Annotated in this window: 161 protein-coding genes, 4 tRNA genes and 2 pseudogenes (1 of these 167 only partly in view); 63 read left to right on the forward strand and 104 right to left on the reverse strand. The window is 64.4% G+C overall.

Features of this window, described 5'->3' with window-relative positions:
* From dnaE to I6F24_RS22850, 4 genes are all read right to left on the reverse strand, one after another.
* A protein-coding gene (dnaE, locus tag I6F24_RS22835) for a DNA polymerase III subunit alpha (RefSeq protein ID WP_225151766.1) crosses the window boundary here: on the reverse strand, positions 1 to 1,341 show its start. It extends 2,163 nt beyond the left edge of the window; only the first 1,341 of its 3,504 coding nucleotides appear in the window; the start codon lies at positions 1,339 to 1,341; its stop codon lies off the left edge, out of view.
* Between the two features lie 446 nt (positions 1,342 to 1,787).
* Positions 1,788 to 2,510 (reverse strand): outer membrane beta-barrel protein, encoded by a 723-nt coding sequence (locus I6F24_RS22840; RefSeq protein WP_225151768.1) that lies wholly within the window; start codon positions 2,508 to 2,510, stop codon positions 1,788 to 1,790.
* A 557-nt stretch (positions 2,511 to 3,067) separates the two neighbouring features.
* The gene (locus tag I6F24_RS22845; protein WP_036025269.1) at positions 3,068 to 3,706 is read right to left on the reverse strand and encodes an HD domain-containing protein; all 639 of its coding nucleotides are present in this window, start codon (positions 3,704 to 3,706) and stop codon (positions 3,068 to 3,070) included.
* A gap of 41 nt (positions 3,707 to 3,747) precedes the next feature.
* Positions 3,748 to 4,209: a carboxymuconolactone decarboxylase family protein gene (locus I6F24_RS22850; RefSeq protein ID WP_036025271.1), complete on the reverse strand. Its 462-nt coding sequence runs from the start codon at positions 4,207 to 4,209 to the stop codon at positions 3,748 to 3,750.
* Between the two features lie 114 nt (positions 4,210 to 4,323).
* Here I6F24_RS22850 and I6F24_RS22855 point away from each other — a divergent pair.
* A pseudogene (locus tag I6F24_RS22855) lies at positions 4,324 to 5,729 on the forward strand (PLP-dependent aminotransferase family protein).
* Between the two features lie 159 nt (positions 5,730 to 5,888).
* Positions 5,889 to 7,208, forward strand: a complete 1,320-nt coding sequence (locus tag I6F24_RS22860; protein WP_225151771.1) for a hypothetical protein — start codon at positions 5,889 to 5,891, stop codon at positions 7,206 to 7,208.
* A 50-nt stretch (positions 7,209 to 7,258) separates the two neighbouring features.
* Here the strand turns inward: I6F24_RS22860 and I6F24_RS22865 are convergent, their stop codons facing one another.
* Both I6F24_RS22865 and I6F24_RS22870 read right to left on the reverse strand, forming a co-directional pair.
* A complete protein-coding gene (locus I6F24_RS22865) occupies positions 7,259 to 10,408 on the reverse strand; it encodes a GAF domain-containing protein (protein WP_225151773.1) in 3,150 nt (1,049 codons plus the stop codon).
* A 171-nt stretch (positions 10,409 to 10,579) separates the two neighbouring features.
* Positions 10,580 to 11,353, reverse strand: a complete 774-nt coding sequence (locus I6F24_RS22870; RefSeq protein ID WP_109143604.1) for a helix-turn-helix transcriptional regulator — start codon at positions 11,351 to 11,353, stop codon at positions 10,580 to 10,582.
* A gap of 111 nt (positions 11,354 to 11,464) precedes the next feature.
* Between I6F24_RS22870 and I6F24_RS22875 the strand changes: the two genes are divergently transcribed.
* Positions 11,465 to 12,544, forward strand: coding sequence for a zinc-binding alcohol dehydrogenase family protein (locus I6F24_RS22875; protein ID WP_192893193.1), 1,080 nt, complete (start codon positions 11,465 to 11,467; stop codon positions 12,542 to 12,544).
* Positions 12,545 to 12,636: 92 nt separating this feature from the next.
* Here the strand turns inward: I6F24_RS22875 and I6F24_RS22880 are convergent, their stop codons facing one another.
* The 8 genes from I6F24_RS22880 to I6F24_RS22915 all read right to left on the reverse strand — a co-directional run bounded on the left by I6F24_RS22880 (position 12,637) and on the right by I6F24_RS22915 (position 21,580).
* Positions 12,637 to 13,341: an ABC transporter ATP-binding protein gene (locus I6F24_RS22880; protein WP_036010093.1), complete on the reverse strand. Its 705-nt coding sequence runs from the start codon at positions 13,339 to 13,341 to the stop codon at positions 12,637 to 12,639.
* Positions 13,342 to 13,348: 7 nt separating this feature from the next.
* Complete coding sequence (locus I6F24_RS22885) at positions 13,349 to 14,629, reverse strand: lipoprotein-releasing ABC transporter permease subunit (protein ID WP_036010095.1); 1,281 nt, start codon at positions 14,627 to 14,629, stop codon at positions 13,349 to 13,351.
* Between the two features lie 90 nt (positions 14,630 to 14,719).
* Complete coding sequence (proS, locus tag I6F24_RS22890) at positions 14,720 to 16,039, reverse strand: proline--tRNA ligase (RefSeq protein ID WP_225151775.1); 1,320 nt, start codon at positions 16,037 to 16,039, stop codon at positions 14,720 to 14,722.
* 164 nt (positions 16,040 to 16,203) lie between these two features.
* Positions 16,204 to 17,766, reverse strand: a complete 1,563-nt coding sequence (locus I6F24_RS22895; protein ID WP_225151777.1) for a CopD family protein — start codon at positions 17,764 to 17,766, stop codon at positions 16,204 to 16,206.
* Positions 17,766 to 18,284 (reverse strand): YcnI family protein, encoded by a 519-nt coding sequence (locus tag I6F24_RS22900; protein WP_225140039.1) that lies wholly within the window; start codon positions 18,282 to 18,284, stop codon positions 17,766 to 17,768. Before I6F24_RS22900 ends, I6F24_RS22895 begins: the two co-directional genes overlap by 1 nt.
* A gap of 29 nt (positions 18,285 to 18,313) precedes the next feature.
* Positions 18,314 to 18,847: a copper chaperone PCu(A)C gene (locus I6F24_RS22905; RefSeq protein ID WP_225151779.1), complete on the reverse strand. Its 534-nt coding sequence runs from the start codon at positions 18,845 to 18,847 to the stop codon at positions 18,314 to 18,316.
* A 62-nt stretch (positions 18,848 to 18,909) separates the two neighbouring features.
* The gene (locus I6F24_RS22910) at positions 18,910 to 21,120 is read right to left on the reverse strand and encodes a TonB-dependent receptor (protein ID WP_225151781.1); all 2,211 of its coding nucleotides are present in this window, start codon (positions 21,118 to 21,120) and stop codon (positions 18,910 to 18,912) included.
* A gap of 85 nt (positions 21,121 to 21,205) precedes the next feature.
* On the reverse strand, positions 21,206 to 21,580 hold the full coding sequence (locus tag I6F24_RS22915) for a DUF2946 family protein (RefSeq protein WP_225151783.1): 375 nt from the start codon (positions 21,578 to 21,580) through the stop codon (positions 21,206 to 21,208).
* Positions 21,581 to 22,061: 481 nt separating this feature from the next.
* Here I6F24_RS22915 and I6F24_RS22920 point away from each other — a divergent pair, with 481 nt between their 5' ends.
* The 9 genes from I6F24_RS22920 (at position 22,062) to I6F24_RS22960 (ending at position 30,313) form a co-directional block, all read left to right on the forward strand.
* Positions 22,062 to 22,466, forward strand: coding sequence for a globin (locus I6F24_RS22920; RefSeq protein WP_036038949.1), 405 nt, complete (start codon positions 22,062 to 22,064; stop codon positions 22,464 to 22,466).
* Positions 22,467 to 22,608: 142 nt separating this feature from the next.
* Positions 22,609 to 23,628 carry a sugar ABC transporter substrate-binding protein gene (locus I6F24_RS22925; protein WP_036010114.1) on the forward strand — a complete coding sequence of 340 codons (1,020 nt, stop codon included), beginning with the start codon at positions 22,609 to 22,611 and terminating at the stop codon, positions 23,626 to 23,628.
* 15 nt (positions 23,629 to 23,643) lie between these two features.
* Positions 23,644 to 25,146 (forward strand): sugar ABC transporter ATP-binding protein, encoded by a 1,503-nt coding sequence (locus I6F24_RS22930; protein ID WP_225151785.1) that lies wholly within the window; start codon positions 23,644 to 23,646, stop codon positions 25,144 to 25,146.
* Positions 25,147 to 25,157: 11 nt separating this feature from the next.
* Positions 25,158 to 26,183 carry an ABC transporter permease gene (locus I6F24_RS22935; RefSeq protein ID WP_225151787.1) on the forward strand — a complete coding sequence of 342 codons (1,026 nt, stop codon included), beginning with the start codon at positions 25,158 to 25,160 and terminating at the stop codon, positions 26,181 to 26,183.
* Positions 26,184 to 26,482: 299 nt separating this feature from the next.
* The gene (locus tag I6F24_RS22940; RefSeq protein WP_081492944.1) at positions 26,483 to 27,091 is read left to right on the forward strand and encodes a TetR/AcrR family transcriptional regulator; all 609 of its coding nucleotides are present in this window, start codon (positions 26,483 to 26,485) and stop codon (positions 27,089 to 27,091) included.
* Between the two features lie 130 nt (positions 27,092 to 27,221).
* The gene (locus I6F24_RS22945; RefSeq protein WP_225151790.1) at positions 27,222 to 27,896 is read left to right on the forward strand and encodes a L,D-transpeptidase; all 675 of its coding nucleotides are present in this window, start codon (positions 27,222 to 27,224) and stop codon (positions 27,894 to 27,896) included.
* 58 nt (positions 27,897 to 27,954) lie between these two features.
* Positions 27,955 to 28,779 (forward strand): oxidoreductase, encoded by an 825-nt coding sequence (locus I6F24_RS22950; RefSeq protein ID WP_036025307.1) that lies wholly within the window; start codon positions 27,955 to 27,957, stop codon positions 28,777 to 28,779.
* Between the two features lie 51 nt (positions 28,780 to 28,830).
* On the forward strand, positions 28,831 to 29,679 hold the full coding sequence (locus I6F24_RS22955; RefSeq protein ID WP_036025309.1) for an alpha/beta hydrolase: 849 nt from the start codon (positions 28,831 to 28,833) through the stop codon (positions 29,677 to 29,679).
* Positions 29,680 to 29,782: 103 nt separating this feature from the next.
* Positions 29,783 to 30,313: a VOC family protein gene (locus I6F24_RS22960; protein ID WP_036025310.1), complete on the forward strand. Its 531-nt coding sequence runs from the start codon at positions 29,783 to 29,785 to the stop codon at positions 30,311 to 30,313.
* A gap of 357 nt (positions 30,314 to 30,670) precedes the next feature.
* Here I6F24_RS22960 and I6F24_RS22965 read toward each other — a convergent pair whose 3' ends face one another.
* Positions 30,671 to 31,375 carry an L-2-amino-thiazoline-4-carboxylic acid hydrolase gene (locus tag I6F24_RS22965; RefSeq protein ID WP_036025311.1) on the reverse strand — a complete coding sequence of 235 codons (705 nt, stop codon included), beginning with the start codon at positions 31,373 to 31,375 and terminating at the stop codon, positions 30,671 to 30,673.
* A gap of 46 nt (positions 31,376 to 31,421) precedes the next feature.
* On the reverse strand, positions 31,422 to 31,814 hold the full coding sequence (locus I6F24_RS22970; protein WP_036025366.1) for a RidA family protein: 393 nt from the start codon (positions 31,812 to 31,814) through the stop codon (positions 31,422 to 31,424).
* A gap of 129 nt (positions 31,815 to 31,943) precedes the next feature.
* Between I6F24_RS22970 and I6F24_RS22975 the strand changes: the two genes are divergently transcribed.
* Positions 31,944 to 32,570 carry a LysR family transcriptional regulator gene (locus I6F24_RS22975; RefSeq protein ID WP_036010249.1) on the forward strand — a complete coding sequence of 209 codons (627 nt, stop codon included), beginning with the start codon at positions 31,944 to 31,946 and terminating at the stop codon, positions 32,568 to 32,570.
* A 12-nt stretch (positions 32,571 to 32,582) separates the two neighbouring features.
* Here the strand turns inward: I6F24_RS22975 and I6F24_RS22980 are convergent, their stop codons facing one another.
* From I6F24_RS22980 to I6F24_RS23005, 6 genes are all read right to left on the reverse strand, one after another.
* Positions 32,583 to 32,807 carry a hypothetical protein gene (locus I6F24_RS22980; RefSeq protein WP_036025312.1) on the reverse strand — a complete coding sequence of 75 codons (225 nt, stop codon included), beginning with the start codon at positions 32,805 to 32,807 and terminating at the stop codon, positions 32,583 to 32,585.
* A gap of 346 nt (positions 32,808 to 33,153) precedes the next feature.
* On the reverse strand, positions 33,154 to 34,176 hold the full coding sequence (locus I6F24_RS22985) for an oligopeptide/dipeptide ABC transporter ATP-binding protein (protein WP_225151791.1): 1,023 nt from the start codon (positions 34,174 to 34,176) through the stop codon (positions 33,154 to 33,156).
* On the reverse strand, positions 34,169 to 35,149 hold the full coding sequence (locus I6F24_RS22990; protein ID WP_225151794.1) for an ABC transporter ATP-binding protein: 981 nt from the start codon (positions 35,147 to 35,149) through the stop codon (positions 34,169 to 34,171). The genes I6F24_RS22985 and I6F24_RS22990 overlap by 8 nt, the downstream gene beginning before the upstream one ends.
* Positions 35,146 to 35,967, reverse strand: a complete 822-nt coding sequence (locus I6F24_RS22995; protein WP_036025317.1) for an ABC transporter permease — start codon at positions 35,965 to 35,967, stop codon at positions 35,146 to 35,148. The genes I6F24_RS22990 and I6F24_RS22995 overlap by 4 nt, the downstream gene beginning before the upstream one ends.
* A complete protein-coding gene (locus I6F24_RS23000; RefSeq protein ID WP_036038986.1) occupies positions 35,964 to 36,887 on the reverse strand; it encodes an ABC transporter permease in 924 nt (307 codons plus the stop codon). Before I6F24_RS23000 ends, I6F24_RS22995 begins: the two co-directional genes overlap by 4 nt.
* Before the next feature lie 55 nt (positions 36,888 to 36,942).
* Positions 36,943 to 38,529: an ABC transporter substrate-binding protein gene (locus I6F24_RS23005; RefSeq protein ID WP_057029468.1), complete on the reverse strand. Its 1,587-nt coding sequence runs from the start codon at positions 38,527 to 38,529 to the stop codon at positions 36,943 to 36,945.
* 222 nt (positions 38,530 to 38,751) lie between these two features.
* On the opposite strand from I6F24_RS23005, the gene I6F24_RS23010 reads away from it, so the two are divergent.
* Positions 38,752 to 39,636 (forward strand): hypothetical protein, encoded by an 885-nt coding sequence (locus I6F24_RS23010; RefSeq protein ID WP_225151796.1) that lies wholly within the window; start codon positions 38,752 to 38,754, stop codon positions 39,634 to 39,636.
* A 64-nt stretch (positions 39,637 to 39,700) separates the two neighbouring features.
* Here the strand turns inward: I6F24_RS23010 and mtnK are convergent, their stop codons facing one another.
* The gene (gene mtnK, locus I6F24_RS23015) at positions 39,701 to 40,990 is read right to left on the reverse strand and encodes an S-methyl-5-thioribose kinase (protein WP_225151798.1); all 1,290 of its coding nucleotides are present in this window, start codon (positions 40,988 to 40,990) and stop codon (positions 39,701 to 39,703) included.
* A 230-nt stretch (positions 40,991 to 41,220) separates the two neighbouring features.
* Here mtnK and I6F24_RS23020 point away from each other — a divergent pair, with 230 nt between their 5' ends.
* Together I6F24_RS23020 and I6F24_RS23025 are read left to right on the forward strand one after the other, a co-directional pair.
* A complete protein-coding gene (locus tag I6F24_RS23020) occupies positions 41,221 to 41,670 on the forward strand; it encodes a YidB family protein (protein WP_036025325.1) in 450 nt (149 codons plus the stop codon).
* A 31-nt stretch (positions 41,671 to 41,701) separates the two neighbouring features.
* Entirely contained in the window at positions 41,702 to 41,965 is a 264-nt protein-coding gene (locus tag I6F24_RS23025) for a GlsB/YeaQ/YmgE family stress response membrane protein (RefSeq protein WP_024341246.1), read from the forward strand.
* Here the strand turns inward: I6F24_RS23025 and I6F24_RS23030 are convergent, their stop codons facing one another.
* From I6F24_RS23030 to I6F24_RS23135, 22 genes are all read right to left on the reverse strand, one after another.
* Positions 41,966 to 42,319, reverse strand: a complete 354-nt coding sequence (locus I6F24_RS23030; protein WP_036025327.1) for a hypothetical protein — start codon at positions 42,317 to 42,319, stop codon at positions 41,966 to 41,968.
* Positions 42,320 to 42,349: 30 nt separating this feature from the next.
* Positions 42,350 to 42,625, reverse strand: coding sequence for a DUF1467 family protein (locus I6F24_RS23035; RefSeq protein WP_025036606.1), 276 nt, complete (start codon positions 42,623 to 42,625; stop codon positions 42,350 to 42,352).
* Positions 42,626 to 42,634: 9 nt separating this feature from the next.
* Positions 42,635 to 43,039, reverse strand: coding sequence for a methylmalonyl-CoA epimerase (gene mce / locus I6F24_RS23040; protein WP_036010154.1), 405 nt, complete (start codon positions 43,037 to 43,039; stop codon positions 42,635 to 42,637).
* 10 nt (positions 43,040 to 43,049) lie between these two features.
* Complete coding sequence (locus tag I6F24_RS23045; RefSeq protein ID WP_036025330.1) at positions 43,050 to 44,720, reverse strand: ribonuclease J; 1,671 nt, start codon at positions 44,718 to 44,720, stop codon at positions 43,050 to 43,052.
* Positions 44,720 to 45,526, reverse strand: a complete 807-nt coding sequence (locus I6F24_RS23050; RefSeq protein WP_036025332.1) for a biotin--[acetyl-CoA-carboxylase] ligase — start codon at positions 45,524 to 45,526, stop codon at positions 44,720 to 44,722. Before I6F24_RS23050 ends, I6F24_RS23045 begins: the two co-directional genes overlap by 1 nt.
* A 1-nt stretch (position 45,527) precedes the next feature.
* Positions 45,528 to 46,964: an NADH-quinone oxidoreductase subunit NuoN gene (gene nuoN, locus I6F24_RS23055; protein ID WP_225151800.1), complete on the reverse strand. Its 1,437-nt coding sequence runs from the start codon at positions 46,962 to 46,964 to the stop codon at positions 45,528 to 45,530.
* 22 nt (positions 46,965 to 46,986) lie between these two features.
* The gene (locus I6F24_RS23060; RefSeq protein WP_036025336.1) at positions 46,987 to 48,495 is read right to left on the reverse strand and encodes an NADH-quinone oxidoreductase subunit M; all 1,509 of its coding nucleotides are present in this window, start codon (positions 48,493 to 48,495) and stop codon (positions 46,987 to 46,989) included.
* Complete coding sequence (nuoL, locus tag I6F24_RS23065) at positions 48,496 to 50,595, reverse strand: NADH-quinone oxidoreductase subunit L (RefSeq protein ID WP_036025339.1); 2,100 nt, start codon at positions 50,593 to 50,595, stop codon at positions 48,496 to 48,498. It abuts the gene before it with no gap.
* Between the two features lie 61 nt (positions 50,596 to 50,656).
* A complete protein-coding gene (gene nuoK / locus I6F24_RS23070; RefSeq protein ID WP_036010170.1) occupies positions 50,657 to 50,965 on the reverse strand; it encodes an NADH-quinone oxidoreductase subunit NuoK in 309 nt (102 codons plus the stop codon).
* Complete coding sequence (locus tag I6F24_RS23075; protein ID WP_036010173.1) at positions 50,962 to 51,600, reverse strand: NADH-quinone oxidoreductase subunit J; 639 nt, start codon at positions 51,598 to 51,600, stop codon at positions 50,962 to 50,964. Before I6F24_RS23075 ends, nuoK begins: the two co-directional genes overlap by 4 nt.
* Positions 51,601 to 51,609: 9 nt before the next feature.
* A complete protein-coding gene (nuoI, locus tag I6F24_RS23080; protein WP_027550624.1) occupies positions 51,610 to 52,098 on the reverse strand; it encodes an NADH-quinone oxidoreductase subunit NuoI in 489 nt (162 codons plus the stop codon).
* A gap of 14 nt (positions 52,099 to 52,112) precedes the next feature.
* Entirely contained in the window at positions 52,113 to 53,180 is a 1,068-nt protein-coding gene (gene nuoH, locus I6F24_RS23085) for an NADH-quinone oxidoreductase subunit NuoH (protein WP_085969087.1), read from the reverse strand.
* A gap of 10 nt (positions 53,181 to 53,190) precedes the next feature.
* Positions 53,191 to 55,266, reverse strand: a complete 2,076-nt coding sequence (gene nuoG / locus I6F24_RS23090; RefSeq protein WP_036025342.1) for an NADH-quinone oxidoreductase subunit NuoG — start codon at positions 55,264 to 55,266, stop codon at positions 53,191 to 53,193.
* Positions 55,267 to 55,271: 5 nt separating this feature from the next.
* Positions 55,272 to 56,597: an NADH-quinone oxidoreductase subunit NuoF gene (nuoF, locus tag I6F24_RS23095; protein ID WP_036025343.1), complete on the reverse strand. Its 1,326-nt coding sequence runs from the start codon at positions 56,595 to 56,597 to the stop codon at positions 55,272 to 55,274.
* Between the two features lie 15 nt (positions 56,598 to 56,612).
* Positions 56,613 to 56,813 (reverse strand): hypothetical protein, encoded by a 201-nt coding sequence (locus I6F24_RS23100; RefSeq protein ID WP_050991808.1) that lies wholly within the window; start codon positions 56,811 to 56,813, stop codon positions 56,613 to 56,615.
* Positions 56,813 to 57,424, reverse strand: coding sequence for an NADH-quinone oxidoreductase subunit NuoE (gene nuoE / locus I6F24_RS23105; RefSeq protein ID WP_036025344.1), 612 nt, complete (start codon positions 57,422 to 57,424; stop codon positions 56,813 to 56,815). Before nuoE ends, I6F24_RS23100 begins: the two co-directional genes overlap by 1 nt.
* Positions 57,425 to 57,436: 12 nt before the next feature.
* A complete protein-coding gene (locus I6F24_RS23110) occupies positions 57,437 to 58,414 on the reverse strand; it encodes an FkbM family methyltransferase (RefSeq protein WP_036025345.1) in 978 nt (325 codons plus the stop codon).
* Positions 58,414 to 59,610 carry an NADH-quinone oxidoreductase subunit D gene (locus I6F24_RS23115; protein WP_036025346.1) on the reverse strand — a complete coding sequence of 399 codons (1,197 nt, stop codon included), beginning with the start codon at positions 59,608 to 59,610 and terminating at the stop codon, positions 58,414 to 58,416. The genes I6F24_RS23110 and I6F24_RS23115 overlap by 1 nt, the downstream gene beginning before the upstream one ends.
* 2 nt (positions 59,611 to 59,612) lie before the next feature.
* Complete coding sequence (locus I6F24_RS23120) at positions 59,613 to 60,227, reverse strand: NADH-quinone oxidoreductase subunit C (protein ID WP_036010195.1); 615 nt, start codon at positions 60,225 to 60,227, stop codon at positions 59,613 to 59,615.
* An 11-nt stretch (positions 60,228 to 60,238) separates the two neighbouring features.
* The gene (locus I6F24_RS23125) at positions 60,239 to 60,823 is read right to left on the reverse strand and encodes an NADH-quinone oxidoreductase subunit B (RefSeq protein WP_172783815.1); all 585 of its coding nucleotides are present in this window, start codon (positions 60,821 to 60,823) and stop codon (positions 60,239 to 60,241) included.
* The gene (locus I6F24_RS23130) at positions 60,820 to 61,185 is read right to left on the reverse strand and encodes an NADH-quinone oxidoreductase subunit A (protein WP_008136158.1); all 366 of its coding nucleotides are present in this window, start codon (positions 61,183 to 61,185) and stop codon (positions 60,820 to 60,822) included. Before I6F24_RS23130 ends, I6F24_RS23125 begins: the two co-directional genes overlap by 4 nt.
* Positions 61,186 to 61,850: 665 nt before the next feature.
* On the reverse strand, positions 61,851 to 64,106 hold the full coding sequence (locus tag I6F24_RS23135) for a TonB-dependent siderophore receptor (protein WP_225143280.1): 2,256 nt from the start codon (positions 64,104 to 64,106) through the stop codon (positions 61,851 to 61,853).
* 378 nt (positions 64,107 to 64,484) lie between these two features.
* Between I6F24_RS23135 and I6F24_RS23140 the strand changes: the two genes are divergently transcribed.
* Positions 64,485 to 64,688, forward strand: a complete 204-nt coding sequence (locus tag I6F24_RS23140; protein WP_036010204.1) for a hypothetical protein — start codon at positions 64,485 to 64,487, stop codon at positions 64,686 to 64,688.
* Positions 64,689 to 64,854: 166 nt separating this feature from the next.
* Here I6F24_RS23140 and I6F24_RS23145 read toward each other — a convergent pair whose 3' ends face one another.
* Positions 64,855 to 65,961: an autotransporter domain-containing protein gene (locus tag I6F24_RS23145; RefSeq protein ID WP_141697649.1), complete on the reverse strand. Its 1,107-nt coding sequence runs from the start codon at positions 65,959 to 65,961 to the stop codon at positions 64,855 to 64,857.
* Between the two features lie 252 nt (positions 65,962 to 66,213).
* Positions 66,214 to 66,465: a hypothetical protein gene (locus I6F24_RS23150; protein ID WP_036025350.1), complete on the reverse strand. Its 252-nt coding sequence runs from the start codon at positions 66,463 to 66,465 to the stop codon at positions 66,214 to 66,216.
* A 343-nt stretch (positions 66,466 to 66,808) separates the two neighbouring features.
* On the opposite strand from I6F24_RS23150, the gene I6F24_RS23155 reads away from it, so the two are divergent.
* Positions 66,809 to 68,899, forward strand: a complete 2,091-nt coding sequence (locus I6F24_RS23155; protein ID WP_158644881.1) for a caspase family protein — start codon at positions 66,809 to 66,811, stop codon at positions 68,897 to 68,899.
* Positions 68,900 to 68,915: 16 nt separating this feature from the next.
* On the forward strand, positions 68,916 to 70,412 hold the full coding sequence (locus I6F24_RS23160) for a caspase family protein (RefSeq protein ID WP_225151802.1): 1,497 nt from the start codon (positions 68,916 to 68,918) through the stop codon (positions 70,410 to 70,412).
* A 95-nt stretch (positions 70,413 to 70,507) separates the two neighbouring features.
* On the opposite strand, the gene I6F24_RS23165 is transcribed toward I6F24_RS23160, so the two are convergent.
* Positions 70,508 to 70,584, reverse strand: a tRNA-Asp gene (locus I6F24_RS23165).
* A gap of 233 nt (positions 70,585 to 70,817) precedes the next feature.
* On the opposite strand from I6F24_RS23165, the gene I6F24_RS23170 reads away from it, so the two are divergent.
* Both I6F24_RS23170 and pepT read left to right on the forward strand, forming a co-directional pair.
* Complete coding sequence (locus tag I6F24_RS23170; protein WP_036010212.1) at positions 70,818 to 71,147, forward strand: HU family DNA-binding protein; 330 nt, start codon at positions 70,818 to 70,820, stop codon at positions 71,145 to 71,147.
* A gap of 96 nt (positions 71,148 to 71,243) precedes the next feature.
* The gene (gene pepT, locus I6F24_RS23175) at positions 71,244 to 72,494 is read left to right on the forward strand and encodes a peptidase T (protein ID WP_036025351.1); all 1,251 of its coding nucleotides are present in this window, start codon (positions 71,244 to 71,246) and stop codon (positions 72,492 to 72,494) included.
* A 64-nt stretch (positions 72,495 to 72,558) separates the two neighbouring features.
* Here pepT and I6F24_RS23180 read toward each other — a convergent pair whose 3' ends face one another.
* Positions 72,559 to 73,449 carry a hypothetical protein gene (locus I6F24_RS23180; RefSeq protein WP_036025352.1) on the reverse strand — a complete coding sequence of 297 codons (891 nt, stop codon included), beginning with the start codon at positions 73,447 to 73,449 and terminating at the stop codon, positions 72,559 to 72,561.
* A gap of 357 nt (positions 73,450 to 73,806) precedes the next feature.
* Between I6F24_RS23180 and I6F24_RS23185 the strand changes: the two genes are divergently transcribed.
* The 6 genes from I6F24_RS23185 to I6F24_RS23210 all read left to right on the forward strand — a co-directional run bounded on the left by I6F24_RS23185 (position 73,807) and on the right by I6F24_RS23210 (position 81,027).
* Positions 73,807 to 74,037, forward strand: coding sequence for a hypothetical protein (locus I6F24_RS23185; RefSeq protein WP_036025354.1), 231 nt, complete (start codon positions 73,807 to 73,809; stop codon positions 74,035 to 74,037).
* Between the two features lie 120 nt (positions 74,038 to 74,157).
* On the forward strand, positions 74,158 to 74,520 hold the full coding sequence (locus I6F24_RS23190) for a hypothetical protein (RefSeq protein WP_036025355.1): 363 nt from the start codon (positions 74,158 to 74,160) through the stop codon (positions 74,518 to 74,520).
* A 55-nt stretch (positions 74,521 to 74,575) separates the two neighbouring features.
* A complete protein-coding gene (ihpA, locus tag I6F24_RS23195; RefSeq protein WP_036025357.1) occupies positions 74,576 to 75,850 on the forward strand; it encodes a divalent metal ion exporter subunit IhpA in 1,275 nt (424 codons plus the stop codon).
* Positions 75,847 to 76,833 (forward strand): divalent metal ion exporter adaptor subunit IhpB, encoded by a 987-nt coding sequence (ihpB, locus tag I6F24_RS23200; protein ID WP_225151804.1) that lies wholly within the window; start codon positions 75,847 to 75,849, stop codon positions 76,831 to 76,833. Before ihpA ends, ihpB begins: the two co-directional genes overlap by 4 nt.
* Positions 76,826 to 80,044 (forward strand): CusA/CzcA family heavy metal efflux RND transporter, encoded by a 3,219-nt coding sequence (locus I6F24_RS23205; protein ID WP_225151806.1) that lies wholly within the window; start codon positions 76,826 to 76,828, stop codon positions 80,042 to 80,044. The genes ihpB and I6F24_RS23205 overlap by 8 nt, the downstream gene beginning before the upstream one ends.
* Positions 80,045 to 80,046: 2 nt before the next feature.
* Positions 80,047 to 81,027 (forward strand): cation diffusion facilitator family transporter, encoded by a 981-nt coding sequence (locus I6F24_RS23210; RefSeq protein ID WP_225151808.1) that lies wholly within the window; start codon positions 80,047 to 80,049, stop codon positions 81,025 to 81,027.
* Between the two features lie 121 nt (positions 81,028 to 81,148).
* Here I6F24_RS23210 and I6F24_RS23215 read toward each other — a convergent pair whose 3' ends face one another.
* A complete protein-coding gene (locus I6F24_RS23215; protein WP_225151810.1) occupies positions 81,149 to 82,009 on the reverse strand; it encodes a methyltransferase domain-containing protein in 861 nt (286 codons plus the stop codon).
* Between the two features lie 496 nt (positions 82,010 to 82,505).
* On the opposite strand from I6F24_RS23215, the gene I6F24_RS23220 reads away from it, so the two are divergent.
* The 3 genes from I6F24_RS23220 (at position 82,506) to I6F24_RS23230 (ending at position 84,886) form a co-directional block, all read left to right on the forward strand.
* On the forward strand, positions 82,506 to 84,020 hold the full coding sequence (locus I6F24_RS23220) for an autotransporter domain-containing protein (protein WP_225151812.1): 1,515 nt from the start codon (positions 82,506 to 82,508) through the stop codon (positions 84,018 to 84,020).
* A 234-nt stretch (positions 84,021 to 84,254) separates the two neighbouring features.
* Positions 84,255 to 84,617 carry a hypothetical protein gene (locus tag I6F24_RS23225; RefSeq protein WP_225151814.1) on the forward strand — a complete coding sequence of 121 codons (363 nt, stop codon included), beginning with the start codon at positions 84,255 to 84,257 and terminating at the stop codon, positions 84,615 to 84,617.
* A gap of 192 nt (positions 84,618 to 84,809) precedes the next feature.
* Positions 84,810 to 84,886, forward strand: a tRNA-Val gene (locus tag I6F24_RS23230).
* A 120-nt stretch (positions 84,887 to 85,006) separates the two neighbouring features.
* Here I6F24_RS23230 and I6F24_RS23235 read toward each other — a convergent pair.
* From I6F24_RS23235 to clpX, 3 genes are all read right to left on the reverse strand, one after another.
* Positions 85,007 to 85,411, reverse strand: coding sequence for a GFA family protein (locus I6F24_RS23235; protein WP_036010277.1), 405 nt, complete (start codon positions 85,409 to 85,411; stop codon positions 85,007 to 85,009).
* Between the two features lie 72 nt (positions 85,412 to 85,483).
* Positions 85,484 to 87,907, reverse strand: a complete 2,424-nt coding sequence (gene lon / locus I6F24_RS23240; RefSeq protein ID WP_036010279.1) for an endopeptidase La — start codon at positions 87,905 to 87,907, stop codon at positions 85,484 to 85,486.
* A gap of 320 nt (positions 87,908 to 88,227) precedes the next feature.
* Complete coding sequence (clpX, locus tag I6F24_RS23245; RefSeq protein WP_008547851.1) at positions 88,228 to 89,499, reverse strand: ATP-dependent Clp protease ATP-binding subunit ClpX; 1,272 nt, start codon at positions 89,497 to 89,499, stop codon at positions 88,228 to 88,230.
* Positions 89,500 to 89,681: 182 nt separating this feature from the next.
* Between clpX and I6F24_RS23250 the strand changes: the two genes are divergently transcribed.
* On the forward strand, positions 89,682 to 89,888 hold the full coding sequence (locus I6F24_RS23250) for a hypothetical protein (RefSeq protein ID WP_128265601.1): 207 nt from the start codon (positions 89,682 to 89,684) through the stop codon (positions 89,886 to 89,888).
* Positions 89,889 to 89,950: 62 nt separating this feature from the next.
* Here I6F24_RS23250 and I6F24_RS23255 read toward each other — a convergent pair whose 3' ends face one another.
* From I6F24_RS23255 to I6F24_RS23265, 3 genes are all read right to left on the reverse strand, one after another.
* On the reverse strand, positions 89,951 to 90,586 hold the full coding sequence (locus tag I6F24_RS23255; protein ID WP_025036638.1) for an ATP-dependent Clp protease proteolytic subunit: 636 nt from the start codon (positions 90,584 to 90,586) through the stop codon (positions 89,951 to 89,953).
* A gap of 281 nt (positions 90,587 to 90,867) precedes the next feature.
* Complete coding sequence (gene tig, locus I6F24_RS23260; protein ID WP_225151816.1) at positions 90,868 to 92,229, reverse strand: trigger factor; 1,362 nt, start codon at positions 92,227 to 92,229, stop codon at positions 90,868 to 90,870.
* Positions 92,230 to 92,405: 176 nt separating this feature from the next.
* Positions 92,406 to 92,490: transfer RNA gene (locus I6F24_RS23265), tRNA-Leu, on the reverse strand.
* A 154-nt stretch (positions 92,491 to 92,644) separates the two neighbouring features.
* On the opposite strand from I6F24_RS23265, the gene I6F24_RS23270 reads away from it, so the two are divergent.
* On the forward strand, positions 92,645 to 93,946 hold the full coding sequence (locus tag I6F24_RS23270; RefSeq protein ID WP_225151819.1) for a multicopper oxidase domain-containing protein: 1,302 nt from the start codon (positions 92,645 to 92,647) through the stop codon (positions 93,944 to 93,946).
* Positions 93,947 to 93,951: 5 nt separating this feature from the next.
* Here I6F24_RS23270 and I6F24_RS23275 read toward each other — a convergent pair whose 3' ends face one another.
* Positions 93,952 to 95,451, reverse strand: coding sequence for an NAD(P)H-hydrate dehydratase (locus I6F24_RS23275; protein WP_225151820.1), 1,500 nt, complete (start codon positions 95,449 to 95,451; stop codon positions 93,952 to 93,954).
* 381 nt (positions 95,452 to 95,832) lie between these two features.
* Between I6F24_RS23275 and I6F24_RS23280 the strand changes: the two genes are divergently transcribed.
* Both I6F24_RS23280 and glnA read left to right on the forward strand, forming a co-directional pair.
* The gene (locus I6F24_RS23280) at positions 95,833 to 96,171 is read left to right on the forward strand and encodes a P-II family nitrogen regulator (RefSeq protein WP_007603495.1); all 339 of its coding nucleotides are present in this window, start codon (positions 95,833 to 95,835) and stop codon (positions 96,169 to 96,171) included.
* A 153-nt stretch (positions 96,172 to 96,324) separates the two neighbouring features.
* Positions 96,325 to 97,734, forward strand: a complete 1,410-nt coding sequence (gene glnA / locus I6F24_RS23285; RefSeq protein ID WP_036010292.1) for a type I glutamate--ammonia ligase — start codon at positions 96,325 to 96,327, stop codon at positions 97,732 to 97,734.
* A gap of 156 nt (positions 97,735 to 97,890) precedes the next feature.
* Here glnA and I6F24_RS23290 read toward each other — a convergent pair whose 3' ends face one another.
* Both I6F24_RS23290 and I6F24_RS23295 read right to left on the reverse strand, forming a co-directional pair.
* The gene (locus I6F24_RS23290; protein WP_036025384.1) at positions 97,891 to 98,652 is read right to left on the reverse strand and encodes a slipin family protein; all 762 of its coding nucleotides are present in this window, start codon (positions 98,650 to 98,652) and stop codon (positions 97,891 to 97,893) included.
* Complete coding sequence (locus I6F24_RS23295) at positions 98,649 to 100,031, reverse strand: nodulation protein NfeD (RefSeq protein ID WP_036025441.1); 1,383 nt, start codon at positions 100,029 to 100,031, stop codon at positions 98,649 to 98,651. Before I6F24_RS23295 ends, I6F24_RS23290 begins: the two co-directional genes overlap by 4 nt.
* Before the next feature lie 190 nt (positions 100,032 to 100,221).
* Between I6F24_RS23295 and I6F24_RS23300 the strand changes: the two genes are divergently transcribed.
* The gene (locus I6F24_RS23300) at positions 100,222 to 100,452 is read left to right on the forward strand and encodes a hypothetical protein (protein ID WP_036025386.1); all 231 of its coding nucleotides are present in this window, start codon (positions 100,222 to 100,224) and stop codon (positions 100,450 to 100,452) included.
* Positions 100,453 to 100,686: 234 nt separating this feature from the next.
* Here I6F24_RS23300 and I6F24_RS23305 read toward each other — a convergent pair.
* From I6F24_RS23305 to I6F24_RS23315, 3 genes and pseudogenes are all read right to left on the reverse strand, one after another.
* Positions 100,687 to 101,221: pseudogene (locus I6F24_RS23305) on the reverse strand (transposase).
* Positions 101,222 to 101,373: 152 nt separating this feature from the next.
* On the reverse strand, positions 101,374 to 102,147 hold the full coding sequence (locus I6F24_RS23310) for a gamma-glutamyl-gamma-aminobutyrate hydrolase family protein (RefSeq protein WP_036025392.1): 774 nt from the start codon (positions 102,145 to 102,147) through the stop codon (positions 101,374 to 101,376).
* Between the two features lie 90 nt (positions 102,148 to 102,237).
* Positions 102,238 to 102,942, reverse strand: coding sequence for a hypothetical protein (locus I6F24_RS23315; RefSeq protein ID WP_036025397.1), 705 nt, complete (start codon positions 102,940 to 102,942; stop codon positions 102,238 to 102,240).
* A gap of 135 nt (positions 102,943 to 103,077) precedes the next feature.
* Here I6F24_RS23315 and I6F24_RS23320 point away from each other — a divergent pair, with 135 nt between their 5' ends.
* Entirely contained in the window at positions 103,078 to 104,229 is a 1,152-nt protein-coding gene (locus tag I6F24_RS23320) for an AI-2E family transporter (protein ID WP_036010309.1), read from the forward strand.
* A gap of 82 nt (positions 104,230 to 104,311) precedes the next feature.
* Here I6F24_RS23320 and I6F24_RS23325 read toward each other — a convergent pair whose 3' ends face one another.
* The 6 genes from I6F24_RS23325 to I6F24_RS23350 form a co-directional block, all read right to left on the reverse strand.
* Entirely contained in the window at positions 104,312 to 104,608 is a 297-nt protein-coding gene (locus tag I6F24_RS23325) for an antibiotic biosynthesis monooxygenase family protein (RefSeq protein ID WP_025036647.1), read from the reverse strand.
* 100 nt (positions 104,609 to 104,708) lie between these two features.
* Entirely contained in the window at positions 104,709 to 104,945 is a 237-nt protein-coding gene (locus I6F24_RS23330) for a hypothetical protein (RefSeq protein WP_036010312.1), read from the reverse strand.
* 60 nt (positions 104,946 to 105,005) lie between these two features.
* Positions 105,006 to 106,226, reverse strand: coding sequence for a GGDEF domain-containing protein (locus I6F24_RS23335; protein WP_036025401.1), 1,221 nt, complete (start codon positions 106,224 to 106,226; stop codon positions 105,006 to 105,008).
* A gap of 229 nt (positions 106,227 to 106,455) precedes the next feature.
* Positions 106,456 to 106,935, reverse strand: coding sequence for a 30S ribosomal protein S9 (rpsI, locus tag I6F24_RS23340; RefSeq protein WP_018642439.1), 480 nt, complete (start codon positions 106,933 to 106,935; stop codon positions 106,456 to 106,458).
* 1 nt (position 106,936) lies between these two features.
* Complete coding sequence (rplM, locus tag I6F24_RS23345; RefSeq protein WP_018642440.1) at positions 106,937 to 107,401, reverse strand: 50S ribosomal protein L13; 465 nt, start codon at positions 107,399 to 107,401, stop codon at positions 106,937 to 106,939.
* A gap of 158 nt (positions 107,402 to 107,559) precedes the next feature.
* On the reverse strand, positions 107,560 to 107,988 hold the full coding sequence (locus I6F24_RS23350; RefSeq protein WP_024341189.1) for a PaaI family thioesterase: 429 nt from the start codon (positions 107,986 to 107,988) through the stop codon (positions 107,560 to 107,562).
* Between the two features lie 85 nt (positions 107,989 to 108,073).
* Here I6F24_RS23350 and I6F24_RS23355 point away from each other — a divergent pair, with 85 nt between their 5' ends.
* The 4 genes from I6F24_RS23355 to I6F24_RS23370 all read left to right on the forward strand — a co-directional run bounded on the left by I6F24_RS23355 (position 108,074) and on the right by I6F24_RS23370 (position 111,391).
* On the forward strand, positions 108,074 to 108,898 hold the full coding sequence (locus I6F24_RS23355) for an enoyl-CoA hydratase (RefSeq protein ID WP_225130780.1): 825 nt from the start codon (positions 108,074 to 108,076) through the stop codon (positions 108,896 to 108,898).
* Between the two features lie 26 nt (positions 108,899 to 108,924).
* Positions 108,925 to 109,509: a CoA-binding protein gene (locus I6F24_RS23360; RefSeq protein WP_036010322.1), complete on the forward strand. Its 585-nt coding sequence runs from the start codon at positions 108,925 to 108,927 to the stop codon at positions 109,507 to 109,509.
* Positions 109,510 to 109,659: 150 nt separating this feature from the next.
* On the forward strand, positions 109,660 to 110,940 hold the full coding sequence (locus I6F24_RS23365) for an O-acetylhomoserine aminocarboxypropyltransferase (protein ID WP_036025404.1): 1,281 nt from the start codon (positions 109,660 to 109,662) through the stop codon (positions 110,938 to 110,940).
* Positions 110,941 to 111,046: 106 nt separating this feature from the next.
* Complete coding sequence (locus tag I6F24_RS23370) at positions 111,047 to 111,391, forward strand: hypothetical protein (protein ID WP_036025406.1); 345 nt, start codon at positions 111,047 to 111,049, stop codon at positions 111,389 to 111,391.
* A gap of 19 nt (positions 111,392 to 111,410) precedes the next feature.
* On the opposite strand, the gene I6F24_RS23375 is transcribed toward I6F24_RS23370, so the two are convergent.
* A complete protein-coding gene (locus I6F24_RS23375; RefSeq protein ID WP_036025409.1) occupies positions 111,411 to 112,493 on the reverse strand; it encodes a COX15/CtaA family protein in 1,083 nt (360 codons plus the stop codon).
* Between the two features lie 110 nt (positions 112,494 to 112,603).
* Between I6F24_RS23375 and I6F24_RS23380 the strand changes: the two genes are divergently transcribed.
* Positions 112,604 to 112,825 (forward strand): DUF2842 domain-containing protein, encoded by a 222-nt coding sequence (locus I6F24_RS23380; protein ID WP_036010340.1) that lies wholly within the window; start codon positions 112,604 to 112,606, stop codon positions 112,823 to 112,825.
* Here I6F24_RS23380 and I6F24_RS23385 read toward each other — a convergent pair.
* Positions 112,809 to 113,855 (reverse strand): polysaccharide deacetylase family protein, encoded by a 1,047-nt coding sequence (locus I6F24_RS23385; RefSeq protein ID WP_036025412.1) that lies wholly within the window; start codon positions 113,853 to 113,855, stop codon positions 112,809 to 112,811. The genes I6F24_RS23380 and I6F24_RS23385 overlap by 17 nt on opposite strands.
* A gap of 128 nt (positions 113,856 to 113,983) precedes the next feature.
* Here I6F24_RS23385 and I6F24_RS23390 point away from each other — a divergent pair, with 128 nt between their 5' ends.
* Positions 113,984 to 115,165, forward strand: a complete 1,182-nt coding sequence (locus I6F24_RS23390) for a GNAT family N-acetyltransferase (protein WP_036025414.1) — start codon at positions 113,984 to 113,986, stop codon at positions 115,163 to 115,165.
* A gap of 186 nt (positions 115,166 to 115,351) precedes the next feature.
* Here the strand turns inward: I6F24_RS23390 and I6F24_RS23395 are convergent, their stop codons facing one another.
* On the reverse strand, positions 115,352 to 117,685 hold the full coding sequence (locus tag I6F24_RS23395) for an exopolysaccharide transport family protein (protein WP_225151823.1): 2,334 nt from the start codon (positions 117,683 to 117,685) through the stop codon (positions 115,352 to 115,354).
* Between the two features lie 201 nt (positions 117,686 to 117,886).
* Here I6F24_RS23395 and I6F24_RS23400 point away from each other — a divergent pair, with 201 nt between their 5' ends.
* The 3 genes from I6F24_RS23400 to I6F24_RS23410 all read left to right on the forward strand — a co-directional run bounded on the left by I6F24_RS23400 (position 117,887) and on the right by I6F24_RS23410 (position 122,101).
* Positions 117,887 to 119,020 (forward strand): glycosyltransferase family 4 protein, encoded by a 1,134-nt coding sequence (locus I6F24_RS23400; protein WP_225151825.1) that lies wholly within the window; start codon positions 117,887 to 117,889, stop codon positions 119,018 to 119,020.
* Positions 119,021 to 119,138: 118 nt separating this feature from the next.
* Positions 119,139 to 120,689, forward strand: coding sequence for an undecaprenyl-phosphate glucose phosphotransferase (locus I6F24_RS23405; RefSeq protein WP_225151828.1), 1,551 nt, complete (start codon positions 119,139 to 119,141; stop codon positions 120,687 to 120,689).
* A gap of 155 nt (positions 120,690 to 120,844) precedes the next feature.
* Positions 120,845 to 122,101 (forward strand): O-antigen ligase family protein, encoded by a 1,257-nt coding sequence (locus I6F24_RS23410; protein WP_225151830.1) that lies wholly within the window; start codon positions 120,845 to 120,847, stop codon positions 122,099 to 122,101.
* Here the strand turns inward: I6F24_RS23410 and I6F24_RS23415 are convergent.
* Complete coding sequence (locus tag I6F24_RS23415; RefSeq protein ID WP_050995948.1) at positions 122,070 to 122,546, reverse strand: MarR family transcriptional regulator; 477 nt, start codon at positions 122,544 to 122,546, stop codon at positions 122,070 to 122,072. The two genes, I6F24_RS23410 and I6F24_RS23415, sit on opposite strands and share 32 nt — an antisense overlap.
* Before the next feature lie 147 nt (positions 122,547 to 122,693).
* Between I6F24_RS23415 and I6F24_RS23420 the strand changes: the two genes are divergently transcribed.
* The gene (locus I6F24_RS23420) at positions 122,694 to 123,890 is read left to right on the forward strand and encodes an FAD-dependent monooxygenase (RefSeq protein ID WP_225151832.1); all 1,197 of its coding nucleotides are present in this window, start codon (positions 122,694 to 122,696) and stop codon (positions 123,888 to 123,890) included.
* 99 nt (positions 123,891 to 123,989) lie between these two features.
* Here I6F24_RS23420 and I6F24_RS23425 read toward each other — a convergent pair whose 3' ends face one another.
* From I6F24_RS23425 to I6F24_RS23435, 3 genes are read right to left on the reverse strand one after another with little or no spacing between them, the layout of a single operon-like run.
* Complete coding sequence (locus I6F24_RS23425; RefSeq protein WP_225113076.1) at positions 123,990 to 125,168, reverse strand: saccharopine dehydrogenase NADP-binding domain-containing protein; 1,179 nt, start codon at positions 125,166 to 125,168, stop codon at positions 123,990 to 123,992.
* A 9-nt stretch (positions 125,169 to 125,177) separates the two neighbouring features.
* Entirely contained in the window at positions 125,178 to 125,960 is a 783-nt protein-coding gene (locus I6F24_RS23430; protein ID WP_225147195.1) for a DUF169 domain-containing protein, read from the reverse strand.
* Between the two features lie 55 nt (positions 125,961 to 126,015).
* The gene (locus I6F24_RS23435) at positions 126,016 to 126,783 is read right to left on the reverse strand and encodes a YdcF family protein (RefSeq protein ID WP_225151858.1); all 768 of its coding nucleotides are present in this window, start codon (positions 126,781 to 126,783) and stop codon (positions 126,016 to 126,018) included.
* A 168-nt stretch (positions 126,784 to 126,951) separates the two neighbouring features.
* On the opposite strand from I6F24_RS23435, the gene I6F24_RS23440 reads away from it, so the two are divergent.
* The 3 genes from I6F24_RS23440 to I6F24_RS23450 all read left to right on the forward strand — a co-directional run bounded on the left by I6F24_RS23440 (position 126,952) and on the right by I6F24_RS23450 (position 128,848).
* A complete protein-coding gene (locus I6F24_RS23440) occupies positions 126,952 to 127,893 on the forward strand; it encodes an acetamidase/formamidase family protein (protein WP_036010386.1) in 942 nt (313 codons plus the stop codon).
* Positions 127,894 to 128,095: 202 nt separating this feature from the next.
* The gene (locus I6F24_RS23445; RefSeq protein ID WP_024341172.1) at positions 128,096 to 128,293 is read left to right on the forward strand and encodes a hypothetical protein; all 198 of its coding nucleotides are present in this window, start codon (positions 128,096 to 128,098) and stop codon (positions 128,291 to 128,293) included.
* Positions 128,294 to 128,368: 75 nt separating this feature from the next.
* Positions 128,369 to 128,848, forward strand: coding sequence for a GcrA family cell cycle regulator (locus I6F24_RS23450; protein WP_225147196.1), 480 nt, complete (start codon positions 128,369 to 128,371; stop codon positions 128,846 to 128,848).
* Positions 128,849 to 129,117: 269 nt separating this feature from the next.
* Here I6F24_RS23450 and I6F24_RS23455 read toward each other — a convergent pair whose 3' ends face one another.
* On the reverse strand, positions 129,118 to 130,605 hold the full coding sequence (locus tag I6F24_RS23455; RefSeq protein WP_036025433.1) for a porin: 1,488 nt from the start codon (positions 130,603 to 130,605) through the stop codon (positions 129,118 to 129,120).
* 407 nt (positions 130,606 to 131,012) lie between these two features.
* Here I6F24_RS23455 and I6F24_RS23460 point away from each other — a divergent pair, with 407 nt between their 5' ends.
* On the forward strand, positions 131,013 to 131,519 hold the full coding sequence (locus I6F24_RS23460) for a MarR family transcriptional regulator (RefSeq protein ID WP_036010395.1): 507 nt from the start codon (positions 131,013 to 131,015) through the stop codon (positions 131,517 to 131,519).
* 10 nt (positions 131,520 to 131,529) lie between these two features.
* Here I6F24_RS23460 and I6F24_RS23465 read toward each other — a convergent pair whose 3' ends face one another.
* Both I6F24_RS23465 and I6F24_RS23470 read right to left on the reverse strand, forming a co-directional pair.
* Positions 131,530 to 132,642 (reverse strand): alpha/beta hydrolase, encoded by a 1,113-nt coding sequence (locus I6F24_RS23465; protein WP_036010398.1) that lies wholly within the window; start codon positions 132,640 to 132,642, stop codon positions 131,530 to 131,532.
* Between the two features lie 354 nt (positions 132,643 to 132,996).
* Positions 132,997 to 133,968, reverse strand: coding sequence for an SDR family NAD(P)-dependent oxidoreductase (locus I6F24_RS23470; protein ID WP_225151834.1), 972 nt, complete (start codon positions 133,966 to 133,968; stop codon positions 132,997 to 132,999).
* Positions 133,969 to 134,376: 408 nt separating this feature from the next.
* Between I6F24_RS23470 and I6F24_RS23475 the strand changes: the two genes are divergently transcribed.
* Positions 134,377 to 134,616, forward strand: coding sequence for a hypothetical protein (locus I6F24_RS23475; RefSeq protein ID WP_025036674.1), 240 nt, complete (start codon positions 134,377 to 134,379; stop codon positions 134,614 to 134,616).
* A 151-nt stretch (positions 134,617 to 134,767) separates the two neighbouring features.
* Here the strand turns inward: I6F24_RS23475 and I6F24_RS23480 are convergent, their stop codons facing one another.
* Positions 134,768 to 135,739, reverse strand: a complete 972-nt coding sequence (locus I6F24_RS23480) for an alpha/beta hydrolase fold domain-containing protein (RefSeq protein ID WP_225151836.1) — start codon at positions 135,737 to 135,739, stop codon at positions 134,768 to 134,770.
* Between the two features lie 121 nt (positions 135,740 to 135,860).
* Between I6F24_RS23480 and I6F24_RS23485 the strand changes: the two genes are divergently transcribed.
* The 4 genes from I6F24_RS23485 to I6F24_RS23500 all read left to right on the forward strand — a co-directional run bounded on the left by I6F24_RS23485 (position 135,861) and on the right by I6F24_RS23500 (position 139,317).
* Entirely contained in the window at positions 135,861 to 136,481 is a 621-nt protein-coding gene (locus I6F24_RS23485) for a TetR/AcrR family transcriptional regulator (RefSeq protein WP_036010401.1), read from the forward strand.
* A gap of 368 nt (positions 136,482 to 136,849) precedes the next feature.
* Positions 136,850 to 138,103, forward strand: coding sequence for an OpgC domain-containing protein (locus I6F24_RS23490; RefSeq protein ID WP_063822468.1), 1,254 nt, complete (start codon positions 136,850 to 136,852; stop codon positions 138,101 to 138,103).
* Positions 138,100 to 138,645: a hypothetical protein gene (locus tag I6F24_RS23495; protein WP_225125132.1), complete on the forward strand. Its 546-nt coding sequence runs from the start codon at positions 138,100 to 138,102 to the stop codon at positions 138,643 to 138,645. The genes I6F24_RS23490 and I6F24_RS23495 overlap by 4 nt, the downstream gene beginning before the upstream one ends.
* 165 nt (positions 138,646 to 138,810) lie before the next feature.
* Positions 138,811 to 139,317: a septal ring lytic transglycosylase RlpA family protein gene (locus tag I6F24_RS23500; RefSeq protein ID WP_036010404.1), complete on the forward strand. Its 507-nt coding sequence runs from the start codon at positions 138,811 to 138,813 to the stop codon at positions 139,315 to 139,317.
* 200 nt (positions 139,318 to 139,517) lie between these two features.
* Here I6F24_RS23500 and I6F24_RS23505 read toward each other — a convergent pair whose 3' ends face one another.
* The 8 genes from I6F24_RS23505 to I6F24_RS23540 form a co-directional block, all read right to left on the reverse strand.
* Entirely contained in the window at positions 139,518 to 140,009 is a 492-nt protein-coding gene (locus I6F24_RS23505) for a YetF domain-containing protein (protein ID WP_036010407.1), read from the reverse strand.
* A gap of 328 nt (positions 140,010 to 140,337) precedes the next feature.
* Positions 140,338 to 140,415, reverse strand: a tRNA-Pro gene (locus I6F24_RS23510).
* 109 nt (positions 140,416 to 140,524) lie between these two features.
* Positions 140,525 to 141,100: a MerR family transcriptional regulator gene (locus I6F24_RS23515; protein WP_057029740.1), complete on the reverse strand. Its 576-nt coding sequence runs from the start codon at positions 141,098 to 141,100 to the stop codon at positions 140,525 to 140,527.
* Between the two features lie 24 nt (positions 141,101 to 141,124).
* A complete protein-coding gene (locus tag I6F24_RS23520) occupies positions 141,125 to 141,466 on the reverse strand; it encodes an integration host factor subunit alpha (RefSeq protein ID WP_036010431.1) in 342 nt (113 codons plus the stop codon).
* Between the two features lie 132 nt (positions 141,467 to 141,598).
* A complete protein-coding gene (locus I6F24_RS23525; RefSeq protein WP_036010434.1) occupies positions 141,599 to 142,579 on the reverse strand; it encodes a beta-ketoacyl-ACP synthase III in 981 nt (326 codons plus the stop codon).
* Positions 142,576 to 143,637: a phosphate acyltransferase PlsX gene (gene plsX / locus I6F24_RS23530; protein ID WP_036010436.1), complete on the reverse strand. Its 1,062-nt coding sequence runs from the start codon at positions 143,635 to 143,637 to the stop codon at positions 142,576 to 142,578. Before plsX ends, I6F24_RS23525 begins: the two co-directional genes overlap by 4 nt.
* A gap of 300 nt (positions 143,638 to 143,937) precedes the next feature.
* A complete protein-coding gene (locus tag I6F24_RS23535; protein ID WP_036025465.1) occupies positions 143,938 to 144,501 on the reverse strand; it encodes a DUF177 domain-containing protein in 564 nt (187 codons plus the stop codon).
* A complete protein-coding gene (locus tag I6F24_RS23540) occupies positions 144,498 to 145,049 on the reverse strand; it encodes a ubiquinol-cytochrome C chaperone family protein (protein ID WP_109143544.1) in 552 nt (183 codons plus the stop codon). The genes I6F24_RS23535 and I6F24_RS23540 overlap by 4 nt, the downstream gene beginning before the upstream one ends.
* Before the next feature lie 98 nt (positions 145,050 to 145,147).
* On the opposite strand from I6F24_RS23540, the gene I6F24_RS23545 reads away from it, so the two are divergent.
* Both I6F24_RS23545 and I6F24_RS23550 read left to right on the forward strand, forming a co-directional pair.
* A complete protein-coding gene (locus tag I6F24_RS23545; protein WP_036010444.1) occupies positions 145,148 to 145,633 on the forward strand; it encodes an outer membrane protein assembly factor BamE in 486 nt (161 codons plus the stop codon).
* Positions 145,634 to 145,849: 216 nt separating this feature from the next.
* Positions 145,850 to 146,851 (forward strand): tripartite tricarboxylate transporter substrate binding protein, encoded by a 1,002-nt coding sequence (locus I6F24_RS23550; RefSeq protein WP_225151838.1) that lies wholly within the window; start codon positions 145,850 to 145,852, stop codon positions 146,849 to 146,851.
* Positions 146,852 to 147,026: 175 nt separating this feature from the next.
* Here the strand turns inward: I6F24_RS23550 and I6F24_RS23555 are convergent, their stop codons facing one another.
* The 12 genes from I6F24_RS23555 to I6F24_RS23610 form a co-directional block, all read right to left on the reverse strand.
* Complete coding sequence (locus I6F24_RS23555; protein ID WP_036010450.1) at positions 147,027 to 149,147, reverse strand: sodium-translocating pyrophosphatase; 2,121 nt, start codon at positions 149,145 to 149,147, stop codon at positions 147,027 to 147,029.
* 235 nt (positions 149,148 to 149,382) lie between these two features.
* Entirely contained in the window at positions 149,383 to 150,381 is a 999-nt protein-coding gene (gene thiL / locus I6F24_RS23560; protein WP_225151839.1) for a thiamine-phosphate kinase, read from the reverse strand.
* A gap of 175 nt (positions 150,382 to 150,556) precedes the next feature.
* The gene (gene nusB / locus I6F24_RS23565) at positions 150,557 to 151,054 is read right to left on the reverse strand and encodes a transcription antitermination factor NusB (protein WP_036010453.1); all 498 of its coding nucleotides are present in this window, start codon (positions 151,052 to 151,054) and stop codon (positions 150,557 to 150,559) included.
* Positions 151,055 to 151,058: 4 nt separating this feature from the next.
* The gene (ribH, locus tag I6F24_RS23570; RefSeq protein WP_036010456.1) at positions 151,059 to 151,550 is read right to left on the reverse strand and encodes a 6,7-dimethyl-8-ribityllumazine synthase; all 492 of its coding nucleotides are present in this window, start codon (positions 151,548 to 151,550) and stop codon (positions 151,059 to 151,061) included.
* A 62-nt stretch (positions 151,551 to 151,612) separates the two neighbouring features.
* A complete protein-coding gene (locus tag I6F24_RS23575; protein ID WP_225147201.1) occupies positions 151,613 to 152,227 on the reverse strand; it encodes a riboflavin synthase in 615 nt (204 codons plus the stop codon).
* Positions 152,227 to 153,375: a bifunctional diaminohydroxyphosphoribosylaminopyrimidine deaminase/5-amino-6-(5-phosphoribosylamino)uracil reductase RibD gene (gene ribD, locus I6F24_RS23580; RefSeq protein ID WP_225133826.1), complete on the reverse strand. Its 1,149-nt coding sequence runs from the start codon at positions 153,373 to 153,375 to the stop codon at positions 152,227 to 152,229. The genes I6F24_RS23575 and ribD overlap by 1 nt, the downstream gene beginning before the upstream one ends.
* Complete coding sequence (gene nrdR / locus I6F24_RS23585; protein ID WP_011087793.1) at positions 153,372 to 153,854, reverse strand: transcriptional regulator NrdR; 483 nt, start codon at positions 153,852 to 153,854, stop codon at positions 153,372 to 153,374. Before nrdR ends, ribD begins: the two co-directional genes overlap by 4 nt.
* Positions 153,855 to 153,924: 70 nt before the next feature.
* A complete protein-coding gene (glyA, locus tag I6F24_RS23590) occupies positions 153,925 to 155,223 on the reverse strand; it encodes a serine hydroxymethyltransferase (RefSeq protein ID WP_225151842.1) in 1,299 nt (432 codons plus the stop codon).
* 263 nt (positions 155,224 to 155,486) lie between these two features.
* Complete coding sequence (locus tag I6F24_RS23595; RefSeq protein WP_025036694.1) at positions 155,487 to 155,708, reverse strand: hypothetical protein; 222 nt, start codon at positions 155,706 to 155,708, stop codon at positions 155,487 to 155,489.
* Positions 155,709 to 155,745: 37 nt separating this feature from the next.
* Positions 155,746 to 155,976 carry a hypothetical protein gene (locus I6F24_RS23600; RefSeq protein ID WP_225151844.1) on the reverse strand — a complete coding sequence of 77 codons (231 nt, stop codon included), beginning with the start codon at positions 155,974 to 155,976 and terminating at the stop codon, positions 155,746 to 155,748.
* A gap of 202 nt (positions 155,977 to 156,178) precedes the next feature.
* A complete protein-coding gene (locus tag I6F24_RS23605; RefSeq protein WP_025036696.1) occupies positions 156,179 to 156,697 on the reverse strand; it encodes a MarR family winged helix-turn-helix transcriptional regulator in 519 nt (172 codons plus the stop codon).
* A 513-nt stretch (positions 156,698 to 157,210) separates the two neighbouring features.
* On the reverse strand, positions 157,211 to 157,714 hold the full coding sequence (locus I6F24_RS23610; protein ID WP_025036697.1) for a DUF6163 family protein: 504 nt from the start codon (positions 157,712 to 157,714) through the stop codon (positions 157,211 to 157,213).
* 138 nt (positions 157,715 to 157,852) lie between these two features.
* Here I6F24_RS23610 and hemB point away from each other — a divergent pair, with 138 nt between their 5' ends.
* The 3 genes from hemB (at position 157,853) to I6F24_RS23625 (ending at position 160,531) form a co-directional block, all read left to right on the forward strand.
* Positions 157,853 to 158,914 (forward strand): porphobilinogen synthase, encoded by a 1,062-nt coding sequence (hemB, locus tag I6F24_RS23615; protein WP_036025484.1) that lies wholly within the window; start codon positions 157,853 to 157,855, stop codon positions 158,912 to 158,914.
* 229 nt (positions 158,915 to 159,143) lie between these two features.
* Complete coding sequence (locus I6F24_RS23620) at positions 159,144 to 159,686, forward strand: RDD family protein (RefSeq protein ID WP_057029747.1); 543 nt, start codon at positions 159,144 to 159,146, stop codon at positions 159,684 to 159,686.
* Between the two features lie 68 nt (positions 159,687 to 159,754).
* The gene (locus tag I6F24_RS23625; RefSeq protein WP_225151846.1) at positions 159,755 to 160,531 is read left to right on the forward strand and encodes an arginyltransferase; all 777 of its coding nucleotides are present in this window, start codon (positions 159,755 to 159,757) and stop codon (positions 160,529 to 160,531) included.
* 56 nt (positions 160,532 to 160,587) lie between these two features.
* Here I6F24_RS23625 and I6F24_RS23630 read toward each other — a convergent pair whose 3' ends face one another.
* Complete coding sequence (locus tag I6F24_RS23630; protein ID WP_225151847.1) at positions 160,588 to 161,940, reverse strand: Nramp family divalent metal transporter; 1,353 nt, start codon at positions 161,938 to 161,940, stop codon at positions 160,588 to 160,590.
* A gap of 169 nt (positions 161,941 to 162,109) precedes the next feature.
* Between I6F24_RS23630 and I6F24_RS23635 the strand changes: the two genes are divergently transcribed.
* The gene (locus I6F24_RS23635; protein ID WP_036014982.1) at positions 162,110 to 163,354 is read left to right on the forward strand and encodes an MFS transporter; all 1,245 of its coding nucleotides are present in this window, start codon (positions 162,110 to 162,112) and stop codon (positions 163,352 to 163,354) included.
* Positions 163,355 to 163,468: 114 nt separating this feature from the next.
* Here I6F24_RS23635 and I6F24_RS23640 read toward each other — a convergent pair whose 3' ends face one another.
* Entirely contained in the window at positions 163,469 to 164,728 is a 1,260-nt protein-coding gene (locus I6F24_RS23640; RefSeq protein ID WP_036014983.1) for an adenylate/guanylate cyclase domain-containing protein, read from the reverse strand.
* Between the two features lie 164 nt (positions 164,729 to 164,892).
* Here I6F24_RS23640 and I6F24_RS23645 point away from each other — a divergent pair, with 164 nt between their 5' ends.
* Positions 164,893 to 166,050 (forward strand): MFS transporter, encoded by a 1,158-nt coding sequence (locus I6F24_RS23645; RefSeq protein WP_225151849.1) that lies wholly within the window; start codon positions 164,893 to 164,895, stop codon positions 166,048 to 166,050.
* Between the two features lie 31 nt (positions 166,051 to 166,081).
* Entirely contained in the window at positions 166,082 to 166,273 is a 192-nt protein-coding gene (locus tag I6F24_RS23650; RefSeq protein ID WP_036025490.1) for a hypothetical protein, read from the forward strand.
* Between the two features lie 88 nt (positions 166,274 to 166,361).
* On the opposite strand, the gene I6F24_RS23655 is transcribed toward I6F24_RS23650, so the two are convergent.
* The 3 genes from I6F24_RS23655 to I6F24_RS23665 all read right to left on the reverse strand — a co-directional run.
* Positions 166,362 to 166,697, reverse strand: coding sequence for a hypothetical protein (locus tag I6F24_RS23655; RefSeq protein WP_225151851.1), 336 nt, complete (start codon positions 166,695 to 166,697; stop codon positions 166,362 to 166,364).
* Positions 166,675 to 168,675 (reverse strand): hypothetical protein, encoded by a 2,001-nt coding sequence (locus tag I6F24_RS23660; protein ID WP_036014987.1) that lies wholly within the window; start codon positions 168,673 to 168,675, stop codon positions 166,675 to 166,677. Before I6F24_RS23660 ends, I6F24_RS23655 begins: the two co-directional genes overlap by 23 nt.
* Positions 168,676 to 168,711: 36 nt before the next feature.
* Positions 168,712 to 169,781: phosphatase PAP2 family protein (locus tag I6F24_RS23665; protein WP_225156492.1), on the reverse strand; the 1,070-nt coding region annotated here is incomplete at its 5' end.

The raw sequence follows: 169,781 nt of genomic DNA on the forward strand, positions 1-169,781 counted from the left end.
CGCCTGCAGCGTACCGAAGGTGATGATCTGCGCGACCTGGTCGCGGCCGTAGCGCTGCTGCACGTAACTGATCACCTCGCCGCGGCGGTCCTGGCAGAAGTCGATGTCGAAGTCCGGCATCGAGACGCGTTCCGGATTGAGGAAGCGCTCGAACAGCAGGCCGAACCTGATCGGGTCGAGGTCGGTGATCGTGAGCGCCCACGCCACCAGCGAGCCTGCGCCGGAGCCGCGGCCCGGCCCGACCGGAATGCCGTGAGCCTTGGCCCATTTGATGAAGTCGGACACGATCAGGAAGTAGCCCGCGTACTTCATGCGCATGATGACGTCGAGCTCGAACGCCAGGCGCTTGTTATAGTCTTCTTCCGCCGTGCCCTGAGAGAGGCCGTGCACGCGCAGACGGTTGGCGAGCCCCTCCTCCGCTTGGCGCTTCAGCTCGGCCGCCTCGACGGCGGCGGCATCCGAGCTCGCTGCGGCGCCGACGGTGAAGAACGGCAGGATCGGCTTGCGCGTCATCGGCCGGAACGAGCAGCGCTCGGCGATCTCCACCGTCGAGGCCAGCGCCTCCGGAATGTCGGCGAACAGCACCGCCATCTCGGCGCGCGTCTTGAAGCGATGATCCGGCGTCAGCTGCACACGGTCGGTCTCGGCGATCAGCCGGCCGCCGGCGATGCAAAGCAGCGCATCATGTGCTTCGTAATCGTCGGTGGTCGCGAAATACGGCTCGTTGGTCGCAACCAGCGGCAGTCCCTTGGCGTAGGCGATGTCGATCAGGCCGCCTTCGACGCGCCGCTCCTTCTCGGCGTTGTGGCGCTGCAATTCGATGTAGAGACGGTCGCCGAAAAGAGCGGCCAGACGCTCGCACCGCGCCCCGGCGAGCTCGGCCATGCCGCCGGCGAGCGCCAGCGAGATCGGCCCGTCCGGCCCGCCCGTCAGCGCAATCAGGCCCTCGGTCTCGCCCTCGAGCCAGTCGAGCTTGATGAACGGAGCATGGCTGTCCGGCGATTCCAGGAACGCGCGCGAGTTCAGCCGCATCAGGCTGCGATAACCGCGCTCCTGCGCGGCGAGCAACACCACGCGCGAGGGTCCCATCGCGCTGCGCGCGTTGGGATCCTGATCGCCGAAATCGATGGCGAGCTCGCAGCCGACGATCGGCTGGATGCCGGAGCTCGCCATCTTGTCGGAGAACTCCAGCGCGCCGAACAGATTGTCGGTGTCGGTCAGCGCCAGCGCCGGCTGGTGGTCCTTCTTGGCAAGCTCGGCGAGCTTGGCGATCTTGATCGAGCCCTTGAGCAGCGAATAGGCCGAGTGAACGTGAAGGTGAACAAATCCGGCGCTCGGCATGGTCGCGTGACGGCCTCTTGCAGATGAGATGGAGCGGTCTCCGGCGCCTCAAGGCATCATGCACTCGCGGCCGACTCGCCTCTCAATGGTGGGGTCTCACAGCTTGAGAGTCCACGCCGGAGCGGCCGCTTGGGCGCGTCGTCCCGCTTTTCCCCAAGAGGTCGGAGAAAGCCGGCCTACAGCTGCGGAATGACCTGGGCCCAGATCGCGATCATCCCGACGAACAGCGTGATGGACGCCAGTGCGGCGGCTTCTTCCACGAAAACCCTGAACATGGCCGGCTCCCTTGTTGGAACGTATGAAGAACATTGTTCTCATTTCGTTCTATGGAGTCAAGCGATCCGGAAGCCGCCGAAAGGAGATGGTTAACTCGCTGAAGACAAACAGCAAAAAAGCCCCGGCCGAGGCCGGGGCTTTCGTCAGCCGCTCACGTGGAGCGGTCAGTCTCAGTAACGGCCGATCATCGGGCCGCCGAACTTGTAGTTCAGGCGGACGAGACCCATGTCGATGTCCTGCCCGATGCGTTCGACAGCGCCACTGGCGAAGGTGACGTTGTGGTCGCCGAGGAAGATGTGGTTGTACTCGACGCCGACCGTCCAGTTCGGAGCAAAACCAAACTCCAGGCCCGCGCCAACCGTGGCACCCCAGCGGGTCTCGTCGGCCCGGTCGAGATTCGCACCCGTCACGGCGCTGTAGACGTCGTACTTGTTGCTGACGACCGCCGCACCGCCCTTCGCGTAGAGCAGGACGTTGTTCCAGGCATAGCCAACCTGGCCTGTGATCAGACCGAACGCATCGACGCGCGTCCGGTTCCGCAAACCGGTGATTGCGCTGATGTTGTCACCCGAGAAGTCGGCCCAGTTGCCCTGGCCCTCGAGACCGAACACGAACTGGCCGGACTGAAAGCGGTAACCGATCTGGCCACCGACGGTGCCGCCGGTCGAGTTGTGGGAGCCTTCCGGACCGAAGCCGACCAGATCCCACGACGTGTCAGCCGAACCGCCGCCGCCGTTGATACCGATGTAGAAGCCGCTCCAGTCATACACCGCAGCGATCGCCGCGGGCGGTGCTTTGGTGTAGGGCCGTGCCGCGAGATCAGCCGCAAGAGCCGGCGCAGCCGCGCTGAGCGCGACGAGGCTGACAGCTGCAAGCAACAAATTCTTCTTCATTTGATTCCCGTTCCAGTTTCTACAGTAGTGGGCCCCCCGGCCGTGGGTCGTCATAACAGCGATCGACGGAATTGCTGTAGCCGCGGCGCCACAGTGTGATCGAAAGGACTTTGCTCATTAACGAATGTTAATCGAGCATCGCGGACACCCTATCAAACAAGGGGTTTTGCAGCAGTTTCAATGTTGACGAGGCGAGACAAGCTGCATGCGCGCGCAACATCGTCGCGCGCACATTCGCGTGATGGGAGAGGCGAATGCGAACAAGTTCCTCATCCAAATTGTCGCCATCTTTTCGCTCGCTTTCATCACATTCGTGGGCGCGTCAATCGCTAGCTCGCCTCCGCGCGTACTTCGCCGGACAAAGCGACACCCCATACGCGATCAGAGTCGTCTGCATGATGAGGCCAATCAGCGACAGTGCCTTTTGGAAGCTGCAGCCTCACACACCGTCTTTCACCTGAAAAGCCCGCCTGAAGCGGGCATCTCGAAGGATGGTCGCAGGAACGGCTGAACAGCTCTCGAATGCCATAGCCCTGCGATGAGCGCGCTGCGTCTGCTCAGCTTTGCCAGGGCGCATTGCGGATCCGCGTGCACGCGTTCGGCCTTTGGAAGCTCGGATCGTGATCTGCGATGTAGTCGAAGTTGACCGTCCCGAACGTCGTCTGCGGTTTCTTCAGCGCCGAGCAGGTCTGTACCTTCACGAACTCGTTCTTGAAGTCACCGCGCGGGAACGCCGAGATCACCTGCTCGCGCTGCTCCGGTGTGTAATGATCATACCCGATGCCCACCACATCCACCAGAACGCCTGCGTTGGTGAGCGCGATTTCCGGTCTCATATATTGCGGAATGCCGGGCGTGGTGTGCAGGGCGATGGCCTCCCACACCAGATCGGCCTGGGAATCAGCGATGCCGCGTGCCCGCAGAAACTCGCGCGCTGCATCGGCACCGTCGACTTCAAACCGCTTGGTCGCGGTATGGTAGTGATCGACGAGGCCGAGGTCGTGAAACAGGGCCGCGACATAGAGAAGCTCGGAATCAAACTTCAGCTTCTGGCGCAATCCCGTCATCGCGCCGAACACGTAGACGCGAACGGAATGGTTGAACAACATCTCGTCTTCGTAACTGCGCACCAGCTCGGCGGCCTCGCGAGCCAGTTGGCTGTCGGGAATTTTGACGCCGGAGATCACTCTCGTCATTTTCAGGTTCCTGCTTTCTGTTTCGGCTGATTCCCTTCGGGTCAGGCGGCCTCCTCGAGCGCGGCCTGCGGCGTATTTCGAAAGCTGATCGACATGCGATTGTACGCATTCATCAGGCTGATCGCGATCGTGAGATCGACCAGCTCGCGCTCGCTGAAGACTTTGCGAACGGCTTGATAGGCCTCATCCGGGACGTTGGTCTCGGCGACGCGGGTGATCGTCTCGGCCCATGCGAGAGCCGCACGCTCGCGCTCGTCGAAAAGATGGCCCGCCTCGGCCCAGGCCTGGACCAGCGCGATCTTTTCGATTTTCACGCCGCTCTTCAGCAGGTCGCGTGTATGCATGTCGAGGCAGTAGGCGCAATTGTTGATCTGCGACACGCGAAGATAGACCAGGGTGACAAGCGTCGCGGGAAGTCCGCTCTGCATGACGTAGCCGTAGACACCGCCCAGCGCCTTCATACCTGCCGGTGCGACGTGATTGTAGTTGAGCCGTTCGCTCATCTGCCTGCTCCTTGATGATCGGGGGATGAACCCTCCCTCTTGCCCCCTTAGGTGCCCCTGCACTGGTCCACAAAAAAGCACCAAGAACGTACAAAACTCGTGTACCACGCAGGCATGACGAGGCCGCTGCATCTGGAGCTCGATCGATCTGCAAAGACGCCGCTGGCCGAGCAGATCCACAAGGGGATCAGGACCGCGATCGAAAGCGGCGTTCTCGCCCCCGGCGCACGCCTGCCCTCCTGGCAGGATCTCGCCGCCCAACTCGGCGTCGCCCGCGGCACCGTACGGGTGGCGTACGAAAAGCTCTCATCCGCCCAACTGATCGTCGCAAGCCGCGCGACTGAACCCATGTCGCCGACAGGCCCCCGTTCCCAGTAAGGCGGGACAGCGCCCCGTCGCCCGGCTCGTTCATGGAGATGTACCAGGAGCTGACGGCGGGGCCCGCGATCTTCCAGATGGGCGTGCCTGCGCAGGAGACCCTTCCCGCGACATTGCTGGCGCGGATGCGCGCGCAGGCAGTTCGGGCGGAGGTGAGCGCACCGGCGATCTACCCGGATCCACGCGGCGAGCTGGCGTTGCGGCGCGAGATCGCGGCCTACCTCGCGCTGGCGCGCGGGATCGAATGCGCGCCGTCCCAGATCATCGTCACTGCCGGTTTCAGCGGCGGCCTTGGCTTGGCGCTCCGCGTCCTCGGACTCGAGCAGAAGAAGGCCTGGATGGAGGACCCTGGCTTTCCCTTTACCCGGCAGGGTCTCGCGCTTGCGCGATTGTCGGTTGCGCCGATCCCCGTTGATGCGGACGGCATCGATGTCGATTACGGCATGAAACATGCTCCTGATGCGGCACTGGTGGTCGTGACACCGGGCCAGCAGGCGCCGCTCGGCTCCACATTGTCGCTTGTGCGGCGCTCACGCCTGCTCGACTGGGCAGCGCAAAGCAAGGCATGGGTGATCGAGGATGACTATCTCAGCGAGCTTCAGCTCAAGGGCCGGGCGACGCCGGCGCTCGCATCGCTCGACCGCGCCGGCCGCGTCATTCACATCGGCTCTTTCAGCAAGACGGTGACGCCTGCCCTGCGGCTGGGCTTTGTCGTCGCACCGGCCGCCCTGGCGTCGCAATTTGCCGAAGCTGCTGCGTGCCTTGCGCCCGCGCCTGGGCCGGCGGTGCAGCGCGCGATGGCCGACTTCATGCGCGAGGGCCATTATCTGCGGCATCTTCGGCGCACGAAGCGGGTTTACGCTGCACAAGGCGATGCATTGCTGAAGTACCTTCGCGCGCGCACTGCGAACATTGCGCTTGCCGGGTTGGCGGCGGTGCTGCAATTGACGGACGGAGCACCCGACCTGGCCATCGCCAGGGAAGCAGCACGGATGGGACTTGCGCCTACGCCGCTGTCGCTCTGGTATGCGTCGAACGGACCGGTGCGCCCGGGACTTTTGCTCGGCGTGGCAACGTCTCCGCTCAAACGAATTGAGGCGTCCTGCGATCGACTGTTGCAAATCATCGATCGTCTGACCTGATCTTGACTGACGGACGATAGCACGCCGCGCATGGATGCGTTGCTGGCGGTGGCCGGTGAACGAAATAAGCGTGCACCGGCCGGCCCATCAAAAGTTGTGATAACGGCGTTTCTCATATAGGGTCGAACCTCTTCCTCGCCGTGCGTGGTCGCTTGCTGCATGCATGTCCGTATCCTGCTCCTCCTTGCCTTGCTTCTGCTTCCGGGCACTTTGCGTGCCGAAGCAACGCCGGTCGAGAAAGCCGGCTTCGCCTCCAGGCTGACGATCTATCTCGCCAAGGGGCCACCCGATGCATGTGGCCCGGGCTGCGATCGCTGGATTGCCATCGAGGGCGAAATCGATCGGGAGGCTGCGCTGCGCATTCGCCGCTTCCTCGCCGCCGTCAAGGACCTGCAGCGTCCGATCTATCTCCATTCGCCAGGCGGCAACGTCGAGCAGTCTTACGCGATCGCGCGGTTGCTGCGCAGCCGCAAGGCGATTGCCAGGGTCGGCCGGACGATCGCGACCGCCTGCGCCGCGGGCACGCAGGGAGACGCCGCTTGCTTGAAGCTCAAGAACGCGAGCGGCGAGGTCGAGGCCGAACTCACCACGAACCGTGCCATGTGCAACTCGGCCTGCGCATACCTGTTTCTCGGGGCGGCATCGCGCGAGGTCGCCCCCGACGCCACAATAGCGGTCCATAATTCCAAGCTGGTGCTCGCCTTCGACGGACGGCCCGATCCGGCGGCGGTCGCGGAATACAGGCGCCGCCGGCTCTTGGCGGCCGATCGCGATCGCGCCGCGTTCATCGCCGCGATGGGAATTGGTCGCGAGCTCGATTCGCTGATCCGGACGGTGAAATTCGAAAGCCTGCACGCGCTGACGCGATCCGAGCTCCACGGTTTCGGCATCGACACGCGACCGCTCGCTGAGACAAACTGGTCGCTGGAGAAGGAGGCCCGGCCGTTCGTCCGCAAGATCGCGACCGCAAAGAAGGCGAACGGCTCCGCGTTCCGAACGATGGAGCTGCGCCTGTCTTGCGAAAGCAGCAAGGGCGCACCGCTGACATTTGCGGCCGAGGTCGACGAAACGGCCACCGGCAAGAGCACGATCCTGATCACGGCGGATGCCGACAAGGAGAAGACGGCCGGAGGATCTCCGGTGCGGACCGGCAAGCACGAGGTCTGGCGCAGCAACATCGACCCCGACATGGTCAAGGCGATACTGGCCTCCCGCTCCCTGCATGTCCGCGAAACCACGCCGATCGCGGATGACAAGACGGACATCATGACATTCGAGCTCGACCTGGCGGGCCTGCCGTCACAATGGGCTCGGCTCAAGGCATCCTGCGCATTGCCGACGCCGGGCCCGACAAGCTCCTGGCCGACGACGCCTGGGAAAGCGGCTCCCTGGCAGGCAGCTCATTGGCCCGAGAGCCCTTGGACGCCCGCCCCCCAACTGACCGTCAGCACAAACCCTCGGCCCGCTCCGTCGCCTTGAAATGCCATCGGACATCGCCCCGGGCGGGCGATTCAACACGCAACATTCATTCAACCCTCATCGAGCAGGGAGCGGACCTTGGCGGCCAGGTCTTCGATCGCAAAGGGCTTGGACAGCAAATGCTTGCCGGCATCGAGCACGCCATTATGGACGATCGCGTTGCGCGTGTAGCCGGTGGTGAACAGCACTTTCAGATCCGGGTATCGTCTCGACAGCTCGGCCGCGAGTTCGGCACCGGTCATGTCGGGCATGACGACGTCGGTGAACAGCAGATCCGGAACGAAACCGCCTTCGATTTTGCCGATCGCCTCCCGGGCGCTGGCGGCCTCGACGACGGTATAGCCAAGCTCGCGCAGGCTTTCGGACGAGATGCCGCGGACCCGCTCGTCGTCCTCGACGACGAGGATGGTCTCGCTCTGCGGACTTGCACCGGGATGCAGCACGCCGTGCGACGGGGTTGAGACAGGCTCCTCGCCCGCGAAGCGTGGAAGATAGATCTTCACGGTCGTGCCGACGTCCACCTCCGAATAGATTTTGACATGGCCGCCCGACTGCCGCACGAAGCCGTAGACCTGGCTGAGGCCGAGCCCAGTCCCCTTGCCGACGACCTTGGTCGTAAAGAACGGATCGAAGACCTTTCCCAGCACGTCCGCCGCAATGCCCGTGCCGTTGTCCGTCACCGCAATGAGCACGTACTGCCCGGGCTGCAGCGCGTATTCGCGGGCATATTTCCAATCTATCGAGGCGTTGGCGGTTTCGATCGTCAGCCTGCCACCCTTCGGCATGGCATCGCGTGCATTGACAGCAAGATTGACGAGAACGCTTTCGAGCTGGGCAGGGTCTGCCTTGACGCGCCAAAGGCCAGCCGCGAGGACCGTCTCGAGACGGACGAGCTCGCCGAGCGAGCGCTCGAGCAGCTCACTCATCTCACCGACCATCTTGTTGATGTCCACGACCTCGGGCGCAAGAGGCTGCTGCCGCGAGAACGCCAACAATCTTTGCGTCAACGTGGCGGCACGGTTCGCACCATCCGTTGCACTATCCAAGAAGCGGTCAATGTTGAGCTCGCCCTTGCCGAGCCGCCGTTTGGCGAGATTCAAGCTGCCGAGGATGACGGCCAGCATGTTGTTGAAGTCGTGGGCGATCCCCCCGGTCAATTGCCCGACGGCTTCCATCTTCTGCGATTGCCGCAATTGCTCCTCGGCCTTCATGCGCTCGGCGATCTCGTCGGCGACACGTTGCTCCAGCTCGGCATTGAGCGCTTCGAGCCTGGTCAGCAGCTGGGCATTGTCAATGGCCGTCGCGGCATGGCCGGCAATGCCGAGCAATGCGGATTCGTGCTCCTCGTGGAATCGACCGACCTCCGCATGACCGAAGAAAAGCCCACCGAGCACCTCGCCGCTGCGCGAGATCACGGGGACCGCCAGATAGGACCGGACCGGAAGATGGCCCTCGGGCATGCCTTTCCGCGGCGCATTCTTGCCATAGCGCGGGTCTTGCAGGATGTCGTCCGACCTCACCACGCCCGTGCCCTTGAAGGTCGGCTCGAACACGGCGGTGGCGCGCGGCATCGGGAAGTTTTCGAAAGCGGATCGCGGCACGCCGGACAGCGAATACAGCATGTAGCTGCCGCCGTCCGCGGCCAGGACGTTGTAGAAGAAGGCTCCGAACTGGGCGCCCGTCAGCTCGACGCCGGCATCCGTCACGATCTGCACGATCCTCTCGAGATCGCGTTCGCGGGCAACCGATGCTCCCGTGTCGTTGAGGATCCTCAGATGACGCTCGGTCTTCTTTTGCGCGGATATATCCAGCACGGTCCCGATGAATCGCGTGGCGTGGCCGTCAGAAAAGATCGCGTGACCCGTTGCGGCGATCCAGCGCTCGACACCATCCTCGATGCCGACGGTGCGGTATTCGATGTTGTAGCTTCCCGGAGAATTGGGCTGTAACGCGGTCGAGACGGCCTCATGGGCGCGCTGCCTGTCGTCGGGATGGATGCCCTTCAGGAATGAGCCCTCGTAGCTGACCTCGGCATCCGGCGAGAGACCGAACACCTCCTTGCAGCGGTTATCCCATCGAAGAATGTCGTTGACCGGATCGTAGTCCCAGGTGCCGATTCCGGCGGCCTTGTTGGCGAGGACGAGCCGCTCGGCAGCTTCGCGCGCCGCCTGCTCCGATCGGACGCGCTCGATGTGCGCCCATGATCGCTCCGTCACCTCGGTGAGCAAGGCAAGTTCGCGCGGCGTCCAAAGATGCGGGCCACGGTGATGAATGGCCATCAAGGCGGTCAGGCGCCCCTCCTTCACCAAGGGCATGCAGATCGTCGAACCGATGCCGATGCGCTGGAAGGTGGCGGCTTCCTCGGGGGCGATCTCCTTCAGATTGTCGTTGATGATGAGGGGGCGGCCGGCGCCCAGCTCTCGCACCGCCTTCTCGCCGAAGTCGGCAAGGCTGTAGTGCCCCACTATGTGCATCGCACCGGGGGCAGCCCAATCCCCGCGGATGGTGAAGCCGTCCTGATCGGGATCCATGTCGGCATAGGCGCAGTTGGAGACGCCGAGATACTCACCGACCATTCGCGTCGTCACTGCCATGACGCCGTCTGCATCGCGCGTCTTGGCCGTTTCCTTGTTGAGAGCGTCCAGGAAGAGGAGTCGCGCTTCGTTCTCGCGCACCGCGCTCTCGGCGCGGCGACGTTCAACGGCCGTGCGGGTGCGTTCGGCAACCTCGCGGATGAGCTCGAGCTCCGCCGGGGTCCATTCGCGCGGCGTGGCATTGTTGAGGTAGAGCAGCGCCACGACCCCATCGGGCTCGGAAATCGGCATGTTGACGAATGCGCGCGCCGAGATCGCCTCGAGAGCTCGGGCGCGGTCGCCGACGCGAGCGTCCTTTTCAGCATCGGCGCAGACGACCGTCTCGCCCCGCTTCAAGTCTTCGATATAGCTGCCATAGTCGCGAAAGCGCAGCACGCCGGCCAAGCTCAAGATCCCAGGCGCATTCCAGTCGCGCGCGATCGTGATGGTCTCGGCGGAGGTGTCGACGGTGCCGTAACCTGCCCGGCTGACATTGAGGCTGCGGCCAAGCAGCTCGGCCGCCGCATAGGCGAGATCGTCGGGGCTGCCGATCTCTCGAATATGATCGCCGAGGGTGGCCAAGACGGCGTTGCGGTCGGCCGAGGATCCCCCGGTCGCTGTCGTCATCGGTTAACCCCGAACACGTCCCTCGCTCCACCTGCACAATGATGAGACAGTAACTGTAGGTGGGGCCTTCGGTTCCCGGCGCGAGGGGCGGCTCAGTATCAAGACGCCTCTCGGGTCCTGCTCGGCCCAGCGCGCGATGCAGGTGGTCAAGTGTCTTCAACAACGGCGGGCTTAGACCGGCGTATAGATCACGAGCTTCAACGCGGGATCGTCATTGGCCTGGAAGCTGGTGTGCTCGAAGTGCAGCACGCCCTTGGTCGGATGGTTCATGGTCTTGCGGCCCGAGATGGTGCTGCGAACGTCGTGCGCCTCCCACCATTCGACGAATTCCGGACTGCTCTCGCGCAGCCGCGTCAGCAGCTCCGTGAAGGCGGGATCGCCGGCCCAGACGTCGTGATTGGCGCGAAACATCGCCACCATCGCCTTGGCTACGTCGGTCCAGCCGGCGCCATAGGATTTTCGCGTCTGCTTGTTCGTCAACATAAGAAGCAGCGTGTTGCGATCCTGCTCCGGCAATCGCCCGAACCCGAACACCTCCTCGGCCGCATCGTTCCAGGCCAGCACGTCCCAGCGCCGGCCGGTGATGTAGGCCGGCTGATGCAGGCTCTCGATCATGCGACGAATGGGCGGAGGCACGATCTCGCGGGTGAAGGGGCTCCTTGCGGGCTCGCGCGCCAGCGCCTTGAGGTGCGCGTGCTCGGCCTTGCTGAGACGGAGGGCCCGGGCCAACGCATCCACCGTGGTGACGGACGGGCTCACCGTGCGGCCCTGCTCGAGGCGGATGTACCAGTCGACGCCGATGCCGGCGAGCTGCGCGACTTCTTCGCGGCGCAGCCCCGCGGTGCGCCGGCGCCGGCCCACCGGAAGCCCGACCGCCTTCGGCGACAGCTTTTCGCGGCGGGACCTCAGGAAGTCCCCGAATTCAACGCGGCGTGGATCGACCATGGCGGGTGTCCCGGCGATGGAGGGCCTATGAAATACTAGGATAATACCAGGCCTTCCTGACTTCCGCCAGGGCAGCGCATACGGACTTCACCCGACCTCGAGGTGAACATCATGAAAGCTGCCGTACTCAAATCCTTCGGCTCGCCGCTGGCGATCGAGACTGTCCCCGAACCGGTGCTCGGCACCGGCGAGGTCATCGTCGACGTCGTCGCGACGCGCGTGCTGTCCTACATGAACGAGGTCTTCGACGGGACGCGCAACTACGCGCTCGACCTGCCAATCATTCCAGGCCCAGGCGGCATCGGCCGCGTGCGCGCGATCGGTCCGGACGCGACCAGGCTTGCCGTCGGCAACTGGGTGTTCTGCGATCCGACAGTGCGCTCGCGCGATGACGCCGCGGCGCCGGATATCGCCCTGCAGGGCCTGACCGCCGCGGGACCCGGCGGCATGCGCCTGCAACAGCACTTTCGCCACGGCTCCTTCGCCGAGCAGATGCGGGTGCCGACCGAGAACGTCAAACCCCTCGGCCCGATCACGTCCGAGCAGGCGACACAATGGTGCGCGCTGGGCACGCTGCTGGTGCCCTATGGCGGCTTCCTTGCGGCAAACCTTCGCCCGGGCGAGACCGTGCTGGTGAGCGGCGCCACCGGCAATTTCGGCAGCGCCGCCGTCTCCGTCGCGCTGGCGATGGGCGCAGCCTGCGTGGTCGCGCCGGGCCGCAACGAACGGATCCTCGCCGACCTCGTCCGCCGCTTCGGGGCGCGGGTGAAGCCGGTCAAGCTCTCGGGTGACGAGGACGACGACCGTGAGACGATGAAGCGCGCCGCACCGGGGCCGATCGACTGCGTCTTCGACATCATGCCGCCCTCGGTGAGCCCGACTGTCGTGCGCGCGGCAGTCATGACGGTCCGCGCTTACGGACGCGTCGTGCTGATGGGTGGCGTCGGCATGGCGGGCGGGCCGGGCCTCGAGCTGCCCTACCCCTGGATCATGCGCAACTGCATCAGCATCCACGGCGTCTGGATGTATCCGCCCGATGCGGCCAGCCGCCTGATCGCACTGGTGCGTGCCGGGCTGCTGCGGCTGGAAGAGTACGAGACAGAGACCTTCGATCTCGACCACGCCAACGAAGCCGTGGCGCATGCTGCCGCCAATGGCGGACCGTTCAAATTGACGGTGATCAGGCCCTGAATTGTGAGGCGGCGACGGACCGCCGTCTTCGATTTTTTTCGGAAGTCTCACCAAGCACTTGGCTACTGTGCATGGGGTTGTTTTCGAGCTCTTTAGTCGAGTTCGACCACTTGGCCGTTCGACAGCGAGACGCGCCGGTCCATACGGCCGGCGAGCTCCATGTTGTGGGTTGCGATCAGCATCGACACATGCGTCGCCTTGACCAGCTGCATCAGGGCCTGGAACACGTGCTCGGCGGTACCAGGATCGAGATTGCCGGTCGGCTCGTCCGCAAACAGCACGCGCGGCGCGTTGGCGACCGCACGGGCGATGGCGACACGCTGCTGCTCGCCGCCGGACAGCTCGGCGGGACGATGGGTGATGCGGTCGCCGAGGCCGAGATAGCCGAGGATCTCCTTGGCACGCTTGACGGTCTCGGACTTCTTCAGGCCGCGGATCATCTGCGGCAGCATGACGTTCTCGAGCGCCGAGAACTCCGGCAGCAGCCGGTGCGACTGGTAGACGAAGCCGATATCGGTGCGGCGCAGCTGCGTGCGCTCGATGTCGGGCAATTGCGAGGTCGGTGCGCCCGAGACATAGACCTCGCCGGAATCGGGGGCTTCCAGCAGCCCAGCGATGTGCAGCAGCGTCGACTTGCCCGAGCCCGACGGCGCCACCAGCGCGACCGACTGACCGGCCCACAGCGCCAGCTTGGCGCCGTCGAGGATCGTCAGCGGCACCTCGCCCTGCAAGTACTGCCGCTTTATCTCGTGGAGATAAATGACCGGTACATCTTCTGCCCCCTGCTGCTGCTCCATCAGTCCCTCACTCGTACCGGAGCGCTTCGACGGGATCGAGGCGCGCGGCGCGCCACGACGGATAGAGCGTCGCCAGGAACGACAGCGTCAGCGCCATGATGACGACGGCCGTGGTCTCGCCGACGTCGATCTCGGCGGGCAGTTTCGACAGGAAGTAGAGCTCCGGCGAGAACAGCTCGGTCGAGGTCAGCCAGGACAGGAATTGCCGGATCGATTCGATGTTAACGCAGATCACGAGGCCGACGCAGAAGCCGACCAGCGTGCCGACGACGCCTATCGAAGCGCCCGTGATGAGGAAGATCCGCATGATCGAGCCTTGCGAGGCGCCCATGGTGCGCAGGATCGCGATGTCGCTGCCCTTGTCCTTCACCAGCATGATCAGGCCGGAGACGATGTTGAGCGCGGCGACCAGCACGATCATGGTCAGGATCAGGAACATCACGTTGCGTTCAACCTGGAGCGCGTTGAAGAAGGTCGAGTTGCGCTGCCGCCAATCCACCAGGAAGATCGGCCGGCCCGCCGCCTCCGTCACCGCCTTGCGGAAGGCGTCGATCCTGTCGGGGTTGGTCGTGAACACCTCGATCGAGGTGACGTCGTTGCTGCGGTTGAAATAGGCCTGCGCTTCGGCAAGCGGCATGAACACGAAGCCGAGGTCGTATTCGGACATGCCGATCTCGAACACCGCGACGATCTTGTACGGTTTTATCCGCGGCGTCGTGCCCATGGGCGTGACTGCGCCCTTGGGCGCCACCAGCGTGATGCTGTCGCCGGCATGCAACGAAAGCTGGTCGGCGAGGCGGCGGCCGATCGCAACGCCCTGCCCTTCGTCAAACCCCTCGAGCGAGCCTTGCTTGATGTTCTTGGCGATCGAGGTGAGGTTGTTGAGATCGTCGGAGCGGATGCCGCGCACCAGGACGCCCGAGGCGTTCCAAGGCGATGACGCCAGCGCCTGACCGTCAACCACCGGCGCCGCGAGCCGGATGCCCTCGACCTGGCTGAGGCGGTCGGCAACGTCCTTCCAGTCGGTCAGCGGCGATTCCAGGGGCTGGACCAGGATGTGGCCGTTGAGGCCCAGGATCTTATCGAGCAGCTCCTTGCGGAAGCCGTTCATCACGGCCATGACGATGATCAGCGTCGCAACGCCGAGCATGATGCCGAGAAAGGAGAACCCGGCGATGACCGAGATGAATCCTTCCTTCCGGCGCGCGCGCAAATAGCGCGCCGACAGCATCCACTCGAAGGGCGCGAAAGGCGCGGTTTGCACGGTTTCGGTCATGGTCTCATCCATCGCTCGATAATCCCATGATTCGGGGTCAATTGTGGCCGGATTGGCGGCCGCGATATCGCGCGATGAACAATATTCAGCCGACCGGCCTTCTCAGCCCACAAGTCTTGCAACCGCGTCGGCAGGCGACATGGTCTCGCGCGCGCCGTCGCTGCGCCGCTTGATCTCGACCTTGCCGTCGGCGAGCCCCTTCGGCCCGATCATGATCTGCCAGGGGATGCCGATCAGGTCGGCGGCGGCGAATTTGGCACCGGCGCGTTGATCGGTGTCGTCATAGAGCACGTCGACGCCCTTGGCCGTGAGCTCGGCATAGAGCTTCTCGCAGGCCGCATCGACGGCCGCATCGCCCTGCTTCAGGTTGAGGATCGAGACGCGGAACGGTGCCACCGGTTCCGGCCATTTGATGCCGGCATCGTCATGGCAAGCCTCGATGATGGCACCCAGCAGGCGCGAGACGCCGACACCGTACGAGCCGCCATGGATCGGCACGTCGACACCATCAGGCCCCGCCACGAGCGCCTTCATCGGCTCGGAATATTTGGTGCCGAAATAGAAGATCTGGCCGACCTCGATGCCGCGGGTGTTCACCCGCTTGTCCACGGGCACCTCCTGCTCGAACCGCGCGGCATCGTGGACGTCTTCGGTCGCCGCATAGAGCGAGGTCCATTGCTTGATGATCGGCGTCAGGTCGCTCTCATAATCCACGTCCTCGCCCGGCACCGGCAGGTCCAGCACATCGCGATTGATGAACACGCCGGATTCGCCGGTCTCGGCGAGCACGATGAACTCGTGGCTGAGATCGCCGCCGATCGGGCCGGTCTCGGCGCGCATCGGGATCGCCTTCAGCCCCATCCGCGCGAAGGTGCGCAAGTATGCGACGAACATCTTGTTGTAGGCGACGCGCGCCGCGGCCTCGTTGAGGTCGAAGGAATAGGCATCCTTCATCAGGAACTCGCGGCCGCGCATCACGCCGAAACGCGGACGCTGCTCGTCGCGGAATTTCCATTGGATATGATAGAGATTGAGCGGCAGGTTCTTGTAGGACTTCACATAGGCGCGGAAGATCTCCGTGATCATTTCCTCGTTGGTCGGTCCGTACAGCAGCTCGCGCTTGTGGCGGTCGGCGATGCGCAGCATCTCCGGGCCGTAGGCGTCGTAGCGGCCGCTCTCGCGCCAGAGGTCGGCGAGCTGGAGCGTCGGCATCAAGACCTCGATCGCGCCGGAGCGATTCTGCTCCTCGCGCACAATCTGCTCGATCTTCTTCAGCACGCGAAAGCCGAGCGGCAGCCAGGCATAGATGCCCGCCGCCTCCTGCCGGATCATGCCGGCACGCAGCATCAGCCGATGCGAGACGATCTCCGCCTCTTTCGGATTTTCCTTCAGGATGGGCAGAAAGAACCGCGACAACCGCATGGTAATACTCTGGGAATCAGTGATCGCCTGCAGTGAAACCGGATTGGGAGCGAAAACACAAGACGGGAATGAAGAAAAGCCGCTAACGCGGCGAAATAGCTGTCATTTTTCCGTTGCCTTCAGGTTTGACTTCAGGAGCACCGTGCGCAGCAAAGCCGGTGAGCCTAGGGCGGCGGCACCTCGAGTTCATCCGCCAGCGTGATCTTCTCGAAATCGCTCACAAGCGCCTCGATCCGCACACGCCAGCGGCCGGCGAAGGGCAGCTCGACCCTGCGCACGTGCCAGTAGCCATCCGGCCCGAGCAAGGCGACCCGTTCCATCGGCTCGATGCCGCGCTCGGGCAGACTGAGGGTCAACGTCACCTCTTTGGCCGCCAGGGGCGTCCCCTCGCCGGTCATGAGCTGGAGCACGAAATCGTCCTTGCCGACCTTTCCAGGTGACACCAGCACCTGGAACATCGCCTTGTCGCCGTGGATGTGGATCGCCAACGGCGTCTCCGGAATGATCGTTCGCGGCGGCGGCGTGAAGCGCCAGCCGGCGACGACGGCAAAGATGGCGAGGGCGATCACGCATTCGAGGAGGATCGAGCGCTTGAGGATGGTCTGGGCTCCACGATCGCGGGCGAGTGCCGGAGTGAGGCGGAAGCGGTTGAGCGCCGCAAGTGCGAGCAGCATGAGAACCAGGCCGAGCTTGATCGAGAGGATGAGGCCATAGCGGGTCTCGACCAACGCCGAAACTTTTTCGAGCTGAACAATCGCAAGGGCGAGGCCCGTCAATGCCAGCACGCCGACCGCCGGCATGGCGATGCCCGAGAAGCGCTTCACGACGGCGAGTGTTGCCGGCGTCGGCTTCGACAGCAAAGCCGCGAGCGGAGCAAGAGCGCCGATCCATAGCGCAACGCACAGGCCGTGAAGAAACATCGCCGGGCGCATCATCATTCGAGGCGGCGCCGTTGCGGCATGCCCGCTCATGGCGAGCGACAGGCCCACGCCGACCATGGCAATGATCGCAAGAGCCCGCGAAGACCATACGCTGCGGAGCGCCAGCAAGGCGAACAGCATCGCGGCGGCAGCAACTAGAAACGCGCGGCCGGCACTGGTTGCCACCGCGACCTTCCAAGGCGCGGCCGTCGCGAGCGCCGCCGGCGGCAGGCCGAGGAGATCGAGACCCAGCGCACCGAGCGACACCACCGCGCTGGAAAGGCCGACCGCGAGCGCCATGCGCGGCACGGTCATGCCGGCCAGAGACCATGATATCCAGCGCGCAAACCACACACCGCCGACGCCTACGAACAGACCGAGATAGAGGCCAACGCGCGCCAGCCAGATCAGCGCGGCCAACCAATGGTCAGTACTCGCGGACGGCTTCGTCTCCGACGGCATGCCGACTGAAAACATCACCGATCCCATGATCGGATGGCCATCCTGCGAGACCACGCGATAGCTGACGACCGCGGTCCCCTCAGGCAGATCCGCCGGCATCTGGATCGAAATCGTGTCGCCGGACGCGCTGACGCGCGTCTCGTCCCGCGCCCTGCCCGCCCCGTCGATGAGCCGGATCGCACCCGGGGTCACAGGCTCGTTGAACCGCAGCTCCACCACTTTGGGCGCGATCGCGAGCGTGCTGCCGCTCGCCGGCTCGACCGAGATCAGCGCCGCATGCGCAAGCGCACCGCTCGCGAAGCTGGCAGCGAAGAGCAGCGTCGCGAGCGCGGCGAGGAGGCGCATCAGGGTTTCGGCAGGAGCTTGACGCCAGGCGCCGGCGACTTGCCCTCATGCGAATGGCTTGACCCCTCGGTTGGGATCTCGATCCAGCGTCTGACGCCGGTCTCGCATTCTTGAACCACTGGGAAGTACAAGGTCGTGTTCGCCTTGAGCTTGTCGGTCAGCACCGTCTGCATGATGAACTCGTCATAGTTCTTGTCCGGCAGCTTGCCGCCGGACCACGCCACCTCCTTGACGCCGGACGATACCTTATTGCCGTGATAGTCGTATTCTCCGGCATATTTGCCCTCGACGACGTCGACGGTCCAGCCGGCCTTCGGCATCGGCTTCACCGCGATCACCCCTTCCGGAATCTGCACGCGGATCTTCACCGTCGGCGAGCCCGCGCAGCCATGCGGCACGGTGAACACCGCCTTGTAGGACGCGCCGATCGTAGCTTGCTTGGTCTCAAGCGAGACATGCGCCGCCGCTGGTGTTGCGGCGAGCGCGGCAATCAGGATCAGGCAGGATCGCTTCGACATATTCGGTCTCCCGAGAGTCCAGAACAGTCTCATTTCATCTTCATTCCCGAATGATCCGGCATTTTCTTCATGTCCATGTGACCCGACTGTCCGCCATCGCCCGGCGCCTGCGCGCCGACGCCCTGGACGGCGAGCGCAACAGTGACCTTTCCGGCCTTCTCGAACTGAAGCGTCACCGGCACCTTGTCGCCCTGCTTGAACGGCCCCTTCAGCTCCTGAAGCATCAAATGATTGCCGCCGGGGGCGAGCTTCACGGTCTTGCCGGGCTCGATCGCCAATCCCTTGTCGAGCGCGCGCATCTTCATCACGCCGTTGTCCATGGCCATCTCGTGAATCTCGGCCTTGCCTGCGATATCGGCGGACACGCTGACCAACCTGTCGGCGGCGCTCCCCTTGTTTTCGATGGTCAGATAGCCGCCGGCGACCTTAGCGCCGCCCGGCGTCGCCCGGCTCCAGGCCTGCGAGATGACGAGATCGCCGGCCTTGACGTCGTCGGCTGCGACTGCCGCGCTGGTGCCGAGCAGCATGGCGGCCGCCAGAAGTGATAGCTTGATCCTGTTCATTTGGTTCCCTCGGTTTTGATCTGATTGGATCGGTCGTGGTGGTCTCGGCAGCCCCAGTGCGCTTACCATCGATATCTCATTCCGGTGTAGACCGCCCGGCCGGCGCCTGGCTCGAACAACGCCGACGTCGCCGTGGCGCGATCGATGATACTGGCGCTGGCAATGTAGGTCCTGTTGATGAGGTTTCGACCCTCGATATAGGCGGAGAACGGTCCGCCATTGTCGAAGCCCGCTTTCAATCCGAGCAGTGCATACGGCTCCGTCGTCAACGTGTTCATACTGTCGACGAAATAGGCCTGCGGCACCCATTCGACGTTCGGACCAGCATAGAACCCGGTCGGATGCTTGTAGAGCAACTCGGCGCGCAAATAGTGACGCGGCGCGCCGGGCAGCTGGTTGTTGCCGAACTCCGTATCGCTGTCGAAGCGAAAATCGTTGTAAGTATAGGCGAGGTTGAGCCACACCTTGTCGGGCGCGCCTCCTGTCACGAAGAGGTGGCGGAAGATTGCTGCCCCTGCCCCAGCCTCGACGCCCTGGTGGAAGGTTCGGTCGGCATTGGTCACGTTGCAATTGCCGAACGCGCTGTACAGGCACAGCAGCTCATCGCGGATATCGGCGCGATAGGCGGTCAACTCCCACGAATAGTCGGGCCGTCGCATGCGGGTCCCGATCTCGTAGGTCGTCGCAATCTGCGGGCGGATGCTGGTGAACGGAATCGTCGGAATGCCAGGACCGCGCGCGCTCTCGCCGAAGCTCGGCACTTCGGCGCTCCGCGAAACATTGGCGAAGGCCTGCCACGTCGGGTCGATCTGCCACAGCAGGCCCGCCTTCGGCGACCACAGATCAAAGCGGGTTGCTCCCGACTGGTCGCCGTCGCTGAGAAACCGGTCCTGCCGATTGCGGGTCGCATGCAGGAATTGCGTGCCGGCGATCGCGGCGACATTCGGCAGAAAGTAGAAGCTGTCCTCCACGTAAACCGAGGTGTTCTCCGAGCGATCGATCGACGACGACAGCAATGCCCCCTTCTGTCCGGCAATGTTGGCGAACTGCTGGTTGTCGATGCTGCCGTTCAACAGGTTGACGCCCGCAACCAGCCTGTTGCGGTAACCGCCGATGATGCGGTCGTCCGTAACCTTCGCGAAGCCGCCATAATCCTTGTAGCGATAATCGAGCCACTGGAAGATCGGATGCATGAGGTGCCGATCGACGCCGAAAGCGCCGAACTCCAACCTGGTGTCGTCGAATCGGATCGTCGTCTTGTTTGCCAGCCTGATCGTGTCGATGTTGCGCTGCTGGTCCAGCGCAACGTTCGCCGGAGCCGCGGCCTCCGGATTGGTCAAGGCAGACGCCTTGGTGACGGTTCCTGGAATGCGCTGCCGCACCTCGTTGGCGTTAAGATAGAATCGCGTCTCGAAATCCGGCGAGAACTGGTAGCCAACATTGCCGCTCACGCGGTTGCCCGAGCCGAAGCTGTGATCGCGGAAGCCGTCCGTGGCCTGCGTTGATGCGGTGACGAAACCATCCCACGGCCCGTTGGCGCCTCCTGCATTGGCCTGCAGTCGCCTGAAGCCGAAGGCTCCCACGTCGAGCGAGACTCCATTCGGAAATCGGTCGCGTCCCGATGGCGTCACGAAGTTGACGGCGCCTCCCAGCGAATTGGCTCCGAACTGCAGCGCGTTCGCGCCCTTGTACACCTCGACGTATTTGTAGGCGGTCGGGTCGATCTCCTGGAAATCGCCGTAGCCGTCCGCCGTATTGATCGGGATGCCGTCCATGTAAAGCTGCACGCCGCGCAGATGGAAATTGCGCGACAGGCCGGATCCGCGGATCGAAAGCCGGGTGTCGTCGCCCCATTTCGGTTGCGCAAATACGCCGGGCACGTAGTCCAGGACGTCCTTGATCGTGCTGGCGGGAGTCGAATTCCGGTAGGCCTCCGCTGCGACCAGCGCTACGCCGCCCGGCGTCTGGTTGATCTCGCTCAGTGCCTGCTGGGCGGTGAGAACCGTCAGGGCACCAGGACCGAGGCCCCCTTCGGAAGCTGCCGTCGGTTGCGGACGCGCAGTTGCGGGCGCGCGGGCCCGCGTTGATCGCGCGGGCGTTCGCTGTGCGCGGGCTGGAGAGGCCCGTTTCTCCCGCGGCGCGTCGACTGTGACGGGAGGAAGCTCGCGTCGGTTTTCCTCCGCGATTGCGTTGGATGGCACAACGAGGGCAGAAGCTGAGGCAAGCAGAATTTTGCGTGCGGAAAGCAGTCGAAAGAAGCCTGTACGAGGCATGAGGTCATTCCTGATGCCGGCAGAGAGCCGGTGCATAGCGATCCCGGCACGGCCGAAGCCGGCGCGGAGCTGAAGGTTTCGCGGATCAGGAAATGCGAGGGGGAGCGCGCGCCCAAGCGCTCGAACCGTCGATGGCGGCGAGGACGGGCGCGTTCGCCACGTGCCAGACGACGCGGGCGATGGGGCGGACGGGAGTTGAGAACGCCGCATGGGGCGGCGCGTCAAGCGAAGCGTCAGCGTGCGCGAGGCAACAAAGCGCACATGCGCCAGCTTTTGCGGCCGGTGTCCCGGTCTCATCAACCGGGCCGCCCTGCTCACTTGTGCTATGGCAGATGACGCCTGCAGAGAACGGATCGGCCGCAGCCTGGCCGGCCGCGAGACAGGCGGCGATCGGCGCCAGCACCTGCATCACCAGGGCGAGCAGGACCAGAGGCAGGAATTTTTGCAGACGTGCGCGCATCCGCCGGACCATTCGTTCGTGCGCTAACTAATCACTCGGGCGCAGCCGAGTCGAGGCCAGTTCCACCGCCTGTTGGGCCCTGCGCAAACTGCTCGAAAAATTGTGGTCGGACGACCCCACCCTCCGGCGGGCCGGCATCTGAGGCAGGAAAACCCGCCCGGCCATCCACAAATTTCTTATATCTGTCATATATTTAGGGGGCCGGAAGCCCGATCGTTTCGTCAGTTGCTCCTATTTTGAACATTCGTTGCCGAAAATGATGACAAGTGAGAAAAGTTGATCTAGCATCCCTCTTGCTCAGGCGCTGACCGCGAGGTCGAGGCCTGGTGGTCCAAGTCTCGGGAGGAGCCCCTGGCGCGCAAAACGCAGCGTCGCCCCGTCAATCAAGATCAAATCTTAAGATCGGGGATAATAGGGTCGACACAATTTTTGAGCGGGGCCAGGGCCCCGCTCTTTTTTTGCCCGCGGCGCTGAACCGTCGATGAACGCGGCCTCTCTTCTCATCGAAAACAGCTTCGAACGTGCGGCCTCGCGCTGCGCCGACCTCACGCCGTTCGTCTATCGACGTCTGTTCGATCTCCATCCGGAAACGCAGGCGATGTTCCGCACGGACGGCGGTGACCTCGTGAAGGGGTCGATGCTGGCGCTGACGATCGAGGCGATTCTCGACTTCGCCGGCGAGCGCCGCGGGCATTTCCGGCTGATCGCGTGCGAGGTCGCCTCGCACGACGCCTATGGCACGCCGCGCGAGCTGTTCATCGCGTTCTTCGCCGTCATCAGGGATGCGCTCCGCGATCTGCTCGGCGATGAATGGACGCCCGAGATCGCGCAGTCCTGGGATACATTGCTCGCCGAGATCGACGCATTCGCCGCCGCGGCCACCTGACGCTTTGCGCTGCACCAACGCACGGGCTGCGACGACGCTGCGGCTGAATGCAGATTGAGTGCGAACAACTCTTGTGAGAGACTTTCGGAGATCGGTAGCGCTACCAATGACGCGCCGACGACAAAATATATGGGAGCGAGCGATGTCCGGGACGAAAGATTTCTCGACGACCAGGCGCGATCTTCTTCAGGCGGCTGCGGCCGCCGGCGCCGGAGCTGCCATCCTCGGCAGCATGGGCATAAACCCCGCACTGGCCGCAGTCGGACGCAGCGAGAAGCCGTTGAAGGCGGCGTTCTCCAACGCCGGCCTCCAGGCCACCTGGTGCGCGCAAGGCAAGCAGGCGGCGGAATTCTGGGGCAAGCTGTTCAATGTCGAGGTGACCTGGTTCGACGGGCAGCTCGATGCGGTGAAGCAGCGCGCGGCGATCGACAACATGGCCTCGCAGAAATGGGACTTCGTCGCGATCCAGGCCTTCGGCATCGGCACCCTCACCCAGCCGGTGCAGAAGATGATCGACGCCGGCACGCCCGTGATCGACATGGACACGCTGATCGCGCCGCTCGATCAGATCAACGTCCATTCCTTCCTCGCTCCCGACAACGAGTTCATGGGCGCTTCGGTGACACAGGCGCTGTGCAACGCCATGGGTGGCAAGGGCAAGATCATCATGACGCAGGGCGCGCTCGGCCACACCGGTGCGCAGGGCCGCGCCAAGGGCTTCAACTCGGTCGTCAAGCAATTCCCGGGCATCGAAGTGCTAGACACCCAGCCGGCCGATTGGGACGTGTCGAAGACCGCCCGTCTCTGGGAGACCTATCTGACCAAATACCCGCAGATCGATGCGGCCTTCTTCCACAATGACGACATGGCGCTGGCCGCCGCCAACATCATGAAGGCGCGCAATCGCACCAACATCCTGATCGGCGGGGTCGACGCCATGCCGCCGGCGATCCAGGCGGTCAGCGAAGGCCGCATGTTCGCGACCGTCCGCAATCCGTCCTGCCGCATCCATGGCGGCGCGATCGTCGCGGGCGTCTCCGCCGTGGTCGGCGGCGAGAAGAGCGGACAGGGCATCCCGAAGAACGTCGTCACCGACGGCCCGGTCGTGACCAAGGCCAACGCCGCCGGGATGCAGTGGATGCAGGATCACTTCCTGATCTGAGCCTCCAGATCCTTCATGAGCGTGGGACAACAGCCCATCCTGGAACTGCAGGGCATCACGAAGAGCTTCGGCGGCGTCGAAGCGCTTCGTGGTGTCGACTTCGCGCTTTATCCCGGCGAGATCCACGGTCTCGTCGGCGAGAACGGCGCCGGCAAGAGCACGCTGATGAAGATCATCGCCGGCGTGCACACCGAGTTCTCCGGCCGCTTCCTGGTCGACGGCCAGGAGATGCATTTCCGCTCGGCGCGCGATGCGCACGCCGCCGGCATCGCCATGGTGCACCAGGAGCTCAGCGTCGCGCCCGACCTGACGGTCGCGGAGAACGTCTTCCTCGGCAACCAGCCGACCAACGCCTTCGGCCTCGTGCAATGGCGGCGGATGGCGCGCGAGGCGGGCGAGCAGCTCGCCCGCTTCGGCATCGACGTCGATCCGATGGCACGGCTCGGCGACCTTCCGATCGGGCTGCAGCAGCTGATCGAGATCGCGCGCGTGCTGTTCTCCGGCGCGCGTATCGTCATCCTGGACGAGCCAACCTCCGCCCTCTCCCCGCCCGAGGTCGAGCGCCTGTTCACAACGCTCCGGCGGCTGCGCGAGGAAGGCACTGCGATCGTCTTCATCTCGCATTTCATCGAAGACATCCTGCTGGTGTCCGACACGGTGACCGTGTTCCGCAACGGCCGCAAGGTTGCGGAGACGGCGAGCACCGCGACCAGCAAGGGCGCGCTGATCGAGGCCATGATCGGCCGCGGCGGCGAGGCGCTCGAGCATAGCTACACCGACGATCTGATGCTGCCGCAGCCGAGCGACAGCAACGTCATTCTCAGGGTCGACCAGCTGTCGCTGTCCCGCAGTCTTCAGGACGTCTCGTTCGAGGCCCGCGCCGGCGAGGTGCTCGGCATCTACGGCTTCATGGGCTGCGGCCAGCAGGAGCTGTCGCGCATCCTGTTCGGCAAGCTGAAGCCGGACAGCGGCACGCTTGCCGTCGAAGGCGTGCCGAAAACCTTCGCCAGCACGGCGGCGGCGCGGCGGGCCGGCGTGGCGCTGGTTCCGGAGAGCCGGCGCGACATGCTGTTCCACCAGGAGCCGGTCTACAAGAACATCTCGATCAGCATTCTCGACCGCATCTCCTCGCTGCTGCTCAAGCCGGCGCAGGAGCGCGACATCGCCAAGCGTCAGGTCGAGCAGCTGCAGATCAGGCCGCCGGTAGTCGGCCTCGATCTCGGCATGCTCTCGGGCGGCAACCAGCAGAAGGTCGCGCTGGCGAAATGGCTGACCTATCCGCCCAAGCTGCTGGTGCTGTGCGAGCCGACCCGCGGCATGGATGTCGGCGCCAAGAACGACGTCATCAACATCGTCCGCGACCTCAGAACAAAGGGGCTCGCGATCATCGTGCTGTCGACCGAGCCGGAAACGGTGCTGTCGCTGGCCGATCGCATCCTGGTGCTCAAGCGCGGCGCCCTGGTGCGGGAATTCAAGAACGAGCCGGTCAGCAAGGACCGCCTGCTGGAAGCGGCGTGACGGAGAAGCACATGAGCAGCGAGACGGCTTTGGCGACAGGACGGAGGGCGCGGGGCCTTGCCCCCTTCCTGCGCTCGCAGATGCGCAACATCGCCCCGTTCCTGACGCTGATCTTCCTCACCGCCTTCTTCGCCTTCGCCAGCCCCTCCTTCGCGACGCTCGACAATCTCGGCAACATCCTGACCCAGGTGTCGGTGACGGGCATCATCGCTGTCGGCCTCACCTTCGTGATCCTCTGCGCCGAAATCGACCTGTCGGTCGCCAGCATCGCCAACGTCACGGGCATTGCGGTCGCCTACTTCACGCTGCAGGAATCCTACGTCAACATCGCCAACATCCCCCTGCCCGGCGCCGTCGCGATCATCCTGTCGCTCCTGCTCTGCGCCCTGCTCGGTCTCGTCAACGCGGTGGGGCTGACCGTGATCGGCATCCCCTCCTTCATCATGACGCTGGCGATGATGCAGATCGCCGCCGGCATCTCCGCGCTGCTGGTGCGCGGCCAGATCGCCTACAAGGTGCCGGGCCTGATCACCACGCTCGGCTCCGGCTCGATCGGCGGCATCCCCTGGCTCGTCATCATCGCCGCGCTGATGCTGCTCGGCGGCCATCTGGTGCTGACCTACACGCGGTTCGGCCGCTACGTCTACATGGTCGGGGGCAACCGCGAGGCGGCCGAATATTCCGGCCTCAACGTCAAGCTCATCCTCGGCGCGGTCATGGTGATCTCGGCGGTCTGCTCCGGCATCGGTGGCATGCTGGGCGTCGCCCATTTCGGCAGCGCGCAGCAGAACGAGTTCGACACCTATCTGCTCGATTCCATCGCCGCCGTCGTGGTCGGCGGCACCAGCCTGTTCGGCGGCCGCGGCGGCATCGGCAACACCATCGTCGGACTGTTCGTGCTTGGCGTGCTCAACAACGGGCTCGACCACGTCAACATCGACAGTTTCCTGAAGATCCTGATCCGCGGCCTGATCCTGCTGGCGGCGTTGGTCATCAACGTCTACGCGCAGCGCTTGAGGGAAAAAGCGGCGGAGTAGACGGCTGCCAAAGCAAAAGTTGCGAAAACAACCCCATGCACAGTAGCCGGGGCCAGCAGAATCAATGGCTTGCCGGAGACCCTGCGAGCGTGCGGATTTTGCGAAGTCGGTTTTGACTCGTCGGGCAAAACAGCGGTATGGGAACGTGATGGCGGCGGCTTCGATCGGTCGCCGCTTCCCCGTCATTGCTGACCAACATATTGCGCCTGTTCGACAGCCTCTTCCAGCACGTCCCTTCGATCCGATCTCCAGCATTGCTCCCCATTGCATTTAGGAACCACTTGGTCTATATTGCCTGCATGATGGCTTCCAATTCTCAGCTCCCCGTCGGCCGCCCCCGTGAGTTCGATCTCGACGAGGCCGTAAAGCGCGCAATGCAGGTCTTCTGGGATCGCGGCTATCACGACGCCTCGTTGCCCGACCTTCTCGCCGGAATGAAGCTTTCGAAAGGCAGCTTCTACAAGGCTTTCGGCGACAAGAAATCTGTCTTCCTGCACGCCCTCAAGCTCTATACCGAAGACGGCCTGCGGAACGTTCAAGAGGTTCTTCGATCCGATCCTTCGCCGAAGGCGGCAATCCGCAACGCTCTCATACGGTATGCGGATCTGTCATCTGGAAGCAAAGGTGTTCGCGGATGTTTCGCCGTATTGACCGCCGCTGAGATGTTGCCGGGAGATCCAGAGATCGCAGACCTGATCAAGCGTCTTTTCGCCAGGCTTCAAGACCTGTTCGCCGCCACCGTCGCGAAAGGGCAAGCTGCCGGCGAAATCAGGAAGGGTCGCGACCCCCGTGCTATTGCGCACTTTATCGTCGCCCATGCCCAGGGCATGAGGGTTCTTGGAAAGGTTGGATCGCGTCGCGACGACATGCTGAAAAATATCGATCTCCTGATGGAGACCGTTTTTTAAAGCTTAATAAGGAACCAATCGGTTCCTATCACGGTTATACCGAAGGCCCTTTCGAGAGGATCTCGAAGCTTCGACGTCGCTCATGCAGCTCGTCATATCCGGTTAGACGGGCATAGGTTCAGGAATTGATATGACGTACTCACACGCACGGCACTTCGCACGCATCGCGGTGATCGGCGCAGTAACAGTCCTGCTGTCGGGTTGCGCCAGCAACAGGGGTCTGGTTCAGGCAGATTTCAGCGGTACGCCTGCTGAATATGCGCAGCTGACCGACGGACCTCACACAATACCAGCGGTCGACATATCCGCCATCGATCCAGAAATGTTGCGCCAGCGCGTGGACTATCCGACGGGTGAGCCGGTCGGAACGATCGTTGTAGATACGGCTGCTCGTCATCTCTACCTGGTGGAGGAAGACGGAAAGGCGATGCGTTACGGCATTGGCGTCGGCAAAGAGGGACTTGCCTTTGCGGGTACTGCCATCATCAAGCGAAAGGCAGAATGGCCGCATTGGAGCCCAACCAAGAACATGATGGATCGGGAACCGGCGCGGTATCGACATCTCGCAGACGGGATGGTGGGCGGCCTTGGCAATCCGCTCGGTCCCCGCGCTCTATACCTGTATCAGGGCGATCGGGACACATTGTTCCGGATTCATGGAACGACTGAGCCTGAGACCATCGGCGGCGCTGTTTCCAGCGGATGCATTCGACTGATCAACCAAGACATCATCGATCTTTATCGCCGCGTCAAGATCGGAAGTCGCGTCGTCGTGATTCAGCGCAGCCGGGCGTTGGATTCTTGAGCGCGACTGGCTGGGCCAATCGGGGCTTGTCGCCTGAAAACAACTCGGAGAAGAAGCAATGAAAACTTGGCTCATCACAGGCTGCTCGAGCGGCTTCGGCCAGCGGCTCGCGCTCGCTGCAGCACAGCGCGGCGATCGCGTCGTCGCGACGGCCCGCAACGTCAAGACGATCGAGGAAATGGCCGAGCCTTTCGGCGGCCGCATGATCACTTTGCCTCTCGACGTGACCGATGCGGCGGCAGCCAGGGCAGCGGTCGCAAAGGCGGTCGAGACCTTTGGCGGGCTTGACGTGCTCGTGAACAATGCCGGCTACGGACTGTTCGGCGCGATCGAGGAAGGCACACCCGAGGAATATCGGCCGATGTTCGAGGTGAACGTCTTCGGTCTCATCGAAACCACCAGAGCCGCCCTGCCCGTCCTGCGACGTTCGCGCGGAACGATCGTCAACATGTCGTCCGGCGCCGGCATCGCGGGCGGCGGCGGCGCAGGTTATTACAACGCGGCCAAGTTTGCCGTGGAAGGGATTTCCGAAGCGCTCGCCGGCGAGCTGCAGCCGTTCGGCATTCGGGTGCTGATCGTCGAGCCTGGGCCGTTTCGCACCGATTTCCTCGGCCGTTCGATCACCATGGCGGCCAACGAGATGCCGGAATACGCCACGAGCTCGCGCAGGCACTACCGCGAAACCAACAACGGCAGTCAGGCGGGCGATCCCGACAAGGCGATCGCGGTGATCTTGCAGGCCGTCGACGCCGATGACGCCCCGCTTCATCTGCCGCTCGGCCCGACCGCGCACGCGATCGCCGAGCGAAAGCTGGCTGCCTTCCGCAGCGATATCGACGCCTGGCGCAACATCACGATCGCCACTGATTTCGACCAGCCCTGAGCGCTGGCCGCGAGCTTTGTCTGAACGTCAACATCCGACTGGAAAGCGATCATGATCGCAACTTTAGAGGGCTTTACCCAGCAGCTGGTGCCGGGGAACGGCATCAAGATCAATGCCGTCACGGGAGGTTCAGGCCCGCCGATTCTTCTGCTTCACGGCTGGCCTGAAACATGGTGGGAATGGCACAAGGTGATGCCGCTGCTCGCCGAGCATTTCAGCGTGGTGGCCATGGATCTGCGCGGCGCGGGCTTTTCCGACTGTCCGCTCGACGGCTATGACAAGGCGACGATGGCGCGCGACGCGCATGACGTGATGGTTGCCCTCGGGCATGAAAGCTACGCCGTGTGCGGTCATGATATCGGCGGAATGGTCGCCTTGCCACAGGCCGCCATCTATCGGGAGGCTGTTACCCACCTGGCCGTCCTCGACGTTCCGCTTCCCGGTTGGACGGGATGGGAGGCGACGACCGCAAGGCTCTGGCACTTCGGCTTCCATATGAACCGGGACCTCCCCGAGCGCCTGATTCATGGCCGCGAATATGACTATGTTTCGACCTTCATGGCCGAGCGGTTCTACGATCACAGCACCTTCAATCCGGCGGACATCGAGATCTACGCCAAGGCAATGGCGCTTCCTGGCCGCACGCGCGGCGGTATGGAATGGTATCGCACCTTCACCGCCGATCATGCGACTGCGCTCGAATACAAGAAGCAACCGCTCGAGATACCGGTGCTTGGCCTGGGTGGGGAGCAGCGGTTCGGTGCGCAGATGGTGCCGATGCTCAAGGAGTTCGCAACCAATGTGAGGGGCGGCTCGATCGCGCGGTGCAGCCACTATGTCGCGGACGAGCGGCCAAATGAAGTCGCAGCCGCGCTGATCGAGTTCCTCGAGGCCAATTGACACTCGGCGCCCGCGCCGTCGCGGGCCCGGCGGATTGCGAGGCTGCGGGCGAATTGCGCCGCAGAAGCGCGATGGATCAAATCAACAGCAAAAGGAGACTGGCATGACCACACCCGTCATTCGCGGCGTCAACCATATCGGCATCACGGTGCCCGACATCGAAGCAGCTAAATCGTTCCTGGCGGAAGCTTTCGGCGGCCAGGTGATCTACCAGTCCTTCGGACCGCAGGATCCGCCGCGGCAGGGACCCGAATTCGAGCGGGCCGTCGGCGCTTTTCCCGGAACGGTCGTGCGTGCGCAGGCGATGGTCAAGATTGGAACCGGACCCGATATCGAGCTCTTCGAAATGCACGGTCCCGAGCAAGCCAAGCCGATCCGGGCCAGCGACTTCGGCATCACGCACTTCGCTCTCTACACCGACGACATCGACGCATCGGTCGCGCGCTTCGAGAAGGCAGGAGGCACACCCCTCACCGCGCCGCGCGCCATTCCATATGCAACAGAGAAAGGTCCTGGAAACAAAGTCTGCTACTGCCGCATGCCGTGGGGCACGACGATGGAATTCATCACCACGCCGGACCGCATGGCCTATCATGACCAGACGGATCTGCGCAGGTGGCAGGACGAGGACTGAGCAGGGCGAAGAAGGATCCGCATCAGTCAAGTCGCGGCGACGCCGACGCGGTCGGAAGGTTCGACGAGGCGCAGCTGCCACGGCTGTCGTAACGGATCCACCGCGCCGGCGCAGGGCTATCGCAATGGTGTGCGCGATGCGGCGGCATCGGCAGTGGGCTCCCTCCCCCGCTTGCGGGGGAGGGTTGGGGAGAGGGTTTCTCCGCGCTGGGATTATCGAGATGAGCTGAGGACGTCCCAGTGCGGTGAGAGCCCTCACCCGCCGCGCGCGGGACGATGCTTCGCATCGCCCGGGGCGCGTCGGCCTCTCCCGCAAGCGGGAGAGGCCGAGCAAGCCCGCAGACAGTCCCCGTGTAGTTCACATGCGATTGCCCTCTTGGCCCGGCGGCAGCCGCGAAAACCGGAAATCGCAGTGGCTGGCGCCGCTGGCCAGCGTCTGGGTCCGTTCCAGGCGGATGCCTCGCGCGGCGTAGGCGACGAAATCCAGGCCGCAGATGTTCGGCAGGATATCCTTGTCGCCATGCCGCGCCGCGAGCTTGCAGAAGCCGCAGGCCTTGTAGTCAATGCCGAATTCGAAGCTGTCCTGCGGACCCGGCTCGACGAACTCGTAGACGAAATCTTCCGGAAACTCCGCTTGGTGAGCTCGTGTAACGCTCTTTGCAGCCTGCTCGCGCAGCAAGGCCTGGTTCTCGGACGACATGAACTGACGTCCCGCGGCGAGACGCTCGGCTTCGGGCATCGGCAGCAGCTGCGCCTTGTAGGTTTCCCGCTCGATCTCCCCGATCACGGGCACCGGCACGCAGTGGCGCCGCAGCACACGGCTGATGGCCATGAAGCCGGTGAGGCGCATGAAGAAATCGCTCATGCGGCTTGCCGCGCCGCCGACATAGGGCATCTGGGTGAGGACGACCGCGAATTCGTCCATCACCTCCTGCCTGATTGCGTCGATGTCGGAGAGATGCGTGCGCTCGCGGAGCATCGCTTCGGCAAGGCCTATCCGCTCGCGCATGGCGGCCTCCATCGCATGGCGATGCGTCTGGTAGAACGGATGAATCTCAGCCATTGGACACCTCATATGCTTGCCTCATCGCAACATCGACGACGCCGCCTCATTCCGCGGCGATCGCCTCGATCTCCAGCAGCCATTTGCTGTCGACGGTCTCGACGACCACGACGGTCAGTGCCGGCTGGTGCTCCCCGAGCATGGCCCGACGAATGGCGCGGTTGGTGACGACTTGGCTGCGATCAGTCAGGAACGTGGTGACCTTGACCAGGTGCTCGATGCCGAGGCCTGCCGCGGCGAGCACCTCCCTGATATTGCGCCAGGCCTGCTCGCATTGCGCCTCGAAGCCGTCGGGCACGGCGCCGTCGGGATTTTGAGGCACCTGGCCGCTGATGAACAGCAGGCGGCGATGCTGCTTCAGCTCGAGGCCCATGCAGTAGCCGCCGACGGGCGGGTGAACGGTTGCGGGATTGTGGCTGACGATGTGAGCTGAAGGCATGGCGTTTCTCCGGATTTGCGCGCCAAGCGTATCCGGCGGCATCACGCTAGCGCAAAGCATCATTGCTGCGGTTCAGCGCAAGAAAATCTATTGCAAGCACACAGCCATTACATGACAAACTGCGCAATGATGACCTACGCTCTGCCCCCGCTCAACGCGCTCCGCGCCTTCGAGGCCGCCGCGCGCCATCTCAGCTTCAAGCTGGCCGCGCACGAACTCCACGTCACGCCCGCGGCCGTAGGCCAGCAGGTGAAAGCGCTGGAGGCGCGCCTCGGCGTGCAGCTGTTCGAGCGTCTGCACAAGCAGCTCATCCTCACCGAGGCCGGCCGGGCCTATCTGCCCGGGATCTCCGAAGGCTTCCGCCACATTGCCGAGGCGACCTCGCAGCTGAAGCCGGCAGGCACGGTGCTGCTGCAAGTGGGGGTCCACGGCAGCTACGACCTGCGCCGCCTCGAACTTGGGGCGTTTCGCAGCGCACATGCGGACATCGGTTTGAGCGTGCTGCAGCCCGCCGGCCTGCACGAGCTCGTCGAGGGCAAGGTGGACGTGCTGATCGCCCGCGGCGTAAGCCACCATCCGGGCTATCGCTGCGAGCGGATCAACGAGGGATCGGGCCCGGGTGATTGGCTGGTTGCGCCGGAAGGCACGGCGGATTGCCCGGAGATCGTGAGTTTTCGGGCATGGCTGCGCGCGCTGCCCGCGGCAAAAACGCTCGCAGACCGTCGCCCGCGCCTGGTCGGCGGCTTCGGGAGTTGAGGCGCCAGCGGGCTACGGACGACGCACAAGCCCCCGCCTTGCGCGCTTGGCAATCGCATTGCAGTGCCGAACAAAAAAATAGGCAGTGAGGACGACGATGAGCAGGCCAGCAATCCAACGGCCGGCAGCAAATACTGCAATGCAAAGCAGGTAGACTAAAAACATGACGATGGTCCAAACCAAGATGAACCCCAAATAAGTCCGCCCGGTCGGAATATTGCTGACGTTACGTACCATGGCTTCCGTTCGACCTGATGTCTCATTACCTGTACATCGCAAGCCCGCGCAACAATGGGCCGCCCCAAAATGCGTTTGTACGTTGTCGATGCAAGCTACGCCAGGTAAAGCACCGACGAGCCGAATAGTTAAAAATGCCGCACAGATCGTCTGGGCCGTTGCAGCGGTGGGAGTTCGCACCTTCATCGGAGGTACCTACAGTTTGGCCCATCACGGGTGGTTGGGAGCCATCGCACTGGGAACCGTCGGATTTTGCGTGGGAGCGATGCTGGCGGCGTCCCCTCTCACATTCCTCGAATTCTTGAGCGCGGGATTGTGACCGACGACAAATTTCCGCCTCCACGTTTCAGGTTGGGGTCAAGGCCATCCGCTCCGCAATCTCCTCACTCCGCCAGCACCGCACCGCGTGCCCATCTGCGCGCGTCTCCAGCGTTGGCCCCGGCTCGCTCCGGCACACCGCTTCCGCATGCCGACATCGCGGGCTGAAGGCGCAGCCGTTCGGCGGGTTGAGCGGATTGGGCAGGTCGCCGCCCGTCGTCGCCAGCGGCGCATGGCGCAGAGGATCGGGGATGGCCGCGATCAGAGCCTGCGTATAGGGGTGCGCGGGGCGCTCGAAGATCTCGCGCCAGTTGCCGTTCTCGACGATGCGGCCGAGATACATCACCGCGACGCGGTCGCTCATGTGCTCGACAACGCCGAGGTCATGGCTGATCATGATGTAGGACAAGCCGAGCGTGTCCTTCAATTCCAGCAGCAGATTGATGATCTGGGCGCGGATCGAGACGTCGAGCGCCGAGACCGGCTCGTCGCAGATGACGATTCTGGGGTTGAGGATCAGCGCGCGAGCGATACCGATGCGCTGGCGCTGGCCGCCGGAGAATTCATGCGGATAGCGATCGGCCTGATCGGGGCGCAGGCCGACATGCCTCAGCATGGTCGCGACGCGGTCCTCGATCTCGCTTTTCGCGGTCACCCCGTGCACGCGCAGGGGATCCTCTAACGTGCGGCGCACGGTCTGGCGCGGATTGAGCGAGGCGTAGGGATCCTGGAACACGATCTGCACGATGCGGGCGAGCGCTTTCCGGTCTCCGGATTGCCGGTTCGTGACGACCTGCCCGTCCAGCACGATGCGGCCGCGCGTCGGCGTCAGCAGGCCCAGAATGGACAATGCGACCGTCGACTTGCCGGAGCCGGATTCGCCGACGAGGCCGAGGCATTCGCCGCGCTTCAGCCTGAGGTCGACGCCGTCGACGGCGCGGAGCAGCCGACGGCCGCGGCCCAGCAGGCCGCCTCCAAGCGGAAAATGAACGGCGAGATCCTCCACGCTGAGGATCACATCGTCATCCGCTCTCCCCTTTGGCTCATGCATGGTGGTGACACCGGACGAAACCGCCCGCCTCCAGCCCTTCCGTCTGAGGCGCGGTGGTTCGGCAAATATCCGTCGCCTGCGCGCAACGCGGATTGAACCGGCAGCCATCGGGGAAGCGCGTGATCGCCGGCACGACGCCCGCGATCTCCTTCAGCCTGCTGCGGCCGAGCGCAGCACGGCTGCCGAGACGCGGCAGGGAGTCGACGAGGCCCTGCGTATAGGGATGGGAGGGCGCTCGGAAGATGTCGGCCGAGCCGCGCTCCTCGACGATGCGGCCGGCATACATGACGGCGACGCGGCGGCAGACATTGGCAACAAGGCCGAGATCGTGGCTGATCATCAGGATCGCCGTTCCGCGCTCGGCGCACAGATTGCGCATCAGCTCGATGATCTCCGCCTGCACGGTGACGTCGAGCGCGGTGGTCGGCTCGTCGGCGATCAAGAGGTCCGGACCGCAGGCGAGCGCAATCGCGATCATCACGCGCTGGCGCATCCCGCCCGACAGCTGGTGCGGATAGTCCTTCACGCGCCGCTCCGGCGCGGGGACGCGGACGCTCGCGAGCGCCTCGACCGCCAGCTGGTTGGCCTCCCGCCAGCTCTTGCCCTTGTGCAGCACGAACATCTCGGCGATCTGCCGCCCCACCGGCGAGACCGGGTTCAGCGCCGTCATCGGCTCCTGGAAGATCATGGCGATGCGATTGCCGCGCAGCTGCCGTTGCCTGGCGGCGGACAGGTGCTGGATCTCCTGGCCCTGGAACCGGATGACGCCGCCGCCGATCGACAAGGGTGGCCGCAGCAGGCCGATCAAAGCGAGCGCCGTGATGCTCTTGCCGCAACCGGATTCGCCCACGAGGCCGAACGTCTCGCCGCCATCGATACGGAATGAAATGCCTTCGGCCGCCGCAACGCGTCTTGATCCGGCATCGAGATCGATGCGGAGATCCTCGACCTCGAGCAGCGGGCTGCCTGTCATGTGCGCCGGCTCCGCGATTGCGGATCGAGGATGTCGCGCAGACCATCGCCGAGCAGATTGAGGCCGAGCACGGTGAGGAAGATGGCAAGGCCCGGGAAAATCGAAAGCCACGGCGCCGTCGTGATCTGCTCGCGCGCTTCCGACAGCATGCTGCCCCAGCTCGGAAAGGGCGGGCGGACGCCGAGGCCGAGGAACGACAATGCGGCTTCGGACAGGACCGCGCTGCCCATGCCCAGCGTGCCGATGACGACGATCGGCCCCAGCATGTTCGGCAGGAGCTGCGTGATCATGATGCGCACGTCACCGTAGCCGAGCACGGTGGCCGCCTGCACATAGCCCTGGCTCCGCAGCGACAGCGCCGAGGCCCGTGCGAGCCGGCAGGTGAACGACCAGTTGGTCAGCCCGAGCGCGATCAAGAGGCTGGTCAGCCCGGGACCGAGCACGGCCATGATGGCGAGCGCGAAGATCAGCGAGGGGATCGCGAGCATGAGATTGGTCAGGGCGTTGACGACATCGTCCCACCAGCCGCCGAAATAGCCGGCGCTGAGGCCGAGCGCCACGCCGATGACGCTGTTGATGAGCTGGGAGACGATGCCGACCGTCAGCGAGACGCGCGCGCCGTAGAGGACACGGGAATAGATGTCGCGGCCCTGCGCGTCGGTGCCGAACCACCAGGTCCAGCTCGGCGGCTCCTCCGCATTCATGAGGTTGGCGTCCATCACGGGATCGGTGTGCGCCAGCCATGGCGCGAGCAGACCGACCACGATCGCCAGCGCGAACAACGCTCCCCCGATGACGAGATTGGCGCGCAGCTTCATGCGTATCTGATCCTGGGATCGATCACGCCGTAGAGCATGTCGATCAACAGATTGATCGCGAGAAAGAACATCACCACGACGAGGATGGAGCCCTGGACGGCGGGAATGTCGCGCTGGAGCACGCTGTCGACCAGCAGCGAGCCGATGCCCGGCCAGGAGAACAGTTTCTCGACCACGACCGCCTGCCCCATCAGTGCGCCGAACTGCAGGCCCATGGTCGTGAGGATGAGGACGAGCGCGTTGCGCATCACGTGCCACTTGACGACCCTGGTCTCGCTCATGCCCTTCGAGCGCGCGGTGCGGACGAAATCCGCGGTCATGATCTCGAGCACCGCGGCGCGCGTCGTCCGCGCCAGCAGCGCCATCGGCGAGACGCCAAGCGTCACGGCGGGCAGGATCAGGTATTTGAGGCTGCCGTCACCGTAGCCGAAACTCGGCAGCCAGCCGAGCTTGAGCGCGAACAGGTACATCAAGAGCAGCCCGAGCCAGAACTTGGCCAATGACAGGCCGGACACTGCCAGCATCATCGAGACGGTGTCGACGAGGCTGCCCGGCCGCAAGGCGGCGACGAAGCCGAGCGGCACGCCGAGCAGAATCGCAAACGCCATGGATGCGAAGATCAGCTGCAGCGTCGGCCATGCCCGCTTGGCGATCATGGTCGTGACAGGCTCACGGGTCCGGAACGATGTTCCGAAATCGCCGGTCGCGAGCCCGGCGATGTAGGCGCCGAAACGCATATAGACGGGCTGATCGAGGCCGAGCTGCTTCTTCATGCGCAGCTCGACCTGCGGATCACTGTCGTCGCTCATGCTCGAGACGATGCTGCCGGGAACGACGCTGAACAGCACAAACACCAGCAGCACCACGGCGAGCACGGTCGGGATGGTCTGCAGGACGCGGCGGATCAGGAACGCGAGCATCTCAACTTTTCCCCGCTCCCTCCCTCGCCCGTCGCGCTAGGCGGGAGCGCGCGTGTCACTTCGCGGGCGAGGTCTCGTCGACCCAGAGGTCCTCGACGTTCTGGTGGGTCAGCTCGGTCGCGTTGAGCTGAATTCCCTTCAGCCAGGGCTGCACCGCCATGACCGCCTTGTTGTAGTTGAAGAACCAGACCGGCGCCTCCTCGTAGAGCAGCGCATTGGCCTTCTGCAGCAACTGGATGCGCTTTGTGGGATCGTCGGCCTGTCCGGCTTCATCGAGGATCTTGTCGAAGTCGGGATTTTTGTAGGTCGTGTAGTTACAGGCCGCCTGCGGCGTCGCCGAATGGAAGCATTTGAGCGCGGCCTGAGGATCGGGGCCGCTCGCCTGGGAATAGATGAAGGCCTGATAGTCGCCGGTGCGAACCACCTCGGCCAGCACCGCGGTCTCGACCTGCTTGACCTTGGCCTTGATGCCGACCTTGTCCAGCATCGGAATGACGGCCGAGACGATCGGCAGACCCCAGCTTTCATTCTGGCTGGTGGTCCATTCGAACTCGAAGCCGGATGCGTAGCCGGCCTCGGTGAGCAATTGCTTGGCCTTGGCGGGATCGAAGGGGTAAGGCTTCATCGCCTTGTCGTAGGCCGGCGAGGTCAGCGGCAGCCAGCTGGTGGCGCGGTAGGCCTTGCCCTTGACCAGCTTGTTGATGATCAAATCGGTATCGATGGCGTAATTGATCGCCTGCCTCACGCGCTTGTCGGAGAACGGCTTGACCGCGGGATTCATGCCCATGTAGCGCGTGAACACCTCGGCGACCTCGACGATGGTGCCCTTGAGGTCAGCGTCGGATTGGTAGGCGACGTACTGCGCAGGTCCCAGCACCGAGGTGTCGATCTCCTTGTTGCGGAACGCGACGTCGCGCGCCGCGGCTTCGCCCATCACCGACACCACGATCTTGTCGGCATAGGGCTTGCCGGGCTTGTAGAACCGGTCCCAGCGCTCCAGGACGATGCGCGATCCCGGCACATGCTCGACGAACTTGAACGGACCGAGACCGATCGGCTTCTGGATGAAGCTCTCCTTGGCGGCCTCGTCGGCGGGATAGATCGAGGTCAGCGCGGTGAAGAAGTAAAAGCCGGGATCAACCTTCTCCGTCAGCTTCATCTCGATGGTGAAGTCGTCGATCTTCTTCAGGCCCGAGATCTCCTTGGCCTGGCCCTTCTCGACTGCGGCTGCGCCCTCGATGACACGGACGTAACGCGCGCCGGGATAGGCCTTGCTGCCGTCCATGATGCGGTTGTAGGACCAGATGATGTCGTCGGCGGTCATCTTGCGGCCGCTGTGGAAATAGGCGTCGTCGCGCAGCTTGAAGGTGTGAACGAGGCCTCCGCCCGAGACCACATCCTCCTTGGCGAGCTCGAGCACCGGCTTTCCTTCCGCCGAATTCCAGATGTAGAGCGAACGGTGCAGGGCCTTGGCGTAGATCTCGTCCTGGGCGCGCTGCGTGGTGTGAATGTCGAGGCTGGTGAAGCTCGAGCCGTAGGGCGCCGTCATGCGGATGGTTCCGCCCTTGCGCGGAGTCTGCGCCTCGGCTGTGGCGGCGAGCGCCAGTCCCAAACCGGCAACGATCGCGATGGTCTTGAACATCATGTGTCCCCCCGACGCAGGCGCATTCCGATAAGTGATTTGATCATTCGTCGCCTGCCGAAAGCAAGCTTCGTTTTGACGGCAAATGATGCCGGTTCCTGAGGCAGTCCGCGGGGGCATTGACGCGGTGCGTCATGGGGCCACCGGGATCGGTGAACATTTTTCGTGATCGACGCGACCAAGCTCAGAATCATTATCTGAGCCCCAAGGGATGGCGCAAAAATGAAACGCCGAACGCTAGCTGCCCTGCTCGCGGCCGGTCTGGTCGCCGCGACGGCCGTGCTGGCGCGCCCGGTCGCGGCCAGCCTCGGTGGCGAGAGCGTGACAGACGCTATCCAGTTCGGCTGGAGTCGCACCTCCGGCGCGAACGACAATGTCGACCAGACCTGGTGGGCGGTCCGGAGCCATGACACTCTGGACAATTTCGTCGAACGACTGCTCAGCATTCCCGTCGGGATGATGGCGCGCGGTGCGGGAGCGCGTTTCGAAGCCAAGCTCTCCGAGCATACCGGCCTGCCGCTGCCCGAAGGCTGGGCCCTCGCGACGGCGAAGGATTCGCCGCAGATCCGGTCGATTTACGCCGAGACGCCGCGCGATCTCGCTTCTGTGCTCGGCTTCTATCGCGACGCACTCGGCAAGCGTGGCTGGACGGAGAAAGACGGTGCGGTGACAGAGCCGGACCGGGCCGTGATCACGTTCCTGACGAGAGAGGGACCGGTCCTGCTCCGGCTCTCACGTCAGGACGACAAGACAATTGCCGAGCTGTCGAGGCGCAAGCTCGCCTCGGCGACCGTCGGCCTCCTGCCGAAGCCCGGGCAAGTGAGGGTGATGCTCGGCAACAAGACGGATGAAGCGGCGGTGATCACCGTCGCCGACCAGGCCGTCAATCTGGCGGCGCACGCCGGCGAAGAACTGGCGAACTCCGACGGTGCCGCAGGCGAATTGCCGGACAGCCAGAAGCTCGATCTGCCGCCCGGCAGGTACAAGGTCACCCTCAAGGTGGACGGCGGAGCGGCAGCGAGCCGGGAGTTCGAAGTCGCGGCCAACGAGACCTGGGGTTTGCTGGCCGGCGCGGACGGCGTCCTGCTGCCGATGCGGCTTTACTAACGTTCCGGGGACGATCTCTCATCTCGCAATCACGGAGCGTGGGCGGGCTCCTCATGAGGCCGGTTCAGCCCGACAATTCCGGCATCCAGTCCCGCAGTTTTCGCGCGGCATTCGTCACATTCGCGATGGTCCGGAACGACGCCGTCTCCACCATCATCGCCCCCGCCAGCCGCACGGCACGGGCTTCGCTGACCGCCCGCGTGCGCGGGTCCTCGATCAGCTCGAAATCGATGTTGTGGGCGAGGCCGAAGATGCGGCGGATGATTTTTGCGGCTGCGAAGCCGACAGCGTCGGCGAACAGGCGTTGCACGTAACTTTTTCGCTCGGCTTCCAACCGCGCGGCACCCTGTTCGCCGGCGAAAAGCGAGACCGGATAGGCATCGCCGGTGCCTCCCGCCCGCCAGAGATCGAGGAACTTTCGGGCGAACTCGGTCCAGACCTGCTCGACCGTCTCCAGCACCCAGGCCTCGAATGCCGCCCGTTCGCCCCGCGCGCGCTCGTGGCCGGCGGAAGCGAAATAGGCCATCAGGAGATTGGCCAGCACGGCACCGACGTCGAAGCCCATGGGACCATAGAATGCGAATTCCGGGTCGATCACCCGCGTCTGGCCGTCCGTGACCATGATCGAGCCGGTGTGGAGGTCGCCATGGATCAGCGCTTCCGGGCTCGCCATGAATTTCAGCTTCAGCCGGGAGACCGCGACATGCAGCTCCAAGTCCTCGCGCAGGTTCGCGGCAAGGCCGTCCAGATAGGGCGCGGTCCAGCGGTTCTGCTCGGCGATGCGGTAGGGATCGGTGAAGATCAGGTCCTCGGTGATCTTGCAGAGCGCGTGGTTGCCGGCAAAGGCCGCGATGGCCTCCTTCTTCTCGGCCGCTGACAGCGCGAGGTCGGAGGTGAAGAACAGCGTCCGCGCCATGAAGGTGGTGATATCGTCGACGAAACGCGGATAGCGCGTTGCCGCGACCAGGCCCTTGCGCATGATGATGTGGGGCTCGAGCAGCTCCATCACCGTCAGCGCCAGGGCCTCGTTGTGATGCAGCACGGCCGGCACCAGGTCGGGCGCGAGCTGGGCCTGGCGGGACAGCGCCAGATATTCGTAATGGGCGCGCGACAGCGGCAGCGGCCAGCTCTCGCCGACGAGGCGGACGTAAGGCAGCGCCTGCTTCACGGCGATGCCGCCGCGTGCGCCCTTGACGATGAAGACGAGGTTGAGGTTGCCGTCGCCGACCTCGGTGATCGCCCAGGAGGACGCCTCGCCGCCAAGGAGCGCGGCGATATCAGGCAAGCCCGCGAGATAGTCCCGCAAGTCCGCCTCGTGCAAAATCCGATAGTCCCCTGCCCGGTCCCCGGTCATTGCGATCCCATCCCATGTCTGGGCCGGATCGCTACTCCCGATGCTGGCAAGCTCGAGCCGATCCGGCCATTCTTTTCATCGGATCGTAGCCACAATGTACGTTGTCTGCCACCCGGTGCTTTGGTGGCGGCCAAGCTGGGACGCTTGGTCGCGAGCTCCGATTGGTCGATTGAGGAACCCAAGCAAGCTGAGACGGTTTTGGGTTTCTGACCTACTAAAAGGAGCTAGCGATGAGCCGCGGAATGCCTTCCATGACTGCCCTGCTGGCGATGCTGGCCATCGCCGGATATCAGAACCGCGACAAGCTGGCGGAGCTGCTGAAAGGCGCCGGCGCCGGCTCGTCCACGGGCGGCCAGCAGCCGCTCGGAGGCATGCTCGGCAATCTCGGCGGCATGCTCGGCGCTGGCGGAATCGGGGGCCTGCTCAATGGCGGGATTGGCGAGCTCCTGGAGAGATTCAACCAGAATGGGCAGGGCGAGATCGCCGATTCATGGGTGAAGCCGGGCCCCAACAAGGAGATCTCCCCGCCGGAGCTGAAGCAGGCCATCGGCAGCGATGTCCTGGAAAAGCTCGCACAGCAGACCGGGCTTTCCCAGGAGGAGATCGTCTCACGGCTAACCCGCGAGCTTCCTTCCGCAATCGACAAATACACGCCGGATGGACGCCTGCCCGACGCATAGAAGCAGCGGCTCAACTCGAAAAGGTGTACTCATGAGCATTCTCTGGACCATCATCATTGGCTTTCTCGCCGGCGTGATCGCCAAGTTCATCATGCCGGGCGACAATGAACCGTCCGGGTTCATCCTGACGACCATCCTCGGCATCGTCGGCGCCTTCGTCGCTTCGTATCTCGGGCAAGCGCTGGGCTGGTATCGCCCTGGCGAGGGTGCGGGCCTGATCGGTGCCGTGGTCGGCGCGATCATCGTGCTGTTCGTTTACGGTCTCTTCGCCGGCCGGCAGCGCCGCGCGATCTAGCTAGAAAGTCTCCCGCTCCAGGAAGCTGGAGCCGATGTCGGCCTTTCTCTTGATCGGATCGTAGTCGCAATAGACGCTGTCCGCGACCAGCGTGTAGCTGGCGCTGACCGTGTATTTGTCCGTCTTGACCGAGTTCAGGCCGATCACCGAGGTGCTCTTGCCGCCGTTCCATTTGAACGGCGTCGAGCTTTTGGCCTGCTCGCAGGCCAGCACGGCCTCGTTGAAGACATAGCCCTCGACGAACGCCTTCAGGGTGCGCACCTGCACCGCCATCCGCCATTCGAAATAGCCGATGGCACCGAGCCCTGCAACGATCAGCACCAGAAGCGCAATGACGATACGCTGAAATGTCATTTTTGACCCCATAGCAACGCCAATCAAAACTTAAAACGGCATTCCCATCATCTTCGACAGGCGCTCGATCGAGAGATAGCCGGCATGATAGGCCGCAAGGCCAATGCCGAACACGATTGCCGAGATGATCGTGGTCCAGATCAGCTTGTGCCCCATGCGGGTGAGGATGGGAGCACCGGGGTCGGTGCCGGGCGCGCCAACACCGTCCTCGTGCTGGCTGCGCACGCCGAACGGCAGCGTCACGAACAGCATGACCCACCAGAGCACGAAATAGATCGCGAGCCAGGTTGAAATCTGGATGGCCATGACGCGGCCCTATGCCTGCTCGATCTCGACGAGGGCGCCGGAAAAATCCTTGGGGTGCAGGAACAGCACCGGCTTGCCGTGGGCGCCGATCTTCGGCACGCCGTCGCCGAGCACCCTCGCGCCCTCCTTCACCAGCGTGTCGCGCGAGGCGATGATGTCGACTACCTCGTAGCAGACGTGATGGATGCCACCGTCGGGATTGCGCTCGATGAACTTCGCGATCGGCGAGGCCTCGCCGAGCGGCTCGATGAACTCGATCTTGGTGTTGGGCAGGGTCGCGAACACGGTGGTGACGCCGTGCTCGGGCAGCGGCACGGCCTCGGAAATCTGGGCGCCGAAGGCCGCACCGTAGATCTTCGCGGCCTTGACCGCATCCTTGGTCGCGATCGCGACATGGTTGAGCCGGCCCAACATGTTCCCCTCCCTATACCGTCAGTACATGTACCAGACAGGGGGGCTTTTTGCCCCAATGTTCGTTGATCACGGCCCGGACAGCGCGTCGCACCGACTCGGCCAAGGCGTCCGAATCGCGCCGGCGCGCCCTCGGCAGGCCTTCGATGGTCGACATCACGGCATCGAAGACGATGTCGTCGAAGGTCTCGCCGGCCCTGTTCTTTTCGGGGATGCCGACCAAATCGAGCTCGGGATCACCGGCGAGCTCACCCTGCGCGGTCATGGCGATGGCGACGAAGGCGCAGCCGGAGAAGCCCATGCGGCGCCGCTCCACGACGGCACGGGACTTGGAGTCTTCCAGGATCGTGCCGTCCTTGTACAGACGTCCCGACGGCACCTCGCCGACGATGCCGGGATCGCCCGGGCCGAGCTTGACGAGGTCGCCGTTGCGGCAGACCAGCACGCGCGGCACGCCGGCGGCGCGGGCGAGCTTGGCGTGCTCATGCAGGTGCAGAGCCTCGCCGTGAACCGGGATCAGGAGCTGCGGCTTCACCCAGGAGATCATATCGCGCAGCTCGTCGCGGCGGGGATGGCCGGAGACGTGGACCAGCGCATCGCGGTCGGTGATGACCTCGACGCCCTGCAGCACCAGATTGTTGATGATCGAGCCGACCGCCTTTTCGTTGCCGGGAATGGTGCGCGAGGAGAAGATGACGCTATCGCCGCGGTTCAGCGTGATTTCAGGATGGTCGTCGTTGGCAATGCGGGCCAGCGCGGCGCGCGGCTCGCCCTGGCTTCCGGTGCACAGCGCCAGCACCTTGTCCTGCGGCAGGTGGCCATAGACCTCGGGCGAGCGGAAATTCTGCACGCCCTCGAGATAGCCGGTCTCGCGCGCGACCTGCACCACGCGCTCCATGGCGCGGCCGACCACGACGACCTCGCGGTCCGCGGCCCTCGCGGCGTCAGCCACCGCTTTGACGCGAGCAACGTTGGAGGCGAACGTCGTCACCGCGACGCGGCCCTTGGCGGATTTGACGAGGTCGATGATGGTTCGGGCGACCTCGGCCTCCGAGGGCGAACGGCCGTCGCGCACGGCATTGGTGGAATCGCCGATCAAGGCGAGCACGCCCTCTTCGCCCAATTCGCGCAGCCGCTTCTCGTCGGTCGCGGCTCCAAGCGTCGGGGTCGGGTCGATCTTCCAGTCGCCGGTGTGCAGCACGATGCCGGCGTCGGTGTGGATCGCCAGCGCATGCGCTTCCGGAATCGAATGCGCGACCGGAATGAACTCGACGTTGAACGGACCGATATCGACACGGCCGCCTGAGGGCACCACGGTGACCGGAATCTCGGGCGCGTTGCGCTCGGCGGCGCATTTGGCCTCGAACAGCGCAGCGCTGAACCTGGTGGCGTAGATCGGGCATTTCAGCTTCGGCCAGAGGTCGATGATGGCGCCGAAATGATCCTCATGGGCGTGGGTCAGCACGAGGCCCATCAGGTTCTTGCGCTCCTTCTCCAGGAAGGAGATGTCAGGCATGATCAGGTCGATGCCGGGCAGATGCTCCTCATCGCCGAAGGAGACGCCGAGATCGACCGCAAGCCAGGCGCGCTGGTGACGGTTGCCGAGGCCGTAGATCGACAGGTTCATGCCGATCTCGCCGACGCCGCCGAGCGGCGCAAACACCAATTCGTCCGGCCTTGCCATCACGCTGCTCCCACCGAAGCGACGGGGCCGAAGAACACCTCGCCGGCCGCCACCGGCACGAGGCGGCCCTCCGCGGTGCGGACGATCAGGCAGCCGGTGTCGTCGATCGTGTCAAAAACACCTTCCAGCGTCATGGTTCCCGTATGGATGGCAACCTTTTCGCCGAGGCCGGCGGCGCGCTCCAGCCAGAGCCTGCGGATCTCGGCAAAGCCGCGGCCATTGTCCCAGATGCCGCGGAACTCGACCCAGGCATCCGACAGCGCCATGAATAGCTCCTCGGCGCTGATCTGGACGCCGAGGGCGGCCAGCGACACCGCGGGCGTCGGGGTGCCCTCGGGCGCGGCGACCACATTGGTCCCGATGCCCACCACGACGGCAAGGCCGCCACCGACGGCCTCGGCCTCAAGGCCAATGCCGACCAGCTTCTTGCCGCTGGCGAGCACGTCATTCGGCCATTTCAGCGCGTAGCGGGGCCGGCCTTCGCCGAGACGGAGCGCGGCCTCGAGGCTCACCTTCTCCAGTGCCGCCTCCTCGGCCAGCCCTGCGGCAAAGCCGAGCGTGGCGGCGACGGCGGGGGCGACGTCCATAACTTCGAGGATGCTGGCGGCGAGATTGCCGCGCGGCGCGATCCAGGCGCGCTGGCGCCGGCCGCGGCCGGCGGTCTGCTCGGACGTGACGAACCACATCGGGCCGCGCTCGCCGGCCCTGGCGTGTTCGATCGCCTCGCTATTGGTCGAGCCGGTCCGTTCGAACGCCGCGAGCCTGTAGCCCGCAGCCGATGCGCGAGGACCGAGCGCGAAGGCCATCCTAGAACAACGACTTTGCCGCGGCGGAGGCGACGCTCACCACGGGCCCCGCGAACAGCGCAAACAGGATATTGAACAGGCCCGCCACCGCCAGCACCGTCCGCACCTCGATGCGCACCGGATCGACCCGGCCGGCCGGCTCGTCGAAATACATCGTCTTGACGATCGCGAGATAATAGTAGGCGCCGACCACGCTGGTCAGCACGCCGATGACGGCGAGCGTGAACAGGTTCGCCTTGATGGCGGCGACGAAGACGTACCATTTGGCGAAGAAGCCGGCGAGCGGCGGAATGCCGGCGAGCGAGAACAGCAGCATCGCGAACATGAAGGCGAGCAGCGGATTGGTGCGCGACAGGCCGGCGAAATCGCTGATCTGCTCCACGGCCTGGCCGTTGCGCTTCATCGCGAGGATGATGGAGAACGAGCCCAGCGTCATCGCGACATAGATCACGATGTACATCAGGACGCCCTGCGCGCCTTCCACCGTGCCGGAGGCAAGGCCGACCAGCGCAAAGCCCATGTGACCGATCGAGGAATAGGCCATCAGGCGCTTGATGTTGCTCTGGCCGATCGCGGCGAAGGAGCCGAGCGCCATCGAGGCGATCGACACGAACACCAGGATCTGCTGCCATTGCGAGACGATGCCGGGGAATGCGGTGAGCGTGACGCGGGTGAAGACGGCGAGCGCGGCGACCTTCGGCGCCGACGCGAAGAAGGCGGTGACCGGGGTCGGCGCGCCCTCGTAGACGTCAGGCGTCCACATGTGGAACGGCACGGCCGAGACCTTGAAGCAGAGGCCGACGAGCAGGAAGACGAGGCCGAACACCAGGCCGACATTCGAGACCGTCGCGGCCGCGGCGATGCCGGTGAAGCTCACCGTGCCGGTGAAGCCGTAGACCAGCGAGGCGCCGTACAGCAGCATGCCCGAGGACAGCGCGCCGAGCACGAAGTACTTCAGGCCGGCTTCGGTCGACTTGGCGTTGTCGCGGTTCGAGGCTGCCACGACGTAGAGCGCCAGCGACATCAATTCGAGGCCGAGATAGAGCGAGATCAGGTCGCCGGCCGAGATCAGCACCATCATGCCGAGCGTCGAGAGCAGCACGAGGATGGCGTATTCGAAAATCCGGCGCGACGGGTCTGACAGGAACTCGGTCGACAGGACGAGCGTCACGGCCGAGCCGATCAGGGCCAGGATCTTCATGAAGCGGGCGAAGTCGTCGACGATGAAGCTGCCGCCGAACGTCACCTGCTTGCCCGCGGGCTGCATGTAGACGAGCGCGCCGACCACGATGAGGAGCAACACCGCCAGCGACGTCACGGTCCTGGTCGTCTCCTGCCCGCGATAGGCGCCGAGCATCAGAAGCGCCATAGCGCCGACCGCGAGCACGAGCTCGGGCAGCACCGGCGCCAGTTGATAACCTGCACTCGAAAAGCTCATGGCGATATCCTGACCTGCCCGATCACTGGAGCAGTGCGGCGGCCTTCACGGCCGTCACGGCGGTATTGTAATTGTTGACGAGTTGCTGGACCGAGGCGGCCGACATGTCGAGCACCGGCTTCGGATAGACGCCGAACAGGATCGTCAGCGCGATCATCGGGAAAAGAATGACGCACTCCCGCAAGGTGAGATCCTTCATGCTCGCCAGCTGCGGCTTGACCAGCGCTCCGAACACGACCTTGCGATAGAGCCATAGTGCGTAGGCCGCCGAGAGGATCACGCCGAAGCTGGCGAAGAACGCGGTCGGGATCGAGACCTTGAAGGTGCCGAGCAGCGTCATGAACTCGCCGACGAAGCCGCTGGTGCCGGGCAGACCGACATTGGCCATGGTGAACACCATGAAGGTCATCGCATAGAGCGGCATCCGGTTGACGAGACCGCCATAGGCCGCGATCTCGCGGGTATGCAGGCGGTCGTAGACGACGCCGACGCAGAGGAACAGCGCGCCGGAGACGATGCCGTGCGAGATCATCTGGAACACGCCGCCGGCGACGCCCTGCATGGTGCCGGCGAAGATGCCCATGGTGACGAAGCCCATATGCGCGACCGAGGAGTACGCGATCAGCTTCTTCATGTCCTCCTGCATCAGCGCCACCAGCGAGGTGTAGATGATGGCGATGGCCGAGAGCGTGAACACCAGCGGCGCGAAGTCGTGCGAGGCCAGCGGGAACATCGGCAGCGAGAAGCGCAGGAAGCCGTAGCCGCCCATCTTCAGCAGGATCGCGGCGAGGACCACGGAGCCCGCGGTCGGTGCCTCGACGTGCGCGTCGGGAAGCCAGGTGTGCACCGGCCACATCGGCATCTTCACCGCAAAGGACGCGAAGAAGGCGAGCCACGCCCAGGTCTGCAACGACCGCGGCACGGCGGTGTGCATCAGGGTCGGGATGTCAGTGGTGCCGCCGTTCCAGTACAGCGCCATGATGGCAAGCAGCATCAGGACCGAGCCGAGCAGCGTGTAGAGGAAGAACTTGAACGAGGCATAGACCCGGCGCGGACCGCCCCAGACGCCGATGATCAGGAACATCGGGATCAGGCCGCCCTCGAAGAACAGGTAGAACAGCACGAGATCGAGCGCCGAGAAGGTGCCGATCATGAGCGTTTCCAGAATCAGGAACGCCATCATGTATTCGCGGACGCGGTTGGTGATCGCCTTCCAGCTCGCGACGATGCAGAACGGCATCACGGCGGTGGTGAGGATCACGAGCGGCAGCGAGATGCCGTCGACGCCCATGTGGTAGGTGATGCCGGTGGCGAGCCAGTTCGCCTTCTCGACGAACTGGAAGTCGGGGTTGCTGGGGTCGAAGCGCATGACCAGGATCACCGACACCGCGAAGGTGATCAGCGTGGTCCAGAGCGCGATCCAGCGCGAATTGCGCCGCGCCGCCTCGTCGTCACCGCGGCTCAGATAGACGATCAGCGCGCCGACCAGGGGCAAGAACGTCGTGACCGAAAGAATGGGCCAGGTTGTCATTTACTGGCCTCCAAAGCCGAACATGAACCAGGTGATCAGGCCGGCAGCGCCGATCAGCATGGCGAATGCATAGTGATAGAGATAGCCGGTCTGGATCTTGACGACGTTGCGGGTGACGTCCAGCACGCGGGCCGAGACGCCGTCGGGGCCGAAGCCGTCGATGATGAAGCCGTCGCCCTTCTTCCAGAGCTGGTAGCCGATCCACTTCGCCGGGCGGACGAAGATGACGTCGTAGAGCTCGTCAAAGTACCATTTGTTGAGCAGGAACTGGTACAGCATCGGCTGTGTGTTCGCGAGCTCGACCGGCAGGTAGGGCCGGCGGATGTAGAACAGGTAGGAGACGAGGAAGCCCAACACCATCATCACCGTCGGCAGGAAGGCGATGGTCTGAGGGATGTGGTGCATCTCCTCGATGATGTGCGGGTTCATCTTCACGGACTCGCGGAAGAACTCCTCGACCCCGTGACCGGCGAACAGCTCCTTGAACGGCAGGCCCGCGACGAACGAGCCGACCGCGAGCACGCCGATCGGGATCAGGATCCAGAGCGGAGCCTCATGCGCGGCATCGTAATGATGCTCGTCATGCGGCTCGCCGTGGAAGGTCTTGAAGATCAGGCGCCAGGAGTAGAACGAGGTCAGGCCGGCGGCGATGATCGTCATCAGGAAGCCGTACACCGCGAACGGATTGTGCGAGGCGTAGGCGGACTCGATGATCGCGTCCTTTGAGAAGTAGCCGGCGGTGAGCGGGAAGCCGGTCAGCGCCAGCGTGCCGACCACCATCACGGCATAGGTGTAGGGAATCTTCTTCCAGAGGCCGCCCATGTTGCGGATGTCCTGCTCGTGGTGCATCGCGTAGATCACCGAGCCAGAGCCTAGGAACAGCAGCGCCTTGAAGAAGGCGTGGGTGAACAGGTGGAACATGCCGACCGAATAGGCCCCCGCCCCCATCGCCACGAACATGTAGCCGAGCTGCGAACAGGTCGAGTAGGCGACGATGCGCTTGATGTCGTTCTGGACGAGGCCGATGGTCGCGGCGAAGAACGCCGTGGTCGCGCCGAAGAACATCACGACGGCCTGGGCATTCGGAGCGAGTTCGAACAGCGGCGACAGGCGCGCCACCATGAAGACGCCGGCGGTGACCATGGTCGCGGCGTGGATCAGCGCCGACACCGGGGTCGGGCCTTCCATCGCGTCCGGCAACCAGGTGTGCAGCAGGAACTGGGCGGACTTGCCCATCGCACCCATGAACAGCAGCAGACAGGTCAGGGTCAGCGCGTCGGCGTGCCAACCGAGGAAGTTGATGGTCTTGCCAGTGAGGCCGGGCGCGGCGTGGAAGATGGTCTCGAAATCGGTCGAGCCGACCAGCATGAAGACCGCGAAGATACCGAGCGCGAAGCCGAAGTCGCCGACGCGGTTGACCACGAAGGCCTTGATGGCGGCAGCGTTGGCCGAGGGCTTCTGGTACCAGAAGCCGATCAGCAGATAGCTGGCGAGACCCACGCCTTCCCAGCCGAAGAACAGCTGCACCAAATTGTCGGCCGTCACCAGCATCAGCATGGCGAAGGTGAACAGCGAGAGATACCCGAAGAAGCGCGGCCGGTTCGGGTCCTCGTCCATGTAGCCGATGGAATAGAGGTGCACGAGCGAGGACACGGTCGTCACCACCACCAGCATTACGGCGGTGAGCGTATCGACGCGCAGCGTCCACCAGACTTGGAGATCGCCGGAGAAGATCCAGGGCAGCAGCTGGATCCTGTAGTCGTGATGCATGAAGCCGACGTCGACCAGCGTCATCCAGGACAAGGCCGCCGAGACGAACAGCAGCCCGGTGGTGATCAGCTCGGCTGCGCGCGAGCCCGCCGCCGGCGGCTCGGTCGGGCCATGGCCGTGATCGTCGTGAGCGTCGTCGTGATGGCTCTCGTGGATGACGGAGGCATCCTCGTTGATCTTGTCGGACGCATGGGCATGCGCGCCATGGCCGTGGCCGCCGTGATGATCGAGCTCGTCGCCCGAGGGGTTGCGGGCATGCGCGCCGAACAGCGCGATCAGGCCAGCCAGAATGGCGCCCAGCAGAGGCAGAAAGACAATTGCCTGAACCATGACTTACTCTTTCCGCATGATCTGGTCGGAAAACCGGTACCCACTTTTCCGGATCATGCGATCAGCCCTTCATCAGATTGACGTCCTCAACCGCGATCGAGCCGCGGTTGCGGAAATAGACCACCAGGATGGCGAGACCGATCGCAGCTTCGGCAGCCGCGACCGTCAGCACCAGCAGCGCGAAGACCTGGCCGACGATGTCGCCGAGGAAGCTCGAGAACGCCACGAGGTTGATGTTGACCGAGAGCAGGATCAGCTCGATCGACATCAGGATGACGATGATGTTCTTGCGGTTCAGGAAGATGCCGAGGATGCCGAGCGTGAACAGGATCGCGCCGACCGCCAGATAGTGTCCGAGCCCGATCGTCATTTCACCCACTCCGCCGCGTCCGCGTCCGAGAGCCCCTGCCCCGGCGCCACCTTGCGCACCGCCATCGCGATGTCGGGCGTGCGCGCGTTCTGAACGTTGATGTCCTGCCGCTTGACCTTCTCCTTGTGGCGCAGCGTCAGCACGATGGCGCCGATCATGGCGACCAGGAGCACCATGCCCGAGAGCTGGAAGTAGTGGATGTACTTCGTATAGAGCACGAGACCGAGCGCCTCGGTGTTGCTGACGTTGGCCGGGATCGCCGCCGTGATCGTCTTGGAGACGCCGGGGTTGATGACCCAGAAGCCGACGGTGAGCAGCAACTCGAACATGAAGATGCCGCCGATCACGAGGCCGACCGGCAGGTACTCGATGAAACCCTCGCGCAGCTCGAGGAAGTCGACGTCGAGCATCATGATCACGAACAGGAACAGCACCGCGACCGCGCCGACATAGACGACGATCAGCATCATGCCGAGGAATTCGGCGCCCATCAGCACGAACAGGCCGGAGGCGTTGACGAAGGCCAGGATCAGGTACAGCACGGAGTGCACGGGATTGCGCGAGACAATCACCATCACAGCCGAGGCGACGCAGACGCCGGCGAAGAGATAGAAGAACAGCGCGGGAAGGATCATGCCCTCACCTCACCGGTACGGCGCGTCGAGCTCGATCGCCTTGGCGATCTCGCGTTCCCAGCGGTCGCCGTTGGCGAGCAGCTTGGCCTTGTCATAATAGAGCTCCTCGCGGGTCTCGGTCGCGAACTCGAAGTTCGGGCCTTCAACGATGGCATCGACCGGACAGGCCTCCTGGCAGAGGCCGCAATAGATGCACTTCACCATGTCGATGTCGTAGCGCACGGTGCGGCGGGTGCCGTCGTTGCGGCGCGGGCCGGCCTCGATGGTGATGGCCTGCGCCGGGCAGACCGCCTCGCACAGCTTGCAGGCGATGCAGCGCTCTTCGCCGTTCGGATAGCGGCGCAGCGCGTGCTCGCCGCGGAAGCGGGGCGAGATCGGGCCCTTCTCGAACGGATAGTTCAGCGTCGGCTTCGGCTGGAAGAAATAACGCATGGCGAGGAAGAACGCCGAGACGAATTCCGACAGCAGAAGCGAGCGTGCAGTGGCGTTGACGTTGATACCCATGACGGCCCTCACTTCGGCGCGATGCCGGCGAAATGCAGCACGCCGGCCACCACGATCACCATCGCCAGCGACAGCGGCAGGAACACCTTCCAGCCGAGGCGCATCAGTTGATCGTAGCGGTAGCGCGGCACGATCGCCTTCGCCATCGCGAACAGGAAGAACATGAAGAACAGCTTCAGCGAGAACCAGATGATCCCCGGCACCCAGTTGAAGGGCGGCAGGTCCACCGGCGGCAGCCAGCCTCCGAGGAACAGGATCGTCGCCAGCGCGCACATCGTGACGATTGCGACATACTCGCCGAGCATGAACAAGAGGTACGGCGTCGAGCCGTACTCGACCATGAAGCCGGCGACGAGCTCGGATTCGGCTTCGACGAGGTCGAAGGGCGGGCGGTTGGTTTCCGCCAGCGCCGAGACGTAGAACACCACGAACATCGGGAACAACGGCCAGACGTACCAATTCAGGATCGTCAGCTGCGGCAGCCCGATCAGGCTGGCAAGGCCCCGCGCGTGCTGGGCCTCGACCACCGCCGTCAGGTTCAGCGTGCCGGCGCAGAGCAGCACGGTGATGATGACGAAGCCGATCGAGACTTCGTAGGACACCATCTGCGCGGCCGAGCGCAGCGCGGCGAGGAAGGGGTATTTCGAGTTCGACGACCAGCCGGCCATGATGATGCCGTAGATCGACAGCGACGAGATCGCGAAGATGAAGAGGACGCCGACATTGATGTCGGCGATCACCCAGCCGAGATTGGTCGGGATCACGGCCCAGGCGGCGAGCGCGAGCACGCATGAGACCAAGGGAGCAAGAAGAAACACGCCCTTGTTGGCGCCGGCCGGGATGATCGGCTCCTTCAGCACGAACTTCAACAGGTCGGCGAAGGATTGCAGCAGGCCCCACGGGCCGACGACGTTCGGGCCGCGGCGGATCTGCACCGCCGCCCAGATCTTGCGGTCGGCGAGCAGGATGTAGGCGATCGCGACCAGCAGGACGACGAGCACGAGGACGCTCTGCGCGACCATGATGATCAGCGGCCAGAGGAACCCGGTCCAGAATGCGCTTTCGAAGAATTCCATCAGATCACGCTCACTCCGCTGCGGTCAGCATCTGCCCGGAGGCGAGGCGCGAGCATTCCGCCATCACGGCGGACGCACGCGCGATTGGGTTGGTCAAATAGAAGTCCTCGACCAGAGGCTTGAACGGCGCCTTCTCGGGCGAGCCGCCCTTGCCCGCCAGCTTCTTGATCTGGTCGGCCGAGCCGGCCTCGATCTGGTCGAGACGGATCAGATGCGGCACGGCCTTGAACACCGCTTGGCGCAGGGCTTGAAGCGAGTCATAGCCGAGCTTCTTGCCGAGTGCTTCCGACAGTGCGCGGATGATCGCCCAGTCCTCGCGGGCCTCGCCCGGCGGGAACGCGGCGCGGCCCGTCATCTGCACGCGGCCTTCGGTGTTGACGTAGATCGCGGACTTCTCGGTGTAGGCGGCCGCCGGCAGGATGACGTCGGCGCGGTGCGCGCCGCGATCACCATGGGTGCCGATATAGACGACGAAGGTGCCGTCAGGCGCCTTGATCTCGTCGGCGCCGAGCAGGAACAGCAAGTCGAGCGTGCCGAAGGTCGTCATCTGCGCAGCATTGAGGCCGCCGCTGGTTGCGGCAAAGCCGATGTCGAGCGCGCCGACGCGCGAGGCGGTCTCGTGCAGCACGCCAAAACCGTTCCAGCCGTCCTTGACTGCGCCGACATCGAGCGCGAGCTTGGCGCTGGCGGCGAGAATGGCGGCGCCGTCGTGACGGGCGGCCGCGCCCGCACCGACCAGGATGATCGGATTCTCAGCGTTCTTCAGCACGTCCATGAAGGAATGCTTGCCGGCCGCGAGCTCGGCCAGCGTCTCGGTACCGGCACCGAGGTGGTCGAAATCATAGGTCAGGTCGGCCTTGGCACCGATCACGCCGACCTTGAAGCCGCCGGCGCGCCAACGCTTGCGGATGCGGGCGTTGAACACGGCCGCCTCTTTCCGCGGGTTCGCGCCGATGATGAGCAGCGCGTCGGCCTGCTCGACGCCGGCGAGCGTCGGATTGAAGATGTAGGAGCCGCGGCCGAGCGCCGGATCGAAGGCGTCGCCGCCCTGCACCGCCAGATTGCCCGAGCCGTATTTGCCGAGCAGGTCCTTCAGCGCGAACATCTCCTCGACGCCGGCGAGATCGCCTGCGATCGCGCCGATGCGCTTGCCGTCGGTGCGCGCCGCCTTGGCGGCGATCGCAGCGAAGGCTTCGGTCCAGCTCGCTGCGCGCAGCTTGCCGGCTTCGCGGATATAGGGCCGGTCGAGACGCTGGGTGCGCAGGCCGTCGACGACGTGCCGGGTCTTGTCCGAGATCCACTCCTCGTTCACGGCCTCGTTGATGCGCGGCAGGATCCGCATCACCTCGCGGCCGCGGGTGTCGACGCGGATCGCAGAGCCGACGCCGTCCATGACGTCGATCGACTGGGTCTTGCCGAGCTCCCACGGGCGCGCCGCGAAGGCATAGGGTTTCGAGGTCAGCGCGCCGACCGGGCAGATGTCGACGAGGTTGCCCTGCAATTCCGAGGTCAGCGCGTGCTCGAGATAGGTCGTGATCTCCATGTCCTCGCCGCGGCCGGTAGCGCCCATCTCGGGCGCGCCGGCGACTTCCGCCGAAAAGCGGACGCAGCGCGTGCACTGGATGCAGCGGTTCATGGAGGTCTTGACCAGCGCGCCGAGATATTTGTCCTCGACCGCGCGCTTGTTCTCGGCGAAGCGGCTGGTGTCGACACCATAGCCCATCGCCTGGTCCTGCAGGTCGCACTCGCCGCCCTGGTCGCAGATCGGGCAATCCAGCGGATGGTTGATCAGAAGGAATTCCATCACGCCTTCGCGTGCCTTCTTCACCATCGGCGAACGCGTCGAAATCTCGGGCGGCTCGCCCTTGGGGCCCGGACGGCAGTCGCGCACGCCCCAGGCGCAGCTCGCGACCGGCTTCGGGCCGCCCTTCACCTCGACGAGACACATCCGGCAATTGCCGGCGATCGACAGCCGCTCGTGATAGCAGAAGCGCGGAATCTCGGCGCCAGCCGCCTCGCACGCCTGAAGCAACGTGTACTCGGCGGGGACATCGATCTCTTTGCCGTCGATGATGAGCTTGGTCATGTCTCTTACTCCGCCGCGACCATGTTCACGGGATCGCGGACCCCGATGTCATCGACATCGGCCTTGTGCGAATATTGGTCGATGCGCGCTTCGATCTCGTGGCGGAAGTGCGTGATCAGGCCCTGGATCGGCCAGGCCGCGGCGTCGCCGAGCGCGCAGATGGTGTGGCCTTCGACCTGCTTGGTGACCTCGAGCAGCATGTCGATCTCGCGCTTGTGGGCACGGCCTTCGGCCATGCGGGTCAGGACGCGCCACATCCAGCCTGTGCCTTCGCGGCACGGCGTGCACTGGCCGCAGCTCTCGTGCTTGTAGAAATAGGAGATGCGGGCGATCGCACGGATCAGGTCGGTCGACTTGTCCATCACGATCACCGCGGCGGTGCCGAGGCCCGAGCGCAGCTTGCTCAGGCTATCGAAATCCATCGGCGTGTCGATGATCTGCTCGGCCGGCACCATGCGCACCGACGAGCCGCCGGGGATCACGGCCTTGAGGTTGTCCCAGCCGCCGCGAATGCCGCCGCAATGCTTCTCGATCAACTCACGGAACGGGATGCCCATAGCCTCTTCGACGTTGCAGGGCCGCTCGACATGGCCGGAGATGCAGAACAGCTTGGTGCCGACATTGTTCGGGCGGCCGATGCCGGCGAACCACGCCGCGCCGCGGCGCAGGATATCGGGCGCAACGGCGATGGATTCGACGTTGTTGACGGTGGTCGGGCAGCCGAACAGACCGACATTCGCCGGGAACGGCGGCTTCAGCCGCGGCTGGCCCTTCTTGCCCTCGAGGCTTTCGAGCAGCGCGGTCTCCTCGCCGCAGATATAGGCGCCGGCGCCGTGGGCGACGTAAAGGTCGAACGGCCAGCCGTTGAGATTGTCCTTGCCGATCAGCTTGGCTTCATAGGCCTGGTCGATCGCGGCCTGAAGGCGCTCGCGCTCGCGGATGAACTCGCCGCGGACATAGATGTAGCAGGCATGCGCGTTCATCGCGAAGCTCGCGATCAGGCAGCCCTCGACCAACAGATGCGGATCATGCCGCATGATCTCGCGGTCCTTGCAGGTGCCGGGCTCGGATTCGTCGGCGTTGACGACGAGATAGCTGGGACGGCCGTCGGTCGATTCCTTCGGCATGAAGGACCATTTGAGACCGGTCGGGAAGCCGGCGCCGCCGCGGCCGCGCAGCCCTGAGGCCTTCATCTCGTTGATGATCCAGTCGCGGCCCTTGTCGATGATGTTCTTGGTGCCGTCCCAGGCGCCGCGGCGCCGCGCACCCTCGAGCCCCCAATCGTGGAGGCCGTAGAGGTTCTTGAAGATGCGGTCCTTGTCCTCGAGCATATCAGTGCTTTCCGATCAACGAATGGACTGCTTGTAGGCAAGTCCGGCGGCGCAGACGGCGAAGAACAGCGCCCAGAGCAGACTGGTCTCCTGCGACGCGTTCATGAAGTAACGCTGCAGCAGGAACATGAAGGCAGCCGCGATCGCGGCGTGCATGGCGACGAAGCCCCATTTCTTCACGGCCGCGGTCCCTCCGGTTACGACGAGATCACGCATCAGGTGATCTCCTTGAGCGTGGTCGGTCCGGTCATCGGCGCCGAGAATTGGCGGCCGTTCTGCGGACCGGGCTTGGGCGGATTGCCCGAAGCGAAGCCATCGAGCACCTTGCCGAAGCTTTCCTTGGTCAGGTCCTCATAGGTGTCCTTGCCGATCAGCACCATCGGCGCGTTCACGCAGGCGCCCAGGCACTCCACCTCCTCCCAGCTGAAATTGCCGTCCTTGGAGAGATGGAAGGGCTCGTGATGGATGCGGTGCTCGCAGACGTGGATCAGATCCTCGGCGCCGCGTAGCCGGCACGGCGTGGTGCCGCAGACCTGGACGTGGGCCTTCTTGCCGACGGGGGCGAGCTGGAACATGGTGTAGAAGGTCGCGACCTCCAGCACGCGGATATAGGGCATGTCGAGCATGTCGGCGATGACGCGGATCGCGGCCTCCGACACCCAGCCCTCGTTCTGCTCCTGCGCGCGCCAGAGGATGGCGATGACGGCGGAGGCCTGACGGCCTTCGGGATATTTCGCGATCTGCTGCCGGGCGAATGCGAGGTTCTCCTCCGTGAACGCAAAGCTCGCGGGTTGGACTTCCTTCGGTGCTAATCGGCGAACGGACATCTCTTCAATCTCTCACTGCATGCGGCGCGCGGTCTTGGTATCCAGGTTCTTGGCGTTCATGGCCTCGATCCTGTCCTGCCAGAATGCGCTTGCGGTGCCGAAAACGTTGTAGCCGACGTGGGTCGAGACCTTGATGCGGTCGAGGATCGACAGCTCGGTCACGGTTTCCATGCGGTTGCTGCGCGGATCGAACACGATCAGCTTCAGTGGGGTCTGTTCGAGGATGAAGCGCGACACGGCGTGCGAGCGGTCGCTGCCGTGCTCCTCGCACATGATGACGCTGTCGGCCTGAAGCAGCCGTGCCCCGCCCTTGATCGCCTCGATCTCGACGCCCTCGACGTCGAGCTTGATCAGGTACTTGCCGGTGGCCGCGACCTTGCCGTCCTCGATCAAATTGTCGAGCGCGATCACCGGCACCTCCTCGCCGCCCGCCGACTGATCGCCGGCGATGCTGAAGGCCTCGTGCTTGGTGCCCGACAGACGCGCGGTGCCGCGCGCCGCGCCGATCGCGCATTTCATGGTCTCGAAGCGGCCAGCGTTGATGCGGGCATTGTTGGCGAGCTTCGAATAGTTCTGGCCCGACGGCTCGATCGCGATCGCCTTATGCGCGCCGAACGGCTTGCTCGAGACCAGCACCGACCAATAACCGTAATTGGCGCCGCAATCGAGCAGCGTGTAGTCGACGTCGATGGAATCGGCGAACAAGAGCTCGAGCTCGTCCTCGTAAATGTAGGAGCGGTTGAGCAGCTTGCTCCAATAGCCGTCGCCGTAAGGGAATTCGAACACCGCGTCGGGATTGAGCCTGATCGCGATGTTGCGCTCGGGCAGCGTCTTGCGCAGCAAATTCGCGCAGGCGATGTAGCCCATATGCGAGAAGTGCGAGGAGATCTTCGATCCCGTCACCAGCGCCAAGGCAGCCGTCCGCTCCCACAGGTTCGCCCCTTCAAGGGCCCCCGAGGCACGGTCAAACTGGATTGGCGCCTGCGCCATCACCGATCGACCTCTCCGAACACGATGTCGAGCGAGCCCAGGATCGCCGAGACGTCGGCCAGCAGATGGCCGCGGCAGATGTGATCCATCGCCTGGAGATGCGCGAAGCCCGGCGCGCGGATCTTGCACTTGTAGGGCTTGTTGGTGCCGTCGGCGACGAGATAGACGCCGAACTCGCCCTTGGGCGCCTCGACCGCGGCGTAGACCTCGCCGGCCGGCACGTGGACACCTTCGGTGTAGAGCTTGAAGTGGTGGATCAGCGCTTCCATCGAGCGCTTCATCTCGCCACGGCGCGGCGGCGCGACCTTGTTGTCTTCGACGACGACCGGGCCCTTGCCGTCAGGCGCGTTCAGCTTCTGGATGCACTGTTTCATGATGTGCACGGACTGGCGCATCTCTTCCATGCGGATCAAATAGCGATCGTAGCAGTCGCCGTTCTTGCCGATCGGAATGTCGAAATCCATCTCGGCGTAGCACTCATAGGGCTGCGACTTGCGCAAGTCCCAGGCCGCGCCCGAGCCGCGCACCATCACACCCGAGAAACCCCATTCCCAGGCTTCCTTGAGCGGCACCACGCCGATGTCGACGTTGCGCTGCTTGAAGATGCGATTGGCGGTGAGCAGACGGTCGAGATCGTCCACAACCTTGAGGAACGGATCGCACCAGGCCTCGATGTCGTCGACCAGCTTCTGCGGCAGGTCCTGATGCACGCCGCCGATACGGAAATAGGCCGCATGCATGCGGCTGCCCGAGGCGCGCTCGTAGAACACCATCAGCTTCTCGCGCTCTTCGAAGCCCCACAGCGGCGGGGTCAGCGCGCCGACGTCCATCGCCTGCGTGGTGACGTTGAGCAGATGCGAGAGGATGCGGCCGATCTCGCAATAGAGCACGCGGATCAGCTGGCCGCGGCGCGGCACCTCGATGCCGAGCAGCTTTTCGGCGGCGAGGCAGAAGGCGTGCTCCTGATTCATCGGCGCGACGTAGTCGAGCCGGTCGAAATAAGGGATCGCCTGCAGATAAGTCTTCTGCTCGATCAGCTTCTCAGTGCCGCGGTGAAGCAGGCCGATATGCGGATCGACGCGCTCGACCACTTCGCCGTCGAGTTCGAGCACGAGGCGCAAAACGCCGTGCGCCGCCGGGTGCTGCGGTCCGAAATTGATCGTGAAGTTACGGAGATTCTGCGGTTGCTCGTTCATGATCAGACCTTCGGCCCCGCTTTTTCATCGCCCGGAAGCACCGGATAGTCGGCACCTTCCCAAGGGGATAAAAAGTCGAACTTGCGGAATTCCTGGTTGAGGCGGACCGGCTCGTACACCACCCGCTTCTCCTGATCGTCGTAGCGGACCTCGACGAATCCGGTGAGCGGGAAATCCTTGCGCAGCGGATGGCCCTCGAAGCCGTAGTCCGTGAGGATGCGGCGCATGTCGGGATGGCCGACGAAGAACACGCCGTAGAGGTCGTAGGCTTCGCGCTCGAACCAGTCCGCGCCCGGGAAGACGTCGATCAGCGAGGGCACCTGCGTGGTCTCGTCGGCTTGCGCCTTGAGCCGGATGCGCGCGTTCAAGGTCGGCGACAGGAAGTGATAGATGACGTCGAAGCGCTTCTCGCGATCCGGATAGTCCACCGCCGTGATGTCGGTGATGTTGACGAACCGGCAGTTCGGGTCATCGCGGAGGTACTTGACCACCTCGACGATCCTGGCGGCCTCGACGTCCACGGTGAGCTGGTTGAAGGCCACCGAGTGACCGGTCGCGGCGCCCGGAAGCGCGCTAACGATCGTCTGCCCCAGGGCGTCGAGCTTGGCGTCGTCCATGACGTAAAACCTTAGCGTTCGATGGTGCCGGTGCGCCGGATCTTCTTTTGCAGCAGCAGCACGCCGTAGAGCAGCGCCTCCGCCGTGGGCGGGCAGCCCGGCACGTAGATGTCGATCGGCACGATGCGGTCGCAGCCGCGCACGACCGAGTAGGAATAGTGATAATAGCCGCCGCCATTGGCGCAGGAGCCCATCGAGATGACGTAGCGCGGCTCGGGCATCTGGTCGTAGACCTTGCGCAGCGCCGGCGCCATTTTGTTGGTCAGCGTTCCCGCCACGATCATCACGTCGGACTGACGCGGCGAGGCACGCGGGGCGAAGCCGAAGCGCTCGACGTCGTAGCGCGGCATCGAGACCTGCATCATCTCCACCGCGCAGCAGGCGAGACCGAAGGTCATCCACATCAAAGAGCCGGTACGCGCCCAGGTGATGAGGTCGTCGGTCGCGGCCACGAAGAAGCCCTTGTCGGACAGCTCGGAATTGACCTCGAGGAAGAACGGATCATTGGCCCCGACCGGCTTGCCGGTCGAAGGATCCAGAATGCCCTTCGGGGCCGGTGCGATCACCGGACCTGCGGACTGTGTAGCCGGGTTCAATCCCATTCGAGGGCCCCTTTCTTCCATTCATAGGCGAACCCGACCGTCAGCACGGCGAGGAACACCACCATGGACCAGAAGCCGGTCGCGCCAAGCTTGCCGAACGCCACCGCCCAGGGAAACAGAAACGCCACCTCGAGATCGAAGATGATGAAGAGGATGGCGACGAGATAGAAGCGGACGTCGAACTTCATGCGGGCGTCGTCGAAGGCGTTGAAACCGCACTCGTAGGCCGACAGCTTTTCGGGATCCGGCTGCTGGAACGCCACGATGAACGGCGCGATCAGCAGCACGAGGCCGATCAGGCCCGCTACCCCTATAAAGACGACGAGTGGAAGATAGTTCTGCAGAATGCCGCTCATTGGCGAGCCCTTTTCCCGCAGCCTCGGGACAGCCACGGATTCGTCCGATTTGGAATTATTCTGAGCCTTAGCGCAGTGCACCAATGGGCGCAAGACACGCTCTTTTCAGGCCCTTTGCCGCCCCCAGAACGGTGAAAATCCCGGAATCACCCCGCGGCTGGTATGGAGCAGATCGCCCCACCCAGCAAGGGCTGCCACGGTCTCGCAGGTCAGCCGTTCTGAGATTGCGGCACTCGGGCCGAGGCAGCTATCGCTGCGCGCTGACCGACCAAATGCTCGGGCTTTGATGCAGCGCCGCAGGGGCAATTCCCCCGTTGTCGCGGCGACCGATTTGCCGATCGGCGCGGCCAGGACACCCATGCTGGTGCGGCCGCTGCAGGTGCAGGAAAGACCTGTCCACAGCTCAGAGTAATCGGAGGAGCCATGCGTCATCACAGGACCAGGGCTCGTCCGGCGAATGTGCCCGCGATTGGCTCCAAGCCGGTCGCGGGCGCGGCGGCGACCTGCCGGTCGCTCGCGCCGCGCCCGGATGAGCTTTGGGCCGGGGGGCATGGCCCGCGAGCTCATCGTAACCGCAGATCAGCGGACGCCCAGGTGGAGCCGAGCGAACGTCACGATCGGTTGCGCTTCGTCCCAGAGCCTTCCGGCCCTGCCCTCGCCTGTCCTCACCATTTGTAGGAGACGCTGGCGGTGACGCGCCGACGGTCGCCGTAGAAGCAGGACGTGGACGACGCGCAGCTTGCGACATAGATCTTGTCGGTCAGGTTGATCACGTTCAGCGCCGTCCGCCAGTTCTGCCATTCATAGTGGAGCGCGAGATCGCCGAGCACGACCGCGGGAACCTCGAGCGTGTTGGCGGTATCGGCCCAGGACGAGCCGATGTAACGTACGCCGCCGCCGAAGCCGAAGCCCGCGAGCGGTCCGTCCTTGAAGGTGTAGTCGGCCCAGCCGGACACCAGGAGTTCGGGCGTGTTGGTCGGTGTCTTGCCGACGAGCGTCGGATCGAGATCCTTGCTCACAAAGAGATTATAGGCCGTGAAGGCACCGATGAACTTCAGCTCCTTCGTGGCATTGGCCACCGCCTCGAGCTCGATGCCGCGCGAGGTCACCTCGCCAGTCTGGTTCTGCAGGAGCGGAACGCTGCCCGGCACCGTTGTCGGGACATTCTGACGGACAAGGTCGAACGCCGAAACGGTGAAATAGCCGTCGAATCCGACCGGCGCAACCTTCACGCCGATTTCGGCCTGCTTACCGGTCTCCGGCAGGAAAAGCTGGTTCGACGCATTAAGGCCGATGATTGGATTGTAGCTCGTTGAATAGGAGACGTAAGGCGAGATGCCGTTGTCGAAATTGTAGATCAACCCGGCGCGGCCGCTGAACCTGCTGTCGTCGCGGCTGGCGACGGTGGCGCCGGTGTCCCGGGCTTCCTGCGTCGTCTCGACCCAGTCATTGCGGCCGCTCAGCACCAGCGTGAAATTGCCGAGCTTCATCTGGTCCTGAACGTAAGTACCAGCCTGTTTCTGCGTGATGAGGAAGTTGCGGAACGGCGAGCCGGGTAGCGGAACCTCAGCTCCTCCGTAGGCCGGATTGAAGACGTTGATCGAGGGCACACCGAACCCGAAGGCCTGGTAATCGTCGATTTGATAGCCCCGCAGATCGACACCGAACAGCATCGTGTGCCTGACGGCGCCGGTGTTGAAACGATACTCCAGCTGGTTGTCGAGATTGGCCTGATTCGCGGTGTTTTTCGCATACCAGTTATAGCGGCCCATCGTCGCCGTGTTGATGTTGTCCCAGCCGTTGCCGACATAGCCGCGATAGGTGATGTCGACATGCGCAAAGCGCGCGTTCTGACGGAACGTCACATCGTCGGTGAGATGACGCTCGAACTGGTAGCCGAGCATCTCCTGCTCGCGCGTGAACTTATCGACACTGGGATCGCCGACGAAGAAGCTGGTCGGGATCTTGCCGAACGGCGCGCTGGTCACCGTGCCCTGATAGGGCAGGAAGTTGATGCCGCGGGTATCCTGCTTCGAGGCCGACGCCAGCACCGTGAAGGTCGTGTCGGCATCGGGCTTCCACGTGACCGACGGCGCGATGAAGTAGTTGTTGTCAGGTGTGAAGTTGACCTGCGTACCGCCGTTCTGGACCTGGCCGACCACGCGCGCGAACAGCTTGCCGTTATCAGGACTGGTCGCAACCGGACCGCCCATGTCGAAGCTGACATAGGCGTTGCCGAAGTTGTTGACGCCGGTCTCGATGTAACGGATCGGTTCGGCCGGCGGCATCTTGCTGATGACGTTGACGATGCCGCTCGGGCTCGATCCGCCATACAGCACCGCCGACGGACCGCGCAGCACCTCGACACGCTCCATGTTGGGCGTCTGCAGCTTCCAGCTCGCATAGGACGTGTAGAACAGCTGCATGCCGTCGAGGAACAGCCCAATGTCCTCGGACTTGAAGCCGCGGATCAGCCACCAATCGTTGCGCGTGTCCGTACCGAAAGTCCCTGCCCGCACGCCGGCGGTGTAGCGCAGAACCTCGTCGAGCTTGTTCGGCTTCTGGTCGCGGATCTGCTCGGCACCGATGACGGACACCGCCTGCGGCGTCTCCATGATCGGCGTGTTGGTCTTGGTGCCCGACGAGCTGCGGCCGGCGACATAGCCATTCACCGGCCCGCGCGGCGTCTCGACGAAGCCGACGTCGCGCCGTGGCTGCGGCCTGTTCGAGGCAGGGGTCTGCGCCGAGATCCGCGTCGCGCGGCGCTGAGGCGTCGCCGCGGTGCGGCGGCGCGCTTCCGGCGCCGTGACCGTCACCGGCGGAATGTTCTGCGCGCCACTCTGCGCGGAAGATTGTGCAAGCGATGCCTGAGGCATCAAAACCCAAGCGGATGCGGTCGCCAACACGGCCGACCGCAGCATTCCAAGACTGTTCAACGCGCCACCCCAAAGCTGCATGTTTCGATGCGTCATGCCGCCTGTCCCCGGAACGGCATGCGCTCGCGATGACGCTTATGTGAGGGCGCGGGAATTCCCTAATTGAATGCTTCTTAGAAGGACTCTTAGAAATGCTCCAATATTTCCGTATGTTGCTGCAACATCAGCGGGCTTCGGCGGCGATCACCGAAAGACGATCAGGCGGCCAAACGGCGCCCCAGACCAGCCCAGCGCGGCCGTGCGAATGAAACTTGCCGGCCGGGCGAGATGAAACCATTTTGCGGAACCCGCGAAACCATCCGGAAACAGACGGCGCTTAGAAGATGAGCCCGTAGACGACGGCAAAGCCGTCGGGAGGCTCAGATGAACCACTCAATTCATTCTGCTGATCGTGCGACCCACCTGAAGATCGTGGTGGTGGCGCTGGTGGCCGGCATTGCCGTGGCCGGCTTCGGGATTGCGGCCCGCACCCATGCCGATTACAGCCAGACCGCCCAGTCCACCCAGGTCATCAAGGCCGGCAAGCCGGTGGTGGTGACCAGCGCGGGCACGTCCGAGATTCGCTGAACAACCGAAAAGGTCCGGTTTGATACCAAACGGCCGCCTTCAGGCGGCCTTTTCGTTCGGTTTCACCCATGCGACGGCGCCGCGGGGGATGTTGCCTCCGCCAGGCGCGAGAGGAGCGCAAGAAGATGCCCGCCGGGCACGGCGGGTATCCGTCTTCGAGATCACTCTACCAGGTATAGCGAAGGCCGGCCTGAGTACCCGCGATCGAGGTTCCGAATCCGCCAACCCCAGGCAGCAGGGGGTCCGGCAAGGTGATGCTGCTGCCATGAACTTCGAGGTAGGACGACAGCTGCGGCGTCCAGAGCACGTTGACCTTTGCGGAACCGCGAAGACCATTGGTACCGATCACGCCGGCCGCAACGGGGACCGCACCTCCAACGGCGCCGGCGCCGCTCGCGTCGACGATCCTGTAGTACTGACCCGAGATCGACGGCTGGATCTTAAAGCCCAGCCAGTCCGTCTCGAAGCCGGCGCGCATGCCACCGTGAAATTCGGTTGAATCGCCCGTCTTGCTGCCGAAATTGGCGGTATAGCCCTCCGAATAGGTTACGCCGACCGTCGGCTCGAACCACACGGTATAGGGGAAGTCGAACCGGTATTGGCCGTTCCAGGTATAGGCGATGCCGCTGCCGTCCGCGGTCGCGGCAAGGGGAAGATTGGATGTGCTGCGAGTCCAGCTCGCGAGCGCGGTGAAGTCAGTCGAGAAACCGCCGTTGAGATACGACAGGGTGCCGGAAGTCGATGGAATTGAACCGTCGGTAGTCAGTCCGCCATTCGTGAAGGTGTGCGCCCACGAGTGCGAGCCAGTCCCGATGAAGGTCAGCGCGTCGGTTGCAGTGAAGATACCGATCTTGGTCACATCGACTGCGCCGGTCACCGTCGCAACGCTGACCTGGACCCCGCTCGATTGCGCACTGTCGCCACTGCCGACGAGGTTCGCGCCGTAAAGCCAGGTCGCCGGGGGCGGCGCTGCAAGTGCCGGAGCCTTGGCGTAGGCCAGGGCACCGAACGGATTGCTGACACCCCTTGCGGCGAACGGATCACGACGGTCGAAATCCGACTCCTCGCCGCTGAAGCGCAGCATTCCAGGAGGAGTAACGACCCTGCGATGCTGAATCTGGTCGCGGACGTTCTGGATGATGTTCTGAACGGTGTTGTTGATGACTTGCTGCGGAACATTGACCTCCTGTGCGGAGACCGGTCGCGTCGCAAACAGACTAAGCAAAAAAGGTACGGCCACGACAAAGCCGCGGCGGAAAATTCCTGCCCTCATAGTATTCGATCAGCCCCCTGCTGGTTCAGCCCCGAGCCTTGGCGGGAGGTAAATTCCCGCAAGCTTCAGGCGCCGAATTTATTTGCAAAGCACCCGCGGCGTCTTCACCTGATTGGCTGAATTGGGGGTTCGGCTCCATCAAGCGCGCCCAGCTGATGCTCATTTGCAACACTTTCCCAGGCCGCGCTGCACGCCGAGCAACACGCCCAGATACGAGAAGCAACCCAACGCAGGGCGCGCGCCGATATCCCACTACTCCACCGTCGAGCGGTTTCGCTTCTTCGTGGCACCACGCTGCGTTGCCGTCTTGCTCAGCTCCGGACTTTTCTTAGGCTTGCCTGCTTCCCGTGCCCGGATGTGCCGCCGCACGTCCTCTCGAACGTTCTGGATGATGGAGTCGCGTGACGACTCGGCCGGATCATTGCAGCGGGCCACGCTGCACAAAGCGACGAGCAGCGGCAGGGCCAAAATCGGCGCACGGGCGAACTTGACTGTCCTGGTCATCCGCAGTCTCCGAAGATGTCGCCGGCCTCGGCCGCCTGCGCCATCAACACCAGCGCAGCGCGACTGGTTTCACCGCTCGCGATGTGCAGCCTCTTGGTCGAAGCATCGCCACTCCCGGTTCACGAAATCCTGAACACGGAGGCCTTTGATGTCGTCATCCAGCATCCCTTGATGTAGAATCCACGAACAAGCCGCCTTAGCCCGTTTCTGCGATTTTTCATTTTCTGAGTTTCTGCCGATGCCTGCCCATTTGGGGATTTTCGTTCTCGCAAGCTCGCGTCCCGTCTTCATGTTGCAGGATCTGGCACGCCGGATCGCCGTTCTCAGCTGCGTAGCATTGTCGATGCTCGTTTCGACAATACTGCAGGCGACCGCCGGAGACAGGATCGCGCTCGTTGTCGGCAACAGCAACTATCGCAAGGTCCCAAAACTCATCAACCCGGCCAACGACGCCGCCGACATGGCGACGTCGCTGGGTCGTCTGGGATATTCCGTCAGACACCTCGCCGACCTCGACTACAATCATTTCCGGCAGGCCCTCATCGAATTCGGCAATGCGGCGAAGACGGCCGACAAGGCGGTGATCTTCTTCGCAGGCCATGGCGTCGAAATGGACGGAAAGAACTGGCTGATTCCGGTCGATGCCGAAATCAAGTCCGAGATCGATGTCTATGCCGAGGCGATCAATCTCGAGACCCTGATCGATATCTCCGTGATGCCGAAGATCATCGGCCTCGTGGTTCTCGACGCCTGCCGCAACGACCCGTTCGAAACGACGAAGGTCGCCGCCGCGGGACGCGCGCTGTCGTCGCGGCCATCCAAGGCGGCCGCGCCAGTGTCCGGCACACCCCGTTCCCCGACGCCTTTCGCGGCCGACACGCGCGGTCTTGCCCCTGTCGAGGTGAGCGACAACGTGCTCGTTGCCTTTGCGGCCGCTGCCGGCACGACGGCGAGCGACGGGGCCGGGCGGAATAGCCCCTACTCCGGCTCGCTCCTGCGCCATGTCGAAACGCCGCAACTCGAGATCAACTATCTCTTCCGGATCGTGCACGACGAAGTCTGGAAGGAGACCGGGACACAAGAGCCGGCAATCTACGGGACGCTGCCGAAGGGCGACATCTATCTCAACGGCGACGCTGTCGTCGCAAACGGCGATGGTGGAGCAGATGCCGAGCAGCTCGCCTGGGAGTTCGTCCGCTCGACCAACGAGATCGCGACCTTGCGCCGTTTCGCCCAGCAATTCCCGGCGAGCGCGCATACGGCCGAGATCGACCAGCGCATTGCGCAGTTGCAGACGGCTGAAACGAACGCCTGGAAGATCGTCGAGCGACAGAAGTCGCTCGCGGCCTACCGCGCCTATCTGGATCTCTATCCGTTTGGCCAGCATGTCGAGAGCGCCCGGGTCGCGCTGGCTTCGCTCGAGAAATCGGCTAAGCCGGGCCAAGCCACCGGGCAGATCGACATGCCCGGTCCGCCACCGGCGAGCTATCAGCTCGCCTCGGCCGAGACGACCACCGGCAATTCGGAGGCAGTCGAGAAGGCATGGGACGTCCTGAAGGAATCACGCGATAAGAGCGTGGTTGGCCGGTTTGCCGAGCGCTATCCGAGCTCGCGCCATAACCGCCTGCCGCCGGGCAGCGACCTTGCCCTGCGACCGGTCAATTCCACCGAACTGATGCTGCAATCAGCGCACGATAGCGACGTGAACGCCTGCTTCGACGGCGATTCCGGGGCGTGCGCCAGATCGATCAAAAAATACCCCGACTACGTCCAGCTTCAATTCCAGCTTTGCCGGACCAAGGGCAACCCCAAGGGATGCATGATCAACGCGGTGAACGAGGCGCGCAGGCGCGGGCTCCTGGTTTCCGCCTACACCCGCTCGGAAGAGGAAAAGGTTCGCAATCGCGAATATCGGCGAGTGGTTGCACGCGTGAACCAGAATGTCGGCAATGTGGTCAGCGGCGTCGTCAGCAACGTCGTCGGCAACGTTGTCAGCAATGCCGTTTCGACTGCGGTCAGCAATGCCGCGTCGAGCGCAGCAAGCCGGGCGGCATCGCAGGCGGCATCAGCCGCAGCGTCGAGCGCTGCCAGCCGATCAGCCTCGAGCGCTGCATCAAGCGCGGCCAGCAGAGCGGCCTCGACTGCCGCTTCGAATGCCGCGAGCCGCGTCACCATTCCATCGGACATCCGCCTCAAGGAGGACATTACGGCACTCGGCTGGACCGATACTGGCCTCCGCCTCTACCGCTATCGATACAGGGGCGATGCGAGGTTCTATGTCGGCGTGATGGCGCAGGAGGTCGCGCGGCAGACTCCCGCGGCGGTGTCGTCTGGAGTGGACGGGTTTCTGCGCGTCGACTATGGTCTGCTCGGCCTCGATTTTCTCACCGACCGCGACTGGATGAGGCGGCAGCTCCGTTCGGGCATCGACTAAGGGACGCGACTCCAACTTGCGCTGGCTGGCACTGTTCATTGCCATCGGGCTTCTCTTCGACGCCGAAGCAGAAGCTTCCAACCGCCGTGTCGCCTTGGTCATTGGAAACGCGAGCTACGCGAACGCGCCGCCGCTCGGCTCTCCCGTCAATGATGCCGAGGACATTGCCGCGGGTCTCGCCGGCCTCGGCTTCGACGTCGATCTGCGCAAGAACACGACCCTCGACGATCTGCACGCGAGGCTCGTCGCCTTCACCGAGAAGTCCGCCGCTGCGGACATCGCGGTCTTCTATTTTGCCGGATACAGTGCAGCTGCCGGTGTCGGCAGTTACCTGATCCCCGTGGATGCGCATCTTGCGACACCTGAGTCGGCCAACGCAGAGACCGTTCCCCTGGCTGCGGTGACCGCTGCCGCAGGGCGGGCTCGCAGGCTGGGTCTGGTGATCCTGGATGCCATGCGGGAGAACCCGTTCCCTGCCATACCGAATGGCCGCCGCAGCAGCTCTTCCCTGACCTCAGGCGGAAGCGCACCGATCCGTAACACGCTCGTGTTCTTTCCAGCGGAGCCGGGGCGGACCGCGGAAGAAGGCGAAGGCCGCAACAGCCCTTTCGCTGCGGCGCTGCTGAAATACCTCCGGCAGGCCGACCTCGAGATCAACTTCGTCTTTCGCAACGTTCGCGACGAGGTTCGGCAGGCAACGCACCGGAAGCAGACGCCCTACATGTATGGTCAGCTTTCCAAGGACAAGGTCTATCTCCATCCCGTCAAGCAAGTCGTCCAGGACGATACCGCCGTCATACAGCACTGCGACAACGCCGTTGCCGGGCTCGCGGATTTGAGGGGACACGTCGACCAAGGCGAGACGCGCGACAATCTAAAGGCGGCGAGCGCGGTTGCGGCGTGCGCGGAGGCGGTCAAGCGGTGGCCAGGGGCGGACCGCCTGCACTACCAGCTCGGGCGTTCATTCTTCGCCATGCGCGATTACGGAGGAGCGGTGGCGAGCTACAAGGCGGCATCCGAGCTCGGCAACGCACGTGCGCTCTACGAGCTCGGATTGATGTACGAGAACGGCAACGGCGTCGAGAAAGATCCCGCCCGCTCGCGCTTCTACTATGAGATGGCCGCCGAGAAGAAGATTGCGCCAGCACTCGTCAGCCTCGGCCTACAGCAGGAGCGTGGAATCGGCGCGGCCAGCGATCCCGCAAAGGCCTATGCGTTGTACCAGCGGGCCGCCGAGCTCGGCGATGCGACGGCCATCAACAGGATGGGGGAGCTTGCCGAGAAGGGACTGGGAGCCAGGCGAGACCTGAAGTTGGCTCGGGCGCTGTACCAGAGGGGCGCCGCGATGGGCGGACTCGAAGCTCTGGTCAATCTCGCCCGGTGCAACGCCAACGGAATCGGCGGCCGACGGGACCTTGCCGCGGCCAAGCGGCTCCTGGCCAAGGCAGCGCAGGCCGGCAGCACCGACGCACGGCGCATCCTCGCGCATATCGAGGAGTCCAAGCCGAAATAGACGAATTCTGGCGGGGAGGAAGCGATCGGGATGAAACGGCAGTCCAAGCGGCGCTTTTGGCCGAGACAGCAACTATTTGATCTATTTGCCAAAAATGGCGCGAGAGACGGGGCTCGAACCCGCGACCTCCGGCGTGACAGGCCGGCGCTCTAACCAACTGAGCTACTCCCGCGTGACACGCAATGTCTGCGGAACGAGGGGGGACTTAAAGGCCCGATCTGGTGAAGTCAAGGATGTTGCATCCACAGCTCAAACCAGCGGATTCCACTGCTGGCACACACGAACGCGGCCCTCGGTAATGCCGGCGGCGTAGTCAGTCCGGTCCCGAATCGTCTACGCCTCCGGGAACTTGCGGGTCAGGGGCCATCTCCCTCTGGACGACCTGCAAGATCGAGGAGGCCAGACATGGCTAAGAAGGATCCGGCTAAGAAGGATTCGGCGAAGAAGGCGGCCGCGCCCGCCACGATCACGCTCAAGCACCTCGCCGCCGACATTGCCGAGCGCCAGGATGTCTCCAAAAAGCATGCCGAGGCCGTCCTGACCGACATGGTCGATCTGATCACCAAGCACCTCAAGAAGGGCGACCGGGTCCGCATCGTCGGCCTCGGCATCCTCCAGGTCCGCAAGCGCGCCGCCCGCACCGGCCGTAATCCTTCCACCGGCGAAGCGATCCATATCAAGGCCACCAGGAAGGTCGCGTTCCGCCCGGTGAAGGAGCTGAAGGAGGCGATCTGAGGCCCTAAAGCGTGACCCAGAGCCCGTTGCGGCCGCATCACGGCCCGCTTTTCTGATATACCGCCAGCTTCAAGAACACCCGGCGGTTTGACCAGAATGTCCTCCCTCTCCTTTTCGCATACCGTGACCGAGCGCTTCCTGCGCTACGTCACCATCGACACCCAGTCCGATCCGGCATCCCCCAGCTCGCCGTCGACCGAGAAGCAGAAGGATCTCGGCCGCGTGCTCGCTGCCGAGCTGAAGGCCATGGGCGTTGTGGACGCGCATCTCGACGATTACGGCTACGTCTACGGAACGATCCCGGCCAACACCGACAAGAAGGTGCCGGTGATCTGCTTCTGCTCGCACATGGACACCTCGCCCGACGTCACCGGCAAGGACGTCAAGCCGCAAATCGTGAAGAACTATCGCGGCGGCGACATCGTCCTGCCCGGCGACACCAGCCAGGTGATCCGCTTCAATGAGCACCCTGCGCTGAAGAACCAGATCGGCAACGACATCATCACCACCGACGGCACGACGCTATTAGGCGCCGACAACAAGGCCGGCGTCGCCGAGATCATGGATGCCGCGCATTTCTTCATCAACAATCCCGACGTGAAGCACGGCACCATCAAGATCCTGTTCACGCCGGACGAGGAGATCGGCCGCGGCGTCGACAATGTCGACCTGAACAAGCTGGGTGCCGATTTCGGCTACACCATGGACGGCGAGAGCGCCGGCTGCGTCGAGGACGAGACCTTCTCGGCCGACGGCGCCACCATCACCATCAACGGCGTCAGCGCCCATCCCGGCTACGCCAAGGGCAAAATGGAGCACGCCATCAAGATCGCCGCGGCCATCGTCGAGCGTCTGCCGAAGGAGGGCTGCTCGCCCGAGACCACCTCGGGCAAGCAGGGTTTTCTGCATCCGATCGGCATCGACGGCGCGCTCGAACAGGCGACGCTCTCCTTCATCGTCCGCGACTTCACCGAGGAGGGGCTAAAGGAGAAGGAGGCGCTGCTCGAGGGCATCGTCAAGGACGTCATGAAGGATTATCCGCGCTCGACCTACACGTTCGAGGTCAAGGAGCAGTACCGCAACATGAAGCAGGTGATCGACCGTCACCCGCACGTGCTCGAATACGCCATCGAGGCGATCCGCCGCGCCGGCCTGCGCCCGATGCGCACCGCGATCCGCGGCGGCACCGACGGCTCGCGCCTGTCCTTCATGGGCCTGCCCTGCCCCAACATCTTCGCCGGCGAGCACGCGTTCCATTCGCGGCTCGAATGGGTTAGCCGGCAGGACATGGAAAAGGCGGTGCAGACCATCGTGCATCTGGCGATGATCTGGGAAGAGAAGGCCTGACGCTTCCTGCAGACGTCGACGATGGCCGGGCTTGCGCCCGGCCATTTCCATTAGGTTTAAGAGCCTACGGCACCGGCATTGCGCGCGGATTGCGATGGAAGCGGTTGGCGCTCGCCATCCAGTTCGGCAGCGGTGCGCCATCACGATGCCGGCCGCCGGCAACTGCTGCAGCCCAGGCCACCGCGGCGCCGATCAGGGTCGCGGCTGCGACCGAGAACGCCACGATGATCGAGTTGCGTCGCGCGCGGTCGATGGCGGTCTTCGCATCTGCGATCAGCGTATTGACTCGCCGCTCGGCGTCAGGTGCGGCGAGGCCCGTCACCGCCGCAACCTGCTGCACGAGGTAAGCCCGGTCATCGGTGCTGACGCCGCTGTGGCTGGACGACGTCATCAGAATGCGTCCGGCTTCGGCGCGCGCTTCCCTCAGGTCGGTGTTCGGAGCGCGGCGCGGCGCGCGGAACAACTTGTCGAGCTCATAGCTCAACAAGGGCTCGGCCGCCGAGGTGTTGCTCGCCGAACTGCGCATCGGCGAACGGTCGATCGCGGCAGCGCCGAGAAGCGCCAGCAGCGCGGCGCCGGCCAAGACTGCCAGCGCCCAGGCGGTCAACCCGTGAAGCCCGTCCCGCCGCTCGCCGTCATCCTCAATCGTTGCGAGCGCGGGCTCGGACCGGGTGGTCCGGCCGGCCACGTAGCCGCCAAAGCCAAAACTGACGATCGCCTGGATGATCAGATAGAGCCCAGACAGCAGCGCCAGCGCTGCCGATGCATCGCGCCAGCTCGGCGAGGCCGAACTGACACCGAGGCCGACCGCGACACCAAAACCGATCAGGATGAACGACATTGCGCTCGCAGCAAGAGCGCCGGCAAACACCGAGCTCCACTGGATGGTTCGAGGCGCCTCAACGGCCAGGCCGCCTTCCATGACCTCTTCCCGCATCAGAGTTTCGACCGTCATCGCGGCGCTCTCAGCGCAGGCCGAAGAACGACAGGATCGCCATGATGACGACGATCAAGCCGATCAGATAAATCAGTCCGTCCATGTCCGTCCTCCTCAGTTTCTTCTCTCGCTAATCGCGAGGTATGAGGAACGTTCCAAATTGGACAGTTCGTATGGAACGAACTTGGATGATGCGGGTTGTCTGTCCAAGTCCTAGGGATAGAGATTGTGAGCACATGAGGCCTCAGCCGGCTCGTCCGGCTGGGGCCTTTCCGCGTTGCGGCCGGCAGGTCTCCCCTGTCGTATGTTAACGACGCCGCGGCCGGGATCATCAATGATGCGATCGGGGCGGAACCTCCGGATCAGGGGTGGCGCGTGGACCGAAGAACGGCGTGCCTGCATCAGGCGAATGCATTCCGGGAGAAGGCCCTCGCCGATCCCGAGCACCACGACCAATGGATCGACGAAGCCATCAAATGGCTGGAACGGGCGATGGAAGCGAGCTGTCGGGCGGTCATCACCATGGAAGGTGACGATGGCAGCGAAGCTCCGGCCCGCACGATCGAAACCATGGCGCCACATCGGCCCGTCATTGTCCGCCAGTGAGAGGCGCTGGCAGCGCATGCACTGCTGCGGCAATTGTTCCAGGGACGTAACAATGTTGCGGGTCGACACTGTTCCCGCACCCATGCTAGGGCGGGCACAGACCGCAACCAGAGTGAACTCGTGCTCGCAAACCGTCAGCCCTCAGGATCCCGCCGCTCGCGTTTTCCGCGCGGGCTGCTGTCCGTGCTGATCGCGGCGGTCTATCTGCTCGCGGGCGCTCTGCACGGCGCGCACGACATCGACGTCACCACGCCCCGCGGCGGTTCGGAGATCGCCGCGGTCCTCGATGGCGCCTCCGGCCATGGCGACCACAAGACCATCGGCGGACATCATTGCCACGGCTGCTTTTCGCTGACCGTGGCACAGCCGGCACCATCGACCGCGGCGATCGCGCTCGTGTCGGCACCGAGCCCGCAACAGGGCCCCCGCCTCGCCGGAATTGTGCCCGATACCGACTCTCCCCCTCCCAGACCTATTGCCTGAACGGATTGGTCGGGCGCGGCGCGCCCATTAGGTTCATCCTTCACAGGTCGATTTCATGTTTTGCAGGGGAATGGCCGCGCGCCTCGCGTGCGCGGCAGCGTGTCTGATTGCAGCATCGGCGCTTGCACCGGCTCACGCCCAGACTTTAACGATGAGAAGCGCGCTGTCGCGCGCGCTGGCGGCGAGCCCGCGCCTGACGGCAGCCGAGCGCGACGTCGGCATCGCCACGGGCCAGCGTATCCAGGCGGGCGCCCTGCTCAATCCGGAACTGTCCTACGAACAGGACGATTCATTCGGCTCCGGCAGATATCGCGGAACGCGCTCGGCGGAGACCACGCTCCAGATCAGCCAGGCCTTCGAGCTGTTCGGCAAGCGCGAGGCGCGGATTGCCGCAGGCGCAGCCGGCGTCGAGGTCGCCGCGATCCAGCGCCAGGCGATCAGGCTGGAGGTGCTGTCGGAGACCGCGATCGCCTTTCTCAGTGTGCTCGGCGCGCAGCGGCGCATCCAGATCCTCGACGAGCAGATCGCCGCGATCGACCGCCTGACGCCGCTTCTGCGCCGCCGTGTCGAGGCCGGTGCCTCCTCGCCGGCGGAGACCGGCCGCGCCGAGGTCGCCTCCGCCCTGGTGAAGGCGGACCGCGAGCGCTTCAAGGCGACGCTGGCGAGCGCCCGGCGCGAGCTTGCGGTGCTGATGGGCGATCCCGCCGCCAAATTCGGCGAGGTGTCCGGTCGGCTCGACACCACCGGGCGGCCGCCGGCGTTCCAGGCCGTGGTTGCCGCCATCGACGCCAATCCGCAGCTGGTGCGCTGGACCGCAGTCTACGCCCAGCGCAATGCCGAGCTGCTACTGGCGCGGCTCAGGCCCTATCCGGACGTGCGGATCGCGGCCGGCTGGCGCCACTTCAACGAAACGGGCGACGATGCGGCGCGGCTGACCGTCTCCGTGCCGATCCCCGTGTTCGACCAGAACCAGGGCAACATCCTCTCGGCCCAGGAAAGCCTCGCCAAGACCAAAGCCGAGCGCGAGGCCAACCGCAACGCGCTGATCGTGATCGCCGGCCGCGCCTATGACTCGCTGCAAGGCTCGCTGCGCGAGCTCGCGGTGCTGGGCGAGACCGCAATTCCCAAGGCCGTCGAAGCGTCCGAGGCGATTTCGCAAGGCTATGGCCAGGGCCGCTTCACCCTGCTCGAAGTGCTGGACGCGCAGGCCAGCGTCACCCAGGCGCGGCTGCGCGAGCAGGAGGCGCTGCAGAATTTCCACGCCGGCGTGGCCATCATCGAAGGCCTTGTCGGCAATCCCTTTACGCTGGCCCGGGAGAGCGCGCGATGAAGACGTCCTCCACCATCCTTGTAGCCATCGTCGCCGCCGCGCTAGGCGCTTACGGCTATTCCCTGCTCGCAGCGGACAAGCTCGCGCACACCGATCATGGCGAGCACGCCGAGCATTCCGAACACAAGAAGCCGAGCGACCATGTCGAGCAGGACGAGCACGGCGCCGACCGCATCCGCATCTCCGACGTCAAGCTGGCGGCCGCGGGCGTCACGCTGGCGGAAGCCGCCAGCGCCACGCTGACCGACACGCTCGCCTTCAACGGCATCCTGCGCGCCAACCAGGAAGCCGTGGTGCAGGTGACGCCGCGCTTTCCGGGCCTCGCCAAATCCATCCAGAAGCGCATCGGCGACAGGGTCGGCAAGGACGATCTGCTCGCCGCGATCGAAAGCAATCAGAGCCTCACCGTCTACGAGCTGAAGGCGCCGATTGCCGGCACCATCATCGAGCGGCAGATCTCGCTCGGCGAATACGCCTCCGAGCAGAAGCCGGCCTTCGTGGTCGCCGACCTCTCCACGATCTGGGTCGACCTGTCGATCTACCGCCAGGACCTCCGCCGCGTCCGCCTCAACGACGAGGTCCTGATCGATCCCGACGACGGCCGCGGCGAGATCAAGGGCACGATCTCCTACATGGCACCGATCGGCTCGAGCGAGACCCAGACCGCGTTGGCGCGCGTGGTGCTGCCAAATCCGGACGGACGGCTGCGGCCCGGCCTGTTCGTCACGGCGCGGCTGATCCTCGCAGCGCGCAATGTCGCGGTTGCCGTGCGCCGCAGCGCGATCCAGACGCTGGAGAACAAGACCATCGTGTTCGTGCGCGAGGACGGCGACAAGATCGAGGCGCGCCCGGTCGAAACAGGCGATTCCGATCCGCGCCATGTCGAGATCAAGGCCGGGCTTTCGGCCGGCGAGCATTACGTCGCGGAGAACAGCTTCGTCGTGAAGGCGGAGATGGGCAAGGGTGAGGCCGAGCATGATTGAGCGTCTCATCGCCGTCTCGCTGCAGCAGCGCTGGCTGGTCCTCGTCCTCGCGCTCGGCGCCGTCGCCTTTGGCGCCTGGAATTTCCAGCGCCTGCCAATCGACGCCGTGCCTGATATCACCAACGTCCAGGTCCAGATCAACACGCGCGCCCCCGGCTATTCGCCGCTCGAGACCGAGCAGCGCATCACCTTCCCGGTCGAGACTTCGATGGGCGGCCTGCCCAAGCTCGACTACACCCGCTCGCTGTCGCGCTACGGACTCAGCCAGGTCACGGTCGTCTTCAAGGACGGCACCGACATCTACTTCGCCCGGCAGCTCGTCGGCGAGCGCATCCAGCAGGTGAAAGACCAGCTGCCGGCGGGTGTCGAGGTCGCGATGAGTCCCATCTCGACCGGCCTCGGCGAAATCTTCATGTACACCGTCGAGGCCAAGGCGGGCGCGAAGACGCAGGGCGACCGCGACTATTCGCTGACCGACTTGCGCACCGTGCAGGACTGGATCATCCGACCGCAGCTTCGCAACGTGCCGGGCGTGATCGAAGTCAACACGATCGGCGGCTTCGAGCGGCAATTCCACGTGCTGCCGGATCCCGGCAAGCTGATGGCCTACCGGCTCGGCTTCCGCGACGTGATGACCGCGCTCGCCGCCAACAACGCCAATGTCGGGGCCGGCTATATCGAGCGCAACGGCGAGCAATATCTGGTTCGCTCGCCGGGCCAGGTCGGCACTGTCAGCGAAATCCAGGACATCGTCATCGGCTCGCGCGGCGGCAATCCGGTCAGGATCAGGGACGTCGCTGCTGTCACCGAGGGGCGCGATTTGCGCACGGGCGCTGCGACCTGGAACGGCGAGGAGACCGTGCTCGGCACCGCCATGCTGCTGATCGGCGAGAACAGCCGTACCGTGGCCCGCCGCGTCGCAGCCCGTCTGGAGGACATCGCCAAATCGCTGCCCGAGGGCGTCGTGACGCGGACCGTCTACGACCGCACCGATCTCGTCGAAGCCACCATCCGCACCGTCCGGAACAACCTGCTGGAAGGCGCGGCGCTGGTGGTCGCCGTGCTGTTCCTGATCCTCGGCAACTTCCGCGCCGCGCTGGTCACGGCCTGCGTCATTCCGCTGTCCATGGCGTTGACGATCACCGGCATGGTCGAGACCAAGGTCAGCGCCAACCTGATGAGCTTGGGGGCGATCGACTTCGGCATCATCGTCGACGGCGCCGTGATCATCGTCGAGAACTGCCTGCGCATGCTGGCGGTGGCTCAGCGCGAGAAAGGCGGGCTGCTGACGACGCCCGAACGGCTGCGCGCGATCCTGCGCGGGTCGAGCGAGGTGATCAAGCCGAGCCTGTTCGGAACGCTGATCATCGCCGTGGTCTATTTGCCCGTGCTGACGCTGACCGGCGTCGAGGGCAAGATGTTCACGCCGATGGCGCTGACGGTGCTGATGGCGCTGGGCGCGGCCGTGCTGTTCTCCATCACCTTCGTGCCGGCGGCCGTCGCCATCTTCGTCACCGGGAAGGTGTCCGAGCACGAAAACCTGTTCATGCGCGCGGCGAAGCGCGCCTACCTCCCCCTGCTCCGCTTTGCCATCGATAACCGGCTCGCCGTCGCCCTGTCCGCCGTGCTCATCGTGACCGCGAGCGGCATCGCCGCCTCGCGCATGGGCGGCGAGTTCATTCCGAGTCTCGACGAAGGCGACGTCGCGCTGGCCTCGATCCGGATTCCAGGTACCAGCCTCACGCAGTCGCTGGACCTGCAGAAGGCGCTGGAAAAGCGCATCATGCAGATTCCGGAGGTGAAGGAGTTCTTCACCCGCATCGGCACCGCGGAGATCGCCACCGACCCGATGTCGCCGGCGCAGACCGATGGCTACGTCATGCTGAAGCCGCGCGCCGAATGGCCCGATCCGGGCAAGTCGAAATCGGAGGTGGTCGAGGCCATCGAGCATGCTGCAGACGAGATTCCCGGCAGCGCCTACGAAATCTCCCAGCCGATCCAGTTCCGCGTCAACGAGCTGATCTCCGGCGTCCGCACCGATGTCGGCGTCAAGATCTTCGGCGACGATCTCGACATCCTGCAAGGCGCCGCCAAGCAGGTGGAGGCCGCGATCCGCGGCATCCGCGGCGCCAGCGACGTCAAGATCGAGCAGGTCTCCGGCTTGCCGATCCTCACCGTCCGCCTCGATCGCCAGGCGCTTGCCCGCTACGGCCTCAGCGCCGCCGAGGTGCAGGGCATCGTCGAGATCGCGGTCGGCGGCAAGTCGGCCGGCAAGCTGTTCGAAGGCGATCGCCGCTTCGACATCGTGGTGCGCCTGCCGGAGCACCTGCGCGGCAATCTCGAGGCGATCCGGGCGATCCCGATCCCACTGCCGCCCGCCGAGGAGGCGGCAACCGGCAGCGCCGTTCGAACGGCGCTGGCCAGCTCTCCCCTCGCCCAGATGCGCTACGTGCCGTTGTCGTCGGTCGCCACCGTCGATGCGACGCCGGGGCCGAACCAGATCAGCCGCGAGAACGGCAAGCGGCGCATCGTCGTCACGGCCAATGTCCGTGCGCGCGACCTCGGCTCTTTCGTCGCGGAGGCCGAGGCGGCCGTTGCCGAGAAAGTCAAGCTGCCGCCGGGTTACTGGATCGGCTGGGGCGGCCAGTTCGAGCAGCTGGTCTCGGCCACCAAGCGGCTGACGATCGTGGTTCCGGTGGCGCTGCTCTTGGTGTTCCTGCTGCTGTTCATGGGCATGGGATCGGCGGCGGATGCGGCGCTGGTGTTCTCCGGCGTGCCGCTGGCGCTGACCGGCGGCGTCGCGGCGCTGCTGCTGCGCGACATTCCGCTATCCATCAGCGCCGGCGTCGGCTTCATCGCGCTATCCGGCGTTGCCGTTCTCAATGGCCTCGTCATCATCGCCTTCATCGAGCGTCTGCGCAGCGAGGGACGCTCGGTCGCGGAGGCCGTGCGCGAAGGCGCGCTGACACGGCTGCGCCCGGTGTTGATGACGGCGCTCGTCGCCTCGCTCGGGTTCGTGCCGATGGCGCTCGCCACCGGCGCCGGGGCCGAGGTGCAGCGGCCGCTCGCAACCGTGGTGATCGGCGGCATTCTCTCCTCGACCGTCCTGACGCTGCTGGTGCTGCCGGCGCTCTACGTGCTGTTCCGCCGTGACGTGGCAGATGAAACGCTTACAATGGCCCCTGATTTGGCGGCGTCTGCGGAGCGCTAGATTTGGGCAGCCACGACCACCACGATCATCACGACCATGATCATGCGGGCCACTCGCATGCGCATGGCCATACACACGATCATGGTCACAGGCACGGCCATGTCCACGCGCCCGCCAGTTTCGGCAAGGCGTTCGCGCTCGGCATTACGCTCAACACCGCGCTCGTCGTGGCCGAGGCGGTTTACGGCTATATCGGCAACTCCACCGCGCTGCTCGCCGATGCCGGCCATAATTTGTCGGACGTGCTCGGCCTCGTCATCGCCTGGGGCGCCTCGATCGCAGCCCGCCGCGCGCCCAAAGGCCGCTTCACCTACGGCTTTCGCGCCTCCACCATCCTGGCGGCGCTGGCCAATGCGGTGTTCCTGCTGGTCGCGACCGGCGCGATCGGCTGGGAGGCGATCCTGCGCCTGCGCGAGCCGGAGCCGGTCGCAGGCGTCACCGTGATGGTGGTCGCCGGCATCGGCATCCTCATCAATGGTTTTACCGCCCTGCTGTTCGCTGGCGGACGCAAGGACGACATCAACATCGAAGGCGCGTATCTGCACATGGCCGCCGACGCCGCGGTCTCGCTCGGCGTCGTGGTCTCGGCCGCGCTGATCATCTGGACCGGCTGGCTCTGGCTCGATCCCATCACCAGCCTCATCATCTGCGCCACCATCCTCTGGAGCACGACCAGCCTCTTGCGCGGCTCCATCGACATGTCGATGGCGGCCGCGCCCAAGGGCACCGACCTCGCCGCAATCAGGGCGTTCCTGCTGGCGCGACCGGGCGTCTCGGCGATTCACGATCTCCACGTCTGGCCAATCTCGACCACCGAGACGGCGCTGACCTGCCACCTCGTGATGCCCGCAGGCAGCGACGACGCATTCCTGATGCAGACGACGGAGCTCCTCAAGACATCCTTCCGCATCGGCCATACCACGCTCCAGGTCGAGACGCATCCCGACAACGGCTGCGCGCTCGCGCCGGATGATGTGGTGTGAGGCGACTCTGCCTCCGCATCGTCATTGCGAGGAGCCGTTGCGACGAAGCAATCTAGATTGTCTCCGGAGGGATTCTGGATTGCTTCGCTTCGCTCGCAATGACGGTGGAGAGCGCTGCGCCCTACCCCGCCTTCGCCGTCACGATCCAGATCGCGCCCTGGAGCGCCACGCTCTGCTCCTTCAGGAACGGCGCGAGCGCCTCGCGGATCGAAGCCTTGGCAGCTTCATAAGTCTCGGGCGGATGGCCCTGGAGTGCGCGGCTGGCGGGACCGATCTGGAGAGAGCCGTCGACGGCGGCCTCGAGCCCGCCGCCGATAGCAATGTCCATCGCCAGATTGTGCGGCTCCATCGCGACGTCCGCGAATCCTGCGCCTTTCAGGATGCGCATGACGCGCTCTTCCGAAGCAAAGGCGAACGGGCCCGGCTCCTCCGGCCCAACCGGCGGCATCTTGGGCACGTGCTTGTAGACCGCCATCAGCGGCGTCATCGCCCACGGATTTTCCTTCGGCTCCCGCCAGCAGGCGAAGGCGAGCCGGCCGGCCGGCTTCAGCGCGCGACGCAGATTGGCGAAGGACGCGATCGGATCGGCAAAGAACATCACGCCGAAGCGTGAAGCGAGCAGATCGAAGCTCGCCGGTTCGAACGGATAAACGGTCGCATCCGCCAGCACGAAGTCGAGCGGCAGGCCCTTCGGCGCGAGCGCCCGCGCCTGCGCCAGCATCGGCTCGGAGACGTCGAGGCCAAGCGCGAAGCCATCGGGCGCCACCGCCTTTGCGAAGGCAAACGTCGTCGCGCCGGAGCCGCAGCCGACATCCAGAACGCGCTCGCCCGGCTTCGGCTTGGCGCGGTCGATCAACACGTCGGCAATAGGGCCGAGCAGTTTCTCCTGCGCCGCGTGGCGATCGGCCCAGCGCTGCCCGCTCGGCCCGTTCCAATAGGCGATCTGGTCGGCGTTCTCTGCGTACCCGGCGGGTCGTTCCATTCAAGGCTCCATCATCTATTCTTGCCCTATCATAGAAGCCTGTTCGGTCGAAAAGCGGGCGCCCTAACGTCAGGCACGTGTGAGAGCGCTTTGGAGGTCGCGCGACGGATTGCCGCGTCGGCGCGTACCGGCCCGTCCGGGCCGCGTCCGATCAGAGACTGACTTTCGGAAAACTGTCGATGTCCGCAGCACTGGACTGCACGCGTCGAACCGTCAGAACCCTCTGCTAGCAAAGAGGTTCTTCTGGACGCCATCCGGTCCCTTCGAAGGGCCAAGGCGCGCACCCTCTGCTCCCACGAGACCGACACCAGAAATGCGGTGTCGCGAAAAGCCCGGCTCGCGGCTGGATATGCACAGGCGAGCCGCACACTTTCCGCGATTGTAGCCTTCCTGCAACAGCATTCTGAATCAAACTTCGTATGTTTGTCCCGAGGAGTCGATTGTGGCTTGGCGAGGGGTCGCTTGGCCGCGGTCTGGTGGAATGGGAATGTTTGGAATGAAGCAGGTTGCGCCCGCCCTCGTGGCATTGGTGACGTTTTCCGGATCAGCATTGGCAGCCGACCTTCCGCGCAAATACGCCAAGCCACCGGCTGTCGCCGCAGCTTTCGTCAACTGGACCGGCTGCTATGTCGCGGGCGGCGGCGGCTACGGCATGTGGAATCAGGAAAATTCGACTTTTGTCGACGGTCCGCCCCGCTTTCAGAATGCCGATACGATCACCACCGGTGGCCGCGGGTACTTCGGGACGGTACAGGCGGGATGCGACTATCAGTTTGCGGCGGCCAGCGAGCGCTTCGTGATCGGCGCCTTCGGTGATTATGATTTCGCCAGTCTAACCGGGCGGCTCACTCCCTCCGGCTTCTCGATGGTTGGCGACGAGAAAATGAGCTCGGCCTGGGCGGTCGGCGGCCGGCTCGGCTGGCTGGCGACGCCTAGCCTGCTGACCTATGTCTCGGCGGGTTACACCGAAGCGACCTTCGACCGCACGAACTTCAATCTGAACTTTCCGCCCTTCGGAGTTGCGGCCGGCCTCTATCAGGACAAGCGAACCTACGATGGCTGGTTCATCGGCTCCGGCGCCGAATATGCGTTGGGCTTCCTGCCGGGTCTCTTCTGGAAAACGGAATACCGCTTCTCCGACTTCAATGTCGGCACAAATCCGATCCGGGATACGGCGAGCGGATTGCCGATCGGCTTTTCCGAGGATTCGAAGAAGTACGTCCACACTGTCCGCAGCGAGTTGGTCTACCGCTTCAATTCGAGCGGCCCCGCCGCCGATGTGACGTCCCCTGCCTATCTGAAGGCGCCTCCGGCCTCCACGCCGCTCACGAATTGGACCGGCTGCCACGTCGGCGGCGGCGGAGGCTATGGGCTCTGGAATCAGGACAGCACGACCTACATCGATGGTCCCACCAGAACCCGCTTCAGCGATACAGCAACAACCGGAGGCCGCGGCTTCTTCGGGACTGTGCAGGGCGGCTGCGACTACCAGTTTGCGGCAGCGGGCGCGGCCTTCGTCGTCGGCGCATTCGGCGACTACGATATCGGCAGCCTCAAGGGCCAGCTCAGCCCGCCTCGCTTCGGGATCGTGGGTGAAGAGAAGATGAGCTCGGCCTGGGCGGGCGGCGGCCGGCTCGGCTGGCTGGCGACCCCGAGCCTCCTGACCTATTTCTCAGTCGGCTATACCGAAGCCAGCTTTGACCGTACCGATTTCACCCTCAACGCTGCGCCGTTCGGAAGACCAAGCGGCGTGTTCATGGACAAGCGTACCTACAGGGGCTGGTTCATCGGCGCCGGCGAAGAACACGCGCTGAAGATCGTGCCGGGCTTGTTCTGGAAGACCGAATATCGGTTCTCTGAATTCGACACCGCAACGAACGCCGTCCGCGACACGGCAACGGGTCTGTCCGTTGGAGCGTCGATCGATTCCGAGAAATGGGTTCACGCCGTTCGCAGCCAGCTGGTCTATCGCTTCAACTGGGGCGGAGGCCCCGTCGTGGCGAAGTACTGATCACCCCACTGCTGGTCGTCGCTAAGGCAAAGCTCCGGTTCGTCCGGGGCTTTTGCTTTCTGCATTCGGTCAATATGAAAGTCTGGAACAGAGTTGCGCTTTGGGCTCCGGACCCGACGCAAGCGTCTCATCCGCGCGCATTGCGGCCGCATTGTTTCACCGAACGGCCACATCGGAATCAGATGCCAACCAGATTTCCGCGCTAGGTTCGCGCTTCCTCAAACTGGAAAAGGCATGACCATGCGCAGCTTCACGGCATCCGTCCTCGTTGCAGCTCTCTCGCTGGGAACACCTGCCCTGGTGCAGGCACAGGGCGCATCGTCGCAATCCGACACGGAGCAATCGTCCACGCAATCCAGCACTGTGATCCGGAGCATACAGGTTGTGGACGTCAAGGAACTGCAGCCGGCCGTGCGCGCGAAGGTCGATGAACTCGTGGCGCATACGAGCGAGACGGACATCCAGTCGCTTCGGCAGTCCATCGACGACACACCGCAGGCCGCCTCCGTGCTCAAGGCCAAGGGCTTGAGCTCGGCACAAGTCGTCGCGATCAACATCGTCGACGGTGTCCTGACGATGTTCACCAAGACAGCCTGACACCCGCAGCATGATCGCTGGCTCCTCGGCCTTACGTCGAGATCGCGCTGCGAGAAAGATTGCCCTGCAGCGGACCTGCTGCAGGGTTGGCCGTGTCCGGCATGAAAGCTCTCACCGGGCCGGCAATTGCAGCCGGGCGGGCGCGCTCGGCCCTTGCTTCGGCCCCCGCCGGGGCGCTAAAGAGGCGCCATTGGGCGGTTAGCTCAGCTGGTTAGAGCATCTCGTTTACACCGAGAGGGTCCGCGGTTCGAATCCGTGACCGCCCACCAGCCTTCGCTCGCTTCGCGAGCTACGGCTCGGCAAGCCAGCACAGCAAGGTCGTAAGCGCGAAGCGATCGAAGGTTGCCGCGCCGAAGCCCAACGGCGAAGGCGGGCTCGGCCAGCCAACTTCAATCCCTGGGCCGCCCGGGCAGCAGCGGCACGGCGTCGATCCACACCGCTGCCGATTGGCACCAGATCTGCCTCACCGGCCGCAGCGCATCCCGCTGGCGGATCGAGCCCCAACGGATGCCCCAATCGTCGGCCTGGTCGCCCTCGCCGCTGGTGAACAGCGGGGAACCGCAATCGGCACAGAAATGCTGAAAGCGCATCCGGCCGTTGTCGCCGCGCTTGCCGTAGATTTTGGGCGAGCCACGGGTCAGGCGGACATCGGCCTTGGTGCAGATGGCCGTCACGCGGAACGGCGAGCCGGTCAGCGTCTGGCAATCGGTGCAGTGACAGACCGAGACTGCCTCCGGATCGACCTCGGCCTCGAACGCGACCTTCCCGCAATGGCATTGCCCATCGACGTGCATTGCCTCCTCCCCTTCCCCAAACAAAAACGGCGCCCGAAGGCGCCGTTTTATCATCATTTTCGAGCTGCGATCTCAGTGAGCGGTCAAGCCGCCGGCGGCTTCATCGCCGTCCGGCTTCACCGTCACCTTGGTGTCCTCTTCCCAGACGATCGGCGTAGGCTTCTTCACCAGCGCCTTGGCGACGACGTCATCGAGGCGCGAGACCGGGATGATCTCCATGCCGCCCTTGATCGCATCGGAAATCTCCGTGAGATCCTTGGCGTTGTCCTCGGGGATCAGCACCGTCTTGATGCCGCCGCGGGCCGCAGCCAGCAGCTTCTCCTTGAGGCCGCCGATCGGCAGCACGCGGCCGCGCAGCGTGATCTCGCCGGTCATCGCGACATCATGGCGGACCGGGATGCCGGTCATGACCGAGATGATCGCGGTGGCCATCGCAACACCTGCGGACGGGCCATCCTTCGGCGTCGCGCCTTCCGGCACGTGCACGTGGATGTCCCGCTTGTCGAACAGCGGCGGCTCGACGCCGTAGTTGATCGCGCGCGAGCGGACGTAGGACGCCGCCGCGGAGATCGACTCCTTCATGACGTCGCGCAGATTGCCCGTGACCGTCATCTTGCCCTTGCCGGGCATCATGACGCCTTCGATCGTCAGCAGCTCGCCGCCGACATCGGTCCAGGCAAGGCCGGTGACGATACCGACCTGCGGCTCGCTCTCGATCTCGCCGAAGCGGTACTTCGGCACGCCGAGCAACTCTTCCAGAGTCTTCTCGGTGACCTTGACCGACTTCTTCTTGGAGATCATCAGCTCCTTCACCGCCTTGCGGGCCAGTGTAGAGAGCTCACGCTCCAGGTTACGCACGCCCGCTTCGCGGGTGTAGCGGCGGATCAGAAGCAGCAGCGCCTCGTCGTCGATCGAGAACTCCTTGGAGTCCAGGCCGTGCTTGGACACCGCGTTCGGGATCAGGTGCTTGCGCGAGATCTCGACCTTCTCGTTCTCGGTGTAGCCCGCGATCCGGATGATCTCCATGCGGTCCATCAGGGGCCCCGGAATATTGAGCGTATTCGCGGTGGTGATGAACATCACGTTGGACAGATCGTAGTCGACCTCGAGATAGTGGTCGTTGAAGGTCCCGTTCTGCTCGGGGTCGAGAACCTCGAGCAGCGCCGAGGACGGATCGCCGCGGAAATCGGCGCCCATCTTGTCGATCTCGTCCAAGAGGAACAGCGGATTGGACGACTTCGCCTTGCGCATCGACTGGATGATCTTGCCGGGCATCGAGCCGATATAGGTGCGGCGGTGACCGCGGATCTCGGCCTCGTCGCGCACGCCGCCGAGCGAGACGCGCACGAACTCGCGCCCCGTCGCCTTCGCGATCGACTTGCCGAGCGAGGTCTTGCCGACGCCGGGAGGCCCGACCAGGCACAGGATCGGCCCCGTCAGCTTGTTGGCGCGCGACTGCACCGCGAGGTACTCGACGATACGCTCCTTGACCTTCTCCAGCCCATAGTGATCGGAGTCCAGGATGGCTTGCGCCTGCTCCAGGTCCTTCTTCACCTTGGACTTCTTGTTCCACGGGATCGACAGCAGCCAATCCAGATAGTTGCGCACGACGGTCGCTTCCGCGGACATCGGCGACATCTGGCGCAGCTTCTTCAATTCATGCTGCGCCTTCTCGCGCGCTTCCTTGGAGAGCTTGGTCTTCGAGATCTTCTCTTCGAGATCGGCGAGCTCGTCGCGACCGTCGTCGTCGCCAAGTTCCTTCTGGATCGCCTTCATCTGCTCGTTGAGATAGTACTCGCGCTGGGTCTTCTCCATCTGGCGCTTGACGCGGGACCGGATGCGCTTTTCGACCTGCAGCACCGAGATCTCGCTCTCCATCAGACCCAGCACCTTCTCCAGGCGCGTGGTGACCGACAGCGTCTCCAGTATGCCCTGGCGATCTGCGATCTTGACCGCGAGATGCGAGGCGACCGTATCGGCGAGCTTGGCGAAATCGGTGATCGCCTGCACGACGCCGACGACCTCGGCCGAGATCTTCTTGTTGAGCTTCACATAGCTCTCGAAGTCGGACACGACCGAGCGCGCCAACGCTTCCGCCTCGACCGATTTCGCGTCGGTGTCCGCAAGCGCGACGGCGGTCGCCTCATAATAGTCGGCGCGGTCGGTGTACTTCGCCACGCGCGCACGCTCGAGCCCTTCGACCAGCACCTTCACGGTGCCATCGGGAAGCTTCAGGAGCTGCAGCACGCTGGCAAGCGTACCGGTCTCGTAAATCGCATCGGGCGCCGGATCATCGTCGGACGCGTTCTTCTGCGTCGCGAGCATGATCAGCGCGTCGTTCTTCATCACCTCTTCGAGTGCGCGGATCGACTTCTCGCGACCGACGAAGAGCGGAACGATCATGTGCGGGAAGACGACGATGTCGCGCAGCGGCAGCACGGGATAGGCGTGTGCTTCGCCATGAACGATTGTTGGCCGGGGTTTTGGATTGGTCATGGCCTTTTCCTTTTGCTTTGCCCCCTTGCACGCAGCCCGCGATCATGCGCAACCGCCACAAGGTGCCGAGGTGATCCGCAGAACCGGTCGGTCCTCTACAAGTTGGACCGGCTCGCCGGAACGGAACTGAGGCGAATCTTGAAGAGAATTTTCGCTCGCCGCCGACATTAGGTGGCTATCGACCCGGGGGGTGTCAAGTCATTGAAAAACGCGCGCCATCAGGCGCTTACGCAACGCGGCAAGCGACGCAACACCGGCTGCGGAACCACGGCTCCGCAGCCAACTCGAGGAGACGATTGGAGCTTTCCAGCGCCGTCAGATCAGGCGCTGGCGTTCTCGACGGCACGATCGGACCGATCGGCGTAGATGTAGAGCGGACGCGCCGTGCCTTCCACGACTTCGCGGGAAATCACGACTTCTTCCACACCTTCCAGGCCCGGCAGGTCGAACATGGTCTCGAGCAGGATCGCCTCGAGGATCGAACGCAGGCCTCGCGCGCCGGTCTTGCGCTCGATCGCCTTGCGGGCAACCGCGCCAAGCGCCTCGTCGGCGAAAGTCAGCTCGATGTTCTCCATCTCGAACAGCCGCTGGTACTGTTTCACCAGCGCGTTCTTCGGCTCCGTCAGGATCTTCTTCAGCGAGGTCTCGTCGAGATCCTCGAGCGTCGCCACGACCGGCAGACGACCGACGAACTCGGGGATGAGGCCGTACTTCAGGAGGTCCTCAGGCTCGACGTGACGGAAGATCTCGCCGGTCCGGCGATCCTCCGGCGCGAGCACCTGGGCGCCGAAGCCGATCGAGGTCGACCGACCGCGCGCCGAGATGATCTTCTCGAGGCCGGCGAAGGCGCCGCCGCAGATGAACAGGATGTTGGTGGTATCCACCTGCAGGAACTCCTGCTGCGGATGCTTGCGGCCGCCCTGCGGCGGGACCGAAGCCACCGTGCCTTCCATGATCTTGAGCAGCGCCTGCTGCACGCCCTCACCCGACACGTCGCGCGTGATCGAGGGGTTGTCGGACTTGCGGCTGATCTTGTCGATTTCGTCGATGTAGACGATGCCGCGCTGGGCGCGCTCGACGTTGTAGTCGGCGGCCTGGAGCAGCTTCAGAATGATGTTCTCGACGTCCTCGCCGACATAGCCGGCTTCGGTCAGCGTCGTCGCATCGGCCATCGTGAACGGCACGTCCAGGATGCGGGCGAGCGTCTGCGCGAGCAGCGTCTTGCCCGAGCCGGTCGGACCGATCAGCAGGATGTTCGACTTCGCGAGCTCGACGTCGTTGTGCTTGGTCTGATGGTTGAGGCGCTTGTAGTGGTTGTGCACCGCGACCGACAGGACCTTCTTCGCATGGCTCTGGCCGATGACGTAATCGTCCAGCACCTTGCAGATTTCCTTCGGCGTCGGAATACCGTCGCGCGACTTGACCAGCGAGGATTTGTTCTCCTCGCGGATGATGTCCATGCAGAGCTCGACGCACTCGTCGCAGATGAAGACCGTGGGACCCGCGATCAGTTTGCGGACTTCGTGCTGGCTCTTGCCGCAGAACGAGCAATATAGCGTGTTCTTGGAGTCGCTCGTGCCGACCTTACTCATTCATGTCTCCGTCCGCGGTTCGATCCCGTTCCGCTCGATCGCTCCATTCCGACACGATGGTCGGCATGAAGCTTAAGTAGAGCAAATTCCGTACCAAAAAAGACCCTACGCTTTACTACATTCCGTGCGAATCACGGTGGTTCGATTCTCCCGCGATCATAGCCGATCAATCGTAGCCAACCATGCTGTCACCCGACTATCAAGAATTCGCTAATCGGGGGTCGCCGGCTACCCGTGACAATACCGTGATTTCCGGTCTTGGCACGGGCGAAGTGATGGAAAACACCCCGGCGTTGCTGGATTGCCACGAAAAACAAGCACGAAAGCGGAACTTTCTGCTTGTCGCAGGGCGCAAAACCGCGTTTTGCGCCGCGCGCACGCGCACCTAACGTGAACGCTGCCCTGACGGGTCCACGGCAAACCGAGGGCTCGCCGTGACGCCTCAGTAGTGCTACGGGGCCTTCGCCGGCGCCGGCTCCTCGGCGCGCTTGTCGATCACCTTGTCGACCAGGCCGAACTCCTTGGCGTCGTTCGCAGTGAGGAACTTATCGCGTTCCAGCGCATCCTCGATCGACTTGTAGGTCTGGCCGGTGTGCTTGACGTAGATCTCGTTGAGCCGCTTCTTCAGGTTCAGGATCTCCTGGGCGTGCAGCATGATGTCGGTTGCCTGGCCCTGGAAGCCGCCGGAGGGCTGGTGCACCATGATGCGCGCGTTCGGCAGCGAGAAGCGCATGTCCTTCTCGCCGGCGCAAAGCAGCAGCGAGCCCATCGAAGCCGCCTGACCGGTGCACAGGGTCGAGACCGGCGGGCGGATGAACTGCATGGTGTCGTAGATCGCAAGGCCCGACGTCACCACGCCGCCCGGCGAGTTGATATACATCGAGATTTCCTTCTTCGGATTTTCCGCCTCGAGGAACAACAGCTGCGCGACGATCAGCGTCGACATGCCGTCCTCGACCGGGCCGGTCACGAAGATGATGCGCTCCTTCAACAGGCGCGAGAAAATGTCGTAGGCGCGCTCGCCACGATTGGTCTGCTCGACCACCATGGGCACGAGGTTCATGTAGGTTTCAACCGGATCGCGCATGAGTCACCTAGGGTTTCGGAGACGGACATCGCCGGGCGGGCTTGCCAGTTTGGCTGGATTGCCGGAAGGCGAATGGACGTCCATGTGATGCAGGAACTTGGGTAAGAAGTAGAAGGCGTAGCGACAGATATAGCCCAATTCGCGTCTGACAAGTGCGCAGCGCATTAAGGCTTAATCTGTGGGGTCAGTTGAAGCTGATTCGCACAAAGAGGCCCAGCCGGCCACCTGGCTAGCTGGGCCTCTTCGCTCATCATCCTTAATAGCGGACTATCTCAAACCCTTCAGGCCGCGGTCTTTTCCGCGTCGTCGTCCTTGTAGAGGTCCTCACGCGAAACCTTCTTCTCGGTCACGTTGGCGAGCTCGAGGATGAAGTCGACCACCTTGTCCTCGTAGATCGGCGCACGAAGCTGGGCGAGCGCCTGGGCGTTGTTGCGGTAGAAGTCCCAGACCTCCTTCTCGCGGCCGGGCATCGAGCGCGCGCGCTCGATCACGGCGCGGCCGACCTCGTCGTCGGTCACCGTGATCTTGTTCTTCTCGCCGATCTCGGAGAGCACCAGGCCAAGCCGCACGCGGCGATCGGCGATCTTGCGATACTCTTCCTTCGCCTTGTCCTCGGTGGTGTCCTCGTCGGCAAAGGTCTTGCCGGCGGAGTCCATCTCGGCCTTGACCGAGTTCCACATCAGGCTGAACTCCTCGTCCACCAGCGAGGGCGGCGCCTCGAAGCGATGCGCCTCGTCGAGGCGATCGAGCAGCGCGCGCTTGACGCGCTGGCGCGTGGCGGTGGCGAACTCGGCAACCAGGCGCTCGCGTGCGGCTTCCTTGAGCTTGTCCAGCGATTCCAGGCCGAGCGACTTGGCGAACTCGTCGTCGATCGCAAGGTCCTGCGGCGCCTCGATCAAGGTCGCGGTGGTCTCGAACTCGGCCGGCTGGCCGGCGAGCTTGTCGTTCATGTAGTTCTTCGGGAACGATACTTTCAGCGTGCGCGTCTCACCCGCGCCAATGCCGATCAGCTGCTCCTCGAACCCTGGGATGAAGGTGTTGGAGCCGATCAGGACCTGAATGCCTTCGCCGGTACCGCCCTCGAAGACTTCGCCGTTGATGCGGCCCGTGAAGTTGATGGTGACGCGGTCGCCCGACGCGGCCTTGGCGCCCTCGCCCTTGTCGGCATAGGTGCGGTTGGAATCGGCGATGCGCTTGATCGCCTCGTCGACGTCGGCGTCAGTGACCTCGGCGACGGGCTTCTCGACCTGGAAGCTCTTGAAGTCGGCCAGCGCGATCGCCGGCACCACCTCGATCGCGACGGTGTAGGTCAGATCCGTTTTGCCGCTGAGCAGCTCCTCGACCTCGGCCTGCTCGCTCGGCATGGTGATCTTCGGCTCGGTCGCAAGGCGGAAGCCGCGCTCGGAGAACAGCTGCGTGTTGGTGTCGCGGATGGTCTGGTCGATGGTCTCGGCCATCACCGAGCGGCCATAGACCTTCTTCAGGTGCGAGACCGGCACCTTGCCCGGACGGAAGCCGTTGATACGGACCTTGTCCTTGAGGTCGACGAGCTTGGCGCCGGCCTTGGCGTCGAGATCAGACGCGGGAACGCTGATCTTGAACTCGTGTTTCAAACCTTCGGAGAGGGTTTCTGTGACCTGCATGGCGTCCAATCTTCTTTTCGTTCGGCCCCGGCACGTCGCGCGTCGGGACGCTGTCGTTAATCGATCCGGCGCGAGGCAAGCAGCCTCCACGCCGGTGGTTCATCGGACCCGCTTCCTGACGGACGATCATCCGCGCGAAAGCAGGCCTCGTAATCCGTGCAAACGCGATAAGCGCTTGGTGCGGGCGGAGGGACTCGAACCCCCACAACTTTCGTCACTGGAACCTAAATCCAGCGCGTCTACCAGTTCCGCCACGCCCGCGTGAATTCGCATCAAGACCGGCCGCGATGCCGCGGGCGGCCGGGCTTATAGCATGTGCCTGACTGTTCGCAGCAAAAAAATGGCCTGATGGAGGCAAGCTTCAAGTAGGCACTGCGGCTGGACTTATCCAGCACGGCGTGATCGGGATCGTGCCATGACAACGCGGATCCATGCTCCCCATCGGCGCGAGGTTTTGGCCGGCTTGGGGGCCTCGGCAGCCGGGCTGATCGCGGGCGGCGCGGGCCCCTCCGTGACGGCCCAGCTCGCGCTGCAGGCGAGGCCGGCAACGCTGGCTTTGAGACCGGGTCAACCGGCTACACCGATCTGGGAGCTGGCCGCCGTAAGCCATATCGGGGACGTGCGCCTCAAGCGCTTCGACCGTTGCCAACTGGTCTTCAGCAACAACCTGCCTGTGCCGCTTGCGCCAGTCTGGTACGGCCTCCACGCGCCGATGGCGGCCGACCCGCTCCGCGGCCGCGCCCCGGCAGCGCCGGACACGACGGAAACATCAATTATTCCAGTGTCTAACGCAGGGACCCTGCTGGCCGACTTCCGCCTCTTCGAGGGCCGCCTGAAACAGCCCGCGCGCCCGCTGCCGATCATTGCAGCGGAGCCTAGCCGCGTCCCCGTCGATCGCGACGCCGTCCTTTTGATCGAGGAATGGCGCCTGCGGCCGGATAGCACCGCAGTCCCGCCGGGCCAGGATCCCAAGGACACGACACCGCTTTACACAATCAACGGCAAGACTTCATTCGAACTCTCAGCCTCAGCCGGCGAGCGGCTGCGGCTGCGCTTCATCAACGGCTCGCAACGCTCTGTTCTGGCAATCAAATTGGAAAACCACGAGGTTCGCGTGATGGCTCTCGACGGCCAGCCGGCCGAGCCGTTCCCCGCGCGCAACGGCGCGTTGGTGCTGGCCCCGGGTGCACGGGCCGACGCCTTCGTGGATTCGGCCGCCTCGGCCCCATTTCTGCTGCATGACGGCAAGGAGGCGCGCCGGGTCGGAAGCCTGACCGTCTCCGGGAAGCTGGAGCGCGCCCCGCTGCCGCCGCCCCAGCCGCTCCCGCCGAATGATCTGCCCGAGAAGCTCGATCTGAGAGGCGCCCTGCGGTTCGATGTCGCGCTCGGTACAGCCGATTCCGGCTGGGTACGGCCCGCGACCTTCTCCACCGCCTCCGCCCCCGCCTTCGGCGCCAAGGTCGGCCGCACCGTGGTGCTGGCGCTGCAGAACCCCGCCCCGGTCACCACCGTGTTTCACCTGCACGGCCACCATTTCCGCCTGCTCGACAAGCTCGACGACGGCTGGAAGCCCTATTGGCTCGACACGCTCGCGATCGAGCCCGGCCAGACCCAGCGCATCGCGTTCGCCGCGACCTCGCCCGGCCGCTGGCTGATCGAATCCGTCGTGACCGACTGGGCCGCGCCGCGCCTGGTGCGCTGGTATGGGGTGGAGTGAGCAGCTCAGTATTCGATGCCCAGCGCGTCATAGATCCGCCGGTGCACGGCCGGCAGCGTCTCGGTGAGGTCCTCCGCGATCAGGCCCGGCCCGGCTTCGCTTCCCGCCTCGCCGTGCATCCAGACGCCGATGCTGGCGGCCTCGAACGCCGGCACGCCCTGTGCCAGAAGCCCGGCGATGATCCCGGACAGCACGTCGCCGGCGCCGGCCGTGGCAAGCCAGGGCGGCGCATTGGCGGCGATGGTGGCGCGGCCGTCGGGGGCGGCGATTGTGGTGTCCGGGCCCTTCAGCAGCACGACGGCGCCGCAGCGCTCGGCGGCGGCGCGGACGCGCTCGAGCTTGGAACGGCCGGGATGCTTGTTGCTGAGGTCGGAGAACAGGCGCGGAAACTCGCCTTCGTGCGGGGTCAGGACCACCGCATTGTCCTGCGAGGGCTTGATCGATTCGAACAGGCGCTCGGGCGTTGCGGCAAAGCTGGTCAACGCATCCGCATCGAGCACCAGATGCCGCTGCGCGGCAAGCGCGGTGTGGACCATGTCGCAGGTGCGTTCGCCGATGCCGGCGCCGGGACCGATGATGCAGGTGTTATAGCGCTTGTCGCCGAGCAGCTCGCCGAACTCGACCGCGCTGTCGACGGGGCGCACCATCACCGCGGTGAGCGCGGCAGCATTGATCGCGAGTGCATCGCGCGGGCTCGCCAGCGTCACGAGGCCCGCACCGGCGCGCAGCGCGCCGCGCGCGGCGAGCCGTGCTGCGCCGGTCGCGGCTGCATCGCCTGAGACCGCCAGCACGTGACCGCGCGCGTATTTGTGGCCGTCGATGCGCGGGACCGGAAAGGCGGTGCCCCAGAGATCCGGATCGTTCTCGAAGGTCTGCGGCGCGATCTCCTCCAGCACCTGCGCATCGATGCCGATGTCGGCAACGCGCACGCGGCCGCAATGCATGCGCCCGGGCAACAGCAGATGCGCCGGCTTCTTGCGGAAGAAGGTGACGGTCTCGGTGGCGTTCACCGCCACGCCCAGCACCGCCGCGCTGGTGCCGTTGATGCCGCTCGGCAGGTCGACCGCCAGCACCGGGGCACCGTTGGCGTTGATCGCCTCGATCATGGCGCGCGCTTCGCCATCCACGGTGCGGCTGAGGCCGGCGCCGAACAGCGCATCGATGATCAGCGCAGGCCTGCCGATCGCCTGCGGGTTGAACGGCAGCACCGGGTGCTTCCAGCCGCGCGCGGCCGAGGCGGCATCGCCCTGGAGCTGGTCCCGCTCGCACATCAGGATCACCGAGACCTCGCGCCCCTGCGCGGCGAGCTCGGCCGCGGCCACGAAACCGTCCCCGCCATTGTTGCCGGGGCCGGCGACGATCAGGATCGGCCCCTCCTCCACCAGCGCATGGGCGGCCTCGGCGACCGCCTGGCCGGCGCTGAGCATCAGCTTGAAACCGGGCGTGCCGGCCGCGATGGCAAGCTGGTCGGCTCGCTGCATTTCGGCGTTGGTCAGAACTTCCATGCCACTTCCTAGTACAAACGCCTCTTGAACAGGCATCTTTTGCGCCGATCCGGCGGTGGGAACGTCGAAATGCACATATATTGAACCGTTTGCCTATTTTTCGGTCTTCGGTATTTTGTGCAGGTCGGCACCATCACTCAGAGATGCTCGTTAAAAGGCTGATAACGCTCCGATAATCAGGGCATTTGCAACTTGGCATAGACCCTGCTTTCGAGGAAGCCGCTTCGGTTCGTCGTGCTCACTGACATCTTGAAGGGCGTGGCCGGCCGTTGTTGCCGGACGGGTCAGGGATCCCGGCACAGAGAAGACAAGATCGTGCGTTGAGAAATGCGCGTCCTGACGAAGACGTTGCTATTGGATCGAAAGGCCGGGAGTCGCGCAGTGAAGAAAATCGAAGCCATCATCAAGCCATTCAAGCTCGACGAGGTGAAGGAAGCGCTTCAAGAAGTCGGTCTGCAGGGCATCACCGTCACCGAGGCCAAGGGCTTTGGCCGGCAGAAGGGTCACGCCGAACTTTACCGCGGCGCAGAATACATCGTCGACTTCCTGCCGAAGGTCAAAATCGAGATCGTGATCGGCGACGATCTGGTCGAGCGGGCCATCGACGCGATCCGCCGCGCCGCGCAGACCGGCCGCATCGGCGACGGCAAGATTTTCGTCTCCAACATCGAAGAGGCGATCCGCATCCGAACCGGCGAATCCGGGCTGGACGCTATCTGAACCGGGTGCTATCCCGCATTTTGCGACACTCTGACAAGAAATAAGGCTGCTTCGGCGGCCTGATTTCGTTTGTGCGGTCGCGCGCGAACTCGCCAAAAGCGAGAACAATCTTGCTCACCTGGAAACCGACCCGCAGAGCCATAAGGGGTATGCATGAAGACCGCCAAAGACGTCCTGAAATCGATCAAGGACAACGACGTGAAGTACGTCGACCTGCGCTTCACCGATCCGCGCGGCAAGTGGCAGCACGTCACGTTCGACGTCAGCATGATCGATGAAGACATCTTCGCCGAAGGGACGATGTTCGACGGCTCCTCGATTGCCGGCTGGAAGGCGATCAACGAGTCCGACATGTGCCTGATGCCCGATCCGGTGACCGCGACGATCGACCCGTTCTTCGCCGAGACCACCATGGTCATCACCTGCGACGTGCTCGAGCCGACCACCGGCGAGCCCTATAACCGCGACCCCCGCGGCATCGCCAAGAAGGCCGAGGCGATGGTGAAGTCGATGGGCGTGGGCGACGCCGTGTTCGTCGGCCCCGAAGCCGAGTTCTTCGTGTTCGACGACGTGCGCTTCTCCTCCACCCCCTACAACACCGGTTTCCGCCTCGACTCCTCGGAGCTGCCGACCAACTCCGACACCGAATATGAAGGCGGCAATCTCGGCCACCGCGTCCGCACCAAGGGCGGCTATTTCCCGGTGCCGCCGCAGGACTCGGTGCAGGACATGCGCTCGGAGATGCTGGGCGCCATGGCCAAGATGGGCGTCAAGGTCGAGAAGCATCACCACGAGGTCGCTTCCGCCCAGCACGAGCTCGGCATGAAGTTCGACACGCTGACGCTGATGGCCGACCACATCCAGATCTACAAATACTGCATCCACCAGGTCGCGCACATCTACGGCAAGACCGCCACCTTCATGCCGAAGCCGGTCTACGGCGACAACGGCTCGGGCATGCACGTGCACCAGTCGATCTGGAAGGACGGCAAGCCGGTGTTTGCCGGCAACAAATACGCCGACCTGTCGGAGACCTGCCTCCACTATATCGGCGGCATCATCAAGCACGCCAAGGCGATCAACGCCTTCACCAACCCGTCGACCAACTCCTACAAGCGTCTGGTCCCGGGCTATGAGGCCCCGGTGCTGCTCGCCTATTCCGCGCGCAACCGCTCGGCGTCGTGCCGCATCCCCTACACCGCCTCGCCGAAGGCCAAGCGCGTCGAGGTGCGCTTCCCCGATCCGCTCGCCAATCCCTATCTCGGCTTCGCCGCGATGCTGATGGCCGGCCTCGACGGCATCAAGAACAAGATGGATCCGGGTCCGGCGATGGACAAGGACCTCTACGATTTGCCGAAGGAAGAGCTGAAGCAGATCCCGACCGTGTGCGGCTCGCTTCGCGAGGCGCTCGAAAACCTCGACAAGGACCGCGCCTTCCTCAAGGCCGGCGGCGTGTTCGACGACGACTTCATCGACGCCTATATCGAGCTGAAGATGACCGAGGTTGAGCGCTTCGAGATGACCCCGCACCCGGTTGAGTTCGACATGTACTATTCGGGCTAAGCGGTCCGAACTATACGCGACAAGCAAAAGGCGCTTCCGGAAGGAGGCGCCTTTTCGTTTGAGGGGTCTCGACCGCTACCACGTCGCCGTGAACGCCGGCTGCAGCTCGGCCGGAGCCGTGGCGCCCGCTCGCGATCAGCACCTCGCCGCTTTCTGTTACGGGTTGTTTGGTCGCGGCATCAAATGGTCGAGCAGGCCGGTGGGGAGCGGAAACACCACGGTCGACGAGCGTTCACCGGCGATGTCATGCAGAGCTGCGAAGTAACGTAGCTGCATTGCCTGGGGCTCCTGCGCCAGGATCCGGCCGGCTTCGACGAGCTTTTCGGCGGCCTGCTGCTCGCCCATCGCATTGATCACCTTGGCTCGCCGCAAGCGCTCCGCCTCAGCCTGTTTGGCGATCGCGCGAACCATGGTTTCGTTGATATCGACGTCCTTGATCTCTATGCCGGTGACCTTGATGCCCCAGACGTCAGTCTGCTTGTCGAGAATCTCCTGGATATCGGCGTTCAACCTGTCGCGCTCGGCAAGCATCTCGTCGAGCTCATGCTTGCCGAGCACCGAACGCAACGTGGTCTGGGCGAGCTGGCTGGTCGCCGCCATGTAGTCGCCGACCTTGATGATGGCGCGCTCGGGGTCGACGATGCGGAAGTACAGGACGGCGTTGACCTTGACGGAGACGTTGTCCCGCGAAATCACGTCCTGCGGCGGCACCACCTGCACCATCACCCGCAGATCGACCTTGACGAGTTGCTGCACGATCGGGATGAGGAGTATCAGGCCCGGGCCCTTCACACCGGTAAAGCGGCCTAGCGTGAAGACGACGCCGCGCTCGTATTCGCGCAGGATTCGAATGGCCTGGGATAGAAACACGATGACAAGCAGCGCAAGCGCCGCATACGTCAGATATTCCAGCGTCATGATGTACCTCCCTCGCCTGTCCGGGCGGGTGTGCGGCGTATCAGCAGCGTCAGGTCGACGACATTGGCGACCTCCACCGTCTCTCCGGGCTTGAAGGTTTCGGCGCCGCGCGCCTGCCAGCGCTCACCATGGGCGAAGACATGACCTTCGTTCCCGTTCCAGTCGAGAACCTCGGCGGGCAAACCGCGCATGGCCTGTGCGCCGACCAGCGCAGGAGCTTTGCGGACGCGCCGAAGCGAGCCGAGCACGATCAGAGCAAAGCCGCTGAACACGACCGCAGTGGTGCCGATCACCCACCAGGACAGTTGGTATCCAGGCGCCTCGCTCCTGAAGAGCATCATTGCTCCCAGCACGAAAGCGATGATCCCGCCGAAGCCGACCACCACGGTCGGGTTGAAGGCTTCGACGGTGAGAAGCACGAGTCCCACCAGCATCAGGGCGAGGCCGGCATAGTTGATCGGCAGCAAATTGAGCGCGTAGAGGCCGATCAGCAGGCAGATCGCGCCGATAACTCCGGGGGCGACGGCTCCGGGAGACATGAACTCGAAGATCAGGCCGTAGATGCCGACCATCAGGAGAATGAACGCCACGTTCGGGTTGCTGATGACCGCCAGGAACCGGGATATCCGTCCGGGCTCGATGGCTTCAACGACAGCATCCTTTGTTGCGAGGCGTTGCGTCCTGCCGCCTGCGAGCTCCACCACACGGCCATCAACCTGCCGCAGCAATTCAGCCTGATCGCGCGCGACGAGATCGATGGCATGTGCCTCCAGCGCGCCGTTGGCGGAGAGTGTTGCGGCCTCGCGGACCGCCCTCTCCGCCCACTCCGCATTGCGGTTGCGCAGCTCGGCGAGGCTTCGAATGAAGGCGACGGCATCGTTCGTGGCCTTCGCCGTCATCGCGTCCTTCGGCCCATCCTTCTTGTCTTTGCCATCCTTGTCGGGTGTGCCGCTCGGCAGGCCCGGCAGCGGCCCGCCAATCTGGACCGGCGTCGCCGCACCGATGTTGGTACCTGGTGCCATCGCCGCGATGTGGGTCGCGTAAAGGATATAGGTCCCCGCACTCGCCGCGTGGGCCCCGGAGGGAGCGACGTAGCCAATGACAGGGACGGGCGAGGCGAGCACATCAGCGATGATCTCGCGCATGCTGGAATTGAGCCCGCCGGGCGTGTTCATCCTCAGAAGCACGACCTCGGCGCGCCGCTCGCTCGCCACGGCCAAAGCCTCCCGCACGTAGCTGGCTGACGCCGGGCCAATCGCCCCGTCGATCGAAACAACAAGGGCTACGCGCTTGCTCTCCTCCGCTGAGCTGGGAAGGAGGCAGCAGCTCAAAGCCACGACGGTGATCGCCGCAACGAGGGCCGCCTTCATGGTCTGCACGGCACGGGCTCCCTTGCAGAGCATATGGTATTGTTCTCATGAACCTCAATGCTGCGCGTGGAGATCAACATTGCGATTGTGCAACGCAATGGGAATGCCCATGCAGGATTGCCGACGCGCTCGGCCTCGGCGAGCGTACGTTGAACCGAAAATTCCAGGACTCACGCACGAGCCGCCGCAATCCTTCATCATGCGCAGCCGTGTCGAGCACGCGCGCACCCCGCTGGAATCGACGACGCAGCCAATCAAGACGATCGCGCGCGCTGCCGGCTATGAGGATGAGAGCAGCTTCCGCAAGCTGACACTGATGTCACGCAATCCTATCGTGCGCGACGGATGGAGCGGGCGGTGTGAGGCTGATGCCGGTGGCATGACCGATGGACGCAGTCCGGTCGCGGCGCTCTCGCTGGGCACAGCCTGAGCGCATCTACGATTCAACACGGTAGAGAAATTTTGCGCCACGGAGCGGCCATCAGCTTTCGTTCTGCATCTGACTCCAATTCGTTCTCGAAGAACAAATCAGAGCCGCAAAAACCAGGACGGAGCAATTCCTACTGATTGGTTTACTCCGTCGGAAATTCGGGATGCACCTTGGATAAACAGTCCTCGTAGGGCGGATTAGCCGAAGGCGTAATCCGCCTACTGCGTGCGACGCTCACGCACGTTCGCCAAAGTTACCATCCGCGTTGCTATCTCCTGCCCAATTCGCCGGAAACAGTCCGGCCTCGACATCTCGGTGAAATGACGAATGCGGCCAATCCAACACGCGGGTCACATATCCGTGCTTGACTGGGTTGATGTAGCAATACTCGATATGGCGTGCATAGTCGGGTTTCGTCGCGGATGAGGTGCTCCCAGAACCGGTTCTGCCATACGCCACGCTCCCGTCTTGCGATCTGTACAGCGGTTAAAGGCTCTGTCTTCGGCAGGGACTTCGCGAAGCGCATTTTGATCAATCTCCACCGCATCGAAAAGTCGGCATCGCCGCGGGGAAGCGTCCAGACCGCATGAAGGTGGTCCGGAAGCACGACAAACGCATCGATAGTGAACGAATAGTCCCGACGGGTCGCTGCAACGGCCGCGCGCAGCGCTGCGATGTGCTCGACGAGCAGCCGCTGCCTACGATCATGAAGATTGACCGTGAAGAACCAGCAGCCACCTGGAACAAATGCACGGCGGTAGTTCGGCATTGCAGCTGCCCCATGAACTAAAGATGGCGGATTACGCCTTCGGCTAATCCGCCCTACTCAGTCCAAGCCGAGTGCGCAACGTGGCAGAAGCTGGATTCCCGGCTCTGCGCCGCAACGCTCCGCGTTGCAGCTGGTCCGGGACACGACCGCGGCTACGCCTCCGCCTTCTGCCTTGTCACCAGCGCCTCGCCAAAGGCCTCGAACAGCTTGCGGTTGATCGGATTGTGCTGCGGGTCGTACTCCGCGTGCCATTGCACGCCGAGGGCAAAGCTCGGGGCTTCCGCGATGCGGATCGCCTCGATGGTGCCGTCCTCGGCGATGCCTTCGATCAGCACGCGCTTGCCGGGATCGAGAATGCCCTGTCCGTGCAGCGAATTGACCCGGATCTTCTCGCAGCCGAGAATCGTGGCGAAGGCGCCGCCGGGCGTCAGCTCGACGTCGTGGCGGTCGGCGAACACCACGGTCGGATCGGGATGGATCTCGCCGTTCTCGAGCCGGGGCATGCGGTGGTTCATGCGGCCGGGGATCTCGCGGATCTCGGGATGCAGCGAGCCGCCGAAGGCGACGTTCATCTCCTGCAGGCCGCGGCAAATGCCGAACAGCGGAATGCCGCGGGCGACGCAGGCGACCGACAGGGCCAGCGCAACTTCGTCGCGGTGGATGTCGTAGGGTTCGTGCTTCTCGCAGGGATCGACGTTGAAGCGGGTTGGGTGAACGTTGGCCCGGGCCCCGGTCAGGATGATGCCGTCGACGGTATCGAGCAGCGCCGGGATATCCGTGATGTCGGGGGCTCCAGCGAACATCAACGGCAAGCCGCCGGAGACTTCGGCCACGGCGCGCAGGTTTCGCTCGCCAACCATCTGGACCTGAAATCGATTCTCGACGCGATAGGAATTCCCGATCACGCCGACGACCGGCTTTCTCATCTGTCGTTCCGCGCCTCCCGATAAGAAGATCCCCCAAAGATGCCCCTCCGATGGAACAAATTCAACAGAGGGGATCGCGGGACGGCAATGCTATTTTCGCGCAAATGCCTCCCGGGCGTCCAACCCGCCTTCCACGGGCAGACCCGCGGCCTTCAGTGCGATTGCCGCTGTCTCACCCGGCGCGGTCAGCCAGGGAAGCTTGGCCTCGATTCCGCGCGTCACGGGCTCCCCGAGCGCGCCTCCGAAGTCGATCGGCCAGAACCCGTTGGGCACCACCTCGGCGGAGAAGCTGCGGATCGCATAGCCCTCGCCCAGGATTGCCTCTGCCTTGTCGCTGGCGACAAGGCGCGCGGTGTTGGGATCCCTGAGATCGCCAAAGCTCACGAGCACGGGGATGAGCTCTCCTTGCACCGGGACAATGCCGGTCTGCCGGCTCATGTCCTTGAACGACACCCGGCTGCCGCGCGCGGCGCCATAGGCGCGGAGCGCCACATAGTTGATGTCGTCGAGGTCGAGCTTGGCGCCCTGCTGGTGCGCCAGCAAGACCACGATGTTCTTGCCTTGGCCGAGATCGACGAACACGGCCTCCCCGCGCGTCGTGGTGCGGCCGCTGCGGTTATAGTTGCGATCGGGCACGACAGCGAGAATGGCCGACCCGGTCTTGATCCCGGCGGGCGTCGTCACCTCGACCGTCAGGCGGTATTTGTGGTCCGGCCGGTTGATCCGGATCTGGTCGCCGCCTACGAGCAAAGCCAACAGCCCGAGCAGACCGGCCCACTTGCTGATAACGCCCAAGCGCCCCTCACTTCCTTTTCGCCACCGCTCTGCACCGTTCGCGCGGCAGCGTCAAACCGGCGCGTTGCCGCTCTTGATCGGAAGCGTGTTTGTCGAAAGAGTGCCCCATTGCAGCCACCAAAGACAGGATACGATGTGACCTTTCCCGCAGATGAACGATCCCGCTCCCGTGCCGACCTCGCGCGGGATCAGGCCTGGGCGATCGCGGCCGGAGGCATCGGCGTCGTTCTGTTCACCGCGCTGCTCGCCTTCACCTGGTATTTTGCCGCCACCCTGCTGCTGATCTTCACCGGCATGCTGCTCGGCCTCGGTCTCAACGCTCTGGTCAATGCGCTCGGCCGCCGGGTCCAGCTGCCTCACACGATCCGGCTTGCAATCGTCTGCGTTGCGCTCGCTTTGCTGCTCGCGGGCGTCGCCTATCTCGGCGGCGCCACCATTGCCGAACAGGCCTCGCTGCTGAGCAAGACCATCAAGTCGCAGATCACCAATGTCAGGTCCCTGCTCGAGAGCCACGGCATCGACACCAGCTTCTTCGACCTCGGCAACGCTGCCTCGGACCCCGCCGCCAACACCTCCTCGGAGGCAACGCCCGCGCCGGCAACGCCTTCGCGCGCTCCGCTGCCCAGTGCCGGCACGCTCGCCTCCAGCGGCGGGGCGATCGTGAGCCAGACCCTCAAGCTGCTGCTCGGCACCATTCACGGCGTCGGCAACATCTTCATCGTGCTGTTCCTGGGCCTGGCCTTCGCCGCCCAGCCCAGCGTCTATCATGACGGCCTGCTGTTCCTGGCACCGGCGCGGCACCGTACCCGTTTCGCCATCGTCATCGACCGTATCGCTGAAACGCTCGAGCGCTGGCTGATCGCCCAGATCATCGTCATGATCGCGGTCGGTGTCGTAACCTGGATCGGACTTGCCGTCATCGGCATCCCCGGCGCGTTCATCCTAGGAATCCAGGCGGGCCTGCTCGCCTTCATCCCCACGGTGGGAGCCATCATCGCCGGCGTCATCGTGGTGTTGGCGAGCCTCGCCTCCGGCTGGATCCCCGCTTTGTCGGCATTTCTGCTGTTCATGGGCGTGCACGCCATGGAAAGCTACGTGCTGACTCCGATCCTGCAGCGCCAGGCACTCGACATCCCGCCGGCCACGCTGTTCGCGTTCCAGATCCTGCTGGGCGTCGTGTTCGGCATCTGGGGCCTGGCGCTGGCGCTCCCGCTGGTCGCGATCGCCAAGGTCATGATCGACCATGTCAAGACCTACGAGGCGTCGCCTCTCGCGGAGGCGGCCTAGAGCATGATCCGGACCCGGAGGACCGCGTTAGCGGAAAGTGTGGAGCGGTTTTCCGATAAGATGATGCTCCCGAGATAAAGCCTCAGGTCGTCAGCACGGTCTCGGTGTGCTCGACCTCGGGAGGCGCGGCAAAATACTGGCCGACCAGGCCGCGCCATTCCGTGAAATTCTCCGAGCCGCGGAAGTCCACAGTGTGGTTCTCCAGCGTCGCCCATTTCACCATCAGCCGGTAACGCTGCGGCTTCTCGATCGACTTGTGCAGCTCGAAGCCGTGAAAGCCCTTGGAGCGGCCGAAAGCGGCCTTGGCCTTGGCAACGGCCGCCTCAAAGTCCTTCTCGCTGCCCGGCTTGACGTCGATTTGCGCGATCTCGGTGATCATCGGCTTTCCACCCTTTTGTTGATGGCCGTGTCTACCGCAGATGGCGACAAAGAAAAAGGCGCTGAAGCGGCGCCCTGCCCGGTCTGGAAATGCAGGCCTGTCAGGCGAACAGCAGGACCGTGCCCGCGACGATCAGCGCACAACCCGCGAACAACACGAACGGCCAGTAGCTGCGTTGCTGCGTGTAGCGGCCTTGCGCACGACGCTCGGTGATCAGCGCGCTCTCGTATTCGTCCGCAGTGGAGAACAGACAGGCGAAACCGCCGCGGGCCGAGGCAGCTTCGGCTTCGAGCGACATCAGGGCGGCTTGCGGATTCCGTCGACGGATCGATTCCATGACCACGATGGTAGGGATCGAATGGTAAACAGAGATTTACCGCAAGCCCGCCCTGCATGCTCACGCGGTGACCGGACGCGCCTGCGATGCGCCGGTCCGCGCCGCGCTCTGGCGGCGCCAGTTCTCCAGCGACAGCGGCAGCTCCTCGGCCGCCTCGACGCGGTTGCGGCCGCCGCGCTTGGCCTGGTAGAGCGCGGTGTCCGCCGAGGCCAGCAGCACCTCCAGCTCGGTGCCGGCCGGACCTCCGGCAACGCCGATGCTGACGGTGGTATCGACCGGACCTTCGTCGACCACGACGCCGGAGGTCTCGAACGCCTCGCGCACGCGCTCGGCGACCAGCACGCCCTCCTCCAGTGAGCATGGCAATAGCGCGGCGAACTCCTCGCCGCCGATGCGGCCCGACAGGTCGGAGATGCGCAAATTGCTGACCACGACGGTGGAGAACAGCTTCAGCATCTCGTCGCCGGCGGGATGGCCGAAGCGGTCGTTGATCGATTTGAAATGGTCGATGTCGAAGATCATCACGGTCACCGGCCGCCCGGCCTTGGCCTCGCGCTCGATCACGCGCGCACAGGCCTCCGAGAAGCCGCGCCGGTTGAGCATGCCGGTCAAGGGATCGGTCGATGCCGCCGTCCGGTGCGCGGTGACGGTGCGTTCCGACACCAGCATGAAGATCACGAACACGGTACCGACGGCGTAGAGAATGAGCTCGACCGCGAACACGGTGACCCAGATGCTCGAGGAGAAGCCGGCATCATGCGGGCGCAGGAAGCTGCCGATCAGGATCGGCAGCATCAACACGCAGCCGTGCATCACCGGCATCACGAAGGCGGGCCAGCGCCGTTGCACGCTCTTGCGCCGTTCGGTCCAGAGCTCGCTCGCAGTCAGCGCCGCGTACACCGAGACGATGCCAGCACCGACGAGCATGCGCAGCATCGATGCCGTGGGATCGAGCAGCGTCGCAGCAGCGACCCAGGCGAGCGCGCCGAGCACGAGCCCCGGCCAGTTCGGGTTGCGGCCGTGGAAGACGCGCGCCGCGTTCCAGACCATGCCGCAGGCGACGAAACCGACCGCGTTCAATGCAAGGTAAATGTGCGGCCCCAGCCTGTCGCCCGCCGCGGTCCATAGTGCGACGGAGGCGGCACCGAGCAGATAGGCGGTGCCCCACCATTTCAGCGCCGGGCTGTTCTCCTGCTTGCCGAAAAATACCATCATGGCGCCGAGCAGTGCGGCGACCATGGTGGCGACCAAATAGAGCGTGATGCTATCGAGCGACATCATGTCGGCCCCCTCTAGAACATAGCAGTTACGCGATCGGCCCAGCCGATTTGCGCGCCCTTCCGAAGGCGACGCTAGGTCTCGCGGGTTCCATTCAGGTTTTCGCCGGTCCCTAAGTTTTCGGGAAACACGCCATCAATTTGCATACAAACGAACAACAAAAAGGGCGCTGAAATCAGCGCCCTTTTGCATCTCATTGAAGCCGCTTTCGCGGCGAATGCGACAAAAGCGATTAACGCTTCGAGAACTGGAAGGACCGGCGGGCCTTGGCCTTGCCGTACTTCTTGCGCTCGACCACGCGCGAGTCGCGGGTGAGGAAGCCGCCCTTCTTGAGCACGGAGCGCAGCTCCGGCTCGAAATAGGTGAGCGCCTTGGAGATGCCGTGACGGACCGCGCCGGCCTGGCCGGACAGGCCGCCGCCGGCGACGGTGCAGATCACGTCGTACTGGCCCGAACGCTGGGCCACGGAGAACGGCTGCTCGATCATCATGCGCAGCACGGGACGGGCGAAATAGACCTCGACCTCGCGCGAGTTGACGGTGACCTTGCCGGCGCCCGGCTTGATCCAGACGCGGGCGACCGCGTCCTTGCGCTTGCCGGTGGCGTAAGCGCGGTTGAACTTGTCGACCTTCTTCTCGTGCTTGGGCGCCTCGGGCGCGGCCGCCGTCTTGAGCTGCGAGAGCTGGTCGAGCGACTGAATGGATTCGGCCATGTTATGCGGCCCTCGTGTTCTTGCGGTTCAACTTGGCGATATCGATCTTCTCGGGCTGCTGCGCCTCGTGCGGATGATCGGCGCCGCCGTAGACACGGAGGTTGCCCATCTGCACGCGGCCGAGCGGACCACGCGGGATCATGCGCTCGACGGCCTTCTCGAGCACGCGCTCGGGATGACGGCCTTCGAGGATCTGGCGCGCGGTGCGCTCCTTGACGTGGCCGACATAGCCGGTGTGCTTGTAGTAGGTCTTCTGCTCGCGCTTGCGACCGGTGAGGACCGCATGCTGCGCGTTGATGATGATGACGTTGTCGCCGCAATCGACGTGCGGGGTGTAGGTCGGGAGGTGCTTGCCGCGCAGGCGCATGGCGACGATGGTGGCGAGGCGGCCGACGACCAGACCCTTGGCGTCGATCAGCACCCACTTCTTCGTCACCTCAGCCGGCTTTGCCGAAAAGGTTTTCATGTCGGAGTTTCCGTGGACGGGAGATATCGGCGCGAACACCGCACCAGACTGCGCGGGGTTCTAGAGAAGAGCGGCGCAACGGTCAATGCCCCAGAGCCGAAAATAACTAAGCAAACCCAATAACTTAAAAATATGGTGCGATATTACCTGTAAAAAGCTCAAACGTTTGGAATGGAATAGGTCGAGGTGACATGGGCGATCGGATCGGGTGAGGTCCCGGACAAGAGGTTCACCTCCCCGACCGCAAGGCGCTTGCCGAGCTTGAGCAGCCGGGCCTCGGCCAGCACGTCCTGCCCGGGCTGGCCCTTGCGCAGGAAGTTGATGTTGAGATTGGTGGTGACGGCGAGCCCGATCGGCCCGATCGCGGACAGCAGCACCACGTACATCGCGAAATCCGCGAGCGCCATCAGCGTCGGCCCGGACACGGTTCCGCCGGGCCGCAACATCCGTTCGCTGTAGCGCTGGCGCAAGAGGCTGGTCTGGCCGTCCGCGCTCTCGATCGTGATGTCGTCACCGCTGAAGGCCTGGGGAAACTCGTCACGGAGGAACCGCTCGAGCTCCGCCACGCTCATTTTCGCTAACGCCATGCCGTCCCCACCCTCGCTTCGCCTGCCCTGTTACATTAAGTTATCGGTGTCATCCAATTGCAATCATCTAGCGGAAGTCGCGTCAATGTCCGTTCAGGCCGCCCGCGCCCCCACCCCGCAACCGCCGATCCTGCTGCGCGAGATCGTCGGCAGCGTCGCCGTGCTCACGCTGAACCGACCAGCCGCGCGCAACAGCCTTTCCGAGGCGATGATCGGACAGCTGCATGCGAGCCTAAACGCAATCGCGGAAGACAAGCACATCCGCGCGGCCGTCATCGCGGCCAACGGCCCCGCTTTTTCCGCCGGCCACGACATAAAGGAACTGACCGCGCGCCGCACCGATCCGGATCGGGGTCGGGCTTATTTTGCGCAGATCATGACGGCCTGCAGCGCGATGATGCAGGCGGTCGTGCATCTGCCGAAGCCCGTGGTCGCGGCCGTCCAGGGCATCGCGACCGCCGCCGGCTGCCAGCTCGTCGCCAGCTGCGATCTTGCGATCGCATCGCACGAGGCGAAGTTCGCCACACCCGGCGTCGATATCGGCCTGTTCTGCTCGACCCCGATGGTGGCGCTGTCGCGCAACGTCCCGCGCAAGCAGGCCATGGAGATGCTGCTGACGGGCGAGCCTGTCACGGCCGACCGCGCCCGCGAGATCGGGCTCGTTAACCGTGTCGTTCCCGCCGGCACCGAACTCGGCGCCGCGATCGAGCTCGCGCAACAGGTCGCGTTAAAATCCGCCTACACGATCAAGCTCGGCAAGGAGGCCTTCTACCGCCAGGCCGAGATGAGCCTTGCAGACGCCTATCGCTATGCCGCAGAGGTGATGACCGAGAACATGATGGCGCGCGACGCCGAGGAAGGCATCGGCGCCTTCATCGAGAAGCGCGCGCCGACATGGCGGGATGAATGACCCCCGCCAACAAGAAAAGATAAGTGATGAACCACGACGCCTATCCCGACAATTACATCCGCGGCATCCTCAACAGCGTGAAATCCATCGCGATGGTCGGGGCCTCGCCGGTCAATGTGCGGCCGAGCTATTTCGCGTTCAAATACCTGATGCAGCGCGGCTACGACATGATCCCGGTCAATCCCGGCCATGTCGGCAAGGAGCTGCTCGGCAAGCCGTTCGTCGCATCACTGTCGGACATCGGCCGCCCCGTCGACATGGTCGACATCTTCCGCAACTCGAGCCACATCATGCCCGTCGTCGAGGAGGCGCTCACGCTCGACCCGCTGCCGAAGGTGATCTGGATGCAGCTCGGCGCGCGCGACGATGCGGCGGCCGCGAAAGCGGAATCAGTCGGGATCAAGGTGGTCATGAACCGCTGCCCCAAGATCGAATATGGCCGCCTGTCGTCAGAAATCTCCTGGATGGGCGTGAATTCGCGCACGCTCAGCTCCAAGCGCGCGCCGGCGCCGACGCAGGGCATGAGGCTGTCCCTCAATCGGATGAGTGTCGGCGGTGGCGACACCGCCGCATCGGATCGCGCTGCGAAGAACAAGAGCGAGCAAAGCTGACGCGATTGCGAAGGCTTCGTTTCGCAAACGCGACAATGCGCAGCACGATCGTTCCCAAAATGATTCCGATGTGACGCCGCGCCTTGACGGCGGGCACGGCGCCGATCAGCATGCCGCGCGAATTTCAGGCCACAAGAACAGGACGCCCAAATGAGCGATCGCCTTCCGGGATTTTCAACGCTCGCCGTGCATGCCGGTGCACAGCCCGACCCCACCACCGGCGCGCGCGCGACTCCGATTTATCAAACGACCTCTTTCGTCTTCAACGATGCCGATCACGCCGCCTCGCTGTTCGGCCTGCAGGCGTTCGGCAACATCTATACCCGCATCGGTAATCCTACCAATGCGGTGCTGGAAGAGCGCGTCGCCGCGCTCGAAGGCGGCACGGCCGCGCTCGCGGTCGCTTCCGGCCATGCCGCGCAGGTCGTGGTGCTGCAGCAGCTGCTTCAACCCGGCGACGAATTCATCGCCGCGCGAAAGCTCTATGGCGGCTCGATCAACCAGTTCACGCACGCCTTCAAGAGCTTTGGCTGGAACGTGGTGTGGGCCGATCCCGACGATATCGCGAGCTTCGAGCGTGCGGTGACGCCGCGCACGAAAGCGATCTTCATCGAGTCCATCGCCAACCCCGCCGGCAGCATCACCGACATCGAGGCGATCTCGACCGTGGCGCGCAAGGCGGGCGTGCCGCTGATCGTCGACAACACGCTGGCTTCGCCCTATCTGATCCGTCCGATCGACCACGGCGCTGACATCGTCGTGCACTCGCTGACGAAATTCCTGGGCGGCCACGGCAACTCGCTCGGCGGCATCATCGTCGATGCCGGCACCTTCGACTGGTCCACGGGCGGCAAGTACCCCATGCTCTCGGAGCCGCGCCCGGAATATCACGGCATCCGGCTGCAGGAGACCTTCGGCAATTTCGCTTTCGCGATCGCCTGCCGCGTGCTGGGCCTGCGCGACCTCGGACCGGCGTTGTCGCCCTTCAACGCCTTCATGATCCTGACCGGCATCGAGACTCTGCCGCTGCGCATGCAGAAGCACTGCGACAATGCCAAAGCCGTTGCCGAATACCTCGCGGGACATCCGGCGGTGGCCTCGGTGAGCTATGCCGGGCTGCCGAGCGACAGGTACAATCAGCTCGCGCGCAAATACGCACCAAAGGGCGCCGGCGCGGTGTTCACCTTCAGCCTGAAGGGCGGCTATGACGCCGGAGTCAGCCTGGTGTCGAAGCTGCAGCTGTTCTCGCACCTCGCCAATGTCGGCGACACCCGCTCGCTGGTGATCCATCCGGCCTCGACCACGCACAGCCAGCTCGACGACGCCGCCAAGATCAAGTCCGGCGCCGGCCCGGACGTGGTCCGGATCTCGGTCGGTATCGAGGACAAGGAAGACCTGATCGCGGATCTGGAACAGGCGCTGGGGACGTAGCGCCTGGGAACGACGGCGGCCGTTTTGGCCGCCGTCGGTTAACCCTCATTAACTATATCTGCCTCATACATCGTGCTTGGATCGCCCCTTTGATTCGGAGCCGACGATGCTGCGCTGGATGGTGCCCGCTCTGGCTGTGATGCTAACGGCCTCGGCGGCCATTGCCGCCGATCTGCCGGCGACGCCGAAGCGGCGCGCGGCCGGGCCGCCGCAGGACCCACCTCAGGTCTATGTCGAAACCGATCCGGATGCGCTGATCTCGCCGGCCTACGGCATCGGCAGCTACATCCGCAACCTGCCGGGCACGCCGCTGCTGCCGGGCTCCCACACCTTGCCTGGCTATTACGGCCGCCCCTGGAGCTACGATTATCAGGGCGCCTATTACGGCGGGAAACAGGTCGATTATTTCTGGCGCCTGCCCTACGCGTGCGGTGTCTACGGCTATTGCTGATCAGCCGGGCTGATGGTGATCAGCCGGGCTGACCCACGGGGACCGCGCGCGGCTGCGCCTGCGCAGACTGCCGTGACGCCAGCCGCTCGACCTGCATCACTGCCAGCGTCAACACCACGATCGCAACCGCCTGATGGGTCAGCGCGAGATCGATCGGCACCTGGTTGAGCAGCGTGAGGATGCCGAGCACCGCCTGCACGCTCACCGCCGCGAACAGCCACAACGCGCCGCTCGCGGCCGCACCTGCACGCGAGCGCACCGCGTCGATCGCATGCAGCAGCGCCAGCACGATCAGCACGTAGGCGGTCATGCGATGCTCGAACTGCACCGTCAGCACATTGTCGAACATGTTGCGCCACCACGGCGTCTCGAACCACAGCCGTTCCGCCGAGGGGATGAGCGCCCCATCGATCTCAGGCCAGGTGTTGTAGGCCCGCCCGGCACGCAAGCCCGCGACCAGCGCACCGAAATAGATCTGCACGAAGGTCACCGCGAGCAGCACCGCGCTCGTGAACCGCAGCCGAGCCGGCGCCGCGATCTGCGGCCGCTGCTCGAGCCGCCGCACCGTCCAGACGATCCCGGCGAAAATCAGGAGCGCGAGCGAAAGATGCGTCGCCAGCCGATATTGCGACACCTCGGTGCGTTCCGTCAGGCCCGAGGCCACCATCCACCAGCCGACCGCCCCCTGGAGGCCGCCGAGCGCGAACAGCAGCCACAGCCTGCGCTTCAGCTCACCCGACAGTCCGCCGCGCCAGAGGAAGAACAGGAACGGCAGCAGATAGGCGACGCCGATGAAGCGGCCGAGCAGCCGGTGGCTCCACTCCCACCAGAAGATCGTCTTGAACTCGGACAGGCTCATGCCTGAATTCAGCTCGCGATATTGCGGGATCTTCTTGTAGGCCTCGAACGCCTCGGCCCATGCCGCTTCCGACAGCGGCGGAACACTGCCCGTGACCGGCTTCCATTCGACGATCGATAGGCCCGATTCCGTCAGCCGTGTCGCACCGCCAACCAGCACCATCAGTGCGATCAGCGCGGCCACACAGATCAGCCACCAGCGCACGGCGCGATGCGGCTCGGATGGGGCGGAATTCGTCGTCATTTCAAGGACAAAACCAAGCCTGTGGCGAAGAGACTTGAACCCGGTTGAGTGCCCCTTATAGTCCCCCGCTCCCGCAGCGCAAGTAACGCGAAAGCCTTAAAGTTCCCGCCATGACGATCCGCACCCGCAAGTTCCTCGGCGCCATCCTGCTCCTGGTGCTGGCCACCGTTTGGGCCCTGCTCGGCATGGCGGCGGCGCAGATGCCGTGGATCGCCGAATCCGGCTGGCGGCAGGCGATCTACTACGTCGTGGTCGGCATGGGCTGGGTGCTGCCGGCGATGCCGATCGTGAGCTGGATGCAGCGGCCCGATCGCCTCAGGTCTGGCTCGTAGAGCTCCCGGTCGGCCGCACCGGCGCAAAAGCGGCGCCCGACACCAGCACGCGCAGCATCCGCAGCGAGCGCACCCGCCCGTCCCAGGAGATCCGCGGCAGCGCGCGCAAGTTCGTCCGTCCCTCCGCCTCCACGATGCCCGGGATCGTCGAGGCCGCGCTGGCGAAGCCCGCCTGCTCCGCCATCACGACGTGGCTGCGCCGGAACGAAGCGCGGTCGCCGAACGGATAGGCGAAATGCCTGATCTCGCGGTTGAAAGCCGATTCCGCCACGGCCTTGCCCATCGTCATCTCGCGCAGTGCGGCCGCGTCCTTCATGTTGGCCAGCATCGGATAGTTCACCGTTGCGCTGCCGATCGTCACGAGCGGATCGCCGGCGAGCCTGGCGAGGTCCTCCCAATCCATCGACGCCTCGCGCGAGAGCGCGGCGAGGTCGATCCGGTAGCGCGTACAGAGATCGGCGATCGCGGCCGACAGATCCGCCGGCGGCAGCGAGCGCAGCCAGCTCTCCAGATGCGAGAACAGCGCCTGCTTCCCGGCCTTGTCGGCGACCGTGAAGCGCTGCTCCTTGTCGCCCATCATCAGGTCGATGCGGCTCTCGCGCGCGATCACCTGCTCCAGGGCGAGCCACCAGGCCTCGCCGACGCCGTCGGGAAAAGCGGTCGGCACATAGATCGTAAAAGGCACGGCGTGACGCGCCAGCACCGGATAGGCGAAGGTGATGAGATCCTTGCCGGCGCCATCGAAGGTCAGCGCCACGAAGCGACGCTTCTCCGGCAGCATCACCGCGCGCCGGCAGACCTCGTCCATGCCGAGAAAATCGTAGTTCCACCGCTTCAGCGCGCGGATGGCGCGATCGAGGAATTGCGGCGTAATCTCGTGCTCGCGCAGCGGCTGAAATCCGCGCCGCCGAGGCCGCACGTAGCGGAAACGCAGGATGGCGCCGGCACCGCGACTGCGCAGCATGGCCTGGCCGGTGAACCAGGCCAGCTCGAGGCGCAGCCGTTCCAACCATCTGTCGTCGGAAGCCAAAATCCCACCCTTCGCGCGCGCCGGCGGTCAGTTCCCTCGCCCCAGTCATTACCCTTTGTTGACCTTTGTTTGCAAAGGTCGGCCACGGGCCGAAATACGTATTCTCGATTTCTCGACAGGTTTCGCGAATGACCATGGCTGCGGCGATGCAAAGCCGGACGGCAGAAGCGCCAGCGCGGTCGAGAGCGAGCCGTATCGCGCGAGTGGAGATCGTCACGGATCTCGCCGAGGCCGAGGCGGTCTGGCGCGGCTTCGAGGCGAGCGGCCATCTTTTCACGCCCTACCAGCGCTTCGACCTGCTCGACCCCTGGCAGCGGCTGGTCGGCGCCCGTGAAGGTGCCCGGCCGTTCATTGTGATCGCCCGCGACGCCGATCGGCGCCCGCTCCTGCTGCTGCCGCTCTCGCTGCGGCAGGGCCACGGCGTGCGCACCGCCGGCTTCATGGGCGGCAAGCACACCACCTTCAACATGGGCCTGTGGAACGCCGAGTTCGCAGCAGAGGCCGCCAGCGCCGATCTCGATGCACTGCTTGCGCCGCTCGGCGAGCACGCCGACGTGCTCGCACTGACACAGCAGCCCGAGCGCTGGCACGACCAGCAGAACCCATTTGCAGCCCTGCCGCGGCAGCGCCCGATCAACGGCTGTCCGCGATTGGTGATGGAGCCGGGCGGCCCGCCGGCATCGCGGATCAGCAATTCCCTGCGCCGACGCCTCAAGAGCAAGGAGAAGAAGCTTCAGTCCCTCGCCGGCTACCGCTATCACCTGGCGACGTCCGAGGCAGACATCATCCGCCTGCTCGACTGGTTCTTCCGTGTCAAGCCGGCTCGGATGGCGGAGCAGAAGCTGCCGAACGTCTTCGCCGAACCCGGCGTCGAGCAGTTCGTCCGCAGCGCCTGCCTCGCGCCGCGCGGCGAAGGTCATGTCATCGACATCCATGCGCTGGAATGCGACGAGGAGGTGATCGCGATCTTCGCCGGCGTCGCCGACGGCGAGCGCTTCTCGATGATGTTCAACACCTACACGATGTCCGAGCACGCCCGCTACAGCCCCGGCCTGATCCTGATGCGCTACATCATCGACCGCTACGGCGAACGCGGCTACCGCTCGCTCGACCTCGGCATCGGCTCGGACGATTACAAGCGGATGTTCTGCAAGGACGACGAGGCGATCTTCGACAGCTTCGTCCCCCTGACCTCGCGCGGCAAGCTCGCGGCCATGGCGATGTCCTCGCTCAGCCACGGCAAGCGGCTGGTGAAGCAGAACCAGATGCTGTTCGACATGGCCCGCCGGCTACGGCAGGCGTTCGGGTAGCTCTTTCCACTTGCACGGCTGTCTTCCCTTCTCCCCTTGTGGGAGAAGGTGGCGCGAAGCGCCCGATGAGGGGTATGCCTCCGCGAGCTCGAATGGAAAGGTGAACTCGCGGAGAGATACCCCTCACCCGTCTCGCCGCTAACGCGGCGAGCCACCCTCTCCCACAAGGGGAGAGGGTAAGAAAGCCTACGCCGCCACCACGCGCGGCGTCTCGGCGGCATCGGACGGCTGCACCGGCTTGCTCAGCATCGCCACCGCGCTGAAGCCGACGGCTCTAAGCTGCTCGCACATCTGCGCGCGCGCATCCGCCGCCATCGACGCATCGGGCACCACGACGGCGCGGGCATGGGCCGTCAACAGGTCGGCCGGCAGGTCCGAGGCGCTGCCGGCGTCGATCAGCACGTGATCGTAAGCCCGCAGCAGCGCGTCGATCGCGAGTGCGACGCGCGGCGACTGCAGCAGGCTGCGGTCGAAGCCGGGACGGCCGGCCATCACCAGATGCAGCCGCGACAGCTTGTCCCGGGTGATGACTTGCGCGAACGAGGCCTCGCCCTGCATCAGCTCGGCAAGGCCGGGAGCCTGCGCATCGGCGGAGACTGCGGCAATGGTCGGCGAGGAGGCGGCGAGATCGACCACGACGACGCGTGCATCGCGCGCCAGGTTCCGCGCCAGCGTCAGCGTCGACAGCGTGATGGCGTCGCCCGGCGCCGTGCCGAGCACCGTAACCTTCTTGGCCGCAGCGCCCGCGGCACGCAGATCGTCGGCCAGACGCTCGATCTCGGCGAATTCACTCGTATCCAAATCGGCCGCCATCTCCGGCTGCAGCGGCGCGGGCTCCGCCAACACCGGATCGAGCATTGGTTCGCCGCCCCTGTCGACCACGGGCTCGATGGCCCGCTGAACGACCAGCGGCTCCCGGCGCACCGGCGTCTGCGCGGAGCCCATTGCCGCGCCCGGCGCGGTCTGGCGCAGCAGCTCGCCGGTGACGACGACGCCGGACGAGAGCAGCAGCGTTGCGATCGTTGCGATCAGCACGATCGGCAGCTTCTTCGGATAGGCCGGCGTGTTCGAGACGATGGCGCGCGAGATGATGCGGCCGTCAGTCGGCGCGGTGTCGATGGTCTCGCGGGTGTTGGCCTCGCGGTACTTGGCGAGATAGGTCTCGAGCAGATCGCGCTGCGCCTTGGCCTCGCGCTCCAGCGCACGGAGCTGGACGTCCTGGCCGTTGGTGGAGGCCGCCTGCTTCTTGAGCTGCTCGAGGCTCACGGTGAGGCCATCGACCCGACCGCTGGCGATCCGGGCGTCGTTCTCGAGCGAGCGCGATATCTTGGCGGCTTCGTCTCGAATCTGATTGTCGAGGTCGCCGAGCTGAGCCTTCAGCTCCTTGATCCGGGGATGATTGCCGAGCAGCGTCGACGATTGCTCGGCGAGCTGCGCCCGCAGCGTCACCCTCTGCTCCGACAGCCGGCGCATCAATTCGGAGTTCACGACCTCGGACGCCTCGATCGGCTTGCCGCTCTGGAGCATCTCCTTGATCAGCCGTGCCTTGGATTCCGCATCCGCCTTCATCGAGCGCGCATTGTTGAGCTGGGTATTGACCTCGCCCATCTGCTGGTTCGACAGCGTGGTGTTGTTGGTTCCGATGAACAGGCTGGACTTGGAACGGAAGTCCTCGACCCGCGCCTCGGCGTCCGAGACCTTCTTGCGCAAACTCTCGATCTCGCCGGCCAGCCATTGGCTGGCGTTCTTGGCCTGCTCCTGCCGCGCCGCCTGCTGCAGCACGAGATAGCCGTCGGCGATCGAGTTGGCGACGCGCGCGGCGAGCTCGGGATCGGCGGACTGGAATTCGACCACGATCACGCGCGACTTGTCGACGGCGTAGGCCGAAAGTCGCTCGTAATAGGAATCGAGCACGCGCTCTTCCGGCGTCATCGCGAACGGATCGCGGACGATACCGACGAGCGCGGCAAGCGACTTCAGCGGCGAGATGCCCTGCAGCACCGGGTCGAATTCGGGGCGCTCGGCGAGCTTGTTCTTCTTGATGATCTCGCGCGCCAGATCGCGCGACAGCACCAGTTGCACCTGGCTGGTGACGGCCTCGGCATCGAGCGCCTGCCGCTCCTCGGTGCGGTCGCTGTTCGGACGCAGGAACACGTTCTCGCGGCCGTCGATCAGAATCCGGGTTTCAGATTTGTAGCGCGGCGTGACGAGATTGACGATGGCGAGCGAGGCAACGAGCGCCAGCACCGTCGGCACGATGACCCAGCCGCGCTTGCGCGCCAGGGCCGCACCGAGCGCGTGCAGGTCGATGTCGCCGGATTCGACCTGCCCAGGCTTGGCGATGACAGGCGCGGGCTTCGCTTCGATCTTGGCCTCAACCTTGGCTTCGATCTTTTCGGCTTCCGCTTCGCCCTTTTCAGCCTTCGTTTCGCTCTTCGGCGCAGCTTCGCCTTTGGACTTCGCGACGGCCCGCGCGATCACAGCCTTGTCCTTGCCGGCACGCCAGAACGCTAAACGCATCGAACACTCCCGCAGGGCAATGCTGCGACTCTACCTCAACCGGGGCGATTACACTCCATTAAGGTTGCCGCTGGGTTAATCGTGACGACCCGCGCCTTGTGCACGTCGACCCGTCACCGTTTGTTAACCACGAGGCCCCTTAATCCATCTCAATTTTTCACGAGAATTGTTCGGCAAGTCGCCGTCGAGCTGGTTTTGATCATGCCCCCCTCTCCCGACCGGCCGCTTCGCATCCTTCACGCCGTGCGCGCTCCGGTCGGCGGCATCTTCCGCCACATCCTCGACGTCGCCAACGGCCAGGTCGACCGCGGCCATCATGTCGGCATCCTCGCCGACAGCCTCACCGGCGGCGAGCGCGCCGACAAGGCGCTGACCGAGCTTGCGCCGCGCCTGAAGCTCGGCGTCCACCGCATGGCGATCCGCCGCGAGCCGTCGCCCGATGACGTCCTGGTATGGCTCCGCATGCGGCGGCTCATCGCCACGCTCAAGCCCGACGTGCTGCACGGCCACGGCGCCAAGGCCGGTGCCTTCATCCGCATGCGGCGGCGCTCGGACGCCACGATCCGGATCTACACCCCGCATGGCGGCTCGCTGCATTATCCGCTCAACACCTTCAAGGGCGAGTTCTACGCGCGGCTCGAACGCGCGCTGATGGGCTCGACGGACCTGTTCCTGTTCGAGAGCGTCTTTGCCCGCGACACCTATCAGCGCATCGTCGGCATGCCCAAGGGCGTGGTGCATTGCGTCTTCAACGGCGTGACGCCGGAGGAATTCGAGCCGGTCATAACCGCCGAAGATGCGACCGACCTCTGCTACGTCGGCGAGTTCAGGCACATCAAGGGCGCCGACCTGCTGGTCGACGCCGTGGCGCGCCTGCACGAGGGCGGCAAGAAGGTCACGCTCACGCTCGGCGGCGACGGCGAGGAGACGGCCGCGCTGAAGGCGCAGGTCGAGCGGCTTGGCCTGGCGAACGCCATCCGCTTCATCGGTCACGTCAAGGCGCGCTACGGCTTCTCCAAGGGGCGGCTGCTGGTCGTCCCCTCGCGCGGCGATTCCATGCCTTACGTCGTGATCGAGGCCGGCGCCGCGGGCATTCCGATGATCGCATCCAAGATCGGCGGCATTCCCGAGATCCTGGGCGTCGACAGCCCCGCGCTGTTCGCGCCCAGCGATCCCGAGGCCATGGCGGAGGCGATCGCCGCAGCGCTGGACGATCCGCAAACCACCGCGCAACGCGCACTCTCCTTGCGCGAGCGCATCTCGGCGCACTTCTCACAAGCCGCGATGGTCGAGGGCGTGCTCGCCGGCTATCGCGACGCATTTGCCAATCATTAACCATCCTTAAGTCCAGCTTTAGAGAATCTTCCGATTTGTTCGATAATCGAAGCGCCAGGGTATGCTTGCCCGGGCGCGCAATGCCGTGCCGCGGGTTCTGGAATGGACGTGAACGCCCGTGGAACCGCTCAACGCACGCTCGATGCTCGATGCCGCGGCCAGCGCTGCGGCAAAGCCTGCTGACCAGCCCTTCGTGGAGCGCCGTCGCCGGCTCTCGCCTGCCGCGCTCGACGTCGTCAAGCAGAAGGTCGCCCGCGCCTATTCGCCGATCGTGATCGCCGGCTTCGTGCGCCTTGCCGATTTCGCGCTGCTGAGCCTCGTCGGCATCGCAATCTATCTCGGCTACGTCATGCCGCTCGCGGGGGCGTTCAGCTGGATCTATCCAGCCGAGGTCATCGCCGTCGCCATCGCCGCCGTGGTCTGCTTCCAGGCTGCCGACATCTACCAGGTGCAGCTGTTCCGTGGTCAGCTCCGGCAGATGACGCGGATGATCTCGTCCTGGTCGTTCGTCTTCCTGCTCTTCATCGGCATCTCCTTCTTCGCCAAGTTCGGCAGCGAAATCTCGCGGCTGTGGCTCGCCGCCTTCTACTTCCTCGGACTCGCCGCGTTGATTGCCGAGCGCCTGGTGCTGCGCGCGCTGGTCCGCGCCTGGGCGCGCCAGGGCCGGCTCGACCGCCGCACCATCATTGTCGGCTCCGACAGCAACGGCGAGCAGCTGGTCGAGGCGCTGAAGGCGCAGGAGGATTCCGACATCCACGTGCTCGGCGTGTTCGACGATCGCAACGACAGCCGCGCGCTCGACACCTGCGCCGGCGCGCGCAAGCTCGGCAAGGTCGACGACATCGTCGAGTTCGCCCGCCGCACCCGCGTCGACCTCGTGCTGTTCGCGCTGCCGATCTCGGCGGAGACCCGCATCCTGGAGATGCTGAAGAAGCTCTGGGTGCTGCCGGTCGATATCCGCCTCTCCGCGCACACCAACAAGCTGCGCTTCCGGCCCCGCTCCTATTCCTATCTCGGCGAGGTGCCGACGCTCGACGTGTTCGAGGCGCCGATCACCGATTGGGACCTGGTGATGAAATGGCTGTTCGACCGTATTGTCGGCAGCCTTGCGCTGCTCGCAGCCCTGCCGGTGATGGCGTTGGTTGCGCTCGCGGTGAAGCTCGACAGCCCCGGCCCGGTGCTGTTCCGACAGAAGCGGTTCGGCTTCAACAACGAGCGCATCGACGTCTACAAGTTCCGCTCGATGTACCACCATCAGGCCGACCCGACCGCCTCGAAGGTGGTGACCAAGAACGATCCGCGCGTCACCCGCGTCGGCCGCTTCATCCGCAAGACCAGCCTGGACGAGCTGCCGCAGCTCTTCAACGTGGTGTTTTCAGGCAATCTGTCGCTGGTCGGCCCGCGCCCGCATGCGGTGCAGGGCAAGCTGCAGAGCCGGCTGTTCGACGAAGCCGTGGACGGCTATTTCGCCCGCCACCGCGTCAAGCCGGGCATCACCGGTTGGGCCCAGATCAACGGCTGGCGCGGCGAGATCGACAACGAAGAGAAGATCCAGAAGCGCGTCGAGTTCGACCTCTATTACATCGAGAACTGGTCGGTGCTGTTCGACTTCGTCATTCTCCTGAAGACGCCGGTCTCGCTGCTGACCAAGAACGAGAACGCGTATTGAGTTTCTCTGTCATGCCCCGCGTAGGCGGGGCATCCAGTACTCCGTAGCGCCAGTGGTTTCCACGATAGGCGCCGCGGAGTACTGGATCGCCCGGTCAAGCCGGGCGATGACGGCTGTGTTGTGGCGCATGAGTTGCGTAAGCGTATGAGCGTGTGATGGCGTATGCGGCGACAGCCGGTGGAGTGAACGCAGCCGCAACGGCCGCGCCCGGCGTGCTGGCGTTGCAGCGCGCGCTGGTGTGGCTGGTCGGCGCCTCTGGCGCCATCGTCTTCATCGAGCCGAGCCCTTACGAGATCGCGACGCTGCTCGCGACCGTCACCTTTTTCGCCACCGGCCTGCGCCTGCGTCTCGTGCTGATGCCGCTGCTGTTGATGCTGATCCTGCTCAATGTCGGCTACACCATCAGCGCGATTCCGCTGTACGAGCGGACGGAGGTGGTGAGCTGGATCGCGACCTCCTGGTACATGGCGGTGACCGTATTGTTCTTCGCCATGGTCATCTCCGAGGACACCGAGGCCCGGCTCGACATGCTGCGCCGCGGCCTCGTGGTCGGCGCGATGATTGCCTCGCTGCTGGCGATGGCCGGCTACTTCCACCTGGTTCCCGGCGGCAACGAGCTCTTGACGCTCTACGGCCGCGCGCGCGGCACCTTCAAGGACCCGAACGTGCTCGGCGCCTACCTGATCCTGCCGGCGCTGTTCGCGCTTCAGAGCGTGGTCTCCGATAAACTGGCCAAGGCATTCCGCAACGTCATCGCCTTCGGCATCATGTCTCTGGCGATCCTGCTCGCCTTCTCGCGTGCGGCCTGGGGCGGCCTGGTGCTGACCTCCGCCTTCATGCTGGCGCTGATGGTGCTGACCAGCCGCACCAACGCGCAACGCTCGCGCATCGTCATCATGGCGATCGTCGCCGCGGTGCTCGGCCTCGCGCTGATCGCCGTGCTGCTGTCGTTCGATTCCACGGCGGAGATGTTCAAGCAGCGCGCGAGCTTCGGCCAGAGCTATGACGAAGGCCGCTTCGGCCGGTTCGGCCGGCACATCCTGGGTGCGGAGATGGCGCTCGATCTGCCGTTCGGCATCGGTCCACTGCAATTCAACCGCTACTTCCCCGAGGACACCCACAACTCCTACCTCAACGCCTTCATGTCCGGCGGCTGGCTCTCCGGCGTGTGCTATCCCGCGCTGGTGTTCACCACCGTCATCATGGGTTTCCGCCACGTCTTCATCCGTGTGCCGTGGCGGCGCGCCTACCTCGCGATCTTTTCCGCCTTCCTCGGCACCGTCGGCGAAAGCTTCGTGATCGACACCGACCACTGGCGGCACTTCTGGATGATGCTGGGCGCAGTGTGGGGGATGATCGCAGCCGCGCAAGCCTACAAGCTCAGGTCCGGCGAGGGCGCTTCTTCAGCTTGAGATCCGGCCGCTTTTCCGGCGGCGTGTCGAGCAGACCTTTCAGTGCCTCGGTCGCCGCGAGCGTGCCCTTGTATGCTTCATTGGAGAAGCGAAGCAGCAGCCGCAATTCCTCGTCGGAATAGCCGTTGCAGACGTTCTCCATCGCCTGCTGCATCGGCACGTAATACTGGCCGAGGCCGGCGATCGCCTCCGGCACGACCGTGATGAAGACCTTGCGACGATCCTTCTCGTCTCTTTCGCGCCGCACCAGGCCCGCCTTTTCGAGCCGGTCGACAACACCGGTGATGGCACCGGTGGTCAGGCCGGTGACCTCGGCGAGCCGCCCTGCCGTGACGCGGCCTTCGAGATACAGGATGTCCATGCATTCGAGATCGGAATTGGCAATTCCGGCAACGTTGGCAACGGTCTGTCCGTAGAGCACGCCCTGCGCGGAGGACCTGCGCATGGCGTCCTCGAGTTCCTGCAGCAGCGCAGCGCGCGCCTTCGTCCTTGACAAGGCCCACCTCATCTCTTAGGCAATATATATCTTAGTCACTAAGATAATTAGTGACCGTAATTTCTCCTAGCACCACGGAAACGTCGGGAGCAAGCCATGGCCCACCGTCCCCGCAAGGCGCTGATCATCGGCGCCGGCATCGCCGGCCCCGTCGCCGCGATCCTGCTGCGCCGCGCCGGCATCGAATCCGCGATCTACGAGGCCTGGCCCTATTCGAAAGGAATCGGCGGCGGCCTGCAGATCGCACCGAACGGCATGCATGTCCTGGAGGAGATCGGGCTGGCGAAGCAGCTGATCGGCCACGGATCGGTCGCGGAAGCCTTCGACTTCTATTCGCAGGACGGCGAGAAGCTCGGCTCGATCAACCGCGACCTGGCGCGGCGCTTCGGCCAGCCGGCCGTCAACATCGCGCGCGCCACGCTGAACGAGATCCTGATCGACAAGGCCTGGTGCGCCTCTGTCTCGCTCTATTTCGAAAAGCGCCTGATCAAGATCGAGGATCGCGGCGACCAGCCGATCATCGCCTACTTCGCCGACGGCACCACCGCCGAAGGCGACTTCCTGATCGGCGCCGACGGCGTGCACTCGGTCGTGCGCCGCCAGGTGGTGCCTGACGGCCCGCAGCCGTTCGACACCGGCCTGATCGGCTTCGGCGGCTTCGTGCCGCATGCCGTGCTCGACGGCAGATCCAGCGGCCAGCACGTCGAAACGACCTTCGGACAGAGCGGCTTCTTCGGCTACGGCTATTGCAGCTCCGATCCGAAAGACGGCGTGATGTGGTGGAGCACGCAGCCGGCGCACGGCATGGACGCGGCGACGTTCCGCGCGCTCGACCATGCGACGCTGAAGCAGCATCTGCGCAGCTTCCATCACGGCTGGCATGATCCGATCCCCGCCATCATCGAAGCGGCCGAGAACATCGTGGTCACCGACACGCTCGACGTCGCGACACTGCCTACCTGGTCGCGCAAGCGCTCGCTCTTGATCGGCGATGCCGCGCACGCGACCAGCCCCCATGCCGGCCAGGGCGCCTCGCTGGCGCTGGAGGACGCGTTGCGCTTCGCGCGGCTGATGCAGGAGGGCCAGGAGCTCGGCGCCACCTTCCAGGCCTTCGAGGCCGAGCGCCGCCCGCGCACCGAGAAGATCGTCGCGATCGCCCGCCGCAACGGCAACAGCAAGCGCGAGTTCAGCGCCACCGGCGCCTGGATGCGCAATCAGATGCTGAAATGGCTGCTGCCGCTGGGTGCCAAGGGCATGGACTTCATGTACGCGTATGATGCCAGGGCGGTGTGACAGAGACGGTGCCGTAGGGTGGGCAAAGCGCAGCGTGCCCACCACCGAGAGATGGTGGGCACGGCGCGTTGCGCCTTTGCCCACCCTACGAGAGCCAACCTAGCTCTCCACTTTGAACGTCAGCCCGGCATTGTCCTGCAGCCGCTTGATCAGCTTGTGCTGCATCGCTGCGCCCGGCGTCCAGAAGCCGGCGGGAACGTCGCTCGCATCGCGCAGCAGGCAGATGGCGCATTCGGAGATCATCTTCGAGGTCGAGCCGTAGCCGGGATCGCGGTCGCCGGTGACGCCGGCGCGGACCATGCGGCCGTCGGGGGCGATCGCGACATAGAGCAGGTTGAACAGGCCGTTCTCCCGCTCCTCCTTCGACGGCCCCTCGCCCGGCTTCGGCGCGTTCGGGCCGGTCTTCTCGGCATTGGCCGCCATCACGCGCTTGGCGTTGGCCTCGCCCTTCTCGCCGGGGCCAGTCAGCACCATCTCGTCGTAGACGAAGTCCTTCCCGTAGGGAAAGCCCATCAGCATGTTGGAGCGATGGACGTTGCGGGTGTTGATCAGCGCCATCATGAACGGCGCGGCCCAGGATTGCAGGTCCTCCTCGAAGACCGCCCTGTTGCCCTTGGGCTGCTTCGGGCCGGTGAAATCAGGCGTCAGCGCGAAGTGGTCGTTGAGGATGGCGACGAGGCTGAGGTCTTTGGCGACGGCATCGAAGGTCGCCTTCGCGCTCGCCGCGGTGCCGCCTGACAGCGTGCCGCGCATGTCGCGCACGCGGCCCTTCACGCGCGGGGCCGGCGCGCCGAACACGCGCTTTGCCTCCTCCTGCACGAAGAAGGTGCCGAGCTCGAACGGCACGGAATCATAGCCGCAGGAGAACACGATACGCGCGCCGCTCGCCTTGGCCGCAGCCTCGTACTTGTCGATCATCTGCCGCATCCAGACCGGCTCGCCGCAGAGATCGAAATAATCCACACCCGCAGCGACGCAGGCCGCTAGCAGGTCCTCGCCGTAGAACTGGTACGGGCCGACGGTCGTGATCACCGATTTGGTCTGCGCCACCATCGCCTTCAGCGACGCCGCATCCGACGCATCCGCCACGATCAGCGGCGTATCGGCGGGCGCGCCGATCGCATCGCGCACCGATTTCAGCTTGTCGAGGCTGCGTCCCGCCATCGCCCATTTGAGCGCCTTGTCGTCCTTGTAGTGCGCCGCCAGATATTCGGCGACGAGTTGACCGGTGAAGCCGGTCGCGCCGTAGACGACGATGTCGAATTTCGCAGAGCTCATGATCGGCCTTTACTTCTTCGCGTAGCTCACGCCCATGCCGGCACGGACGTCGCTTTGAATGCCATAGGGCGGGATCGGATAGCGCAGGCCGTTCTTCGCCAGCGCCTTCATGCCCTCGATTGCCTTGGCGAGATGCGAGGGCTTCAATGCCATCAGCATCTCCTCGTCCGGCACGCCGCCATAGCGCCGTTCGGCATAGCATGGCAAGGACAGGCTGGGCTCCCCAGTCTTGAGCGCCCGCCCCCATGAATCGGCGCAGGCGGTCTCGCCGACCACGCCCCATTCGAACTTCTTGTAGCCGGTATATTGCAGCCCGTTGATCAGGATGATCATCTGCCCCGGCGTCGCATAGACGAGGCAGATATCGGGAGGATCGAGCCGGCCGCTCGCGAGCGGGCTGACGGCGAGCGCCTGATAGTGCCCGAACGGAACCACGTCCAGCGCCGCCTGGCGCTTGCGCGCGTCCTCCGCCGTGCCGTGCCAGACCCCGACATAGTTTTCGCCGGCGAGCCATTTCTCGTCCTGCGGCGCAAGACCGATCACCGCGCGGCATTGGGCGCCTACGAGATCGTCGGCGGTGATGCCGACGGTCCAGCCCAGGCGCGCGGCCATGCTGACAATCTGATCGGTGGTGTGAATTGCGTTCGGGCGGCGGATCTTCGGGATCGCCTCCATTTCTGCGACGCTCGCGAACAGCTTCATGCCGATCACGTTCGTCTTCAGCCGCAGCAGGCTGTTGAGATCGGCGACGAGGCCGGCAAGGTCGATCCTGTCCGTACTCTGCTGTTGCATGGCTTCCTCCGCGCCGGCGATGGTGCGCCGCGTATTCTTGTTTTGCGGCTTTGTTCTAGTCCCTGCCCGGTCCCGGAAGCAACTCGGAGATCCTGCCCATCAGACGGTAAGCGGTAAGACCGATCCACTCGCGCACCGCAACTTCGGTTCGTCTCAAGCCGTCCGCGCCCATGTTGGTGAAGGAGAATAGATCCTCACGTCCCCCCATCCGCCAGTCCACCGGATAGGCCTCGACGTCAAATCCGGCCTTGCGGAAGATTCCCATCGAGCGCGGCATATGGAAGGCCGACGTCACCAGGAGCCAGCGCTCGCCGGGCTTTGGCGATACCAATTGCTTGGTGAAGATCGCATTCTCCCAGGTGTTGCGGGAGTCGCGCTCGAGGATCAGGCGGTCCTTCGCGATGCCGAGATTCTCCAGGATCGGCGCGGAATAGTCGGCCTCCCTGGCCTCGCTCGACACCAGGTTCGCGGAGCCTCCGGTGAAGACGATGCGCGCATTGGGGTAGCGGCGCGCAAGCTCGGCCGGCGCAAACAGACGATCGGCCGCGTGCGCGACGACCGGCGTGCGATGCGCCGCCGACAGATCGGTGTCGACCGAGCCGCCGAGCACGATGATGCCGTCGGGCGCGCCGCGCGAGGCGTCCCACGCCGGGAAGCGCGACTCCAGCGGGTAGATCAGGAGATTGCCGAGCGGCGAGAACGCCGCGAGCGCCAGCAGCACCAGCGTGGTCACGGCAAGCCGGCGGCCAAACGCGGCAAAGCGCGTCGCCATCAGCACGACAGACACAATTCCGAGCTCGACCAGAAGATTGATCGGCAGCAGCGCGACGCCGATGGTCTTGGAGAGAGCGAAAAACAGAGGAGCCTCGCTGGAATGATCGTGCCTGCCATGCGCGGGCTTGGCCGGCACGGCCTTGTTCGGAAATCCTTCTTGAAAGAGGATCGATCGCCGGGTCAAGCCCGGACCGATCAAACCAACCGGACGCGGCAAATGACCCATCATCACCTGCATTCCAGCCCCGAAACCTGCCATTGGGGCTTCTTCGAAGCCGCACTCGAGCCCGTCCTCACCGTGGCCAGCGGCGACGAGGTGACGGTCGACACCATCAGCGGCGGTCCCGACATGCTGCCTGATCGCGACAGGTTTCACATTCCGCCCGAGATGCACGAGGTTCATGCCAGGAGCGAACGCATGCTGCCGGGCCACATCCTCACCGGTCCGATCGCGATCGAAGGGGCCGAGCCCGGCGACGTGCTCGCGGTCGAGATCCTCGACGTGCAGCTCCGGCAGGATTGGGGCTGGAACATGATCAAGCCGCTGTCCGGCACCCTGCCCGACGATTTCCACGAGACGCGGATCCTGAACATTCCGCTCGACCGTACCAGGATGGTCGGCCGCATGCCGTGGGGCCTCGACCTGCCGCTGAAGCCGTTCTTCGGCGTGATGGGCGTATCGCCGCCGCCAGCCTGGGGCCGCATCTCCTCGCTGATCCCGCGCGCGATGGGCGGCAATCTCGACAACAAGGAGCTCGGCGCAGGTGCGACGCTGTATCTGCCGGTGTTCGTGCCGGGGGCGATGTTTTCCTGCGGCGACGGCCATGGCGTGCAGGGCGACGGCGAGGTCTGCGTCACCGCGATCGAGACCGCGCTGCAGGGCCGCTTCCGCCTGACGCTGCGCAAGGACCTGAAGCTCGACTACCCCCGCGCCGAGACGCCGACGCATTACATGACCATGGCGATGGACCCCGATCTCGACCAATGCGTGGTGCGCGCGCTGCGCGACATGATCGCGCTGCTCGGCGAAACGCGAAATCTGTCGCGCGAAGATGCCTACACGCTATGCAGCCTCGCCGCCGATCTCCGGGTGACCCAGACCGTCAATGGCGCCAAAGGCATCCATTGCATGATCGAAAAGGCGATCGTGCACGGCTGAGCCGGGCCGCCCCTTTCCCTGACCTGCCGACCTCACGCCGCCGCCCGGTCTTCCCCGCGGCGCGTCGTGGTGTGCCTGATTCCCAAGCGATTCCAATCACGTGAGCTTCGGCCCCAGCGCTGATTTGACTTCCACCCCCGAACCTAAATAGAGTCTTAATCGTTACTTTTATGTACCCGAGTAAGAGGCTAGCGTTCGGGCCATGGCCACCGAAAAAGCCGAGACTGACCGCATTCCCGTAACCTTGGCGCTCTCGACCATCGCGTATCTGGAGAAGCTGGTGAGACAGGGCACCCACGGCACCAGCGTTCCCGGCGTCGCACGGACATTGATCGAGGAAGGCATCCGTCTCGCCATCAAGGACGGTCTTCTGTCGATCCGCGACAATGGCAGGACGTGAGCGCACCCGGTACGTGAGGCGGGCGGATCTCGAGACCGCGGATGGCCGACATCTGCAACCTGGGATCGCCGACAAATGCCTGTTCTCTCACCGACCTGGACCGACGAACGAATCGAACTCCTGAAGCAGCACTTCGAGGCCGGCCTCTCCTGTCGCGAGATCGCCGCCGACATCGGCGTCAGCCGCAACGCGGTGATCGGCAAATTGTCGCGGCTCAATCTGACGCGCGGCCGGACGGTCGACGACCGAAAGGTCCAGGACAAAGGCCTGGCGCCGGCGCGGATGCGCAAGGCCGTGCCGCGGCTGCAATACGAGATGCTCGCCTCGATCTATGGCGAGACCGATGCGCCGGTGTTTGCCGGCCCAATCGACGAGGCCAACCGCTGCTCGTTGCTGGAGCTGTCGGAGAATCGCTGCCGCTGGCCGATCTCGACGCCGGGCGCAGCCGATTTCTGCTTCTGCGGCAACACGGCGCCGGACGGCCAGCCCTATTGCGCCGGCCACAGCCGCCTCGCCTATCGGCCGGCGGCGCGCACCCGCGTGATACGCGGCTGACGTTGCGGGCATCTGGACAACAAAAAACCTCCGGCGGGGCATCGCCGGAGGTTTCTGGAGGCTTAGCATGAAGCTAAGAGCCGCAACTTTCGTATCTGGCTGGCAGTGATATAGCTTAGTAGCTCAAGTAAGTAAATAAGTTTGACGCGACGGAATCGCATGGCTCGCCTTCGTGTTCCGCAACGGCATTCGATTTTCCGAAACTCTTGCCATGAAAAACCCCGGCAGTTTCCCGCCGGGGGTCTCCGATCGATTTGCGCGATCGATGATCAGAAGTTGCGCTGAGCGCGCAGCAGCATGCTCACCGAGTCTTGGTCCTTCAGCTCGTACACGGCCGCCGGCTTCGCAGCGCTGGCAATGCCCGGGCTCGCGATGAAGCCGGAGTACTTCTGGTCCAGACGCGACCAGCTCAAGTCGGCAGTGAACGCCAGGCCCTTGACCGGGGTCCACACGGTGTTCACACCGACCACCGCGAAGTTGAAGTCCGGATTACAGGTCGAACCGGCCAACCCGATTGCGGCGAAGTTGGTGCAGATCAGGGCCTTGCCCGTGTTGCCGTACTTCAGCTGGGCGTAGCCACCGTAGATGGCGCTGGCCCAGTTCGGGCTCCAGTTGTGGGTATAGCCGCCACGGAAGCCCCAGGTCTTGACGGTATCGATGCCGGTACCGGTTCCGAACACGCCGTCGGCGAGACCGGCGAACCCGGTGCTCTGATACGCGCCGTTGCCGCTGCCGCTGAACATGAAGAAGCTCTGCGGGAACAGGCTCTGGAAGTTGTAGCGGGTCGCACCGTCGGTGTAGACGGCCTGCAGGTTGATGACGTCACCCGCGCCGGTCGGGATGTTCTTGATCGACAAGGCGCCCTGCACGGCCCAGCCCCACTTGTCGGAGGGATGACCGGTGACTTCAGTCGCGCCGTAATAGGCTGAATGCAGCTCATGGGCCGCGACCGAGATCTGCGCCAGACCCCAGGCCTGGTCGACACGAACCTGACCGATCACCTCGGGCATGCGCGTGCCGCCCCAGGCGCTGGCGCCATAGACGCCGGTCACGAACTGCGCCGCCGTACCCGACGACACGTTCCAGAGGTTCGATTGACCATTGTTCGCCGAGGTCTCGTCCTGCAGCGCGAACGAAGCAGTGATGCCCTGGCCGAAGTCAGCCGTGTAGGCAACCTGGTTCACGCCGTTGACGTGGTTGGAGCCGCCCGGAAGGGTATCGGGGCCGCCGGCCGGATAGCTCTGCCAGGGAGCGTCGAAGATCGAGACCGTGCGGCCGAAGGTGAAGCCCGCGAACTGGATGAACGCATGGTAGAGACCGAGCGAGGCCGAACTGGTCGAGAACGCCGACGGGTTGCTGCCGGTGACGTTCGTGGAGTCGTAGCTGACGACCAGGTCGGCGTAGGTGCGAACAACGCCGTATTCGGTCGCCGTGCGGGTATCGATGTTGAAGTCCAGACGAGCGCGGCTGTAGTAGTAGTTGGTCAGACGGTTGTTGGACCCGCCGTTCACACTGCTCGAGCTGTTCCTGAAGCCATAGTCGCCGCCGCCGCCGAGAAGCATGTCAGCGCGGATGTAACCACCAAACTTGATGCAGGTATCGGTGCCCGGCATGTAGTAGAAACCCGCGCCGTAGAGCGAGCAGATCTTCACGTATTCGACTGCCTTGGCCTTGACCGGAAGATCAGCCGCCTGAGCTCCACCAACGGCGATCAGTCCCGCCGCAGTGCCGAGCAAAAGGCTCTTCACCACTTTCATTTAAAACCTCCAAGTTGCTCATTTCACGGAGACCGGACCGTGAGGCCCCCCAGATCCCCGTCTCTTCATCAAATCCGCTCGGCCGCTTCGCGTTTTCGGACGTACCTGCATTCGCGAGGGACGTGAGCGAACCACCTGCAACGGGACGATCGAGAACCCCCCACCGTCGGGATCAATATGCCCGCGCCGTTCCGTTAATCAAAATAGTTTATTAGATCAGCTTTGTGGTTTCACTAACCCTGTGGCCGCAACGCAACACCGGTGTTGAGCCAAAAAGCCTGATCGGGTCATATTTGTAGTTTTCGTGACACCATTACCCTGCTCTGCACTTGCGTCAGAGCAGAGTTGCGTGGACTATGCCCGCCGAAAATGAGCCGGAAAGAGAATCAGCTTGCGGGAGTGACGCTGTGTCCGCGACGAGGAAGGAAGGCGCGCGCCTGCGCACCATCGGCAACCTGGATATCATCAGGCGATTCACCTGGGAGATATCGTCGATCAACATGTATCTCGAGGAGCTGCGTCAGTTCTGGGCGAGGACGCTCGGCATCAGCGGACCGCAATGGCTGATCCTGATGGCCATCTCGGACCTCGACAAGGACGACGGCATTCCGGTCAACGTCGTGTCCAAGCTCCTCCACGTCGATCCGTCCTTCGTCACCACCCAGTCCAAGCTGCTGGAGAAGAAGGGCCTTTTGCGCCGCCGCCCCTCGCCGACCGACGCGCGCGTGGTCCGGCTATCCCTGACCGAGAAAACGCAGAAGCACCTGGCGAGCCTCAACGAGCAGTACAAGACCATCAAGGAATTCGTCTTCCAGGAGTTCGACGAGGCCGAGCTCGCCGAATTCACCACCAAGCTCGCGACGCTGAAGACCCGGCTGGAAAAGGCCTGCGTCCGCCTCAGCCTGGACCTCTGACGGCTCGCCGCTAGATCCGCCCCGCGCCACGGAGCCGCGATTCCAGCCAGTCGAATATATATTCGTTGGCAAGGCTCGGATTGTCGGCATGGGCCTGCGCGGCGCCGGTCTCCGCCGCGGTGAACACTTTCAGCGTGACATCCGAGCTGCCGAGCCGGGAATTCCGGACGAGCTGACGCGCCCGGTCGGCCTTGAGCCAGCCGTCCTCCCCGAGCGTGATCAGCACCGGGCAGTCGGCGCTGGAGGCCATCAGCGGCGCATGCGGCACAGGGACGATGCTGACGTCGCTCATCGCGAATCGGCTGGCGAAAAAGGCCCGCTCGTGCAGATCCCACAGGCCGCCGTCGCAGACGGCGGCGGCAAGCCGCGGCTCCTGCAGCACCGCGCGCGCCACGAAGGACGAGCCCCAGCCATCGGCGATGATCCCGACCCGCGCGAAATCGACGTCCTGCCGCATCTCCAGATAATCCATGACGCCGGGGATCGCGCTCTCGAGATCCTGGCGCCGCAATAGCGCCTCGAGAAAATCGTCGCGCTGGTCGCCGAACAGGTCGAGCGCCAGCATCGAGAAGCCACGCTCGCGCGCGTGCGGCACGAGCTTGAACAGAAATTCTTCCTTGCGGTGGCCGGGCTCGCCGATGCAGATCACGGTCGGCGCCGGCTCCTTCCCCGATGGCGCGGGCAGGAAGTATCCCTGCAGCGAGTGCCCGTCGAGCCAGGGTATCGTCACCACCTCGCCGGCCGGGCTGCGCGCGGCGAGATAGCGGCGCGCGCATTCCTGCATGGCCAGCACGGCGACCCAGCGGCGCTCGTCGGCGGGATCGAGCGGCATCGCTGCGGCACCATAATAGTTCATGGCGCGCAGCCAATTGCGCTGCGCACTGGCGCGGTGGCCCTCCGCGAACGCGGTCTCCGCGCGCTGCCGATTGGTCTGCGCCAGCTTCTTCCACTCGCGGTGCCAGGAGCGGTCGTCGCCGCGCTTCAGCTGCCGCGCGATCATCAGGCATTCCGCGATCGTGGCGCCGCCCTCCTGGGCCGCCGCGAGCAGCCGCGTGAACTCAGCTGAAATGTCCTCTCGCTCCGGGCAAAAGGTCCAGTCGTCGGAGAGGCATGCGGGCATCATTGGGAGCTACGCTCTAATCGTCGCGTTACCCCGATTGACTAAACCATTTCAAGTCGCCGACCAAGCCGGCGCGCGCGTCATTACAGGCATGTGAGATCAACATCGCTTGAACAACGTCATGACGGATGCGTGACATTGCAACAGATCATGGTGCGCGACGAACATTGGCGGGAGCTGGCACTTAGAATTGTCCAAGTATCTCTTGCCATGACGACCATCATAGCCATATCGGCGCGCCTTGCTGGGCGCGCTAAAGAATATGACCCCTAGCGGCGGCGTGCGCGCACGCCTCTCCTTCGAGACGGCGCTGACGTGCCTCCTCGGGTGCGATGGGTGGGCGCCCCGGCAGCGGCCTCAACCAAGCCGCCAGCCGACCTCCTGCGTAATACTTTCGAAGAAGGCACGGTCATAGGCCTGCTCCGGCGCGGCGCGCACGCGCTCGTCGAGAAGCTTGGCGTCCTCGCCGACCAGAATGCGCCACCGCTCCGCCTTGACCCCGTCGAGGATGATCTTGGCGGCTTCTGCCGCCGTCGTCGGCGCATCCTCCAGGAAGCTGCGGGCGCGCTCGGCGAACGCCGCCTGGATGTCCTCGTCCGACATCCCGTCGGCATCCGGCACGCCGGCCGCGACCATGCGCTTGCGGGTCAGCGCGACCTCATCGGCATTGAGCCGCTCCGAGCCGTCGGCGCTCTGCACCTTGCGCGAGTTGGAGACGATCGAGGTGCCGATATGGCCGGGCATCACCACCGAGCATTTGACGTGCGGCGCATGCAGGCGCAAATCGTTGATCAGCGCTTCGGTGAATCCCTTCACTGCGAATTTGGCCGCACTGTAGGCGGTGTGCGCCTGGTTCATGCCGATCGAGGCCCAGAAGCCGTTGACGCTGGCGGTGTTGACGATGTGGGCTTCGTCCGCGGCCACCAGCATCGGCAGGAAGGTGCGCACGCCGAGATAGACGCCGCCCCAGCAGATGTTGAAGGTGCGCTCCCATTGCTCGCGGGTGTTGGTGAACAGGCTGCCGCCGCCGCCAATGCCGGCATTGTTGAACAACAGATGGATCCTGTCGGTCTGCTGCTGCTCGGCGAGCTCGTCGCGAAAACGCTTCAGATGGTCCTCGATCGCGACGTCGGCGACGTGCGTCGTGACGCGCAGCCCCTGCGGCAGCTTCTCGGCCTCGCACAGCCGCTTGGTCTCGGCCATCGCGGCCTCCCAGACGTCGCACATGGCGACGTTGCAGCCCTCGGCCACGAGCTGCCGCGCGAGCTCGCGCCCCATGCCCGTGCCGCCGCCGGTGATGACTGCGATCTTTCCAGCAAAATCCTTCATGGGACTTCGGTCCCTCCCCTTGTCGGTGTGTTTCTTGGTCACGGCGCCGCTGACCGCGGCGCGCGCAAAACTGTAGCAGCGCGACATCCGCGGGTAAAAGCCGTGCGCTGCCCTCTTCGCCTTCGGTAATTTCGGCGGGCGGACTACGCGCGATGTTGCGCGCGGGCCTTGTGAAGTGGCTCATAGGCGACACGGCCCGGATAATCGATCATTCCTGAGTATTTTCCAGCGGATTCCCCGTATTTGTCCGGCTTCGGGTTAATGGCAATTTTTCTACAATCCGAATCGCCAAATGGGGGTGGACGCTGGATTGAGTCGGCCAGGCCAGCGTGTTGTTTGCGTGTCACAGGCTCTGGCACTCCGCTTGCATCCTCTTCGTGGTCAGAAACAACCAACGAGGTGATAGGAATGTTCGTGACCGTCGTTGCCGTGCTTTGCCGGCTTGGCGCAGCCAGCTCAGGCAGTTGTGTCGAGGAAATCGTGACAGACAGCAACATGACACCCGAGATTTCGCTAATGCAGTGCGCGATCGGCGCACAAGCGCCTCTCGCGAAGTGGATGGGTGAGCATCCGATCTATCACGCGAACTGGCGCCTCGAGCGCTACAAATGCGTGCCGGGTCATTACGAGATCAAGGGCCACGCCTAAGGCCCCGCAAAACCACTGGTACCGAGACCACGGATACCAGAACGATCGATCCAAGAGGAAACGCCCGGGGGCCGCTTATCCCTGCGTGCGGACACTGCCAGCGCCAGACCGATCACGGCAGGCGCTCTGTGACAATGATCACGCCCTCCCTCTAAGCCACTTCACGCAAGATGATCGCGCGTGCCCGCCGTCCTTCCGGCGTCGGCATCAGCGCGAAGTTGTGCGGTTGCTCGCGCAATAGATGCAGCTCGATCGGCACGCCCACCGCCCTCGCTCTTGCGGCAAGGTCGACGCTGTCTGGATACAGAAGATCGCGCGTGCCCGAAAAAATCGTCATCGGCGCGAGCCCGCGGAAACTGCCGTTGAGCGGGCTGACGAAGGGATGGCCGACTTCGAGCTCGCCGGCATAGAGCCGCGCGGCCTCGACGATGCCCGGAATATCCTGGATCGGATCGCGCGCCGCGATCGCAACCTGCTCCGGACGGCCGACCGAGGCATCGGCCGCGGGCGAGATCAGCAGCAACCGGCTCGGCTGCCGATGACCGCGATCGCGCAGCCATTGGCAGGCGGCGAGCGCAAGCCCAGCGCCGGCCGAATTGCCGACGACCGTCACTTTTGCATCGCCAGCGTCTTCCAGCAGCATGCGCAGCAGCTCGGCCGTCGCCGGCACGACGTCCTTGGCGGTCGCCCGCGGCGCCAGCGGGTAGATCGGCACGACGCGGCAGATTCGCGCCTTGCGCGTCATCTCACCGATGAAGCGCCAATGCGCCGGCGCGATCTCGTTGATGTAGCCGCCGCCATGCAGGAACATGACGTAGTTGCAGCCCTCGTGGCCTGACGCCGGCTCGGTGTAGTAGACCGGCCAGCCGCCCATCTTGGTCAGCGTCACCTCGACGTTGCCGACCCCGACCGGCTCGTGAGAGGCCGGCGCCAGCGCCAGCTTCTGCACACGCGCCAGCACCGCCTCGGCGGATGCAAGCTGCTGCTTGTAGGGAAGCTGCCGCAGCAGCAGGTTGAGGGCCCGGCTTTGCAGGCTTGGTGCTGGATCGCGCGGCGCCCGCGCGCCGAATACGCAGCCGCCCGGACAGAATTGGAAGGCCGATACAAGTCTCGCAACGCTCATCGCCACATCCCCATCCGGCTGTTTCGACCCGGCGACGAAGAGGGTTGCCGACCCGCCGCCATTGGTCGATATAATGCGAGCATTCACTCGCTTTTCCTACTCGCATTCAGATCACAAGTCCGTGGCCCGCAAACCGTCCACAACACCCCGGAAAAATGCCTCGCAGGAGCGATCCCGTGCCACCGTCGACGCGCTGGTCGAGGCAACTGCTCGCATTCTGGTCAAGGAAGGCTTCGAGAAGGCCAGTACCAACCGCATCGCCGAGATCGCCGGCGTCAGCGTCGGCTCGCTCTACCAATATTTTCCCAGCAAGGAGGCCCTCGTCGCCGCCGTGATCGATCGCCACAATGATGCGATCATGAATGTCGTCCGCGCCGCCTTCGCGGAGGTCGCCGACCTGCCGATCGAGATGGCCGTGCACCGCCTCGTCACCGTCGCGATCGAGGCCCATCACATCGACCCGAACCTGCATCGCGTCCTCGCCGAGCAGATCCCCCGCTCCGGTCACCTCGCGGAAGTCGAAGCCTACAGCCACGAAATCCACGCCCTCGTGCGCACCTATCTCGAACGCCACCGCAAGGAGATGCGCAAGATCGATCCCGCGCTCGCAGCATTCATGTGCGTGAGCGCGATCGAAGCCATCGCGCACAACACCGTGCTGAACGGAGAGATGCTGTCGGAGAAGATGGTGAAGGTGCTGGTGGACGAGACGACGCGGATGGTGGTGGGGTATTTGAGGTAGCGGAGCCTGAGATTACGGAAATCGGCGACAGCGCGCCCATTTGGATGAGGCAGCGTCCTGCGCCCTGAGAGGCGCGCCAGAATGCAGTCCAGCACTGTCACCGTAATGTCCGAACACGACGGATCGAGGAAGCGCCCACTTCGCCAGGCCCGATGACACAAAGCGCACCGCGTTTGTTCGGGACCAAGTTACCATGCATAGTACCGGGGCTCTCGGCGGGCCGCTTGACTCAGGTCAATATCCCGCCGGCCTCAGCGCGCCAACATTGTCGTATGGGTGTTGTATTGCCTGCCATCTAGCGTGAGCGATCCCGGCGGAGTGCCGGGGCGCGGACATCGATCGTGAATCGTGACACGACGGAAAGCAGAATGAAGCTCGCGCTTGCGCTGCCACCACCGCAACGTGATTTGCGTCTCGACCTGTTTCGCGGCCTCGCCAACTGGGCGATGTTTCTCGGCCATGTGCCCGGCACAGTGCTGGTGTGGTGTTCGTTCCGAAATTATGGATTCAGCGACGGGGCCGACCTGTTCGTGTTCATCTCCGGCTACACCTCGGCGCTCGTTTATACCCGAAAAATGGAGCGAGGCTTTGTGTTCGGAACGAGCAGGCTCTTCAGGCGCGTATGGCAAATCTACACCGCCCATATCGTGCTATTCATGATCTACCTGGCTTTCATCCATTTCCTGTCGGAGAGGTTCAACGCGCCTGATCTGATCGATCTGTTCAACGCCGGACCGGTCACCAGCGCGCCGATCGAGATGATGACGCAGGGGCTTTTGCTGCGATACAAGCCTCTGAATTTGGACGTGCTGCCGCTGTACGTCGTCTTGATGGGCCTGTTTCCTCCGATCCTCTGGTTGATGTTGAGATTTCCCGACGCCGCCATGATCGGGTCGGTGCTGTTATATCTGGCTGCGCGGCAATTCCATTGGAACCTGCCTTCCTATCCGTCGGGAAGCTGGTACTTCAATCCGCTGGCGTGGCAGCTTCTGTTTGTTACGGGCGCATGGCTCGCGTTGACCGGTGCGGGGCGTCTGCATTTCTTGCTGCGGTCCAGGTTCGTGCTGGTTGTTGCGGTTGCCTATTTGATTTTTGCGGCGATCATGACGTTAGCTGCTCACCAGCCTCAGCTCCGGGCCTTGTTTGCGCCTGCCTTGTTCGAGCTTTTCAATCCCAACGACAAGACCAATCTGGCGCCCTACCGCTATCTTCATTTGATGGTACTGATTATCCTTGGTGCCCGGTTCATACCGATCGATGCGCGCGGGCTACAAGCCACCATCTTGCGACCCCTGGTAAAGTGCGGCCAGCAGTCCCTCGAAGTGTTCTGTGTGGGCATTCTCCTGGCCTTCATCGGGTACTTCATCCTGCAGTTGGCAGGGAACGGCATCCTCGCTCAACTGCTCGTCGGAGCTGCGGGAATCGCGATCATGACGGCGGTTGCCTACTACAGATCCTGGTCAAAGCGAGTAGAGAAACCTTCACATGAGAGTCCGGTGGATGGAAAGAGGGCGCCGGAAAGCACCGGCCCCCTCGAGCATCTTGTAGTGCGCGCCGCCGGAACGGTGCCGCAGGTCGCTTGCGGGACGGGTACGCAGCAGCAGCCGTTAAGGGAAGTTTGACAACCGCGCCGGCCGTCAAGATCGCGATCGAGGCCCATTCCATCGACCCGAATCTGCACCGCGTCCTCGCCGAGCAGATCCCCCGCTCCGGCCACCTCGCCGAGGTCGAGGCCTACAGCCACGAAATCCACGCCCTCGTGCGCGCCTATCTCGAACGTCACCGGAAGGAGATGCGCAAGCTCGACCCCGCGCTCGCAGCGTTCATGTGCGTGAGCACGATCGAAGCCATCGCGCACAACACGGCGCTGAACGCAGCCGAGATGCTGTCGGAGAAAATGGTGAAGGTGCTGGTGGACGAGACGACAAGGATGGTGGTGGGGTATTTGAGCTGGGTGGGCGACAAGCCAGGGCACTTGCGATCTAGCTCCGCACGATGCTTCTTGAGCTTCGCATCTGGCCTGATGACGATCGCACTGCCCGCGTCCAAAGCTGATCGTATTTGCGCGACTCATCCTCCGCCGGGACGCGACCGCGTCAGTCGTCGCGCGGTAACTCGCCTCGCCAATTTAAATATTTATGCATATTTAATTTTGACAAATTAAATCATTATTATTTGAGGCCGGGCAGAACCGGAGCGTGGTCAATCTCAGTCAGGCACGCTCTTGCTCCGCGATGTCGGTATGTCATCACCGTTTTGCGCGTCTTGAGGAACGCGACCTCTGAGCTTGCATTGTCGGCTTGATCTTCAATCGTTCACGAGGTCGACAATGCATCTTCTCGTCAGAATGGCGGCGATTGCGACAGTCCCTGCTTGGATCGGATTGAACGCGAACGGCGCTGCAGCACAGGATTTCCATGACCGGTGGTCCATCATTCCGAAGGCTCAGGCAGAGCCGGCGCCTGCTGGACCCGAACAGCCGAAGAAGGATCAGATTGAGGCGCCACCTCCAACCGCACAAGAGCCATCGGCTGATCGCTCGGGCATGCGATCTTTCAATCGAGTCTTTTCGGGAAAGGCCTCCTATTATTCATATTCCAAAGGCAAGACAGCGAGCGGTTCGACATTCAATCGGAATCACCTCACGGCGGCGCATCGCAGCCTGCCGTTCGGCACCAAGGTCCGCGTGACCCATGGAGGAAGCAGCGTCATCGTCACCATCAACGACAGAGGCCCGTTCATTCGTGGCCGCGTCCTCGATCTCTCGCTCGCTGCCGCGCGCAGCTTGGGGATTACGAATCGCGGCGTAGCTCAGGTTCGTGCCGAGGTGTTGTAGCGGGCGGCTTTTGAACGGCCGTGACATTGAAAACCCGACGCGTTTGTGGATATGACCTCGAGTACTCACCGCCTTCAACGGGATGGCGATGGGGTATTTGAGGTATCAGCGCTTGTGCCTTTTGGGGAAGCCGGCGGAAGCCTCGCAGAATAACAAGTAGTCCCGCAACGCCGATCATGTCGGCGGGCAGACGAAGGTCGTCAGGCTTCCTTCTTCTTCACGCTGATATTTCCGTCGCCCTCGATATATGCCTCTACGACGTCCGAGGGACTCGCTATCCCCTCCTCGCGAAGCTTGCTCATCAACTCATCCATCGTCACCAGCTCCTGCCGCATGTGGCGGCGAAGGACCTGCCCGTTTTTGATGAGCAGGAGCGGCGCCGGCCGAGCAAGCCGCTCCACGAAAGGCACGTGATACCCGACCCAGTCGATGGCTAGATTCCAGAAAATGATGGTGGCAACGAGCACGATACCTTCTGTGATCGAGTGGTATTCGCCCGCCATGCCATTCTGCGCCGCGTCCGCCAACAGGACGACGAGAAGCAAATCGGGAATGCTGAGTCCGCCGGTTTGTCGCTTCAAAATGAACCGCATCAGGGTGAAGATGCCGAGATACATGATGGTGCCCCGCACGATCATTTCCATGATGGAATGCGTCGGGACGAAGATCTCGCTCCACGATAACTGAAACATGTTGCCCTCGCCTGAATGGAAGCGTCCTGATGCCGCGAATCGAAACTCTTATCGGACCCGAACAGTTTCGGAGTTGCGAGGAGGATGGTGAAGAGTTGAGGCTCTAGCCGACCGCTCGACCGTGATTGTCCTCTGGACGATCAGCTCCTACCACTGTCCGACGCGGCGATTCGGAAAAACAATATGACTCAATGACATCGCTACTGTGCATGGGGTTGTTTTCGTCGTTTCGATGTACCGCCCACCGCAGGCCCCGCTTCTGGCCACAGGCATCGTCGCGGCCGGAGCACGCTCCACGCCGACGGTCACCCGACAGAGGTTGAAAAAATGGTCGGAGCGAGAGGATTTGAACCTCCGACCCCTAGTCTCCCAGACTAGTGCGCTAACCGGGCTGCGCCACGCTCCGAATGCCGTTCCATTAGCTAGGATCGCCGCTTTGCGCAAGGCGAGGCCGCAGCATTTTGGTGTATCCGCCCAAGCGGGGCCGGAACTGCCCCGCAAAGCCGGGGACCGCCCTAGCCCTCCTTCAGGGCCTGATCCAGCATCTCGCGACAGGCGACGAGATCGCCGAGGACCCGCTCCAGCCGCTCGCGGTCGAGCGCGCTGGGGCCGGCGGGCACGGCGGCGCCGCCTTTGCGGAAGGTGGTGAGGATCTCCTCGTCGTCGACCTCGGTGAAGCGGAAGTCGATGCCTTCCTCTTCATCGCCCTGATAGTCGTCATCGTCGGTGTCGGTGATGCCCTTGATGGGGGCCTCGTCCTCGGGCTCCATCAGGCTCGCGCCGATCGCGTCCTCGATGGCGCCAAAGGAGACCGCGGCCGCGCTGTCGGCGAGGCCCTGCACCGATTTGACGCCGTGCTCTTTCAGGATCCGCTGCACCCCGCGGATGGTATAGCCTTCGCCGTAGAGCAGCCGGCGGATGCCTTTGAGCAGGTCGACGTCGTCGGGGCGATAATAGCGGCGGCCGCCGCTGCGCTTCATCGGCTTGATCTGGGAGAAGCGGGTCTCCCAGAACCGCAGCACGTGCTGCGGAATGTCGAGTTCCTGCGCTACTTCGCTGATGGTTCGGAACGCATCCGGCGCCTTGTCCAAAGGCCAGTCCTTTCCGAAAGGCGGTTACGCCTCTTCTTGAGCCTGGGTGGCGTCACCGTTGGTACGGTGCTGGGCGTTGATCCGCTGCTTCAGGATCGCCGACGGCTTGAACACCATGACGCGGCGCGGCGAGATCGGCACCTCGGTGCCGGTCTTCGGGTTGCGGCCGATGCGCTGGCCCTTCTTGCGCACCATGAAGGAGCCGAACGAGGACAATTTCACCGTCTCGCCCTTCTCCAGGCAGTCGGTGATCTCCTTCAGCACGAGTTCCACGAAGGCAGACGATTCCGTGCGCGATAGGCCCACCTTCTGGTAGACGGCTTCGCACAGATCGACACGCGTTACGGTTTTGCTGGTCTCGCTCATCGCCCTGCCCCACCTCACGGCGAACAATTCTTGTCTGAAATTATGAGCTTACGATACGGCGGTCAACACCGCACATCAATGCACACGTCGCGATAATCGGCGCGGATTCCGGCAAAATTTTATCGGTGTGGCTTACCAGCGCACCAGCGCGGAGCCCCAGGTGAAGCCGCCACCCATGGCCTCCAGCAGGACCATGTCGCCCTTCTTGATGCGGCCGTCCTTGCGCGCCACCGAGAGCGCCAGCGGGATCGAGGCCGCCGAGGTGTTGCCGTGACGGTCCACCGTCAGCACCACCTTCTCCGGCGCGATGTGCAGCTTGTGCGCGGAAGCGTCGATGATTCGCTTGTTGGCCTGGTGCGGCACGAACCAGTCGATGCCGTCGGCATCGAGCCCGGTCGCCTTGAAAGCATCGACGATCACGTCGGTGATCATACCGACCGCGTGCTTGAAGACCTCGCGGCCCTCCATGCGCAGATGGCCGACGGTCTGGGTTGAGGACGGCCCGCCGTCGACGAACAGCTTTGCCTTGTGGCGGCCGTCGGAGCGCAGATGCGTGGTCACGATGCCGCGGTCGGTCGCGGCATTGCCGGGCTGCTCCTGCGCCTCCAGCACCACGGCGCCGGCGCCGTCGCCGAACAGCACGCAGGTGCCGCGATCGTTCCAGTCGAGGATGCGCGAGAAGGTCTCCGCGCCGATCACCAGCGCGCGCTTGTAGGCCCCGGTGCGCAGGAAATTGTCGGCGGTGGCGAGCGCGAACACGAAGCCCGAGCACACTGCCTGCAGATCGAAGGCCGCGCCATGATTGATGCCGAGGCCGTGCTGCACGGCGACGGCGGTCGCGGGGAAGGTGTTGTCGGGCGTCGAGGTCGCCAGCACGATCAGCTCGATCGATTGCGCGTCAACGCCGGCATCGCGGAGCGCCGCCTGTGCCGCCTTGATGGCGAGGTGCGAGGTGAACTCGCCCTCGGCCGCGATGTGCCGCTCGCGAATGCCGGTGCGCTGCACGATCCACTCGTCGGAGGTATCGATGCGCGCCGCCAATTGGGCGTTGGTCACCACCTGCTCCGGCAAGTAAGAGCCGCAGCCGAGCACGACCGAACGAATCTGAGTCACGAAACATCCTCCGGCGCGGGCTGCACGAATTTGAGTGCACCACCCTCGCGGTTGAGCATCTGATTGATCTTGTTCAGGAGATCGTAGTGAGCCATCTCATAGCCAACATCGATCGCATAGGCAAAGCCTTCGGCGTTGGTTCCGCCGTGGCTCTTGACCACCACCCCGTTCAGTCCCAGCAGCACGCCACCATTGGACTTGTTGGGGTCCATTTTGTCGCGCAGGGCCTGGAAGGCGCTGCGCGCGAAGAGGTAGCCGAGCTTGGACATCCAGCTCCGCTGCATCTCGTGACGAAGCAATTCCGCCATCTGCCGTGCGGTTCCCTCGGCCGCCTTCAGCGCTATGTTGCCGCTAAAGCCTTCGGTGACGATCACGTCGGCGAGCCCCTTGCCGATGCCGTCGCCCTCGACGAAGCCGATATAGTCGAGCTCCGGCAGGTTCCGCGCCCGCAGGATCTCGCTGGCCTCGCGGATCTCCTCGTGCCCCTTGATCTCCTCGGCGCCGATATTGAGCAGCCCGACTGTGGGCCGGGTCTTGTTGAACAGCACGCTCGCCTTGGCCGCGCCCATCACCGCCATCGACACCAGATGGTGGGCATCGCCGCCGAGGGTGGCGCCGAGGTCGAGCACGACGGACTCCCCGCGCAGGGTCGGCCAGATCGCCGAGATCGCCGGCCGGTCGATCCCCGGCAGGGTGCGCAGATGGAAGCGCGCCATCGCCATCAGCGCGCCGGTATTGCCGGCGGAGATCGCGACGTCCGCCTCGCCCTTCTTGACCGCGTCGATCGCGAGCCACATCGAGGAGGTCTTGCGGCCGCGCCGCAGCGCCTGGCTCGGCTTGTCCTTCATGCTGACGGCGACGTCGGTATGGATGATCTTGGAGGCGGCCTTCAGCTTCGGGTGCTGGTCGAGCTCGGGCTCGATCCTGGCGCGGTCGCCGACCAGCAGGAACTCGGTGTCGCGATGCCGGCCAAGCGAGATGGCGGCGCCCGGAATGACCACGGCGGGGCCGACATCGCCCCCCATGGCGTCCAGCGCGATGCGAACCTTGCTTGGCATGTAAGTCCTGGAAACCTGGTCTGGTGCGGTCTTGGGATCAGCGGGGCCGCAAAATGGGTTCGCCACCGGTACGGCGGCCGGCCAAGCGCCACGCCGCACCCGGACCGGGGCGCGACAATAGCGTTTTGTACCCCCGAAACAACCTCTTGCCCCCAGCCTTTTGCATTCGGGGCAATCCGGCCGCCGGGCGCGGATTTCGCGAGAAATCCATTGAAATCAGAGAGATAAACAGCTGTCTCAAACCATCAGGGCAAATGGCTCGCGTCCCCTGGCAAGGCAGCCCGCGAGCCAAAATGCCCCTCATTGGCCCTTCTTCTTGTCCTGCAATGCCTTCAGCACGGCGAAGGGATGGTCTTCGGGGTCGGGAGCGGTGACCTCCGCCTCGAACACGGCCCCCTCCTTGCGTGGATAGGGATCGATCGCCAGGAACAGGACGTCGGTGGCGAGCCGGCCGAGGTCGATGATGCCGCCCGTGATCGGCTCGGGCGGGTCGGCAACCTCGGGCGGCGCCTCGTCGTCCTGCCCCTCCTCGATCAGATCGGCCAGGCGGCGCGCCTCGGCCTCGGGGGCGAACATCAGGTCCACCTCCTCCTCGATCTCGCTCTCGATCGGATCCAGCGTGACGACGCAGGTCTGGCCGATCCGGCCTCGAACCAGGCCCGTGACCTGGACCCGCCCGCCGCTTTTCGGCACGACATCGAAGCTGGCATGGGCGGACAGGATCTCGCGCAAGCCCGCGACCTCCGCCATCGCCTGCCGCTCGGCCACTGAGGCCTCGAGCTCGCGATGCAACCCGCCGTCCGGGATTTGCGCAACGATGACGGGCGCCCGCCAGGGATCGCGCTCGGTATCTGGTCGGCTCATGGCGTGACATCCTGTGACAGCGCCCGGGGAAACTTGAAGGACGCGCGCAGCAGCGCGGCCTCGTCGGTCCGGCCAAGATCGGCCTCGCTGGCCCTCGCATAGGCCGCGAGCCGCTCCGCCTGGTCGAAGCCGGTCCCATTCAAGATATTCTTGCAGATCGCCGCTGCCAGCGCCTCGCCGCCGGCTTCCATCGCCTGGTCGTAGGCCTGGACGCGGCCGTAGAATGCCTCGCCGAAGGCCCGCATCCGCTTCGGCACGGTCTGGTCGCCCACCCCCATCTCGCGCAGATTGTCGTCCATGTCCTCGCAGAAGCGGTCGAACAGCGCCTGCGACAGCTCCGCGGCGCCCTGAACCGCGCGCAGACGGCGCAGCAGCAGCCAGAGATGCAGCAGCAACAGGTCGAAACGCCCGTTAACCGTATCGGGCACACCCAAGACCCGGTAAAACAGGGGTTCTCGCGCCTGCGTCACGATCATGCCATAGATGGCCTCAATGGTGCCAGGCGGGGTTCGCCGGGGTTTCCTGAAGTGATTGAACGGCCAAAGCATTGTGGTTTCCGCAAGCGGGCGCGCGCGAGTTGCATTCAGACGCCCAGCCCGGTACTTCAGCGCCTCGCGCGACGCAAGGGGACGGAATCAGTTCCGCTATGACGACAACGAACCAGATCAGCCTGCGCGCGGACATGCGGCGCGGCCTTCATGCCTGTTGGCGCGGCCTGCGCATGCTCGCGGCCACCGCCGTGATCGGCGTGGCCCTTGCAGCTTGCACCGGCGAGCAGTTCCAGAAAGGCTACATCCTGCCGCCCGGCGCGCTCGAGCAGATTCCGATCGGCGCGAGCCAGGATCAGGTGCTGATCGTGATGGGCACGCCTTCGACGGTCGCGACCCTCGACGGTGAAGTGTTCTACTACATCTCGCAGCGCTCGGAGCGCCCGGTCGCCTTCATGAACCAGAAGGTGGTCGATCAGCGTGTCATCGCAGTCTATTTCGACAAGACCCGGCGCGTGCGCCGGCTTGCGAATTACGGTCTCCAGGACGGCAAGATCTTCGACTTCATCAGCCGCACCACGCCGACGTCGGGTCAGGAGATGAGCTACCTTACCCCGCTGTTCAAGCTGCTCAGCTTCAACTGAGGCCGTCGAAGGATTCGATCGAAGCGGCTTGTCGCTTCGCGTCGAAAATGCGCGTCGAACGAGGCTCCTGAAGCCGCTTAATTCCATCGCAAGGTATATGGGCTTACGCCTGCGTCGTCGTGCCGCTCTCTGCGCGGCACTTGTCGTCGCGCGCGACTTGCGGTCGCACGTGCCGTTCCCTACGGTTCCCGCAAAGCAAAAAGCAGGAGTGGATTCGTGCATAAGCCTTTGTTGTCCCGCCGTCGTGTGCTCGCCGGTGCTGCCGGCCTTTCGGCCGCAGCGATTCTACCGCGATCGAGCCTTGCCGACTGGAAGCCCACTGAAAACGTTCGTCTCATCGTGCCGGCCGCGGCCGGCGGCTCGACGGACGTGATGGGCCGCCTCCTGGCCGCGCATCTGCAGACCGCCTGGGGTCAGTCGACTGTGGTGGAAAACCGCTCCGGCGGCGGCGGCACGATCGGCACCGCCGAGGCCGTGCGCGCCAAGCCGGATGGTCACACCATCCTGGTCGGCAACCCCGGCCCGAACGCGATCGCCTACAGCATCTTCAAGAACCTCAGCTACAAGCCGGACCAGCTTCAGCCGGTCTCGAACATGATCCGGATTCCGAACATCGTCTCGGCGCATCCGAAGACCGGCATCAAAACGATTCCCGAGCTGATCGCGTATCTGAAGGCCAATCCGGACAAGCTCAGCTACGCCTCCTCCGGCGTCGGCCAGAGCCCCCACCTCACCGGCGCCTGGTTTCTCCAGCTCACCGGCCTGAAGATGACGCACATCCCGTTCCGCGGCGCCGGCCCCGCGCTCCAGGCCGCCCTTGCCGGCGACATACAGATCCTGTTCGACAATCTCTATCCGACCCTGCCTCAGGTGCAGAGCGGCACGCTCAACGGTCTCTGCGTCACCACGCCCGAGCGCAGCGACCTCGCCAAAGACCTGCCGACCATGCGCGAGAGCGCGCCGGAGCTGGCGAATTTCGACGTGTCCTCCTGGTTCGCGGTCTTCCTGCCGAAGGGCGCTTCGCCCGAGGTGCTGGGCGCGCTCAATCTCCAGGTCAAGGCGATGCTGGAGCGCGAGGACGTCAAGAAGCAGATCGCCTCCATGGGCGCCCGCGCCGACTACGGCACGCCCGAGCAGTTCGCCGCCTTCGTGGACGCCGAGACGAAGAAGTTCGCCGGCATCATCCAGAAGGAAGGCCTGCAGATGGACGTGCAGTAGGTCTCTCTCACGTCATTGCGAGAGAAGCGAAGCAATCCAGGCTGTCTCTGCGGAACGATGCTGGATTGCTTCGTCGCAAGAGCTCCTCGCAATGACGTCGGGAGAGCGTCGGATCGCCAAATCAAAAACCCCGCGGCTCACGCCGCGGGGTTTTCTCTTGTCGCGTCAGCGCCGCTCAGTGCGCCAGGATCGCCAGCAGCAGCAGGGCCACGATATTGGTGATCTTGATCATCGGGTTCACCGCAGGTCCCGCCGTGTCCTTGTAGGGATCGCCGACGGTATCGCCGGTCACCGCGGACTTATGGGCATCAGAGCCCTTGCCGCCGAAATGACCGTCCTCGATGTACTTCTTGGCGTTGTCCCAGGCGCCGCCGCCCGAGGTCATGGAGATCGCGACGAACAGGCCCGTCACGATGACGCCGAGCAGCATGGCGCCGACGGCCGAGAATGCCGCCGACTTGCCGGCCGCGCCGCCGCCCGCGATCGCATAGATCAGGAAGTAGACGACGATCGGCGACAGCACCGGCAGCAGCGAGGGGATGATCATCTCCTTGATTGCCGCGCGCGTGAGCAAGTCGACCGCCTTGCCGTAATCAGGCTTGTCGGTGCCCTGCATGATGCCCGGCTTCTCGCGGAATTGGCGACGGACCTCCTCGACGATCGCACCGGCCGCACGGCCGACCGCGGTCATGCCCATCGCGCCGAACAGGTACGGCAACAGACCGCCGAACAGCAGGCCCACCACGACGTAGGGATTGTTCAGTGAGAAGTCCGGATTGACGCCGGCGAAGTAGGGATGCTGCGCGGAGCGGGCCACGAAGAACTTGAGGTCCTCGTTGTAGGCCGCGAACAGCACCAGGGCGCCGAGACCAGCGGAGCCGATCGCGTAGCCTTTGGTGACCGCCTTGGTGGTGTTGCCGACCGCGTCGAGCGCGTCGGTCGACTTGCGCACCTCCTTCGGCAGTCCCGCCATTTCGGCAATGCCGCCGGCATTGTCGGTGACGGGGCCGAAGGCGTCGAGGGCGACGATCATGCCGGCCAGCGCAAGCATGGTGGCGGTCGCGATCGCGATGCCGAACAGCCCGGCGAGGCTGTAGGTGACCAGGATGCCGGCGATGATGACGATCGCAGGCAACGCGGTCGCTTCCATCGAGATGGCGAGGCCCTGGATCACGTTGGTGCCGTGGCCGGTGACCGAGGACTGGGCGATCGACTTCACCGGACGATAGTCGGTGCCGGTGTAGTATTCGGTGATCCAGATGATCAGGGCGGTGACGATGAGACCGACCACGCCGCACTCGAACAGCGCCAGGCCGGTGTAGTTGACGCCCTCGAGCTTGCCGAAGCCGATCAGGTAGTAGATCACCAGGGCGATGCCGATCAGCGACAGGATGCCCGTTGCGATCAGGCCCTTGTAGAGCGCGCCCATGATCGACTGGCTCGGCCCGAGCTTGACGAAGAAGGTGCCGATGATCGAGGTGATGATGCAGATGCCGCCGATCGCGAGCGGCAGCGTCATCATGTTGGCGAGGATCGGCGTCTTGGCGAAGAAGATCGCCGCCAGGACCATGGTGGCGACCGCGGTCACCGCATAGGTCTCGAACAGGTCGGCGGCCATGCCGGCGCAGTCGCCGACGTTGTCGCCGACGTTGTCGGCGATGGTCGCAGGGTTGCGCGGGTCATCCTCGGGAATGCCGGCCTCGACCTTGCCGACGAGGTCGCCGCCGACGTCCGCACCCTTGGTGAAGATGCCGCCGCCGAGACGGGCGAAGATCGAGATCAGCGAGGCGCCGAAGCCGAGCGCCACCAGGGCGTCGACGACGACGCGGCTATCCGGCGCGAGCTTCAGCGAATGGACCAGGAAGCCGAAATAGAGCGTCACGCCGAGCAGCGCCAGACCCGCCACCAGAAGGCCGGTGATGGCGCCCGCCTTGAAGGCGAGCTCCAGGCCGCCGGCCAGCGACGTCGTCGCGGCCTGGGCGGTGCGCACATTGGCGCGGACCGAGACGTTCATGCCGATGAAGCCCGCGGCGCCGGACAGGATCGCGCCGATGGCGAAACCGATCGCGACATAGAGCCCGAGGAAATAGGCAAGCAGCACGAAGATGACGATGCCGACGATACCGATCGTGGTGTATTGCCGCCGGAGATAGGCTTGTGCGCCTTCGCGCACCGCCCCTGCGATCTCCTGCATGCGCGGCGACCCCGCATCCGCGCCCAAGACCGAAGACGTCGCCCAAATCGCGTAGGCGACGGAAAGCGCTCCGCAGAGCACTATCAACCATAATGCTGTCATGTGATGTTTGCCTCAGATCCTTGATGTACCCCCGGCGCCTTTTGTTGTCCGTCGTGCGGTGCAGCGCCTTGATTTTGAACAAAGCCGCCCCCTTGCCCTTAAGGGACGGCTCCAGTCGGCCGCGAGCTTGCCAAAATCACATTGAGGGTGCAACGCCGGATCAGCCCGAAAAGGCCGATCTTGGCAGGTATTTAGGACCAAGCGCTGAGAACTCAGATGCCGGTTTGAGCAATTCCTAGAAGTGGCTGTAGGACAGCCGCGTCAAAAGCAGATCCTGGCCCTGCCCGTCCAGGAAGCGCAGCGGCTTCTGCCCCTCCGTGATGGTACCGATTGCGGTCACGGCAACGCCGAGGGACTGCCCCGCGGCAATCAGCGTCTCGCATTGTGCCGGCGGAACGGTGCAGAGCACCTCGTAGTCGTCGCCCCCGGCAAGCAGCGTCTCGACAGACGCGACGTTGCGGGCGCGAAGGCCGGCTGCCGCGGCCGAGAGTGGCAGGCTCGTCACGTCGACCGAAGCCGCGACCCCGGAGGCGGCACAGAGCTTGGTCAGATCACCGGCGAGGCCGTCGGAGACGTCCATCGCCGCGGTGGCATGATCGCGCAGGGCCGGCGCCAGCACGTTGCGTGGCTGCGGCACCCGATAGCGCGAGACCAGAAAATCCCGTGCCGCGGGATCGGAGGTCAGCGCGCTGGCGGTAGCCCCGCCTTTGAGCACGTCGAGGCCGAGCGCGGCATCGCCGATCGTGCCCGTGACCAGGACGCGGTCGCCCGGCCTTGCGCCGGTGCGGCCGATCATCCGCCCCTGAGGCACACGGCCGAAGGCGGTGATCGAGATCATCTGCGGGCCCGGCGTCGACACCGTGTCGCCACCGAGCAGAGGACAAGCGAAGGTCTTCGCATCATCGCCCAGCGCGTCCGCAAAGGGACGCAGCCAGGCATCCTCCTTGCTGCGCAGCGCCAGCGTCAGCACGAAGCCTGCCGGCGTCGCTCCTTTCGCCGCGAGATCGGACAGGTTCACCCGCAGCGCCTTGCGCGCGATGGTGTCAGGCGGATCGCCGGCAAGATAATGCACGCCCTCCACCACCGCGTCGGTGGTGACGACGATGTCCTCGCCGGACGAGGACAGCACCGCCGCGTCGTCGACCAACCCGAACGCGCCGGGATCGGTCGCCAGCGGCTTGAAATAGCGCGCGATGAGGGAGTCTTCGCCGGAGGGATTTTGTGTGGTTTCCATCGGCGTCAGCCCCATCCACCGCTGTCATCGCCCGGCTTGACCGGGCGATCCAGTATTCGAGAGACAGTCGTGTTAGCCCGATAGGCCGCGGCGTACTGGATCACCCGCCTTCGCGGGTGATGACGACGGAGAATGGGGCAGTCGTCTCGCATCACTTCACCGCCCTCGCGGGAAACTACCCCCGCCCGAACTCGTCGCCGCGAAACTGGCGGCCGATCTGGTCGAGCACGGCGTTGACCATGCCGGTTTCCTCGCGGTCGACGAAAGCATTGGCGACGTCGACATATTCGGAGACCACCACCCGGCCCGGCACGTCCTTGCGATGCTGGAGCTCATAGGCTCCTGCCCGCAGCACTGCCCGCAGGATCGCCTCGATCCGCTTGAGCGGCCAGCCCTTCGACAGCGCCTCGTCGATCAGTGGATCGAGCTTCTTCTGGTCGCGCACGACGCCGGAGACGACGTCGCGGAAAAAGGCGGCTTCCGCCGGCAGATACGTCTCGCCCTCGACCTCGTTGCCGAGCCAATGGCTTTCGAATTCGGCAAAGATGTCGTTGATGCCCGCACCGGCGATGTCCATCTGGTACAGTGCCTGCACGGCTGCGAGCCGTGCCGCACCGCGCCGGTTCGCCTTCTTCTCGACAACGCCGGTCGGCTTCTTGGTGTTATCGGCCATGGCTTCAGGCCCGCGCCAGGCGGCGTTTAATGCGCAGCATCGCAAGCGCGGCGCGCGCGGCATCGCCGCCCTTGTTGAGCTCGCTGGCACGCGCCCGCGCCCAGGCCTGCGCCTCGGTGTTGACGGTGAGGATGCCGTTGCCGAGCGGCAGCTTCCGCGCCACGGCGAGGTCCATCAGCGCGCGCGAGGATTCCTGCGAGACGATCTCGAAATGAATGGTGTCGCCGCGGATCACGCAGCCGAGCGCGATCACCGCATCATAGGGCCTGCCGTTCGCCGCCGCGGCATCGACCGCGATGGCGACTGCCGCGGGGATCTCCAGCGCACCGGGAACCGTAATGACGTCGTGGGTCAGGCCGGCCGCCTTCAACTCGGCCACCGCGCCGTCCAGCAGCGCATCCTGGAGATCGTCATAGAACCGCGCCTCGACAATCAGCGCGCGCGCGCCGGAAATGTCGGTCTGGTCCTTCAGGGGTGCGCGCCGCGCGTCTGCCATCGTTCAATCCGTTTCGAAAGGGGTCGGCGCTATGTAGTCGCCGGAAGCAGGTAAGCCAAGTTCTAAGAGACCGTCATTTCCGTCAGCCGCGCCGCGTAGCGGGCCATCAGGTCGACCTCGATATTAACCTCATCCCCCGCCTTCCAGCTGCCGATCGTCGTAACATCAAGCGTGTGCGGTATGATCAGCACCGAAAAGGTCACGTCTGCAACCGTATTGATCGTCAGCGAGACGCCGTCGAGCGTGATCGAGCCCTTGGTGGCGATGAACCGGGCCAGCTCCCGCGTCGTCGAGAGCACGAAACGCGCCATATCCGGCAAGTCCTCGCGGCTGACGATGGTTGCAATGCCATCGGCGTGGCCGGCGACGATATGGCCGCCGAGCTCATCGCCGATCTTCAGCGCGCGCTCGAGGTTGAGCCTGGTGCCGACCTTCCAGTGCTTGGCCGTCGTCAGCGCCAGCGTCTCGGCCGCGGTATCGACGTCGAACCACGTTCTGCCGTCTGCGATGCCCGAGGCAACCACGGTCAGGCAGACGCCGTTGCAGGCGATCGAGGCGCCGTCCGCAATCGTGCTCTGATCGTAGCGGCAGGCGATCCGCAGCCGGTGCAGCTGCCCCGGCGCCGTTGGCGTGAAGCTGACGATCTCGCCGATATCGGTGACAATGCCGGTGAACATTACGCGCGCTCGTAGATGGTGAGAGTATCCTTGCCGCAGGTCTCGCTAGCATGAACCTTGTAGGCCGGCGACTGCGTGATTTTCGACAGGGGCAATGCATCGAGCGCATCGACGCCGCCTTCGCCGACCGCTTCCGCTCCGCGGAACAGCCAGACCTCGTCGACGAGATCGGCCGCGACGAAGGACGCCGCAACACGGCTGCCGCCCTCGACCATCAGCCGCGTGATGCCCTTCTCCGCCAGCGCATGCAGCACGGCCGAAAGATCGAGCCCGGATGCACTCCCCGGAGGCATGCGCATGATTTGCGCACCGGCCGCGCCAAGGCGCGTCGCGGCGGCCGCTTCCGCAAGCTCGGAAGCGATCACCCAAAGCGGCGTCTCGCGCGCGGATCGAACCAGCTGGCTCGATGCGGGAATGCGCAGGCTCCGGTCGAGCACCACACGCACCGGCGAGCGCGCCGCCATGCCCGGCAGGCGGCAGTTGAGCTGCGGATCATCCGCCAGCACCGTGCCGATGCCGACCAGGATGGCATCGCTTTGCGCGCGGAGCAGATGCACGCGGTTGCGTGCCGCCTCCCCCGTGATCGCAAGCGGCTTGCCGCCGGCCGCACCGATCTTGCCGTCAGGCGAGACCGCGAGCTTCAGGATCACATGAGGACGCTGGTCCCGGATGCGGCGGAAATGGCCGGCATGGTCGAACGCGGCCTCCGCCGCGCACAGACCGACGTCCACATTGATGCCGGCGGCGCGCAGGCGCGCATGGCCCTGGCCCGCAACTTCCGGATTGGGGTCCTCGATCGCCGCCACCACGCGCTTGATGCCGGCGGCGATCACAGCATCGGCGCAAGGCGGCGACTTGCCGAAATGAGAGCACGGCTCCAGCGTGACGTAGAGCGTGGCACCCCGCGCTGCTTCGCCCGCCCGCCGCAACGCCTCGGGCTCACCGTGCGGACGTCCGCCTGCTTGCGTCCAGCCGCGGCCGACGATGACGCCGTCCTTGACGATGACGGCGCCCACGGCCGGATTGGGCCAGGTCCGGCCCTGCCCGCGCCGACCGAGCGCAAGCGCCAGCTCCATGAAACGGCGATCAGCATCCTTGGCCTCGCGGGCCTTCTGCGCGAACTGGTCTTCCAGAATGCGGAAGATCATTTGCGGATCGCGGCGAGCCGCGCTTCCTCCTCGCCGGAGAGCTCGCCGAGCACGTCGGCGAAATCCTTGGCCTCGCGGAAATTGCGGTAGACCGAGGCAAAGCGCACATAGGCGACGTCGTCGAGCGTGCGCAGATGCTCCATCACGGTCTCGCCGATCACCTCTGAGGAGATCTCGGCCTCGCCTCCGGTCTCGAGCTCGCGCACGATGGTGGAGACCATCTTCTCGACGCGCTCCGGCTCGACCTGCCGCTTGCGAAGTGAGATCTGCACCGAGCGCATCAGCTTGTCGCGATCGAACGGCACGCGGCGGCCGTTGCGTTTGATCACCGTGAGCTCGCGCAGCTGTACGCGCTCGAAGGTGGTGAAGCGGAAATTGCAGGCGACGCACACGCGCCGCCTGCGGATCACGGACGAGTCCTCGGTCGGACGCGAGTCCTTCACCTGCGTATCGAGACTGTTGCAGTTCGGGCAGCGCATCCGTGTGACCTTTATTTTCGCATGATCTCTTCGGAAAACCGGTACCCACTTTTCCGGATCATGCGGCGCCTTACTGGTAGATCGGGAACCGGTCGGTGAGCGCCTTGACCCGTTCCTTGATCGCAACTTCCACCAGCGGCGCCTTGCCGTCGGAGGATTGCGCGATCGCATTGAGGACCTCGGCGATCATGCCGCCGACCTGCTGGAATTCGGCCACGCCGAAGCCGCGGCTGGTCGCAGCCGGCGTGCCGAGCCGAATGCCCGAGGTCACAAAGGGCGATTCCGGGTCGAACGGAATGCCGTTCTTGTTGCAGGTGATGGCGGCGCGAACCAGCGCCTTCTCCGAGACGTTGCCCTTCAGGCCCTTCGGCCGGAGATCGACCAGCATCAGATGATTGTCGGTGCCGCCGGAGACGATATCGAGACCATGGCCCTTCAACGTCTCGGCCAAGGCCTTGGCGTTCTCGACGATGTTCTTGGCGTAGACCTTGAAATCCGGACGCAGCGCCTCGCCGAAGGCGACCGCCTTGGCTGCAATCACGTGCATCAAAGGACCGCCCTGCAGGCCCGGGAAGATCGCCGAGTTGAGCTTCTTGGTCAGCGTCTCGTCATTCCACAGCATCAGGCCGCCGCGCGGACCACGCAGCGACTTGTGCGTCGTGGTGGTGGTGACGTGCGCATACGGCACCGGGGAAGCATGCACGCCGCCGGCGACGAGCCCAGCGAAATGCGCCATGTCGACCAGCAGGTAAGCGCCGACGCTGTCGGCGATCTCGCGGAAACGCTTGAAGTCCCAGGCGCGCGAATAGGCCGAGCCGCCGGCGATGATCAGCTTCGGCTTGACCTCTTCGGCCTGCTTGGCCACCGCATCCATGTCGATGATCTGGTCCTCGCGGCGCACGGTGTAATGCGCGGCCTTGAACCACTTGCCGCTCATGTTCACGGGCGAGCCATGGGTGAGATGGCCGCCGGCGGCGAGATCGAGACCCATGAAGGTGTCGCCCGGCTGCAGCAGCGCCAGGAACACCGCCTGGTTCATTTGGCTGCCGGAGTTCGGCTGCACGTTGGCAAAACTGGCGCCGAACAGCTTCTTGGCACGATCGATCGCAAGGTTCTCGGCGACGTCGACCCACTCACAACCGCCGTAATAGCGCGCGCCCGGATAACCTTCCGCGTATTTGTTGGTCATGACCGAACCCTGCGCTTCCAGCACGGCCCGGCTGACGATGTTCTCGGAGGCGATCAGCTCGACCTCGTGGCGCTGCCGACCGAGCTCACCCTTGATGGCGGCAGCGATTTCCGGATCGGCCTGCTCGAGCGAGGCGGTGAAAAACGAATCGGGCGCGGAGGCGGACTTGGGTGCGGTCATCTTGCGAATATCTCCACCGCCGCAGCCTTTTGGCGGGCTACGGGCGGGTCTGGTGTGGCGGTCGGAAGCACGCGCGATCTACCACATCGGCCGACCGCGGCCAAGCATTTGCGGGTCGGGCCTGATATTTATGCAAGATATGGTGGGATTGGAGGTTTTCAGCCCGGGAGCGGTCTTGCGAGATCCGCTCCCCGTCAATATCCGGGTGGGGCCGCTTTGGGCCTTATTTCTTGCCAGCTGCCGCCGGGGCAGCCGGCGTCGTTTTACAGCCCGGTATACCCCGCCTTCACGGGGTCGACGCTGCCGTCGAGCTGGCGCAGATAGGTCAGGCCGCAGACCGTCAACCTATGGGTGTCGGTCTCGCCGGCTTCCATCAGGATGTTGAGGTAGTTCGTGACCTTTTCACGCGCCTCGGCGCTGGCCGCCGCGGTGCGGTTGGCGAGCAGGTCGTAGGTCTGCATGATGCGGTCGATGGCAGCTTCCATGGCATCCTCTGGTTGGTCGGGATCTTGGGGGTTTTGATCAGGCAACCGCTCTGGCCTCGGTCTGCGCCTGGAACCGGGCGATCGCCCTGTTGGCCAGCCTGATCTTGTTGAATTCGCCCTGCTGGAGCAGCTTGACGATCAGGTGAAGCAGGCGGTCGTCGGTGACGAGAGTGTCTGCGCCGGAGCGGCGAAGGTAGTTCGCGGCGATGGCGTAGGCCTCGCTGACGAGTTCCACGTTCATCACCCGAAGCCCGCGCTCGACCAGCATCGCCGTTTCTCCGATCCGAAGAAGATAAGCGCCGAGCCCGGAACTGGTTCCTGGCTGCCGGGGGGATTTTTTCGCAGGTGCAAAAAAAATACAACGCACCGGTCCGGGGCAACTCCGGACCAGCGCGCTTGGGGAAGTCAGGCAGGTTCGGGAGGGCTGCCGGTCTTGTTGCGGGCCGGCTTCGCCCAGATCCCTTTAGAACTCAGAGGCGATAGAGGATCTGGTCGGTCCAGAACCGCTCCAGGCGGTGCAGCGACTTGTTGAGGGTCGCAAACTCGTCGCCGGAGATGCCGCCGACCTGCTCCACCGTCTTGACGTGCTTCTGGTAGAGCGCATCGACGATGCGGCGGACTTCCTGGCCCTGCGGGGTCAGGCGAATGCGCACCGAGCGGCGATCGACGCGCGAGCGCTGATGATCGAGGAAGCCGAGCTCGACGAGCTTCTTCAGATTGTAGGAGACGTTGGAGCCGAGATAGTAACCGCGCGTGCGCAATTCGCCCGCGGTCAGCTCCTTGTCGCCGATGTTGTAGAGCAAGAGCGCCTGGACCGAGTTGATGTCCGCGCGGCCGCGGCGATCGAATTCGTCCTTGATCACGTCGAGGAGCCGGCGATGCAGCCGCTCCACCAGAGTCAAAGCTTCCAGATAGAGCGACTGCACCGAACCCTGCTGGCCGGAGACGCGCTCTGCGGTATCTGCCGCAGTTGCGACGGCTTTCATCATGACACTTCCCCTGTTGTCGTTTTTATCGACACTTATTCGACGAAACTTGTGTCCCGTCTGATAGGTGCAACTTAAGAGGGGCGTTTGAAGATCGGCTTAAATAAGAGAATAAAGAGATCATGAATTTAAGACAGTGAATTGCGCATTAAGCCTGTGCCACAAGTACTTTTTGAAAGCCTCTGTTGACCTTCGCAAGGTCCTGTTCACCCTCCGTCCGCCGCTGTTGTCGCATTCCAGAACAGCCCCGCCCCGTTTCGAAACGCACGCGTAAGAGCTGTGGCGGAACCGGCTGGTCAATGAAAACTTACCGCGAATTTTAGGCAACCAGCGGTCAACCAAACGCAACATTCTCCTGTCCCGGACAAGCGCAGCAAGCGGCGCGCAGACCCGGGATCCCAGAAGCCAAAAGCGAGATATCGGAAAGATGGGCCCCGGCTCTGCAACGCATCACGCCGCAAACTTCGGCGTGCTGCATTGTCCGGGCACGAGAGCGTGAGCGTGAATCTCTGCGCGCTACGGCGGCCGCTCGCGCGCGGCCATCCAGGCGAGCGCAAGATAAGCGGCAAGCATGAAGACCTCGACGCCGACCACGACGAGGCTGCCGCCGTAGATTCCCGGGAACATCAGCTCGATCACGGCCATCGACACCACGGTCGTCAGCCACACCACCGCGCCCCAGGGCGTCGCCAGCCAGAGGCCGACGGCGGCGACGAGCTCGATCACCGCGAAGTAGACCGTCGCGGCCTGCCAGGCCATCGACTGGTTCTCGAACGCCTCGTCCTCGCCGCCGACGAAGCCCGTGACCTGCGCCCAGTGATAGAGGCCTTTCAGGATCGAGAGCAGCGCCATCACCCGCAGGAACAGCACCAGCCGTCGGGTCCAGACATTGTCGTCGGACTCCGAGCGCTCCGAGGAGATCGCCGCCACTGAGAGCGCGCTCTCTCGGGCAGTGTCACGGGCAGCGTCCCTGGCATTGGCGCCGCCTTGGGCCGCATCGCGGGTGGAGATCTCGGACATGGCCCCTTCTGGCTGCTTCGGCCCGCAAAATCAATCGGCTGCCCAAGTCAGGTTCAGATCTGCCTTGCGGCAGGTCAAGCCGCGGTGACGGGAACCATGCGAGCTGGTATAAGAATAATTCCAGCCGGAGGAAGAGTGATGGCGATCAAATACGGACGTCCGATCGAATTGCGCGACGTTTCGCGCCGGGACAGCACGGCAGTGCCGCATGCCCTCGATCTGACCGTCCGTCCGCGCCGCAACCGCAAGGCCGAGTGGGCCCGGCGCATGGTGCGCGAGAACGTCCTCACCACCGACGACCTGATCTGGCCGCTGTTCCTGATCGACGGCACCAACAAGCGCGAGCAGGTCGCCTCGATGCCCGGCGTCGACCGCCTCAGCGTCGACCAGGCCGTGCGCGAGGCCGAGCGCGCGATGAAGCTGACCATCCCCTGCATCGCGCTGTTTCCCTACACCGATCCGTCCCTGCGCGACGAGGAAGGCTCGGAAGCCACCAACCCGAACAACCTGGTCTGCCAGGCCGTGCGCGCGATCAAGAAGGAGTTTCCGGAGATCGGTATCCTCTGCGACGTCGCGCTCGATCCCTTCACCAGCCACGGCCATGACGGCCTGATCTCCGACGGCAAGATCCTGAATGACGAGACGGTCGCCGTGCTGGTGCGTCAGGCCTTGGTGCAGGCCGAAGCCGGCTGCGACATCATCGCGCCCTCCGACATGATGGACGGCCGCGTCGCCGCGATCCGCGAGGGGCTGGACCGCGCCGGCCTGCTCGACGTGCAGATCATGGCCTATGCCGCGAAATACGCCTCCGCCTTCTATGGCCCGTTCCGCGACGCCATCGGCTCGGCCAAGACGCTCACCGGCGACAAGCGCACCTATCAGATGGATAGCGCCAACACCGATGAAGCGCTGCGCGAGGTCGAGCTCGACATCGCCGAGGGCGCCGACATGGTGATGGTGAAGCCCGGCATGCCCTATCTCGACGTGGTCCGCCGCGTGAAGGACACGTTTGCGATGCCGACCTTCGCCTATCAGGTCTCCGGCGAATACGCGATGATCGCCGCAGCCGCGAACAACGGCTGGCTCGACGGCGACCGTGCCATGATGGAAAGCCTGCTCGCCTTCAAGCGGGCCGGCGCCGACGGTGTGCTGAGCTATTTTGCGCCGAAGGCAGCGGAGAAGCTGCGGGGCCAGACGTAAGCTGTCGTAGGGTGGGCCAAGCGAAGCGGGCCCACCGATTCATCCATCGTGTAAGTCGGCGGGCAATGGTGGGCACGGCGCAAGCGCGCCTTTGCCCACCCTACAGGACCGCCCGATCACCGCCCCCGAATCGCCGGAATATTTCGGCTTGCTGCCGCCCGCGCGCCCTTGGCACGGGCATGGCCTGTTCCCATGTCCTGCGAGGGGAGCTTCGCTGGGAGAACGGACCATGTCGTACAACTCGGGCAATTCAGGCGGCTGGCGCAATGACGGCGCCATGCAACCGCATGCCTACGACCCTGACCTGCATCCGGAACTGTTCCGGGGCGTCGCGACGCGGCGGGTGTTCGCCTTCCTGATCGACATGGTCGTGATCTCGGTGCCGGTGATCCTCGGCTACATCTTCATCGCCTTGTTCGGCGTGGTCACCCTCGGCATCGGCTGGGCGCTGTTCTGGATCGCCTGGCCGGCCTCCGTGATCTGGGCTATCGTCTATTACGGCGCCAGCATCGGCGGTGCGTCCTCCGCCACGGTCGGCATGCGCCTGATGGACCTGGAGCTGCGCACCTGGTACGGCGCGCCCGGCTACTTCGTGCTCGGCGCCACCCATGCCGTGCTGTTCTGGGTGACGGTCTCGTTCCTGTCGCCGTTCGTGGTGCTGGTTGGCCTGTTCAACGGCCGCCGGCGCCTGCTGCACGATTTCGTGCTGGGAACGGTCGTGATCAACAATTCGGTTCGCATACCCGCACCGCAGGCGGCGCGGACGTGGTGAGCTAATCGATTGACCGGGGGCTTTTGGAGCGCGATGCTGATGCCTGTTTCGGAGGCCCACGACGTCCCTTGACCCAGCACTCGCGCGACACCCCCCAGTTTTACCTCACGGCGCCCTCACCCTGCCCGTATTTGCCGGGCCGACATGAGCGCAAGGTGTTCACGCATCTGGTCGGGGACCGCGCCGGTGACCTCAACGACCTGCTCACCCATGGCGGTTTCCGCCGCAGCCAGTCGATCGCCTACCGTCCCGCCTGCGACCAGTGCCGGGCCTGCGTCTCGGTCCGGGTCATCGCCAACGAGTTCCGCCCCTCGCGCAACTTCCGCAAGGTGATGGCCCGCAACGCCGACATCATCGGCGAGCAGCGCAGCGCGGTGCCGACCTCCGAGCAATATTCGGTGTTCCGCGCCTATCTCGACGCCCGCCACCGCCACGGCGGGATGGCCGACATGACCGTGCTCGACTACGCCATGATGGTCGAGGACAGCCACGTCGAGACCCGCATCATCGAATACCGCAAGCGCGGCCCCGACAGCGGCATCACCGGCCGCGGCGAGGAGCTGATCGCCGTGGCGCTCACCGACGTCCTCAGCGACGGCCTGTCGATGGTCTATTCGTTCTTCGATCCCGGCCAGGTCAGCCGCTCGATGGGCACCTTCATGATCCTCGACCACATCGCCCGGGCCCGCCGGCAAGGGCTGCCTTACGTCTATCTTGGCTACTGGATCGAGGGTTCGAAGAAGATGGACTACAAGGCCCGCTTCCTGCCGCAGCAGCGCCTCGCCCCGTCAGGCTGGCTGCGCATTGACGCGCAGGGCGACACGGCCTCCGAGCCGCAGGATTAGCGAATGGTGAGTGGCGAGTAGGAGAACGACCCCACTCGCTACTCGCCATTCGCCACTCACTCAAAGAACGTATCTGCCAGCAACTTCAGATTCAAAATCACGATGATGCCCGCGACGATCCAGGCGACCGCGGCAACCGACATCGGGATCGCGAACTTGCCCATCTTGCGCCGATCCGAGACGAAGCGCACCAGCGGGATCACCGCGAAAGGCAGCTGCATCGACAGCACGACCTGGCTGAACACAAGCAAATCCGCGGTGCCGCGCTCACCGTAGATCGCGGTGACGATGATCACGGGAATGATGGCGATGCCGCGGGTCAAGAGGCGGCGCGCCCAGCTCGGCAGGCGCAGGTCGAGAAAGCCCTCCATCACGATCTGGCCAGCGAGCGTCGCGGTGACCGTCGAATTGAGGCCCGAGGCGAGCAGCGCCACCGCGAACAGCGTCGAGGCGATGCCGAGGCCGAGCAGCGGCGACAGCAGTTCGAACGCCTGCTCAATCCCGGCCACGTCGGAGTGGCCGCTCTTGTGGAAGGTCGCAGCAGCGACGACAAGGATCGCGGCGTTGATGAACAGCGCCAGCATCAGCGCGATGGTCGAGTCCGTCGTCGCCCATTTGATCGCTTCGCGCCGGCCGGTGTCGTTGCGTTCATAAGCGCGCGTCTGCACGATCGAGGAGTGCAGGTAGAGATTGTGCGGCATCACGGTGGCACCGATGATGCCGATCGCGATGTAGAGCATGTCGGAATTGGTGAAGATCTCGCTCTTGGGCACGAAGCCCCGCAAGACCTCTGCCACCGGCGGAGCCGCCGCCGCGATCTGCACCGCGAAGCAAACGGCGATCACCACCAGCAGCGCGATGACGAAAGCCTCCAGGAAGCGGAAGCCCCGGTTCATCAGCAGCAGCAGCAGGAAGGCGTCGAGGGCTGCAATCAATGCGCCGCCGATCAGGGGAATGCCGAACAGCAGCTTCAGCGCGATCGCCGTGCCGATCACCTCGGCGAGATCGCAGGCGATGATGGCCGCCTCACAGGCGAGCCAAAGCAGGAAGTTCACTACCCGCGGATAGGAGGCGCGGCAGGCCTGGGCGAGATCGCGGTCGGTGACGATGCCGAGCCGAGCCGCCAGCGACTGGAGCAGGATCGCCATCAAGTTCGAGATCAGGATGACGGAGAGCAGCGTGTAGCCGAACTTCGACCCGCCGGCGAGATCGGTCGCCCAATTGCCGGGGTCCATATAGCCGACCGAGACGAGGTAGCCCGGCCCGACGAAGGCCAGCAGCCGGCGCCACCAGCGGCCCGCGGCGGGAATGGCAACGGTGGAATTAACCTCAGCGAGGCTTTTGGTGGTGGGCGCATCAGCGCGCCAGCCGGCGAGGTCGGGAGTTATGTGGGGTGATCGGGCATCCATATCGGCAGAATACCCAAGTTCATTCTTATTGCAACTCATTTGCAACTGCATCTAGCGGCGGGCATTCCCGCCGCCGATCGCGGAAATCGCCTCTTGTCGGGAAGCGGGTGGGTTTGGTGGTCATCGGGGGCCAACATTGGCGCAAATTCGCCTCTACGGGATATGCGCCATGTCAACGCCGCCTCGCCTTCCTGACACTTTCAACCGCCTCGCCTGGTCCAATCTCGCAGCGCAGTCGGCCGAGCAGATCGCGCTCGCGGCAGCGCCCATCGTCGCCGTGCTGACGCTGGGGGTGGCCGAAGGCCAGACCGGCCTGCTGCAGACCGCGCTCACCCTGCCCTTCGTCCTGTTCGCCATCCCCGCCGGCGTGTTTGCAGACCGAATTTCCCGCCGCAGGCTGATGGCGAGCGCCGAGGCACTGCGGGCGGTGGCGCTCGCGGCCGTCGTGCTGCTGCTCACGCTGGGAGCCCTCAACCTGCCGCTGCTGGCCCTGCTCGGCTTCGCCGCCGTGTGCGGCACCGTCGTTTACAGCGTGGCAGCACCGGCGCTGGTGCCCTCGCTGGTGAGCTCCAACTTGTTGCCGGCGGCGAATGCGCGCATCGAGCTGGCGCGCACCATCGCCTTCGCCAGCGGGCCTGCACTCGGCGGTGCGCTGGTTGGGTGGTGGGGCGCGAGCCCGGCGTTCGGCTTTGCCGCGGCGCTCTCGGCCATCGCGGTCGTGCTGCTCTCCGGCATCTACGAGCCCGCACGTGCGCCGGCGCCCCGGCGGCATCCGCTCCAAGAGATCCGCGAGGGCGCGGCCTTCGTGTTTCACCATCCGCTGCTGCGGCCGGTCTTCATCACCCAGTTCATCTTCAACACCGGCTGGTTCCTGCAGATCGCGGTGTTCGTGCCCTACGCCGTGCGCCATCTCGGTCTGAGCGCCGCCGGTGTCGGCACGGTGCTGACGATGTACGGCGTCGGCATGGTGATCGGCGCGCTCCTCGCCACGCGCGTGATGAAGCGCATCGCCTTTGGCACCGTGGTGGGGCTCGGCCCCGTCACCGGCTTTGTCGCCGCCTTGGTGATGGCGCTGACGGTGCTGGTCCCCTCGCCCTGGCTCGCGGGCTTGAGCTTCTTCCTGCTCGGCGTCGGCCCGATCCTATGGGTGATCTCGACCACGACGCTGCGCCAGTCCGTGACGCCGCCGCGCCTGCTCGGCCGCGTCTCCGCCATCAACATCATGAGCTACGGCGCCCGCCCGCTCGGTTCAGTGCTGGGCGCGCTCGTCGGCGGCCTCTGGAGCGCGGAGGCATGCCTCTATCTCGCCGCGGCGTTATTCGGCGTGCAGGCGCTGGTGATCCTGCTGTCACCGGCAGTGGGACTGGACCGGCAGCCGGACATGGTGGGAGATGAGGTGGCGGCGCGGTGCTGATCACAAGTGCATTGCGAGGAGCGTAGCGACGACGCAATCCAAGGTCCCTCCGTTGAGGGACCCTCGATTGCTTCGCTGCGCTCGCAATGACGGCGTCTGTTGAGGCCGCGGAGACTAACCCGCCAGATAGCGCTCGTAGCTGCCCCTGACCGGCTCGCTCGCGTCGACTTCCGGATCGAGCGTGTAGAGATCCTGCGCGCGGCCGATGCCGCGCAGCGCGTAGCGGCCGGTGGAGACGAGGTAGCGGCGGCCGGCGGCATCTAGGCCCTTGTAGAATTCGGACGAGGCCAAGAGCTCGCGATCCACCGAGCGGCTCATCGAGGCGATGCGGCTGACCTCGTTGACGGTCGGGCCGACCACGGTGAAATCAAGCCGGTCCTCGCTGCCGATATTGCCGTAGAAGACCTCGCCGACATGCAGGCCGATATAGGCTGACGTGGTCGGACGGCCCTCCGCCGCCCGCCGTTCGTTTAGCGCAGCGACATTCTTGCGGAACAGGTGCTCGGCGCGGAGCGCGGCCCGCCGCGCATCCGCCATGTCCTCGCCCCAGAACATCGCGAGCACGCCGTCGCCGATCAGCTTCAGTACGTCGCCGCCGGCTTCGTGGATCGGATCGATCACGGCCTGCGCATAGTCGTTGAGGAACGGGATGATCTCGTCGGGACCGATGCTCTCGCTGATGCCGGTCGAGCCGCGCAGGTCCGAATACCAAAGCACGGCATTGATGCGCTCGGTGACGCCGCGCGAGATGCGCCCGCGCAGCACCTGCTCGGAGGCGTCGCGGCCGAGATAGACCCGGCCGAGCGTGCGCGCGATGTCGACCTGCTGCGCCGACTTGATCGCGAGCCCCAACACCGGAACCAGATCGCGCAGCGCTTCCAGCTCCAGTCCGGAGAACCCGCTCGCGCGGCGGGTGGTCCAGCAGGAATAGAGGCAATCCATCAGGCCGAGCGCCCCGTTCTCGCCGAAGCGGTGGACGAAGGCGAGATAGTGCTTGTGGCCCTTCTCGGCGAGCTCGCCGATCTGCGAGAAATCCATCGACGGCGCATCGGCGAGATCGATCACCATCTCGTCGTGGCCATTCTCGAGCATGTGGAAGAACACCGAGCGGCGCCAGCTCTTGGCGGCGTCGCCGTCGGCGGTCGAGCCGTATTCGAAGGCATCGCTCTCGTTGCTGGGACGATCGCTCCAGCGGAAGCCGCGGCCTTCATAGATCGGATGCAGCGTGTCGATGACGACGAGGCCACGCGACAGTTCCAGCCCCTCGGCGCAGCAACGCTCGCAGAAGCCGCGGAGCAGTTCAATTTCAGGCAGGCCCGTGAGCCCCTGGCCGGTCAGCCAGTTCATCAGCGTAAGGCGCGAGGTCAATTGCATGCGCCATTATGGCGTGCATTCGTGACGAGCGGAAGCGGGGTATCTGCATACAACCCAAAGGCTCCCCGCCGGCAGCAGGTCGAATATGCCGCAGACGCGGTTGACGCGCTCTCGCCGCGAGCTGCAAATGCGCCGATGACACGGCCGATCAGAAATACGGGGACATGACCCAGCGCCAGCTTCCGATCATCCTGGCGCTCGGCACCACGCAGACCCTCGCCTGGGCCTCCAGCTATTATCTGCCGGCGCTGCTCGCCGATCCCATGGGACGCGAGCTCGGTGTCTCCTCCAACTGGATCTTCGGTGCGTTTTCGGCCGCGCTGGTGATCTCCGCAATGCTGGGCCCGCGCATTGGACGGCAGATCGATCTCGTCGGCGGCCGTCAGGTGCTGTCGGCGTCCAACGTGACCATTGCCGCCGGCCTCGTGCTGCTTGGCATCTCGCAGTCGGTGATGGTGATGGCGATCGCCTGGCTGGTGCTCGGCATCGGCATGGCAATGGGGCTCTACGATGCCGCCTTCGCCGCTTTGGGGCGCATCTACGGCACCGAGGCGCGCAGGCCGATCACCGGCATCACGCTGATGGCGGGCTTCGCCTCCACCGTCGGCTGGCCGCTCACCGCCTGGGGCCTGTCGCATATCGGCTGGCGCGAAACCTGTTTTGCCTGGGCCGCTGCCAATATCCTGATCGGCCTGCCGCTCAATTTGTTCATGCTGCCGGTCATCAAGGGCGCCAAGCAGGCGGCGGCCGCGGCCGCGAAGCCGCATGTGCCGCTCGACCGCACCATGATCTTGCTGGCCTTCATCTTCGCTGCGGTCTGGACTGTCACCGGCGCGATGGCCGCGCATTTCCCGCGCATCCTGGAGGCGATGGGGGCAACGCCAGCCGAGGCGATCGCGGCCGGCGCATTGATCGGGCCGGCGCAAGTCGGTGCCCGCATGCTGGAGGCCGGCTTCCTCAGCCGCTTCCATCCGCTGTGGTCGACGCGGCTCGCCAGCCTCACCCACCCGCTCGGCGCCGTGATCGTTGCGATTTTCGGCGGCGCTGCGGCGAGCGCGTTCGCGTTGTTCCACGGCTCCGGCAACGGCATTCTGACGATCGCCCGCGGCACCCTGCCGCTGTCGATCTTCGGCCCGAAGGATTTCGGCTATCGCCTCGGCATCATCGGCGCGCCGGCACGGATGGCGCAGGCGGTGGCGCCGCTCGCCTTTGGCCTGCTCATCGACCTCATGGGCGCCAAGGTGCTGATCGTCTCATCCGCGCTCAGCCTCTCGGCGCTGGCAGCACTGTTCCTGATCCGCACCGGGCGGCGGCCAGATTGACCAGATCTGAGCTTTCGCGCACAAGCGGGCCATGAGCGACGATAACAGCCCGCCCCGCACGTTCAAAGACCTCGTGCGCTGGGCGACCACGCCGCCGCAGGCCTGGGGCGTTTATCTGCTCGCGATCCTCCTGGTCTGGCTGGTCTCGTTCTATGCCGGCACGCTGAAACCGAAGAAGACGCCGGAGGCGAGCCCGCCGACAGCAACCGCGCCGAAGAGCTAAGCCACCTTCGACTCGCTGGTCGCAATCCCGATGCCGGCGAACACCGCGACCAGCCCGGCCAGAAGATTGGGCGTGATCGGCTCGCCGATCAGCAGCGCCGCCAAGCGGCGGCGATCGGATTGACCGTCATCGTATTGGCGACCCGGGTCGGCGTCGCCCGCGCCAGCGCCATGACCCAGAGCATGAAGGCGAGCGCGCCGCCGCCGATGCCGAGATAAACGCCGGCAACCCATTGCGCCGCCGTGAAGCGCTCGAGCGCTGCAAAGCTGCCCTTCACCAACCCCGCCAGCACCAGCACGACGGCGAGCCTGTCGGCGATCTTCTGCATCGAGGCCGGCGGCGGCCGGATTGACGCTTGCCCCGATCGGATGCCCTTCCAGCTGGCGCGCTCTTCGCCCACATCACGGCGGATAGAGATCGCCATCACCTCGCTTCTCGTCCGGAGGGCTGGCTGGAGCATCGTGCACCGTCAACGGTCGCCGATCCGCAACCAATCGCGCCAGCTGCGGCGCGGCGGCGCTGGTACCGATGAGCCGAAACACCACGCCGCTTCGATTGCCCCCGGCACGTACACCCTGCAGAGCATCTGACTCGTCGCAGAACAGCGCATAGTCGGGACCAACTCGCCGCGGGAGCGGCCCGGTTCGTGCGGGGCCCGCCGACGAATAAGGCGACTTGCGTTTCGGCGCCGACAGAATGTAGCCGCCGGCCACCTGCACACCCGCGACGCTGTCCGTACCGATCCCGTTGAGGGTGCCCAGGCGAGAAACAAGCGAGCCGGTCTTGTCAAATTCCCCACCGGCATACGTGCAGCCGGCCTCGGCCGCGCGGCCCGCCTCCCATCCGGCGTCGATGAAGTACGAACGCTTCGCACCCGTGCGCATGTTCATGTTCGGATCGGTACGTGCCACATAGGCATGAACCTCGCTCCCCAACTCGATGCCCTCCACCTTGATCTTCCAATTCCCATGCTCGGGCACCATGCCGGCTCCCGCGATGGTGGGCTCGACCGCAATCAGCCACACCCTATTGTCACCCCAGTCAACGGGGGCATACGCACCGGTATAGGGCGGAAGCGCCGGTGCAGCGGGCGGCGGGGGTGGGGGACCGGGAGGCGCTGGACCGGCAGTCGACGAGGAGCTACGACCGCCGGGCGAGGTGAGCGTAACAATGACATTGTCCGTGCAGTTCTTCTTCATCCAGACTTCGGCAAAGCAGAGCACGGTATTGTCGGGGGGAAGGCGCCACGTCCATTCGACATGGTCGGGCTCTGCCATGGTTTGCCTGACGAAATGGATGTGCCCATCGCTCAGATAGTTGTTGCCGGCAGGCAGGAAGACGTCGAGCTTTGGACTTACGGAAACGCCGTCATAGTGGGTGACAAGCTCCCTCAGCTTGCCCTCGAGCTCCGACGTGCCGTTGTGAGGTCCGGTTGTCGGCCCGTAGCTGACATTGATCACCACGTTCGTTGTGCCAGAATCGACAAATGACATGATGTAATCGACTGCATCGGCGACGTAACCCTTCAGCCAGACGCCGGTCGCGTCACGAAGGCAGCTCTCGGGAAACTGCACGAACACGATATCTGCTTCGCAAGCGGGATCGGTCAGGGGATCTCCGGGCTGCCAACTTGGCGGATCGCGGCGCGCGATGCGTGCCGAGAGCGGAATGCGTCCGGCGAGGACATCCATTACATGTGCACCATGCGAGGCCTGATGCTTGAGGGTCTTGAAACCTCCACGCGCGTAGCAGCCATCCTCGTCGATCGTGTTTGCCCTCTTGTGCAACTGGATCCAGTCGTTGAGCCCAACCACGCCGGATATGGAGTCTCGAAGGAACTCGAGGCCGTAATTGAAATCGAACGGCTTCTCGCCAAAGACGTCGGCACCTACCGGGATCGGGACTCGGCCTGCGTGCTCGTTCTGATCCCAGACACCGCGCACGCGTGTCCCGGATGCGACACCCGCGATCCTTTTGACAAACTGAGCGGCCGCGAACGGACAGCCATCGTCGATCACGCCGATGAGGAGAGGTGTCGGTGGTTGTTCGCTCGCGGACCTGTTGCGCTGCGCACCCTTTTGTATGGCCGTCGGCTTCAACGGGAGGGACAGCTCGACCCGGGATACGTTGTCGTCCCACGCCCGGAAACTGTCCTTCTCGACAGCCCTTATGTAAGCCCGCATGGTCAGATATCGCGAGTTCGGGCTGGTCAGCCCGAATTCGGCGCCGAAGTCACTAGGACTCATGGCTCTCACAAAATTATCGGCCAGCCCGGCGTGCTTAAGCTCCACGAACAGAAATAGCTTGGACTCCTGCTCGTCGAAAAAATCGAAGTTCTTAAATTCGCTCGCGATTGCGTACCGGAGGTACGGGTCGAAGCATCTCGGCAATTCCTCGGCCATGGAATGCTCTCCACTTCGGTTGCAGGGACGTGTTTCCTACGGAAATCTTGTCGAAACTTCGTAGTAGGCCTTGTCCCATAGTTCCTTCATCAGGAGGGACTGCGTAACAGTCCCTCCTGTGGTTTCCGAATAGAACTTGTTGGCATTGAGCGCCTGGTCAGCATGGAAGGGATTGAAATCCGTGCGAGAGTTACTGTCGGCGTGGCTGGCGTTGAATTTGCGGCTCTTGGTTGCCGTGCTCCCGAGACAACGGCCGACGAAGTACTCGCCCAAGGCGATACCCAGCATCCGCCCTGCCATGCTGTCGACTGGAAAATGGACTCCGGCCACGACCCGATTGGTTGCGATTCGTGCGGCCTGCCGGTCGAGCTGCTCGACGATCTCCGGGAATCCGGATGTCGTCTTGTGCAGGCTCAATAGCCGTTTCAGCACGTAGGCTACCGCGTAAGCCTGCGTCGCATGTCCGCTCGGGAAACTTCCGTGTCCCGGCGTCGTGATCATCGGCTGAACCTGGGCGTTGTATTCCACGGGACGCGAGCACCCCAGCGCATGCTTGAAGCGCATTTCCACGTAAACGCAGAATTGCAGGACCATGTTGATGAGCTCGAATGTCCGCCTGGTCCTCTCGGGATGCAGGTAGACGATCGAGGACCAGAAGGCATACTGGGGATCGATCTGCGCCATGATTTCTGTGGCGCGTTCGTTGCGCAGCTCGGCCCAGCTCACGACCATCTCAATCTGGTCTTGAAACGTCGATTGGACCGGACGCCCTATCTCCGCAATCACGTATGCGGACGAGCGAACCAGGAATGCGTTCGGATCGGCGCCCGACACCTGAAGGGTGATGCCCTGCAGCATCTCCCCGACCGCTGTGTAGGCGCGCACCCACGGCTCCCAGCGATCCAATTGGGCTGGGTCTTCGATCCCCGGCAAGGCCGGCGCGTAGTAGTAAAAATACGGAGAGGTCGGTCGCTCCGGAACAACGATTGTCCCTTCGCGAGCGCGGATGAGTGCATCCACCATGATGGGATTGGCCCAGACGTCGCCGAGCGTGCCAAGTATCGCCCCACCGGCCCCTCCAGCGCCGCCCGCTCCGCCTGCACCTC

Source organism: Bradyrhizobium sp. BRP23, assembly GCF_020194135.1.
GTDB lineage: Bacteria > Pseudomonadota > Alphaproteobacteria > Rhizobiales > Xanthobacteraceae > Bradyrhizobium > Bradyrhizobium yuanmingense.

Bases quoted from the DNA above. Each gene is read 5' to 3' on its own strand.
- I6F24_RS22840 (WP_225151768.1), bottom strand. From the start codon at position 2,510: ATGAAGAAGAATTTGTTGCTTGCAGCTGTCAGCCTCGTCGCGCTCAGC.
- I6F24_RS22845 (WP_036025269.1), bottom strand. From the start codon at position 3,706: ATGACGAGAGTGATCTCCGGCGTCAAAATTCCCGACAGCCAACTGGCT.
- I6F24_RS22850 (WP_036025271.1), bottom strand. From the start codon at position 4,209: ATGAGCGAACGGCTCAACTACAATCACGTCGCACCGGCAGGTATGAAG.
- I6F24_RS22860 (WP_225151771.1), top strand. From the start codon at position 5,889: ATGCATGTCCGTATCCTGCTCCTCCTTGCCTTGCTTCTGCTTCCGGGC.
- I6F24_RS22865 (WP_225151773.1), bottom strand. From the start codon at position 10,408: ATGACGACAGCGACCGGGGGATCCTCGGCCGACCGCAACGCCGTCTTG.
- I6F24_RS22870 (WP_109143604.1), bottom strand. From the start codon at position 11,353: ATGGTCGATCCACGCCGCGTTGAATTCGGGGACTTCCTGAGGTCCCGC.
- I6F24_RS22875 (WP_192893193.1), top strand. From the start codon at position 11,465: ATGAAAGCTGCCGTACTCAAATCCTTCGGCTCGCCGCTGGCGATCGAG.
- I6F24_RS22880 (WP_036010093.1), bottom strand. From the start codon at position 13,341: ATGGAGCAGCAGCAGGGGGCAGAAGATGTACCGGTCATTTATCTCCAC.
- I6F24_RS22885 (WP_036010095.1), bottom strand. From the start codon at position 14,629: ATGGATGAGACCATGACCGAAACCGTGCAAACCGCGCCTTTCGCGCCC.
- proS (WP_225151775.1), bottom strand. From the start codon at position 16,039: ATGCGGTTGTCGCGGTTCTTTCTGCCCATCCTGAAGGAAAATCCGAAA.
- I6F24_RS22895 (WP_225151777.1), bottom strand. From the start codon at position 17,766: ATGCGCCTCCTCGCCGCGCTCGCGACGCTGCTCTTCGCTGCCAGCTTC.
- I6F24_RS22900 (WP_225140039.1), bottom strand. From the start codon at position 18,284: ATGTCGAAGCGATCCTGCCTGATCCTGATTGCCGCGCTCGCCGCAACA.
- I6F24_RS22905 (WP_225151779.1), bottom strand. From the start codon at position 18,847: ATGAACAGGATCAAGCTATCACTTCTGGCGGCCGCCATGCTGCTCGGC.
- I6F24_RS22910 (WP_225151781.1), bottom strand. From the start codon at position 21,120: ATGCCTCGTACAGGCTTCTTTCGACTGCTTTCCGCACGCAAAATTCTG.
- I6F24_RS22915 (WP_225151783.1), bottom strand. From the start codon at position 21,580: ATGCGCGCACGTCTGCAAAAATTCCTGCCTCTGGTCCTGCTCGCCCTG.
- I6F24_RS22920 (WP_036038949.1), top strand. From the start codon at position 22,062: ATGAACGCGGCCTCTCTTCTCATCGAAAACAGCTTCGAACGTGCGGCC.
- I6F24_RS22925 (WP_036010114.1), top strand. From the start codon at position 22,609: ATGTCCGGGACGAAAGATTTCTCGACGACCAGGCGCGATCTTCTTCAG.
- I6F24_RS22930 (WP_225151785.1), top strand. From the start codon at position 23,644: ATGAGCGTGGGACAACAGCCCATCCTGGAACTGCAGGGCATCACGAAG.
- I6F24_RS22935 (WP_225151787.1), top strand. From the start codon at position 25,158: ATGAGCAGCGAGACGGCTTTGGCGACAGGACGGAGGGCGCGGGGCCTT.
- I6F24_RS22940 (WP_081492944.1), top strand. From the start codon at position 26,483: ATGATGGCTTCCAATTCTCAGCTCCCCGTCGGCCGCCCCCGTGAGTTC.
- I6F24_RS22945 (WP_225151790.1), top strand. From the start codon at position 27,222: ATGACGTACTCACACGCACGGCACTTCGCACGCATCGCGGTGATCGGC.
- I6F24_RS22950 (WP_036025307.1), top strand. From the start codon at position 27,955: ATGAAAACTTGGCTCATCACAGGCTGCTCGAGCGGCTTCGGCCAGCGG.
- I6F24_RS22955 (WP_036025309.1), top strand. From the start codon at position 28,831: ATGATCGCAACTTTAGAGGGCTTTACCCAGCAGCTGGTGCCGGGGAAC.
- I6F24_RS22960 (WP_036025310.1), top strand. From the start codon at position 29,783: ATGACCACACCCGTCATTCGCGGCGTCAACCATATCGGCATCACGGTG.
- I6F24_RS22965 (WP_036025311.1), bottom strand. From the start codon at position 31,375: ATGGCTGAGATTCATCCGTTCTACCAGACGCATCGCCATGCGATGGAG.
- I6F24_RS22970 (WP_036025366.1), bottom strand. From the start codon at position 31,814: ATGCCTTCAGCTCACATCGTCAGCCACAATCCCGCAACCGTTCACCCG.
- I6F24_RS22975 (WP_036010249.1), top strand. From the start codon at position 31,944: ATGACCTACGCTCTGCCCCCGCTCAACGCGCTCCGCGCCTTCGAGGCC.
- I6F24_RS22980 (WP_036025312.1), bottom strand. From the start codon at position 32,807: ATGGTACGTAACGTCAGCAATATTCCGACCGGGCGGACTTATTTGGGG.
- I6F24_RS22985 (WP_225151791.1), bottom strand. From the start codon at position 34,176: ATGCATGAGCCAAAGGGGAGAGCGGATGACGATGTGATCCTCAGCGTG.
- I6F24_RS22990 (WP_225151794.1), bottom strand. From the start codon at position 35,149: ATGACAGGCAGCCCGCTGCTCGAGGTCGAGGATCTCCGCATCGATCTC.
- I6F24_RS22995 (WP_036025317.1), bottom strand. From the start codon at position 35,967: ATGAAGCTGCGCGCCAATCTCGTCATCGGGGGAGCGTTGTTCGCGCTG.
- I6F24_RS23000 (WP_036038986.1), bottom strand. From the start codon at position 36,887: ATGCTCGCGTTCCTGATCCGCCGCGTCCTGCAGACCATCCCGACCGTG.
- I6F24_RS23005 (WP_057029468.1), bottom strand. From the start codon at position 38,529: ATGTTCAAGACCATCGCGATCGTTGCCGGTTTGGGACTGGCGCTCGCC.
- I6F24_RS23010 (WP_225151796.1), top strand. From the start codon at position 38,752: ATGAAACGCCGAACGCTAGCTGCCCTGCTCGCGGCCGGTCTGGTCGCC.
- mtnK (WP_225151798.1), bottom strand. From the start codon at position 40,990: ATGACCGGGGACCGGGCAGGGGACTATCGGATTTTGCACGAGGCGGAC.
- I6F24_RS23020 (WP_036025325.1), top strand. From the start codon at position 41,221: ATGAGCCGCGGAATGCCTTCCATGACTGCCCTGCTGGCGATGCTGGCC.
- I6F24_RS23025 (WP_024341246.1), top strand. From the start codon at position 41,702: ATGAGCATTCTCTGGACCATCATCATTGGCTTTCTCGCCGGCGTGATC.
- I6F24_RS23030 (WP_036025327.1), bottom strand. From the start codon at position 42,319: ATGACATTTCAGCGTATCGTCATTGCGCTTCTGGTGCTGATCGTTGCA.
- I6F24_RS23035 (WP_025036606.1), bottom strand. From the start codon at position 42,625: ATGGCCATCCAGATTTCAACCTGGCTCGCGATCTATTTCGTGCTCTGG.
- mce (WP_036010154.1), bottom strand. From the start codon at position 43,039: ATGTTGGGCCGGCTCAACCATGTCGCGATCGCGACCAAGGATGCGGTC.
- I6F24_RS23045 (WP_036025330.1), bottom strand. From the start codon at position 44,720: ATGGCAAGGCCGGACGAATTGGTGTTTGCGCCGCTCGGCGGCGTCGGC.
- I6F24_RS23050 (WP_036025332.1), bottom strand. From the start codon at position 45,526: ATGGCCTTCGCGCTCGGTCCTCGCGCATCGGCTGCGGGCTACAGGCTC.
- nuoN (WP_225151800.1), bottom strand. From the start codon at position 46,964: ATGAGCTTTTCGAGTGCAGGTTATCAACTGGCGCCGGTGCTGCCCGAG.
- I6F24_RS23060 (WP_036025336.1), bottom strand. From the start codon at position 48,495: ATGACAACCTGGCCCATTCTTTCGGTCACGACGTTCTTGCCCCTGGTC.
- nuoL (WP_036025339.1), bottom strand. From the start codon at position 50,595: ATGGTTCAGGCAATTGTCTTTCTGCCTCTGCTGGGCGCCATTCTGGCT.
- nuoK (WP_036010170.1), bottom strand. From the start codon at position 50,965: ATGACGATCGGGCTCGGACACTATCTGGCGGTCGGCGCGATCCTGTTC.
- I6F24_RS23075 (WP_036010173.1), bottom strand. From the start codon at position 51,600: ATGATCCTTCCCGCGCTGTTCTTCTATCTCTTCGCCGGCGTCTGCGTC.
- nuoH (WP_085969087.1), bottom strand. From the start codon at position 53,180: ATGGAATTCTTCGAAAGCGCATTCTGGACCGGGTTCCTCTGGCCGCTG.
- nuoG (WP_036025342.1), bottom strand. From the start codon at position 55,266: ATGACCAAGCTCATCATCGACGGCAAAGAGATCGATGTCCCCGCCGAG.
- nuoF (WP_036025343.1), bottom strand. From the start codon at position 56,597: ATGCTCGAGGACAAGGACCGCATCTTCAAGAACCTCTACGGCCTCCAC.
- I6F24_RS23100 (WP_050991808.1), bottom strand. From the start codon at position 56,813: ATGCGTGATCTCGTCGTAACCGGAGGGACCGCGGCCGTGAAGAAATGG.
- nuoE (WP_036025344.1), bottom strand. From the start codon at position 57,424: ATGTCCGTTCGCCGATTAGCACCGAAGGAAGTCCAACCCGCGAGCTTT.
- I6F24_RS23110 (WP_036025345.1), bottom strand. From the start codon at position 58,414: ATGGCGCAGGCGCCAATCCAGTTTGACCGTGCCTCGGGGGCCCTTGAA.
- I6F24_RS23115 (WP_036025346.1), bottom strand. From the start codon at position 59,610: ATGAACGAGCAACCGCAGAATCTCCGTAACTTCACGATCAATTTCGGA.
- I6F24_RS23120 (WP_036010195.1), bottom strand. From the start codon at position 60,227: ATGGACGACGCCAAGCTCGACGCCCTGGGGCAGACGATCGTTAGCGCG.
- I6F24_RS23130 (WP_008136158.1), bottom strand. From the start codon at position 61,185: ATGAGCGGCATTCTGCAGAACTATCTTCCACTCGTCGTCTTTATAGGG.
- I6F24_RS23135 (WP_225143280.1), bottom strand. From the start codon at position 64,106: ATGCTGCGGTCGGCCGTGTTGGCGACCGCATCCGCTTGGGTTTTGATG.
- I6F24_RS23140 (WP_036010204.1), top strand. From the start codon at position 64,485: ATGAACCACTCAATTCATTCTGCTGATCGTGCGACCCACCTGAAGATC.
- I6F24_RS23145 (WP_141697649.1), bottom strand. From the start codon at position 65,961: ATGAGGGCAGGAATTTTCCGCCGCGGCTTTGTCGTGGCCGTACCTTTT.
- I6F24_RS23150 (WP_036025350.1), bottom strand. From the start codon at position 66,465: ATGACCAGGACAGTCAAGTTCGCCCGTGCGCCGATTTTGGCCCTGCCG.
- I6F24_RS23155 (WP_158644881.1), top strand. From the start codon at position 66,809: ATGCTCGTTTCGACAATACTGCAGGCGACCGCCGGAGACAGGATCGCG.
- I6F24_RS23170 (WP_036010212.1), top strand. From the start codon at position 70,818: ATGGCTAAGAAGGATCCGGCTAAGAAGGATTCGGCGAAGAAGGCGGCC.
- pepT (WP_036025351.1), top strand. From the start codon at position 71,244: ATGTCCTCCCTCTCCTTTTCGCATACCGTGACCGAGCGCTTCCTGCGC.
- I6F24_RS23180 (WP_036025352.1), bottom strand. From the start codon at position 73,449: ATGACGGTCGAAACTCTGATGCGGGAAGAGGTCATGGAAGGCGGCCTG.
- ihpA (WP_036025357.1), top strand. From the start codon at position 74,576: ATGTTTTGCAGGGGAATGGCCGCGCGCCTCGCGTGCGCGGCAGCGTGT.
- ihpB (WP_225151804.1), top strand. From the start codon at position 75,847: ATGAAGACGTCCTCCACCATCCTTGTAGCCATCGTCGCCGCCGCGCTA.
- I6F24_RS23205 (WP_225151806.1), top strand. From the start codon at position 76,826: ATGATTGAGCGTCTCATCGCCGTCTCGCTGCAGCAGCGCTGGCTGGTC.
- I6F24_RS23215 (WP_225151810.1), bottom strand. From the start codon at position 82,009: ATGGAACGACCCGCCGGGTACGCAGAGAACGCCGACCAGATCGCCTAT.
- I6F24_RS23220 (WP_225151812.1), top strand. From the start codon at position 82,506: ATGAAGCAGGTTGCGCCCGCCCTCGTGGCATTGGTGACGTTTTCCGGA.
- I6F24_RS23225 (WP_225151814.1), top strand. From the start codon at position 84,255: ATGACCATGCGCAGCTTCACGGCATCCGTCCTCGTTGCAGCTCTCTCG.
- I6F24_RS23235 (WP_036010277.1), bottom strand. From the start codon at position 85,411: ATGCACGTCGATGGGCAATGCCATTGCGGGAAGGTCGCGTTCGAGGCC.
- lon (WP_036010279.1), bottom strand. From the start codon at position 87,907: ATGACCAATCCAAAACCCCGGCCAACAATCGTTCATGGCGAAGCACAC.
- clpX (WP_008547851.1), bottom strand. From the start codon at position 89,499: ATGAGTAAGGTCGGCACGAGCGACTCCAAGAACACGCTATATTGCTCG.
- I6F24_RS23250 (WP_128265601.1), top strand. From the start codon at position 89,682: ATGCTGTCACCCGACTATCAAGAATTCGCTAATCGGGGGTCGCCGGCT.
- I6F24_RS23255 (WP_025036638.1), bottom strand. From the start codon at position 90,586: ATGCGCGATCCGGTTGAAACCTACATGAACCTCGTGCCCATGGTGGTC.
- tig (WP_225151816.1), bottom strand. From the start codon at position 92,229: ATGCAGGTCACAGAAACCCTCTCCGAAGGTTTGAAACACGAGTTCAAG.
- I6F24_RS23270 (WP_225151819.1), top strand. From the start codon at position 92,645: ATGACAACGCGGATCCATGCTCCCCATCGGCGCGAGGTTTTGGCCGGC.
- I6F24_RS23275 (WP_225151820.1), bottom strand. From the start codon at position 95,451: ATGGAAGTTCTGACCAACGCCGAAATGCAGCGAGCCGACCAGCTTGCC.
- glnA (WP_036010292.1), top strand. From the start codon at position 96,325: ATGAAGACCGCCAAAGACGTCCTGAAATCGATCAAGGACAACGACGTG.
- I6F24_RS23290 (WP_036025384.1), bottom strand. From the start codon at position 98,652: ATGACGCTGGAATATCTGACGTATGCGGCGCTTGCGCTGCTTGTCATC.
- I6F24_RS23300 (WP_036025386.1), top strand. From the start codon at position 100,222: ATGCGCAGCCGTGTCGAGCACGCGCGCACCCCGCTGGAATCGACGACG.
- I6F24_RS23310 (WP_036025392.1), bottom strand. From the start codon at position 102,147: ATGAGAAAGCCGGTCGTCGGCGTGATCGGGAATTCCTATCGCGTCGAG.
- I6F24_RS23325 (WP_025036647.1), bottom strand. From the start codon at position 104,608: ATGATCACCGAGATCGCGCAAATCGACGTCAAGCCGGGCAGCGAGAAG.
- I6F24_RS23330 (WP_036010312.1), bottom strand. From the start codon at position 104,945: ATGGAATCGATCCGTCGACGGAATCCGCAAGCCGCCCTGATGTCGCTC.
- I6F24_RS23335 (WP_036025401.1), bottom strand. From the start codon at position 106,226: ATGATGTCGCTCGATAGCATCACGCTCTATTTGGTCGCCACCATGGTC.
- rpsI (WP_018642439.1), bottom strand. From the start codon at position 106,935: ATGGCCGAATCCATTCAGTCGCTCGACCAGCTCTCGCAGCTCAAGACG.
- rplM (WP_018642440.1), bottom strand. From the start codon at position 107,401: ATGAAAACCTTTTCGGCAAAGCCGGCTGAGGTGACGAAGAAGTGGGTG.
- I6F24_RS23350 (WP_024341189.1), bottom strand. From the start codon at position 107,988: ATGGCGTTAGCGAAAATGAGCGTGGCGGAGCTCGAGCGGTTCCTCCGT.
- I6F24_RS23355 (WP_225130780.1), top strand. From the start codon at position 108,074: ATGTCCGTTCAGGCCGCCCGCGCCCCCACCCCGCAACCGCCGATCCTG.
- I6F24_RS23360 (WP_036010322.1), top strand. From the start codon at position 108,925: ATGAACCACGACGCCTATCCCGACAATTACATCCGCGGCATCCTCAAC.
- I6F24_RS23365 (WP_036025404.1), top strand. From the start codon at position 109,660: ATGAGCGATCGCCTTCCGGGATTTTCAACGCTCGCCGTGCATGCCGGT.
- I6F24_RS23370 (WP_036025406.1), top strand. From the start codon at position 111,047: ATGCTGCGCTGGATGGTGCCCGCTCTGGCTGTGATGCTAACGGCCTCG.
- I6F24_RS23375 (WP_036025409.1), bottom strand. From the start codon at position 112,493: ATGACGACGAATTCCGCCCCATCCGAGCCGCATCGCGCCGTGCGCTGG.
- I6F24_RS23380 (WP_036010340.1), top strand. From the start codon at position 112,604: ATGACGATCCGCACCCGCAAGTTCCTCGGCGCCATCCTGCTCCTGGTG.
- I6F24_RS23390 (WP_036025414.1), top strand. From the start codon at position 113,984: ATGACCATGGCTGCGGCGATGCAAAGCCGGACGGCAGAAGCGCCAGCG.
- I6F24_RS23395 (WP_225151823.1), bottom strand. From the start codon at position 117,685: ATGCGTTTAGCGTTCTGGCGTGCCGGCAAGGACAAGGCTGTGATCGCG.
- I6F24_RS23400 (WP_225151825.1), top strand. From the start codon at position 117,887: ATGCCCCCCTCTCCCGACCGGCCGCTTCGCATCCTTCACGCCGTGCGC.
- I6F24_RS23410 (WP_225151830.1), top strand. From the start codon at position 120,845: ATGGCGTATGCGGCGACAGCCGGTGGAGTGAACGCAGCCGCAACGGCC.
- I6F24_RS23415 (WP_050995948.1), bottom strand. From the start codon at position 122,546: ATGCGCAGGTCCTCCGCGCAGGGCGTGCTCTACGGACAGACCGTTGCC.
- I6F24_RS23420 (WP_225151832.1), top strand. From the start codon at position 122,694: ATGGCCCACCGTCCCCGCAAGGCGCTGATCATCGGCGCCGGCATCGCC.
- I6F24_RS23425 (WP_225113076.1), bottom strand. From the start codon at position 125,168: ATGAGCTCTGCGAAATTCGACATCGTCGTCTACGGCGCGACCGGCTTC.
- I6F24_RS23430 (WP_225147195.1), bottom strand. From the start codon at position 125,960: ATGCAACAGCAGAGTACGGACAGGATCGACCTTGCCGGCCTCGTCGCC.
- I6F24_RS23440 (WP_036010386.1), top strand. From the start codon at position 126,952: ATGACCCATCATCACCTGCATTCCAGCCCCGAAACCTGCCATTGGGGC.
- I6F24_RS23445 (WP_024341172.1), top strand. From the start codon at position 128,096: ATGGCCACCGAAAAAGCCGAGACTGACCGCATTCCCGTAACCTTGGCG.
- I6F24_RS23450 (WP_225147196.1), top strand. From the start codon at position 128,369: ATGCCTGTTCTCTCACCGACCTGGACCGACGAACGAATCGAACTCCTG.
- I6F24_RS23455 (WP_036025433.1), bottom strand. From the start codon at position 130,605: ATGAAAGTGGTGAAGAGCCTTTTGCTCGGCACTGCGGCGGGACTGATC.
- I6F24_RS23465 (WP_036010398.1), bottom strand. From the start codon at position 132,642: ATGATGCCCGCATGCCTCTCCGACGACTGGACCTTTTGCCCGGAGCGA.
- I6F24_RS23470 (WP_225151834.1), bottom strand. From the start codon at position 133,968: ATGAAGGATTTTGCTGGAAAGATCGCAGTCATCACCGGCGGCGGCACG.
- I6F24_RS23475 (WP_025036674.1), top strand. From the start codon at position 134,377: ATGTTCGTGACCGTCGTTGCCGTGCTTTGCCGGCTTGGCGCAGCCAGC.
- I6F24_RS23480 (WP_225151836.1), bottom strand. From the start codon at position 135,739: ATGAGCGTTGCGAGACTTGTATCGGCCTTCCAATTCTGTCCGGGCGGC.
- I6F24_RS23490 (WP_063822468.1), top strand. From the start codon at position 136,850: ATGAAGCTCGCGCTTGCGCTGCCACCACCGCAACGTGATTTGCGTCTC.
- I6F24_RS23500 (WP_036010404.1), top strand. From the start codon at position 138,811: ATGCATCTTCTCGTCAGAATGGCGGCGATTGCGACAGTCCCTGCTTGG.
- I6F24_RS23505 (WP_036010407.1), bottom strand. From the start codon at position 140,009: ATGTTTCAGTTATCGTGGAGCGAGATCTTCGTCCCGACGCATTCCATC.
- I6F24_RS23520 (WP_036010431.1), bottom strand. From the start codon at position 141,466: ATGAGCGAGACCAGCAAAACCGTAACGCGTGTCGATCTGTGCGAAGCC.
- plsX (WP_036010436.1), bottom strand. From the start codon at position 143,637: ATGCCAAGCAAGGTTCGCATCGCGCTGGACGCCATGGGGGGCGATGTC.
- I6F24_RS23535 (WP_036025465.1), bottom strand. From the start codon at position 144,501: ATGAGCCGACCAGATACCGAGCGCGATCCCTGGCGGGCGCCCGTCATC.
- I6F24_RS23540 (WP_109143544.1), bottom strand. From the start codon at position 145,049: ATGCTTTGGCCGTTCAATCACTTCAGGAAACCCCGGCGAACCCCGCCT.
- I6F24_RS23545 (WP_036010444.1), top strand. From the start codon at position 145,148: ATGACGACAACGAACCAGATCAGCCTGCGCGCGGACATGCGGCGCGGC.
- I6F24_RS23555 (WP_036010450.1), bottom strand. From the start codon at position 149,147: ATGACAGCATTATGGTTGATAGTGCTCTGCGGAGCGCTTTCCGTCGCC.
- thiL (WP_225151839.1), bottom strand. From the start codon at position 150,381: ATGGAAACCACACAAAATCCCTCCGGCGAAGACTCCCTCATCGCGCGC.
- nusB (WP_036010453.1), bottom strand. From the start codon at position 151,054: ATGGCCGATAACACCAAGAAGCCGACCGGCGTTGTCGAGAAGAAGGCG.
- ribH (WP_036010456.1), bottom strand. From the start codon at position 151,550: ATGGCAGACGCGCGGCGCGCACCCCTGAAGGACCAGACCGACATTTCC.
- I6F24_RS23575 (WP_225147201.1), bottom strand. From the start codon at position 152,227: ATGTTCACCGGCATTGTCACCGATATCGGCGAGATCGTCAGCTTCACG.
- ribD (WP_225133826.1), bottom strand. From the start codon at position 153,375: ATGATCTTCCGCATTCTGGAAGACCAGTTCGCGCAGAAGGCCCGCGAG.
- nrdR (WP_011087793.1), bottom strand. From the start codon at position 153,854: ATGCGCTGCCCGAACTGCAACAGTCTCGATACGCAGGTGAAGGACTCG.
- glyA (WP_225151842.1), bottom strand. From the start codon at position 155,223: ATGACCGCACCCAAGTCCGCCTCCGCGCCCGATTCGTTTTTCACCGCC.
- I6F24_RS23595 (WP_025036694.1), bottom strand. From the start codon at position 155,708: ATGGAAGCTGCCATCGACCGCATCATGCAGACCTACGACCTGCTCGCC.
- I6F24_RS23600 (WP_225151844.1), bottom strand. From the start codon at position 155,976: ATGCTGGTCGAGCGCGGGCTTCGGGTGATGAACGTGGAACTCGTCAGC.
- I6F24_RS23605 (WP_025036696.1), bottom strand. From the start codon at position 156,697: ATGATGAAAGCCGTCGCAACTGCGGCAGATACCGCAGAGCGCGTCTCC.
- I6F24_RS23610 (WP_025036697.1), bottom strand. From the start codon at position 157,714: ATGTCCGAGATCTCCACCCGCGATGCGGCCCAAGGCGGCGCCAATGCC.
- hemB (WP_036025484.1), top strand. From the start codon at position 157,853: ATGGCGATCAAATACGGACGTCCGATCGAATTGCGCGACGTTTCGCGC.
- I6F24_RS23620 (WP_057029747.1), top strand. From the start codon at position 159,144: ATGTCGTACAACTCGGGCAATTCAGGCGGCTGGCGCAATGACGGCGCC.
- I6F24_RS23630 (WP_225151847.1), bottom strand. From the start codon at position 161,940: ATGGATGCCCGATCACCCCACATAACTCCCGACCTCGCCGGCTGGCGC.
- I6F24_RS23635 (WP_036014982.1), top strand. From the start codon at position 162,110: ATGTCAACGCCGCCTCGCCTTCCTGACACTTTCAACCGCCTCGCCTGG.
- I6F24_RS23640 (WP_036014983.1), bottom strand. From the start codon at position 164,728: ATGCAATTGACCTCGCGCCTTACGCTGATGAACTGGCTGACCGGCCAG.
- I6F24_RS23645 (WP_225151849.1), top strand. From the start codon at position 164,893: ATGACCCAGCGCCAGCTTCCGATCATCCTGGCGCTCGGCACCACGCAG.
- I6F24_RS23650 (WP_036025490.1), top strand. From the start codon at position 166,082: ATGAGCGACGATAACAGCCCGCCCCGCACGTTCAAAGACCTCGTGCGC.
- I6F24_RS23655 (WP_225151851.1), bottom strand. From the start codon at position 166,697: ATGGCGATCTCTATCCGCCGTGATGTGGGCGAAGAGCGCGCCAGCTGG.
- I6F24_RS23660 (WP_036014987.1), bottom strand. From the start codon at position 168,675: ATGGCCGAGGAATTGCCGAGATGCTTCGACCCGTACCTCCGGTACGCA.